This window comes from Kouleothrix sp. 19917 (assembly GCF_057073505.1).
On the sequence record NZ_CP097099.1, the window covers coordinates 2,133,725 to 2,364,410 of the forward strand.

At 61.2% G+C, this 230,686-nt stretch carries 190 protein-coding genes, 1 tRNA gene and 3 pseudogenes (2 of these 194 cut by a window edge); 107 read left to right on the forward strand and 87 right to left on the reverse strand.

Translation table 11 applies throughout. The features are described from left to right. A protein-coding gene (locus tag M1P90_RS08805) for an NAD(P)/FAD-dependent oxidoreductase (protein WP_483702244.1) crosses the window boundary here: on the reverse strand, positions 1–500 show its 5' portion. It extends 430 nt beyond the left edge of the window; only the first 500 of its 930 coding nucleotides appear in the window; it begins with the start codon at positions 498–500; its stop codon lies beyond the left edge, outside the window. A 164-nt stretch (positions 501–664) separates the two neighbouring features. On the opposite strand from M1P90_RS08805, the gene M1P90_RS08810 reads away from it, so the two are divergent. Continuing rightward, positions 665–1,612 carry an L-lactate dehydrogenase gene (locus tag M1P90_RS08810; protein ID WP_483702245.1) on the forward strand — a complete coding sequence of 316 codons (948 nt, stop codon included), beginning with the start codon at positions 665–667 and terminating at the stop codon, positions 1,610–1,612. Positions 1,613–1,776: 164 nt separating this feature from the next. On the opposite strand, the gene M1P90_RS08815 is transcribed toward M1P90_RS08810, so the two are convergent. After that, entirely contained in the window at positions 1,777–2,082 is a 306-nt protein-coding gene (locus M1P90_RS08815; RefSeq protein WP_483702246.1) for a hypothetical protein, read from the reverse strand. A 100-nt stretch (positions 2,083–2,182) separates the two neighbouring features. Here M1P90_RS08815 and M1P90_RS08820 point away from each other — a divergent pair, with 100 nt between their 5' ends. From M1P90_RS08820 to M1P90_RS08830, 3 genes are all read left to right on the forward strand, one after another. Beyond that, positions 2,183–3,622, forward strand: coding sequence for a sensor histidine kinase (locus M1P90_RS08820; RefSeq protein WP_483702247.1), 1,440 nt, complete (start codon positions 2,183–2,185; stop codon positions 3,620–3,622). A 166-nt stretch (positions 3,623–3,788) separates the two neighbouring features. Further along, positions 3,789–4,187 (forward strand): response regulator, encoded by a 399-nt coding sequence (locus M1P90_RS08825; RefSeq protein WP_483702248.1) that lies wholly within the window; start codon positions 3,789–3,791, stop codon positions 4,185–4,187. A gap of 95 nt (positions 4,188–4,282) precedes the next feature. Further along, positions 4,283–5,077 carry a response regulator transcription factor gene (locus tag M1P90_RS08830; protein ID WP_483702249.1) on the forward strand — a complete coding sequence of 265 codons (795 nt, stop codon included), beginning with the start codon at positions 4,283–4,285 and terminating at the stop codon, positions 5,075–5,077. An 80-nt stretch (positions 5,078–5,157) separates the two neighbouring features. On the opposite strand, the gene M1P90_RS08835 is transcribed toward M1P90_RS08830, so the two are convergent. The 4 genes from M1P90_RS08835 to M1P90_RS08850 form a co-directional block, all read right to left on the reverse strand. Next, positions 5,158–5,601, reverse strand: coding sequence for a hypothetical protein (locus M1P90_RS08835; protein ID WP_483702250.1), 444 nt, complete (start codon positions 5,599–5,601; stop codon positions 5,158–5,160). 16 nt (positions 5,602–5,617) lie between these two features. Continuing rightward, the gene (locus M1P90_RS08840; RefSeq protein WP_483702251.1) at positions 5,618–6,040 is read right to left on the reverse strand and encodes a hypothetical protein; all 423 of its coding nucleotides are present in this window, start codon (positions 6,038–6,040) and stop codon (positions 5,618–5,620) included. 2 nt (positions 6,041–6,042) lie between these two features. Continuing rightward, complete coding sequence (locus M1P90_RS08845; protein WP_483702252.1) at positions 6,043–6,276, reverse strand: ATP-binding protein; 234 nt, start codon at positions 6,274–6,276, stop codon at positions 6,043–6,045. A 174-nt stretch (positions 6,277–6,450) separates the two neighbouring features. Then, on the reverse strand, positions 6,451–7,857 hold the full coding sequence (locus M1P90_RS08850) for a multicopper oxidase domain-containing protein (RefSeq protein ID WP_483702253.1): 1,407 nt from the start codon (positions 7,855–7,857) through the stop codon (positions 6,451–6,453). A gap of 162 nt (positions 7,858–8,019) precedes the next feature. On the opposite strand from M1P90_RS08850, the gene M1P90_RS08855 reads away from it, so the two are divergent. From M1P90_RS08855 to M1P90_RS08865, 3 genes are all read left to right on the forward strand, one after another. After that, positions 8,020–8,682 carry a Crp/Fnr family transcriptional regulator gene (locus M1P90_RS08855; RefSeq protein ID WP_483702254.1) on the forward strand — a complete coding sequence of 221 codons (663 nt, stop codon included), beginning with the start codon at positions 8,020–8,022 and terminating at the stop codon, positions 8,680–8,682. A gap of 201 nt (positions 8,683–8,883) precedes the next feature. Beyond that, positions 8,884–10,524 (forward strand): general stress protein, encoded by a 1,641-nt coding sequence (locus M1P90_RS08860; protein WP_483702255.1) that lies wholly within the window; start codon positions 8,884–8,886, stop codon positions 10,522–10,524. Between the two features lie 112 nt (positions 10,525–10,636). Then, on the forward strand, positions 10,637–11,926 hold the full coding sequence (locus tag M1P90_RS08865) for an FAD-dependent oxidoreductase (RefSeq protein WP_483702256.1): 1,290 nt from the start codon (positions 10,637–10,639) through the stop codon (positions 11,924–11,926). 18 nt (positions 11,927–11,944) lie between these two features. Here M1P90_RS08865 and M1P90_RS08870 read toward each other — a convergent pair whose 3' ends face one another. Next, complete coding sequence (locus M1P90_RS08870) at positions 11,945–12,352, reverse strand: hypothetical protein (RefSeq protein WP_483702257.1); 408 nt, start codon at positions 12,350–12,352, stop codon at positions 11,945–11,947. Between the two features lie 3 nt (positions 12,353–12,355). Beyond that, positions 12,356–13,438, reverse strand: coding sequence for a dienelactone hydrolase family protein (locus M1P90_RS08875; RefSeq protein WP_483702258.1), 1,083 nt, complete (start codon positions 13,436–13,438; stop codon positions 12,356–12,358). Positions 13,439–13,689: 251 nt separating this feature from the next. Between M1P90_RS08875 and M1P90_RS08880 the strand changes: the two genes are divergently transcribed. The 9 genes from M1P90_RS08880 (at position 13,690) to M1P90_RS08920 (ending at position 22,388) form a co-directional block, all read left to right on the forward strand. Next, positions 13,690–13,947 carry a hypothetical protein gene (locus M1P90_RS08880; protein WP_483702259.1) on the forward strand — a complete coding sequence of 86 codons (258 nt, stop codon included), beginning with the start codon at positions 13,690–13,692 and terminating at the stop codon, positions 13,945–13,947. A gap of 151 nt (positions 13,948–14,098) precedes the next feature. Next, positions 14,099–15,430, forward strand: coding sequence for a transcription termination factor NusA (gene nusA, locus M1P90_RS08885; protein WP_483702260.1), 1,332 nt, complete (start codon positions 14,099–14,101; stop codon positions 15,428–15,430). Positions 15,431–15,447: 17 nt separating this feature from the next. After that, positions 15,448–15,792 (forward strand): RNase P modulator RnpM, encoded by a 345-nt coding sequence (gene rnpM, locus M1P90_RS08890; RefSeq protein ID WP_483702261.1) that lies wholly within the window; start codon positions 15,448–15,450, stop codon positions 15,790–15,792. A 221-nt stretch (positions 15,793–16,013) separates the two neighbouring features. Then, positions 16,014–18,239 (forward strand): translation initiation factor IF-2, encoded by a 2,226-nt coding sequence (gene infB, locus M1P90_RS08895; RefSeq protein ID WP_483704628.1) that lies wholly within the window; start codon positions 16,014–16,016, stop codon positions 18,237–18,239. Between the two features lie 82 nt (positions 18,240–18,321). Beyond that, positions 18,322–18,699, forward strand: a complete 378-nt coding sequence (rbfA, locus tag M1P90_RS08900) for a 30S ribosome-binding factor RbfA (RefSeq protein WP_483702262.1) — start codon at positions 18,322–18,324, stop codon at positions 18,697–18,699. A gap of 41 nt (positions 18,700–18,740) precedes the next feature. Further along, positions 18,741–19,346, forward strand: coding sequence for a class I SAM-dependent methyltransferase (locus M1P90_RS08905; RefSeq protein WP_483702263.1), 606 nt, complete (start codon positions 18,741–18,743; stop codon positions 19,344–19,346). Between the two features lie 4 nt (positions 19,347–19,350). After that, a complete protein-coding gene (locus M1P90_RS08910) occupies positions 19,351–20,343 on the forward strand; it encodes a DHH family phosphoesterase (protein WP_483702264.1) in 993 nt (330 codons plus the stop codon). A gap of 13 nt (positions 20,344–20,356) precedes the next feature. Then, positions 20,357–21,229, forward strand: a complete 873-nt coding sequence (gene truB / locus M1P90_RS08915) for a tRNA pseudouridine(55) synthase TruB (protein ID WP_483702265.1) — start codon at positions 20,357–20,359, stop codon at positions 21,227–21,229. Between the two features lie 217 nt (positions 21,230–21,446). After that, a complete protein-coding gene (locus tag M1P90_RS08920; protein WP_483702266.1) occupies positions 21,447–22,388 on the forward strand; it encodes a bifunctional riboflavin kinase/FAD synthetase in 942 nt (313 codons plus the stop codon). 44 nt (positions 22,389–22,432) lie between these two features. On the opposite strand, the gene M1P90_RS08925 is transcribed toward M1P90_RS08920, so the two are convergent. From M1P90_RS08925 to M1P90_RS08935, 3 genes are read right to left on the reverse strand one after another with little or no spacing between them, the layout of a single operon-like run. After that, the gene (locus tag M1P90_RS08925; RefSeq protein ID WP_483702267.1) at positions 22,433–22,813 is read right to left on the reverse strand and encodes a VOC family protein; all 381 of its coding nucleotides are present in this window, start codon (positions 22,811–22,813) and stop codon (positions 22,433–22,435) included. Next, the gene (locus tag M1P90_RS08930; RefSeq protein ID WP_483702268.1) at positions 22,813–23,907 is read right to left on the reverse strand and encodes an S-adenosylmethionine:tRNA ribosyltransferase-isomerase; all 1,095 of its coding nucleotides are present in this window, start codon (positions 23,905–23,907) and stop codon (positions 22,813–22,815) included. The genes M1P90_RS08925 and M1P90_RS08930 overlap by 1 nt, the downstream gene beginning before the upstream one ends. Next, complete coding sequence (locus M1P90_RS08935; protein WP_483702269.1) at positions 23,900–25,009, reverse strand: SDR family NAD(P)-dependent oxidoreductase; 1,110 nt, start codon at positions 25,007–25,009, stop codon at positions 23,900–23,902. Before M1P90_RS08935 ends, M1P90_RS08930 begins: the two co-directional genes overlap by 8 nt. Positions 25,010–25,295: 286 nt before the next feature. Here M1P90_RS08935 and M1P90_RS08940 point away from each other — a divergent pair, with 286 nt between their 5' ends. The 3 genes from M1P90_RS08940 (at position 25,296) to M1P90_RS08950 (ending at position 28,472) form a co-directional block, all read left to right on the forward strand. Further along, complete coding sequence (locus M1P90_RS08940) at positions 25,296–25,736, forward strand: CBS domain-containing protein (RefSeq protein ID WP_483702270.1); 441 nt, start codon at positions 25,296–25,298, stop codon at positions 25,734–25,736. Between the two features lie 227 nt (positions 25,737–25,963). Further along, positions 25,964–26,839 (forward strand): VOC family protein, encoded by an 876-nt coding sequence (locus M1P90_RS08945; protein ID WP_483702271.1) that lies wholly within the window; start codon positions 25,964–25,966, stop codon positions 26,837–26,839. 115 nt (positions 26,840–26,954) lie between these two features. Continuing rightward, the gene (locus M1P90_RS08950) at positions 26,955–28,472 is read left to right on the forward strand and encodes an MDR family MFS transporter (RefSeq protein WP_483702272.1); all 1,518 of its coding nucleotides are present in this window, start codon (positions 26,955–26,957) and stop codon (positions 28,470–28,472) included. A 154-nt stretch (positions 28,473–28,626) separates the two neighbouring features. Here M1P90_RS08950 and msrB read toward each other — a convergent pair whose 3' ends face one another. The 6 genes from msrB to M1P90_RS08980 form a co-directional block, all read right to left on the reverse strand. Then, positions 28,627–29,070: a peptide-methionine (R)-S-oxide reductase MsrB gene (gene msrB / locus M1P90_RS08955; RefSeq protein WP_483702273.1), complete on the reverse strand. Its 444-nt coding sequence runs from the start codon at positions 29,068–29,070 to the stop codon at positions 28,627–28,629. A 157-nt stretch (positions 29,071–29,227) separates the two neighbouring features. Further along, the gene (locus tag M1P90_RS08960) at positions 29,228–31,354 is read right to left on the reverse strand and encodes a PQQ-dependent sugar dehydrogenase (RefSeq protein WP_483702274.1); all 2,127 of its coding nucleotides are present in this window, start codon (positions 31,352–31,354) and stop codon (positions 29,228–29,230) included. Positions 31,355–31,527: 173 nt separating this feature from the next. After that, positions 31,528–31,758, reverse strand: a complete 231-nt coding sequence (locus M1P90_RS08965; RefSeq protein WP_483702275.1) for a pentapeptide repeat-containing protein — start codon at positions 31,756–31,758, stop codon at positions 31,528–31,530. Between the two features lie 119 nt (positions 31,759–31,877). Beyond that, complete coding sequence (locus tag M1P90_RS08970; protein ID WP_483702276.1) at positions 31,878–32,123, reverse strand: pentapeptide repeat-containing protein; 246 nt, start codon at positions 32,121–32,123, stop codon at positions 31,878–31,880. Between the two features lie 189 nt (positions 32,124–32,312). Further along, on the reverse strand, positions 32,313–35,822 hold the full coding sequence (locus tag M1P90_RS08975) for a pentapeptide repeat-containing protein (RefSeq protein WP_483702277.1): 3,510 nt from the start codon (positions 35,820–35,822) through the stop codon (positions 32,313–32,315). 161 nt (positions 35,823–35,983) lie between these two features. Next, positions 35,984–38,860 (reverse strand): N-acetylmuramoyl-L-alanine amidase, encoded by a 2,877-nt coding sequence (locus M1P90_RS08980; protein WP_483702278.1) that lies wholly within the window; start codon positions 38,858–38,860, stop codon positions 35,984–35,986. A gap of 264 nt (positions 38,861–39,124) precedes the next feature. Between M1P90_RS08980 and M1P90_RS08985 the strand changes: the two genes are divergently transcribed. Then, complete coding sequence (locus M1P90_RS08985) at positions 39,125–40,321, forward strand: tRNA (adenosine(37)-N6)-threonylcarbamoyltransferase complex transferase subunit TsaD (protein ID WP_483702279.1); 1,197 nt, start codon at positions 39,125–39,127, stop codon at positions 40,319–40,321. 3 nt (positions 40,322–40,324) lie between these two features. Here M1P90_RS08985 and M1P90_RS08990 read toward each other — a convergent pair whose 3' ends face one another. Next, a complete protein-coding gene (locus tag M1P90_RS08990) occupies positions 40,325–41,083 on the reverse strand; it encodes a hypothetical protein (RefSeq protein WP_483702280.1) in 759 nt (252 codons plus the stop codon). 204 nt (positions 41,084–41,287) lie between these two features. Between M1P90_RS08990 and M1P90_RS08995 the strand changes: the two genes are divergently transcribed. The 8 genes from M1P90_RS08995 to M1P90_RS09030 all read left to right on the forward strand — a co-directional run bounded on the left by M1P90_RS08995 (position 41,288) and on the right by M1P90_RS09030 (position 47,183). Next, positions 41,288–41,590 (forward strand): aldo/keto reductase, encoded by a 303-nt coding sequence (locus M1P90_RS08995; protein WP_483702281.1) that lies wholly within the window; start codon positions 41,288–41,290, stop codon positions 41,588–41,590. A 222-nt stretch (positions 41,591–41,812) separates the two neighbouring features. Further along, positions 41,813–42,523, forward strand: a complete 711-nt coding sequence (locus M1P90_RS09000; RefSeq protein WP_483702282.1) for a hypothetical protein — start codon at positions 41,813–41,815, stop codon at positions 42,521–42,523. A gap of 218 nt (positions 42,524–42,741) precedes the next feature. After that, positions 42,742–43,485, forward strand: coding sequence for a hypothetical protein (locus M1P90_RS09005; protein WP_483702283.1), 744 nt, complete (start codon positions 42,742–42,744; stop codon positions 43,483–43,485). Positions 43,486–43,553: 68 nt separating this feature from the next. Continuing rightward, on the forward strand, positions 43,554–44,999 hold the full coding sequence (locus M1P90_RS09010) for a type IV secretory system conjugative DNA transfer family protein (protein WP_483702284.1): 1,446 nt from the start codon (positions 43,554–43,556) through the stop codon (positions 44,997–44,999). Between the two features lie 3 nt (positions 45,000–45,002). Then, on the forward strand, positions 45,003–46,007 hold the full coding sequence (locus M1P90_RS09015) for a hypothetical protein (protein WP_483702286.1): 1,005 nt from the start codon (positions 45,003–45,005) through the stop codon (positions 46,005–46,007). Positions 46,008–46,137: 130 nt separating this feature from the next. Next, on the forward strand, positions 46,138–46,323 hold the full coding sequence (locus tag M1P90_RS09020; protein WP_483702287.1) for a hypothetical protein: 186 nt from the start codon (positions 46,138–46,140) through the stop codon (positions 46,321–46,323). 198 nt (positions 46,324–46,521) lie between these two features. Beyond that, entirely contained in the window at positions 46,522–46,995 is a 474-nt protein-coding gene (locus M1P90_RS09025) for a terminase small subunit (protein ID WP_483702288.1), read from the forward strand. Beyond that, entirely contained in the window at positions 46,992–47,183 is a 192-nt protein-coding gene (locus M1P90_RS09030) for a hypothetical protein (protein WP_483702289.1), read from the forward strand. The genes M1P90_RS09025 and M1P90_RS09030 overlap by 4 nt, the downstream gene beginning before the upstream one ends. A gap of 8 nt (positions 47,184–47,191) precedes the next feature. Here the strand turns inward: M1P90_RS09030 and M1P90_RS09035 are convergent. After that, positions 47,192–48,408: pseudogene (locus tag M1P90_RS09035) on the reverse strand (IS701 family transposase). Between the two features lie 55 nt (positions 48,409–48,463). On the opposite strand from M1P90_RS09035, the gene M1P90_RS09040 reads away from it, so the two are divergent. The 20 genes from M1P90_RS09040 (at position 48,464) to M1P90_RS09135 (ending at position 60,363) form a co-directional block, all read left to right on the forward strand. After that, positions 48,464–49,084 (forward strand): hypothetical protein, encoded by a 621-nt coding sequence (locus M1P90_RS09040; protein WP_483702290.1) that lies wholly within the window; start codon positions 48,464–48,466, stop codon positions 49,082–49,084. Between the two features lie 98 nt (positions 49,085–49,182). Then, a complete protein-coding gene (locus tag M1P90_RS09045) occupies positions 49,183–49,815 on the forward strand; it encodes a hypothetical protein (RefSeq protein ID WP_483702291.1) in 633 nt (210 codons plus the stop codon). Positions 49,816–49,834: 19 nt separating this feature from the next. Further along, on the forward strand, positions 49,835–50,749 hold the full coding sequence (locus M1P90_RS09050) for a hypothetical protein (RefSeq protein ID WP_483702292.1): 915 nt from the start codon (positions 49,835–49,837) through the stop codon (positions 50,747–50,749). A 98-nt stretch (positions 50,750–50,847) separates the two neighbouring features. Further along, positions 50,848–51,633, forward strand: a complete 786-nt coding sequence (locus M1P90_RS09055; RefSeq protein WP_483702293.1) for a helix-turn-helix domain-containing protein — start codon at positions 50,848–50,850, stop codon at positions 51,631–51,633. Positions 51,634–52,364: 731 nt separating this feature from the next. Beyond that, positions 52,365–52,643 (forward strand): hypothetical protein, encoded by a 279-nt coding sequence (locus M1P90_RS09060; protein WP_483702294.1) that lies wholly within the window; start codon positions 52,365–52,367, stop codon positions 52,641–52,643. A 94-nt stretch (positions 52,644–52,737) separates the two neighbouring features. Beyond that, entirely contained in the window at positions 52,738–53,073 is a 336-nt protein-coding gene (locus M1P90_RS09065) for a hypothetical protein (RefSeq protein ID WP_483702295.1), read from the forward strand. A gap of 178 nt (positions 53,074–53,251) precedes the next feature. Then, the gene (locus M1P90_RS09070; RefSeq protein ID WP_483702296.1) at positions 53,252–53,428 is read left to right on the forward strand and encodes a hypothetical protein; all 177 of its coding nucleotides are present in this window, start codon (positions 53,252–53,254) and stop codon (positions 53,426–53,428) included. A gap of 50 nt (positions 53,429–53,478) precedes the next feature. Further along, positions 53,479–53,685 carry a hypothetical protein gene (locus tag M1P90_RS09075; RefSeq protein WP_483702297.1) on the forward strand — a complete coding sequence of 69 codons (207 nt, stop codon included), beginning with the start codon at positions 53,479–53,481 and terminating at the stop codon, positions 53,683–53,685. Between the two features lie 22 nt (positions 53,686–53,707). Continuing rightward, positions 53,708–54,301, forward strand: a complete 594-nt coding sequence (locus M1P90_RS09080; RefSeq protein WP_483702298.1) for a hypothetical protein — start codon at positions 53,708–53,710, stop codon at positions 54,299–54,301. A 380-nt stretch (positions 54,302–54,681) separates the two neighbouring features. Further along, positions 54,682–55,239: a hypothetical protein gene (locus M1P90_RS09085; protein WP_483702299.1), complete on the forward strand. Its 558-nt coding sequence runs from the start codon at positions 54,682–54,684 to the stop codon at positions 55,237–55,239. 1 nt (position 55,240) lies between these two features. After that, positions 55,241–55,768, forward strand: coding sequence for a hypothetical protein (locus tag M1P90_RS09090; RefSeq protein WP_483702300.1), 528 nt, complete (start codon positions 55,241–55,243; stop codon positions 55,766–55,768). Between the two features lie 27 nt (positions 55,769–55,795). After that, on the forward strand, positions 55,796–55,975 hold the full coding sequence (locus M1P90_RS09095) for a hypothetical protein (protein ID WP_483704749.1): 180 nt from the start codon (positions 55,796–55,798) through the stop codon (positions 55,973–55,975). A 10-nt stretch (positions 55,976–55,985) separates the two neighbouring features. After that, positions 55,986–56,300, forward strand: coding sequence for an HNH endonuclease (locus M1P90_RS09100; RefSeq protein WP_483704630.1), 315 nt, complete (start codon positions 55,986–55,988; stop codon positions 56,298–56,300). A gap of 1 nt (position 56,301) precedes the next feature. Then, complete coding sequence (locus M1P90_RS09105) at positions 56,302–56,898, forward strand: transglycosylase SLT domain-containing protein (RefSeq protein ID WP_483702301.1); 597 nt, start codon at positions 56,302–56,304, stop codon at positions 56,896–56,898. A 150-nt stretch (positions 56,899–57,048) separates the two neighbouring features. After that, positions 57,049–57,297 carry a hypothetical protein gene (locus tag M1P90_RS09110; RefSeq protein WP_483702302.1) on the forward strand — a complete coding sequence of 83 codons (249 nt, stop codon included), beginning with the start codon at positions 57,049–57,051 and terminating at the stop codon, positions 57,295–57,297. Positions 57,298–57,344: 47 nt separating this feature from the next. Then, positions 57,345–57,662, forward strand: a complete 318-nt coding sequence (locus M1P90_RS09115; RefSeq protein WP_483702303.1) for a hypothetical protein — start codon at positions 57,345–57,347, stop codon at positions 57,660–57,662. After that, positions 57,659–58,192: an NUMOD4 domain-containing protein gene (locus M1P90_RS09120; RefSeq protein ID WP_483702304.1), complete on the forward strand. Its 534-nt coding sequence runs from the start codon at positions 57,659–57,661 to the stop codon at positions 58,190–58,192. Before M1P90_RS09115 ends, M1P90_RS09120 begins: the two co-directional genes overlap by 4 nt. 213 nt (positions 58,193–58,405) lie before the next feature. Continuing rightward, positions 58,406–58,789: a hypothetical protein gene (locus M1P90_RS09125; RefSeq protein WP_483702305.1), complete on the forward strand. Its 384-nt coding sequence runs from the start codon at positions 58,406–58,408 to the stop codon at positions 58,787–58,789. Between the two features lie 284 nt (positions 58,790–59,073). Then, the gene (locus M1P90_RS09130; protein WP_483702306.1) at positions 59,074–59,658 is read left to right on the forward strand and encodes a hypothetical protein; all 585 of its coding nucleotides are present in this window, start codon (positions 59,074–59,076) and stop codon (positions 59,656–59,658) included. A 528-nt stretch (positions 59,659–60,186) separates the two neighbouring features. Beyond that, positions 60,187–60,363, forward strand: a complete 177-nt coding sequence (locus M1P90_RS09135) for a hypothetical protein (RefSeq protein ID WP_483702307.1) — start codon at positions 60,187–60,189, stop codon at positions 60,361–60,363. Here the strand turns inward: M1P90_RS09135 and M1P90_RS09140 are convergent. The 3 genes from M1P90_RS09140 to M1P90_RS09150 all read right to left on the reverse strand — a co-directional run bounded on the left by M1P90_RS09140 (position 60,360) and on the right by M1P90_RS09150 (position 63,356). Further along, positions 60,360–60,914: a hypothetical protein gene (locus M1P90_RS09140; RefSeq protein ID WP_483702308.1), complete on the reverse strand. Its 555-nt coding sequence runs from the start codon at positions 60,912–60,914 to the stop codon at positions 60,360–60,362. The two genes, M1P90_RS09135 and M1P90_RS09140, sit on opposite strands and share 4 nt — an antisense overlap. After that, positions 60,907–61,737: an ArdC family protein gene (locus M1P90_RS09145; protein WP_483702309.1), complete on the reverse strand. Its 831-nt coding sequence runs from the start codon at positions 61,735–61,737 to the stop codon at positions 60,907–60,909. Before M1P90_RS09145 ends, M1P90_RS09140 begins: the two co-directional genes overlap by 8 nt. 404 nt (positions 61,738–62,141) lie before the next feature. Further along, complete coding sequence (locus tag M1P90_RS09150; protein ID WP_483696970.1) at positions 62,142–63,356, reverse strand: IS701 family transposase; 1,215 nt, start codon at positions 63,354–63,356, stop codon at positions 62,142–62,144. Between the two features lie 38 nt (positions 63,357–63,394). Here M1P90_RS09150 and M1P90_RS09155 point away from each other — a divergent pair. Both M1P90_RS09155 and M1P90_RS09160 read left to right on the forward strand, forming a co-directional pair. Then, a pseudogene (locus tag M1P90_RS09155) lies at positions 63,395–64,420 on the forward strand (recombinase family protein); the annotation flags it as partial. Positions 64,421–64,932: 512 nt separating this feature from the next. Beyond that, a complete protein-coding gene (locus M1P90_RS09160; protein WP_483702310.1) occupies positions 64,933–65,628 on the forward strand; it encodes an aldo/keto reductase in 696 nt (231 codons plus the stop codon). 76 nt (positions 65,629–65,704) lie between these two features. Here the strand turns inward: M1P90_RS09160 and M1P90_RS09165 are convergent, their stop codons facing one another. The 3 genes from M1P90_RS09165 to M1P90_RS09175 all read right to left on the reverse strand — a co-directional run bounded on the left by M1P90_RS09165 (position 65,705) and on the right by M1P90_RS09175 (position 68,638). Beyond that, positions 65,705–66,835 (reverse strand): STAS domain-containing protein, encoded by a 1,131-nt coding sequence (locus M1P90_RS09165; protein ID WP_483702311.1) that lies wholly within the window; start codon positions 66,833–66,835, stop codon positions 65,705–65,707. 271 nt (positions 66,836–67,106) lie between these two features. Then, on the reverse strand, positions 67,107–68,279 hold the full coding sequence (locus M1P90_RS09170; RefSeq protein WP_483702312.1) for a CaiB/BaiF CoA transferase family protein: 1,173 nt from the start codon (positions 68,277–68,279) through the stop codon (positions 67,107–67,109). Next, the gene (locus M1P90_RS09175; RefSeq protein ID WP_483702313.1) at positions 68,276–68,638 is read right to left on the reverse strand and encodes a LapA family protein; all 363 of its coding nucleotides are present in this window, start codon (positions 68,636–68,638) and stop codon (positions 68,276–68,278) included. The genes M1P90_RS09170 and M1P90_RS09175 overlap by 4 nt, the downstream gene beginning before the upstream one ends. Positions 68,639–68,936: 298 nt before the next feature. Between M1P90_RS09175 and fusA the strand changes: the two genes are divergently transcribed. Beyond that, on the forward strand, positions 68,937–71,030 hold the full coding sequence (gene fusA, locus M1P90_RS09180) for an elongation factor G (RefSeq protein ID WP_483702314.1): 2,094 nt from the start codon (positions 68,937–68,939) through the stop codon (positions 71,028–71,030). A gap of 335 nt (positions 71,031–71,365) precedes the next feature. Here fusA and M1P90_RS09185 read toward each other — a convergent pair whose 3' ends face one another. From M1P90_RS09185 to M1P90_RS09200, 4 genes are all read right to left on the reverse strand, one after another. Beyond that, positions 71,366–72,136: an SDR family NAD(P)-dependent oxidoreductase gene (locus M1P90_RS09185; protein WP_483702315.1), complete on the reverse strand. Its 771-nt coding sequence runs from the start codon at positions 72,134–72,136 to the stop codon at positions 71,366–71,368. A 12-nt stretch (positions 72,137–72,148) separates the two neighbouring features. Continuing rightward, complete coding sequence (locus M1P90_RS09190) at positions 72,149–73,378, reverse strand: amidohydrolase/deacetylase family metallohydrolase (protein WP_483702316.1); 1,230 nt, start codon at positions 73,376–73,378, stop codon at positions 72,149–72,151. A gap of 6 nt (positions 73,379–73,384) precedes the next feature. Next, positions 73,385–73,765 carry a RidA family protein gene (locus M1P90_RS09195; RefSeq protein WP_483702317.1) on the reverse strand — a complete coding sequence of 127 codons (381 nt, stop codon included), beginning with the start codon at positions 73,763–73,765 and terminating at the stop codon, positions 73,385–73,387. Between the two features lie 174 nt (positions 73,766–73,939). Continuing rightward, the gene (locus tag M1P90_RS09200; protein WP_483702318.1) at positions 73,940–75,070 is read right to left on the reverse strand and encodes an alpha/beta hydrolase family protein; all 1,131 of its coding nucleotides are present in this window, start codon (positions 75,068–75,070) and stop codon (positions 73,940–73,942) included. Between the two features lie 103 nt (positions 75,071–75,173). Here M1P90_RS09200 and M1P90_RS09205 point away from each other — a divergent pair, with 103 nt between their 5' ends. Next, complete coding sequence (locus M1P90_RS09205) at positions 75,174–75,779, forward strand: Uma2 family endonuclease (protein ID WP_483702319.1); 606 nt, start codon at positions 75,174–75,176, stop codon at positions 75,777–75,779. 6 nt (positions 75,780–75,785) lie between these two features. On the opposite strand, the gene M1P90_RS09210 is transcribed toward M1P90_RS09205, so the two are convergent. Next, positions 75,786–76,532, reverse strand: coding sequence for an NAD-dependent epimerase/dehydratase family protein (locus M1P90_RS09210; RefSeq protein WP_483702320.1), 747 nt, complete (start codon positions 76,530–76,532; stop codon positions 75,786–75,788). 122 nt (positions 76,533–76,654) lie between these two features. On the opposite strand from M1P90_RS09210, the gene M1P90_RS09215 reads away from it, so the two are divergent. Next, positions 76,655–77,464 carry an SDR family NAD(P)-dependent oxidoreductase gene (locus M1P90_RS09215; RefSeq protein WP_483702321.1) on the forward strand — a complete coding sequence of 270 codons (810 nt, stop codon included), beginning with the start codon at positions 76,655–76,657 and terminating at the stop codon, positions 77,462–77,464. Between the two features lie 211 nt (positions 77,465–77,675). Here M1P90_RS09215 and M1P90_RS09220 read toward each other — a convergent pair whose 3' ends face one another. Together M1P90_RS09220 and M1P90_RS09225 are read right to left on the reverse strand one after the other, a co-directional pair. Then, positions 77,676–78,371, reverse strand: a complete 696-nt coding sequence (locus M1P90_RS09220) for a response regulator transcription factor (RefSeq protein ID WP_483702322.1) — start codon at positions 78,369–78,371, stop codon at positions 77,676–77,678. Between the two features lie 164 nt (positions 78,372–78,535). After that, entirely contained in the window at positions 78,536–80,449 is a 1,914-nt protein-coding gene (locus tag M1P90_RS09225) for a sensor histidine kinase (protein ID WP_483702323.1), read from the reverse strand. Positions 80,450–80,759: 310 nt separating this feature from the next. Between M1P90_RS09225 and M1P90_RS09230 the strand changes: the two genes are divergently transcribed. From M1P90_RS09230 to M1P90_RS09250, 5 genes are all read left to right on the forward strand, one after another. Further along, positions 80,760–82,580 carry a peptide ABC transporter substrate-binding protein gene (locus M1P90_RS09230; RefSeq protein ID WP_483702324.1) on the forward strand — a complete coding sequence of 607 codons (1,821 nt, stop codon included), beginning with the start codon at positions 80,760–80,762 and terminating at the stop codon, positions 82,578–82,580. Between the two features lie 74 nt (positions 82,581–82,654). Beyond that, positions 82,655–84,448: a peptide ABC transporter substrate-binding protein gene (locus tag M1P90_RS09235; protein ID WP_483702325.1), complete on the forward strand. Its 1,794-nt coding sequence runs from the start codon at positions 82,655–82,657 to the stop codon at positions 84,446–84,448. Positions 84,449–84,553: 105 nt separating this feature from the next. After that, entirely contained in the window at positions 84,554–85,561 is a 1,008-nt protein-coding gene (locus M1P90_RS09240; protein WP_483702326.1) for an ABC transporter permease, read from the forward strand. 13 nt (positions 85,562–85,574) lie between these two features. Continuing rightward, a complete protein-coding gene (locus tag M1P90_RS09245) occupies positions 85,575–86,072 on the forward strand; it encodes an RNA polymerase sigma factor (protein ID WP_483702328.1) in 498 nt (165 codons plus the stop codon). A 14-nt stretch (positions 86,073–86,086) separates the two neighbouring features. Continuing rightward, positions 86,087–86,959 (forward strand): DUF4037 domain-containing protein, encoded by an 873-nt coding sequence (locus tag M1P90_RS09250; RefSeq protein ID WP_483702329.1) that lies wholly within the window; start codon positions 86,087–86,089, stop codon positions 86,957–86,959. Between the two features lie 91 nt (positions 86,960–87,050). On the opposite strand, the gene M1P90_RS09255 is transcribed toward M1P90_RS09250, so the two are convergent. From M1P90_RS09255 to M1P90_RS09265, 3 genes are all read right to left on the reverse strand, one after another. Beyond that, positions 87,051–88,676, reverse strand: coding sequence for a hypothetical protein (locus M1P90_RS09255; protein ID WP_483702330.1), 1,626 nt, complete (start codon positions 88,674–88,676; stop codon positions 87,051–87,053). Between the two features lie 147 nt (positions 88,677–88,823). Further along, positions 88,824–90,173 carry a hypothetical protein gene (locus M1P90_RS09260; protein ID WP_483702331.1) on the reverse strand — a complete coding sequence of 450 codons (1,350 nt, stop codon included), beginning with the start codon at positions 90,171–90,173 and terminating at the stop codon, positions 88,824–88,826. A gap of 221 nt (positions 90,174–90,394) precedes the next feature. Then, positions 90,395–91,738: a hypothetical protein gene (locus tag M1P90_RS09265; protein ID WP_483702332.1), complete on the reverse strand. Its 1,344-nt coding sequence runs from the start codon at positions 91,736–91,738 to the stop codon at positions 90,395–90,397. A 319-nt stretch (positions 91,739–92,057) separates the two neighbouring features. On the opposite strand from M1P90_RS09265, the gene M1P90_RS09270 reads away from it, so the two are divergent. The 5 genes from M1P90_RS09270 (at position 92,058) to M1P90_RS09290 (ending at position 98,790) form a co-directional block, all read left to right on the forward strand. Further along, entirely contained in the window at positions 92,058–92,255 is a 198-nt protein-coding gene (locus M1P90_RS09270; protein WP_483702333.1) for a hypothetical protein, read from the forward strand. A 63-nt stretch (positions 92,256–92,318) separates the two neighbouring features. After that, on the forward strand, positions 92,319–93,863 hold the full coding sequence (locus tag M1P90_RS09275; RefSeq protein WP_483702334.1) for a S8 family peptidase: 1,545 nt from the start codon (positions 92,319–92,321) through the stop codon (positions 93,861–93,863). Between the two features lie 414 nt (positions 93,864–94,277). After that, positions 94,278–96,815: a diguanylate cyclase gene (locus tag M1P90_RS09280; RefSeq protein WP_483702335.1), complete on the forward strand. Its 2,538-nt coding sequence runs from the start codon at positions 94,278–94,280 to the stop codon at positions 96,813–96,815. 49 nt (positions 96,816–96,864) lie between these two features. Further along, entirely contained in the window at positions 96,865–98,001 is a 1,137-nt protein-coding gene (locus M1P90_RS09285; RefSeq protein WP_483702336.1) for a glycosyltransferase family 4 protein, read from the forward strand. A gap of 9 nt (positions 98,002–98,010) precedes the next feature. Then, positions 98,011–98,790, forward strand: coding sequence for an SDR family NAD(P)-dependent oxidoreductase (locus M1P90_RS09290; RefSeq protein WP_483702337.1), 780 nt, complete (start codon positions 98,011–98,013; stop codon positions 98,788–98,790). A 48-nt stretch (positions 98,791–98,838) separates the two neighbouring features. Here M1P90_RS09290 and M1P90_RS09295 read toward each other — a convergent pair whose 3' ends face one another. Next, positions 98,839–99,135, reverse strand: a complete 297-nt coding sequence (locus M1P90_RS09295) for a metal-sensitive transcriptional regulator (protein WP_483702338.1) — start codon at positions 99,133–99,135, stop codon at positions 98,839–98,841. A gap of 42 nt (positions 99,136–99,177) precedes the next feature. Then, positions 99,178–99,504 (reverse strand): thioredoxin, encoded by a 327-nt coding sequence (trxA, locus tag M1P90_RS09300; RefSeq protein ID WP_483702339.1) that lies wholly within the window; start codon positions 99,502–99,504, stop codon positions 99,178–99,180. A 239-nt stretch (positions 99,505–99,743) separates the two neighbouring features. Here trxA and M1P90_RS09305 point away from each other — a divergent pair, with 239 nt between their 5' ends. The 3 genes from M1P90_RS09305 (at position 99,744) to M1P90_RS09315 (ending at position 102,004) form a co-directional block, all read left to right on the forward strand. Further along, positions 99,744–100,475, forward strand: a complete 732-nt coding sequence (locus tag M1P90_RS09305) for a metal-dependent hydrolase (protein WP_483702340.1) — start codon at positions 99,744–99,746, stop codon at positions 100,473–100,475. A 550-nt stretch (positions 100,476–101,025) separates the two neighbouring features. After that, positions 101,026–101,580 (forward strand): P-loop NTPase family protein, encoded by a 555-nt coding sequence (locus M1P90_RS09310; RefSeq protein WP_483702341.1) that lies wholly within the window; start codon positions 101,026–101,028, stop codon positions 101,578–101,580. Between the two features lie 58 nt (positions 101,581–101,638). Further along, positions 101,639–102,004: a DUF2200 domain-containing protein gene (locus M1P90_RS09315; protein ID WP_483702342.1), complete on the forward strand. Its 366-nt coding sequence runs from the start codon at positions 101,639–101,641 to the stop codon at positions 102,002–102,004. A 25-nt stretch (positions 102,005–102,029) separates the two neighbouring features. Here M1P90_RS09315 and M1P90_RS09320 read toward each other — a convergent pair whose 3' ends face one another. Both M1P90_RS09320 and M1P90_RS09325 read right to left on the reverse strand, forming a co-directional pair. Further along, a complete protein-coding gene (locus M1P90_RS09320) occupies positions 102,030–102,233 on the reverse strand; it encodes a helix-turn-helix domain-containing protein (protein ID WP_483702343.1) in 204 nt (67 codons plus the stop codon). Between the two features lie 10 nt (positions 102,234–102,243). Then, the gene (locus M1P90_RS09325) at positions 102,244–102,720 is read right to left on the reverse strand and encodes a DUF2975 domain-containing protein (RefSeq protein ID WP_483702344.1); all 477 of its coding nucleotides are present in this window, start codon (positions 102,718–102,720) and stop codon (positions 102,244–102,246) included. On the opposite strand from M1P90_RS09325, the gene M1P90_RS09330 reads away from it, so the two are divergent. Then, positions 102,705–103,823 (forward strand): NAD(P)H-dependent flavin oxidoreductase, encoded by a 1,119-nt coding sequence (locus M1P90_RS09330; protein WP_483702345.1) that lies wholly within the window; start codon positions 102,705–102,707, stop codon positions 103,821–103,823. The two genes, M1P90_RS09325 and M1P90_RS09330, sit on opposite strands and share 16 nt — an antisense overlap. A 346-nt stretch (positions 103,824–104,169) precedes the next feature. Continuing rightward, positions 104,170–105,468, forward strand: coding sequence for a methyltransferase domain-containing protein (locus M1P90_RS09335; RefSeq protein WP_483702346.1), 1,299 nt, complete (start codon positions 104,170–104,172; stop codon positions 105,466–105,468). 234 nt (positions 105,469–105,702) lie between these two features. On the opposite strand, the gene M1P90_RS09340 is transcribed toward M1P90_RS09335, so the two are convergent. Further along, complete coding sequence (locus M1P90_RS09340; protein WP_483702347.1) at positions 105,703–108,648, reverse strand: transglycosylase domain-containing protein; 2,946 nt, start codon at positions 108,646–108,648, stop codon at positions 105,703–105,705. Between the two features lie 326 nt (positions 108,649–108,974). Here M1P90_RS09340 and M1P90_RS09345 point away from each other — a divergent pair, with 326 nt between their 5' ends. Together M1P90_RS09345 and M1P90_RS09350 are read left to right on the forward strand one after the other, a co-directional pair. Then, positions 108,975–110,930, forward strand: a complete 1,956-nt coding sequence (locus M1P90_RS09345) for a serine/threonine-protein kinase (RefSeq protein WP_483702348.1) — start codon at positions 108,975–108,977, stop codon at positions 110,928–110,930. 11 nt (positions 110,931–110,941) lie between these two features. Then, on the forward strand, positions 110,942–111,253 hold the full coding sequence (locus M1P90_RS09350) for an MGMT family protein (RefSeq protein WP_483702349.1): 312 nt from the start codon (positions 110,942–110,944) through the stop codon (positions 111,251–111,253). Positions 111,254–111,422: 169 nt separating this feature from the next. Here the strand turns inward: M1P90_RS09350 and M1P90_RS09355 are convergent, their stop codons facing one another. Further along, positions 111,423–111,974 (reverse strand): hypothetical protein, encoded by a 552-nt coding sequence (locus M1P90_RS09355; protein ID WP_483702350.1) that lies wholly within the window; start codon positions 111,972–111,974, stop codon positions 111,423–111,425. A 156-nt stretch (positions 111,975–112,130) separates the two neighbouring features. On the opposite strand from M1P90_RS09355, the gene M1P90_RS09360 reads away from it, so the two are divergent. The 3 genes from M1P90_RS09360 to M1P90_RS09370 all read left to right on the forward strand — a co-directional run bounded on the left by M1P90_RS09360 (position 112,131) and on the right by M1P90_RS09370 (position 116,794). Continuing rightward, the gene (locus M1P90_RS09360; RefSeq protein ID WP_483702351.1) at positions 112,131–113,003 is read left to right on the forward strand and encodes a class I SAM-dependent methyltransferase; all 873 of its coding nucleotides are present in this window, start codon (positions 112,131–112,133) and stop codon (positions 113,001–113,003) included. Between the two features lie 273 nt (positions 113,004–113,276). Further along, a complete protein-coding gene (locus M1P90_RS09365; RefSeq protein ID WP_483702352.1) occupies positions 113,277–115,673 on the forward strand; it encodes a hypothetical protein in 2,397 nt (798 codons plus the stop codon). Between the two features lie 5 nt (positions 115,674–115,678). Continuing rightward, on the forward strand, positions 115,679–116,794 hold the full coding sequence (locus M1P90_RS09370; protein WP_483702353.1) for a glycosyltransferase family 4 protein: 1,116 nt from the start codon (positions 115,679–115,681) through the stop codon (positions 116,792–116,794). Positions 116,795–116,952: 158 nt separating this feature from the next. Here the strand turns inward: M1P90_RS09370 and M1P90_RS09375 are convergent, their stop codons facing one another. Both M1P90_RS09375 and M1P90_RS09380 read right to left on the reverse strand, forming a co-directional pair. Further along, positions 116,953–118,779, reverse strand: a complete 1,827-nt coding sequence (locus tag M1P90_RS09375; protein ID WP_483702354.1) for an ABC transporter ATP-binding protein — start codon at positions 118,777–118,779, stop codon at positions 116,953–116,955. A 392-nt stretch (positions 118,780–119,171) separates the two neighbouring features. After that, the gene (locus M1P90_RS09380; RefSeq protein ID WP_483702355.1) at positions 119,172–121,052 is read right to left on the reverse strand and encodes an ABC transporter ATP-binding protein; all 1,881 of its coding nucleotides are present in this window, start codon (positions 121,050–121,052) and stop codon (positions 119,172–119,174) included. Between the two features lie 958 nt (positions 121,053–122,010). Here M1P90_RS09380 and M1P90_RS09385 point away from each other — a divergent pair. Further along, positions 122,011–122,952 (forward strand): dienelactone hydrolase family protein, encoded by a 942-nt coding sequence (locus M1P90_RS09385; RefSeq protein ID WP_483702356.1) that lies wholly within the window; start codon positions 122,011–122,013, stop codon positions 122,950–122,952. Positions 122,953–123,105: 153 nt separating this feature from the next. Here the strand turns inward: M1P90_RS09385 and M1P90_RS09390 are convergent, their stop codons facing one another. From M1P90_RS09390 to M1P90_RS09420, 7 genes are all read right to left on the reverse strand, one after another. Further along, complete coding sequence (locus M1P90_RS09390) at positions 123,106–123,738, reverse strand: shikimate kinase (protein WP_483702357.1); 633 nt, start codon at positions 123,736–123,738, stop codon at positions 123,106–123,108. Positions 123,739–124,098: 360 nt separating this feature from the next. Continuing rightward, positions 124,099–124,815 carry an ABC transporter ATP-binding protein gene (locus tag M1P90_RS09395; protein ID WP_483702358.1) on the reverse strand — a complete coding sequence of 239 codons (717 nt, stop codon included), beginning with the start codon at positions 124,813–124,815 and terminating at the stop codon, positions 124,099–124,101. Between the two features lie 251 nt (positions 124,816–125,066). Continuing rightward, complete coding sequence (locus M1P90_RS09400; protein ID WP_483702359.1) at positions 125,067–126,128, reverse strand: ABC transporter ATP-binding protein; 1,062 nt, start codon at positions 126,126–126,128, stop codon at positions 125,067–125,069. 89 nt (positions 126,129–126,217) lie between these two features. Beyond that, entirely contained in the window at positions 126,218–129,097 is a 2,880-nt protein-coding gene (locus M1P90_RS09405) for an ABC transporter permease (protein ID WP_483702360.1), read from the reverse strand. A 1-nt stretch (position 129,098) separates the two neighbouring features. Continuing rightward, the gene (locus tag M1P90_RS09410; protein WP_483702361.1) at positions 129,099–130,715 is read right to left on the reverse strand and encodes an efflux RND transporter periplasmic adaptor subunit; all 1,617 of its coding nucleotides are present in this window, start codon (positions 130,713–130,715) and stop codon (positions 129,099–129,101) included. Positions 130,716–130,830: 115 nt separating this feature from the next. After that, positions 130,831–133,629, reverse strand: coding sequence for an extracellular solute-binding protein (locus M1P90_RS09415; protein ID WP_483702362.1), 2,799 nt, complete (start codon positions 133,627–133,629; stop codon positions 130,831–130,833). 474 nt (positions 133,630–134,103) lie between these two features. Beyond that, complete coding sequence (locus M1P90_RS09420; RefSeq protein WP_483702363.1) at positions 134,104–135,123, reverse strand: LacI family DNA-binding transcriptional regulator; 1,020 nt, start codon at positions 135,121–135,123, stop codon at positions 134,104–134,106. 377 nt (positions 135,124–135,500) lie between these two features. Here M1P90_RS09420 and M1P90_RS09425 point away from each other — a divergent pair, with 377 nt between their 5' ends. The 7 genes from M1P90_RS09425 (at position 135,501) to M1P90_RS09455 (ending at position 144,385) form a co-directional block, all read left to right on the forward strand. After that, positions 135,501–137,015, forward strand: a complete 1,515-nt coding sequence (locus M1P90_RS09425) for a sugar ABC transporter ATP-binding protein (protein WP_483702364.1) — start codon at positions 135,501–135,503, stop codon at positions 137,013–137,015. 32 nt (positions 137,016–137,047) lie between these two features. Beyond that, the gene (locus tag M1P90_RS09430; protein WP_483702365.1) at positions 137,048–138,028 is read left to right on the forward strand and encodes an ABC transporter permease; all 981 of its coding nucleotides are present in this window, start codon (positions 137,048–137,050) and stop codon (positions 138,026–138,028) included. Positions 138,029–138,379: 351 nt separating this feature from the next. Continuing rightward, entirely contained in the window at positions 138,380–139,393 is a 1,014-nt protein-coding gene (locus M1P90_RS09435) for a substrate-binding domain-containing protein (RefSeq protein WP_483702366.1), read from the forward strand. Between the two features lie 232 nt (positions 139,394–139,625). Then, positions 139,626–141,410, forward strand: coding sequence for a M3 family oligoendopeptidase (locus tag M1P90_RS09440; protein WP_483702367.1), 1,785 nt, complete (start codon positions 139,626–139,628; stop codon positions 141,408–141,410). A 287-nt stretch (positions 141,411–141,697) separates the two neighbouring features. After that, positions 141,698–142,051 carry a YciI family protein gene (locus M1P90_RS09445; RefSeq protein WP_483702368.1) on the forward strand — a complete coding sequence of 118 codons (354 nt, stop codon included), beginning with the start codon at positions 141,698–141,700 and terminating at the stop codon, positions 142,049–142,051. A gap of 204 nt (positions 142,052–142,255) precedes the next feature. Beyond that, positions 142,256–143,512 carry an RNA polymerase sigma factor gene (locus tag M1P90_RS09450; RefSeq protein ID WP_483702369.1) on the forward strand — a complete coding sequence of 419 codons (1,257 nt, stop codon included), beginning with the start codon at positions 142,256–142,258 and terminating at the stop codon, positions 143,510–143,512. A 384-nt stretch (positions 143,513–143,896) separates the two neighbouring features. Then, positions 143,897–144,385 carry a tetratricopeptide repeat protein gene (locus tag M1P90_RS09455; RefSeq protein WP_483702370.1) on the forward strand — a complete coding sequence of 163 codons (489 nt, stop codon included), beginning with the start codon at positions 143,897–143,899 and terminating at the stop codon, positions 144,383–144,385. A gap of 290 nt (positions 144,386–144,675) precedes the next feature. On the opposite strand, the gene sigJ is transcribed toward M1P90_RS09455, so the two are convergent. The 4 genes from sigJ to M1P90_RS09475 form a co-directional block, all read right to left on the reverse strand. After that, positions 144,676–145,593, reverse strand: coding sequence for an RNA polymerase sigma factor SigJ (gene sigJ, locus M1P90_RS09460; RefSeq protein WP_483702371.1), 918 nt, complete (start codon positions 145,591–145,593; stop codon positions 144,676–144,678). Between the two features lie 416 nt (positions 145,594–146,009). After that, positions 146,010–146,417, reverse strand: a complete 408-nt coding sequence (locus M1P90_RS09465; protein WP_483702372.1) for a hypothetical protein — start codon at positions 146,415–146,417, stop codon at positions 146,010–146,012. Positions 146,418–146,719: 302 nt separating this feature from the next. Then, on the reverse strand, positions 146,720–149,401 hold the full coding sequence (locus tag M1P90_RS09470) for a winged helix-turn-helix domain-containing protein (protein ID WP_483702373.1): 2,682 nt from the start codon (positions 149,399–149,401) through the stop codon (positions 146,720–146,722). A gap of 88 nt (positions 149,402–149,489) precedes the next feature. Then, positions 149,490–151,019: a trimethylamine methyltransferase family protein gene (locus M1P90_RS09475; RefSeq protein WP_483702374.1), complete on the reverse strand. Its 1,530-nt coding sequence runs from the start codon at positions 151,017–151,019 to the stop codon at positions 149,490–149,492. 670 nt (positions 151,020–151,689) lie between these two features. Here M1P90_RS09475 and M1P90_RS09480 point away from each other — a divergent pair. Continuing rightward, positions 151,690–151,766, forward strand: a tRNA-Arg gene (locus M1P90_RS09480). Between the two features lie 73 nt (positions 151,767–151,839). Here M1P90_RS09480 and M1P90_RS09485 read toward each other — a convergent pair. The 5 genes and pseudogenes from M1P90_RS09485 to M1P90_RS09505 form a co-directional block, all read right to left on the reverse strand. Beyond that, positions 151,840–152,489 (reverse strand): annotated as a pseudogene (locus tag M1P90_RS09485) (4-carboxy-4-hydroxy-2-oxoadipate aldolase/oxaloacetate decarboxylase). Between the two features lie 129 nt (positions 152,490–152,618). Next, complete coding sequence (locus M1P90_RS09490; protein WP_483702375.1) at positions 152,619–153,818, reverse strand: lactonase family protein; 1,200 nt, start codon at positions 153,816–153,818, stop codon at positions 152,619–152,621. Further along, a complete protein-coding gene (locus M1P90_RS09495; RefSeq protein WP_483702376.1) occupies positions 153,815–155,527 on the reverse strand; it encodes a C-glycoside deglycosidase beta subunit domain-containing protein in 1,713 nt (570 codons plus the stop codon). Before M1P90_RS09495 ends, M1P90_RS09490 begins: the two co-directional genes overlap by 4 nt. Positions 155,528–155,695: 168 nt before the next feature. Next, a complete protein-coding gene (locus tag M1P90_RS09500; RefSeq protein ID WP_483702377.1) occupies positions 155,696–157,240 on the reverse strand; it encodes a GMC oxidoreductase in 1,545 nt (514 codons plus the stop codon). Between the two features lie 325 nt (positions 157,241–157,565). Beyond that, positions 157,566–160,310: an ATP-binding protein gene (locus tag M1P90_RS09505; protein WP_483702378.1), complete on the reverse strand. Its 2,745-nt coding sequence runs from the start codon at positions 160,308–160,310 to the stop codon at positions 157,566–157,568. 186 nt (positions 160,311–160,496) lie between these two features. Here M1P90_RS09505 and M1P90_RS09510 point away from each other — a divergent pair, with 186 nt between their 5' ends. After that, complete coding sequence (locus M1P90_RS09510; protein ID WP_483704632.1) at positions 160,497–161,297, forward strand: alpha/beta hydrolase; 801 nt, start codon at positions 160,497–160,499, stop codon at positions 161,295–161,297. Positions 161,298–161,340: 43 nt separating this feature from the next. Here M1P90_RS09510 and M1P90_RS09515 read toward each other — a convergent pair whose 3' ends face one another. After that, the gene (locus M1P90_RS09515) at positions 161,341–161,991 is read right to left on the reverse strand and encodes an IS630 family transposase (RefSeq protein ID WP_483704634.1); all 651 of its coding nucleotides are present in this window, start codon (positions 161,989–161,991) and stop codon (positions 161,341–161,343) included. Further along, positions 161,934–162,281 carry an IS630 transposase-related protein gene (locus tag M1P90_RS09520; protein ID WP_483701653.1) on the reverse strand — a complete coding sequence of 116 codons (348 nt, stop codon included), beginning with the start codon at positions 162,279–162,281 and terminating at the stop codon, positions 161,934–161,936. Before M1P90_RS09520 ends, M1P90_RS09515 begins: the two co-directional genes overlap by 58 nt. Before the next feature lie 878 nt (positions 162,282–163,159). Between M1P90_RS09520 and M1P90_RS09525 the strand changes: the two genes are divergently transcribed. The 7 genes from M1P90_RS09525 (at position 163,160) to M1P90_RS09555 (ending at position 168,299) form a co-directional block, all read left to right on the forward strand. After that, complete coding sequence (locus M1P90_RS09525; protein WP_483702379.1) at positions 163,160–163,786, forward strand: DUF4352 domain-containing protein; 627 nt, start codon at positions 163,160–163,162, stop codon at positions 163,784–163,786. An 85-nt stretch (positions 163,787–163,871) separates the two neighbouring features. Beyond that, a complete protein-coding gene (locus M1P90_RS09530) occupies positions 163,872–164,096 on the forward strand; it encodes a hypothetical protein (RefSeq protein WP_483702380.1) in 225 nt (74 codons plus the stop codon). Next, entirely contained in the window at positions 164,093–165,124 is a 1,032-nt protein-coding gene (locus tag M1P90_RS09535; protein ID WP_483702381.1) for a helix-turn-helix transcriptional regulator, read from the forward strand. Before M1P90_RS09530 ends, M1P90_RS09535 begins: the two co-directional genes overlap by 4 nt. Before the next feature lie 249 nt (positions 165,125–165,373). Further along, complete coding sequence (locus M1P90_RS09540) at positions 165,374–165,850, forward strand: DinB family protein (RefSeq protein ID WP_483702382.1); 477 nt, start codon at positions 165,374–165,376, stop codon at positions 165,848–165,850. 33 nt (positions 165,851–165,883) lie between these two features. Then, positions 165,884–166,327, forward strand: coding sequence for a phosphotransferase family protein (locus M1P90_RS09545; RefSeq protein WP_483702383.1), 444 nt, complete (start codon positions 165,884–165,886; stop codon positions 166,325–166,327). Next, a complete protein-coding gene (locus M1P90_RS09550) occupies positions 166,324–166,863 on the forward strand; it encodes a phosphotransferase family protein (RefSeq protein WP_483702384.1) in 540 nt (179 codons plus the stop codon). Before M1P90_RS09545 ends, M1P90_RS09550 begins: the two co-directional genes overlap by 4 nt. A gap of 80 nt (positions 166,864–166,943) precedes the next feature. Then, on the forward strand, positions 166,944–168,299 hold the full coding sequence (locus M1P90_RS09555) for an MATE family efflux transporter (protein ID WP_483702385.1): 1,356 nt from the start codon (positions 166,944–166,946) through the stop codon (positions 168,297–168,299). Positions 168,300–168,334: 35 nt separating this feature from the next. Here the strand turns inward: M1P90_RS09555 and M1P90_RS09560 are convergent, their stop codons facing one another. From M1P90_RS09560 to M1P90_RS09570, 3 genes are all read right to left on the reverse strand, one after another. Next, positions 168,335–168,880, reverse strand: a complete 546-nt coding sequence (locus tag M1P90_RS09560; protein WP_483702386.1) for a shikimate kinase — start codon at positions 168,878–168,880, stop codon at positions 168,335–168,337. Between the two features lie 154 nt (positions 168,881–169,034). After that, on the reverse strand, positions 169,035–171,344 hold the full coding sequence (locus M1P90_RS09565; RefSeq protein WP_483702387.1) for a DUF5703 domain-containing protein: 2,310 nt from the start codon (positions 171,342–171,344) through the stop codon (positions 169,035–169,037). 82 nt (positions 171,345–171,426) lie between these two features. After that, positions 171,427–175,653, reverse strand: coding sequence for a WD40 domain-containing protein (locus M1P90_RS09570; RefSeq protein ID WP_483702388.1), 4,227 nt, complete (start codon positions 175,651–175,653; stop codon positions 171,427–171,429). Positions 175,654–175,977: 324 nt separating this feature from the next. Between M1P90_RS09570 and M1P90_RS09575 the strand changes: the two genes are divergently transcribed. Continuing rightward, positions 175,978–186,810: an Ig-like domain-containing protein gene (locus M1P90_RS09575; protein ID WP_483702389.1), complete on the forward strand. Its 10,833-nt coding sequence runs from the start codon at positions 175,978–175,980 to the stop codon at positions 186,808–186,810. Between the two features lie 290 nt (positions 186,811–187,100). Here the strand turns inward: M1P90_RS09575 and yidD are convergent, their stop codons facing one another. Both yidD and M1P90_RS09585 read right to left on the reverse strand, forming a co-directional pair. Next, positions 187,101–187,322: a membrane protein insertion efficiency factor YidD gene (gene yidD / locus M1P90_RS09580; RefSeq protein ID WP_483702390.1), complete on the reverse strand. Its 222-nt coding sequence runs from the start codon at positions 187,320–187,322 to the stop codon at positions 187,101–187,103. Then, positions 187,319–187,834 carry a MogA/MoaB family molybdenum cofactor biosynthesis protein gene (locus M1P90_RS09585; RefSeq protein ID WP_483702391.1) on the reverse strand — a complete coding sequence of 172 codons (516 nt, stop codon included), beginning with the start codon at positions 187,832–187,834 and terminating at the stop codon, positions 187,319–187,321. Before M1P90_RS09585 ends, yidD begins: the two co-directional genes overlap by 4 nt. A gap of 335 nt (positions 187,835–188,169) precedes the next feature. Here M1P90_RS09585 and M1P90_RS09590 point away from each other — a divergent pair, with 335 nt between their 5' ends. After that, complete coding sequence (locus M1P90_RS09590; RefSeq protein WP_483702392.1) at positions 188,170–190,014, forward strand: APC family permease; 1,845 nt, start codon at positions 188,170–188,172, stop codon at positions 190,012–190,014. Positions 190,015–190,158: 144 nt separating this feature from the next. After that, positions 190,159–192,009, forward strand: coding sequence for an APC family permease (locus tag M1P90_RS09595; protein ID WP_483702393.1), 1,851 nt, complete (start codon positions 190,159–190,161; stop codon positions 192,007–192,009). A 61-nt stretch (positions 192,010–192,070) separates the two neighbouring features. On the opposite strand, the gene M1P90_RS09600 is transcribed toward M1P90_RS09595, so the two are convergent. Together M1P90_RS09600 and pepT are read right to left on the reverse strand one after the other, a co-directional pair. After that, entirely contained in the window at positions 192,071–192,334 is a 264-nt protein-coding gene (locus M1P90_RS09600) for a hypothetical protein (RefSeq protein WP_483702394.1), read from the reverse strand. 301 nt (positions 192,335–192,635) lie between these two features. Continuing rightward, on the reverse strand, positions 192,636–193,874 hold the full coding sequence (pepT, locus tag M1P90_RS09605) for a peptidase T (protein ID WP_483702395.1): 1,239 nt from the start codon (positions 193,872–193,874) through the stop codon (positions 192,636–192,638). An 87-nt stretch (positions 193,875–193,961) separates the two neighbouring features. Between pepT and M1P90_RS09610 the strand changes: the two genes are divergently transcribed. The 4 genes from M1P90_RS09610 to M1P90_RS09625 all read left to right on the forward strand — a co-directional run bounded on the left by M1P90_RS09610 (position 193,962) and on the right by M1P90_RS09625 (position 199,577). Further along, positions 193,962–197,042 carry an ATP-binding protein gene (locus M1P90_RS09610; protein ID WP_483702396.1) on the forward strand — a complete coding sequence of 1,027 codons (3,081 nt, stop codon included), beginning with the start codon at positions 193,962–193,964 and terminating at the stop codon, positions 197,040–197,042. A 250-nt stretch (positions 197,043–197,292) separates the two neighbouring features. Further along, positions 197,293–197,847, forward strand: a complete 555-nt coding sequence (locus M1P90_RS09615; protein WP_483702397.1) for a YceI family protein — start codon at positions 197,293–197,295, stop codon at positions 197,845–197,847. A gap of 314 nt (positions 197,848–198,161) precedes the next feature. Then, positions 198,162–198,722 carry an NADPH-dependent FMN reductase gene (locus M1P90_RS09620; RefSeq protein ID WP_483702398.1) on the forward strand — a complete coding sequence of 187 codons (561 nt, stop codon included), beginning with the start codon at positions 198,162–198,164 and terminating at the stop codon, positions 198,720–198,722. A 63-nt stretch (positions 198,723–198,785) separates the two neighbouring features. Continuing rightward, positions 198,786–199,577 carry a YkgJ family cysteine cluster protein gene (locus M1P90_RS09625; protein ID WP_483702399.1) on the forward strand — a complete coding sequence of 264 codons (792 nt, stop codon included), beginning with the start codon at positions 198,786–198,788 and terminating at the stop codon, positions 199,575–199,577. Positions 199,578–199,695: 118 nt separating this feature from the next. On the opposite strand, the gene M1P90_RS09630 is transcribed toward M1P90_RS09625, so the two are convergent. Continuing rightward, on the reverse strand, positions 199,696–200,655 hold the full coding sequence (locus M1P90_RS09630) for a ring-cleaving dioxygenase (protein WP_483702400.1): 960 nt from the start codon (positions 200,653–200,655) through the stop codon (positions 199,696–199,698). Positions 200,656–200,754: 99 nt separating this feature from the next. On the opposite strand from M1P90_RS09630, the gene M1P90_RS09635 reads away from it, so the two are divergent. Then, on the forward strand, positions 200,755–201,012 hold the full coding sequence (locus tag M1P90_RS09635) for a hypothetical protein (protein ID WP_483702401.1): 258 nt from the start codon (positions 200,755–200,757) through the stop codon (positions 201,010–201,012). A 63-nt stretch (positions 201,013–201,075) separates the two neighbouring features. Here the strand turns inward: M1P90_RS09635 and M1P90_RS09640 are convergent, their stop codons facing one another. Next, complete coding sequence (locus tag M1P90_RS09640; protein ID WP_483702402.1) at positions 201,076–201,198, reverse strand: hypothetical protein; 123 nt, start codon at positions 201,196–201,198, stop codon at positions 201,076–201,078. A gap of 94 nt (positions 201,199–201,292) precedes the next feature. Next, positions 201,293–201,868 carry a DUF2085 domain-containing protein gene (locus tag M1P90_RS09645; RefSeq protein WP_483702403.1) on the reverse strand — a complete coding sequence of 192 codons (576 nt, stop codon included), beginning with the start codon at positions 201,866–201,868 and terminating at the stop codon, positions 201,293–201,295. 93 nt (positions 201,869–201,961) lie between these two features. Between M1P90_RS09645 and M1P90_RS09650 the strand changes: the two genes are divergently transcribed. Beyond that, positions 201,962–202,642 (forward strand): TVP38/TMEM64 family protein, encoded by a 681-nt coding sequence (locus M1P90_RS09650; protein WP_483702404.1) that lies wholly within the window; start codon positions 201,962–201,964, stop codon positions 202,640–202,642. Between the two features lie 3 nt (positions 202,643–202,645). Here the strand turns inward: M1P90_RS09650 and M1P90_RS09655 are convergent, their stop codons facing one another. Next, entirely contained in the window at positions 202,646–203,668 is a 1,023-nt protein-coding gene (locus M1P90_RS09655; protein ID WP_483702405.1) for a small ribosomal subunit Rsm22 family protein, read from the reverse strand. After that, positions 203,665–205,503, reverse strand: a complete 1,839-nt coding sequence (locus tag M1P90_RS09660) for a serine/threonine-protein kinase (protein WP_483702406.1) — start codon at positions 205,501–205,503, stop codon at positions 203,665–203,667. The genes M1P90_RS09655 and M1P90_RS09660 overlap by 4 nt, the downstream gene beginning before the upstream one ends. A gap of 203 nt (positions 205,504–205,706) precedes the next feature. Here M1P90_RS09660 and M1P90_RS09665 point away from each other — a divergent pair, with 203 nt between their 5' ends. Beyond that, positions 205,707–206,366: a winged helix-turn-helix domain-containing protein gene (locus tag M1P90_RS09665; RefSeq protein WP_483702407.1), complete on the forward strand. Its 660-nt coding sequence runs from the start codon at positions 205,707–205,709 to the stop codon at positions 206,364–206,366. A 77-nt stretch (positions 206,367–206,443) separates the two neighbouring features. Then, complete coding sequence (locus tag M1P90_RS09670) at positions 206,444–207,034, forward strand: hypothetical protein (RefSeq protein WP_483702408.1); 591 nt, start codon at positions 206,444–206,446, stop codon at positions 207,032–207,034. A 139-nt stretch (positions 207,035–207,173) separates the two neighbouring features. On the opposite strand, the gene M1P90_RS09675 is transcribed toward M1P90_RS09670, so the two are convergent. The 6 genes from M1P90_RS09675 to M1P90_RS09700 form a co-directional block, all read right to left on the reverse strand. Further along, on the reverse strand, positions 207,174–207,746 hold the full coding sequence (locus M1P90_RS09675; protein ID WP_483702409.1) for a DUF4126 domain-containing protein: 573 nt from the start codon (positions 207,744–207,746) through the stop codon (positions 207,174–207,176). A gap of 232 nt (positions 207,747–207,978) precedes the next feature. After that, the gene (gene nudC / locus M1P90_RS09680) at positions 207,979–208,797 is read right to left on the reverse strand and encodes an NAD(+) diphosphatase (protein ID WP_483702410.1); all 819 of its coding nucleotides are present in this window, start codon (positions 208,795–208,797) and stop codon (positions 207,979–207,981) included. 132 nt (positions 208,798–208,929) lie between these two features. After that, a complete protein-coding gene (locus tag M1P90_RS09685; protein WP_483702411.1) occupies positions 208,930–210,621 on the reverse strand; it encodes an acyl-CoA mutase large subunit family protein in 1,692 nt (563 codons plus the stop codon). Positions 210,622–210,714: 93 nt separating this feature from the next. Continuing rightward, positions 210,715–211,365, reverse strand: coding sequence for a hypothetical protein (locus tag M1P90_RS09690; protein WP_483702412.1), 651 nt, complete (start codon positions 211,363–211,365; stop codon positions 210,715–210,717). 82 nt (positions 211,366–211,447) lie between these two features. Further along, the gene (locus M1P90_RS09695) at positions 211,448–212,602 is read right to left on the reverse strand and encodes an acyl-CoA dehydrogenase (RefSeq protein ID WP_483702413.1); all 1,155 of its coding nucleotides are present in this window, start codon (positions 212,600–212,602) and stop codon (positions 211,448–211,450) included. A gap of 94 nt (positions 212,603–212,696) precedes the next feature. Beyond that, the gene (locus tag M1P90_RS09700) at positions 212,697–214,262 is read right to left on the reverse strand and encodes a response regulator (RefSeq protein ID WP_483702414.1); all 1,566 of its coding nucleotides are present in this window, start codon (positions 214,260–214,262) and stop codon (positions 212,697–212,699) included. 103 nt (positions 214,263–214,365) lie between these two features. Between M1P90_RS09700 and M1P90_RS09705 the strand changes: the two genes are divergently transcribed. The 4 genes from M1P90_RS09705 to M1P90_RS09720 all read left to right on the forward strand — a co-directional run bounded on the left by M1P90_RS09705 (position 214,366) and on the right by M1P90_RS09720 (position 219,168). Beyond that, positions 214,366–215,271 (forward strand): IS982 family transposase, encoded by a 906-nt coding sequence (locus M1P90_RS09705; protein ID WP_483699052.1) that lies wholly within the window; start codon positions 214,366–214,368, stop codon positions 215,269–215,271. Between the two features lie 243 nt (positions 215,272–215,514). Further along, the gene (locus tag M1P90_RS09710) at positions 215,515–216,297 is read left to right on the forward strand and encodes a TatD family hydrolase (protein WP_483702415.1); all 783 of its coding nucleotides are present in this window, start codon (positions 215,515–215,517) and stop codon (positions 216,295–216,297) included. Positions 216,298–216,334: 37 nt separating this feature from the next. After that, the gene (locus M1P90_RS09715) at positions 216,335–218,782 is read left to right on the forward strand and encodes a transglutaminase domain-containing protein (RefSeq protein ID WP_483702416.1); all 2,448 of its coding nucleotides are present in this window, start codon (positions 216,335–216,337) and stop codon (positions 218,780–218,782) included. Positions 218,783–218,835: 53 nt separating this feature from the next. Next, entirely contained in the window at positions 218,836–219,168 is a 333-nt protein-coding gene (locus M1P90_RS09720) for an ATP-dependent Clp protease adaptor ClpS (RefSeq protein WP_483702417.1), read from the forward strand. Positions 219,169–219,304: 136 nt separating this feature from the next. Here M1P90_RS09720 and M1P90_RS09725 read toward each other — a convergent pair whose 3' ends face one another. The 5 genes from M1P90_RS09725 to M1P90_RS09745 all read right to left on the reverse strand — a co-directional run bounded on the left by M1P90_RS09725 (position 219,305) and on the right by M1P90_RS09745 (position 224,940). After that, positions 219,305–220,540 carry a vWA domain-containing protein gene (locus tag M1P90_RS09725; RefSeq protein ID WP_483702418.1) on the reverse strand — a complete coding sequence of 412 codons (1,236 nt, stop codon included), beginning with the start codon at positions 220,538–220,540 and terminating at the stop codon, positions 219,305–219,307. A gap of 50 nt (positions 220,541–220,590) precedes the next feature. Further along, positions 220,591–221,295 carry a helix-turn-helix domain-containing protein gene (locus M1P90_RS09730; RefSeq protein WP_483702419.1) on the reverse strand — a complete coding sequence of 235 codons (705 nt, stop codon included), beginning with the start codon at positions 221,293–221,295 and terminating at the stop codon, positions 220,591–220,593. Next, positions 221,292–222,302, reverse strand: a complete 1,011-nt coding sequence (locus M1P90_RS09735) for an NAD-dependent epimerase/dehydratase family protein (RefSeq protein WP_483702420.1) — start codon at positions 222,300–222,302, stop codon at positions 221,292–221,294. The genes M1P90_RS09730 and M1P90_RS09735 overlap by 4 nt, the downstream gene beginning before the upstream one ends. A 196-nt stretch (positions 222,303–222,498) precedes the next feature. Then, entirely contained in the window at positions 222,499–224,307 is a 1,809-nt protein-coding gene (gene pepF / locus M1P90_RS09740; RefSeq protein ID WP_483702421.1) for an oligoendopeptidase F, read from the reverse strand. A gap of 24 nt (positions 224,308–224,331) precedes the next feature. Continuing rightward, positions 224,332–224,940 (reverse strand): XTP/dITP diphosphatase, encoded by a 609-nt coding sequence (locus M1P90_RS09745; RefSeq protein WP_483702422.1) that lies wholly within the window; start codon positions 224,938–224,940, stop codon positions 224,332–224,334. 221 nt (positions 224,941–225,161) lie between these two features. Between M1P90_RS09745 and M1P90_RS09750 the strand changes: the two genes are divergently transcribed. Both M1P90_RS09750 and M1P90_RS09755 read left to right on the forward strand, forming a co-directional pair. Continuing rightward, positions 225,162–226,286 (forward strand): lactonase family protein, encoded by a 1,125-nt coding sequence (locus M1P90_RS09750; protein ID WP_483702423.1) that lies wholly within the window; start codon positions 225,162–225,164, stop codon positions 226,284–226,286. 212 nt (positions 226,287–226,498) lie between these two features. Then, positions 226,499–227,221, forward strand: a complete 723-nt coding sequence (locus M1P90_RS09755; RefSeq protein ID WP_483702424.1) for a DsbA family oxidoreductase — start codon at positions 226,499–226,501, stop codon at positions 227,219–227,221. A gap of 84 nt (positions 227,222–227,305) precedes the next feature. On the opposite strand, the gene pfkB is transcribed toward M1P90_RS09755, so the two are convergent. The 3 genes in view from pfkB to ptsP are tightly spaced (at most 4 nt apart) and all read right to left on the reverse strand, a layout consistent with a single transcriptional unit that may run on beyond the window. Beyond that, the gene (gene pfkB / locus M1P90_RS09760) at positions 227,306–228,229 is read right to left on the reverse strand and encodes a 1-phosphofructokinase (RefSeq protein ID WP_483702425.1); all 924 of its coding nucleotides are present in this window, start codon (positions 228,227–228,229) and stop codon (positions 227,306–227,308) included. Beyond that, on the reverse strand, positions 228,226–229,965 hold the full coding sequence (locus M1P90_RS09765; RefSeq protein ID WP_483702426.1) for a zinc-binding dehydrogenase: 1,740 nt from the start codon (positions 229,963–229,965) through the stop codon (positions 228,226–228,228). Before M1P90_RS09765 ends, pfkB begins: the two co-directional genes overlap by 4 nt. 4 nt (positions 229,966–229,969) lie before the next feature. Then, on the reverse strand, positions 229,970–230,686 hold the end of the coding sequence (gene ptsP, locus M1P90_RS09770; RefSeq protein ID WP_483702427.1) for a phosphoenolpyruvate--protein phosphotransferase. It continues 1,338 nt past the right edge of the window; 717 of the gene's 2,055 nt are visible here — the last part of the coding sequence; its start codon lies beyond the right edge, outside the window — the gene reads right to left on this strand; the stop codon is at positions 229,970–229,972.

Sequence of the window (230,686 nt, forward strand, 5' to 3'; positions counted from 1 at the left end):
AAGATCGTTGCGGCGCTGCGGGCCAGCTCGATCACGCCACGCAATGCGCGCCGCGTGGTGCCGATCACGGCGACCTTCTTGCCGGCCACGAGCTGTGCATGCGTGGTGATCGAATAGCCAATGCCGTGGTTGAGCAGCGCGCGCGCCCCCGGCACATCCAGCGTCAGCGGGGCCGCGCCGGTGGCAATAATCACGGCGGTGGCGAGCACCACGCCATGGCGCTGCGTTTCGATCTGGAACACGCCGTGCTGCTTTTTCAGGCCAATCACGCGGTCGCGCAAGATCGCGCTGGGGTGCGAGGTGACGCGCCGCTCAAAGAGCTGAACCGCCTCGGCGCCGGCCAGATATTCGTCGCCAACCTGGCCCTGAAGGTGCTGCTGGGTGCCGGCCTTGCCACCAACATCCTCATAAATCATCACGGCATCGAGCTGCTTGGTCAGGGCGTACAAGGCCGCCGATACACCCGCTGCGCCGCTGCCGATAATCGCAATATCATGCATGGTTAGGCTCCTCTTCGCATTCGTTCGCCACTTCCCAGTATAGCCTGCACCACGGCTCGCATGGTGAACGCGCGTCAACGCAAGGTTGTGAAAGCGCAACCGGGCGCTGTGCTATACTAGCAGCGAAGTCGCCCCACTGAATTGTGCCTGAAGAGGGAGGAACTATGCCAGGGCAGCGCACCACCGGGAAAGTTGGGCTGGTTGGAACGGGCATGGTTGGCGCGTCGTTCGCCTATGCGCTGATGCAGCGCGGGCTGGCGAATGAGCTTGTGCTGGTCGATCTCGACACGGCGCGCGCCGAAGGCGAGGCAATGGATCTGAACCACGGCCTGCCGTTTGTTCGGCCAATGCGTATGTACGCCGGCACCTACGAGCAGCTCGAAGGCGCCGAAGTTGTGGTAATCACCGCTGGCGCAAACCAGCGCCCCGGCGAAACCCGGCTCGACCTTCTGCAGCGCAATGCTGGCGTGTTTCGCGATATTGTGCCGCGCGTGGTGGCAGCCGCGCCCAACGCAATCATTGTGATCGCCACCAACCCGGTTGATATTCTGACTACGATTTCGAATGAAATTGCTGGCCTCGCACCCGGCCGCGTGATCGGATCGGGCACGATTCTCGACACGGCGCGTTTCCGCTACATGCTGGGCGAGCACTACAAAGTCGACCCGCGCAGCGTGCACGCCTATATCGTTGGCGAGCACGGCGATAGCGAGCTGGCGCTGTGGAGCCTGGCGAACATTGCGGGCGTGCGGCTGCGCGATTTCGTGGGCGCAAACGGGCGCGGCTACGACGAGGGCGCGCTGGAGACTATTTTCGAGCAAACCCGCACTGCCGCCTACGAGATCATCAAGCGCAAAAAGGCCACCTACTACGCGATCGGCCTGGGCCTGCTCACCATCGTCGAGGCGATTCTGCGCGACCAGAATACCGTGCTGACGGTGTGCAGCCCGCTCAGCGGCCAGTATGGCGTCGATGGTATTGCGATCAGTCTGCCGACAATCGTTGGGCGCAATGGCATTGAAGAAGTGCTCAACCTGCCCTTTAGCGAGACCGAGGCGGCCGCCTTCCAGCGCTCGGCCAACACGCTGAAAGAGCGCCTGGCGCAGCTCTGAGGGACGAATGACCGAGGACGACCGAAGACGGTTGAGCCACAGAGCGCACAGAGATCACTGAGTATGGATCTCAAGCTCGGTGCTCTCCGTGTTCTCCGTGGCATACTCCTTCTGCACTTCGCCATAGTCGTCAGTTGTCGGTGGTCGGTCGTCGCCCCGGCTGTCTAGTTCCAGTGAAGTGTGCTGCGGGTCGTGTGCATAATCGTGCCACGCCGATCCATCAGCAGGCGCACCGAGCAGCGCAGCGGGCAATCGACGACGTGGCACTGGCCGGCTGCCGCCATCGCCGGGGTGGTGCCGTAGGGGCAGGCGTGCGTGCACAGCTCGGCCGTCACGGCGTAGCGCGGCGAATCGGGCGGGCCGTCGAGGGTGCGAAGCTGCAGACGCGCGCCGGCCATTTCGGGCATTGTCTGCCTGAGGTAGGCCTGGACGTACTTGATCAGTGGGTGCTGTCGCTTTTTTCGTGCCATCGTTCGTTCCCCCTTTCCACATTCATACGTCCATGAGTATGCCATTGTTGTGGGAAAAATCACGAACTGCTCTGGCAACGACAGGTTGAGGTTTGGCAACATGGGCAGAATTCCTTCGCAAGCGAAGCGCCGCCTGCAGCCCACACGCGCGCTGCGCCAGCGCCACGCCCGCGCCGAGCAGCTGCAGCAGCGCGTCGACGCGCTCACGGCGCAGCTTGCTGCGCAGCGCCAGCTGCCGGCCGTTTCGCTGAACTCACGGCTCGATACGCTGCTGGCGGTTTGCTCGGCCCTGCTGGTCACGCACGACTCGGCGGCGATTCTTCAGCTGGTGGTGCAGCAGTCGGAAGCGCTGTTCCCGGGCGCAAGCGGGGCCATGCTGTTTTTGAGCCGGCCCGACGGCATAACCCTCGAACTGCGCGCGGCACGTAGCGGCACTCCACCCTCAATGCAGATCCTGTCGGGGCAGGCGCCGGGCGGGCGCGCATTCATTGCGCCGCGCGCCATGCTCATGGCCGGCCCCGATCTGGAAAGCGCGCTCGACGAACTCGGCCCCGAGCAAGCTGCCCAGCACGCCGATCTGCTCGAAACCTGGCCGCCGGTTAGCGCGCTGTTGGCCCCGCTGCGCATTGAGTCGCAGCGGCTGGGCGCGCTGGTGATTTTCGGGGGCACGCACGCGCACCTGTTTATCCCGCGCGACTTGCCGTTTGTGCAGGCGCTGGCCGACCTCGCGGCGGTGGCGATTGCCGAAACCAGCGAGCACGAGCGCGGCGATCGGCTGCAGTCGGCGCTGACGCAGACGCAAACCCGCCACGCCGAGGTGCAGGCCCGGCTCGATACCACGCAGGCGCAGCTGCTGCAAAGCGCCAAACTGGCAGCCGTAGGCGAATTGGCCGCCTCGGTGGCGCACGAGATCAACAACCCGCTGTATGCAGCGCGCAACAGCCTGTTTCTGCTGGAAGACGACGTGCCGGCCGACTCGCCGGGGCGCGAGTTTTTAGCCGTTGCGCAGAGCGAGCTTGGGCGCATCGCCCGCATCATCACGCGCATGCGCGATTTCTACCGGCCCACGCGCGCCGAGCTGGAGCCAACCGACCTCAACGAGCTGCTGCGCGCCACCGGCGAGCTGATGCAAACCCACCTGCGCCACAGCCATGTGGTGTTTCAAGCCGACCTTGCGCCCGATCTACCCGCCATCACCGCGCACGCCGACCAGATGCGCCAGGTGTTTCTCAACCTGATGCTGAATGCCTGCGACGCTATGGAAGACGGCGGGACACTGGCCGCGCGCAGCCGCCTGCTCATGGCCCCGCCCCACCCTGTGATCGAAATTCAGATCAGCGACACTGGCGTGGGCATCCCGCCCGAGCACCTTGCGCACCTGTTCGAGCCCTTCTACACCACCAAGACGCAGGGCACTGGCCTGGGGCTGGCGATCAGCGCGCACATCATCACGCAGCATGGCGGGCAGCTCAGCGTGGCAAGCACACCCGGCCAGGGCGCAACCTTCACCATCCTGCTGCCGCTCGACGCAAACGGTTAGCGAATCGCTACAAAACGTTGTCAACTCTTTTCATTTGCGCGCGGTCTTCTTGCTATGCTACGGCATAGCTCACAGGCCCTCATGCGGCGTTTGGCAGCGATGCCGCCCGCATGAGCCACAGGGCCACTTTGCCCGCGAACGCGCTGATGAAAAGGTAGAACAGCTGATGCCAACGCCACATATTCTCATAGTTGATAACGACCCGATGGCGGCGCTTGTCACCCAGCATGGGCTCCAGCGCCTGCTTGCGCAGGGCGCGCAGATCGAAACGGCCGCGTCGGCCAGTGCCGCCCGCGCGCGCTGCCTGGGCGATCATGTCGATCTGCTGATTATCGACCCCAGCACCGAGAGCAGCGCCGAAACTGCCCTGCTGAAAGAAATCCAGCACGCGCAGGCGGACATTGCGGTGCTGGTGCTGACGGCCTACGACACCCCGCGCCTGCGCAGCCAGATGCGCTCGCTCGGCATCACACACTATCTGGCGAAGCCAGTCGAGCTGCGCGACCTTGGCGAAACTGTGCAGCGCGTGGTGAGCGCGGGGGCGCGCACGCTGCCAAAGGTTTGACACACTCCCCGACGAATGCTACGATCAGCGCCGGCATCACGCCACCTCCGCGCCGTGCCCGGCGCTGATCGTTGCTTGGGACCACCATAGGAGCTATGATGACTCAGGTTGCGCGTATTCTGATTGTTGATGACGAGGCGTCGATCCGGCTCACGCTCGGTGCGCTGCTCAAGCGCACGGGCTACGAGGTCACGCCGGCGGAAAATGGGGCCGAGGCAGTTGCGCTGCTGGAACAACAGCTCTTCGATCTCATGCTGGTCGATCTCAAGATGCCCGGCATGGATGGCATGCAGGTGGTCGCTGCCGCCCGCAAGCGCCAGGCCGACCTGGCAATTATTGTGCTGACCGGCCACGGCTCGCTCGATACGGCGGTGGAAGGCTTGCACCAGGGCGTCTTCGACTACCTGCTGAAAACCACCGAGCCGGCGCAGGTGATCGAGCGCGTGAAGGCCGGCCTGACGGCACGCGCCCAGCGCATGCGCGAGCGCACCCTGCTCGACGTGGTTGGCGCAGCGGTGCAGGAACTGCGTGGCAGCGCGGGCGCAGCACCCGGCGAAGCGAGCGGGCCAAACGACCGGGCGATCACCGTGGGCGCGCTGCACCTCGACACATGGCGGCAGGAAGCCTCGCTGGGCGGTCGCACACTGGCGCTGACGCCAACCGAGTTTCGCGTGCTGCTGTGCCTGGCCGAGCACGCCGGCACTATGCTTTCCTACGCGCATCTGGTGCGCTGCGCCCAGGGCTACGAAACCGACGAGATGGAAGCCGGCGAGCTGATCAAGCCACACATTCACCACCTGCGGCAGAAGCTCGAGCCTGACCCAACCGCGCCGCGCTATATTCTGAATGTGCGCGGTAAAGGCTACCTGCTGTCGCCCGTTGGCGAGTAGAATTTCTCGTAGAACCAAAAGCAGCGCCGCAGTGGCGCTGCTTTTTTGTGATTCAGAAGCCTGCACCTTTCTGTTTGATTCTACTGTGGCCGGCGCAACACACCAAACGGGCGCACGCGCGGCCAGGCGTTGCACGCAAACAACAGCGCCGCTGCCGCATACAGCACACCCGCCAGCAGCAGAAGCCAGCGCGCCCACACTGCTGCCTCGGGCCAGGTGCTAGCAATGCTTTGCACAGCGCCAAGCACAACCCCGGCATTGAGTGCCAGCGCGCTGGCGCGCACCACACGCTCATCGCCACGGTCGCCGCTGGCATCGAGGCGCGGCAGCACCCAGTAGGCTACGCCGCACGCCAGCTGCACCGACCAGCCCATCAGAAGCATATGAATGTGCGCGCCACGCAGCGCCCACAGCCACGGCAGCAGCGGCGCGCCTTTGGTAAACAGCACCAGCCCGCCAAAACCGTAGCCGATCGCCAGCCACACAAGCGCGGCGCGAATCATGACCTGGCTTAGGCGCGGCATTGCGTTCTCTCCACCATCAGCGCTTGCCCTTCACGCGTGGCCAGATCGCCGCGACATAGGCCCAGATCGCCAGCACCTGCAATAGCGCCGCCGGCCCAAGCATCCAGCCAAACCACCCGCGTGGAAACCAGCCATGCAGCGGCTCGAACACGGCGCGCAGCAGCAGGCCGCCATTCAGCGCGCCATACGCGAACCAGCCCAGCCGTTCATCGCCACGCGGGCGCTCGCGCGAAAAGGGCGGGAACATCCACAGCGATACACCGCAGATCATCTGCGAGACCCACCCAACCATCAGCAGGTGGTAAAACACTGGTTGCAGCGCGCTGATCCGCCCGTCGATTGCGAGCGCCTGGTTGAGCAGCACAGCCGCGCCAACCAGGAACGCCGCTACCAGGTGGGCCAGCGCGGTGCGAATAAAGAATCGCGCCTGAGTGTGCACAGCTATATTTCCGGCGATGCAAACACGACCTTGAACGGCCGACCAATCGCGCCTTCCGGGCAGTACGACTCGCAGACTTCGCAGAAGGTACAGTCGGCCGGGCGCGCTATCACCGCCTTCTGCCCAACGAGTTCAACGGCACCGTTCGGGCAGAGTTCGGCGCACAGGCCGCAACCGGTGCAGCGCTGGAGCGCAATAATGGGCAGGGGCCAGGAAAGCTGTGCTGGTGAAGTCATACTGCATTCCCTATTCTTGCACACGTGCCGGCTGCCCGGCAGCACTCTACTAATCCACAGATTACGCAGACGATCCAGACGCGCTGTGCTCAAAGCATAAGTATAATCTGTGCCATCCATGTAATCTGTGGACGATTGTGCACCTGCATATGCGTTGTGTTTACCAAAGGCGTGTTAGTTCTTTGGGTCGCCATCGCCGGCCTGGAACAAGCCCAGCGCTCCGCGCCCGACGAAGTTAAAGGCGTGTGTCACAATCGGGTACAAGCCATCCTCGGCGGCGGTAAACTCGATGATTGCACCCTGCGCCGGGGCGAGATCGACGGCCTGCGCGCCATAGTGCCCGGTATTATCGGGCGTTAGCGCCACGCCTTCTTTGATCACGGTGTTGAAGATCGTGCCGACGACGTGGAACGAGCTGTCGACGCTTGGCCCGGCGTTGAGCACAAACACCCGCACATGCTTGCCCGTGCCGATCTTGATCGGGTTATCCTTATATTGGTTGGCGACGCCATTAAACATCACGAGGTCGGGCGCGGGCGCGGCGGCTGCTGCCTTGCTCAGACTCGCAGGCTCGCCCTGCGGGCCAAGGTACCATTCGCTCTGCACCAGCGCAAATTCGTGATCTACGGCGGGCAAGCCACCTTGCGGCTCGACAATCACCATGCCATACATGCCGTTCGCTATATGATGCAGCGCTGGCGATGTGCCACAGTGGTACATCCACACGCCGGCATAATCGGCCTTCCACTCATAGATCTTTTCTTCACCCGGGTTGATCGAGGTCATTTCGTCGTTCCATGCCACCTGGCTGGCGTGGAAATCGACTGAATGCGCGAGCTGGCTGGTCGCCGGGTTTTTCAGGTGAATGCGCATCGTATCGCCGAGCTTCACGCGAATAACCGGGCCGGGCACGGTGCCATTGAAGGTCCAGACGTGTTGCACAAAGCCTTTCGCCACCGTCATGTCTTTTTCTTCAACCACAAGGTCGATGTCGTGGGTTTCGCCGCTGAGCAGTGCTGGCGCAGTTGCGTCATACAGCTCGTAGGCCGGTGCCTTGTCGTCGGGCTGAACGTCGCTTGCGGGCGGTGGGCCGCCGTGGTCGTCGGCATTATGCCCGCCGGCCGTGCTGCCAGCCACCGAGATAGCGCCTTTCATGCCAGCGTCGCTATGGCCGGGTACCGAGCAGATAAAGCTCAGGCCGCTGGCGGGCACCTCGATGTCGGCACTCTTGGTTTCATGGGAGTTCGCAACAATTTTGCTGCCGTTGGGGAAGGTGATATCGTGCGGTATTGCGCCGTCATTCGTGAGCGTGACGGTGTAGCGGCCCGGTTTGTCGACATTCAGGGTTTTTGGCTCGAAGCCGAGATCGACTGCTTTGATCGCAAGCGTGCCAAGCGAAGCGCTGCTGGCGGCTGGCTGGCCGGCACTGGCCGGGGCTGCGGTGGCTGTTGCGGCCGGGGCTGCGGTGGGGTTCTGGGCGCGCTGCGCCACAAGTGGGGTGCTGGCGCGCGTGCCACCACAGGCGGCGAGCAACCCGAGCACAAGCACCGCGCTGCTCATCAGGCGAAGGTATGATGTCATCGGAGCCATCCTTTCATTTTGTGCTGAATGGCTCCAGCCTAGCAGTCAGCGCCCGCAAACAAAGCGACTTTTGTCACATGCAGCGTCGCGCACGCGAAAGTTGCGGAATCGTCACCGGCGGTTGTGTGCGGTACAATGAGGCCTCGGCACAGCGAGGACGAAATGAGCGACGAGCGACGTGCGGCGCTGCGCGGCGTGGGCTTTTGCGCCAGCCTGCCCGAAACGACGCTGGCAGCACTGGCGCGTATCAGCGCGCGTGTGCAGCAGCGCGCCGGGTCGATTATTCAGCTGGAAGGCGACCCCGCCGAGCAAATGTACATTGTGGTGCAGGGCCGCGTCAAAATTCTGCGGCTTGGCGCGAACGGCCGCGAGCAGATCCTGAATATCATCGGGCCAGGCAGTCATTTCAACACGGTGCCGATGTTCGATGGCGGGCTATGCCCGGCCAACGCCGAAGCAATGACTGAGGTGATCCTGCTGGCGCTGCCGCGCGCTCCGCTGCTGGCTTTGCTTGGCGAACACCCCGCCCTGGCACAGTCACTGCTGGCCGAACTGAGCAGCCGCTTGCGGCATATGGTCAATCTCGTCGACGAGCTGGCGCTGCACAGCGTACAAGGCCGGTTGGCCGCGCTGCTGCTTGAGCAGGCTGGCAGTGAGGCGGGTGCGCTGCTCACACAGGCCGACATGGCTGCACGGCTAGGCACCGTGCGCGAAATGGTCGGTCGGTCGCTGAAACTGTTCGAAGCGCAGGGCCTGATTCGCCTTGATCGCGGCACCATCACCATCCTCGACCGCGCTGGCCTGGCTGCACAGCACGCCGAATAAAGCGCGTCCCAATGCCCTCCTTTGTCCCTCAACATCCACTCCGCATGTTCGTGGCACCAATCCTGCAACGATAAACAGGCAGAGTGGCATCGCACCTACGCGGGTCACGAGCATTCACAGGCTGGGTTGAGAGGAACAGCTTTCGTGAATGCGTCGACATGTTCCTACAGTGTTGTTAGGGGCATCATAAGGAGGAGAATCATGGCGAAGACTATTGTTGGTTTGTTTGATACTACCACTGAAGCGCAGAACGTCGTTCAGCAGCTGGTTGACGGCGGCTTCTCGCGCGATTCTATTAGTATTTTGGCAAATAACACCGACGGCTACACGCCGAGCGATACCACGGCAACCGCCGAGGGCGCTGGCGCTGGCGCGGTTGGTGGTGGCGTGCTCGGCGGCGTGCTGGGCTTGCTCGTCGGCGTCGGCGCGCTGGCCATCCCGGGCATTGGCCCGGTGCTGGCGGCTGGCCCGCTGGCGGCTGCGCTTGGCGCGGCTGGCGCGAGCACCCTGGTCGGCGCGGGCATTGGCGCGGCAGCTGGCGGCATTATTGGCGCGCTGGTTGGCGCGGGTATCCCTGAAGAGGATGCCGGCTTCTACGCCGAGGGCGTGCGCCGTGGCGGTACGCTGGTGATGGTGCAGGCTTCCGACGAAGTCGCCCAGCGCGCTTACGATATTATGAACAACGCCGGCGCAGTTGATGTCGAGCGCCGCAGCGGCGACTGGCGCGGCGAAGGCTGGGGCGGCTTCGACCCGAACGACACCACCTATGGCGATAATGCCTGGGAGCGCAGCAGCAAAGTCGGCACGACCGGCGGCGCGGTAGCTGGCGCGGCTACGGGCGCGGCCATGGGTTCGGTGGCTGGCCCGGTCGGCACCGTGATTGGTGGCGCGGCTGGCGCTGTGACCGGCGCTGTCGTGGGCGCGGCGGGCGATACCGCTGGCGAGAAGGCCGCCGAGGGCGCAACCTACGACACCACGCCGGTCAATCGCGCTGACGGAACTGACGTTTCGACGGGCTGGGGTGCGTCGACAGGTGCAACCAACGGCCAGTTTAACGCTCCGCTGAACACTGCCACCGGCACTGATCGCGAAGTCGGCTCGGATGTTGAGTCGAACTGGGAGGAAAGCAGCAAAGTCGGCACTGCTGGCGGCGCGGTGGCGGGTGCCGCTACAGGCGCAGCCATGGGCGCGGTCGGCGGGCCGGTTGGCATGGCTGTCGGTGGCGTGGCTGGCGCGGCTGCGGGTGCAGTTGCCGGCGCGGCTGGCGACGCCGCTGGCGAGGCTGCTGAGGATGCAACCCGCCGCGACACCTACACGACCGACACGACCTACCGCGCCGATACGCCCGTAACCAGCCGCGCTGGCCAGGTCGATTACGACCGCGAAGTTGGCGATGGCCCGGTTTCGAACTGGGAAGAAAGCAGCAAAGTCGGCACGGCTGGCGGTGCGGTGGCGGGTGCCGCTACAGGCGCAGCCATGGGCGCGGTCGGCGGGCCGGTTGGCATGGCCGTCGGTGGCGTAGCTGGCGCGGCTGCGGGTGCAGTTGCCGGCGCGGCTGGCGATGCTGTGGGCGAGGCCGCCGAGGATTTCGGCCGCTACGACAGCGACTTCCGCACGCACTACCAGACCTACGGCACGGCGAGCGGCTACGACTACGACCAGTACACGCCGGTCTACCGCTACGGCTACAACCTGGCGAATGATCCGACCTATCGCGAGCGCGACTGGGCCGATGTCGAGAGTGATGCCCGCCGCCGCTGGGAAGAGCGCAACCCGGGCACCTGGGATCGCTTCAAGGACTCGGTGCGCTACGCCTGGGACAAGGCGCGCGGCGCGGTCTAATCCACTCAAGCGAGGGTGAGAAACGACGCGGGGAGCTGGCTTGCCAGCTCCCCGTGTTTTTGGCGCGGGCTGGTATACTATCGCCGCAAGCAAATAGAATGGAAAGAACACTATGCACGTTGTGATTGTTGGTGCTGGTCTGGCTGGCCTCACCTGCGCGCGCATGCTCGACCGCTGGAAAGTTGACGTAACGCTTGTCGAAGCATCAGATGATGTCGGCGGGCGCGTGCGCAGCGATAGCGCCGGCGGTTATACCCTCGATCGTGGCTTTCAGGTGCTGTTCGACGCCTACCCCGCCGTGCTGCGCCAGCTCGACCTGCCAAAGCTCGATCTGCGCGCCTTCGCGCCCGGCGCGCTCATCTGCCTGCCCGGCCGGCGCGTGGTGCTGACCGACCCACTGCGCGACCCGAGTTGGGCCGATCGTATCGAGGCAGCCAGCACGCTGGCGATTTCCCCGCTCGACAAGCTGCGCACCCTGCGGCTGGCGCTTGAGCTGCGCGGCCAAACCATCGACGAAATGCTGGCCGGGCCAGATGAAGCGAGCTACGCCTTTCTGCGGCGGCGCGGCTTCAGCGAACGCACTATCGACCTGTTTTTCCGCCCATTCTACGGCGGTGTGCTGTTCGACCGCGCGCTCGAAACCAGCGCGAAATGCCTGCGCTTCGACTTCAAAATGCTGGCCGATGGCCGGGCTTGCCTGCCCGCCGCCGGCATGGGCGCGATCAGCACACAGCTCGCCGCGCCACTGCGCGACCGTGGGCGCGTGCGCGTTGGCACCGCCGCCGAGGCTATTCTCTACGAAGGTGAGCGGGCGGTTGGTGTGCGTCTAGCGGGTGGCGAAGAAATCCATGCCGATGCAGTGGTGCTCGCAGCTGCCGCGCCCGAGGCAGCCCGCCTGAGCGGCAGCCCGATGCCCGAAACGGCACGCGGCACGGTGACGCTGTACTACAGCGGCGACAAACCCTTCTACGAAGGCGCCAAGCTGCTGCTCAACCCCGCGCCCGACGCCTTTGTCAACAACGCGCAGCTGCTGACGAATATCGTGCCGGAGTACGCCCCACCCGGTAAACACCTGCTGTCCGCAACCGTCATCGGCGTGCCCGAGTTGGACGACGCCGAGCTGTTCAGGCGTGGCTTGCGCGACCTGCACGCCATGTTCGCGGGCGATGCGGCGGCCCAGGCCGCGCTGGCAGGTTACCAGCCATTGCGGCTCTACCGCATTCCGTTCGCGCAATTCGCGCAGGCACCGGGCATGCACCCAGCCCTGCCCGATAACCGCAGCGGGCGCGGCGGGCTGTATTTCGCGGGCGAGTTCACCGAGGCGAGCAGCCTGAACGCGGCAATGATTAGCGGGGAAAAGTGCGCGGCGTGCGTGGTCGAGGATCTGGCCGGGCGGGTGTGATGCACTTTTGAAAGCGCACTAGAAATTGATCGAAAGCGATTTCGGCCAGGCGACGCGCAACCAGCGCCGCAGCGTGATACGCGCCTGCTGCGCGTCGCCGCCGATCTGGGCTTCTTCCCACACCGAAATGCTGAAGAATGACATAATGTGTGTGTAAATAGTGAATTGGCCGACTGCACCGGAGTAGTCGGGCGGCAGCCAGCCCTGCGCACGCAACGAGCGATCCAGAGTGTAGGCCCAGTCGGGTGTGCCGGCCGGCACGCGAAACGTCACCACGCGCACGCCCACAGTTGGGCGCGCCACCCGCACGTCGTATGCACCCGGCACCACGAAGCGCTGCCCGCGATCAGGCACGAGCAGCACCCCGGCGACGCACATCAATATCAGCAGCGCCGCAACCACACGTTGAACGCGCGCCAGGCGCATTGATTATGCCTTCAGGTATTGCCCAAACCAGTCGAGCGTTGCCTGCCAGGCGGCAACTGCCGCTGCCTCGTTATAGTTCTGGCCAGTGTCATTGTTGAAGGCGTGATTCGCGCCGTCGTAGATGTTCTTCTTGTAGGTCTTGCCGCTACTTGTCATAACTTCTTCCAGCGCAGGAATCGTGCTGTTCACACGCTGGTCGTTGCCGCCATACTGCCCGAGAATCGCCGCGTTGGTTGCGCTCATCTGGCTGGCGGGGTCGGGCGTAACGCCATAGTAGCATACCGCTGCCGCCATATTCGGGTTTGCCGCCGCAAGGCGCAGGGTGTACGCCCCGCCAAAGCAGAAGCCCACGACGCCATATTTGCCCGCTGCGATGCCCGGCTGCTTGGACACAAAGTCCACGGCGGCGTTGAGATCGGCCACCAGCTCCTCGGGTTTAGCGTTCGCGAAGTAGGCCTGCACCTGACCTCCCACCTGGGCGGTGCCGCCTGCGCGCGAGGCCAGATCGGGCGCGACGGCGATGTAGCCAGCCTTTGCCAGGCGGCGCGCTACGTCGCGGATATGGTCGGTCAGGCCGCGATTTTCGTGGATGACGACCACGCCGGGGTAGTTCCCTTCCGCGCTTGGGCGCGCGAGGTAGGCGTTTACCGTTGTGGCGCTCTGGAAGGTGACATCGCTGCCCTGCACTGCCGGGTCGTCGGCTGCCACCGAAAGCGGTGCACCACCCGTTGAAGCCTGGGCTGTGGCTGCCGGGGCCGTTGTTGCTGCCGCCGCTGTGGTGGGTGCAGGTGCGGCGCTTGGCTCGGCTGCTGCGGTTGGCGCGGGCGCGCTTGTGGGAGCTGGCGCGGCCGTTGGCTGTTCTGCCGAGCTTGGGACGGCTGTTGCTGCGCCGCCGGTGCTGTCGCCGCAGGCTGCCAGCAGGGCGGCTGCCGCCGCTGCGCCGCCGCAGATACCCAGCACTCGACGTAACATCTCGCGCCGCGACATCAAGCCTTCCTGGTAGTCCTCGTACATTTCCTCGCCGAGGTAGCGCTGCATCTGGTTCAGCTGGTCGATCGACACCTGGGGCCGGGGTTTGCGTGCCATGGTCGCCCTCCTTCATGTGGGAATCTGAAAGGGGAGTGGTGCTCGCTGCGGTGCGCCGTCATTATAGAAGCCGCGCACAGCCGATAAGATGAGAGAATCAGGAGAAAACGCCAGGGGGCAGGTTTATATAGCGTTCCAAAGCAACATTACATCACTAATGTTGCTTTGAAATAGTATCTCCATCCCTTGACAATGCGGTAGCGCTTCGCTACTATGCTTGGGGTATCAAACACAGAAGGAGCTTTCCGCACATGAAACATATTCGTCTCTTCCTCGCGTCGCTGGTCGTGGTTGGCGGGCTCGCCGCCTGCGATGTCAGCCCAAGCGCGCCAGCGGGTGGCACGGCTGCGCCACAAGAAGTTATGACAAGTGCCCCAGCCGATGGCGGCGCGCCCGCAGACGGCACGAGCTACCCGGCGCCGGGCGGTGGCTCGTACCCCGCACCCGATGGAACAAGCTACCCTGCACCCGCCGACGGTGCCACCCCAGCGCCAACCGCCGCACCCTAGCGGTTGCGAATGCAGCACGGAAATGGTATACTAGCGGCTGCACGAGACGGACTTCGCCGAAAAGTGGGTATCCCCCACTTTTCTTATTGTTCTTTTTCGAACGACTTGATTGAGACGGCGGTTTGCCTCGATAGGGTAGGGTGAGGAACGCATGAAACACGAGTTTTATGCCGCAATTTCGCAGATTGCTGCTGAGCGCGGTATTCCAAAAGAAGCTATTGTTGAAGTTATGGAAAAAGCCCTGGTGACGGCCTATCGGCGTACCCTGGGCAATAACCCGCCGCCAATCGAAGTCTCGGTCAAGCTCGATCCGCAGACGGGCCAGGCGCGCGTGTTTGCCGAAAAACAGGTCGTCGACGAAGTCTTCGACGATCGTTTTGAAATAGATTATGTCGATGCAAAGCGCGTCAAATCCGACGTCGAGCTTGGCGAAACGATTGTTGTAGAAAGCACGCCGAACGACTTTGGGCGCATTGCTGCGCAGACGGCCAAGCAAGTCATTTTGCAGGGCATCAAGGAAGTCGAGCGGGCGCATATCTACGGCGAATATATGGATCGCGAAGGCGAGCTTGTTACCGCAACGGTGCAGCGCGTCTCCAAGGGCAATGTCATTCTCGAAATGGGCAAGGCCGAGGCGATCCTGCCGCCCAAGGAGCAGGTCGATTCCGACCGCTACTACCACGGGCAGCGCCTGAAGGTCTACCTGATGGAGATTCGCAATGAGGATCGTGGCCCGCGCCTGATCGCGTCGCGCACGCACAAGCAGCTGATCATGCGCTTGTTCGAAATGGAAGTGCCCGAGATATACAATGGCACCGTCGAGATCAAGTCGATTGCGCGCGAGCCAGGGCTGCGCACCAAGGTGGGCGTTACCGCGCGCCAGGAAGGCATCGACCCGGTTGGCTCGTGTGTAGGTATGCGCGGCGTGCGCATCCAGAACATCGTCAACGAGCTGAATGGCGAGAAGATCGACGTGGTGCAGTGGTCGGCCGACCCGAAAGAATTCATTGCGAACGCGCTCTCGCCCGCCCAGGTTGTTGAAGTGCAACTGCGCGACGACGAGCACGCCGCGACGGTGATCGTTCCCGACAAGCAGCTTTCGCTGGCGATTGGCAAGGAAGGACAGAACGTCCGCCTGGCAGCCAAGCTTAGCGGCTGGCGTATCGACATCAAGAGCGCAACCGCGCTGCTTGACGAAGAGCGCGCCGCCGCCGAGGCCCGCGATGCCGCCGACGCCGAGCTGCTTGCCACCGAGGCGGCGCTGGCCACCGCCAAAGTCGAATCGCGCAAGGTGCGCGCCGACGGCACGGTGATGTACCAGAACCATCGCTACGGCCCGCTGGGCGACGACCTGATTGGCGAGATGGTGCAGCTGCGCGCAACACCGCAAAAGCTCAACATCTATAATAATGACCGGCTGATCGCTTCGTATATGCTGGCGGAAGATGATGAAGCCGCCGGCGGCGACGAAGACGAAGAGTAAGCCGCACAGTTGGCGCTATGGCTCAGGCAAAGAAAAAATCGGCTGGCCCGCGCGTGAAGCCCGTGCCAATGCGCATGTGCATCACGTGTCGGCGTTCGGAAACCAAGCGCGGGCTGGTTCGCCTGGTGCGAACCGCCGAAGGGCGCGTTGCGCTTGATCCTGGTGGCAAACGCGCTGGGCGCGGAGCCTACCTGTGCCACCAGGCAAGCTGCTGGGAGCAGGCGCTCAAACGCCAGGGGCTGGCGCGGGCGCTGCGTATCGATGCGATTGAGCAGGAGGATCGCGACACACTCGAGCAGTTCGCGCAGCAGCTTGCTGCAACCGAGGTCGCACCCTTATCACAAGACAATGGGCACGACTAACCGGGCCAATACTATGCTGGCAGAAGGATGCTGCCAGCACCATCGGTGCGGCATCCGCCACCGATTCGTTCAACCGCCGAAACTGGTTCCAAAGCACCCCTTTTCAAAGCAAGGACGCTTATGGTGACGTGAGTGGTCCGGCGGCAAGGAGATACTGAATGAATGCAACAATTGTTCTGCCGGGCGCACTCAACACCATGAACAGCGCCATCGGGTATCAGATGAGTGGATTTGGCGGTGGCGGCGGCCGTCCTGGTGGTGGCGGTGGCCGCCCCGGTGGCGGCGGTGGTGGTGGCCGGCCGATGGGCGGTGGCGGCGGCGGTCGCCCTGGTGGCGGCGGTGGCGGTGGCGGCCGTCCTGGCGGTGGTGGCGGCGGCGGTGGTCGCCCTGGTGGCGGCGGTGGCGGCGGTAGCTTCGGCGGGGGTGGCGGTGGCGGTGGTGGCGGCGGCGGTGGCAATCGCAGCCGCGGCGGTGGTGGCGGTGGCCGTGGCCGCAGCGGCGCCTCGCGCAACGACGGTGCCCGCAGCGAAACCGATGGACCACCAGCCGCTCGCGGCACAACTGGCGGACGGCCCGGCGGGAATAATCGTGGCGGCCCTTCCAACGGTCGCGGCGCCCCTGGCCGTGGTGGCATGCCCGGGCGTGGCCCAATGGTGCAGCCGCGCGCGCCGGTACGCCCAAAAGGCCCGGTTGAACTGCCCAGCCTGATGACCGTGCGCGAGTTCTCCGAGGCCACCAGCGTCGGCGCGTCCGATATTCTCAAAGCACTGCTCAAGCTTGGCGTGCTGGCGAACATCAATCAGCAGATCGACTACGACACGGCTGCGCTGATCGCGACCGACTTCAACATCGAGACCAAGGAATACGTCCCGCCGCAGCTGGCTGGCGTGGTCGAAAACGTCAAGGACGTGCTGTCGGCGGAAAAAACCACCGACCTGCGCACGCGCCCGCCGGTCGTCACGATCATGGGCCATGTCGACCACGGCAAGACCAAGCTGCTGGATGCAATTCGCTCGGCGCGCGTTGCCGAGGGCGAGGCTGGCGGCATTACCCAGCACATCGGCGCCTATCAGGTCGAAGTGCATGGCCGCAAAATCACCTTCCTCGACACTCCCGGCCACGAGGCATTCACCGCCATGCGCGCGCGCGGCGCCCAGGTGACGGATATCGTCATTCTGGTGGTTGCCGCCGACGACGGCGTGATGCCGCAGACACAGGTAGCAATTTCGCACGTGCAGGCGGCTGGCGTACCAATGATCGTCGCGATCAACAAGATCGACGCGGTGAACGCCAACCCTGACCGGGTGCGTCAGCAGCTCGCAACCGCGAACGTAATTGTCGAGCAGTTCGGCGGCGATGTGCCGTCGGTCGAGGTTTCGGCCAAGCAGAAGCTCAACATCGACGGCCTGCTGGAGATGATCCTGCTGGTTGCTGACCTGCAGGAGTTCAAGGCTAACCCCAGTGCGGCGGCAGTCGGCACCATCGTCGAAGCCGAGATGGACAAGAGTCGCGGCCCAATCGCCACGGCGCTGATCCAGAACGGCACGCTGCGCCCCGAGGATAACGTACTTGTCGGCGGTGTTACCGGCACGGTGCGCGCAATGTTCAGCGACAACGGCAAGAAAATGCGCTTTGCCGAGCCCTCGACACCCGTGGTGATCCTGGGCCTGAACGAAGTGCCACAGGCGGGCGACATCCTGCAAGTGATGAGCGACCTGACGATTGCGCGCGAAGTTGCGACCCAGCGCCAGCGCCAGCAGCGCCTGGAGGCAATGGCGACGACCCGTGGCGTCAGCCTTGATGACCTGTTCAGCAACATTCAGCAGGGCAAGATCAAAGAGCTGAACATCATCCTGAAGGCCGACGTGAGCGGCTCGATTGGCGCGATTGAACACGCGCTGGGCCAGCTCAACACCAGTGAAGTGCAGATCAAGATCATCCACCGTGGCACAGGCACCATCACCGAGAGTGATGTGAACCTGGCGGTGGCGTCGCGGGCGATCATTATCGGCTTCAACGCACGCCCCGACCCGGCTGCACGCCGCAGCGCCGAGCAACAGGGCATCGACATTCGCTTCTACAACATCATCTACCAGCTGACTGATGATTTGCGGAAAGCGATGATTGGTATGCTCGACCCGGAGTGGAAGGAAGTGACCGAAGGGTTTGCCGATGTGCGCAACACCTTCCGGCTGCCTTCGCGCGAAATCGTGGCGGGCCTGTACGTGACTGACGGCAAGATCATGCGCAACTACAGCGTGCGCGTGCTGCGCAGCGGCGTGGTGCTGCACGATGGCAAGATCGGTAGCCTCAAGCGCTTCAAGGACGATGTTCGCGAAGTGCAGTCGGGCTATGAGTGCGGTCTGGTCGTTGAGGGCTTCACCGACGTGCAGGTTGGCGACAACATGGAGTTCTACCGCAAGGAAAAGGTCGAGCGAACAGCGTAGGATTTACGATTTGAGATTTACGATTTACGATTTGAGGTTGCTCAGGCAATCGACAATCGTAAATCGTAAATCGTAAATAACAATGAGCAAACGTACACAACAAGTTGGTGAAGAGATCCAGCACATCCTGAGCGAGATCATTCAGTACGAGCTGAAAGACCCGCGCGTGGGATTTGCGACAGTGGTGGGCGTGGATGTGAGCGCCGACCTGCAGCACGCCAAGGTGCGCATCTCGATTATGGACGAGGCCGAGCGCGCCGCAACAATGGAGGCGCTGGAGCGCGCCAAGGGCTTTATGCGCCGCCAGCTGGCGCACGAGCTGCGGCACCTGCGCAGCGTGCCCGAGCTGCACCTTGAGCTTGACACCTCGCTCGACTACAGCATGCGTATCGATGAAGTATTACGTCAAGTTGAGCTGGATCGCCGCACCAACCCACCCCAGATTGACGACGAAGCCTGAGCAGCGCGCTGCGCTCGGGATAGCGCACAGGTACGCATAGAGTGGAGCGCAGCACCGTGGTTGATGTCTACTTCAAGAAGCGGATCGACTACTACTGCCGCCAGCAGTCATTTTCCTTCGACGTCGCCCACACCCTGTTTTCTTCCTTCCAGATCGACGAGGGAACCGACCTGTTCCTTCGCACCATCGACGCCCCCGCGCCGCGCACCATTCTCGACATGGGCTGCGGCTGCGGGGTGATTGGTATTGTGCTGGCGCGTCTCTTCCCCGAGGCGCAGGTCTACTCGATCGACCGCGACCTGCTGGCGGTGCGCTACACGCGCCACAACGCCGAACTCAACAAGGTGCCGAACCTCACCGCGCTTGGCAGCGTTGGCCTGGAACAGGCGCCCGACCTGCCCTTCGACCTGATTGTTTCGAACATCCCTGCCAAAATCGGTGAAGAAGCGATTGAGGAAGAATTTATGCTTGGCCCGCTGGCACACCTGCGGCCGGGCGGCGACTACTGGTTTGTGGTTGTGAGCGGCCTCAATCACCTGATCCCCGGCATTGGAACGCGCCACAAGCTCAAGCTCAAACAGGTAAAAAAACGCTCTGGCCACGCGGTGTATCATCTGCATAAGCCAGCCAACGAAACGAGCGAATAACGTTATGACAATTTATACCGATCCAATGCTGGCGGCACCAGCCCTGGCGGCGCAGATCGAGCGGGCCAAGCGCATCCTGATTCTCACGCATATCAACCCCGACGGCGACGCAATCGGCTCGCTGCTGAGCGTGTGGCATGTGCTGCAGGCGCTGGGCAAAGAATCGATCCCGCTCGCGTCGTCGCCGCTGCCGGGCTACGCGGTCTGGCTGCCGGGTGCCGAGCACATTCAGGTGTACCGCGCAGGCATGGCGCTGCCCGAAGTCGACCTCGTGATGATGGTTGACACCGCGACGCTGGCGCGGGTTGGGCGGATCTACGACGAGCACACCCACGAGCTGACCTCGCTGCCAATTGCGATTGTCGACCACCACGTCACGAATGAGGGCGCGGGCGCGGTGAACCTGATCGTGCCCGAGGCCGCCTCGACCTGCGAGCTGCTGTTCGAGCTGTTTCAGGCCATGGGCATCGCGGTTGACAATGAGCTGGCTACCTGCCTGCTGATGGGCATCACCACCGACACACAGAGCTTCCAGACCAGTGCGACCACCGCGACCTCGCTGCGCGTGGCGGCCGAGCTGCTCGACCTGGGCGCCGACCAGCTGCGGATTGTGCGCGAGGTGTACTACGCGCTTCCCGCCAGCAGTGCCGAGCTGATCGGTCAGGCGATTGCCGACATGCGCCGCGACGGGCCGATTGCCTGGGCGCGCGTGACGCTCTCGATGATGCGCGCAACTGGCGCGGAAGACGAAGCCGTCGACGAAGTCGTGCGCATGCTCCAGCGCGTGGCGGGCGTGAAGGCGCTGGTCGTTTTCAAGGAGCGGCAGGACGGCACAACCAAGATCAGCCTGCGCTCCATCCAGCCAATCAATGTTGCGCTGCTGGCGAAATACTGGGGCGGTGGCGGGCACGCTCAGGCGGCCGGCGCAACGCTCAACATGAGCCCCGAGCTGGCCGAGCACGAAGTGCTGCCCAAGCTGCTCGATCTGGTGCGCTGATGACGGGTGACGCGTGATCCACGGCTTTGTAATCATTGATAAGCCTGCTGGCATCACCTCGCACGATGTGGTGGCAAAACTGCGCCGCGTTGCCCAGCAGAAGCGTGTGGGCCACGCCGGCACGCTCGACCCGGCCGCGACCGGTGTGCTGGTGACGGCGCTGGGCAACGCCACCCGACTGATCGAGTATGTGCAGGATGCCACCAGCAAGCGCTACCTGGCCGAAGTGCGGCTGGGCGTGACGACCAGCACCGACGACGCCGAGGGCGAAACGCTTGCGACGAGCCCGGTGCCAGTGCTGGACGATGCCGCGCTTGAGCAAGTGCTAGGCGCGTTTCGCGGGCAAATCGAGCAGGTGCCGCCCATGTACTCGGCGCTGCACCACCAGGGCCGCCGCCTGCACGAACTGGCGCGCGAGGGCATCACGGTTGAGCGAGCGGCACGACCAGTGATGATTGAGGCGCTGGAGCTGCTGGCGCGCACGCCCGAAACACTGACGCTCGACGTGCTGTGCAGCAAGGGCACCTACATCCGCTCGCTGGCGCGTGACATTGGCGCGGCGTTGGGCTGTGGCGCACATCTGGCGGGTCTGCGGCGCACCGCCGTGGGCGAATTTACCCTGGACGACGCACATCCACTGGCCGGGCTGGTCGATGGCAACCTTCCGCTGGCGCAGGTGTTATTGCCCGCTGAGCGCGCCGTCCTCGACTGGCCGGCTGCGCGGGTTGACGCAGAAACTGCCCGCCGTGTGCGCAACGGCCTGCCGGTGGCGCTGGATGTTGCTGGCGAGCGGGCGCGTATTCACGCCCCGGGCGGCGAACTGCTGGCGCTGGCGCACCGCGCCGACGAGCTCTGGCAGCCCGACAAAGTATTCGACTGGAGCTAGTACTCTGGAAAATAAATTTCCTTGCACTCAGCTTCCAGGAAGCTGAAGCCAGCTTTGCTTCAATCTGGTATCCAGATTAGCTTTCTGGAAGCTTGCCCATTGTGCTGAAGCCAGTTTTGCTTCAATCTGGTATCCAGATTAGCTTTCTGGAAGCTTGCCCGTTGTATAGAAGAACTTTCTTGCCAGAATACTAGCCCAACAGAAACTGGAACTGCCCATGGATATTGTGCAAGGCCTGCCCCCTGCCATCAACGCCCGCCCAACGATCCTGACCATTGGCGCGTTCGATGGCGTCCACAAAGGTCATCAGCAGCTGATTGGCAGCGCAGTGCGGCGCGCGCGCGAGCTGGGCTGCCAGAGTGCGGTGCTGACCTTCGACCCCCACCCCGACATGGTGATTCACCCCGACCGTGGCCGCATGTACCTCACCAGTTTCGAAGAGCGCGCCGAGCTGATTCGCAACCTTGGGGCTGATCTGCTGATTGTGATGGCGTTTACGCGTGACACCATGGAGCTGACAGCCCACGAGTTCATGAGCCAGATCTGTCGTTCGGTGGCGCTGCGCGAGCTGTGGGTCGGCTGGGATTTTGCGCTGGGGCGGCGGCGCGAGGGCACCCTTGTGCGGCTGCGCGAGATCGGCCAGGAACGGGGCTACAGCGTTCACCCGGTCGATGCATTTGCATTGCAGGACGGCTCGCCAATCAGCTCCACGCGCATTCGCAACGCCCTGCGCGAAGGTGATGTTGCCAGCGCGGCATGGCTGCTGGGCCGGCCATTTGGCGTGCGTGGCACGGTTGCACGCGGCGACCAGCGCGGGCGCACGATTGGCTTCCCCACCGCGAATATCGAGGTCGATGAGCGTCACCTGCTGCCGGCCGATGGCGTGTATGTCTGCCATGCCGAGGTGAACGGGCACAGCTACGGCGCGGTAACGAATATTGGCATGCGCCCAACCTTCGACGGAGCGCGCCGCACCGTGGAGGCCTACCTGCTCGATTTCGTGGGCGACATTTATGGCGACACAGTGCGGCTGGAGCTGGTACATCGCCTGCGCGGCGAGCAGAAATTTGCCAACATCGGCGCGCTGGTTGCGCAGATCAACGCCGACGTGGCGGCGGCGCGGCGCTGGCTGGCCGACGACGCGAGCGCGGCGGGGTAAGCAGATGGCAGTAGGCAATTCGCAGTAAGGTTACTGCCGGCTGCCTACTGCCATCTGCTCTCGTTTTCTTCCACCAGCTCGATCACATTGCCATCCGGGTCGGCGAGGAAGGCAATGCGCAGCGTGCGATACTGCTGCGGCGGGGAAATCGCCCGCGCGCCGCGCTCCAGCAGTTCCGCGTAGGTCACGTCGAGCTGCGCCACGCCGAAGGCGAGATGATTCAAGCCCACCCCTTCGTCGAGTGCGTGCGGCGGCGCGCCGGCACCCTCAAGCGCGCAAAGCTCCAGCTGCACGCCACCCGCATGGAGAAACACAATCCCCAGATCATCCCAGCGCAATGCGACCGAAAGACCAAGCGCCTCGGTATAGAACGCTTCCAGCCGCGCCAGATCGGGCGTGAGCAGGGCGATATGGTGCGCTCGCATCACGGCAAGATCAAGTGCAGGTCGCCGAATTCATGCCACAGGTAGCGCTCGCGCAGCGCCGCCGCGTAGGTGAGCTGAAGATGCGGCCGGCCGGCCAGCGCTTCGAGCATGGCGAGGTGGGTGGCGCGCGGCTCGTGCAAGCCCGTCAGCAAGCCGTCGACGGCGTGAATGCCCTGCGCTGGCGTGATCACCAGGCGCGTCCAGCCCTCGCCCGGTGCTACCTGCCCCGCGTCGGTGCTGACCGTCTCAAGCGCGCGCACAACCGTGGTGCCAACCGCAATCACGCGCCGGCCGGACGCGCGCGCCGCGTTGATCTGCTGCGCGGTGGTGGGCGGCACGCGAAAGAATTCTTCATAGGGCGGCTCGTGATCTTCCAGGCTGGCGACGCCCGTGTGCAAGATCAGCGGCGCAATCTGCACGCCATTCGCCGCCAGCCGCGTGATCAGCTCGGGCGTGAAGGCGCGACCGGCCGAGGGCATTTCGGCGCTGCCCATCTCGGTGGCATAGACCGTCTGGTAGTAGCTCGGCGGCCAGGCGTCGCGGACGTAGCCGTAGCGGATGGGGAAGCCATACTGTTCCAGATAGCAGTTCAGGCAGCTGCCGAGCCGCAGCGCCGCAACCCACAGGCGCGGCGCCTCGGTGGGCATGGTGCGGTCGAGCGAGTAGGGCGCGAGTAGCTGCGCGCTTGCACCGCCCGGCAGCTCGAGCGTTTCCCCAGCGATACCCGCGCGAAAGGGCGCGCTGGCCCGTTCTGCTGGCTGGCGCAGCTCGACCACCCACAGGTCGGCGGGCAGGTGCGTGGAAAGGTGTAGCTCCAGCGGCGTGCCGTCGGCGCGGGTGACCGCCAGTGCGGCAGCCAGTGTGCCGCTGGTGTTGATCACCAGCACGTCGCCGGCTTGCAGAAAGTGCGGCAGCTCGCGGAAGCGCGTGTGCGCAATGCGGTCGTCGGCGCGGTACGAAACCATCAGGCGCACGTCGTCGCGGGCCATGCCGCGCGCCTCGGGCGGCTCGGCGGCTTCGAGCTCGGGCGGCAGGTGAAAATCGAGCGGCGCGGGCATGAAGCTGGCGCGCGGCTCGGCGAGAGTATTATTCATGCTGCGCCTCCTCGGGCGCGGGCAGCACCTGGTAGAGCGTGACCTGCGCGCCGTCGGCGGTTTCGAGGCGCTGGTTGTGATGGTTCCAGGGCGTGCGAACGGGGTCGTTCAGTGCTTCCGCGCCGTGCTTGGCGAAGGCCGCGCTTGCGTTCGCTAGCTCGGGCACTTCCAGCGCGATGCGGATTGGACCGGCTACGCGCCGCCCAACCTCTATTTCGTCAACCAGCGCGGCCTGTGGCGTGTTGAGCAGCTCGATTGTGGCGGGGCCGGCTGCCAGCACCATGCCGCGTCCCTGCGGCGTGTTCCATTCTTCGGCCACAGGCAGGCCCAGCGTGTCGCGATACAGCGCCACCGCCTGCTCGTACTTGTCGACCGTGAAGGCCACGCGCACTTCGCCAATCGGCGCGGGGGCGGGAGCGGCGGCGCGCGCCTGATAGCGCCCGCTTGGCGCGTCGCCCGCGATCAGCGCGAGCAGGCCAGGCACGCTGGTTTCGGGCAGGGGCCGGTCGCTGATGTCTTCGCCAGGGAAGGCTTCCTGGTGCATTTGCGTCTGCATATCGCCCGGATCGACCCAGTAGACCCGCCAGTCGGGGTTTTCGGCGGCAAGAATGGCCGAAAGCTGCTCGAAGGCGGCCTTGCTGGAGCCATAGCCGCCCCAGCCTTCGTACGGCTCGACGGCGGCGTCGCTGGTGATGTTGATGATGCGCGCGCCCGGCTTCAGCGCACCGCGCACGCTTTGCAGCACGCCCAGCGGGCCGACCACATTGGCGCGGAACACGTCTTCAAGGACATCGAGTGGGTAGTCGAGCAGGGCCGGCTGCGGGCTGGGGCCAAGAATGCTGGCGTTGTTCACCACCAGATCGAGGCCATTTTCTGCAACGGCATTCCCAAGCGCGGCGCGATGCGCCGGGTCGGCGACGTCGCCGGGGAAGGCGCGCACCGCCGTGCTGGCGGCCAGCTCAGCGCGGGCAGCTTCCAGTGCTTCCGCGCCGCGCGCCGTGATGACGAGCGACCAGCCCTCGGCGGCGAGCGCGTGCGCGAGCGCCAGCCCCAGGCCGCGCGAGGCACCCGTAATCAGAGCGGTTTTATTATGGAAATTCATGCGCGATTCCTTTTGGTTTTATCGTTCGTTTTCTTAGAGAAGCGATACATACAGTCTAGCAAGCAGGTGCGCGGCGCGCATAGGCCAGGTGAATGGACGTGGCCTAGACAAAGGGCAGGCTGCGGCCCTGATCTTCGGTACAGGGATCTTCCCGCGCAGTGGTTGATTCTTTTTTCACAAAGGCAGAACTTCGTTGTAACTTGCTGGCGATACGCTCAAGACGCCTCACCATCCCGTGGTAGCCCCGACCGCTACCGCATTGCATAGACGCTAGGAGGTAGACCTGATGTACGAGCGTTCGGTCAAAGATGTGATGAGCCGCGAACTGATCACCTGCGTGGCGAGCACGCCAATTGTGCAGGTAATGCGGCGCCTGATCGACCATTCTATTCACGCAATTGTTGTGGTTGACGAAGCCGGCTACGCGATTGGCATCGTTTCGCAGACCGATGTGCTGCAGGTGCAGTATCAGCTGGCCGGCCCGCAAGGCAGCTGCATCACAGCGGGCGAAATTATGTCGCCCCACGTAATCACGTGCAGCGCCGACGCCCCGCTGATCGACGCGGTAACCCTGATGACGCGCAACCATATTCACCGCCTGGTTGTGGCGAAGGGCAACAGTCAGCAGGTCTACCCGTTGGGCATTGTGTCGATGACTGATGTCATTCGCTATGTCATCAGGGATGCGGGGGTAGCGCCCACGCCGCGCTGCCTGCAAGCCGCCTGAGCAGGCCAAACCGGCGAAGCAGGGCCATGTCAAAGTTGGAACAAGAACGGTATTCATCCACAGATTACGCAGATTACACAGATATAGACCTCATATCTGCGTAATCTGCGTAATCTGTGGATGAAATTTGGAACTTTGACACGGACCTGTCGGCGAAACGGGCCAAAAGCAGCTTCTCGCGAAGTGTGGTAGTATGGTGCAAACCAGCACTGCGCAAGCGAGGATGCATGAATACCTTTTCGATCCATCCGGCCACCACGGTCGGGCCGGTGGCGCTGACTGTCGCTGATCTCAAGCGCTCGGAACAGTTTTATACCGACGTGCTTGGTTTGCGTGTGCTTGTGCGCGCCGGGGCAACACTCACGCTCTCGGCCGATGGCGCGACACCGCTGGCCGCGCTGACCGAGCTGGCTGGCGCGCAGCCGCGACCGCCGCGCACCACTGGCCTGTACCACTTTGCCATCCTCGTGCCCAGCCGCCTCGAGCTGGCGCGCTCGCTGCGCCGCCTGGCCGAAATGCGCTACCCACTGACCGGCGCGTCCGATCATCTGGTCAGCGAGGCGCTCTACCTCGACGACCCCGACGGCAACGGGATCGAAATCTACCGCGACCGCCCGCGCACCGAGTGGCCTTCGCGCAATGGCCAGCTTCAGATGGCGGTTGATCCCCTCGACATTGATGGCGTGCTTGGCGAGCTGGAGCGCGACACGCGCCCATGGGACGGCATTGCGCCGGGCACGACACTCGGGCATATGCACCTGCATGTCGCCGATCTGGGCGCGGCCGAGGCATTCTACTGCGGCGTGCTCGGCTTCGACGTGATGCTGCGCTATGGCCCCAGCGCGCTGTTCATCTCGGCGGGCGGCTACCACCACCACATTGGCCTGAACGTTTGGGCGGGCGTGGGCGCGCCGCCGCCGCCGGCTGGATCGGCGGGCTTGCGCTACTTTGTGGTGCAGCTGCCGAACGCGGGCGCGCTGGAGCAGGTGGTTGCGCGTGTGCGCGAAGCCGGCCTGGCCAGCGAGCAAACCTCCGAAGGCATCATCTTGCGCGATCCTTCCGAAAATCAGCTTGTTCTTGCGGTGCGGCCCAGCCGCGGCTAAGCCCGCCGCGCGCCTGGGTGCTGGCCCGCCTGCCGGTGCAGGCGGTTGTTGGGCGTTCTCCGAAATTGGCTGAACAGCGCCGTTCTGCCCACCAAGTTTGGGAAAGGGATGCAGTATGTCGCGCCAACGCGTGATCGTGATTACTCTGGGCGTGATGCTCAGCCTGTTTATGGCCTCGATGGAATCGACCGTCGTGGCGACGGCGATGCCCACGATTGTCAGCCAGCTGGGCGGGCTCAGCAGCTACAGCTGGGTCTTTTCGGTCTACATGCTTACGTCAACCACCACCGTGCCGCTGTACGGCAAACTTTCCGACCTGTACGGGCGGCGGCCGATCTACGCAATCGGCATGATCCTGTTCCTGATCGGCTCGGCGCTGTGTGGCATGTCACAAAGTATGAACCAGCTGATCGCGGCGCGGGCGATTCAGGGCCTGGGCGCGGGCGGCGTGCTGCCGCTGGCGTTTATCATCATTGGTGACCTGTTCACCTTTGAGCAGCGCGCGCGCATTCAGGGCGTGTTCTCGGGCGTGTGGGGCGTCTCGTCGGTGATCGGCCCGCTGCTGGGCGGCTTTCTGGTCGACCAGATTTCATGGCACTGGGTATTTTATGTCAATCTTCTACCAGGGACAATCGCGCTGATCCTGGTCTGGCGCGCATGGCAGGATCAGGCACGCCCCGCCAACGCCGCGCGCCCCAGCGTCGATTACCTGGGTGCGGTGCTGCTGACCGCTGGCGTGGTGGCGTTGCTGGCCGGCCTGGGCGAGCTTGGCACGACGATTGGCTGGGTTGCGCTTGGCGTGGCGGCGCTGCTGCTCGGGCTGCTGGCCTATGTCGAGCGCCACGCGGCCGACCCAGTGCTGCCCCTCAATCTGTTCCGCGACCGCATGTTTGCGGTGGCGTGCGCGCATGGCGTGCTGGCGGGCTGGGCAATGTTCGGCAGCGCCTCGTATGTGCCGCTGTATGTGCAGGCCGTGCTTGGCACCAGCGCCACAGTCGCCGGCGCGGCAATCATGCCCATGATGCTTTCGTGGGTGCTGGCCAGCATTGTGGGCAGCCGCCTGCTGCTGAATGTGGGCTATCGCACGCTTTCCGTGATCGGCATGGTACTGTTTGTGATCGGCGCGCTGGCGCTCACGCAATCGGGCGGGGCGTATGGCACCTCGCTGCTGCTCGGCAGCATGGCGCTGATGGGTGTGGGCATGGGCCTGTCGATCCCGTCGTTCCTGATTGCAGTGCAGAGCACCGTGCAGCGCAGCGCGCTGGGCACGGCCACCTCGACCCTGCAGTTCAGCCGCAGCATTGGCGGCACGCTGGGCGTGAGCGTGATGGGCGCGCTGCTGAGTGCGCAGCTTGCCGCTGGCTTGCTGGCAGCGGGTCTCGATCCAGCCAGCGTTTCGCTCAGCGCGCTGCTCGACCCGATTGCGCAGGCGAATAGTGCCGCGCTCGATGGCACGCTGCGCACGGTCCTGGCAAGCGCGATCCTGGGCGTGTTCTGGCTGGCGTTTGGCGCGGCAGTGCTTGGGCTGGGCGTCACACTGCTTGCGCCGGCCGTGCAGCTTGGCAAGCGCGCCGTGAGCCAGACGGTGGGCGAGGGTGAGCCAATTGCGCCGCCGCTGCCCGTAGGGGAATAACGGTTCTCAATGTCAATTCGAGTGAATTTTTGAAATATGCACTGCGCACTACGCACTACACAGCTAAGTGCGTAATGCGTAGTGCGTAGTGCCTAACTACAAAGGCACGAAGACTCTTGCGAGTCGTCGTGCCTTTTGTGTGTGGAACCGCCGTCTACTCGAACAGCGTGCGGAACTCGCCGTAGCCTTCCTGCTCGAGCTGATCGGCGGGGATGAAGCGCAGCGACGCCGAGTTCATGCAGTAGCGCAGGCCCGTGGGCGCCGGGCCATCCTCGAAGACGTGACCCAAATGCGAGTCGGCGTGCTTCGACCGCACTTCGGTGCGTTCCATCCACAGCTTGTGGTCGGTGCGCTCCGCGATATTTGCGTCCACTAATGGGCGCGTGAAGCTCGGCCAGCCCGTGCCCGAATCGTACTTGTCGAGCGAGCTGAACAGCGGCTCGCCGGAAACCACATCGACATAGATGCCGGGCTGCTTGTTGTTCCAGTACTTGTTCATATACGGCAGCTCGGTGCCTTCGCGCTGGGTAACTTTGTACTGCTCAGACGTCAGGCGGCGGCGCAGTTCGTCGTCGGATGGCTTGGTGTAGGCTTTCATTGCAGTTCCTTTCGCGTGTGATCCCTGCACAATCATGTCTCGCCAGCCGCGCAAACGTTACAGCACCCAGGGCAGTTCCAGGCGAGGTTTGAGGTATGGAAAGCCCGTAATTCCCAACCCCTAAACCCCATACCCTATCCCCCGCACTGAAAGCGCACTATGGCTGTGTGATGCGCGGCAGGAACCACACCCGCGCCGGGCCGAACGCCGCGGTGTAGGTGGTAGCGCTGGGCGGCGTCAGGATCGTGCGGCGGGCAGGTGTGGCAACTGGCCCATCGGCCCAGCCAGTGACGACCACCCAATTGCCTGTGCCATCGCGCTGCGCAGGCGAGTCGATGGTGAGTGCATAGTTTTCCCACGAGACAAAGGTTTTGGGCGCGGTAAACGTGGTGTTATTGACCACAAGCGTGCGCCCTGCTGGCACGGTGTCAAAGGTAATACTGACAAGCGTGGGCCGCAGCTCGCGGGTGGTTGTGCTGGTGAGGCCCTGCGAATCGGTGGCGGTGAGCCGCACTTCCAGGTAGCTGGTGGTTGTCGCGGCCAGGTCTTCGGGCGGCGGCGCGGTGATCGTCAGGCTGTTGCCGCTGCCTGGGCCAGCGTAGGGGTGCGTATGGGTGTTATGGTGCAGCAGTACCGTCCAGCTCAGGCGCGCCGGCGGCACAGTGCCGTCTTCGGGGTCGGTCGCACTGCCCTGCAGCGTAATTTGCTCACCAACGCGGAAGTGGAAACCTGCCGCCGGCGCGCTGATTGTCGCGACCGGGGGCGTGTTGCCCGAGTCGATGCGCTGCGTGGCGGTTGAAACCCCGCCGTGCGGGTCGCGCACCGTGAGCGTGGCGGTGTAGGTGCCTTTGGCGTACTGGTGCGAAACCTGCGCGCCGCTCGCGCGCGCCGAGCCATCGCCAAAGCTCCACTCGTAGGTGAGTGTATCGCCATCCGGGTCGCTGCTGCCCGCCGCGCTAAAGTTCACGGTCAGTGGCGCAGCGCCGTTGGTTGGGCTGGCGCTGATCACGGCGACTGGCGCGCGGTTCGTGCTGGCCGTGGAAACAACGCGGCGCACTTGCCCACCAGCGTTGTAAGTAGTGTAATACAGCGCCTGCGTGCCCTGGTAGGGGCCGAAGATCATGCCCGTTGGGCCGCCGCTGTCGCCGCTGGCAAATTGCGTGGCGCTCCACACGCCGCCCTGCTGCTTCAGCACAAACATCTTGCCGCACACATAGTCGCCGTACAGGTAGGCTCCCGCATACTCGGCCGGCCATACGCCATTGGGCACGAATGCGCCGCCCGTGATCGCCGCGCAATCGCTGTGATCATACTCGTAAATCGAGTCGACCATGTTGGGTGGCGTTGGGCTGCACTTCCCGCTGGTGCTGTTGGTGTGTCGGCCTTCGCGGCAGTTCCAGCCGTAGTCGGCACCGGCCTGCCCCTGGTCGATTTCTTCCCAGGCGTTCTGCCCAACGTCGTTGATAAAGAACTGGCTGGTGCCCGGCTGGAAGGCAAAGCGGAAGGGGTTGCGCAACCCCCAGGCGAAGGTTTCCTGGCAGATCAGCCCGGCGCTTGTGCGGCCAGCTGTGTTGCAGCGCGCTGTGCCAGCGCCCTGGAAAGGGTTACCGGGCGGGATCGCGCCATCGCGGGTGATGCGCAGGATTTTGCCAAGCAGAATAAAGCGGTCGCGCGCGGCATCGTTTGCACCTGCGCCGCCGCTGTCGCCGGCATAGTCGGAGCCGCCATCGCCCACGCTGATGTACAGCAAGCCATCCGCGCCGAAATGCAGGTCGCCGCCGTTGTGGTTGCCGTTGGGCGAAAGAATATTGTCGATCAGCACAGTCTCGCCGCTGGCGACATTCGCGTCGGAGAGCACAAAGCGCGAGACGCGGTTTACCGGCACCTGAGGGTTGGTTGGGTCGCCGGTCGGGCAGACGTTGAATTTCTTGTAAGTGTAGTAGATATAAATGAAATGATTACTGGCGAAATCGGGGTCGACCGCAACACCAAGCATGCCGCGCTCGGAGTTCGTGCAGACACGGTCGCCAACGGTGAGGTCGAGCGCGGGCGTGCTGAGCAGCGCGCCATTTTGGAAGACCCGCAGCTGGCCTTGCTGCGAGCTAATCAGCAGGCGGTTGGCGCTGACAAAGGCCATGGCAGTGGGGGCGGGCACATTCGCCACCAGCGTGTCGGCAAAGCCGGGCGGGACGGTGGCGGCAGCGGCGGGGGCTGCGGGGAAGGCGGCGACGCTGAGCAGCACAAGCAGCAGCGCAGCCAGCAGGCGAAACGTACGATGTGGCATTCTCACTCTCTTTCTAGCGAGAGTAAGTATAGCGGCGCGGGCGGAGCCGCGCAAATGTTCGCTAGAGAAGTATATCCACAGATTACACAGATGGCACAGAATTTTCTACGCACTACGAATTATGCACTTGTTTCTGTTATGCGTAGTTCGTAGTGCGTATCGTAGAAAGGAGCCTAGCTGTGCGTGCTGCCGTCGGGCATGGTCGCCGCAGTAAAGGTGCCCGAAAGCACCGAGCCGCTCAGGTCTGCGCCGCTAAAGTCGGCGTCGGTGAAATCGCCGAGCAGCAATGCGCCGCTCAGATCGGACCCACTGAAGCTGCTGCCGGTGAAATCGCCAGAGAATGTTTGGCCTGCATAATTCTCATTTGAGAAATCAAAATCAATAAATGTTCCACTAATTGCCATGAAAGTCTCCTACAGTGTATGTTGTTGGTTTGCTCGGTGTAGGAATGCGCATAGTTTCGAAAATCAAAATGGTGAAGGAAGGAAAGCGAAGGAAGAGAGTGGTTCTTGCTGGATTTCATTTACCTGTGGCGCTTAAGCCAGGGCTTGATACACGTTGCATCAGCGAACGTGCCGCTGAGATCAGCGCCCGACAGATCGGCATCACAGAATTTTGCTTCTGTGAAATCTCCGCTGAGCGTTGCGCCGCTCAGGTCCGCGCCTGTGAAATCGGCTCCCGTGAAGTCGCCGCTCAGAACATCGCCAGCAAGAGGCTTATGGGAAAAGTTGCCGTCGACGTACTTGTCCTTCCAGACTTTTCCGCCCACTCGTAATCACCTCCTTACGTAAGCGCATCCTACGTAAAGAGACCGCTACTACAGCATTTCAAAGGAATATTTTAATATTAGCAAATTGAAATATATAAAAGCAGGTAGTATGAATAGAAAAACGCACTTACCATATCAATATGGCAAATGCGTATGAAAACGCTTATTCGTAGTTTATAACAAACTATTTTATGCTTGGAGGTATCGTGGATGAGGATCTGCCAAAAAGCGGGCCATTGCTTCGGAATCATTCAGATCAATGCCAGCAGCTTGCGCATTGGCCCGATCGCCAGGGAGGTTGAGGCGACCGTCGTAGATTCCGCCAGGGAGCGTGACACAGTGGAGAGAATACACGAGCGTGAGCTGCTCATCGCTCAAGCCCGTCGCGGCACTCAGATCAACATTCACCAGTGTCGCACCAGCAAAGCTCGCCGTGCTGAAATCAGCCGCGCCAAACTGCACCTGCGAGAATGTGCCGCATAGCTGCGCAGCGACCCATTTACAACCGCTGAAATCATCACCGCGGAATTTGCCGCTCAGCCGGGCGTGCGCGAAATCGCAGTCGGCAAAATTCCCGCGCCGTGAGCGACCTTCGAGATGCACACCAGTCAGATCGCGCCCGCCAAATTGCACTTTTGCAAGCACACCATCGAAATGAGCGAATCGCAGGTCCGTCTGCCATTCGCTTTCGGCATTGTATTCGCCAGCAAATACTGGCACAACCAATCCATCTGGCAGCATCGCTCCATCCAGCCGCGCAACCTGGGCAAGCTGAACCGGAGTAATATTCGCGCCATTGAAGTTCGCGTTGATGCAGCTTGTGCCGCTCAGGTTCGCGCCGGTGAAGTCTGCACCGCCGAAATCGCCTTCGTCAAGGATTGCGCCGCTCAGGTTGGCATTGCCGAAGCGCGCCGCCGCCGAGCCATTTGCCTGCGCATAGCTCAAATCCGCGCCTTCAAGCGTTGCGCCCTCGAAGTTTGCGCCATACAGTTCGGTGTTCTGGAGCTGCGCACCTTTCAGGTTCGCGTTGCTGAAGTTGGCACCCGCCATGTATGCCCCGCGCAGCACAGCCGTTTCGAGAAACGCGCCACTGCAATTGGCGCTGTGCAGGTTTGCCGCGCTCAGATCCACACTGTACAATCGCGCATTTACTAACTGGGCTTCGCTCAGGTCGGCGGCGCGCAGCTGCGCATAATTGAGAGTTATGCCGTTCAGCAAAGCTTCGGAGATGTTCGCTGCGCGCAGGTCGGCGGCGCGCAGAATGTGCTGGGGCGAAAGCTGTAAACCTGCAAGGTTGGCAGCGCGCAGATCAGCTTCGTTCCAGTCGGCCTGTACTTCTGTATGAGTGTTGCCAGATGATGCCGCCTGATGCGATCGTAGTTTCTCAATGGCAGCAAGTGGGCGCGGGCGATTGGCGCGCAGGGGCAGCGGTTTGCCGCTAAGCTCCTCGAACATGCGAATCGAAACAGTATCTGGCAGCATTAGCCCGGTGCTTGTGACGCCGGCCCAAATCCCTTGATCGATGCGGGTATCTGCAAGCTTGAGATCGCGATGCTGGATGGTGGTGAAATTGGTATTGTCGAGCAGTGCGCCACGCATGTCAACTTCGTGCAGTATTGCGTGTGTAAAGTTAGCCTCGCGCAAGTCGGCCCCGCGTAAGTCCACATCTTCCAGCACCGCTCCAGTGAAGTCAACGCCGCGCAGGTCGGCACCGTGCAGCTTCACATGCCGTAGCAGCGTGTTGCGCATATTCGAGTGTTGCAGAATGACACGGCGCGCATCGCAATGCGCCCAGATGCTGCCACTGAAATCGCAGGCCAGAAAACGGCTGCCCACTACATCGACGTGGCGGAAGATGATATCTGGCGCACGCACGCCCGCCCACTGCGAATCGACCAGGCACATTGTATCGAAGACGCCATCGACAATAACACACGCCGCGAGCTGGGTGTTCAGCTCGCAGCGCAGCCTGTCTGGATCCGGAGCACCTTCACTAAAAAAACGGATCCATTCGTCTCGCGAATGGTTGATCAGTATATCTTTTTCGCCCCGATTCGGCTGTATCTGCCAGTCAGGAATGCTGGCGTATGTGCGTACGAGCATCGCACGCTTTTCACCTTGGCTGCGCACAATTGGCGCAACGAATGTCGCCAAACTAGCCGTCTTACGTACTTCAAAGCTGTTGACGCGCAGAAATTCATGGAGCTCTATGTGAGCGACACGCGCAAAACGCAGTAGAACATCCCATTGCTCGTGGCTGGTGGCCCAATCGAGCACATGCTGGACATGCTTCATCTCGGTAAGCACACGATTTTGAAAGAGTTTGACCGATGCAGGTGTGATCTTTGCCAACGAACCCGATGTTTCGGCATTGAGCGTTTGCGCAAGATCCAAACAATATCGTGCGAGAAATTGGTATGCGGCGTGTCGTATAAAGATCGGACGCTCCTTGAGGCGTTGTTCGGCGTAATCGCGAATGATGGCATTGGTGGTATAAAGTTCGGCGTCGTCGAATTTCACTAGCTTGCGGCGTGCCAAACTCTGCAACACATCGCGCACGGCACTGGTTGGGCGCAGGCTTACGGCCGCCATCATCGCAACAGACCACTTTCCTTCGCCCATAACGCTCAGAAGTTCAAACGTATCACGCTCATCCTCAGAAAGATTCGCGAGCAATACTTCAAGGCCATCGCGCACTCCACTAGCGATCTGGCCAAACCCTCCTTCGCCATGACGCAGCTTCAGAGCATAGAGCATGGGCGATCCACGATGCTCGGCAATCTCCTCGGCATAAGCCGCCACTAGGTGGGGAGACATCTCGACACGCTGGCTGATCTCGCGCAGTTCCTTTTGGTAGTGCTGATATTTGTCGTAGCCGAGCCGTTTTTCAAAAAAGGCTTCTGCTTCTTTAACCGTAAATGCGGGTATTTCTGGCCGGTAGCTATGCAGCAAAAGCGCTGCCGGTTCGCCTTGTATTTGCTTCGCAAGCATTTCAAATGGGCGAACGCTAATAATAATGATACGATAGTTACCTTTGATAGTGTAAGTTGGCAGAATACGCTGTATATGATCAGCCGAAGATACATTATCGAATACAACAAGGACTTGTGATTGATACTCCGATATTAACTTCCAGAATCTATCGCGTGGGCTAATTACGTGATAAGGAGAATGATCATGATGACCGTTTTGATAACTTTCTAAAAAGGTAATAAATTGGTCTGTAGGTGAATAATCCGCCAGATCACCCCAAAAAATACCAGAAGGGAAATGGCCGCGCACGCTTTCGATTACGTGCGTAACAGTAGAGGTTTTACCCATCCCTGAAAATCCATGGACCACAATTAGTTTAGAGGTCTCGTGTTCGCTCAACAACAATGTGCTAAGCTCTGTCTCGATCGTTTCGCGCGGAATATAATACTCTGGCACTGGACGATTTTGATCTGGTATATGGCCTTGAAGTCTTATACGAAGCTGATCAGCCCGATCATCAGACTGATCATCAACTTCGACCTTGTTGCTCCGCAAAAATGTTTTGATCTGTTCAATTGCTCGTGCTGCGCTGTCGATATTATGAATCGTACTTGGCAGTGCATAAGCCGCGCCTTGCGCCGCCAACTGCTGCCAAAGAAGGGCAATCGTTTGGCGGTGCGCTTCAAGCTGCGCAAGCTGATCATCAATCACGGATTGGTCGGGCATAGAAGGCCTATGGCAAAACGCGGTGTACTACAGATGGGAGTATGCGCAGTATAGAGGTGAGCGAGCGTGATGTCAATAAAAATGCTTTTACCACTGCAGAATCGCAAGCGGGCATGGCCGAAGCCACGCCCGCTGCGTTGTCGAAACGATAGATACCCGCTTTAACGATTCGTCATTGGCAGGTACAGGCGCGAGATTTGCAAATTTGTGTTCACGCTGAACGCCACGCTTTGCTGCGCGCCGGTGTTGCCCGCGCCGTCGACGGCCTGGTAGCGCAGGGTGTAGCCGCCATTCACCAGCCGCCCCGTGTCGAGCAGCGCGCCCGGTGAATCCTGCCAGTTTGCGCCATCCCAGCTCCAGTGGATGTGGTCGACGCCGCGCCCGCCCTGGTCGTCGGCGGCGATCAGGATGCGCGGGTTTTCGACATAGGTTGTGCCAAAGCGCAGCGCGCCGCTGCCCAGCATGTCGGGCAGCACGGCAAACTGGCTGGCGCCCGGGATCAGTGCATCGTAGCCCGCCGAGGCGTCGCCGGTGCGCTCGAAGTACTTGAAGGCCAGCGTGTGCATGCCCGCGTCGAGCCATGCATCCCCGGTGACGGGTGCGTCGGCATGCAGGCCGTTATTCACCACCACCGCCGCGCCATCCACCCACAGCCACGAGCCGTCGTCGCTGCTGGTGCGGAAGGTGTAGGTGCCCGCCACAGGTGCGTAGAACACGCGCGTCTGCTCGATCAGGAAGCCGTCGCTCAGGCCAAGCGGGCCACCCTCGCCCCAGTTGATCCAGCTGCCATCCCACGCAAAATTGCCGACGTAGTCGCCGCGCACAATCGAGAGCGGGTTGCGCGTGCGGGCCAGGAAGTTGTCGGGGATGTTGCCAAGCGCATAGACCTGCACAAGCGGCCGCAAATTCGTGTCGTAGTTTGCGGCCACCGGCGCAAGCTTTTCGTCGGTGACGGTGACGCTGGTGGGCGCGACGGCCTGCGCGAAGTACTGAACGTTTTCCTGCACAATCCCGGCCTGGAGCCGGTAGGTGCCGGCGTCGCGGAAGCGCACATAGCCCACCAGCGTTTGCTCCTGGCCCGGCGCGAGGTCGCTGTTCAGGCCCCAGCGCCACGGGTAGTCGCTGGTTGGGCCGGTGCAACCATTGTTCGGGCGCGTGTCCCAGCCGCTCCAGCCCAGCACCACGCGGAAGCGGTCATCTTCCTTGGGGTAGCTTGGGTAGCTGCCGCTGCTGTTGCCAGCGAAGCATTCGTCCTGATCGTACACATAGCCGTTGTCAAGGCCGTTCAGCCCGCCGCCCGCCGTCAGGTCAACACGCGGGGCCTGGCCGCGCAGCATGCTGGTGCCGGTGTTGCGCACCGTGAAGGTGACTTTCAGCAGCTCGCCGCTGGCGAGGCGCGTGCGCTCGTAGGCCACATTGCTGAGCTGAATGCCGGTGCTGGAGTTGTCGGGCACCCATTTGATCGCGTCGAAGAACAGCACGCGCCCCGCGCTGAGCGGCTCGCCAGTGTTGTCGTACAGCTCGATCGCGCCGTCGGTGCCAGCGTTGAACTGGTATGCCCCAATATCGACCCAGCTGGTCGCGGTATTATGGTCGACCGTACGCGTGGTGTTGCCCTCGGCGGAATGAATGCGATAGACAGCGGCGCTGCTGGCGTAGGGCGAACTGCCCAGGCCGCAGCCCTGCGGAATGTGCACAAAGACGCGGTAGCGTCCGGTGGCAGGGATCGTTGGGCGCCAGGTGGCGCTATTCTCGCTGGCCCCGTCGGTCGCGTAGGTCCAGTAGGTATGGCCGTCGTAGCCACAGCTGGCGTCGTGCCAGTTGGTTGGGCTCATCGCAAAGTTGCTGCTGCCATCGTCAACGATCAGGTCGCTGCCGGTATTGCTGGTGTTTGTATTGTCGCTCACCATGCGCTTGACGCGGTCGCGGATGCCGGGCAGATAGGCCAGCGCCTGGTCGCCGGGGCAGGTGGTGTGGCCGGGCGTGACCTGCCGGTGGCCGGCAATGTTCAGCACCACCGCGCCGGCGTTGTAGGGCCGGCAGTAGCTCGAAATGTCGCAGCCGTAGTAGTATGAACGGCCTAACGGATCGATGTTCTTCTGCGCGCTTTTCCATGCCAGCAGGCGCACCAGCGCGTCTTGCGCGGCCTGTGTGGGCGGCACATTCGCGTAGGTGCCGATCAGCACCACGCCCATCGAGCCGTAGTTAGCGGTGTCGTGGAAGGCGACCGCGTCGTCGCCGCCAGCGCGCCCTTCGTAGATTGTGCCATTCGGGTCGATCAGGTAGTTGTAGCCCACATCGCCCCAGCCGCGCGAGTAGGTGTGGAACGACCACTCGGCGCGCACGCGGTCGGCCCAGCTTTGCTCGCTGCCGGTGAGCGTGTTGCTGTCGGCGGTGTGGTGAACGACCATATGGTTCACCGGGTAGTAGTAGGGTTTGGCGCGGCTGCCCTGGCCGTCGGGCGAGCCCCAGCCCACCCGCGAAACCACTGGGGGTTTGCCAATCGCGGCGACGGCGGCGGCGCTTGGGTTGGCGTGCGGCGGTGGCCCGCTCGCGTCGACGGTGTTGACCTCGATGCGGCCCAGGCTTGGGCGCTCGCCGTTGGGCGCAGCCGTGAACAGCGCCTGCACCTGCCAGAAGCGCGCCAGCCCGCCAACCGCGATGGTCTGGCTCCACTCCACATTCGGGCCGTCGGCCGGCGTCCACAGGTCGTCGTTCTCGGCCACATCCTGCCATGCCGTCCAGCTTGTTCCATCGGTGGAAGCGCGAATTTGCAGAAGGAGCGCCGCGCCGTTGGGCACGCTCGCTTCCCAGCGCAGCAGCGCGTGCGAAAACGGGTGAGACGCGGCGTTAGGTGGCGAAACATAATTTTGCGGACTGGTCAGGCTTGGGCGCGGATTAGCGTTGGGCGTCAGCACAACCTGCTCGGGCTGGCCGCGCGTGGGGTTGGCCTGCGCGGCGGCGGGCTGTGCCGGCGCAGACGAATAGCTGAACAGAATCAACAGCAAGAGGCAAAAGGCAAACAGGCGTGGGCGCATAATAGCAAATCTCCTCGGGAACAATGCAAGCGGCTCGATAGGAGTGTTTCTTTTAGCTTCCATAGTACTGGCGCGCAAAATGATATAGCTGATACGAAGCTGATACGCTCAGGGCAGGTGCCGCACTGTGATGCGCCGCGCGTGGTACAATACCCGATGCGAACGGGCTATTTCTCTTCGCGCCCTTGTAATCGAACTGTCATGCACCTTGCGGCAACGGCACGCTGCAGCAACGTGCGACGGCAAAGCATAGATCGAACGGAAATGACTGAACTTTCTGCTGATTTTACTATTTTAGCACTCGAAACATCGTGCGATGAGACGGCGGCCGCGATTGTGCGCGGTGGGCGCGAGATTGTGGCGAATGTCGTCGCCTCACAGATCGATATTCACCGGCGCTACGGCGGCGTTGTGCCCGAAGTCGCGTCGCGCCAGCACATCCTGGCGCTGCCGGCCGTGGTCGAAGAAGCACTGGCGCAGCTGCCCGGCGGCTGGGGCGAGATCGACGCGGTGGCGGCAACCTACGGGCCGGGCCTGGCTGGCGCGCTGCTCACCGGTCTGAACGCGGCTAAATCGATTGCATGGGCGCGCGACCTGCCGTTTGTGGGCGTGAACCATATTGAAGCGCATATCTACGCCAACTGGCTGGAAGCGGCGGGTTCGCAGGTTGCAGGTTCACAGGTTACAGGTTCTGCAACGGAAAACAACGCAGCTACAGCGAAACCTGCCAACATGCCAACGTTCGAACATGCAACCGCGCCACAGTTCCCGCTCATCGCCCTGGTCGTGTCGGGCGGGCATACGCTGCTGGCGCTGCTCGAAGGGCATGGCAGCTACCGCCTGCTCGGGCAAACCCGCGACGACGCGGCCGGCGAGGCGTTCGACAAGGCTGCGCGGATTATGGGGCTGGGCTTCCCGGGCGGGCCGGCCATCCAGCAGGCGGCCGCGCAAGCCCCCGGTGGCGTCACCCTGCCACGCGCATGGCTGCGCGACAGCTACGATTTCTCGTTCAGCGGCTTGAAGACGGCGGTGCTGCACCAGATCGAAGGGCGGCAAAACCGCGAGGCGCGCGTTTCTACCAAAAACCTGCCGCAGCGCGGCAAAGCTGCCCCCGCGCCTGCCCCCACACCCGCCGCCGACCCGCGCAATAGCGATCGATTTGTCGCCCAATTGGCCTCTGCGTTTCAGGAATCGGTGGTGGATGTGCTGGTGACCAAGGCCACCGACGCGGCGCGCGCGTATGGCGCAACCGAGATCCTGCTGGCTGGCGGCGTGGCTGCCAATGCGCGCCTGCGCAGCGAGCTTGCGCGCCGCTCGCACGTGCCGGTGCGCTGCCCGCCGATCACGCTCTGCACCGACAACGCCGCAATGATCGCCGCCACCGCATTCTACCGCTTTGCCGATGGCCGGCAGGATGGCTGGGAGCTGGATGTGCAGCCGAACCTGCGGCTGGCTGTGTGATTGCTACGATTGGCCTGTTTTGCGCGTGCGAGTGCTGGCAGGCTGCTTGGGCCGCGCCGGTTTCGCCGCAGCTTTTGGCGCGGGTTTGGGCTGCTCGCCTAGCCTGTCGAGCCGCGCCTCAATCTCGCCCAGGCGCTGCTCCAGCAGGCTCAGCCGGTCGCCAATGCTGGTCACGTCGGTGCGCGTGGGCATGTTGAGCTGGATCAGCGCCTGGGTCATGCTTTGCTCGATCGCCTGCTGGAACAAAGCCGCCGGCGGCTGGCCCGCCCACGCGCTCATCGTTGCGTCGCGCATGGTTTTGACCATGCCAGTGGGATCAAGCCAGCCGGCGAAGCTCGGCACCTCGCCGCGCGCCGCGCCCGCAAACGCCTGGCGCATCGCCGCCGCAACTGCCTCGCGGAAGGGCGCTGAGCTGGCCATATATGTATCGAGCATAGCGCGGTTGGCCTCGGCATAGGCCTCGCTGCTCATCAGCTCGGCAAATGCTGCCTGAAACGGCGCGGCGCTCGCCATATAATTATCGAGCACGGTGCGCGTAGCCTCGGCATAGGCATCGGATTGCACAAACTGGCGCAGCATTTGCTCCATCATCGCGCGAAACGGCGCGGAGCTTTCCAGGTACGCGTCGAACATGGCCCCCGCGGCGCGGGCATATTCCTCGGAATGAAGCATCTGGGTCATCGCGGCAATGCTGGCGTCGCGCATCCCGCGCAGCATGCCGGTGGGGTCGAACAGCGTGCGGTCGTCGTCCTTTGCACTCATGGCGTATCCTCTTCTTTGCAGGCGTGTCAGCGCGATGGGCGCGATCTTGCCGTATGATACAACCAGCGCAGATTCTGCACAATTGCTACAGCAGGTTTCAAATCAGTTGATCCACAAAAAGACCGAGATTTTCTCGAACTCTGTGCTCTCTGTGCCCTCTGTGGCTCAACCGTTTTCTTTTGACTGTAAAGCGAGGATCAGGGCATGAACTACCGACGACTCGGCCGCACGGGCCTGAAGGTTTCGCCGCTGTGCCTGGGCACGATGCAATTTGGCTGGACGGCGGACGAAGGCGCGGCGTTTGCGGTGATGGACGCGTTTTTCGCGGCGGGCGGCAATTTCCTCGACACTGCCGATGTCTACTCGAACTGGGCGCCGAGCAACCCGGGCGGCGTTTCCGAGGAAATGATTGGGCGCTGGCTGCGGGCGCGTGGGAACCGGGAACAGATGATTGTGGCGACCAAGGCGCGCGGCCGCATGTGGCCCGGCCCAAATGGCGAAGGGTGAATGTTTTTTAAACACACACTTCCTTGTCTTTCGCCGCTCGTTGCTTTGCCATAGCGCGGTAATACAAAAGTAGAAACCGCACCGCTCGACGCATAGCCTCTGCCTCACTGGTAGGGGCTTTTTCTTGCACAAACGTTTTCATAGTGTCCTCTTGACTCTATGCATATCATGGGGACAGTCTAGGGCAACAGGAAGTCGTATTTCTATCTACTTAGGTGGATGATGTCAGATCACCCATTTAAAGATAGTTACTTCACGCGAGAAGAGCTTCTGGATATTTTTCGAAAATATGTTTCCTGGGGGGAGTATCTATGTCTATTTCTTTATACAAAAGGTTTTACCGATGAACAAATATTTGATATTTTAAAGATTGTTTATGGGGTGAAATTGAGCTTACATACTATTAAAACATACAGAAGGAATGCTCGTGAAAAGCTCCATCTCGAAAAAATTCCAGAAGCTCTTCGTGTCGCTCGTCTACGAGACCTTTATTTTGTAATGGTTCATATTGAACAACATCGTAAAGAGTTCTATCCATACATGCAGGCACGTGAGGCTCAGATTTACCCGACTGTTGCACTTCCTGTTACTCCTTTATCGCTCGAAGAGCATCTACCAGCGCCCCTCAATCAACTAACAGCTAATGAATTTTTTAATGAGATTGTAGATCTTTCAAATACTTCTTCTCAGCATATTCCCACTGCTTGGCCAGACTCGATGTATCAGAGTCCAGAATTAGATGAAGAGCCACGGCTAGACTCACCAAAGGAGAATTCCGAACCGATTTCAGATGTTATCCGTCACCGCCATGAAGGTACTTCCCGATCCGACCCCGACGACACTCTTCTTACTTGTGTAGGAAAGTTATTAGTCATCGTCCTTGTCGTTGTTGTGACTGCCATTATTTTTGCTCCCTTGTTTACCAGTCCTTAGGTAACTTATCTACCTAGGTGGATTTTTTCTGAGCAGAACGCCACTATACTTCTCACATAAGGCGAAGCGCAGAGAGGTATCTGTAGTCCCTCACAGTGATCCCCCACAGCCCCCTCAAACGCTAAACCAAAACTAGCTCATTACCGTGCTTGAAATGCCAATTGACTATTGGCTATTATTCGAGCACCCATGAACACTAATCGTGTTCGGTGATTGCCATGAAGTACACACCCAAATACAAACTTACACCGTGGGATTGCGAACACATCCAGTTCGGCATCTACCGCTACTGTCTGACTATCAAAGATATCAGAGAACTTCTGGGTGGAGTTTCCAGAGAGACAGCGTATGCCCATGCTCGAAGGTGGATTGATTTGGGATATGCGTTTCGCAGCAGTGGTTATATCCTTTTTACCCAAAAGGCGTACCACTACTTTGATGTACCTTTCTACTATCACTCAATAGGTAGGCAAAACCTTGAGCACTACGCAGACACTAATATGGTCGAAGCCTACCTACGCCAGCGCGACGACATGATTCTTATGTACTGGAAAGGAGAACGGCTTATTCGACATGAGGCCAGTATGCACGATAGCTACGAGTACGAAAACGGACAAACACACATCCCTGACGCTATCGCAGAAGTGTACTTGAAAGACACGGGGCAAGTGTGGGAAATCGCAATCGAAATCGAACGGAGCTACAAAGGGCCTCGCCGAACTGATGACATCCTTGCCATCCTTGCAGCAAACCATACGCACGTCTGGTACTTTACCGTAGGACATGTTTATCCACTTATTGAACGCCGTATTCAATGCCTCCCAGCCGTAGATGTTCCCAAGTTTGAGATGTGGGAACTTGATACCATACGGGAATGGCAAGAAGATCGGTTCTCCTCCCGCAACGACCTACCACAAGCTCAATCGCCATACGGGGACTTGGAGCTGGAGCGTTCTATCTAGGGTTCGTAGGTATTTTCCTCCATCAATATCTCGCAGGTGGCATCCTCATAGCCGTAGGAGGAGGATTAATGGTTTTCACAAAACGCATTCAAGAAGCCTTTACCCTCAAAACAGTGGCTGAAATGCTTGCTGAGGAAGAGGAAAAACGGGCATTTGCCAACACACAGCTTGCAGCCGTTACAACCCCACCACAGAATTTCTGTATTCCTGTTGGCAAAGCGCTGGAGGCTGAATATTTTGGCCCTTACACAGGTATCTCAATTGAGGGGGGTGTATGCATCTTCACGGAGTATTTGCTTGACCGTCATTTCATGCTTATCGGCGAAATTGGCAGTGGCAAGACGACCGCTATCAAAACCCTATCACAACAGATAATTACTCGCACCGAGCGCGATGTTTTTATCTTGAACTTCAAAGGGCAGCGCGACGATGATGAAGACCTGCGGCGCATTCTTGCAGCGAAACGCCCAGACGTAAAAGTTGTTCGCCTCGATCCTGATAACCCAGGATTTCCATACAACCCATTCAAGTATGGTGATGCTCTGTCGCTTTCTAATCGGTGGGCGCGGGCGTTTGGTATCGAACGAACGGTAGGACGAGCTGATGAGTATTACGGCGATGTTCGCTTTGCAGCAATTCTACTTATCAACTATGCCGAAGCTGAGCCTGCTCGTTCAATTGCCGAATTTCGAAGACGTATGGATGAAAAATACCTGCGTGAGCATTACCCGTCTAATCATCCATTGCATAACGACATGCTCATGGTCGTTACTGCCGAACGGGGGAAATACTCACCATTACAGCATTTGCAAGTTCGCGCTGTTGGTTTGTTTCTCCAGCTTGAACGATTTTTGGTAGAAGACGGCTGGACACCCGAGGACGGCAGCGCAATCATCTCTGTTCCTGCGAGCAAGATTCCAGATACAGCAAAGGCGTTAGCAGGCATCATTGTTGAAGACTTCAAGCATTTCATGTCTGCTAGACAGAAACGCCCTTGCCAAATATTTTGGGATGAGTTTCAGGCAGCAGGAAACGAAAGTATAACCGAGCTTCTTTCTCAATCGCGCTCATTTAACTGTGGTGTTGTATTGGCAACCCAAGACATTAACAAACTGGGTGATGAACTACAGCAAAAGAAGCTTACCAGCGATACCACCACTCTTATTTCTTTCAGGACGCAGCAATCAGCCGGCTTTGTGGCCAAGATGAGCGGCACTGTCAAAAAAGCGCGGGTGACAATGCAGATTGAAGAAGGCATCGCAGCCACCAAAGGTACAGTCGGGGAAGACGAAGACTACCGCATCCATCCAAACGATATCGCGCAACTCCCCGATGGTTTTTGCTACATCCTTAAAAACCGTACCTTTGCAAAGGTCAAGTTCAATATGCCTGACATTCCAGCTAATGTATCACCAGAGCCGATTTATACACCGAAACCCAAACCGGTATTCGTTGCACCAGCACCTACGCCTAAGCCTACTCAACCAAAACCACCCGTTACCAAAAGGAGGTAAGTCATGTGTCTATTGCCCATTCTTCTCATCTTCGTTCCGCTGGCCGTCTTCTTCTTCATACGCCGTGTGAAGGATGTAAGCCGTGAGGGTCGTTCGCTTTACCTTGCAACTCTCTTTGTAGAACAAGCGTGTGTGCTTACTCGGGGTATCATCGCCTTCCTCGTAGGCCCTGCTCTTTTGATGCCTGTATGGCTCATATTGGCGGTTGTTGCAGGACTTGTCTTTCTGATAACAAAGCAATTTGCTGCGATAACCACAGCCGTCATGATCGGACTGGTAATACTTGGCATCTTCGCCTTGTTTTGTGCCATTGGTCCCGTTGTCTGGAGTATGCTTCATATCATGGGCTTAACTGGCAGCTCCAAGTTTGATCGCTGGGTGATGAAGGCACGAACCACATTAAGCGATCGGGAACGAGAGGCGCTAGTGAATGCACTCTTGCAAATCCCCAACTCCACCAGCGTCAAGATGTTTTCCAACGTATATGTGATGGCCTCTTGGCACACTGAGAGATTTGAGGTAATCGGAACGGACCTCTATCTTGCTAAAAAGCTTCTCCATGGCAGCCAGCACTTACCCGCTGTGTTAGCTCACGCCCTCGGCTGGGTAAATAGTGGTGATGGTCGTATGGTCATAGCACTAAGAAGGCTTGTCGTGCCACCCATGTACCTTATATCGTGGGCATTAAACGAAACAGCACCAGGCAACATGATTATGCACTTGGCTTCAGGAGGTGGCTACGCTGGTTTCATTGCAACAAGCATACTCAACGCGGCACTCGCTCTTTCGGGTGGTGGTTGGGGCGCTTACCTTCTTAATCCGTGGTGGAACAAGTACTGGAACAATGAAGCTGTGTATCGGCATGATGCTTTCGCGAAGGCGCTTGGCCAGAGGCAGGGTTTGATCGCATACCTTGAACACCAAAGCCTATTTACCGTTGCAACGCCTTACACACTGTTCTCTGAGGACTCAGACCCTGAGATGCGAATTGACGCACTGATGAAGTAGAAGGTAGATAGAGAAAAGAGTGGGCGGTTCTCGGCCTTTAAGCTGAAGAGGGTCTTACGACCACCGCCCCCACAAAGTATATTGCATTGCTCCCCTGGTTTCAAATGTAAACCAGTTAGAAAGGAGAGCTATGGATACGGATGCAACGAAGGAGCGCAAGGCGCTTCGCGAGGCGCATGTAAAGCTAGAAACCTATCTCAAAGAAAACGGCTTTGAGTGGGAATCTAATTTCCAAAAGGCAGGGTATGCCTGCGAAACATACAGCAAGCGCCCACTTGTGGTGAAACTCTGCTGGGATCATACGCCTAAACGCTAGAAGCAGTGTACTGCTAGCTCCATCTGGAATAGATGGATGAATACCCAGTTCGAAAGCCTTGGTAAGGCGAAACAGGTCACTCTAACAAAGTGGCCTGTTTTTATGTATACTCAAAAGTATGAAGTATACAATGTACACTGTATGGTTACTCCTGCTAACGCTATTTATTTTGGCATATGTTGTTTTTAAATACGGAATATGAAACAAGCAACCGGTAGACCTACCAAGTATGACCCCAAATACTGTGAAAAGATAATTGAATACTTTGACCAAGAGCCGCACAAAGATGTTGATATTCCTCATATGGGAAAAACCGGAGAGTTTAAATGGATGGATTTCAAGAGAGTAAGTAATCCACTGCCGACGTTTCTTGGTTTTGCCAAAAAGATAGGTGTTAATGGAGACACTCTAGTTGAGTGGGCTAAGGAAGAAAACAAAGAAAAATATCCCGGCTTTTCCGCCGCATATTTACATGCAAAGGAGTTGCAGAAGTGGTTTTTGATAGAAAATGGCCTCAACGGTTTATATAATCCAGCATTTACTATCTTTGTTGCCACGAACATTACAGATATGAAAAACAAAGAGGTCAAGCAACACGAAGGAAAAGATGGAGGGCCTATTCAAATATCATCTAGATTCGACAAGGTAGTAAAAGAAATCACCGGAGAATGACAGACAACGCCAAACCGCTAACAGTCAGAGAAGCTAAGCTTTTACTTCAAAAAAGTATTAAGGATAAAAACAAAGATTGGCTATGGGAATGGATACGCGAATTTCTCAAGCTTGAGATACCACGAGAAAAGATTTGCCCTGACCACTGCGCTCCCTTTGACTTTGTATCTAAGGTTTTGCAGAAATAGGCGAAAGCTCAGGGTAAAGCCAAACGGAGCTTGATATCGGACAGAGTCATGCCTTGGTGCGATTGTTCGATGGCCCAAGCAAGCGTTTTGCCCAAGGTCTCGCGAGCGATGGTGCGACAGGACTCGCCAATGGTCATCAGGCGTGTGTGAGCCCATTCGAAGGCACGATCATGCTTCAATTGGCGCATCAGAGCCGTGTACGCCAGGACGACGAGGTGCATGTGCCTGGTCTGGCCCATCCCGTCCCTGAGCTGACACTCGCCCATGCCCAAATGCTGCTTCCCGTCCCGATGAAAGGTCTCCGTCCCTGTCCAGCGCTTTTTGTAGACCTTCAAAATGCGATGAGCTTCCCACTGGGTTCGGTTGCTGATCAGGATCTTGCGTGGCGTCGCAGCTTCTGCTTCTGACCACAACACCAGAATACGCACTGGGTGGTTGACATTGGGCAGACGAACGGACTTGGTGAAGCTACCATTGCGTGTGACCGCCGACCGTAAACTTGGTGCGAACAAGCGGCGTGAGCGTTTTGACCCACTCAGTCACGCTGGTCTGCTTCCCGCTGACTACAATCACTCGAGTTGGCTTTCAAATCACCGATGTAGCTGCGACCTTTGGCGTGGAGGGTGTTCATAATTGGCGCGTTGGTGAAGTAACTGTCGAAGGTGAAGTCGCCCGGTATGTCCTCAGCGACAACCCAATCGATCAGTTCCTTAGCGAGGTCGGTGTGATTCTTGAACGGGCGCTCGTCGTCGCACTGCTCGCGCTTGCGGAAGCGCCGGAAATCGAGCGGATAATGCTTCCCACTCGGGTTGACGTAGTTGGCAAACAGGTAATCGTGGGCGATCAGGTGGCGTTTGTCGGCATGGTCCCAGAAATAGCCGACATCCTCTATCAGTTTGCCGTCATGATCTATCAAAGTGTTATCGATCGCGATAACGCCGTCGTGACGATAGCGCGTTGCAGCGTCCTGTTGAAGCCATTCGAGCCGGTGCGCGTTGATGCGCTGGACATCCCAGGGCGCTTCAGTCAACCATCGATTGAGAGTGGATTGGTCGGGTGGGGCGGCAAACTCTCGCGTGATACCGCTCACGGTCTTGTGCTCCGCTACAAACAGCCCGGTCAGGTATTCGGCAAAGTGGCGGCGTGAAGGCTCATTTGGAAACAGGTCGGCGAACTGGACCAGCAGTTCCTCGACCACCTGTGGTATCGCGACAATTGCTGGCACCTGTGCCTCCCAACTGGTAGACCAACGCTCGCCTGATCATATGCTCAGAAGCTTGTTGCCGCAAATCTGCAAAAGTCCAGTTATAATCACAGCGGCCAATTTTACCCGCAAGATCAAAGAGATAGAGACAGAACATAAAGGTGAGCCGTTTGGCGATTTCTTTGATGATATCAGCTCTTATACTTTATCCACTATATTAAATTCTAGTACGGCTCTGGAGGGATATATCAACGAGATATTTGTTGACAGGGCGACATACTTTCCTGAATACAACCAACAGCTAATGGATGATGTCTGGAGCATAACGGAAAGAGGCAAAATTTTAGAGAAGTATGGTTTTGCACTCTCTTTGAAAGATAAAGGCAGGTATAAGAAAGGCACATCGTTTTACCAAGATGCCGAGGATTTAATCAAACTGAGAAATACCCTTGTTCATTTCAAGCCCGAGTGGTCCCATGAGCAGGGAGAGCACAAAAAGTTAATGAAGAGGCTTAAGAATAAGTTTGAGCTTAGTCCTTTTTTCCAGAATGCAGAGTCAGCCTTTCCAAATAGCATCATGGGTTACAGTTGTGCCAAATGGAGCGTGACAACAACCTTGAATTTCATTGAAGAATTCAGTGTGCTTGCTGATATACCCAACAAAATGAAGAAGTTTCAAAATAGATTGGCGCTATAATATCTTATTATAATAATTGCAGTACGCCACAGATCAAAGACTGCTAACTCCGTCCAGCGTCGCATTATGACGTAGCCTTCTTCCACTTGAGAGGGAACATGGATAAGATACCTTTCTTAACGACTGACCGTCCTCTTCGCAAAAAGATTGTCTTAATCGTCTTTCTTATTATGTCTTTGCCTTCTTGTCTGATTTTCTTCCTCTCTACAGCCCTTACACATGAACAGTGGTTTTGGATAAATTTTTATACATCACCGATAACGCGAGTAGTAAATGAAAAAGTTCCCTCACTTATACTTGGCATGTTGATTTCGTTTTATGTCTTGGGAGCTTGGGCTTTCTATGAAGAGTACCGCGATAGCAAAGAGCGTGAGAAATCAGAAACGTATAGTGAGCGCCTGAGCAAATTGACAACTAATCTAGACAAATCTTCAGAAGAGGTCGAAGTCATCCTCGCCGAAATGAAAAGGTTATCCGCAGAACGAGAAGCTTCCATGCAAAAATTGGAGAAAGAAATACAAAGCATGGAAGAGAGAGAACAAGCAGCTAAAAAGCGAATACAGGATTTGGAGAACGTGCCCTTGGCTGTTGCCGAACACTTTGCCAAACTCACTGAGCCAGGGGAAAAGAGAGGGGCGCGCAGAGACTACACACTTTTCTTTGCTGGCCTTGTTGCTGGGCAGGTACTGTCTATCATTGGTTCAATCGTTCTCAAGGCGTTTGGGTATTAGTGATTAGTGTGAGGATGGAATGAATTTAAAAGCGCGTGCCAAGAAGCTTTCTGATTCTGTTGCCAAGAGAAGAAGGATTCTGCTAGTATCGGCTTTCTTGTTTGTCTTTTCAGTCATTGCTCTTTCTCCGTTTTTGGAAAGTGTATCAATACTAAATAAAACCACTGTTGCGTCTATTATATCAATATTAAGTATTATTGGAGGTGTGCTGTTAAATCTGATAATTAATGATATACCGGTCACCGCAATGTTGCGTTTCCTAAACATTCTTCGTATTATTGCGTTCGTTGTATTAGGTGTTCTCCCTCTAGCGTATATTATCGCTCGCCTCTCCTTCTTATCTGCCGAGGACTTTCTAACTGCCGTTGACTTTGTGAACACAGCATCAGAACAAGCCCTTTTAGATGCCACCATGGCTGGCTTAGCCGCTACCGTATTTGGTATCGCAGCTGGTATCCCTGTTGCGTTCTGGCTGAGCAGCAAGCAGCAACAGGCAGTTGAAGCAAAGGAAAAAGCAGAGGAAGAGAAGGAGAGAACTGAACGAGAGAAGATTATCCTTGCTGCTCTCTGGGAGGAACTTTCTTCGAATCAGGTTATCCTTGAAACTGTAATTGAAGTCCATGGCAAAGAACTTACTAAAAAAACGAATTTTGAGTTACAGGACGTTCTTTGGAGAGCCTTTTCAGACGGTGGAGAACTCAAATGGATTGACGACTTACGTATTTTTCGCAGCCTATCTCTTGCCTATGGTCAAGTTGCTACTCTTATACATCTTGAAAGGCAATATACCGATATTTCAGAATTGCCAAACATCGTACTTGGGCCAAGAGAAGAACAAAATGCTATTCGCGCTAGAAGAATACGGCCTGTAGCATTGGCATTCATTAAAACCGCTGTCAATTTGATAAGACCAAAGATAGCCCCTACAAAGTAGTCTTTTACCTCCTGATCTACAAGAGGCAATGGTGAGATTAAAAAATAGCCCTTGAAGATTTCTCTAGCAAGGGCTAATATGGTTATAGCTATATAACCATGACCAGTATATCAAAAACTACCGGCAGTATCACCACGGAACACGACGACTTCTTGGTAGAAGAAAACCTCTTTACCTACTCCGAAGAAGAACGACAGCAACAGCAAATAAATGCTGCAAATGCTTCTCATATATTCAGCCCCAAGTTCATACCAGTATATCCCCAGCTCCTAAAGAGCGGCCTCACACTCACTGAAGCTCTTATATTTGGCTTCATTGATTTCTACAAGTCTTCATCAAATACGCGATTCTATTTCACGAATGAACAGATAGCTTCCATTGCAGGCTGTAGCCCCGATACAGTCAGCCGATGTATCTCTTCTTTAGAGAAAAAAGGGCTCATTAAGACAAGTAAGAAAATGCGTGCAGGAGGAGGTTTGATCAGATTCGTAACTGATGTTTTCTATGATAGCAAATTGACAAATTATCAATTTGGTAACCGTCAAAACCTACAAACAAATAAGAATAAGATAAATAACAATAAGATAAATAAAAACTCTCTCTCTATGCAAGACGATGAACTTCAGGTAATTGCGGAGAGGTACGAGGTTCCACTGTCCTTCGTTAAGAGTAAGTATGACGACCTCGTAAACTACTGCGAACGAACAGGGAAAACTTATAAGGACTATAAGGCCGCGCTCCGTAACTTTGTCAAACAGGACGCGCTGAAGGTTCGGAAGGCGGTGAGTACTCATGACAAACCAAGGATTGCAGCTATCGGCGAAGATGGACAAATCTATTATCCCGCACCAATGGCGGGAGAGGTTCCTCATCAAACGAATTGATGCTGAGGATATTGAGATAGGTGAAGACCAAAAGGACGCAATCTTAAAGCTCCTCGCAGACGGCCAGCGGTTTGTCGTAGTGGGGAAATACACATTGATGCTTAATGGCATCCGAAGCATTGACCCAAAGTACCCACCGAATAATGTTCCGCCGCGCCCGAAGGAAGAGTATGAAACAAAGGTAATAGATAATTCATACGCTCATCAGGTGGTGAAAAACCAAGACGAAATTGACCTGTGGGATAAACTATATAAAAAGTGATACCCATACAGGAACAGTAAATTCGGCAAAAAATCAAAAAATTATGTTTAAACGAATTACAGTTAAAAAGGACGGACTTTACTATCAATGTATGGAAACAAAACGTGGCATTAAATGCGGTGTGTGCTTATTTGGTTTGATAAATCCGTTTGGAATTAAGAGCTTAGATGATAGTTGTAAGCGGTGCGGTGCGAAACTAACAGAGACCGTATATGGAACGGGTTTCAATTTGAAATCATATAGTCCATAACCGACGATTTTTGTGTTTTGCGAGAGAGTGGCAGAATAGGTAAATGCTTAACAGAAGCGAGGGCAGGAATACTAACAAACCTCCCCATTGCAAAGTGACTATACGAGTTAAAAACTGAGTACACGTCCAAACCAATACTCAGGGGCGATGAATGCGAAAGCGTAAGGTCTCGTCAAATCTTTGCCTCTCTCGCAAAGTACAGAAACCAAGGCAAAATATATGAAAAAGAAGGAAACTACATGGAGATATGCACTCGTAAGAAAAACGAGAAGAACACCTGATGGGAATATGGTTCATTATTATGATGTCCATGAGGTTTATTTAGATGGAGATAGGATTACTTCTTGGACAGAAAATCCTGTTGACTGTAATGGTTGCGAAGAAGTAAAGGAGACCTGCTGGACTTTGACAACTATCTTGAGGGATATTCTACAACATCCAGTAATGGAGTTAAGAAAGGGAAAGTTGATTAAACGCAGTAAATCAAAAAAACCATGAAACACCAATCAGAACCAGTACAAGACGTAGTAGGATTAGTAATTGCATTTGTATTTTTGATAATCGGTGCAATTGTCCTTTTTTACCTAGCTGTATGAAAACCTCCCCAACCCAAAGAAGCCTCGCACACCTCCGCAAACTCGGATATATCGCAGACATCACAGAACGCTATATAAGCGCAATAAATATTAGAAAAGATACATTTGGCGTTATTGACCTTATCGCTCTTAAAAAAGGCGTACAGGGCGTCACTGGTATACAAACAAGTACCATGTCCAATAAGAGCGCTCACAAGAAAAAGATACTGGAGTCAGAAGAAGCAAAATTATTTGTGGAATGTGGGAATACACTCATCCTTCATTCATGGAGAAAACTTAAAAAAGGAAAAGTATACCGTTGGCAGGTAGATGAGGAAGAGATAACATTTTAGGGGTTTTAAAACAGGCGACTACTTGGTAGAATTAGGGATATGAATTACTATAATCCATACAGCGGATTGCACGGTATGAATTTTAACCAAATTCTATACATCCAGAGCCAAACGGAAGTTGGCACTACTCTATGGAATGAAGCAAGTAACGCTTTAGCAGTGCTTCAGCAATCATCATATGTCCCAAGATAAACCCCTCACAATCGGTCAACAATTTGGCAGCTTAGGTGGAACAGCCACTCTTAAACGCTATGGAAAAGACCACTTCAAAAATCTCTCTAAACTTGCAGCAGAGAAACGCACCAAAGAAAAAGAACTCCGAAACGCTTCAAAAGAAAAAACTGCTGCTCTCTAGCCTCAATTTCCCCTATTGACACCGACTAGTCGAAGTTATATAGTTACATTATGTCACTTAGAAAATTAGTAATAGAAGAAACAATTATTCCTTTCGACAAGGAATTAAAAAGAATGTTTAACAGAAGAAATGTTGATTTAGCAAACATCGCTCAAGAAGTAAGCCCACATGAAATGATGTACCCTGTTGAGGATGTTTGGGAAGCAATGAGTTATAACAAAGATACAGATAAAGAAATATTAGAATTTTTTAAATAACAGAAAGTGAGGTGAATATATTATGAGTGATTTTTTAGACCCAGATTACAAACCAGATTCAAGTGAAAGTTTGTATATGAAATGGGAACAAGGAGCAAATAGATTTCGACTGTTAGAAAAACCTGTCATCGGTAGAGAATGGTGGGTACACGAAGATGGAACAGTTGTTGTTAAAGGCGAAAAACCAATGAAAGGCAACAAACCAGTTCGATTACCAAAAAGTAAAAAACATCTACTCTTTAGGGAAATGACAGTAGAAGAGTTTGAAAACGCAAAAGAGTTCTGGGCTATGCAAGTTTGGAATTACAAGACAAAACGAATTGAAGTTTTATCCATAAACCAATCAGGCATTATCAGAACACTCACTAATTTGGCTTTTGATAAAGAATGGGGAAGTCCACTTGGTTACGATGTTACCGTAACAAGAGACGGAGAAGGCTTAGAAACGTCCTATGAGACAGTTCCAATGCCACCCAAGGAATTAGCACCAGAAGTTAAAGAAGCCCTCTCAGAATCGATTATACGAACCGAGGCGCTACTTGAAGGGGGCGACCCTTTTAAGCAGCAAGGGCTTACGTCTGAAGATGTAGACAAATTACCAGATTTTGGAAAATAGTCAGAAGACCCAGGTTTCTAAGTTTTGCTACTTCCGGTATTTTACCCGATACCGGAAGAATGGAGAACTTATAAATATGCAAAATATAATTCCATTTTCATCAGGCCAAGACGTAAAAGAATGGCTTGAAAACAAAGAGTATTATTCACAACCTAATGTTGTGAGACTGTACCCACGCCGATGTTCTACGCCAAATTGCTTTGGTAGACCACAGAAACCATATACAAAATGTTGGTATTGTAACAAGAAGGCGGGAACACGAGTATGAATATCTCAACAAAACAAATTGAGATGTTAATTTAGTCTCTTTTATACTTTGGTCGGTGGATATCTTAATAGGGTACGCTTCGGGCCAATGTATAAAGGAGATTAGAAACACTATGAAAACAATAACTATCGACAACATTAAATACAAACTAGTACCAGTAAAAAGCAAGAAAAAAGAATTTGTATATGCAAAAGCGAACTGGGGAGAATTACCAGAAAACATAAATTACGATGAGACTATGACCTTAGATGGGGTTGCATATCATAGACATAAGAATGGTGGAGGTTGGGTGTCTGAAAAAGCACAAGTTGAGGAAACAGTGTGGGTAGGGTTCTTTGCACTTGTCAAAAACGGTGTAATAAAAGATCAAGCAATTATTCACGACAGAGCGGTTATTGACTGTAATAAATTACAAGAAGGAGCGAATTTTAATATAGGCGGTTCAGCTCAGGTTTATGGTTCAGCTTGGGTTTATGATTCAGCTCAGGTTTATGGTTCAGCTCAGGTTTATGGTTCAGATCGAGTTTCTGGTTCAACTCAGGTTTCTGGTTCAGCTTGGGTTTATGATTCAGCTCAGGTTTATGATTCAGCTCGGGTTTGGGGTAAGGGATATCTAAAAAAGAGTATGTCAGACGACATAGAACTAAAAGATTGGGAAACTATAGAATAATATGACAGCAACTAAATACAAAATCGGTCAAAAAGTACGCATACGAAAAGATTTAGCCAAACATGAACATTTTGATGGCTGTTTGATTGTTTCAAATATGCACAAATATGCTGGAACCACCAAAGAAATTCGAGGATTAGAATCGTTCAATCGTTATCTTTTAAAAAATATTGATTGGGTTTGGACATCTGAAATGTTTGAACCTGTAAAACGAGGTAGACCAAAAGGCTCAAAGAATAAGAAAAAGCATATTGCGCAAGCTCGCAAAAAGGTAAGAACTATAGAAGATGTACAAGTGGGAGATATTGTTATTGATGATGATGGAGATGAGAGGAAAGTATTACGAGAAGAAAAGTCGTTTATGCTTAGTGTAATAAACAACTTCGAAATAGAGTCCGATGTATTCTCAGTTAAAAGCATGAAAGATTGGGGTTTCACCCTCAAACAACCAGAAAAGAAATTCAAACTAAATGGAGAGTATACAAAAGAAGAACTATTAAAAAAGATAGATGAGTTGACACTTCAATAAACCAATCACTTGGTATAAAATAACGGAATGGAAGACAAAGAAACCAAGGAACTCGCAAAGAAATTGGGTAGGCGGGGAGGAACAAAAACACTACAAAAACACGGCGCTGATCACTTCAAGCGTATATCTTCACTCGGTGTAGCTGCACGGAGAAAAAAGAAATCCGAGGCTATTTTGTCTGTTGACAACCAAGCGCTTGATTGTTAAAGTATTGTTAATGAAGCGGAAATACTTTAACAGGAAAAAAATACTCGAAAGAGATGGATACAAATGTTCTCGATGTGGAATTAGCAGGGAACTATGTGTACACCATATCGATCAGAACTCAGCAAATGCTGATTATTCAAATCTAATTACGCTATGTCGTTACTGTCATAAAAAGACACATGGAGTTGTAGTAGTATTTGGAGAATATAGATTAATAGTGGAGGATTATGAAAACGGAATGAATATAGTTGAACTTGTTCATAAATATCAACGCGAATCCGATCAAATTTGCCAAATAATAGACAAGATGAAAGGAACCAAATAATATGAGCCGACGACGTTACAACAAACAAAACTGGATAACATTTGATTTATTTATATTTATAGCTTTGGCTGTACTTATAGCGGTAACGTGTAAACTCGTTGCAGTCAAAGTATTTCCTACTGTTACCATAGAACTAAAATCAGATACAGTATATGCGGCACCTGGCGAGCAGGAGGCTGAAACAGCGACTATTACGGTTACTCCTACTCCTAGGCAGGTGGAGCAGGAGGCCGTGGTAGTAACAGTTACCCCCACCCCTACTTATGAACGTGACGAATTGGAAAAAGTACGATATGAAGACCCTACTCTTACAGTAAAGCGTCAAATCTGCGATGTGTTCAAGTTCGATTGTGACAGAGCTATAGAAGTAGCAAGAGCGGAATCGGGTTTTAATCCTAATGCCAAGAATCCAGGCTCTACCGCTACAGGAATTTTTCAAATCATACGAGGCACATGGAATTTGTATAAGTGTGAAGGGGAGCGTACAAATTCATTGGACAACATCAAATGTGCAAAGAAAATCTATGACAGAAATCACGGTAAGTTCAATACAAGTGGTGGATGGGAAGCTAGCTATCATATCCATAAACAAGACTAATATGTCAGACACAATTCCAGCCCAAATATTTATGCCAGTAATAATACTTATATTTTTCATCTCTTTTCTTTGTTTTACCTTTGCTTGCGCGGGACTTGCCATAGAAGTTTACAAGGCACGAAAGTTTAAAAGTAAATTTAAAAAATTATTATGAACAATAATAAAGAAGAACTAGCTAAAAGAATAAAAAACGGTATTGCTCTTTATCGCAAAATACCGCTTCATTCTCAGTGGACACAAAAAGATCATACTAATCTTCAAATTCTTCATTCACTTATAGAGCAGTATATGGACGGTGTAGAAGTATTCATGAATGATTTAGATGAAAATCCAAGACAGCAGATTGAAGAAGCAAAGAAGATATTTGAGATCGAAGGGCGAGAGCTTAACACGGATTAACCGAGTAGTCATCTCGCCATCAATTGAATAATTTATTATATCAAATCATGTCAAACGAAACATTAAATCGAGAAGAAATACTAAAAAAGGCAATAGAGAAGGCGATTGGTAATGGGTGGTTAAAACCATCGAATCGAACTATCAAAAGCGTTGATATTTACTACGGCGATGATTCGATATCTGTCAGCCCATACTTTACTAAACTCTATAAAGGGTTCTGGAACGAGAACTACTTATTTGGTTCCACTGAACAAATTGTCTACAACAAAGATTTCGCCAAAGCTTTAGGTTTCAAGCTTGCAGATTTAGGAGCATGGTGCGACGAAGGCAAAGATCCCCTGGATTTCATTGCCAAACTACTATGAACGAGGAATTCAGAGAAATAACCGGCTACGAAGGGCGATATCTAATCTCTAACTTAGGCAGAGTAAAAGCGGTATATGCGTCAGTTCCGCCGCAGGATAGAGAGCGGATTCTTAAACTCTCAAAGAACAACAAAGGATACTTCTATGTGGACTTGTTCAAATACGGCAAGAAGGACAGAAGACTTGTACACCGCTTAGTTGCAGAATACTTCGTCGATAACCCTAACCAGTATCCCTGTGTAAATCACTTAGATTGCGACCCAAAGAACAACCGAGTAGACAACCTTGAGTGGTGTACCCACAAGCAAAATCTCCAGTATTCATGGAAGCTCGGTAGAGGTAAAGTGCCAGCTCCACACAGAGGAGAAACACATAAACTTAGTAAGCTCAAATACAAACAAGTGGATAGAATGCGAAAGCTCAGAAGTCTGGGCATGACCCTATCGGATTTATCCAAAGTCTTCGGCGTACACATATCGACAGTATCACGGATTTGTAGGGACGAAAGATACCTTGCTAAATTTATATGACGCAGGATTACACAAAATCACACAGAATCACTGTACCAGACTGGTATAAGAGAAAACGAAAGACAACATCAATATGGAAATGGACTCATCGTGTAGGTCAGGCACTCGCAGGAACTTACTGTTTAAAACATAGCTGTACAAAAAAAAAGCACGGATGGTACGACGAACCTATTTGTAAAAGATGTTTTGAAGAACGAAAGGAGCGTGATAAGAATGAATAAAAAACTATACTCTTTTATCTTTGCCCTCGTTCTTTTGGTTTCTGTATCAGGTGTGATTTACGCTTGTCGAGAAGTTGAAGAGTGTGAAGAGAATTGTGAAGTATCTGTTACTCCTACTGAGACACCTACACCCACACCAACAGACAAGCCGTGTGATGTAGAAGTAAAAGGAGACTTTCTTTTTTGTGTGACAGAAACTCCTACCATTACCCCTACACCAACTGTAATTAGTTGTGGAGAGGGTGAACATGTAAACCTTCAGGGTGATAAGTGTTTAAAATATGAATTGGGTGGAGCGCCAGAAAGTACATGGACACAGGAAGACTACGACAAAAATTTCCCAGGAGAAGGAAAGTTCCATGGATTAGCGAAGTAGGCTGATAGGTCCCCTCATTTTTGCGGGGACCAAATGAGCTTATGCCAAGAACAATAGACGACCACTTTCAAACAGGAATGATGCGACCTCTCGTAAAGGCCACGCTCAAATATTTGGGCAAAGACTTTACCAAGTGTGAGTTTTGCAGGAAAGATATCTTGAAAGGAAAGTACAATATTCACCACACGAAGTACGAGGGAGCAACCATTTACGATTTAGCTATCATCTGTACGAAGTGTGACAAGCAACCAGAGAATCGGAATCTTAGTTGACGACAAAAATATATGACAGAAGCAGAAAAAATTGCTAAAAGATTTCATTGGATTACCGGAGGTGTTCGAGTTATTACCCTTATGAAGCGAAAAAAAGAGGGTGGCCCTACACGAACAGATCGTGCTGCTAAAAAGTTTATATCTCTGGGCGAGGAACAATTTGTTGATGTTCTTCAAAAGGTTTTAGACCAATGGACACCCGACTACAGAATATACTGTACGGTCAATGCTCGTGATATGGAGAAGGCAATAAGAAACTTCAAACAGCTCATGCTTGATAACGACTATCAGAATCAGGAGAACAAGTATTACTTTTACACTGATATATGGAATCGTTTGATAAGCTCCCTTCAGGTTCAGAGTGCAAGAAGAGATCGCTGGTTTTTGATTGATATAGACGATGACAACAAGAACGGACTCAAAAAACCCGATGTGCTTAAACGGCTCGAAGAACTTAATATAACGATCATTGACACCTACCAAACTAAAAACGGGTGGCACATAATAACTCTACCTTTCGAGTACCCTAAACTTATGCCTGAATTAAAGAAGTGGGACAATGTAAAGACAGACGCAATGGCCTTACTTAAATATTAGTCGTACAGCAGTTTGCGACAAAAACACCTCTTCTTTTGTGGATGGAACTATCTGACAAATTTGGTAAACTCAACGAATTACTACCCACATATGTCAGAAAGAGACCCTGTAAAGCATCGGCCAAAAAAGGAAGGAAAGTGTACTATCTGTCCGTGGAAAGGTCAAACTCATAATCACAGGCACGAGCCAGAGAAAGGATATACGAGGGAGAATGTTGTAGAGATATGTCCGAACGACCACACAGACATACACGACATCATTGAACGGACAAACAAAGGAGAGTATATTCCATTCTGGCCTACAAGGCCGACAAAAAAATTATATGAGCAAAGAAGTCTACGTCGATACTATGATTTTAACGCCCGATGGGTTAAGAAAAGGCCAATTGATACCAGAACAATTCTTAGAGAAAACGAGGAAGGCTTTCATCAAACAACAAGCCAAGGGGGAAACGCCGAGCGTATACATGCAATTAGGGAAGAGGAAACGGCTCGTACTCGACCTGTGGATGGAATACAAAATTGATATATGACCAAAGAGCAAGAGCCACTACCAGAAAATACAGAAGATCTAAAGCGATTAGTGATTGCAAAAGACATTCAAATCCAAATGATGGAGGCAACCATACTTGAGCAGGATTCACTTATTCAATCTTTGAGGGAAGAGATACGCCTTTTAAAAGGCGGAAAGCCAAAAAGGGATTAATCTTTCTTCTTCTCTTCAAATGGATCGTAACCAACCCGCTTCACAAACTCATCATCTTTGGTTTTATTGACCCATTTGCCTAATCTAACCATGTAATATAACCCCACTGGTAAAATGATCACAAATATAAGAACAGAGATTAGGTTGTATGCATCCTCAATGTAAACGCCGCGAATGTATGTTCGGTAGAGTTGATTTAAGCCAAGCGCTGCCACCATACTAACAGAAAATGGAACCATTACTCCCAGAGCAAGCATCCCATCATCCCAATGTGTTTCGTTGTGCGCTTTGAGTACCCGCTTTGCTTCATCCCGCCTCAATCGTTGTAAATCCTCAATGCCCAAAAGGAGCCTGTCAAAACTTACTTCTTGGGCGTTTACCTCAAGCTCCAGGACAATAGCCTCTATTTCTCGCCTTGCATCCTTGATGCCATTGACTACACCAAGGGGTGGAGTGAGTCCAAAGTGTGCAGCTTGGATTTCAAGCTCACGAAGATTTTCTTTGTAAATAGCCAGAAGTCTTAATTTGTGTTCGCGTGTAACTTCATCCATTTGACTCTGCCTCTTCAACGGTAAGTTTGGCAATCATAGCCTTACTGGTTCTTTGTACAACGTCCATATTCTTTGTTAGTTCCTCGGCGTTGTTACCCCACATAAAAAGATAATCCGCTGAGAAAGGATTGTGAAGTCCCAAAGCACCACTAACAATATAGCTGACTGCTTCAGCTTGGCACTCTCTTTGCTCCCTTGGCGTTGCAAGGCGCTCTTGGGGGGACATCTCTCTTCTGTGTATCATCTCGTGCGCCCATTCGTGGACTAAAATCATGGTAGCGCTTTGTGTATCCAGTCCAGCAGCCAATGTGATTTTGCCACCGTGACTTTCCCCTCGTACTCCACTTCTTAATTTCTGCTCTTCTAGGACTTCAATTCCCATTGCTAAAACCGATTCTTTAACACGGATGTACTGTGCAGTTGCATCGCCATACAGAGGCTTCCAGAAAGAAGGCGCACTGTTCGGATTGGTTGTTTGGGAGATATCAAAGACGTATGCAGTTCGAAACCCAAATATTTTACCATCGCCTGTAAGCTCATCCTTTTTGACCAAAGGCGCTTGTATCATTATTCCCTTCTCACCTTTGCGAACGGGATTTCCTTCCTTGAGCCATCTTGTATATCCAGCAACCAATGTTGATTCAGGCTTTTGCAGATAAATAAGCATCTGATTGCCCGCAGAGTAGTTGTGAAAACGAGACATGAAAGACAGGTATGTTATGAGGTTTTCGCTTTTACCACTTTTTAGTTCAGTCAATAAGTTTTCAAAGCCCTTTTCTACAACGTCTTTTTGTTCAACTCGTGGTTCGCGTTCATCTCGCATGTACCCCGAGTATATCACTTTCAATCGTCGCTTCGCGGGCTATTTATTTTGACGCTCGACATGCTATCACAGGCTATTTCTTGATAGGGGTATGCTCCAGTTCGCACCCGACACAAGGCCGGGCACTCACTGGACAGCTCCGCTGCCCATATCGAGAAATGGACGCTTTCTGTGATACTCGCGTCTCACGTCAAAAAAAGTGTAGCGCCCACTCGCTTCGTAATACGAAATATCTACAGCATGAATCTATCATGGTGTGGGATGGTATACTATGAGTAACGAGGTGACTTCTACACACACATAAGGAGGCACAAAATGCGTACTGTTGCCATTTACGCACGTATCAGCTCTTCCAAACAGCAAGATAACTTCTCAACTAAGGTTTTGCAGAAATAGGCGAAAGCTCAGGGTAAAGCCAAACGGAGCTTGATATCGGACAGAGTCATGCCTTGGTGCGATTGTTCGATGGCCCAAGCAAGCGTTTTGCCCAAGGTCTCGCGAGCGATGGTGCGACAGGACTCGCCAATGGTCATCAGGCGTGTGTGAGCCCATTCGAAGGCACGATCATGCTTCAATTGGCGCATCAGAGCCGTGTACGCCAGGACGACGAGGTGCATGTGCCTGGTCTGGCCCATCCCGTCCCTGAGCTGACACTCGCCCATGCCCAAATGCTGCTTCCCGTCCCGATGAAAGGTCTCCGTCCCTGTCCAGCGCTTTTTGTAGACCTTCAAAATGCGATGAGCTTCCCACTGGGTTCGGTTGCTGATCAGGATCTTGCGTGGCGTCGCAGCTTCTGCTTCTGACCACAACACCAGAATACGCACTGGGTGGTTGACATTGGGCAGACGAACGGACTTGGTGAAGTACCATTGCGTGTGACCGCCGACCGTAAACTTGGTGCGAACAAGCGGCGTGAGCGTTTTGACCCACTCAGTCACGCTGGTCTGCTTCCCGCTGACTACAATCACTCGGTTGGCTTTCAAATCACCGATGTAGCTGCGACCTTTGGCGTGGAGGGTGTTCATAATTGGCGCGTTGGTGAAGTAACTGTCGAAGGTGAAGTCGCCCGGTATGTCCTCAGCGACAACCCAATCGATCAGTTCCTTAGCGAGGTCGGTGTGATTCTTGAACGGGCGCTCGTCGTCGCACTGCTCGCGCTTGCGGAAGCGCCGGAAATCGAGCGGATAATGCTTCCCACTCGGGTTGACGTAGTTGGCAAACAGGTAATCGTGGGCGATCAGGTGGCGTTTGTCGGCATGGTCCCAGAAATAGCCGACATCCTCTATCAGTTTGCCGTCATGATCTATCAAAGTGTTATCGATCGCGATAACGCCGTCGTGACGATAGCGCGTTGCAGCGTCCTGTTGAAGCCATTCGAGCCGGTGCGCGTTGATGCGCTGGACATCCCAGGGCGCTTCAGTCAACCATCGATTGAGAGTGGATTGGTCGGGTGGGGCGGCAAACTCTCGCGTGATACCGCTCACGGTCTTGTGCTCCGCTACAAACAGCCCGGTCAGGTATTCGGCAAAGTGGCGGCGTGAAGGCTCATTTGGAAACAGGTCGGCGAACTGGACCAGCAGTTCCTCGACCACCTGTGGTATCGCGACAATTGCTGGCACCTGTGCCTCCCAACTGGTAGACCAACGCTCGCCTGATCATATGCTCAGAAGCTTGTTGCCGCAAATCTGCAAAAGTCCAGTTCTCAATAGGCACACAGCTTTCTATGATGAACGAATGGTCAGTGAATGAAGGCTATGAGGTGGTTGAGCTGGCCGAACAGGGAAGCGCCTTTATTGAAGGACTCTCCCGTTCACAACTTCAAAAAGCACTAGAGTTAGCACGGCAGGGCAAGATTGAAGCTTTGATGTTTTTCTCTCCAGACCGCTTCACCCGCGATATGGCAGATGGGGTAATCCTTCGGCGCGAACTACGAAACGCAGGGGTAAAACTTCTTTGCTACCACCCAATGCCCCGCGAAATCACAAACGATATGGAGGTTTTAAATATCCTCACTGACTGGCAGAGCCAACAGTATGTCGAAAAGTTACGAGAAGCCACCAAGCGAGGGGTTAAAGCCAAAGCGGAACAAGGACTATTCCCCCAAGGTAACGCACCCTATGGCTATCAGCTTGTAGGAAAGAAAAAAAATACTACTATCGAACTCGTGGAGGATGAGGCATTAGTAGTAATCCGCATTTTCCATGAGTACCTGTATGAACGTATGGGTGTATCTGATATCGCCAGTCGTCTTAACGCCGAACATATTCTTTCCCCTGGTGGTGAGCTATGGACTGCGCGAGCAGTCAGAAAGATACTCAAAAAAACAGCGTACTATGGAACGTTTTACGCGTTCACATTCCGCATGAAGCATATTGGGGCAAAGGTGCGCTATGACCGTGTGCCGAATGAAGAAGGAACCCCCATTCCTGTTCCAGCCATTATCACCAAAGCCGAATGGGAACAGGTACAGGCTCTATTAGAATCCCGCCATGTCGGACGAAACACCAAGAACCAATACCTTTTGGCCTCACGTCTTACTTGCTCGTGTGGCATGGCCTTTGTCGGAAGTAGTAACCGAAACGGAAAGACGGACAAACTGTACCACTACTACCGCTGTAATAGCGAATTTTCCAAAAAGGGTAAGTGTGGTATGCCAAAATGGCAAGCTATACCCTTGGAAGAAACGGTATGGCAGTTTGCTCTTGAACTTTTAGAAAACCCACAGCGAGTACTTGAAGGCTATCGGGCGTTACAGGTGAATGAATTAGAAACATACGACAGTGCAACCCGCCAGATTGCATCACTCACCGCAGAAATCAAAGGGCGAGAAGAGGAGCTTGCGTCATTGGTCGATCAGCGCACCAAGACCAAATCACAAACCCTTATCAGCATCCTAGACCAAAAGATTGAGGAGTACGCAGGAATTATAGATGGATTAGTTTCCCGAAAGGCAAAGCTTGAGGAAGAACAGGCGCAAAGCCCATTAACCGATAGCGATATTTCGGAAATGGTAGAGGAGATAGAAGCTCTCAAACAAGTCTTTGAGGCACTGAGCCACATCAATGAAACCGCTGATTTCTCAGCCAAGCGGAAACTCATTGACCTTCTGAACCTCAAGGGGCAGGTTCGTGTTGATGAGGAAGGGAAAAAGTGGGTTGATATCACATGGATTAGCACTCTCTATAAGCGCCCTTTGTGTGCAGAGAAAACATCTTCCCCGAAGGACTCAGCCGCGCCCACCTTATTCGCGCCTGCGACGACAGCCTGCGCCGCCTGGGAACCGACTATATCGACCTCTACCAGACGCACTGGTACGATGCCGAAACGCCAATCGAAGAAACGTTGGGCGCGCTCACCGACCTTGTGCACGCCGGTAAAGTGCGCTACATTGGCTGCTCGAACATCCCGGCGTGGCGGCTGGCGCTGGCCCTGGGCGCGAGCGCGCAGCACCACCTCGCCCGCTACGAATCGCTCCAGCCGCACTATAACCTCGCCCACCGTGCCGAGTTCGAGCGCGAGCTGCGCGACCTGTGCGCGGATCAGGGCATTGGGGCAATTCCGTACAGCCCGCTGGCAGGTGGCTTTCTGACGGGTAAATATCAGCGCGGGGCCGAGACGCCAGGGAGCCAGCGCGCCGATGGCGTGGCAAAGCGCTATTTCAACGAGCGCGGCTGGGCAATCATCGATGCGCTGACTGCCGTGGCGAGCGAACACGACGCGCCACCCGCGCAAATTGCGCTGGCCTGGCTGCTCGCCCAGCCCGCCGTCGTTGCGCCCATCGTCGGCGCGAACTCACCCGAACAGCTTGCGGGCAGCCTGGGCGCGCTCGAGATTACCCTTTCCGACGCGGAAAAAGCGCAGCTCGACGCGGCCAGCGCCTGGGAAGAATAATCTGTGTCACAAAAACAGCGACACCACCGAGTTATGTTTTAATCTCGGTGGTGTCGCTATTCTCTTTGGCTCGTTTCTACGCCGCGTGCGCCCAGCCATGATCGTGCAGCAAGGTCGTTACGGCGCTGCGCAGGTCGGCGTGTGTGGCAAAACCCTGCAGGTCGATGCCAAGCGACACCATTGTCTGCGCAACTTCGGGCCGCACGCCAACCAGCAGCACCTCGGCACCCAGCAGCCGCGCCGCGCTGGCCGTCTGAATCAGCACCTGCGCCACATGCGTATCCACCACCGGCACGCCCGTAATGTCGAAAATCACATGCCCGGCGCGCTCATGATCGACGGCGCGCAGGGTGTTGTGCGTCAGCGCCTCGGCGCGCTCGGTGTCAATAATCCCCACCATTGGCGCAACCAGCACGCCCGGCAGCACCGGCATCACTGGCGCGCTCAGCTCGCGAACAGTTTCTTCGCTTTTGTGCAGGTTAGCCAGCGCGCGCGAAAGCTCCTGCTCGCGATGCTCGACGGCTTCCAGCGCGGTGCGCAGCTCGTTGGTGCGGTCGGCTATCAGCGTTTCCTGGTAGGCACGCACGCTTTCCAGCTCCAATTCGCGCTGGCGGCCCACAATCACCGCCTGGCGCAGCGCGCTGCCAAACTGATCGAAGCAGGCCGTCAGTATCAGCGCAAGAATGGCGTAGGAATAGACTATTTCGGCGCTAAACGCCGCGCCGGGCGCGTCGTAGCCCACCATATTTGGCGCAACCACCCCGAGCACACCGATCAGCGCAATGACCAGCACGGTTGAGATGCTGGTTGCCCAGACGATCGGGCGTGGCGCAAGCAGGCCAGCAAAGGTGATTGGGTAGGCGAACAGGAAGATCGTGATCCACGAGCTGTTCATGCCACGCGGCACCAGCAGCAGGCCGGTGGAGAGCGACAGGCTGAACGAGATCAGTGCAACTGCGAAGCTAAATTGCCCGCGCCGCAGCGCGAAAAAGCCGGCGACATACACAGCCAGCATGAAGAAGGTAATGCCAATCGTGAACAGCTTCGCGCTTGGGGTTGCGAACTGGGTCATCAGGTTTAAGGGGATGCCAATCAGCGAGAGGAGAATGAGGCTGAGCAGCATGCCCTGCACCAGCGGAGCCTGCTTCTGCTTGATTGGGTCGGGAAAAATGGGCAGCGCTTGCAGCCAGCTACGAACGTGACTCATCGTGGTCGAACCTTACACATAACAATAATTCTTGTGCAGTATACCGGGAAAGTGAGCGAGCCAAAGCGAGTGTTTGTCAACGAATTGCTGACAAATTCGCGCAAACGATAGGGCTTCGTAGAGGGATGGAGAAAGAGAGAGGCGACACAGGCGAAGTCTGACGGGCTTTTTGCCACGAAGACTCCAAGAATCGAAGGCCGGAAGACAGAATATCAGAACGTTGAGTCTTCGTGCCTTTGTGGCAAACCATTCGCCCTTTTAGGAAAATTGGCTAGATCACGCCAGTGACGCGCAGGCCGACGATCTCGGCGGCGGTGAGGCCCAGTGCGCCAAGCGCTTCGTCGCTGTGCTCGCCCAGGGCCGGGGCCGGGCGCGCCGCCGTGCTGCCAAACATGCCACCAAGCTGGCGGAGGGTTGCTTCGCCGGGCTGCGCCAGCATGAAGGTGCGATCAGCATGCAGATCGAGCGCGGCGGTCAAGTCGAGCACCGGGCCGACGCACACATCGTGCTCGCCAAACAGCTCCAGCCAGGCGGCGCGCGGGCGTGCGGCAAACAGCTCGGCCAGCTCGGCAAACAGCCGCTGCTGTGTTTCCCAGCCGGCATACTGCAGCGGAATATACTCGGCGCGGCCGATTGTGGTGCAGAAATTGGCCCAGAACTCGGGCTCGACCGCCGCAACCGTGAGCGCCAGGCCATCGGCGGCAGTGTAGATGCTGTAGCAGGCATAGCCGCCGGAAAGCGGGCCGTGCCCGCCAGCGGGCGTGCCGCCGGCCCAGTGCTGCGCGGCCAGCATCAGCAGCCAGTGCAGCACGCCGTCGGTCATCGCAATGTCGAGGAACTGGCCGCGCCCGCTGCGCTCGCGGGCAAACAGCGCGGCGAGAATGGCAATGGTGGCGGGGAACGCGCCGCCGCCGAGATCGGCGAGTTGCAAGCCCGGCACCACCGGCGGCGGCACAACCCCATCGGCCCGGCGCGGCGCAAACTGCGGCAGCGCGCCAGCATAGCCCAGGTAGTTCAGGTCGTGGCCGGCGCGTGCGCTGAGCGGGCCGCGCTGCCCGTAGCCGCTGATTGCGCAGACGATCAGGCGCGGGTTTGCGCTGCGTAAGGTGGAATAGCCCAACCCCATGCGGTCGAGCACGCCCGGGCGGAAGCTTTCGAGCAGAACATCGGCGCGGCGCGCGAGGTCGAGCAGGATTTTGCGGCCGCGCTCGGTTTTGAGGTTGAGCGTCAGGCTGCGTTTGCCGCGATTCAGGGCAGTGAACAGGCGGCTTTGCGTGTGGCCAAGCGGCGGAAAGGCGCGCAGGTAGTCGCCACGGCCAGGTTCTTCGATCTTCAGCACATCCGCGCCCATGTCGGCCAGCAGCAAGCTGCAATAGCCGCCCGGCAGCAATCGCGTCAGGTCGAGCACTGTCACGCCGGCGAGGGCATTGCCGAGGCCACTCATTTGATGGTGGTTTTCTTGGCCGTGCTGGCCGGTGGCACATAGGCACTGCCGCGCAGCGCGGCAACCTCGCGCTCAAGCTCGGCTACGCGCTTCTGAAGCGCAACGTTGCGGGTCGAAAGCTCAAAGCGCTCACGGTTCTCGCGGCGCTGGCGGAACGAGCGCTGCACGCCGCCCCACAGGCTCAGCAGCGCCACCATCAGCGCACCAAACATCGCCGCAATAATGATCACCAGCGACACCGACAGATTTTCCAGGCTGTAGCTCAGAAATCGCAGGCTTACCTGCTGCGTATTCTGCACGCCAAAGAGCACAAGCAACACCGCAAGAAGCAACAGCGGAATAAGAACCAGGTAGCGCATGACGCACGACTCCTTCCGGGCCTGCCCGGCGCCCAGCGAGCATGGTGGGCGCGGCGCGGCCAGAGATACTACGGTGCATTATACCGCAACCGGCACCGCATAATCGAACCTTCATCGGTTGACCATCAGCGGAAAATGTTTATAATACGCATACCCCCTGGGAGCGGACCGAGCACGACCTGACGTGTGAAACGGAGGACGCCAGCCGCACACCAACCCACACCGGCGACACCGTCGCACACCTCAGCATGTCTCCTTCTGCTCACTGTTCATCCTTCGCTCTGTCAAGGAGGACCTGATGCGATCTTACGGACCCGAGCAGATCCACAATGTCGGACTCTTCGGCCATGGCGGCAGCGGGAAGACCACGCTTACCGAGGCGCTGTTGCTCACCGCCAAGGCCATTTCCCGCGCGGGACGCGTCGAGGACGGCAACACCGTCAGCGATTACGACCCGGATGAGCAGAAGCGCCGGCAGTCGATCAACCTGAGCATCGCCCCGATCGAATGGAAGAACGATAAGATCAACCTGATCGATGTTCCCGGCTACGCCGATTTCGCGGGCGAGGTTGCCTCGGCGATGCGCGTGATCGATGGCGCGGTGATCGTGATGGACGCGGCCGGCGGCGTGGAAGTCGGCACGGAGATGGTCTGGGAGGCGGCCAAGGCCGCCAACGTGCCGCGCATTCTCTTCATCAACAAGCTCGATCGCGAAAATGCGAACTTCTTCCGCGCCGTTGAGCAGGCCCAGGAAATGCTCGACGAAGCGGTCATCCCCATGCAAATCCCGATCGGCTCACAGCGCGAATTTCGCGGCATTATCTCGCTGCGCCGCCAGCGCGCCTGGATGATTGCCGACAAGCACGATGGCACCTTTGTCGAGGCCGACATCCCCGCCGATATGGTTGGCATCGAGCAGGAATGGCGCGAGAAGCTGATCGACAAGATCGCCGCGACCAACGACGACCTGATCGAGAAATATCTTGAGAACGGGCCCGATGCACTTTCGGCGGACGATATCCAGCGCGGCTTGCGCGCCGGTATCGCGAACGGCTCGATTGTGCCGGTGTTCTGCGGCGCGGCCGACCAGGCCCACGGCACCGCCCAGCTTATGGACGGCATTCTCGACAGCTTCCCCTCTGCCGCGCGCAAAACCACCCAGGCCAACGACCTGCTCTCGGGCAAGAACGTCGAGCTAAAGCCAGCCGTTTCCGAGCCGCTGTCCGCGCTGGTCTTCAAAACGCTGGTCGACCCGTATGGTAAGATCTCGTTTGTGCGTGTGTTTAGCGGCGAGCTGCACGCGAACTCCTCGATCTTTAACCCGCGCACCCGCAAAGACGAGCGCATCGGCCAGATTTATGTGATGCGCGGCAAAGAACAGATCGCGGTGCCAACACTTGGCCCCGGCGAGATTGGCGTGATCACCAAGCTGGTGGATGTTGCGACCAACGATACGCTGTGCTCGCACGACCGCCCGCTCCAGCTTGCGCCGATCAGCTTCCCGGCCACGGCCTACAGCGCCATGGTGAAGCCCAAGACGCGTGCCGACCTCGACCGGCTGGGCGGGGCGCTGCACAATGTTGTTGAGGAAGATCCGACGCTGCATGTTTCGCGCGATGCGCAGAGCGGCGATACACTGCTTTCGGGCCTGGGCGAACCGCACCTGCAGATCATTGCCGAGCGCATGAAGCGCAAGTTCAATGTCGATGTTGACCTGGAGCTGCCACGCGTGCCCTACCGTGAAACGATTCGCGGCAAGGCCGAGGCGCAGTATCGCCATAAGAAACAAACTGGCGGCGCCGGGCAGTTTGGCGATGTCAGCATTCGCATCGAGCCGCTCACGCCCGACCCCGCGCGCGAAGATCCGCTGGAATTCGTGAACGCCATCGTTGGCGGCGTGATCGACAGGACCTTCGTGCCAGCGGTTGAGAAGGGCGTGCGCGAAGCAATGTCCGAGGGCGTTGTTTCGGGCAATCACCTCGTCGACGTGCGGGTGACGCTGTTCGACGGCAAGATGCACCCGGTCGACAGCAAGGAAATCGCGTTCAAGATCGCCGGGCACGAGGCGTTTAAGCTCGCCGTGCAGAAGGCCCAGCCGGTGATCATGGAGCCGATCTACGCCATGGAGATCAGCGTGCCCGACCAGTTCGCTGGCGACATCATGAGCGACATGACGACGCGGCGCGGGCGCGTGCAGGGCATGCTGCCCGACGGCAGTGGCCGCACGACGATCAACGCGCACGCGCCGCTGGCCGAGATCCAGCGCTATGCCACCGACCTGCGCTCGCTGACGCAGGGGCGCGGGCGCTTCTCGATGAGCTTCGACCACTTCGAGGACCTGCCGGCGCACCTGGCGCAGAACCTGGCCGCCGAGGAAAAAGTGGCGCACTAAGGCACGTTCAGCGCTTGCCGCGAAGACACACAGGGACGAGGATCAGATCAGATCCTCGTCCCTGCGTATTGTTGTGACCTAGAGTAACGTGCAGAAGTATTGGGCCACAGAGAACGCCGAGTACTCTGAGTTTCTGACCATCATTCTCAGTACTCTGGAAAATACGTTATTTCATACAACGGGCAAGCTTCCAGGAAGCTTATCTGGTTATCAGGTTGAAGCACAACTGGCTTTAGCTTCCTGGAAGCTGAGTACAGGGAAATTTATTTTCCAAAGTACTCAGTGACCTCTGTGCGCTCTGTGGCTCAACCGTTTGCACTCGGCTATTTCTACAACTACGGCATGCGCAGCTTGAAACCGCCATCGACGGTGAGCGAGCTGCCGGTGATATAGTCGGCGTCGGCGCTGGCGAGGAAAGCCGCCGCCCGCCCGATGTCGCGTGGCGTGCCAGCCCGCCCCCACGGCAGCGCGGCGCTCCACTCGGCAATCTGCTCCTCGCTGGCGAAGGCGCGCTCGCCGGGCGTGTCGACGAAGCCCGGATTGATCACGTTCACATTGATGCGGTGCTCGGCCAGCTCGATCGCCAGCGTGCGCGCGAGGTGGTTGATCGCGGCCTTGGCCATGTTGTAGGGCGCGCCGTTGGGCAGTGGCAGCTCGCCCAGCACCGAGCCAATAATGATGATCTTGCCGCCACGCCCCTGCGCGACCATCTGCTGCGCGGCGGCCTGGCAAGTGTGGTACACGCCAAACTGCGCGACCTCGATTGTGCGGCGAACGTGCTCCCAATCGGCGGTGAGGGTTGGCTCACGGATGGAGATCGCGGCGTTTGCCACGGCAATGTCGAGCCCGCCGAACTGCGCTACCGCCGCCGCAAACAGCCCCGCCACCTGCGCCCGGTCCGACACGTCGGCGTAATGGGCGTGGGCGCGCCACCCCAGCGCGGCAATCGAATCGGCGGTGCCTTGGGCGTCGGCAGTGCGCGGGCCGGGCGGCAGGTCATTCACCAGCACATCCGCGCCTTCTTCCGCAAAACACAGCGCGATGCCCTGCCCAATGCCGCGTGCCGCGCCTGTCACCAGCGCAATTTTCCCCGCAAGGCGCTGCATACACGTTCTTCCTTATGTCAATTTAATGTTTTTGATGAAATCTGCGGGCGTGTGGCCGCGTGCCTGCACTTCGCGCTGCTCGGCGCTCAATTCAATCCAGGGCGCAGCCTGTTCGGCTGGCAGACGCGGCAGATCGCGGCCATTCACAATGGTGAGCGTGTTGTGCAGGAGCTGCGTGCCTTCGCGCATGTCGAGCGTTATGTCATATAGCGGAAAATTGCCGCTGCGCAGCTCGAACAGCGCCACATCGGCCAGCGCGCCCGGTCGCAGCGTACCAAGCTCGTGCGCGAGGCCCAGCACCTGCGCGGGGCGGGCGGTTGCCGCGTGAATCACCGCATCGAGCGGCATGCCAATCGCCAGCAGTTTGCTCATGCAGGTCGGCAGATCGAACAGCGGGCCGTGAATACTGAGCTGGTGAATGTCGGACGAAATGACGTCGGGCCAGCGACCGGCGCGGCCAAACGCTTCGGCGCTGGCGAACGAGAACGAGCCCGCACCATGCCCAAGATCCATAATCACGCCCGAATCCCAGGCGCGTTGCGCCACCGCCAGCAGCGCGCCCGCGTCGTCGATCAGGCGCATGCTCAAGCCAGTGCAGCAGTGTGTCAGAATGTCGCCGGGGCGCAGCAGCGCCAGCACATCGTCGATTTCGGGCGGGCCAAGCGCAATATGCACCATCAGGGGCAGCGCGCAGGCATCGGCCACGCGGCGGGCGCGGTGCAGCGGCTCCAGGCCGTTGGCCGCCACGGTGTTGCGGTCGATGCGCGCCTTCACGCCCACGATCACGTCGCGGTTGAGGTTGACGATCCGCTCGCACAGCGCGCTGTCGCAATAATCAAGGTTCGCCAGCTCGCCAGTGATGCCCACCAGCCCGATGGCTGAGATATTCAGCAGCGCGTACAGCCGCAAGCCCGACGGACGCATCACAAAGTCGCGCAGGCCAGCAAAGGTGTACGCACCCGCCGAGCCGGCGTCGAGCCAGGTGCCAACGCCGGTGCGTGCGGCGACTGGCGCGGGATCAATGCCCCAGTAGGTGACGTGGTGGTAGATATGGGTGTGCAGGTCGATCAGCGCGGGCGTGACGAGCTGGCCGCGCGCGTCAATGGTGCGAAAGGCGGCGCTGGCGGGGATATTCGCCTCAACGGCGGCAATGCGGTTGCGCGTGATCGCGACGTCGAACTGGCCGCGCAGGCCCGCGCCAGGATCAAGCACGTCGCCGCCCTGAATGAGCAAATCGTACATAGCGCGCTACTCGCCAACGTAGGCGATCACGTCGATCTCGACCAGAATGCCCAGGAGCTGGCTGCCGACCGTCGTGCGCACGGGCTTGGGGTCGGGGAAGTAGCGGGCATAGACCTCGTTGTAGCGCGGGAAAAGTGCCAGATCGCTCAGGTGTACGGTCGACTTCACCACGTCGGCCATGCTCGCGCCCGCCGCCGCCAGAATGGTCTTGATGTTCTCAAGCACCTGCGCGGTCTGCTCCTCGATCGTTTCGCCGGCGAGCTGCCCGGTGGCGGGGTCGGTCGGGCCTTGCCCGGCAACAAAAATGAAATCGCCGGCGCGCAGGCAGGGCGAGTAGGCGCCGCCGGGCTTGGGGCCATTCGGCACCGTGATCAGCTGCTTGGGCATGGGTCTGCTCCTTCTGTTCAGCGGGGATACGCCGGCAGTGTAGCGCCGCTCGCCACACTCGTCAACTTGCACAGCTTTGAGATTTACCACCAAGACACCAAGGCACCAAGAGTCTTTCTGAAAACCTTGGTGCCTTGGTGTCTTGGTGGTTTAATGTTCTTTCTTGCTGGCGCGCTAGGGAAGATATTTTGCAAAGAACTCGGCAATGCGCTGGAGGTAGAGCTGGTTGGCCGCGCCGGTGAATGAGTGCGGCTGGCCGGGGTATTCGAAGTACTCGACCGGCTTGCCCGCCGCCTGCAAGGCAACCAGCAGGTCGCCCGGCCATTTCGCGGGCACGGTTTCGTCGGCGCTGCCCCAGTGGATCTGCACTGGCGCGCTGACATACTGCAGCGAGGGCAGCGGCGACAGGCGCTGGTACAGCTCGGGCGCTTCGGCGGGCGTGACGGGAAACTCGACCGACACCGGGTCGAGCACGCCGGTGCGGCGGCCTGGCGGCTGGCCAGCGCGCGCGCGCCAGCGCCCCACACGAAACTCGTAGTCCTCGGCAATTGTGAGCGAGGCGGGCGAATACACCACCGCCGCCGCGATCTGGTCGCTGATGGTGATGGCCTTGGCGGTGACCGCGCCGCCGTTGCTGTGGCCCCACATGCCAACCTTGCCAGGTTTGGCCGAAGGCAGCTTCTGAGCCAGCGGAATGAGGTTGAGCGTGTCGATGACGTGGCCGGCGCGGAACAGATTGATCGCGTCGTCGGAGCCGGCGTGCGAGCGAAAATCGGGCGCGACGGTCATGAAGCCGCGGTTGGCGAGGTAGTCGGCGGCAAGCTTGGAGCCATTGCCGGTCTGGTAGACATCGAGCGGGTAGTAGCCGTGGTTGAGGATCACGACGGGGAAGGGGCCATCGCCGTGTGGGCGGTTGAGCATGCCCGTGATGCGCAGGCCGTCGCTGGGGTAGGCGATCAGGTAGCGCGTGAAACGGGCGGTTTCTTCCAGTGTTTGGACGATCTCGATCTCGCCCTCGCCGTAGCTGCGCGCCCGCAAGCCCTCGATGGTGTAAGGCGCATACTCGGCCCAGGCGTCGGGTGTGGGCTGGGCGGTTGGCAAAACAGCCGTGGGCGCTGGCGCTCCCGTGGGCGGAACTGCTGTCGGCGCGGGCGCTCCCGTGGGCAGTATTATGGCCGTGGGCAGCTCGATGGCCGTGGGCGCGAGCGCGGCAGCCGTTGGCTCGGCGGGCTGTGCGCCCGGCGCGCATGCCGCCAGGGCAAGTGCGGGGCCAAGCAGCACCAGCATCAATCGCTGACGAATCATTCCTTTTTCTCCCTCCAACATGCCGAAACAAGATTGCTTGCGACGGGCTTTCAAAGCTGCTATGATTGGGCATCGGTCGCGCAGCTAGCGGAACGGCACGAAGATGACTGCACAACCCAAGGCAGCAATTTCAGAACCAGAGTACCTTGCCTTTGAGCGTGGCAGTGCGCACAAACACGAATATTATCGCGGCCGCGTTTACGCAATGACTGGCGCGAAAGAAGCGCATAACCTGATTGCGGGCAACACGCTGGCCGCTCTGCACGCCCAACTTCGTCGCACGCCCTGCCGTGTCTACCCCAGCGATATGCGCGTCAAGGTGCTACGAACAGGTCTGAATACCTATCCCGATGTCGTTGTGGTGTGCGGCCCGCCGCAATTCACCGACGATGTTCGCGATACGCTGCTAAATCCGACGGTTATTGTCGAAGTGCTGTCAGAATCGACCGAACGCTATGATCGCGGGCTGAAGTTCGAAAGCTATCGCGCCATCGACACATTGCAGGATTATATTCTGATCGCGCAGGATCATCACCATATCGAGCAGTATACCCGCCAGCCAAACGGCAAATGGCAGCTTACCGAAGCCAATAATCTCGAAGAATCTATTCGGACCGATTCGATCAATTGCACACTTGCACTGGCGGATATTTACGAGAAAGTCGAGCTTGAAGGCAGCGACTTTCCGCGCGACATTCCCCCGGCGTAGCTCCTTTTACCCCTGCGGCTCGTACACACCCGCCAGCGCAAAGGCGTCGTCTTCGGGCGCATAGCCCAATTCGTCGCGCGCGTCGCTGATGTCGAGCCACTTCCAGCGGTTATTCGACAGGCCGTGGTAAATGCCGAAGCGCAGGCCGTCGGGCGCTTCGATGCTGGCGCGCACCAGCCGCGCAAGGTCGTGGTAGGTCAGCACGCGATCGAGCATGGTGCGGCTGTCGCGCAGGCGCGGGCTGTCGCGATCGACGACCCAGCCGAAGCGCAGGCAGATCGCTGCCAGGCCGCGCTGATCGGCGTACATACACGCCAGCGCCTCGCCCCAGGCTTTGGTCGCGCCATACAGGTTGGCCGGGCGCACGGGCATGCTGGTGTGCACCTGCATATCGCGCGGGTAGCCGCCCACCGCGTTGATGCTGCTGGCAAACACCACGCGCCGGCAGCCGGCTTCGTGCGCGGCCTGAAACACATTCTGCACGCCAACGACATTGCGCGGCAATAAATCTTCCCACTCAGCGTGGATGCGCGGGTCGGCCGCCAGATGCACCACGGTGTCGACGCCCTGGCACAAGGCGCGCATGGCGTCGAGGTCGGCAATATCGGCTTCGACAAAGCGAAAGCCGTGGGCATCGGCGGGGGCGCGCACGTCGGTGAGCACAAGCTTGTATTCGCTTGCAAAATGGCTGGTGAGAAAGCTGCCAATGCGGCCGGCCGCGCCGGTGAGCAGAATGGTACGTGGGCTTGTCACAATGTCCTCCGATTCGGGATGAGCAGAAACGCGTGCATTATAACGCGCCGCCCGCCCGAAGAGTTGGGGTACAATGGCGCCATTCCGATCATTTGCTGGGCCATGGAGCCAATGGAGTTGTCATGCAGCAGGGAACACTGACGGGACAGGTCGCGCTGGTTACGGGTTCGGGGCGCGGGCTGGGGCGCGCAATTGCGGCGCGCATGGCGGAACTGGGCGCGGCGGTGGCGGTGCACGACGTGTCGCAGGACGCGCCGGCCGAGTTTGGCGAGGCGAGCAGCCTCGACGCGGTAGCGGTGGCGCTGGCCGAGCACGGCAGCAAAACCGTGGCGGTGACGGGCGATATTGCCGACGAGGCGGCGGTGCGCGCGCTGGTGGAGCAAACCGAGGCCGCGCTTGGGCCGATCACGATTCTGGTGAACTGCGCGGGCGGCGACATTGCGGCGCGCGGCGGCAAGCCCAACCCCAACGACGCGCTCAACATCCCGATCGAGGATGTGCACGCGCTGCTTGACCGCAACCTGATTGGCACCATGCTCCTGTGCCGGACGGTTTGCCCGGGCATGCGCGAGCGCGGGAGCGGCGCGGTGGTGAATATCGGCTCGACGGCGGCGCACGTGGGCCTGCGCGACGGTGTGGTGTACGCGGTGGTGAAGGCGGCAATCATTCAGTGGACGCGCTGCCTGGCGCAGGAATTGCGACCCTACGGCGTGCGCGTGAACGCCGTCAGCCCCGGCCCGACGATGACGGCGCGCTTTCTCGCCACACGCCCGACCGACCCGCGCCACCGCGACACGGAGGTGCCGTTTGAGCGCTACGGCCAGCCCGAGGAAGTGGCCGACGCGGTGGCATTCCTGTGCAGCGACGCGGCGCGCTTTGTGAATGGGCAGGTGCTGCGCGTGGACGGCGGCAGCCAATTGTTCCCGGCGTAATGCGCTTGCAGCGCGGGGTTAGGGGTTGGGGAATGGGGGATAGATCAGGCAACTGCCTACCCTGCGAACCTTGCCCAGAACTATTTTGAGCCACAGAGAACACAGAGATCACTGAGAAAGAAAACAAACCTCGGTGCTCTCCGTGCGCTCTGTGGCTCGTCTCCTCTGTGCAAATAGCTAAATTCTGATTTCTGACCCCTGCCCCCCGCGCTCAGCCAATAAACTTATAACCCATGCCGTGCACCGTGAGAATATACTGCGGGTGGCGCGGGTTCTGCTCGATCTTCTGGCGCAGCCACGCCACATGCACGTCGACCGTGCGCGTCGAAACCAGCGCGTGGTAGCCCCACACCTCATTCAGCAGCTCATCGCGCGAAATGGTTGCGCCGCGATGCTCGATGAAATAGCGCAGCAGCCGGAACTCCAGGGCAGAAAGCTCGATCGCCTGACCCTGCTGCTCGACCTCGGCGCGGCGGAAATCGACGCGCACCGGCCCGAACTGGTAGACATCGGTGGCGGGCGGCGGGCTGGCTTCGGCGGCGGGCGCGCGGCGCAGCAGGGCTTCCAGCCGCGCCAGCAGCTCGCTCATCTCGAAGGGCTTGGTCAGGTAGTCGTCCGCGCCGAGCTTGAGGCCAACGACCTTATCGACAATCTGGCCGCGCGCCGTGAGCATAATCAGCGGCGTGGTCACCCCGCGCTGGCGCAGATCGCGGCAGACATCGAGGCCGCTTTTGCGCGGCAGCATCACGTCGAGAATGATCGCGTCGAAGCGCTCGGACGAGGCGCGCGCAAAACCGCTCTCGCCATCGGTCGAGGTCTCGACGGCATAGCCCTCGTTGCGCAGCCGGTCGGTCAGCGTCATCACCAGGCCCGGCTCATCTTCCACAAACAAAATGCGCTTGTTCATAGCTACCCATTCGTTAGCCGCCGGTCGGCGACGAAGATTTTACCACCAAGACACCAAGACACGAAGATGGAAAGAACGAGTGAGATGTATCTTTGAGCATCTTGGCAGGCTATTCTTGGTGTCTTCGTGCCTTGGTGGTTACGTCTCAACTCATTGAATACGAATTAGGCTGGTTCCGCCGCTGGCTGCCGGCCATCGGTGCTTGCGCAGGGCAGGAAGACGGTGAAGATGCTGCCGTGGCCCAGCGTGCTCGACACCGTGACGCGCCCGCCGTGGCCGCGAACGATATGGTGCACCAGGCTCAGACCCAGGCCGCTGCCGTGGATCTGCGCTACTAATGCCTCGCGGCTGCGGTAGAACGGCTCGAAAATATGTGCGAGGTCGTCGGGCGCAATGCCCATGCCATTGTCGTGCACGCCAATCGCGATCTCCGCGCCGCGCGCACCATAGTGCGCAGTTACGTCAATCCCCACCCAGCGCCGCTCGCCGCCATACTTGATCGCGTTGCGGATCAGGTTCTGAAGCGCGCGCGTCATCTCGGTCGGGTCGGCCAGCACGTGCGGCAAATCCTCGGGGACACGCAAATCGATCTGGGCGTCGGCGTCGCGAACCTGCGCCTGGCAGGCCGAGAGCGCGCGCTGGATCAGCTCATTTACGCCAATTGGGCGCGGAATATACGTCTTGCGGCCCGACTGCGCGCCAGCAAACTCCAGCGCCTGGTCGACCATCTCGGCCAGGCGGCGGCCCTCGCCATGGATCACGGCCCCATACTGCCGCGCCCGCGCCGGATCAAGTACCACCCCATCGGCCAGATTTTCGCCGGCCGAGCAGATCACCGCCAGCGGCGTGCGCAGCTCGTGCGAGATTGCCGCGACAAACTCAATTTTCTGCTCGGCTAGCCGTTGGGCGCGCCGCGCCGAACGCACCATGAGCATCATGCTTACGCCAAGCAGGGCGAGAATGCCGGTGCTGATCAGTATATTGCGCAGGCGCAAGTTTGAAACTGCCGCTTCCAGCGAACCGCTGCGATGCGTCAGGATCAGCTTCCAGCGACCGGCATCAACATCGTGCGGCTCATTGCTTGTGGGCGTACTAGGCTTTGCTGCACGGTCCATCGCAAAAAGCCACGAGCGCCGATCGGTGGCGTCGGGCAAATCATCCAGGCGCAAGGTATCGTCGATCAGCAAGCGGTTGATTTCATCAAGGCGCAAGCTAAACAGGTAACTATGCGCATCGCCGGAGCTAGGCGCAAGTTCATAGGTGCCGCTATTCGAGTGATACATCAGGCGCGTGGGCTGGTCGCGCCGCACAATTGCGAGGTTGTAATCGACTGAGCCGGCATTGGCGAAGTATTTGCGCGCCAGTTCGGGCACAAACTGCTGCCACAGATATGAAGGATCAAGCGCAGCAACCGTATAGGCGAAAATTGGGTCGGGCTGCGGTTTGCAGCGTGCGCAAAGCCGCCGCTTGATCACACGGTCGTTGATCACAATTTCGATATCGCTGTCCACACCTGCCGTTTGCGGATCGGAAAGACGCGCCATATTGGCGACCGGGATCACCAGCGCGGGCACTTCGTCGGCAACTGAGTCGGGCGCATTGCCCACCAGCATGCCATCTTCAAGATGCATGGCATTGACCGACTGCTCGAAGCGGGTGCGCAGATCGCGCATGGAGCTTGGCCAGTCGCTTGGCTCGAAGCTGCGCGTCGCCGGGTTGTAGCGCATCAGGCTGATTGGGTCGCGCTCGTAGAGCTGCACCAGAAATACGTCGCCCACCAGCTTGGGGTGCGCGACATGGCTGTACCAGTGATCATATCGCTTGGCGAACAATTCCCAGCTCTTATACCGAACCGTATTCGCCTGCATCTGCAAGCCCAGAAAGGTGCTTGCGATCTCCAGGTCGAAATCTTCGCTAAAACGTTGGGCTCCGCTATCTACCAGTGCCTGCATGCGCTCGCGTTCGCCAGCGCTAACCTCGCCCAGCCAGTAGTACTGAAACGACGCCAGCATCACCAGCAGAACCAGCAGGCCCGGAACAACGGCCGTATTTGGCGGAATTTTAGCAGTTCGGATCATCTTCATGTCGGCATTATAGCATAGCGTTCTGGCCTTGAATAGTATCTGTTGCAAGCTTTACATTTTTTACAAGCCACTTTTGACATATTTTACAAGTGCTTTTCAGCCATTTAGGAGATATTGGCATAATTTTACAAAGTTTACAAATGTTTTTCAGGATCTTAACTACTCAATTAATTAATTGCTCTATAATCTATCGGCATAGGTTTATTATCAGGGAATTTGCCTTGTTGCAGGCAGTATGCGCGCATTTCGCGAGAATGCCGCATTCAAGCCCGAGTATTCCTTGATTCGCAGAAAGGATCAGCGAGTGAATTCCAAACGCTTCCGATTGTATTGGATCGTCGCGCTGCTGGCGTTGCTGCTGCCAGTGCTGGCCGCCTGTGGCGGTGGGCAGCCAGCCGCCCCAGCGGCCACAAGCTCCGCGCCATCCGAGGCGACTGCCGCCGCGCCGGCTGCCGAGGCGACCACTGCGCCCAGCGCCGCCGAAGCCACTGCTGCCCTAGCCCCAGATGCCACCGCCGCGCCCGCCGAGGGCGGCAACGCCACGACACCTGCTGGCAACGTCTTGCGCGCGAACCTCGTAACCTGGCCCGATACCCTCGACCCGCAGGATGCCTCGATTGCGAATGAGATTGGCGTGCTGACCCTGGCCTTTGAAGGGCTGACCCGCCTCGACAAAGACCTGAAAACCGTGCCAGCCGCCGCCGAAAGCTGGGACTACAACCCCGACGCGACCGAGATCACCTTCCACCTGCGCGACGGCCTGAAGTACGCCGACGGCTCGCCGCTGGCGGCCCAGGATTTCGTCGATGCAGTGCGCCGTTCGCTCGACCCACGCGGCGTGATTGGCGACTACCAGGGCACGCTGTTTATGATCAAGGGTGCCGACGCGATCCTGAATACCGAGGTGCCGACCGATGAGGCTAAGGTGCCCGACCTGTTCAACCAGCTTGGCGTCACCGCGCCCGATGAGAAAACCGTCAAGTTCGAGCTGACGCAGCCGACCCCCTACTTCCACACGCTTGCCGCGCTGTGGCTGCTCTACCCGGCCAAGCAATCGCTGATCGACAATGGCGGCGCAACCTGGTATGAAGACCCCGCCAACCTCGTTGGCAACGGGCCGTTCAAAATCGCGACGATGGATCAGTCGCAGAACCTGATCGAGCTGCAGGCCAACGAAAACTACTGGGCCGGCCGGCCCAAGCTCGACGCAGTGCGCCTGCTGTTTATTGGCGACCTGGCGGTGGCGCTGCAAGCCTATAAGAACAACGAAGTCGACATCATCGCGCCCGACCCGAACGACGTGCCGACGATCAAGAGCGACCCGGTGCTGAGCAAAGAGTATATCGAGCCGCTGGGCTCGTGCACCGAGTCGTTTGAGCTGAACAATACCAAAGCGCCGTTCGACAAAAAGGAAGTGCGCCAGGCCTTCAATGTCGGCTTCGACCGCGCTTCCTTCATTCGCGATGCTTTGAAGGACACCAGCGCCGAGACGGCCTCGTGGATCCCGCCGGGCTACCCGGGCTACGACGCCGAAGACAAGCGCCTGGCCTTTGACGCCGCCAAAGCCAAGGAGCTGCTCGCGGCCGCCGGTTTCGCCGACGGCCAGGGCCTGCCCGAAATCAAGGTCTCGTACAACAGCAACAACCCAGCCACGCAGGGCCGCGTCGAATACCTCATCCAGATGTATCAGAAGACCCTGGGCATCTCGCTGATTCCTGACCCCATCGAGGGCAAAACCCTCAACGGCATGCGCAAGGATGTGAACACCGCGCCGCAGTTTGTCTACGGTGGCGGCTGGTGCGCCGACTATCCCGACCCGCAAAACTGGCTGAGTGTGTTCTGGCATTCCAGCAGCTCATTCGCCAAGAACATTGGCTACAAGAACCCCGAAGTCGACAAACTGATTGAAGAAGCCGATGTGCAGGTTGACGCGACCAAGCGTATGCAGCTCTACCACGACGCGCAGCGCCTGGTGATCGGCGACGCGCCCTACATCATTCGCTCGACCAGCAAATCCAGCTTCCTCGTCAAGCCCTACGTCAAAGGTTTCGACATCACCCCGCAGGACTCGAACACCTACCCCGGCATGACGACCGGCCTGCTGAACGTGACGATGAGCCAGTAAGTTCCGTGCTCCCGCGGTGGCCGAGGTGTCTCGGCCACCGCTCAGTTTCCGCATTTGAAAGGAGGCGCTTTCTCATGAAACACCACAACGCGCGCGGCACGACGATGGTGCTCCTGTTGCTGGCCCTGCTGCTGCCAGTGCTGGCTGCCTGTGGCGGTGGTGGCGCTGCCCCATCGGCTGGCCAGCCCACCGCAGCCGCGCCCGCCGCCGAGGCCACCAGCGCCCCGGCTGCCGACGCAGCCACCGCCGCCCCGGCCGAGGCAACTGCCGCCCCGGCAGAATCGACCAACCCACCCACCTCCGGTGACAACATTCTGCGCGTTGCAGACAGCACCTGGCCCGACAGCCTCGACCCACAGAAATCCTCGTTCTCGAACGAAATCGCCGTGCTCCAGCAAAACTACGAAGGCCTGACGCGCTTCGACAAAGACCTGAAAACCGTGCCAGCTGCCGCCGAAAGCTGGGATTACAACGCCGACGCAACCCAGGTCACCTTCCACCTGCGCGACGGGCTGAAGTACTCCGACGGCTCGCCGCTGACGGCGCAGGACTTTGTCAACGCGGTGTATCGCGTGCTCGACCCGCACAGCCCCGGCGACTACCAGACCCTGCTGTTTATGATCAAGGGCGCGGACGCGATCATTGGCACCGAGGTGCCAACCGACGAGGCCAAGCTGCCCGATCTGCAGAAAGCGCTGGGCGTGACCGCTAAAGACGACAAGACGATTGTATTCGACCTGGCGCAGCCAACGCCCTACTTCCATACCCTCGTCGGCACCTGGGTGATGTACCCGGCCAAGCAGGATCTGGTGGAAAAAGGCGGCGAGACCTGGTTTGAAGATGTTGCCAATCAGGTCGGCAATGGCCCCTGGCAGGTTACCACCATCGATCACAGCAACAACCTGATTGAATTCAAGGCCAACGCGAACTACTGGGCCGGCCCGCCCAAGCTCGCTGGCATGCAGATCAAGTTTATCGACGATCTGGCGGTGGCGCTGCAAGCCTACAAGAACAACGAAGTCGATATCGTTACGCCCGACGCGAATGACGTGCCGGCGATCAAGAGCGACGCGACCCTGGGCAAGGAATATAACGAGTACCCCGGCGCGTGCATGAGCACCACCAGCTTCAACCTGAACAAAGAGCCGTTCAGCAACCCCAAGGTGCGCGAAGCCTTTGCCTACGGCTTTGATCGCGCCGGCTACGACCGCGACGCGCTCAAGGACACCGAAATCCCTTCGCAGACCTGGATTCCCAAGGGCTACCCGGGCTACGATGCCGATGAGAGCCGCTACCCCTTTGATGCCGAAAAGGCCAAGGCTGCGCTGGCCGAGGCTGGCTTTGCCAACGGCCAGGGCCTGCCCGAGCTGAAGTGGACCTACAACAGCAACAACCCGGCCAACCAGGCCCGCGTCGAGTACATCATCCAGATGTACCAGAAGAGCCTGGGCGTGAGCATCGTGCCCGACCCGGTTGAGGGCACCACGCTCACCAACCTGCGCAAGTCGAACGAAACCTACCCGCAGATCACGGCTGCCGGCTGGTGCGCCGACTACCCCGACCAGCAGAACTGGCTGAGTGTCTACTGGCAGTCGGAAACGAACTTCGCCAAGAACACCGGCTACAAAAATGCCGAGGTCGACAAGCTGCTGGCCCAGGCCGACATCGAGACCGAGCCGGCCAAGCGCGCCGACCTGTACACCCAGGCGCAAAAGATGGTGATTGGCGACGTGCCGCAGCTGATGCGTGGCGTCACCAAAAACACCTATCTGGTCAAGCCCTATGTCAAAGGTCTCGACTTCACGCCGCAGGACTCGGACTGGTCGGGCCAGATCACGAGCATGTACAACGTGACCCTGGAGAAGTAAACACGCCACCGCAGGGGCAGCTCGCGCGCGGGTTGCCCCTGCACCGTCGCCGGCACGCCAGTATCGCGCAGCCCGCCCGGTTGCGCCAAGCACCTGCGAGGAACTATGTTCAGCTTTTTCGTGCGCCGCCTGCTCTGGGCCATCCCGGTGCTGTTTTTTGTGTCGCTTACCTCGTTCTTCCTGATGCACCAGGCGCCCGGCGGTCCCTTCGACAAAGACAACAATAAGAAGCAAGTTGATGGCGCGACGCTCAAGGCGCTGAATGCGCGCTTTGGCCTCGACAAGCCGCAGTACTTCAACTCCGCCGCTGCGCAAACGCTGTGGAACGGCGGCGAGCGCAACCCGCTCACGCTCGGCCGCGCCTACCTCGACAGTCAGTTCTTCAACTACATTGGCAATGCCGCGCAGGGCGACCTCGGGCCGTCGTATCGCCAGCGCGGCAAGAACGTGCAAGACATTCTGCTGCGTCAGGCACCCTACTCGGTGCGGCTCGGCCTGCTGGCATTCTTCTTTGCGCTTGTCACCGGCGTGCCGTTGGGCGTGCTTTCGGCATTGAAGCAGAACTCGCTGCTCGACTACGTGAGCCTGCTGATTTCGACCATTGGCGTCGCGGTGCCAACCTTTGTCACCGGCCTGCTGGCGCTGATTGTGTTCGGCACGACACTGAAGTGGATTTCGATCTCGAATAATGACTGGAACACCTTCACGCCCTATATCGCGCCCGGCCTGGTGCTTGGGCTGGCCTCGATGTCGTTCATCACGCGCATTACGCGCACCACGCTGCTGGAAGTGAAGCGGCAGGATTATATTCGCACCGCGCGCGCCAAGGGCCTGAACGAGCGCATGGTCATCGTTCGCCATATGATGCGCAACAGCCTCATCCCCATCGCGACCATCATCGGCCCGGGCCTGGTCGATCTGATCACCGGCTCGGTCATTACCGAGACGATCTTCAGTATTCCCGGCATTGGCAACTTTTTCGTCACCTCGCTGTTCCAGCGCGACTACTCGATGATCATGGGCACGACACTGGTGTATGCGACGCTGATTATTTTCGTGAACATTCTGGTCGACCTGAGCTATGGCTTGCTCGATCCGCGTATCCGCGCCTGACCGACGAGGGACTATGCCTGCTGCGCACGCCGCGATCGAGCGGCTTTACCAGGCGCACTACAATGCGCTGCTTGCCCACCTGGCCCGGCTCGTTGGCGACCAGATGCAGGCCGAAGATTTGTGCCAGGAAACCTTTCTGAAAGCCCTGCGCGCCTGGGATCAGCAGGCGACGATCACGAATCAGCTGGCCTGGCTGTATCGCATCGCCACCAACACCGCCTACGACCATCTGCGCCGCCGCCAGCGCCTGCATTTCGCGCCATTGTACGAGCACGACGCGCCGCCCGACACCGATTCGATGGAGCGGCGCGTCGACGTGCAGGAGCCGGTGCGCCACGCGCTGGCCTTGCTGCCAGCCGAATCGCGCCAGCTGCTGCTTTCGAGCTATGCCGGCCACAGCACGCAGGAGCTGGCCGCCGCGCTTGCATGCAGCGACACTGCCGTGCGCCTGCGCTTGTTCCGCGCGCGCGAGCGCTTCCGTAAGATATACTTACAGCTCGGGACCAATTAGCGGAAGGCGCAGCAATGAATGAGGCGAGCGCGTGGCGCGTCGAGCTGGCGCGCGAGGTGGCGGTGGTGTATGCCGCGCAGCCGCAGGTGCGGATGGTGTCGCTGGGCGGCTCGGCGGCGCGCAACCTCGCCGACGCTTATTCCGACATGGACATGGCCGTGTACTGGTCGGCTATCGACCACGAGTGGCTGCACAGCACGGCGCTCCAGCCCAGTGGTGGGCGGCGTTTCACCTACCGCCCCTTGTTCGACAACCTGATCGTGGTCGAGCAGTATTTCGTTGGCGAGGCGAAAATCGACGTGGCGCATTTCGCGATGGCCTGGTGGGAGCAAACTGTCGACGACGTGCTGGAGCGCGCCAGCATGGACGACGAAAAGCAGGAAGTGCTCGATGGCTTTCTGAGCGCCATTGCGCTCTATGGCGAGGACGAATACGAGCGCTGGCGCGCGCGCATCGCCGCCTACCCCGCCGCGCTGGGACGCGCCATGATCGAGCGGCACATGCACTTCTACCCGCAGTGGGTGCTTGAGCAGCAGGGCCTGGCGCGCAACGACCTGCTTGGCTTCTATGCCACGCTCTGCGAGATGATGCGCAACCTGCTGGGCGTGCTGGCTGGCCTGAACGGCATGTACCTTTCGATGGAAAAGCCCAAGCGCAGCGCCGACCTGCTGCGTCGCATGGCAATCGCGCCCGCCGATGCCGTGGCGCGCTTCGAGGCATTGCTGGCGGGCAATCGCGCAGCCGCGCCGGCCGGGCTCGCTGCCTTGGCCGACGAAACGCTGGCGCTGGTCGAGCAGCACGCGCCCGACATCAGCACCGCCCGCGCCCGCGAGGTGCAGCGCCTGGAAGTGCATGCCGTCGAGCACAAACCGAGCTTCCCGAATTAAGCTGTAGAAACAAGAAAACGCTACCACCAAGACACCAAGGCACCAAGATTTTGTTTCTTGGTGTCTTGGTGGTTTAATTCTCAGCTTCGCCTCATCTCGCCGCCCAGGGCAGGTAAGTAAACTGATCGAGTTCGGCGGCTGTGCCGGTGCTTACCTGGTAGCTGCTGGTGGTAATATTCGCAGGATCAAGGCTCACCTGCTCGTTCGTAATCACCAGCACCACGCTCGATGCGCCATCCGGCACGGTGTAGCTGCCAATCGTGAGCGACTGGCCCGCGCCAGCCGTGCCCGCCAGCCCCGTCACCGCCACCGAATCGCCCATGTCGGCCACAATGCTGGCATGCAATTCCCCGCTGCCAGAAGTATTCGTCAGCTGCACCGCGTAGGTGCCGCTGGGCGGCAGGCCGATCCAGTTCGCCGCGTAGGTATTCGGCAGTGCGCCGGTATAGCCCCCGCCAATGCTCGCAATCGCGCCCTGGTTAGCGGGCGTGCCGCCCCGGCTGGTCACAATATCGCCGCCGTCGGAGAAGCAGAAGGGCGTGCTGGTGGCGCAGGGCTTCATAAAGCGCAGGCTCGCCGCAAAGCGATGGAATGTGTCGTCCAGGCTCGTGCCTTTGCTGCCGAGCGCATTGTCGTAGGCGGTGATGGCTGGCTCCCCGGCGGCAATATTCGCCCACATTGCTTTCATCAGGCTGGTGCCCGTGGCGCTTTGCAGGCCGCCATTGCGCTCGGCAGCATAGCGGAACAGCGGCCACATGGAGTACTGCGCGTCGTTGCCATCTTGCTTCGGCAGGCTGACCGTCAGGTCGGGGTACAAATACTGGTAGTTGTCGTGTGCTTCGGGCAGCACTTCGTCTTCCACATAGGCTGCGGTCGACTCAAGCCAGACCGATTCCTCCGCGCCGCCCGCGTCGCCGGTGCCAAACTGCACCGCATGAAAATACTCGTGCGCCATCGTGACCTTGAGCGCCAGCAGCGCGGCCTGGGCGTTGCCATTGGCGAACTGGAGCATGTCGCTGTTCACCACCATGCACGAGGCCAGCGCGGCGGTTTCGATCGCGGGCGTGTTTGGGTTGTCGCCCACGGTGCCAGTGAAGCTGCCGCCCGGCGAGGTTACATAGCCATAGGTCTGGTTGCCAATCGGTGAAATTTGCACCGGGAAGCGCCCGAAGGGGTTGTTGTCGCTCAGCGGCGGCTGCGCCCAGCCATAGGTGCCAATCTCGGTGCTAAAAGTCTCTTCCAGTGCGCCCGCATATTCCTGCGCCGTGAGCGTATTGATCGAGCCGTAGACGATATGGAAATGAGTAGTGTTGATCGTATTTGCGCCATCTTCGGTATCGCACACTGTCGCGGCCTGCGGCGTGGGCGATTCGAGCGCGGCGCGCAAGGCGGGCGAAAAAGCTGCACGCCCACCGGCGAGTGTCTGCCGTGCTCGGTTGATCTCGCGCAGCACCATGGTCGCGCTCCAGCCACCGCGCCCAACCAGCGCCACCGGAACACGGCTGATGTCGCGCACCGCGTAGATCAGGTAGGTCAGCCGCTGGTCGCCACTAATTGCACCACGCGCATAGGCCTGGTCGATCAGCTCGGGCGTGGTGGGGCGAGCGCTGCGCGCCGCAGCAGGAACGGGCGCGGGCGCGGCGAGCAGGGCGAGCAGAAGTGAGCCAAGGAGCAAAGCGGGGCGTGCAACGCGATTCAGCCACGGCAATGTGCGCATAAAGCCTCCCTGATCGAATATGGCTAATACAATGAGGATGCAGGACTCATCATAGCAGCCTTCTTCGGCCGCGAAAATAGCCAAAATGCAACGCGCCGTCTGCAAATTTGATGCAAACGGCGCGTAACGAAGCAGCAGCGCGGGAGATTATTGTGCCGGGGCGCGCAAGCCAGCGATATATTGCTGAATAGCATAGTAGGCCGGGCGCGGCGACCAGTCGCCATTCAGGATGCTGAACGACGCCTGCTCATTCATTGGCTGGCCTTCGCTGGCCTTTAGCGGCCCGAAGTTCAGGTTCCACAGAAACATATTGCCAACCCACGGGTACTGCTCTTTGGTACGCCGCATCGCGCCAACAATATACTCGGCCTGCTGGTCGAACGACACCTGATTGCCGAACTCAAAGCCAGGCGTGTCGTTCTGTGTGGCCCAGCCAAACTCGGTGATCCAGATCTGGTGGTCGGCCATGCCATATTCTTCCATCAGCTTGCGCACATTCTCGACATGGCGAAAATAAAAGGTTGGCTCGGTCGTCCAGCCCTGCGCCGGGCTGGGATTGTCGGGCCACATGGTGTTGGGCGGGTTAGCCGAGCCGCCGGGGTGCACAGCCTGCACATCGAAGTAGTTGCGAATCATGCCGTTCTGGTAGCTGTACATCGCGCGGTAGTAGCGCAGGTCCGAAATTGCCGTGTTCGACTGGTTGGTCGCCGTCGAGGCGGGCGGGCCGGCCACCACAATCACGCTCGGGTCCACCGCCTTGATGCTGGTGTAGGCCGCCTTGAGCACTTCCACATAGTGGCCGGCATCGTCGGTCGAGACATAGCCGCCGTTTTCATGCGCAAGGTTCTGCTCATTCCAGATCTCAATCGCCTGCACCTGGCCAGGGTAGCGCTGCAGAAGCGCGGCCACAAAATTCCCCAGCGCGGCCGGGTCGTCGGGCAGGCCGTCGCCGCCGTCGGCGCGGTAGAAGCTCGGCGTGCGCACAATCGAAAGCATGAGCTTGAGGTTGTGGGCGTTAACACTCTGGATGATCGCCTCAAGCTCGCCCCACACATAATTGCCCGCCGGGCCTTCCTGGTCGCGCCAGTGAATTTGCTGCCGAATCCAGCCGAAGCCCACATCACTGGCCGCGCCCAGCGCCGCATCGCGGTTGATGTAGTAGAGGTGCGCAGCCACGCCAAACTGGAGCTGATCGCTGTGCAGCGGGAAGGGCAGACCGCCCGGCCCGGCTGGCTGCGTAGTTGGTGTGGGCGGCTGGGGTAGCGGCGTTGGGTAGGGCAGCGGCGTGCTGGTGGGCGTTGCCGCCGAAACCACGGCCGGTTTCGCGGCAGGCACCACGGCTGCAGCCTGCGGCGCGCCCGTGGCCACGGCGGCGGTTGGCAGGCTGCTTACTGCCAGCGCGGTTGTTGGCTCGGGGGTGGAGCAGGCGGAAAGTGCGGGCAGCAGCAAAGCCAGAACGATGCTGGCAAATAGTGAGCGGCGCGCGAGCGTTGGCATAAGGCCTCCTGCGAAGATGCGGGCAAGTATGTGCTGCGATAGTACGCAGCTCTACTGTACTCGCCCGCCACCCCAACGGCAATCGCAAGAGGTTGCAGAACCATGACCGTAAGCTGTTGGAAAGCTGATAGCAATTCTGATACGGCGCCCGCCCGGAAACAATAAGTCGGGGGCAGCCACGCCACCCCCGACTGGATTGCCCAATTTGTGTGGAATGTGCGCTACGGCGTCAGCACAAAGTAGCCAACCGAGAGCTTGCCACTGTCTTTGCCCTTGGCCTCGAAGCGCCACAGCCCAAGCGGGTGGTTTGGCTCGGTGACGTAGTACAGGCCAGCATAGCCAATGCCGCCCTTGCTGTCGGCCTTGACGGTGTACGCCACCGTCACGCGCGTGCCGTCGGAGGCGACCACGCTTGGCGTCACTTCTTCGCCCGGCTTGAAGCCATACGCATCGAAGAAGAACACCGTGCCGGCGCGACCGGCCGGTGGCTCGACCCGCGCATCGACATTAGCGGGCACGCCGGGCTGTGGCGGTGGCAGGCGGCCAATCGCGTCGCCAATGATCAGGAAGTAACCCACCGCAGCATTGCCGCTTTCGACGCCCTGCCCAACAAACGACCACACGCCCAGCAGCGTGCTTGCGTCGGTACTGAAACCAATGCCTGCGCCATCAATCGAGCCGCTGCTGTCGGCAGTGGCCTGGAAGCGCGCGCCATATACCGCGCCATCGGGCGAATTCAGCCACACGCCCACCTTCTCGCCCGCCTTGAAACCATGCGCGGCAAAGCTAAAAGTCGTGCCGGGCAAGCCAGCCTGTGGGACCACTGCGGCATTCTTGCTGGCAGGCAGCACCGGGCGGATCAGCGAAGGCGAATTGGCGGGAGGCGGGGTTGGGGTCGGTGTCGCGCCGACTGGTGCAGTTGGTGGCGAGCCAGGTGCGAGCGGCGCAGTCAGCTCACGCGGCGCAAACTGCCGCCCCAGCAAGGTGAGGAGTACGCGCTGGCCGGCTGGCAGATCGGGCCAGTATTCAAAGCGCGCCCGCTCGAAATACTGCACCGTATGCACCTTGCCGTCGGACAGCTGCTCATCGACCTCATCGCTCAACGGGTAGCCAAAAATCGTCAGGCCCTGCGCATCCCAGGTGTCCTTGAAGCCATACTGCACAACATGCTTGGTTTCGGGGAAGTAGCGCCGCTGCTTGCTGCTGGTGATCGGCTGGGCTGGCGCGAAGGTGCGGTTGCCCGCTGCCATCACTCCCAGCAGGCCAAGATCAACCTGTGTGGCAGTGGCGCTTGCGCGCTCAAAGCGCGCCCGCTCGAAATACTGGTACACCCGGCCGGTCTGCGCATCGATATATTCTTCGGTTAAGGGGTAGCCAAACACCGGCAGGCCGCCGTGCTTATCCCAGTAGTCGCGAAAAACGCCGCGCACATAATGCCCGGTGGCACTTACGTACACCACTTCGGTAGCTGCGCGGGCCGGTGCTACAACCAGAACCGCTGCAAGCACTGCCAGCAAGGCCAGCATCCCGGCCATCCAGCGCCACGCAAGAGAACGCACAGGCATGGGTTGTCCTCCTCTAGCAACCGCGCAAAACGGCGGCTGCGCAAACGCGAACATTTCAGCTGCGCAAGGTTCTACGCATCAGCATACGCCAAGCTCAATATGTTTGTCAATAGTTTTTTTGGTAATGGAATGGTATAGCCCTGCCAGTACACTCAAAGCTGTCGTCAATGCGTTGGTAAAAACCCGTTTTGCGATCATCAGGCCCGGTTCGCTTGATGACAGGGCCCGAAGCCCAGAAACTATTGTACAGGTAGGCGTTTCAACCTGCCCCGTATTTGTGACGTTTCCACGCCGATCGTTGCATTAGCAGGAGAGTATCATGCTTGGCTTTGCCTCACTGTCTCGACGTTTTGCTGCCGTCATCAATGTCAATCGCTCACGCCTGCAAGTGAGCGAGACGCATCGAAACGGTGGCACGCTTGTGCGCCTCGCACACAGCACGCTGCGCTCCATCCCGCTTTTGAACTTGTATCGTTCGCTTTCTTCAGGCACTTGGCTGGTGAATTCCGCCGCCTAGCTCTGGTGCGGAGTGTGTTTTTAGTGCGCACAAAACGTTGGGTATTTCACAAGGAGATTGGTAATGATTACATCAATGCCACACCCATCACCGTTTCAGTCGGCCAATAAAGGCTTGCGGCTTGTCAGCATTATGATCCTGGCGGTGCTGCTGATAGGGAGTATTTCGGCAGCTCAGACCCAGACGGCCCAGCCAGCCCCCCGTGCCGACCAGAGCCTGCTTGCGCTGGCGGCCCAGCAGCCAGCCCGCACCGTTTCGGTAATTGTGCGCCTGGCAGAACAAGCAAGCGGCGTCGAGCCGCAGATCAATGCGCTTGGTGGCCGCATTACGGACGAGCTGAGCATCATCCATTCGCTCGCCGTCGAGCTGCCAGCAGCCTCCATTCTGCAACTCGCGCACAACCGCAATATTAGCTGGATCTCGGCCGACGGCACTGTGACGAATAGTATCTGCTTTGAATGTATTAGCGCAGCGAACCTGACGAATACATACATCCAGGCAATTCAGGCCGACAAAGTCTGGGCGCAGGGCTATCAGGGGCAGGGAATTGGTGTGGCCGTGGTAGACAGCGGCGTAAATTTCCAGGGCGACCTGTATACCATTATGGGCCGGAACCGCGTGACGGGCAATGTCGGCTTCAACAGTGGCTATAACATCACCACCTTCGATGCATATGGCCACGGCTCGCACGTTGCAGGCATTATTGGCGGCAATGGGCGCGCATCGAATGGCAAATACATCGGCGTTGCTCCGCAAGTCAATATCATCAACGTCAAGGTGAGCGACGACCTGAATAATGGCGCAGGCACGGCCAGCAGCGTGGTCAAAGGCCTGCAGTGGATCTTGAATAACAAGGCGGCCTATAACATTCGCGTCGTCAATATCTCGATCAACAGCGACGCAAACGAGTCGTACCATGTGAACCCGATCGATGCCGCCGCCGAAATTCTCTGGAACAAAGGCATTGTGGTCGTCACTTCCTCGGGCAATCGCGGCCGGGGCACCGTCTACCCACCAGCGAACGATCCGTATGTGATCACGGTTGGCGCGAGCGACGACAAAGGCACGGCAGATGTGGGCGATGATAAAGTTGCCAGCTTCTCGGCCTATGGCAAAACCATCGACGGCCTTTCCAAGCCCGATTTGATTGCGCCCGGCACAAATATCGTCAGCCTGATAGGCAACCTGGGTATGGGCTTGCCGGCCGAGCATCCACAGAACATTGTTACAGGCACATACTTCCGCATGTCGGGCACCTCGGTTTCTGCGCCAATGGTGGCAGCCGCCGCCGCCCTGATACTCCAGCGGGAGCCGGGCCTGACCCCGGATCAGGTAAAGTATCGCCTGAAATCGACGGCGAACAAAAGCTGGCCGGCCTACACAACGCGAACCGCCGGCGCTGGAATCCTCGATGTCTATGCTGCGCTCAATACAGCAACGACAAGGAGCGCGAATGCAAACGTTGTTCCCAGCCAGTTGATCAGTGGCGACCTTAGCGCGACGAACGAGACCAGCGTGAACTGGACAAGTGTCAACTGGACCAGCGTGAACTGGACGAGTGTCAACTGGACCAGCGTGAACTGGAGCAGCGATTACTGGGGCGAGTAGCACTGTATTCGGTGCACAAGAACGGGCTCAATCTCCATTTGGCTCGTGGCACCTGGCGCATTGGATGCGCCAGGTGCCACGCCACCTCGCTCGATTGGTATCAACCCACCTGTGGCATGGCAACTCCCTGGCGCGGCAGCGCCTGAGAAGCGGAGCAAAACAATGTCAAAGTTAGCCTGGGCGTACATCATCGGCATCCTTCTTGGAGCAACTCTGCTCGGCATAAGCGCATGGCAGCAGGCAGAAGCAACACTGCCACAGTTAATGTTGCTTGCCATCCTGATTGTGATCACAACAGGCGCGCATCTTTTCGAGGCCAAAGCCCCTGACAACCAGACGTACTATCCCAGTATGATCTTTTTGTTCGTGGGTGTTTTGTTGCTGCCACCCGGTATGTTTGTCCTGCTGGCGCTTATGCCACATCTTGTCGAATGGGTGCGTGAGCGGCTGACGCAGGGTGAGCGCCTGCGAGCCTGGTACCTGCAGCCGTTCAATATTGCCACACATATCATTGCAGGTATTAGCGCGCTGGTTTTGTATACGAACCTGCTGCGGTTCGACAGCGAGCTGCCTCTGGGCATGCCAGTGCTGGCCGCAATCTGTGCCGCGCTTGCCTACGTGCTGATCAACCACGCGGTTATCGGCCTTGCACTGCTGCTCGCACGGAATATTTCGTGGCAGCAATCGGGCGTGCTGAGTATTGAAAGTATCCTGCCGGATTTTGTAAACCTTTGCCTTGGCTTTGTGGTGGCCAGGTTATGGTATACCAACCCGTGGTTGATCCTCCCGGTGCTTTCGCCGATTGTGCTTATTTACCGCGCACTGACAGTGCCACAGCTGAAGCAGGAAGCCCAGACCGACATGAAAACCGGGCTGCTGAATGCGCGCTATTTCAACAAACTTTTTCTCGAAGAATATAACCGCGCTGAGCGTTTTGATCGGCCCCTTTCGGTGATCATTGCCGACCTTGACCTGATGCGGAATATTAATAACACCTATGGGCACCTTGCGGGCGACGTTGTGCTGGCTGGCATTGGCGAAGTGCTCCGAGCGAATGTGCGGCACTACGATTTGGCGGCGCGTTTTGGTGGCGAAGAGTTCTGCATCGCCCTGCCCGAAACCGATCCTGCCGCCGCTATGCAGCTAGCCGAGCGTATTCGCGTAATGGTGGAAGCGATACCTTTCACGGTAAGCACATCAGACACACCCATTCACGCGACCATGAGCATGGGCGTGGCGTGCTACCCGCAAGACGGCGCAAACACAACCGAGCTGATGCACGCAGCCGATGTCGCCGTGTATCAGGCCAAGCTCAGCGGGCGCAATCGGGTGGTGTATACCGGCGATGTTCCGCACTCGGTGACGATTGAGCAGATGAAGGCAGCCGGCGCGGTCAAAGAGCGTTTACAGGCTAACGCAACTGCTCCGGCTCCCGCAGTGCCAGAAACTCCTCCCGCGCCAGTTGCGCAACCCGTCGTACTCCCACCAGCCCCGAGCATACCCAGCAATCTGCGTCCGCATCCGTTGTTCTGGCTCTTCACCAGCGGTGTGAGTGCAACTGGCCTGGGCGTGGCTCTATGGGGGCTGGCAGCAATGCCGCAGCTGGACGGTGCGGCGCTGGTGCTTCTGATGGGGCTTACGGTCATCGCCGAGCTGTTACAGATCAATGTCTACGAGCACTCGACCTTCTCAGTGTCGGTAGCTCTGGTGTTTGCTGCGGCGCTGGTGCTTGGCATCCCAGGGGTGGTGGCAGTATGCACGGTCATTGTGCTGGTGCATTACAGCCGCCAGCGCCCGAAACTCTATACTTCATTATTCAACTGGGCAACCCATATTATTGGTGGTGTCGCGCCGGTGCTTGCGTTCCAGGCTGCTGGGGTACCGCTTAGCCTTGCGCACCTGCTGCGCCTGTTGCCGGTGTTGGCAATTGCCGGTGTGATGCACTTCCTGATAGAAAGCGGGCTGTTTGCAACATTTATTAGCCTGAAGAAAGGCAGCACGCCACGCGCGCACTGGCGCCAGCAGTTCGGCTGGATGATCGGCCATTATCTCATTCTCTGCATCATGGGCGTGTTTATGGCGATTGCCTATACAAGCTTTGGTACGCTTGGCGTGCTGCTGTTTTCGCTGCCTGCGATTATGATGCGCTTTGCGCAGAAGCAATACACCGAGCGCACTGCCGACAGCATTCGCGAGCTGCGGCGCTTGAACAACGAGCTGAGCCGCGCCAATGGCGAGGTCGTCGCTGCCAGCAGATCAATGCAGCAGCTTAACGACGAACTATTCCTGACGCTGGCAAAAATTATCGATGCGCGCGACCCCTACGCAGCTGGCCATGCCAGCAAAGTTGCCGACTATGCGCTGCTGATTGCCCGCGAGCTGAATTTGCCGCCCGAGCAGCAGGCCGAGGTGTATCAAGCTGGCCTGCTGCATGATATTGGCAAGATTGGCATTCCCGAAGAGATTCTGAATAAGCCAAGTAAGCTGAGCGTGGAAGAATACAGCCAGGTCAAATTACACGCTCGCCTTGGCGCAGATTTCCTCGAAACCTGCCACAGCCTGCGGCACCTTTCGGCGTATGTGCGCCACCACCACGAGCGCTGGGATGGCGCTGGCTACCCCGATGCACTCGCTGGCGACGAAATCCCGCTGATCGCACGCATTTTGAACGTGTGCGATTCGATCGAGGCGATGGCGTCGGATCGACCCTACCACCGCGGACTGAGCCCTGAGCGGGTCATTAGCGAAGTGCAGGGCAAAGCCGGGCAGCAGTTCGATCCGGCGATTGTGGAAGTGTTCGTCAATATCATCGAGCGGGATGGCCTGACCCTGATTAGTAACTCGGCGCTCGAGGTACTGCGCAAATCGCAGGCGGCAAACCGCGCCCTGGCTCCTGAGCCAGTGAAAGAAGGAATTGCGCTGCTGCCGGCCCCAGCGAAATTGGCATTATAATGCGCACAGCATAGGCTTGTGGCCACCGCGCTGCCGGTGGGTCGGCGCAATGCGAGTTGCTTTTTTCACCGAGACGTTTCTGCCCAAAATCGATGGCATCGTGAGCATCTTGTGCCTCGCGCTTCAGCGTTTGCAAACGCAGGGGCACGCGGCACTTGTCGTTGGGCCGCCCGACATGCCAGCCGAGTATGCTGGCGCGCGCTGCGTCAGTACGAATGGCCCGCGCTTCCCGCTCTACCCCGACGTGCGCATGAATCTGCTCACGCCAGCGGCACTGCGGGCGCTGCGCGAGTTTCGTCCCGACGTGGTACATGTCGTCAACCCAGCCTTTCTTGGCCCGGCCGGGATTCTGTATGCGCGCGCCCGCCACCTGGCGCTGCTCGCTTCCTACCACACCGATGTGCCTGGCTACGCTCGCGCCTATGGCTTCCCCTGGGCCGAACGCGGACTGTGGCGTTTTTTCCGGGTGCTGCATAACCGCGCCGACCTCAACCTGGTGCCGTCGAGCGCGGTGCTGCGCCAGGTGCGCGCCCAGGGCTTTCGGCGGGTGCGCTGGTGGCGGCGTGGCGTCGATACGCGGCTGTTTCGCCCGCTACCACCCAGCCCGGCGATGCGCGTGCGGCTCAGCAACAATCACTCCGGCGATTTTCTGCTGCTGTACGTTGGGCGGGTGGCAAAAGAAAAAGGTCTTGGCGGGCTGGCCGAGCCATTGCGCGAACTGCCCGGCGCGCGGCTGGCGATCGTTGGCGGCGGGCCAGAGATGCCGCAGATGCGTGAGCGTTTTCGCGACAGTCCAGCCGTATTCACCGGCTTTCTCAGCGGCGACGAGCTGGTGCAGGCGTTTTCCTGTGCCGATGCGCTCATCTTTCCTTCCACGAACGAAACCTTTGGCCTGGTGGCGCTGGAGGCCATGGCCTGCGGATTGCCAGTGATTGCACCAATGCGTGGCGGCCTGGTCGACATTCTGCACGACGAGCACAACGCGCTGGTGTACAATCCCGACGAGCCACGCACGCTGCTTCATCAGGTGCGGCGCTTGCAGTATGATCCTGGGCTGCGCGAGCGGCTTGGTGCTGGCGCGCTGGCCCACGCCCGCGCGCGGGGCTGGGAAGCGACAATGGATCAACTCATTGGCTATTATGCCCTGGCGCAACGCTGGCACGGGCGCTGGCGCCAAAAACGGTAAGGAAGCACGATGCACCCAAATGGAAAAATCGTCCTGATCACCGGCGCGTCGGCGGGGATTGGCGCGGCCGCCGCACACGCCTTTGCCGATGCTGGCGCACGCCTAGTGCTGGCCGCCCGCAGCGCCGAACGGCTCCACGCGCTGGCGCGCACCTTGCCCGGCAAGCCGCTGGTTATTCCCACCGATGTGAGCGACCCGGCGGCGATTGAGCGCCTGGTTAAGGAAACCGTCGCGGCGCTCGGCACAATCGATATTGTGGTCCAGAATGCGGGCGTGGGGCTGGCCGCGCCAGTTGCCGAGCTGAAGGCCGAAACCTTTCAGCAGGCGCTGGCAGTGGATGTGTTCGGGCCACTGGCGCTCACCCAGGCCGCGCTGCCACACCTGCGCAATGGCGGCGGGCAGATCATTTTCGTTTCGTCGGTGGTGGGGCTGCGCGCGCTGCCGTACCTGGGCGGCTATGCCGCCGCCAAGGCCGCGCTCGACCGCCTGACCGAAGCGCTGCGCATGGAGCTGCGCGGCAGCGGCGTGAAAATAACGCTGGTGCGGCCCGGCACTACACAGACCGATTTCGCGGCGCACCGCCTGGGCGAAGGCCGCGAGCAGCGGGGCGTGCAAGCGCGCGCGGCCACGCCTGCGCAGGTGGCAGGGGCGCTGGTGCGTGCCGCGATCCGCGAGCCGCGCGTGCAGTACGTTTCGCCACTGGATCGGCTGATGGTGGGGGTGAGCTTGTTCGCGCCGGGCTTAGCCGACTGGCTGCTGGCACGTTCATTCCACTGGGAAAGCACATAAAAACAGGGCGCGAGATCGGTGTGATCTCGCGCCCTGGGTGCATTGGTGCTAGCGGGCGGCTTTCAGCAAATCAAGCAGCTTCGCCACGTCAGTCGTTTCGAGCTGGTCCGAGCCGCACAAACACTCTTGCGCGTAGGTTTCGGCCACAAGGGTGTTCAGGCTGGCAACCGATGCTTTCACCGCTGCCAGCTGAACCACAATATCGCGGCAATCGCGATTTTCCTCGACCATGCGCTGAACGCCGCGCACCTGCCCTTCGATACGGCGCAACCGCACCAGCACATCGGCGCGTGTTGCTTCGCTGATCGGCCCGCTTAGCAGCGCGGAGGGCTTTGGTTCCGACATATGCGCTCCTCAGCGTTCGTGTGCCTAAGCCACAGCCTGGCTTTAAGAAATAATCCGATCAAATTCCTGCTTCAGCATCGACTTCGGGCGCGCGCCCTGCAGCCGGCCAATTTCCTGGCCGTTCTTGAAGACGACCATGGTTGGAATGGCCATGATGCCGAGCTGGCCGGCCCACTGCTGATCTTCGTCAGTATTGACTTTGGCGATCGTCAGCTTGCCTTCGTACTCGCCCGCCAGCTCGTCGAGGATCGGAGCAACGGCGCGGCACGGGCCGCACCAGGGCGCCCAAAAATCCACAACCACAGGAACGTCGGAATTGAGCACTTTCTGCTCGAACTCAGTATCGGTGACGGCAACCGGCTTCGCCATGACAGGTCTCCTTAATCGTTGCATCCCCGCGCGTGCAAAGCGAGCGGGTACCCCCGGGGGGTATCTGTATTATACCCACTTTTCGTCGCGCGTCAAGTGCCTGCGCGCCGTTGTGCGGGCAGCGGTGTGCTATACTATGCGCAACCGCTCTGAAGAAATAGCATAACTCGTTCCATAGCTGCGGCGCGCTGTGCGGCAGGCTCGCGCGCGCACGTGGGCGAGCGCACAAGGAGGCGCGCATGGCAGCGATTGGCCGCGACACGACGATTAGCTGGCTAGGGCATGGCACGTTTCATATTGTCACGCCCGAGGGCAAGAAGCTGCTGATCGACCCCTGGCTGGATAACCCCAAATGCCCCGAAGAATGGAAAACCCGCGTCCGCACCGAGGGCCTCGACGCGATTCTGCTGACCCACGGGCACTTCGATCATATCAGCGATCTGCTGTCGCTGGCGACTCTCACCGACGCAAAAATTGTGTGTATTTTCGATGTTGCGAGCTGGCTTACCGCGCAGGGCGTGGGCGAAGAGCGCATTGTGGGCTTCAACAAGGGCGGCACGGTTGAGTTTGCGGGCGTACAGGCCACGATGACGAGCGCCCAGCACAGCAGCACCTATGTCGAGAATGGCACGATTGTGCCGCTGGGCGAGGCAGTTGGCTATGTGCTGCGCATGTCGAATGGTTTTACGATCTACCACACTGGCGATACGGCTGTGACTTACGATATGCTGGTGATCGGCGATTTGTACCAGCCCGACCTTGCCATCCTGCCGATTGGCGATTGGTTTACCATGGGGCCGCGCCAGGCGGCTTATGCGCTCAAGCTCATTCGCGCCAAGTATGCCATTCCCGGCCACTACGGCACCTTCCCGCTGCTCAGCGGCACCCCCGAGAAGCTGCGCGAGCACTTGCAGGAGTTCAATGTCGATACCGAGGTGATTGCGCTTGCACCCGGCGAAAGTGCCAGCTAGGGTTGTTTGCTTGGGCCGCAGGGGCTTTGTTTCTCAGGCGAGTGGGCTTATCAGTGCTGTTTGCTCGGGCCGCGATCAGTACCAGCTTCGACGCAGCTTGCTCAGGCCGCAGGGCCGCTGGGGCTACCCGCCCCAGCACCCCGGCCAAGGGCTAGCGCCCCTGGACCCCCAAATGAATGCAGAGATAATTGAAAAGCAGTGCACTCATGCCTCCGTTATGCCGCCCGCAGACATCGAATGATGTGCGAAAGGAACAGCCTCTAAAGCTAGTACGATGTCCGAACGCGCCACGCGCCCAAGCGATCAGCAGGCTATCGCAGCCATAGGGCACTCCTTTGATCTTTATGAGTGGACTGGCGGTGGCCCTGGCTATTTGCACGTGCACTATATTGTGCTCACACCGCGACTGCGTGAGCTCATCAGCGCGCTCCACGCGGCCCCGCTGCACCAGCACGCGGCGATTATGCGCCAATTCGCTTCGGCGATAGTTGATTAAATGTCAGTTCGGGATAAGAAGAGGCTCCACAATCGACGCAAGTGAGTTGGTGACATGAGCGAAAACGATGCAGCCCGGCGCATTGGTCATCGTATTGTCGTCAGTGGAATGGCTGGTGCGGGCAAGAGCACATTTGCGCGGCAGCTATCCGCAAAAACTGGCCTTCCAGTGATCCATCTGGACGTGCACTTCTGGAAACCAGGGTGGGTGGAGCCATCGAAAACGGAATGGCGTGATATTCAGTCCTCGCTGCTTGCTGGCGAGGAGTGGATTGCCGATGGTAATTATCACGAGACATTGGATCTGCGGCTCAGGCGCGCGGATACGATTGTGTACCTCGACACACCCTGGTGGCTCTGCGCAGCGCGAGCATTCGTGCGTGGGCTGCGCCGCCCGCAGGGCAACCAGCTGCCCGAGGGCTGCGAAGATATGGCCTGGCGACGGTTGCGTGACGAATGGTGGCTGATGTGGCGCGTCTGGTTGGGGCGCACGTCTGAGCGCGAACGAGAGATGGCAATTGTGGCGCAGCATGGCAGCCATGCGACATTGCACACCTTGCGTTCCAAACAAGCGATCCGACAGTTTCTTGATAACATCTCACGGTTTTAGCGCAGAGCACACGTTGTCGCAATCCTGCGGAAGCTTCACACAAAATAATGAGGCACATATGAAAACTTCCACCACGCACGACCAGCGCATTGCAACCCTGACCTTCGCTTCCGTCTACCCATTGTATCTGCAAAAGGTAGAAAAGAAAGGCCGAACCAAAGCAGAGCTGCATCAGGTGATCACATGGCTGACCAACTTTGATGATCAGACACTTCAGGAGCTGATCGATGCACAGGCCACGTTCCAAACGTTCTTCGCGCAGGCTTCGCTCAACCCACATGCGCACCGCATCACCGGCGTCATCTGTGGGTATCGGGTGGAAGAAATTGAGAACCCGCTAACGCAGCAGGTACGCTACCTGGACAAGCTTGTGGATGAGCTCGCGAAAGGCCGGAAGATGGAGAAGATTTTGCGCGATGGGTGAGGAATATGCGCAGCGTGGGCACCGCTTATTTGCGGTATTCCAGAACATCGCCGGGCTGGCAATCCAAAGCGCTGCAGATCGCATCCAGCGTTGATAAACGGATGGCCTTTGCTTTCCCGTTTTTGAGAATGGAAAGATTAGCCATTGTGATACCGACTTTCTCTGCAAGCTCGGTAACACTCATTTTCCGCTTCGCCAGCATCACATCGACATGAATAATAATTGCCATAGTATGCTCGTTACACCGTTAAATCATTCTCAGATTTCATGTCAACGCCATTCTGCAAAATCTGCTCGAACACCGCCGCCGCAGTAGCCACAACAATTGAAGCGAAGGCAATAACGATTCGTATGAAAACCCCCGCTGGCCGGTCGTCGGTGTCGGCAAATGGCATAAAAATGATTGATACGACTACAAAGCCGATAATGGCGAGGGCGCAGTGTTTGATAGTGCGCAGGGCGTTTACCGTTGCCGGCGAGAATGCCGTGTTGTGCCCGGCATAGCCCAAGACCCTGAATACCTGATACAAGGCCATGAAAAAAGGCACGGACGCAACATAGGCATACACCAGGAATGGATCGTTGAAATATACCTGAAAGGGTGTGGCATGCGCATTCCTGCCCTCGATCTGAGGTTCCCACAGCAGAAAGGCAAGTGCTGCAATGCCAATAAAAATAATGACGAGCTGAAGAAACAGGGTTGAGTTTCGCTTCATACCAGGCACCTCATGCACAAGCAGATGCGAATATCCTAGCAGGTTATTTATCGTTTGTCAATATATTAGTATCGTTTTGCGGAAAAAATTATCAGCGCCGGGAGAAACTAGCAGCGGAGCGTCGTATGATTCACACCCGCCTGTGCGATTTGCTTGGCATCAGCCACCCGATTTTGAACGCGCCGATGAGCGGCACAGCAACGGCAGTTCTGGCCGCTGCCGTTGCTAACGCAGGCGGGCTTGGCATGATTGGCGGCACAAGCCGCGGCGGCCCCGATTGGCTGCGCGCGCAGATCCGCGCCACTCGTGAGAAAACCAAGCGCCCTTTTGGCGTCGGCTTTATCTCTTCATTTCCGAATGTCGAGGATCTGGTGCAGGTTGCGCTCGACGAGCGTGTCGCAGTGATCAACCACTCCTTCGCCGACCCTGCGCCGTATGTCGCGGCGGCGCATGCGCGGGGCGTGCGGGTCTTTGCGCAGGTGCAAAACCTGGCGCAGGCGCAGCGGGCAGCCCAGGCAGGCGTCGATGCCATTATTGCGCAGGGAACCGAAGCCGGCGGACACACCGGCATGGCGAGCACGCTGACCCTGCTGCCCGCAGTGATGGATAGTGTGGGCGATATTCCCGTGCTGGCGGCCGGCGGGGTTGCCGATGGGCGCGGGCTCGCAGCGGTGCTGATGCTTGGCGCAGCCGGCGCTTCGTTAGGAACCCGCTTTGTTGCCAGCCACGAATGGGGTGGCGGTGCATGGGAGCAGCACGCTCTCTTAGCTGCTACTGCCGACGACACCATCCGCACGTCCGTCTACGATCAGGTGCGCGGCGCCGCTTTCCCTGCCGGCATTGCCGACCGTGTGCTGCGCAATCGGTTCAACAGCGCCTGGGATGGCCGCACCGACGCAATCGGCGAGCATCAGGCCGAGCTTCAGCGCGAGCTAGAAACAGCGGCCAGCGCTCACAATGCAGATGTGGTGGATATTAGCGCAGGCATGGCCGTTGGGATCATCCGCGCCCTCGAGCCGGCTGGCCTGATCGTCGAGCGGATTGTTGCCGAGGCCGAGCAGATCGTGCGGCAACGTGCTGCTGCATTGTTTCATCCAGCATAACACTCGCGGGGGGTCGGGAGGTGGTTCTTTTCGCAAGCGCGTGCTGGTAATGGAACGGCTGGCAAACGTTACCGCTCAGCTGGCATTCGCCCAGACTCACGGCAGTATAACAATGCCGCCCTGGTGGTTGGCAAGCCCTGGGTGCAAACCACAGCTGCTTCACCTGGCGGAATCACTGTTTGCCAACAGTGCGTCTATGGCCAATCAGCAGGCACTCGAAGCGACGCGCGCTTGTCGCGCAGCCAAAACAAGCTTCCTGAGCAGAAAACGGCCGCTTCATAACGAAAGAGCCGGTGCACAGGCCAGAGCAGCGCGCTTAAAACCTTGAGCGTAGTGTGAGTGTGCAATGAACCATGATCATCAGGCGGCGCATTCACAAGCATTCGATCTTTTACTGGTGTTTGGAATTCTCCTCGTCATTTACATCTTCACCATGGCGGGCCATCACTATTCCGTTGATGGAATGGCCATGTACCAGCAATCGAAAACGCTGCTTTTTCAGCATACACTGCGATTTTCACCGCCATTCGTATGGGACACATATACGGCAAACTATACGCTCTGGCCAGAGGGATTCTCGCTGGTGTATCTTGTGCCGCTCACAGTCTTTAGCTTGTTCATATTCCCGCACGATACAACATTTCGCGTGGTGCCCAATAGCTCTACAGCGCTGTTTTATGATCCGAGCTATATGCATATCAGCATCACAAACAGCATCCTTACTGCGCTTTCGGCAAGCTGCGTCTGCCTCATTGCCAGGCAGTTTCGCTTCCCGCGAAATTCCGCAGTAGCATGTGCGGCAGTGTATGGGCTTGCATCGCCAGCATTTGCGTACCAGAAGCAGGATTTTTCTCAGCCACTGGCAACCTTCCTGCTTGTTGCCAGTGTATCGCTGATGCTCAAGGCATACAGCAGCGATGGTGCACGCAAAAAATACGCTATTCCAGAACACAAAACCGAATACTTCGGCAAAGATTTAGAAGCTATGTCCTGCGCGGATAACTATCGCAGATGGATCCTTGCCGAATTCCTGCCGTATCTTCGTGGTTCTGTTGCCGAGGTAGGTGCAGGTGTGGGCAGCTTTTCAAAGCTTATTCTGGAAGCAGATGTAAGCCGCCTGACGGCATTTGAACCGGCAGGGAACATGTACACGGTATTGCACGAGTCGCTGCAATGCGATAAACGCGCGCAGGCAATCAATGCTTTTTTTGCGCACCAGCCAATCAGGCAATGTTTTGACAGCATTGTATACATTAATGTGCTTGAACATATCAAGGATGACGGGTTTGAGCTGAGCATTGTGCACGCCACCATTGAGCCTCAAGGTCATCTGCTTTTATTTGTACCAGCGCTCCCCTGGCTATACAGTGATTTTGATCGGCAAATTGGGCATTTTCGGCGATACACGAAACACAGCCTCACGAACCTTGTTGAGCAGGCGGGGTTTTCCGTCGTCAAAGCGCGGTATTTTGATCTCGCCGGCATATTTCCCTGGTACATTCATTTCACGCTGCTGAAGAATTCCATGAGCAAAGGGTGTATTGCCCTGTATGACCGCCTTGTGGTTCCTGGAAGCCGGCTAGCGGAAAAGAATCTGGTGCCGCCGCTGGGCAAGAACTTACTGGTTGTGGCCAGAAAGGCGTAAAATTCGGTTGGGCGTGGAGTTTGTTCATGCTCTACGCCGCGACCGGCGGGTAAGCTGGTTTTCCAGACAACGCCGCTTCAACCTTCCACAACGTTATGTCCGAATGACCTGACAGAGCGCAGGGTGTGCAGATGCTTGTTCGCCATTGATCAAGGTGACCTGCCAGACAAATTCTTCTGATGCGGAAAGCAGAAGCGCGAGGGCGGCTAACCCTCGCGCTTGCTTGTTGCAGAATTATGGAACTGGCGGCGTTGGTATTTCAAACGGCGGCGGCGGCTGCCCGCCTTCCGGCGTTGGCGCGGGCGGCTGCCCGCCTTCCGGCGTTGGCGCGGGCGGCTGGCCATCGGCAGGGGCGGCAGTTGGCTGTTCGGCGGGCGGGGCCGGTGCTTCGTCGGGCGCGCGCACGCCAAGCACCACGGTGGTGCCGGGCGGTATCCACGCACCCGGGCCGGGCAGCGTGCTCACCACCGCATAAGGCGCGGTAGTATCGAACACATCGGGGATGCGGTCGCGCGTCTGGTAGTCGACATACACGTTGCTGATGCCCAGCGCGGCCAGCTGCTCCTTGGCCTGGTTTTCACCAAAGCTGCGCAGGTCGGGCATGCGCACCGAGCCGGGCGGCGCCACCGAAGCAATCAGCTCGCCCGTACACTCGGGAATGTCGTTCGTTGCTGCTGCGCTGCCGCCCTGCCACTTATACTCAACCTTCTCGTCGGGGTCGTCGGGCGGCACATTCCACACCTTGATCGTGGTGATCATCTCGGGCGGCACATCCACACCCTCAACGGGCCGGCAGAACGACGCCGGGTCGAGCGGCTGCTGGTCGCCATTCTCGTTGGTGGCGACGGGCGTTGTGCCCAGGTTGGCCACCGTCATCTCGCGATACGCGTCGCAGCCGTTCTGGATCTTGCCGCCGGCTTGTAGTCCTGAGCCGTCGGGCGTGGGCGTCGCGGCATCCCGATTGTTCTTGCCGTTCATGTCGGGCGAGAACAGCTCCTGCGAGTAGCGGTTGAACGAGCCGGGAAGCTGGCAGATCGGCTTGCGCGTGATGTCTTTCGGCAGCTCGAAATTGAGCGGCAGCGTGCCATTGTAGGGTTCGGCCAGGATCTTCGCATACTCTGGGTTGCTGAATAGCTCTTCCATCACGTTATGCCAGATCACGCCGCCGCCGGTGAGGCTTTCGACTTTGGCGGTTGGCTCGTTGTTGTTATTGCCACTCCACACGCCCACGGTGACATAGGGCGTGAAGCCGACGGTCCATGCGTCGCGCCAGTCGTTCGAGGTGCCGGTTTTCACGGCGGCCGGGCGCGAAAGCTTGAGCTTGCTGTTCAAACCCCAGATCGGCGCGCGCGCCTGATCATCGCTCATCATGTCGGTCACAATCGCGACATGGTCGGGGTTGATTGCGTTGGGCGTGGGTTTGGGCTGGAACTCGCGCACATTGCCGCGGCTGTCGACAATTTTGAGGATTGCCATTGGTTCGTAGCGCGTGCCGTGGCTGGCCATGGTGTTGTAGGCAGTGGTCAGATCGAGCGGCGTGACCTCGCCGCCGCCAAGCGTGAGCGCCAGGCCATAGTAGTCGGGCGGATTTTGCAGGCCAGTGATACCGGCGCGGTGCAGCAGATCGAGTGTGTTCTGAATACCCGCGTATTTGAGCGCCTTGACGGCCGGCATGTTGAGCGAGTTGGCCAGCGCAGTGCGAATACGCACCGGGCCGTTCCAGCGGCCGTTGTAGTTCAGCGGCTTGTACGAGTTCGCCCCAAACGGCGGGAACTCGGTTGGCACGTCCCACATAATCGAAGCTGGCGTCATGCCCTGATCCATCGCAGACAGATAGGTGAAGGGCTTAAGGGCCGAGCCAGGCTGGCGGTCGCGCGTGGTGACGTTCACCTGGCCGTCGAGCACATTGCCTTTCTCGCCCTTGCTGGTGGTTGGCACGCTGGCGTTGTAGTCGATACTGCCAACCATCGAAAGGATCTCGCCCGTGTTGGGCTGCATCACCACCACGGCAGCGTTGTGGATATTACGCTCGCCCAGCTCGCGAATGCGCTCGGCGGCTTTCTGCTGCACCATGCGCTGCATGTCGAGATCGATGGTGGTATAGATCGAAAGACCCTGGTTGGCAAACTGCGGGCCGTATTCTTCGCTTTCTTCCAGCAGCTTGCGCACATAGAAGACGAAGTGCGGCGCATTGATTGGCGCAACCTGGCTGGAGAAGGTCAGGTCTTCGGCGGCGGCGGCGCGCGCCTGCGCCTCGGTCACGTACCCTTCATCCACCATCTGCGTGAGCACGGCGGCCTGGCGCTTTTTGGGAATGGCGGTATCGGCCGGGAAATCGTAGGTGGGCGAGAGCCAGTCGTTGCCGAGCTGGACGCCGCGCAGCACACCGCCTTCGAGATAGTTGATCGGGTCGTAGACGTTGGGTAGCTGCGGCAAGCCGGCCAGCAGCGATGCCTGCGCCAGCGTTAGCTCGCTGGCGTGGCGGTTGAAATACACATTCGAGGCTGCTTCGATGCCATAGGCCAGGTTGCCATAGTAAATCTCATTCAGGTACAGCTCAAGAATATCGTCCTTGCTGTAGCGCTGCGAAAGCTCCTGCGCCAGAATGATCTCGGTGATTTTGCGTTTGTAGCGATTTTCGGGCGCTTTTTCCTCTTCGGTCAGCACCGCCTGCTTGATCAGCTGCTGCGTGATGGTCGACGCGCCGCCCTGCTCTTCGCCCGCACTTGCCGCGCGGTAAGCGGCTTTTATAATGCCTTCATAGTCGACGCCGCTGTTTTTGAAGAAGGTTTTATCTTCGATTGAGACGGTTGCGCGAACAAGCAGCGGCGAAATTTGCGAAAGTGGAACCCGCGTGCGCTTTCCAGCGTCAAAGAATTCATAAAGAAGTTTGCCGTTTCGATCGTAGATGCGCGAGGTCTGAAAACCCTCGTGCTTTTGCAGTGTATCGAGCCGGCCTTGCAGCGAGTTCGCAAGCTGGGCATACGCGCCATAGACTGAGCCCGCGCCAAACAGCGTGGTGAGGACACCAGCCAGCACCAGCACCAGCAAGATGCGTGAAGACCATTTGATCGCGCCGTTACCTACAACAGGCGGGCGGCGCAGCATAGAGGTTGGGATTCGCCGCCGCGCGGTGCCCGGGTCGGGCCGGCGGCCGGGAAGAAAAGGTCGATCTGCCATTCGATTCGGTACCTATCGGGCCGGGCAAAGGCAGCAAACCGGGCTACATTTGCGCAGGCGCAATGATTGCGTATTTTCGCACATTCAGCCGCGCATTGTACCATGCGTTTGGCGGCGCGCAATGGCAGGCGAAATGATATCTTGCTGATAGAATCGCTATGCTATAATCCTGGCGCGCAACATCGTTCAGGCTATTCTGGTGCAGTGTATGGGCGGGGTGGTGTAAAGGCATGTGATTTTGGCTTCCGCCGCTCGTTTATTGCTATACACCGCAGTATGGGCGTCTGCGCGCCGGCTGCCACAGCTGGCGGAAGAGACACACGGTTATGCGTCTTGAAGATTTAAAAGGCCGGCGGCTGGGCCGCTACGAAATTCTTGAAGTGCTTGGGCGCGGCGGCATGGCGGCAGTGTATCGCGCGCGCGATACCGTGCTGCGCCGCGATGTTGCGCTGAAGGTGCTGTACCCGCAATACACCGGCGACGTCGCCCTGGTCGAGCGCTTTCAGCGCGAGGCGGTGCTGGCGGCCGGGCTCGATCATTCCAACATTCTGCCGATCTACGATGTTGGCGATACCGACGGCATGGTCTACATCGCCATGCGGCTGCTCAGCGGGCAGTCGTTTGCCGACGTGCTGCGGCTGCGCGGCAGCATCCCGCCCGCCGAGCTTCTGCCAATTGTTGATCAGGTCGCCGCCGCGCTCGACTACGCGCACGCCCGCCAGATCGTCCACCGCGATATCAAGCCAGCGAATATTTTGATCGACGGCGATGGTATGCAGGGGCTGGCGAGCGCGCGGGCGATTCTCACCGACTTCGGCATTGCGAAATCGCTCGACGCGGCGGCGCGCGGCCTGACGGCTACCGGCGTGCTAATTGGCACGCCCGAGTACATGGCCCCCGAGCAGATTCGCGGCGGCCACAAAGTTGATGCGCGCGCCGATATTTATGCGCTGGGCGTGGTGGTGTACCGCGCGCTCACCGGCCACCGCCCATACGAGGGCAGCACCGAAGAAGTGCTGATGGGCCACCTGCATGGCACCTTTGCGCCGCCATCATCATTCGATCGTTCGCTGCCGCCCGCGCTCGATGGCGTGCTGCGGCGCGTGCTGGCGCGTGAGTCGGCGCAGCGCTACCAGAGCGCGGGCGAGTTTGCGCGCGCACTGCACAGCGCAGCCGGGCTGGAAATGCCAACGCCGCCGCCAGCAATCCGCCGCACCAACGATGGCCGCGTGGTTGTGCCGGCCGTGGCGATTGGCGGTGTTGGCGGGAGTGGCACGACGGTGCCGCAAGCCACGCACCAGGGCAATGCCGCGCCGCCGCGCCGCGCCGAGCCACTGGCACCGCGCATGCCCACGCCCCCGTCCGCGCGCACACTGCCACAGCGTCGCGAAAGGAGCGGCAGCGCGGCTGCCTGGGTGATGCTGGGCTTGATCCTGGCCCTGGTGATTGGCGGGGGCGGCCTGTACGCGGCTGGCCTGCTCTACCCGCGGAGTGCTGCGGCCCTGCCCACCACACCAATTCAGCCCACCGTGCCGCTGGCGACCTTGCAGCCCACCGTGCCGCTGGCCGCAACCGACGCGCCGCCACCTACCGAGGGGCCAACCGCAGCCAGCGCGCCTGAGCCCACCAAAGCGCCCGATGTAGTAGTCGCGCCCACCAAAGCGCCAACCAAGGCTCCGACGAAAGCGCCAACGGCCGCGCCAACCGTCGCACCAAGCGCCACGCCCACGCCCGAACCAACCGAGATTCCGCCCACGCCCACGCCAACCGAGCCGCCCTGCCCGATTGAGATCGGCGCGCAATTCACCACATTGCTTGAGAATCGGCCCGAGCTGGCCGACCGGCTGGGCTGCGCGGCGCAAGATCAGCAAGAACGCGCAGTTGCCGAGCAGAGTTTCCAGCGTGGGCAAATGCTGTGGCTGGCCGGACCACAGACGGGCAATGGAACGATCTACGTCCTGCAAGGTTCTGAAGGCCAAACGACCCTCTTGAAATGGCAATCGTTTGAGGATACCTGGCACGAAGGCGACCCCGAAGACAGCGGCGATCTGGCTCCGCCCGACGGTTTGATCGAGCCGATTCGCGGCTTTGGCAAGCTGTGGTATGCCAACGATACCATTTCGGGCCAGCTTGGTTGGGGGGTGAGCGGCGAGAAAGCCGCCACTGGCGCGGTGCAGCGCTTCGCCAATGGCCGGCTGATCTACAGCCCGCTTGGCTTCGATACGGGGGCGGCGGTATATGTACTCTACCAGAACGGCACCTTCGAAACCTACCCACTCTAGCAGGAGCGCGCATGGCGAGCTATTATGATGAGATTTACGCGCTGGTAAGCCAAATTCCGCCCGGCCTGGTTTCGACCTATGGGCGCATTGCGCAGCTCACGCCGGTGCCAGGTGGCGCGCGCGGTGTGGGCTGGGCGCTGGCCGGCCTGCGGCCCGAGCAATCGCGCACGGTGCCGTGGTGGCGCGTGATCAATGCCGAAGGGCGCATCAGCAACGCGCACAACGCCTCGCTCCAGCGCGAACTGCTGGAAGGCGAAGGGGTCGAGTTCGACAATCGCGGTTATGTCGACTTGGCGCGCTTCTTGTGGGCAGGGCCGAGGTAGTGTGTCTCAGTCTGGGCGTATAGCAATACGCCCGTCTTTGTCAGGTCTGGGCGTGTAGCAATACGCCCTTCTTTGTCAGGTCTGGGCGTATTGCTATACGCCCTTCTTTGTCAGGTCTGGGCGTATTGCTATACGCCCTTCTCTGCCATTCCATCTCCAATCCCGCGCTTTATTCTTCTGCAGTATCGGGCACGGTGGGTGCGCCAGCGCGGCGCGTGAGCTTCAGGCGCGCGCGCACCTGATCGACCTGAGCAATCGCGGCGCGCACTTCGGCCAGCCAGTCGGCGTGCTCGGCGGAAAAGGCGCGCACGGCATAGGCCAGCGCCGAACTGCGCGTGTCGGCCACGCCGGCAGCCACCAGTGTATCGAGCACATCGCGCTCGGCGCGGCCCAGGCGCGTCATCACGGGCGCGGAGCGGGTGGTGAACAGGGCCTCGCTTGTGCCCACGCGCATGCCCCACGACACGGGCACGCCCAACTGTTTTTGCAGCTCGCGCGCCAGCTTCATGCGCTGCGGACGCGTCATTTCGCGCTGCTCAGCGATCTGGCGGTATTCCTGCTGGCGGCGCGCGTCGTCGCCCTCCTCGTCGGCGGCGGGCGCGGCCGCAATCGGCAGCACAATCACCACTTCGTCGTCGTAGCGCGCAACCTCGGGCGCACTGGCAAGCAGCGCGGCGGGCAGGCGTTCCTGCACCCACTGAGCGATTTCGCTGGTGTTCACTCGGCCCCCTTCTGGCGTATTTTCCGGCGTGCTGCGATTATACCGCACCTGATTACGCAATTACAACCCGCCGATTTGCGCCAGCCGACGTTTCTGTTACAATCGGTGGTCGGTGCAGGCGCCAGCGTGCGCGCCGCGCAAACCAGGAATGATTTCATGGCGATATACGACCAACTGCCCGAGCCACACATCGACGCCGCGCGCGAAGACGAGCTGACAAGCCGGATCGACCGCTGGCTGGCACATATGACATGGCGGCCCGATTTCACGCGCTGGCGCGAGATGCGCCTGTGGCAGGAGCGCCACCAGCGCGACCGGCTGCGCCTGATCGAGCGCTATGGCGGCGGCGTGGCCGGACGGCGCATTCTCGATCTGGGCAGCGGCATGGGCGGCACCAGCGTGGCGCTGGCGCTGGCCGGGGCCTTCCCGCTGGCGTTTGAATATAACCGTGCCTACTGCGATATTATTCGCCTGCGCGCCGCCCGCTACGACCAGTTTGTGCCAGTGCTGAATGGTGCGGGCGAGGCGCTGCCCTTTGCCGACGGCACCTTCGACCTGGCGATTGCCTGGGATGTAGTGGAACATGTGCAGGACCCAACGCAGCTTTTGAGCGAACTATCGCGCGTGCTCAAGCCGGGTGGGCGCGTGCTGCTGACGATCATCAACCGCTACGCCTACCGCGACCCGCATTACCACCTGCCGCTGCTCAACTGGCTGCCGCGCCCGCTGGCCGAGGCAATTATCGAGCGGCGCGGGCGCAGCAAGGGCGCTTCGGATTTTAGCGACCGCCAGAAGTTGTCGGAAATGCACTACTACACCATGGCCGGCTTTCGGCGGGTGGCGGCGCGCTATGGCTTCCGCGTGGGCGATATTCGCGAAGACCGGGTGCGGCGCGGCGATGGCAGCGCCACCGGCTTGAAGGGCCGCGCCCGCGATACGCTGCGCCGCGTCGGGCTGGCGCACACCGGCTACATCGCCTACCGCACGCTGATTCAGGGCACCTATGAGCTGCTGCTGGTGAAAGAATAGGCTGGCAGGTTGCAGGTTTGAAGGTTGGCAGGTTGCAGGTTTCAGGTTTGAAGGCTCAATCCCAAAACCCCAGACCCTAAACCCTTATACTGTTGGCATTCGGTAGGCTGTATCTCAAAATTTTTGCGTCCTTTGCGCTCTTTGCGGTGAAGAAATACAGCGGCAGGTTGCAGGTTTCAGGTTTGAAGGCTCAATCCCAAAACCCCAGACCCTAAACCCTCATGCAGGCTGTACTACGCACTTCGCACTATGGTTATATAGAGGTTTGTTTCTGTGGCTGGAGCTGTTCCGAAAACTGCCATCGACGCGCCTGCGCTGAAGCGCGCGCCGGCCGCGCGGTCGCTGCTGGCCTCGCTGGGCGCGGCGCGCTGGCTGCCCGCGCTGCTGCTGGCGCTTGGCACCATCCTGGCGCTCACGGCGGCGTATAGCGTGCGCCCAAATGTCGATGTCGATATTGGCGATTATCTCGACACGCCGTTTCTGCCCTTGACACGCGACCGCGACACCGCCGCCGCCGATTTCTACGAACCGGAAGTTGGGCGCATTGCGGGCGAGGCCAGCTACCCCTGGCCGGCCAACCAGACGACGGTTGAGCTGCCGGGTGGCTACGACGGCATTTTGCAGGTCACGCTGGAAGCCGCGCCCGGTCTGGATGCGCAAGGGCTCAAGCCCTACATCCTCTCGGCGAATGGGCGGCGGCTGTGGATCGCGCGCAGCAGCCCGCGTGAGCTGGTGCTGGTGATCCCGCCCGACCTCGCTAAAGCTCCAACGCTGGCATTGCGCGTCGAGCCGGGCCTGATTGGCGACCCCGACCCGCCCGCCGGGCTGGTGGCGCAGGTCAAGCTCGCGCCGGCGCGCAGCTACCGCTGGACGGGCGCGGAAAGCACGATTCGCCTGCCCGGCCTGGGGCGCGGTGATTGGCTGGTAAGCGTCACGGCGGCGCTGAAACACCCCGACGGCCAGCCGCTCGATGCGACGATCAGCGCGAATGGCACGGTGGTGGCGAACCTGCCCGAAGGCGACCGCCGCCAGATTTCGTTTCTGGTGCCGGCTGCGCTGGTGCCCGATGGCGACCTGACACTGGTGGTGCATTCCAATACCTTCACCGACCCGCGCAACATCGGCGCGCTGCTGTACGACTTGCAGGTGGCCCCGGTTGGCGCAACGCCGCTGCTGCCGCCGCTGAAGTTTGTGCTCTATGCGCTGGTGATCGCGCTGTGTCTGTTCACCTGCCTGGCGCGCATGACCACGCGCAGCGACCTTGCGGCGGTGCTGGCGCTGGCGCTTGTGCTGGGCGGCGCAGTCGCGCTGACGCAGGCGCGCTACCCAACGGCCTTTCTGCTGCCGCGCCTGGCCGTGCTGGCGCTGTGGAGCGTGGCGCTGCTGCTGGCACTGGAATGGCTGATTCGCTGGGCGTTTGGGCGCGCGGGCGTGCCGCTGAGCGGTTGGGCGCTGCGGGCGCTGCTGCTGGTGTTCTTCGTGGGCTACTGGATCAAAGCCGGCGCGATGCTCTACCCCTACTTCGTCGGGATCGATATGTCGCTCCAGCTCCAGTGGGCGCGGCGCATCTGGAATGGCGAGTTCTGGAGCTTCTACGGCACCGACAACCCGATGAACGAGCGAACCATGCCCACCGCCGAGTGGGGCGCGACGCGGCCGGTCATTCCCTACTCGCCGTGGTTCCATATTTTCGCCGGGCTGTTCTGGTTCCTGCCCATCCCGGCGGTGCTGGCCGGCCATATGTTCAGCGCACTGGTCGATTGCAGCCGTGTGTTTCTGATCGCGCTGCTTGGGCGCAAGCTCGGCCTGTCCGAACGCGAGTCGCTGTTTGCCAGCCTGCTCTACGCCGTGACACCCGCAACGTTTCTGCTGCACTCGTGGGGCAACCTGCCGACGACTTTTGGCATCTGGTGGACGCTGCTGTCGACGGTGTATATTGTGGTGGCGTACCGTCGTTTGGGCGAGCGCGGCCCGTTCCTGACGCTGACGCTGCTGCTCACAATTACCATGCTGATCTACACGGTGATGGCCGTGTTTATGATGCTGTTCCTGATCCTGCTGCTCGTGGCGCTCTGGCTGATCGAGCGGCGCGGCGAAGCCCAGCCACGCGCCTTTGCCGACGCCACACCCGGCGCGCGCCGCCCGGTCTGTGCAATTGGCCTGGCCGCGCTGCTGGCGCTGCTGCTCTCAACCATTATTTACTATGGGCAGTACATTCCGCTGATCGTGGCGCGCACATTGCCCTACTTTTTCGGCGGGGCATCCGGCCAGCAGGTTGGCATTCAGAACCACCAGCCTTTCCTCCAATATTTGGCCGACTACATCCCGCGCCTGGGCTACACCAGCCGCCCGGTGATCTTCGGCCTGTGGATCCCGCTGATCCTGTCGCTCGCCGGCCTGTTCTGGCTGCGCAACCGGCGCGTGCTGGCGCTGGCGGGCGCCTGGCTGGCGATCACGATTCTTTTCACCATCGCCGGCAGCCGTATCTCAATGGTCGATAAGCAGATTTTCTACTTTATGCCCATGATGATGCTGCTGGCCGCACCGCTGATTGAGTGGGCCTGGCGGCGTGGGAACGTTGGGCGGCTGGCGGTGGCGGCGATGTACCTGTTTACGTTTGGCGCGGCGCTGCTGCTCTGGGTCGAGCGTGTCGCGACGATCCGGCAGTAGGCGCAATGAAGATAGCACTGTATAACCTGACCACGACGATTAAGCTGGGCGGGGTGGAAAGTATTGTCTGGGATGTTGGGCAGAAGCTGGCCGAGCGCGGCCACGCCGTGACGATTTTTGGCGGCAATGGCGCGGTGCGGCGCGAGCCGCCCAACGTAACCGTGCGGCGCTATCCCTACATTGCCCGCGAAACGTGGGGGCGCGTACCGCCGCTGCGCAAATCGCTCAACCTGCTGAAGCTGCTGGAACGCCTGTCGATGGCGGCATGGGCGGTGGGCGACCTGATGCGTGGCGGCTTCGATATTGTGCAGGTGGTGAAGCCCTACGACTTCCCGATTGGCGCGCATGTCCGCTTCTATCGCGGGGCGCGGCTGGTCTACAACTCGCACGGCACCGACTTCTTCCCCGGCGACATCCTGTTCCGCCGCGCCATCGACGGCGCATTTGCGTGCAGCCGCTACAATGCGCGCATGGTCGAAGCGCACTATCACATCCCGATTGATGTAGCGTATAACGGCTTCGACGCCCAACTGTTCCGCCCCGCCACGCCCGACCCGCTGCTGCGCGCGCGCTACGCGCCCGACGGCGCGCCGCTGATTATGTATGCCGGGCGACTGGTCACCTTCAAGGGGTTGAATTTCCTGCTGGAAGCGCTGGCGAGGCTGCCCGGCGCGCAGCTGATCCTGGCCGGCGACGGGCCGCACCGCGCCAGTCTGGAAGCGCAGGCCGCCCGGCTGGGCATTGCCGAGCGGGCGCACTTCATTGGCAACCGGCCGCACACCGAGCTGCCGCTGCTTCACGCAATCAGCGACGTGTTTGTGATCCCCAGCACCGACCACGAGACCTTTTGCCTGGCGGCCTGCGAGGCGATGAGCTGCGAGCGCCCGGTCGTGGCGGCGCGCACAGGCGGCCTGGTCGAGGTGGTGCGCGACGGCGAAACCGGCCTGATCGTGCCGCCGGGCGACGCGAACGCGCTGGCCGAGGCATTGCGCACCCTGCTGGACGACCCGGCGCTGCGCGCGCAGATGGGCCGCGCCGGGCGGGCGTGGACCAACGAGATGTTTACGTGGGACAAGGTGATTGCGCGCATGCTGGCGTGCTATGAGCGCGTGCTGGGGTAGCGTTCAGGGGTCAGAAGTCAGAATGATTTTGGCCGTATGAGAGCAAGTTCGGGTAAAGACTTGCATTGTGTCATTCTGAACCTTTCGGCTACGCTCAGGGTAAACTCTGCGCCAGCGGAGTGAAGAATCTCTCTGTGGTTCATTTTGGTCGTCGCGCATCAGGCGTCGGCGGTTGCGGGGCTGGCGGCCTGCCAAGGCTGGTAGGCCAGCGACTGGTGGCGGAAATAAGTTGTGTACAGCTCGGCATAGTGCCCACCGCGTGCCAGCAGGTCGTCGTGATTGCCAGCTTCGATGATCTGGCCGTCGCGCAGCACAATAATCCGGTCGGCGTTGCGCACGGTCGAGAGGCGGTGCGCGATCACAATGCTTGTGCGCCCGCGCAGCACCTCGGCCAGGGCGGATTGCACCTGCGCCTCGGTAAACGGGTCGATGCTGGCGGTCGCCTCGTCCAGCAGCAGGATCGCCGGGTCTTGCAGCAGCACGCGTGCCAGCGCCACCAGCTGCCGCTGCCCAAGCGAAAGCCGCGCCCCCCGCTCGCCCACGTCGGTCGCCAGCCCGGCGGGCAGGTCGTCGAGCCAGCTGCCATCGCCCAGACGCCGCGCCGCCGCCGCAACCTCCTCATCGCTCGCGCCAGCACGCCCGTAGCGAATATTATCGGCGACGCTGCCCGAGAAAAGGAACGGCGCCTGCGGCACCAGCCCGATCTGGCGGCGATACTCGCCCATGTCGAGCGCGCGGATGTCGCGCCCGTCGAGCAGGATGCGCCCGCTCTGGAATTCGTAGAAACGCATCAGCAGCTTCACCAGGCTCGATTTCCCCGCGCCGGTATGCCCAACAATTGCCAGCGTTTCGCCGGCCGGGATGGCAAGCGAAAAATCGCGCAGCACGGCATTGCGCCCGGTGCTATAGTTGAACGACACATCCTCGAAGCCGATTGCGCCGCGCAGCCGCCCAACCGGCTCGCTGGCCGTCTGCACCACCTGCGGCTCGTCGTCGATCAGCGCAAACACGCGCTCGCTGGCGGCCAGACCCTGCTGGAACTGGCTCCAGAACGAGGCGATGCTGGTGATCGGGTAGAAAAAGATCGTCAGGCTCTGCACAAACAGGTACCAGTCGCCCACGGTGATGCTCTTGCCAATCACCAGCAGCCCGCCCGCGTAGACAATCGCGGCTTCGCCCAGGCCCGAGATGGTATTGAGCAGCGGGTAGATGCTGCCAAACACCGCGACCCGCGTGATCTGCACGCGGTAGGCCAGCTCGTTGGTGGCGCGGAAGTCGTTGTAGATCGCGCTTTCCTGCCGGAAGTTTTTCGCCACGGCAATGCCGCTGATCGTTTCCTGAATCGTGGCGTTGACGGTGGCCTGTGCGCGCTGCGACTGCTGCATGGCCCGCCGCGCCAGCCGGCGGAAGCCCAGCGCCACCACCATCACAATCGGCCCAAGCGCGAGGGTGATCAGCGCCAGCCGCCAGTTCAGCGTCAGCATCACAATCGTGATCACCACCACCAGCACCAGCTGGCTGATTAGGTCCACCGTGAGCGTGACGACCGTGGCGAAATCCTGCGTGTCGGAGGTGACGCGGCTGACGACCCGGCCCGACGCGAACTGGTCGAAGAAGGACAGGTCGCGGCGCATGACGGCGCGGAATGCGTCTTCGCGCAGCGCCAGCACGACGTCGCCAACGGCGCGGGCGGCAAACCACTGCCGCACAAAGTTGAAGCCCCAGCCCAGCGCGCCCAGCACCGTCACCAGCGCGGTCAGCTCGAGGATGTATTGCAGCTGCGGGTTGCTGCCCAGCGAGTCGATGCCGCGCGAGATGATGATTGGCGTGATCGTCGAGGCCAGCGACATCAGCACCACCATGCCCGACACCAGCAGCACTTTGCCGCGGTGCGGGCGGAAGTAGGCGGCAATGCGGCGCACCAGCTGCGCGTCGCTGTAGCTGCGGTCGTATTCTTCGGCGTTGAGGCCGCCGGTGATGCCCATAGCAATTGCTTTCTTTTAGAAAATCCACGGAAGAATCAACCGCAAAGAGCGCGAAGGACGCAAAGAGTTGCAGGTTTACAGGTTTGAATGTTGCAGGTTGCGACGACTGGAAGAATCAACCGCAAAGAGCGCGAAGGACGCAAAGAGTTGCAGGTTGTATGTTTGAATGTTGCAGGTTGCGACGACTGGAAGAATCAACCGCAAAGAGCGCGAAGGACGCAAAGAGTTGCAGGTTGTATGTTTGAATGTTGCAGGTTGCGACGACTGGAAGAATCAACCGCAAAGAGCGCGAAGGACGCAAAGAGTTGCAGGTTGTATGTTTGAATGTTGCAGTTTCCAAATCACGCTCACTGCCGATTGCCTACTGCCTACTGCCGACTGCCAATTACCACTCACCCGCGCACCGTCTCCTTGTCTCGCGTCTCCTTGTCTCGCGTCTCGCCGTCCCGTGTCTCACCGATCTCGTCTGGCGCGAAGATTTGCCGATAGGCGCGGCTGCTTGCCAGCAGTTCGTCGTGCGTGCCCTGCGCAATCAGGCGACCGTTTTTCAGCAGCAGAATATGGTCGGCGCTGCGAATTTGCGCCAGCCGGTGCGTGATCAGCAGCGTGGTGCGGCCCTGGAGAATGCGGCGCATTGCCCGCTGGATCTGGTCTTCGGTGTTGCTGTCGATCGCGCTGGTCGAGTCGTCGAGCACCAGAATGCGCGGGTTGCTCAGGAAGGCGCGCGCGATGGCGATGCGCTGGCGCTGCCCGCCCGAAAGCATCACGCCGCGTTCGCCAATCACGGTGGCGTAGCCGTCGGGGAAGCCCATAATGAACTCATGCGCCTGCGCCTCGCGGGCCGCTGCCTCGATCTGCTCCTGCGTCACGGCTTCGCGCGCGCCAAATGCGATATTTTCGGCAATCGTGCGCGAAAACAGGAAAATATCCTGCTCGATCGTCGCGATCTGGGCGCGCAGGCTATCCATGCTCCATTCGCGCACATCGATCCCGTCGATCAGCACGCGGCCCGCGCTTGCGTCGAAGGTGCGGTTGATCAGGCGCGTCAGCGTGGTTTTGCCCGCACCAGTTTGCCCAACAATCGCGACCGTCTGGCCGGGATGCGCAGTGAAGCTGATACCTTCGAGAACCAAGAACCGAGAACCGAGAACCGCAGCCGTGCCAGCGTTCGCCGGTTCCTGGTTCTCGGTTCTTGGTTCTTCGTACCCAAAGTTCACATCTTCAAATACCAGCTCGCCAGCAATCGGCTGCGCCACGCCGCCGGCATTTTCGTCCAGCTCGGTTTCGGTCAAAATCATTGCCAGGATGCGGCGCGCGCTGGCGAGGCTCTGCTGCACCACCGAGGATGTCATCAGCAGGAACATAATTGGCGAGCGCAACGTGCCAACCAGCGCCATGTAGGTGATGACCTGGCCGACGGAAAGCTGCCCGCTGCGAAACAGAAGCAGCGCGTGCCCAAACGCCAGACCGACGGTGATGCCATACAGCAGCAGCGGCAGGTAGCGCGCGGTCACCTCGCCTTCGCGCACAAAGGCGTCGCGGTAGGCGCGCGCGTTCTGCTGAAAACGCTCGTTCTCGGCGCGTTCCTGCGCAAAGCCCTTCACCACTTCGATGCCGGTGATCGTTTCGGCCAGGCCGGCGTTGAGCGTGCCAAAGCGCTCGCGCAGCTGCCCGGCCACCGGGCGCAGCTGGTTGTTGTAGCCACGCAGCGCCACGGTCAGCGCAATCAGGAAGATCACCGGCACGAGCAGCAAATCGAATTTCAGGATCGCAATCGTCACCAGCGGCACGATCAGCGTCAGCGCCGACTCGGTGGTCATGCCGAGCGCGGGGCTGATGAACTGGTTGACCTGCTGCACGTCGTTGGTGACGCGCGCCATCAGGTCGCCAACGCGCTGGCGGCCGTGGAAGGTCTGGCTTTTGCTGAGCAGGCTGAGGTACAGCTCGTCGCGGGCGTCGCGCTCGACGCGCTGCGCCAGCACGCGAATCGCCATGCTGTTGACGATGTCGAACAGGCCGTAGCCGACAAACGCGGCCATGACCCACAGCGCAGCGCGCGCCAGCGCAGCCGCGCTGCCATTGTTCACCACCGTGTCGAAGGCCCAGCCCACCGTCACGGCCGACATACTTTGCGACGCGGCCATGCCCACGGTGGTGAGGAAAAACACCACCGGCAGCACTGGGTAGCGCACAATATGCGAGGTGATCCAGCGCAGCGGCGAGCGCCGGTTGTACTGATATTCGTTGGCAACGGTAAATTCGCGGCGGGTCATGCGGGCAGCTCGTTGTGGGCGAAGAACATAGGGGCCTTTCTGCGTAGCGCTGGCGTAGGCGCGTATTATAGATCGTATCGGCGCTGGCTGCGCGCTCAAATTGACCTGATCGTTTGGACAGGTGTGCGCAGAAGCGGGGAACCGAAGAGCCAAGAACCGAGAACCGAGCAGTGAGCAGTCGGCAGTTGGCAGGAAACGACGACCGCGACCTGCAAACAGCTGAACCGAGAACCGAGCAGTGAGCAGTGAGCAGTCGGCAGGAAACGATGACCGCGACCTGCAAACAGCAGAACCGAGCAGTGAGCAGACGGCAGTTGGCAGGAAACGACGACCGCGACCTGCAAACAGCAGAACCGAGCAGTGAGCAGTCGGCAATTGGCAGGAAACGACGACCGCGACCTGCAAACAGCAGAACCGAGCAGTGAGCAGTCGGCAGTTGGCAGGAAACGACGACCGCGACCTGCAAACAGCAGAACCGAGCAGTGAGCAGTCGGCAGTTGGCAGGAAACGACGACCGCGACCTGCAAACAGCAGAACCGAGCAGTGAGCAGTCGGCAGTTGGCAGGAAACGACGACCGCGACCTGCAAACAGCAGAACCGAGCAGTGAGCAGTCGGCAGTTGGCAGGAAACGACGACCGCGACCTGCAAACAGCAGAACCGAGGAACGATCATCCTATGGAAAAAATAGCCTGCTGGACCCATAGAGTGCCTCGGCCACAGGCCGTATCGAAGCGTGCGTGACCATTACGCGCTCCGTCGGCAAGGTGCGGCGGGAGGTTCTGTATACTGATTTGATTGTTTCGCGCACTGCCCGGCCGTAAAGACCCGGGCTGATAGTACAAAGCCTCTGCGAGGCTGGCGAGTAGCCCTGCAAGGGCTTGGTGGTTTTAGCCCGACCGTTCACGGTCGGGTAAATGGGTGAATAGGGTGTGGCAATCTGGTGGTATACTCGCGCCCATGAGCAATTCTGATTTTCGCGCGGCTGTGCTGCGCCAGCTTGGCCCATTCCCCACGCGCGTGCCGCTTGATCTTGCGGCCGACGCGCCAATCGACGCGGGCGACCACACCCGCCAGTTGCTGAGCTATGCCGTCGAGCCGGGCGAGCGCGTCGGCGCGTGGCTGCTGCTCCCGAAAGGCAGCGCGCCGGCGGGCGGCTGGCCGGCGATACTCGCCATTCACCAGCACGGCGGCGAGTACCATCTCGGCAAATCCGAGCCAGCCGGCCTGGGGCCGAACCCGATGTACTTCTATGGGCGCGACCTGTGCCAGCGTGGCTTTGCCGTGCTCTGCCCCGACCAGCTCTGCTTCGAGGAGCGCCGCCCGCCCGAAGACGCGCCAACCGACCATGCGCTGGGCATGGCCTACGAGCGCTTTGAGTTCACGCGGCGGGTGGTGGCGGGAAGCTGCCTGCAAACGAAATATCTGCACGACATGAGCTGCGCGCTGGATGTGCTGGGCGCGCTGCCCGGGGTGAATGCCGCGCAAATTGGCTGTTTCGGCCACTCGCTGGGCGGGCAGGAATCGCTCTGGCTGGCGTGGTACGAATCGCGCATCCGCGCTGCCGCTTCGTCGTGTGGCTTTGGCATGATCAGCACGCTGATCCGTGACCGTATCAACCACAATTTCGCGCTCTACGTGCCGGGCATGCTCGAATACGGCGACATCGACGCGCTGGTGGCGGATCTCGCGCCGCGCCCGTTCATGTTCACTGCCGGCGATGCCGACCCGATCTTCCCGGTCGATGGCGTGCGCCAGATTGCAGCCCGCGCCACCGAAGCCTACGCTGCGGCAGGAGTGCCCGAGCGCTTTGCGGCGCACATTTTTGCCGGCGTCCACAGCCTGCCCGATGATGCCAAGCAGGCGGCGTATGGCTTTCTGGAGCGTTGGATCAAGGGGTAGGGTTTTGGTTCACCACGGAGACACAGAGGCACGGAGGTTTTGGGTTACAGGTTGCAAGTTTCAGGTTTGCACGTTGCAAATCACGCTCGCTGCCCACTGCTCTGCGCTCCAACGCCCTGCGTTCTGGGCTCACCCCGTCACCCCATCACCCTGTCATCTTGTCACCCCGCCGATGGCAGCCAGAAAATCGCCGGTAGTGGTTGCCGGGTTGCGGTGGAAACTTTCGGGCAGGGTGACGTGGGCGAGGCTGGTGTAGAGCGCGGCGCGGGTTTCGAGCAGCGTGGGGTAGCAGCGCGCCAATGTGTCGCGTGGTGGCTCGCCGGGCAGTGGCTGGTAGATGCCCCGCCACAGCAGCGGGCGCGGGTTGTCGACATATTCCTGCACCATCTCGGCGTGGCGCGCGGGCGAAACCGCCAGGTAGATGATCGTCGCAAGCTCGCGGATGCGCGCCAGCACCGCCGCGTCGGCATAGATCGCGCTGCCGGTCAGGTCGAGAATGGCGCGCTCGGGTGCGGCACCATCCTGCTCGAAGGCGTCGGCAATGGTGCGCAGGACAGCAGTTTCGTGTTCGAGGTAGATCGCCTCGCGCGCCGGGTAGCGCGCTTCCGAGGGTAAACCCATCCACGCGCCCAGATCGTACACGGTGCCGGCCCCAATGTCGTCGCTGCTGCTGATGCGCGCCGCAATCAGGTCATCGCAGTGCAGGCAGGTGTAGCCCACTTCAACCAGGCGCGCCGCCCACGAGCTTTTCCCCGCCCCCGACATCCCCAGCAGCCCGATGATCATAGCAGCGCTCCCGGTTCACGGCGTCAAAAATCTGGTGCAGTGTCTTTAACGGCCGGTACATTGTCTTTGCGGCGTGGTACATTGCCTTTGACGGCCGGTACATTGTGCTTGCGGCGTGGTACATTGCCTTTGCCGGCCGGTACATTGTGCTTGCGGCGTGGTACATTGCCTTTGCCGGCCGGTACATTGTGCTTGCGGCGTGGTACATTGCCTTTGCCGGCCGGTACATTGTGCTTGCGGCGTGGTACATTGCCTTTGCCCGCTTTGCGCAGGCGTATTCGATACGCCCCGTCGCGTTTGCAATAGACCCCTTCACCCCTTCACCCTTTCACCCCATCATCTTGTCGCCCCGTCACAAGCTCATTCCGCCACAAGCGCGCCGCGCCGCTCGTGCTCGATGATCTGACCGTCGCGCAGCTGGTAGAGGTCGGTGGCGAACTCAGCCGCAGCGGGATCGTGCGTTGCCATCATCAGCGTCACGCCCTCGTTGTCGACCAGCGCCCGCAACAGGCCAAGCACCTGCTCGCCGGTTTTCGTGTCGAGGTCGCCGGTGGGCTCGTCGGCAAGAATGAGGCGCGGGCGAATGGCCAGCGCGCGCGCGATTGCCACGCGCTGCTGCTGCCCGCCCGAAAGCTCGTAGGGCCGATGGTCGATCCACGCGCTCAGGCCCACGGCGGCGACGCAGCGGCGGATGCGCGCATCCCACTCGCGGCGCGCGATGTCGCCAGCCAGGCGCAGCCCCAGCTCGACATTCTCATAGGCCGAGGCGGTTGGCAGCAGCGCAAAGCTCTGGAAAATAAAGCCAGTGCGGCGGCGCTGCGCAGCCAGCTCGCTATTGCCCAGTTCGCTCAGGCGCCGGCCCTCGATCGCGATCTCACCGGCGGTCGGCTGGTCGAGCCCGCCCACCAGATTGAGCAGCGTGGTTTTGCCGCTGCCGCTCGGGCCCATCAGCACGACAAACGCGCCGTGCGGGATAGTCATGTCGATGCCGCGCAGGGCGCGCACCTGGCGCGAGTTCACGTCGAAGGTGCGCTCGACGCCGGTGATTGCGATCATTGTTTCGGGTTGTTGGGTCATATCTGTGCTGTTTGTTGGGGCGCAGCAGCGTGGCACTGCTCGCGCACGACGTGGTCGTCTCTCGCTGCTGCGCCCTTACGGGCGTCCGTATCGTCGTCGGGGCGCAGCACGCTGCGCCCTTATGGGCATCGGTATCGTCGTCGGGGCGCAGCAGCGTGGCACTGCTCGCACATGACGTGGTCGTCTCTCGCTGCTGCGCCCTTACGGGCATCGGTATCGTCGTCGGGGCGCAGCAGCGTGGCATATCCGTCTCACGACTGATCGTCCTTCGCTGCTGCGCCCTTACGGAACCAGGGCTGCCATTTCGCTTTGCCGCCGGGCTTTTTGCCCTGGGCGGGTAGCGGGTCGGCGCTGTACAGGCTGCGATAGAGCGCGTCGCCGCTGGGCGCTTCGGCGGGCGCGGATTCGGCCTCGGCGCGGTCTTCCTCGCTCGGGCGAATGAGGATGCCGCCATCCACCACTTCGATCTTGGCGCGGCGACCAATCCCCGCCAGCACGCGCTGGTCGCTGGGCAATTGCAGCCGGCCCGCGCTGTCGAGCACCACCAGCTCCTCGATCGCCAGACGCGGCGCGCCCAGGGTTGGGGCTTCGGTGCCGTTGCTGCTCAGTCGCTCCTCGGCGCGAATGGTTTCGCTGGAAGTGCGCCCGTCGCGGATCGCAACCACACGGTCGGCCTGCTCGGCTACGCGCGGGTCGTGCGTCACCAGCACGATTGTCAGGTTGTAGCGGTCGCGCAAATCGTGCAGCAGCTTGAGGATCATCTGCGCCGTCGGCCAGTCGACCTCGCCGGTTGGCTCGTCGGCCAGCAGAATGGTGGGCTTGTTCGCCAGCGAGCAGGCAATCGCCACGCGCTGCTGCTGCCCGCCCGAAAGCTGCGTCGGCTTTTGGTTCGCGTATTCGCGCATGCCCACTGCCTCAAGCAGTTCGGCGGCCCAGGCGCGGCGCTCGCGCAGGCCGCGGCCGGCCAGCGTCATCAGCAGCTCGACATTTTCGCGCGCCGTCAGGTAAGGCAGCAGGTTGCGCGTGGTTTGCTGCCACACAAAGCCAACCTGCTCGCGGCGGTAGGTCGTCAGCTCGGCCTGGTTGAGCTTGAGCAGGTTCTGGCCGTCGACTTCGAGCTTGCCGGCAGAAGGGCGATCCAGCCCGCCCAGTGCGCTCAGAAAAGTCGATTTGCCCGAACCGGAAGGGCCAACCAGCGCCAGCATCTCGCCGCGCGCAATCTCGATGTCGAGGCCCTGCAGCGCCACCACCTCAAGGTCGGCGACCTGAAAGATTTTCACCAGCCCGGAGGCGAGAATGAAATGTTCATCCATATGATTTACGATTTAGGATTTACGATTGACGATTAGCGACTTACAGGTTGCAAACTGCAATCGTAAATCCTAAATCTGAAATCGTAAATCTAGTTGGCATCTCCAAGTTTCACGGCCTGGAACAGGCGCATGCGGCCCATGATCCACGCCAGCGCCAGCAGCGTCAGCAGCAGCGCCACGGCAAATACCACATAGATCAGCGCAACCTGATCCCAGGCGAGCTGCGGCGGGTAGCCGGGCGTGCCGGGGTGCGGCCCCGCGCCGACCTGCAGCAGCGGCACGACCAGCTGCGCCGCCAGCAGGCCAATGCCCGTGCCCGCGCCGACGCCGGCCGCCACCAGCAACACCTGCTCGATGATCAGCTCGGCGGCGACCTGCCAGCCCGACATGCCAAGCGCGCGCAGCACGCCCAGCTCAATCGCGCGGCGGCGCGCCGTGATCAGCGCCGAAAGCAGGAAGCCGAGCAGGGTCAGCGCGCCGGCCGCCAGAAAGCCCACCGACAAGAGGCCGAACAAGCCCTGGCGGCGCGGCTGCGTCTGCTCGTCGAGCGTGAGCGTGGCGGCATCGCGGGCGTCGAGCACCGAGATGCCGAGCTTGCGCACGCCAGCCACTAAATCTTCAACCTTTGCGCCGGGGTCGCGGGCGATCCACACATCGTACGGATACTGGCCGCTCATCTCATCGAAAACATAGTCGAGGTTCGCCACCAGAATCGGGCCATCCTGCGGGTAAAAGCCCGGCCACAGATCGAAGCTGCCAATGATTTTGAAGGTCATGGTGCGCTGGTCGTCGGCAATCTTCACCAGCGCCGGCAGCGGGTCGCCAATCTTCACGCCCTTCGCCAGCACGTCTTTGCTCACCAGCACGCCATCGTAGTTTTCGGCCAGCATGTTCATCAGCGCGCCCAGCGATTGCCCGCTACCCCATGCCCGGTCGTAGCGCGGAATGACCTTGGGGAAATCAACCCGGTCGATGCCGACGAGCTGGGCGCGCGGCGCGCTGCCGCCAAGCTGGATCGACACGTCGGGGTAGCTGCCCACGCGCGCGGCGGCGGTGATGCCCGGCACGTTCAGGTGGTCGCTCACCGGCACGAACAGGAAGCGCGGCTCTTTCTGAATATCGGGGCGCGGCGGCTGGCCGGGCTGACCAGGCTGGTTGCGCGGCTGCGTGCTCTGGCCGGTTTCGAGCAACTGCGTGTACGCGCCCACCTGGTAGCCAATTGCAGTGCGCAGCGCGCCGTCGATTGTTGCCGCCATCGAGGCGCTGAACGAAGCCAGGCTGAGCGTCAGGATGAGCAGGAGCAGCGGGCCACGATACGCGCCGGGCTGGCGGGCCAGCGTGCGCAGCGCCACCAGCGGGGCCACCCAGTTCGGGCCACGCGCAAGGCGGGCCAGCAGCTCAAGCAGCAGCGGAATCAGGCGCACCGACAGCAGGCCAAGCGCAAAGCAGAACAGCACCGGCAGCAGCAGCAAGAGTGGGTTGCTGAACGGGTCGGCACCACGCGCCGCGCCAAGCTGCAAGCCGCCAGTGCGCCGCAGCTGGTAGATGCCGTAGACGGCGGGAATCAGCAGCAGAATGTCGAGAAAGAAGCGCTGCCAGAAGGGCGCGCGCAGCGTGCGGGCCGCTTGCTGCTGCTCATCCACCAGCGTGCGGCGCGAGGCAAGAAATGCCGGCAGCAGCGCCGCCAGCAGCGCCAGCGCCACAGCAGCCACGCCAAAGCGCAGGCTTTCCCAGGTGAGCGTCAGCGAGAGGTCGGGCGCGTCGCCAGTGAGCTGCAGGAACGAGCGCGTGCGGCCCATGAACTGCGCAAACACAAGGCCCAGCCACGGCCCGCTGGCCAGCGCAATCGCGCCCATCAGCAGCCACTCAACGATATACACGCCCAGGATCTGGCTGTTGCGCACGCCGCGCGTTTTCAGCAGCGCGATCTCGCCGCGCTGGCGGTTCACCAGCAGGCCGGCCACCAGCGCCGCGAAGTAGAGCACCAGCGCCAGGATCGGCGCGCTGAACACAAACAGCTGGAGGATCAGCGCCTGCGCATCCTGCCGGTAGCGCACCAGCGAATCGCGCGGGCTTTGCTCGAGCTTCAGGCCCGAAACCAGGCCAGCCGCCTGCGCGCTCAGGCTGTCGAGCCGGCCCAGCAGCGGCGCGGCTTGCGTCGCCGAAAGGTTTGCGCCGTTCAGGCGGGCGAACCACAGCGCCAGGCCAACTTCGTTTTTCAGGTAGGTCGCCAGCGGGCCGGTGTAGCTGGCTTCGGGCACCAGCACCACGTCTTTCAGCGCGCTGGGCGGGTAAAACCAGCCCGGGTCGGCAGCGTTGGCGGGTGCCCACAGGCCAGCGACTTTGATCGTCATCGAGGCGACCTTGCCGCCAACCGTCCCCACCAGCGAAAACTGGTCACCAACATTGATACCTATTTCGTCGGCCAGATCCTGCTGGATGAGCACTTCGATCGGCGGGCTGCCCGGCTTGATCGCGGCAGTGTAGACCTTGGGCGCAGCACCGTCGACGATCCGCATCTGGCCGTCCATGCCGCTCAGAAAGCCGATTGAGACGTTTTTCAAAAAGGGGTTGGCCGCGCCGGAAGAAGGTGGCAAGAGCATACGCAGTGGGTCGGTGCGAACGTGCCGCGCCAGGCCCTGCCGGGGCAAACCCAGCCGGTCCAGCCCGGCCCCGCTGATAAATTCATCGGCAGATTTTACGCGCTCCCACTCCAGCGGGCCTTTGCTCGAGCCGATATAGCGAAACAAGAGCGCAAAGGCCGAGCGGTTGGTCTGCTGCTCCTGGCGGGCCAGCGTGCTTTTCAGCAGGCGCAGGCTCGCGCCCTCGGCGTAGGTTGGCACGCTCACCGCCAGCGCCACCGCCGCAACAAGCGCCACCAGCGCGCAGAGCGCCAGGCCGAAGTTGGCGCGCAGCCGCTTGAGCGCGGTGGTCAGCACCGAAAGAATTGTCCACACGGGGTTTCGCATACTACTGCCCAACGATGATGTCGCCGGCTTCCAGGCCATCGACAATCTCGACCTTGTCTTCGGTCTCGATGCCGGTTTTGATCGTCACGCGGCGCTCGCGCTCGCCTTCGCGCACCACCACAAAGCGGCGGCCTTCGAATGCGCGGATGGCGTCGGGCGGCAGCCAGAGCACGTTATCCTTATGCTCCAGCACAATCTTGATCTTCACAATCGTCACGCCGGCCTCAATCTGCTGGCCCTTGAGGTCGAGCAGCTTGAAGCGCGTGGTGCGATCTTTTTCCTGCACGGTACCGCTGCCACCCGAGCCATAGGGCGCGGGCATCTGGCGGATGATTGCCGGCAAGATCACGTCGGGCCGCGCGAGCAGCGAGAGTTCGGCCGGCTGGCCTTCGGCAAGCTGCTTCATCTGCTCGGCGCCCAGCTCGGCAGCGACTTCAAGGTTGCTCGGGTCGGCGATCTCAACCACCGGGTCGAAGGCGGTGACGGTGTCGGCCTCGCTGATGCTGAGGGCCAGCAGCTCGCCATTCTGCGGCGCGACAATCCGGCCATCGTCGACTTTTTTCTGGGCTTTTTCAAGTGCGCGCTGGGCTGTTTCCACGGCTTTCAGCTCGGAGTTGAAGCTTTCGGTTCGGGCTTCTTCCAGCGCAAGCTGCGCCGCCTCGACTTTGCGCTGCGCCTCAATTACGTCGCGGTTGCCCTTGCCCTGCAGCAGGCTATCGAGCTTGCGCTGGGCTTCCTGCACCTTTTTGCTGGCGTCGTCGTTCTTGACGATCTCGCCGGCGCGGGCCTTTTCCAGATCGCGCTTGGCGTTTTCCAGGGCGCGCTCGGCGTCGCGCAGCGCGCGCTCGGCCTGGGTGAGCGCGGTCTGGTAGGCTTCGATCTGCTCTTTGGTGAGCTTGTTCGGGGTTTCCTTGCCAGTCACGGGGTCAACCGTGGTGGGGTTTTTCGGGTCGGTGCCATAGCGCTGCGCCCAGTCGTTGTCCCAGAAGGCGTCGGTATAGGCTTTTTGCTGATCTTGCAGGCCTTCCGTCGCTTTTTGCAGGCCCAGCTCGGCAGCAGTTTTCGCTTCTGATCCAGAGTCGCCAGTGTCTTGCGCCTCGCGCTGTGCGGCGATCAGCTCGTCCTGGGCTTTGCGGATGGGGTCGTTCTCGCCGCCGGGCAGCACGGTGGTCAGGTCTTCCTGCGCCTGCTGCACATCGAGCTCGGCCTGCTGAACTTTTTTGTCGTGCGCTTTTTGCGCATTCGCCAGGTCGCGCTGGGCCTGCACCACACCATCCTGGGCTTCGCGCAAGTCGTCGTTGGCTTCGTCCTGCTGCAGCTCGGCGATCAGGTCGCCCTGCTTGACGACATCGCCGCGCTGGAAGGCGACGGTGTTCACGCGGCCTTCGCGCTTAAACGAGATCTGCGTGAGGTCAACCGGGGTGACGCGGCCATTGATGTCGAGAATGCGATCGATTGCGCCGCGCTCGACGGTGTAGGTTGGGCGCTCCAGCGCCGGGTCGGGTGGGAGCGGCGTGGGCGTTGGCGCTTCCTGCTCAGCGGCGGGCGCGCTGCCACAGGCGGCCAGCGCGGCCAGCACAAGCGAGAGGAACAGCAGTACAGCGATGCGTTTCATCATATCTATCTGCCTGGTAGTTAGGCGAAATTCGTTCGTTCGAAAGCGGATAATTGTATTGTAGCAGCATTTTGCGCGGCGCGCCGCTGGCACAGTTCGCCAGCGACGCGCCACGCGCCTAGCCCTTCGCGGCACCAAAGCCGCCGGGTGGCGGGTCTTCGGTGTTATAGCCTTTGTAGGTCGGGTCGACTTTCTGCGCGCAGGAGGCCGGCTTGTTTGGCGTTTGCGCCATGCAGTCGAGCCAGGCGCTGGTGTTTTTCTGCGCCTCGGCCAGCCCCTGGTCAAGCGGCGCTTTGTCGTCCAGGTCATCCATCAGCGCCTTGAAGAACCAGTAGGTATCCATCGAATACAGCTGATTCGGGTCGGTGCCGTTGCTGCTGCCGCTTGGCGCGCGTTTCAGCACATCGGCATACACTTTCACCAGATCGAGCAGGGCCGGCGACGCCTGGCTGGTGAAGCTGTCGCTCGCCAGGATTGAGCTGCGCGCTGGCATGGCACCTTGCAGGTTCGTGGCGTCAGCGGAAAGGAACTTCAGCCATTCCCAGCACGCCTGGCTTTGCTCGGTTTTGGCCGAAATATGCATGCCGCGAACGTACATATCGCCGCTGCGCAGGCCGCCCAGGCCGATCGGCAGCGGGGCCACGCCCATCTCGAACTGCTGCGGCTGGCTTGGGTCGCCAAATGTCATGTCGCCCTGGCCGAACCATATGCCGGCGCGGCCGTTCTGGATGTACTCGTAGGAGTGATCATCAAAGGTATCGTCGGTTTTGTAGGGGAAGGTGAGCTTGGGCATAACCTTGTGGACCTTCCACAGGTCGAGGTACCATTTGATCGCCTGTACGGCCTTCGGGTCGGTGAAATTCGGCCGGGTATCCTTGCCGCTGCCAGTGGTAAGCTGCCCGCCAAACTGGTTGATGAAGAAGAACAGATCCTGCTGCGCGCCGCCCAGCGGCACATAGCCGAACTGCTGGCGGTCGCCATCGCCCTTGCTGAGCGCCTGCGCTGCGGCCAGGAAGTCGTCGGGCTTCCATTCGCCCGTGGGCGGTTGAATGCCAGCCGCGCCGAATGCTGTTTTGTTGTAGTTGAGCGAGCGCAGTGTCGCCGCATAGGGCAGGCCATAAAGCTTGCCGTCGCGCTGGTAGGGCGCGAGCAAGGCAGCAGGGTAGTCGCTCTGTGGGAAGCTTGCATCGGCATCGAACAGGGGCTGCAGGTCGAGCAGCGCGCTAAAGTCTTCATCGCTCTGCGGCGGGCTATACCACGCAAAGCAATCGTTGGTGTTGGCGATCTGCGCAATCGTTGGGCCCTGAGTATAGACGTCGGTCGAGGTCACATTGACGAAAATATCGGGGCGCTGATCGCGGAAGCTGCGCGCCAGCCGCCGCAGATCGGGCGGGTTGTAGGCGAAGGACGAGAACTTAATCCTGGTGGCGCCTTCCGGGGCAACCTGCGGCTCGGGCGTGGCCACTGCCACCGGGCCGAGGTTCGGCGTGGGTGTGGGCGTTGTTTGCTGCTCGGCAAGCAGCTGGTCGAGCTGCTTCTGTGCTTCCTGCAAGGCTTTCTTCGGGTCTTTCTTCTCCTGCCCCAGCACCTGCTCAAGCGCCTGGCTCAGCGGGCCAAACAAGTTATAGTCGGGCATGCGCTCGATCGGCGGGGTAGGATGCGCGACGCCCCACTTGTAGGCTTCGGCGGTCTGCGCGTCGAGGTCGTTCCAGAAGCCCTGCTGCTCGGCAACGCTGATGCGCGCGGGAATACGGCCCGGCTGCTTGAAGCCCACTGGCCCGCCAGGGATCTGCTGCTCGGTCTGCTGCCGCGACAGGAACTCGATCCACTTCCAGGCCTCGGTGGGATGCTCGGTGCCGGCGCTGACGATATAGCCATCGACGTTGATATAGGGCGCGAAGTTATCAGCGGGGTAGGGGATTGTGCCAACCGGGAAGGACAGGTCTTCCGTACCGCCACCAGCCGGCCCTGCATCGATCGGGCGCGGGCCGCCGTTGCCAAGCGTTTCGGAGGGCCAGATACCAATTTTGCCGTCGCGGATGGCCTGATTCGGGTCTTCGACCTGCTGTGGCTCCTTGACTGGCCCGTCGGCCGGCATGGTTTGATAGGCCACGCGATTGACTGCACGATTTTCAATCAGCGACTGGACATACTGCACGCCTTCCACAAACACTGGATCATCCAGTTTGATCTCGCTGCTTTGAATCGTCATCAGATCGGTGCCCTGGCTTTTCAGGTGCGCAAGCAGTGGCGTAAAGCCGTTGCTCCCGTCGAAAAAGCCATAAGTATCGCCGCCACTGCCGGCAATCTGCTGCGCCGCGCCAAACAGGTCGTCCCATGTCCAGCCTGGCTTGGGTTCGGGCAGGCCGGCAGCCTTGAACAGATCTTTGTTGTAGCTCAGCGTCTGCACATACAGGTAGCGCGGCAGCACGCGTGTTGCGCCTTTAATGGTGTACTGCTCCAGCGCGCCGGGGTAGAAGTCGTCGCGCTTGAAGCTGCTGTCGGCATCCATATGCGGCGCGAGGTCCAGCAGCAGGCTGCTGCCTAAGGTTTCGGGCGAGGCCACGCCAGCCGGGGCGGTATCGGCGCCCGACACCACGCGCCGCAGTTGGGCGAATGGCGAGTAATCGGGATTTGGGCCCGAAACATTCATCAGGTCGTCGAGCGGCACCAGCACCACTTCGATGTTCGGGTTTTCTTCGGAAAATTTCTTGGCCAGCGGCTCGTAGATCTGGTGCTCATACTCCCACGCAGCGAACGAGATCGTCACCTTGCCGCCTTCATCGGCGGCAGGCGTATTCGTCGCATCGGCGGGTGGCGGGTCGCCGGGCAGCGGCGTCGCGTCGGGCGCGGCGGGGCTTCCGCTACAGGCAGCCAGCAGCATCACCAGCAAAATAAGTGATACAAAGCGGCGCATTCGGTCATCTCCTGCGGTTAGTCGGCATACAAAGGCAGTACCCAGGTAGAGGGCGGCGTGTTCAGCAATGCCCGCTACTCGATCAAACGCGATGCCTGCCGAAATTCGTGGTGGCTGGCGGGCAGGCGCGCATAACGCTCATGAAGTGGCGTTCATATCAGAGACGCAGCGAGTGCGTAAAAGGTTCCATATGATTCGGACGCACAATGGCCCGAAAACGTACCAGGGTTTTGCTGACACCAAACTGACAGTTGGCTGAGAGGGGTGGCCGTGCGGCGGGGCAGTGAGGCGCGGTCGTGGCGCCAGGCTGTGCGATACGTGGCACGAACCCGGGGATGTATTGTAGCACAATCATGCGCACGCGCTGCGGGCTAGGGCAATGTCAAGAACGCGATGCGGAAATCAGGAAAGTACATCCGCATTGTAATGCCGAAACCCTATTCCCACCCCCCTAACCCCTGCGCTGCAAGCGCACTAGGCGTGCGCCAGCTCCGCACCGCACGAACGGCGCACCACCAGCTCGGGCGAAAGCACCACCTGGCGGCGGCGCTCGGTGGCGCGCCCATCGATGCGCTCGATCAGCAACTGCGCCGCGATCGTGCCAAAGGTTTCGGCTGGCTGAACCATTGCCGTCAGAAAGGGGTAGAGCAGCGAGGCGTACTGAATATCGTCGAAGCACACCAGCGCAATATCTTCCGGGATCGAAAGGCCGCGCTCGCGCAGCGCCAGCACAATGCCAACCGCTACCATATTATTCATGGCAACAATTGCGCTCGGCAGCTCTGGCAGTGCCAGCATCTGCTGGGCCGCCTGCTGGCCCCCCGTGATCTCGAATTTGGAAGGAATGATCAGCGCCGGGTCGGCCAGCAGGCCGGCGGCGGCCAGCCCCTGCCGAAAGCCCTGTGCGCGGTCGCGGCTGGTCGAGATTTCGACTTCGCCGCCGAGCAGGGCGATACGCCGGTGCCCCAGCCCCACGAGGTGCTCGACCAGGCGGCGCGCCCCGCCAACGCTGTCGCCCTGCACCAGGTCGCTTTCAACGCCCTCAATCGCGCGGTCGATCAGCACATATGGCACATCGTGGCGCTCCAGCAGCTTCAGGTTGCGCGCCGAGCGGTCGCTGGCGGGGGCAAGCAGCATGCCCTCCACGCGGTTGGCCAGCATTTCCTGAACATATTCGTGCTCGCGCTCGAGTTCGCTTTCGGTGTTGCACAGAATCATGCGGTAGCCGGCGCGGCGGGCCACATGCTCGGCACCGCGCACAATCAGCGTGAAGAAGGGATTCGCAACATCGGGCACCACCAGCGCCAGCAGGCCGGCGCGCTGGCTCGAAAGGCCGCGTGCCAGGCTGTTTGGCACATAGCCCAGCTCGGCAATTGCCGCCTCGACGCGCTTGCGCGTGTCGGCGCGCACACGCTGGCTGCCGTTAATAACACGCGACACAGTCATGGCCGAGACGCCCGCGCGCTCAGCAACATCAGTGATGGTGACAGCCATAACGCTTCTCCCTTGATGCCCGGCTGTTGTTAGAAAATGATAACGCTATCACGGAATGGTGCTATTGTAGCGGATAAGCGTATGGAAATCAAGAGGGGCTGCAGTACATTTTTTTGTGATTACACCGGTCCATTCGTGAAATATCGCATTATCTCACCCAGATGCAAACAATGAATTGCTGGTAAAATTCCTTTCAGAAGGCTCTTGACAAACGCGAAGCGCTGCGCTAGAATGTTATCGCTACCACAAAAACAACACATCATACCAACATCTTGCACAGCCGGCAGCGGTCGCCGGAACCAGAGTCCTTTGCTTGAACGCGCCACTGCCTGCCGGGCTGTGCGCGCCATAAGCCAAACGAATGCAGGGAGGCATGCGTGGACAACGTGCTGGTCCTCATGGAAGATATCGACAAGCGCTTCCCAGGCGTGCATGCGCTTGATCACTGCCATTTCGATCTGCGTGCCGGCGAGGTTCACGCGCTGTGTGGCGAAAATGGCGCCGGCAAATCGACCCTCATGAAAATCCTTTCCGGCATCTACCCCAAAGACGCCGGGCACATCTATTACAAAGGCCAGGAAGTTTCGATCAGCTCGCCAAAGGCCGCGCAGGAGCTGGGCATCAGCATTATTCACCAGGAGCTGAACCTGATGCCGCACCTGACGCTCGCGCAGAATATCTTCATCGGCCGCGAGCCACGCGCCGGCGCGCGCTTCTGGCTCGACGAGCCGGCCCTGAACAAGCAAACCGCCGAGCTGTTCGAGCGCATGCACCTCAACCTCGATCCGCGCACGCGCGTTTCCGACCTGACCGTCGCCAAGCAGCAAATGGTCGAGATCGCCAAGGCACTTTCGTACAACTCCGACGTGCTGATCATGGACGAGCCGACCGCCGCGCTCACCGACGCCGAGATCGAAGACCTGTTCCGCATCATTCGCCAGCTGCGCGACCGTGGCGTGGGCATTGTGTACATCTCGCACCGCATGGACGAGATCAAGCAGATTACCGACCGCATCACCGTGATGCGCGACAGCCGCTACATCGACACGGTCAACACTGCCGATACGACCATCGACCGTATTATCAGCATGATGGTTGGGCGCGCGATCTTTGAAGATAAATCCGCGCCGCCCGAAGACCAGAACCGCGATGTGGTGCTGGAGGTCAAGAATCTCAACCGCGGCAAAGTGCTCAAGAACATCAACTTCTCGCTCAAGCGCGGCGAAATCCTCGGCTTCGCGGGGCTGATGGGCGCGGGCCGCACCGAAGTTGCGCGCGCCGTGTTCGGGGCCGACCCGATCGACTCGGGCGAGATTTTCGTGCACGGCAAGAAGGCCAGCATCCACAGCCCCAGCGACGCGGTGCGCCACGGCATCGGCTACCTGTCGGAAGATCGCAAGCGCTACGGCCTGGCGCTGGGCATGGATGTCGAAACCAACGTCGTGCTGGCCTCGATGCGCAAGTTCCTGAGCGCGCTTGGCATTGTAAACGCCCAGCGCACACGCAGCACTGCCGAAACCCAGGTGCAGAACCTGGCGATCAAAACGCCCGGCATTCAGCAGAAGGTCAAAAACCTTTCGGGCGGCAACCAGCAAAAAGTCATCATCGGCAAATGGCTCACCGCGAACACCGACATCCTGATCTTCGACGAACCCACGCGCGGCATTGATGTGGGCGCAAAAAGCGAGATTTATAAGCTGCTGAACGAGCTGGCCCAGCAGGGCAAATCGGTGATCATGATCTCCTCCGAGCTGCCCGAGGTGCTGCGCATGAGCCACCGCGTGATTGTGATGTGCGAAGGGCGCATCACCGGCGACCTGCCGATCCGCGAGGCCACCCAGGAAAAGATTATGACCTACGCAACGCAGCGTGAGGATCTGGCGCACGCCTAAGGTGCTGCATCTGCCTTATTGTGGAGGTTTCTATGGCAACGACTGTCGCCGCCCGGCGGCCACGCATTCCTGCCGGGGCAATGCAACGCGTGCTGGCGTTCGCGGCCCTGATCTTTATGTTCATCTACTTCTCGCTGGCGTCCTCGAATTTCATGACGTTCAGCAATGTCATTGGCATTCTGCTCGCCACGGCAGTGAACGGCGTGCTGGCACTGGGCGTGACTTTTGTGATCATTTCGGGCGGCATCGACCTCTCAATCGGCACGGTGATGACGCTGGCGGCCGTGATGACGGGCGTGTTCATCACCAAATGGCAGATGCCCGTGCTCGTTGGCGTGTTTGGCGGTTTGCTCACTGGCGCGGCTTGTGGCCTGATCAATGGCGCAATTATTTCCAAGCTCAAAATCCCGCCATTTATTGCCACGCTGGGCATGCTCAACGTCACCAAGGGCCTCGCGCTTGTGCTGTCGGGCCTCGCGCCGATCTATTTCAACGATACGCCCGTGTTCAACGCGATCGCCATGGGCTCGATCATTCCCAGCCTGAACATCCCGAACGCCGTGCCGATTATGTTCATCGCCGCAATTATCGCCAGCCTGATTTTGGCGAAAACCGTGCTGGGGCGCTACACCTTTGCGCTGGGCAGCAACGAAGAAGCTACCCGCCTTTCGGGCGTGAATGTCGACCGCTGGAAGATGGCGGTGTATACACTCTGCGGCGTGTTCAGCGGTCTGGCCGGCGTGCTGATCGCCTCGCGCCTGAACTCGGCGCAGCCCGCGCTGGGCCAGGGCTACGAGCTCGACGCGATTGCGGCGGCCGTGATTGGCGGCACCTCGCTTAGCGGTGGCGAAGGCTCGATTATGGGCACGATCATTGGCGCATTCATCATCAGCACGCTCACCAACGGCCTGCGCATCCTCTCGGTGCCGCAGGAATGGCAAACCGTGATCACCGGCAGCATTGTGATTATTGCGGTGTACCTGGATATTGTGCGCCGCCGCCGTCAGGGCTAGGTATTTCCGATTTACGATTTGGGATTTACGATCCGCATCTTCGATTCTTGGTGGCAAGCAATGAGAACGTGTGCAATTGCATTATCTGGCATTCCAAGGCTGTGCTTTTAGCCTGCCCCCGTCGGCTTCGCTCAGGACAGGCTTCGGTTTCGCTCAGGAGGTTCGGCGCAAGAAAGAAATCATCTTGTGTGCAGTTTTCCGCGCTATGCGCGGAAAACTGCACACAAAGAAAAATCGAGTACCGCTCTGCCGAAGGCTAAAACGCCGACTGCGTAAGTCTTATAACCAACGGTTGTTCGCTCATCGGGAGCTGACAATAACTGGATCTATCACGTACAAAGGAGTTCTGCCATGCGATCCAAGCGAGTGTTCTCTTCCCTTGGGGGCCTGCTGGCCGGCATGCTGTTGCTGGCTGCCTGTGGCTCATCGGGGGGCGCGACCACCACGCAACCAACGGCGGCCGGCGCGGCTGCCGGCGGTGCCAGCGGCGGCGGCAAGCCCTATGTCGCAATCATCTCGAAGGGCTTTCAGCACCAGTTCTGGCAGGCGGTCAAGGCCGGCGCTGAGAAGGCTGCCACCGAGCTGAACGCCACGATCACCTACGAGGGCCCCGAGTCGGAATCACAGGTCGACAAACAGATGGAAATGCTTCAGGCTGCGCTCGACAAGAAACCGCAGGCGATCTGCTTTGCGGCGCTCGACAGCAAGGCTGCGGTTCCGCTCCTTCAGAAGGCCAAAGATGCCAACATCCCGGTGATCGGCTTCGACTCGGGCGTCGATAGCGACATTCCGGTCACCACCGCCGCCACCGACAACATTGCCGCTGCCGGCGCCGCCGCCGACAAGATGGCCGAGCTGATTGGCGACGCGGGTGAGGTTGCCGTGGTCGTGCACGACCAGACCAGCCGCACCGGCATCGACCGCCGCGACGGCTTCCTGAACCGCATGAAGGAAAAGCACCCGAACATCCAGGTGGTTGATGTCCAGTACGGCGGCGGCGACCAGCTGAAGTCGACCGACCTGGCCAAGACGATCATCCAGGCCCACCCGAACCTGAAGGGCTTCTTTGGCGCCAACGAGGGCTCGGCCATCGGCGTGCTGAATGGCGTCAAGGAAAGTGGCATGGAAGGCAAGATCGTTGTGATTGGCTACGACTCGGGCAAGCAGCAGATCGACGCGATCAAGGGCGGCACCGAGGCGGGCGCGATCACGCAGGACCCGATCGGCATTGGCTACAAGTGTGTCGACTCGGCGCTCAAGGCGATCAAGGGCGAAACCCTGCCCAAGACGATTGACACCGGCTACCACTACTACGACAAGGCCAACATCGACGCTGCCGACATCAAGGCGCTGCTGTACAACTAGACCCTCGCTTTACGGCCAGCGCGGGCGGCGATATAATCGCCGCCCGCGCTGTTTTTGTTTTGCGGAGGACATCGATACCATTCAAATAGCCACAAAAATTGAAGCCTTCAAGATCGAAAATACCAGTGAGATCCTGCAAAAATACGATTGGAATGCCGAGTAGCAAAATCTTCGTGCCTTCGTGTCTTCGTGGTAATCGTTCCAATTGGCTTTTTTGAAAGGTATTCGCTTTATGGCTACGACCCAAAGTGCGCCGCCAACCTGGGACATGAGCGTGATCTACCCCGGCCCCGACACGCCCGAGTTTGCGGCTGGCTTTGCCGCCACCACCCAGGCAATTGTCGATCTGGCGGCCTTGTTCGACCAGCACGGCGTCCATGCAGGCACTTCCACCACGCCTGCCGTCTTTGACACAATACTAACGCGCTACAACGCGGTGCTGGAAGAGGCGCAAACCCTGGCAAGCTACCTTGCCAACCTGGCCGCCGCCGACACCCGCGACACCGTCGTGCTGGCGCGCCTGAGCGAATTCCGCCCGGCGCAGGCGCAGCTCGATCAGCTTGGCGGGCGCTTTGCCGCGTGGGTGGGCGGGCTCGATCTCGCCGCGCTGGAAGCGCAATCGGTGCTGGCGCGGGCCCACCACTACGCCTTGCAGCGCGCCCAAAGCCAGGCGCAACACCTGATGTCGCCCGCCGAAGAAGCGCTGGCCAGCCAGCTTGGCGCGAGTGGCGCAGCCGCCTGGAAGCAGCTCTACACCCGCATCAGCGCGCAGCTCAGCATCACGCTCACCCGCGATGGCACGCCCGAAACCGTACCCATGAGCGTGGCGCGCAACCTTGCCTACGACGCCGACCGCACGCTGCGGCAGCAGGCGCACGAGGCCGAGCTGGTGGCGTGGCAAGGGGCGGCCGTGCCGCTGGCCGCCGCGCTGAATGGCGTGAAGGGCGAAGTGCTGGTGCTGAGCACGCGGCGCGGCTGGCGCTCGCCGCTCGACGAGTCGCTGTTTCAAAGCGGCATCGACCGCGCGACGCTCGACACCATGCTGGCAGCCGCCCGCGCCGCCCTGCCCGACATGCGACGCTACTTTCGCGCCAAGGCCCGCGCCCTCGGCATTGTGCGGCTGGCCTGGTACGACCTGTTTGCGCCGCTGGGGGCGAGCAGCGCGCAGTGGGACTACGCCGATGGCACGGCCTTTATTCTTGAGCAGTTTGGCACCTACTCGCCCGAGCTACGCGACTTCGCGGCGCGCGCCTTTCGCGAGCGCTGGATCGACGCCGCGCCGCGCCCGGGCAAGCGCGCCGGTGCCTACTCGGAGCCACTGCGCCCCGGCGAGTCGCGCATTCTGATGAGCTACAAGCCCAGCTTCCACAGCGTAATCATCCTGGCGCACGAACTGGGCCACGCCTACCACACCCACACCCTGCGCGGGCGCACCGCCCTGCAAAGCCAGACGCCCGAAACGCTGGCGGAGACGGCCAGCATCTTCTGCGAGGCGATCATTCGCAAGGCCGCGCTGGCACACGCCCGCCCGGCAGAGCAACTCATGCTGCTCGACAGCGCGCTGCAAAGCTCGGCGCAGCGCGTCGCCAGCGTGCTCAGTCGTTTCGCGTTTGAGGAGCGCCTGTTTGAAATGCGCCAACAGCGCGAGCTCTCGGTGGATGAGCTGTGCGCGCTGATGGAGCAATCGCAGCGCGACAGCTACGGCGAGGCACTCGACCCCGCTGCGCTGCACCCGTACCTGTGGGCCACCAAGATTCACTACTACTTCCCAACGCTCTCGTTCTACAACTACCACTACCTGTTTGGCTCGCTGTTCAGCCTGGGCCTGTACGCGCGCTACCAGCGCGACCCTGAGGCATTTCGCGCCAGCTACGACGACTTACTTTCCTCCACTGGCATGGCCGACGCGGCCACGCTGGCGGCGCGCTTCGGCATCGACCTCCATGCGCCCGAGTTCTGGCAGGCCAGCCTCGCGACGATCAGCGCCGATATCGACCGCTTCGAGCGACTGATTTAAATCCATTATGTTATTACCATAGAGGCACAGAGGACACAGAGATAGAAACTTATCATCTATAGTTGAAAGTTATGTTAACAATTTATAGAGATAAGAGAGCGCAAAGAAATATTTTGGCTTTTCCCTCAGTGTTCTCTGTGTCTCTGCGGTGCCATTCCTTACGTCCTGTCTTTGTAGTAAAATTGCCAGCAAAATTGCCGCACAAATGTGTCGATCTGGCTGCGCCTGCTGCGTCGGTAGAGTAACGGGGCAGCGCGTGCCGCCCCGCAAGCAAAGGAGGCATTCCCATGCAGTACCTGCTTCTGATCTACGGCAACGAGCAGACCGAGGCCAGCGTCAGCAAGGAAGAGATGGACGCCGTGATGGCCGACTACTGGGGCTACACCAAGGCGCTGGAAGAATCGGGCAAGATGCGCGGCGGCGACGCCCTGCACCCCACTTCGGCGGCCACCACCGTGCGCGCGCCCGAGGGCAAGGCCGTCATCACGCATGGCCCCTTCGCCGAAACAAAAGAGCAGTTGGGCGGCTACTACCTGATTGACGTTGAAAACCTCGACGAGGCGATTGAGTGGGCGGCGAAATGCCCCGGCGCGCGCTTTGGCTCGATCGAGGTGCGGCCAGTCATGGAGTTCAACCAGTAGGAAATGCGCTTCCGGCGCGGAAGGCTGGAATAAGCAACATCCACAGATTACACAGATGCCGCAGATTATGATGGAGCAAATGTCAGCGTATTCGAGCTACAGAACACACCAGCTTTCGGTTTGCTACGCTGTACGCTCGAAAATTATGCTTCTGGCTTCGGAATGGCGAGATCTGCGTAATCTGTGGATACATTCCGCCTCACTATGACCGACACGCTACAACTCGCTCTGGAGCGCGTGCACCGCCAGGAGCACGGCCAGCTGCTCGCCACGCTGATTGGCTGGCTGGGCGATATTGAGCTGGCCGAAGAAGCACTGCAGGATGCCTTTCTGGCGGCGCTGGAGCACTGGGCGCGGGCGGGCGTGCCGCAGCGGCCGGGCGCGTGGCTCACCACCACCGCCCGCCGCAAAGCCATCGACCGGCTGCGCCGCCGCCGCGCCGCCGTGCCGCTGGACGAGGCCACCCTGCCCGCCAGCCCCACCAACAGCGAGGCCGAAGCCGACGACATCCCCGACGAGCGGCTCAAGCTGATTTTCACCTGCTGCCACCCGGCCCTGCCGCAAGAGCAGCAGATCGCGCTGACGCTGCACACGCTCGGCGGCCTCACCACGCCCGAAATCGCAGCGGCCTTTCTGGTTCCCGCGCCAACCATGGCGCAGCGGCTGGTGCGCGCCAAGCGCAAGATCAAGGACGCGGGCATTCCCTACACCGTGCCGCCCGCGCACCTGCTGGCCGAACGGCTCGACGCCGTGCTGACGGTGATCTATCTGATCTTCACTGAGGGCTATGCGGCCAGCGCTGGCGAGGCGCTCATCCGCCACGAGCTGTGCGCCGAGGCCATCCGCCTGTGCCGCGTGCTGGAGCGGCTCATCCGCCAGGCGCGCACCGACGTGCCAGCCGGCCATTATGCCGAAGTGCTGGGTCTGCTCGGCCTGATGCTGCTGCACCACTCGCGGCGCGCGGCTCGCGTTGGCGCGGCCGGCGAGCTGATCTTGCTTGGCGAGCAGGATCGCGGGCTGTGGGATCGGCGGGCGATACAGGAAGGGCTGGCATTGGTGGAAAAAGCCTTTCACATGCGCCAGATCGGCCCCTACCAGCTCCAGGCCGCGATCAGCGCGCTTCATGCCCGCGCCGCCAGCGCCGACGCAACCGACTGGCCGCAGATCGCCGGGCTATATGCCGAATTGCGCCGCCACGGCGACTCGCCAATCATCCAGCTCAACCACGCGGCCGCTTGCTCGATGGCCTACGGCCCGCAGGCTGGCCTCGCTCTGCTCGCGCCGCTGGCCGCCTCGTTGCGCGACTTCGCGCCCTTTCACCTCGCCCGCGCCGACATGCTGCGCCGCAGTGGGCAAGCCGCCGACGCCATCGCCGCCTACACGAGCGCGCTGGCGCTCACGCACAACGCCGTCGAGCGCGATTTCATTACAGCACGCATCGCGGCGCTCCGTTCTGCATGAATAGCCCGCTGGGGCGTTTGCCACGAAGGATATAAAAGTTGGAAGGTTGCAGGTTGCAGGTTGCAAAGTTACAAACTCGCACGCCGCCACTCATTATAGGAGGTTGCAGTCGGCAGGATGCAGAAGGCAGTTGCATTTTCCGCGCTCCAACGCGCTTCTTGCCGCGCATGCGTGGTCAATTATTCCGCAAACCACTGTAGGCACTGCCCACTGCCCACTGCATACTGCCGACTGCTCCGCCCTTGGTTCCGTGGTTCTCGTAACCCTCCTATGACTCTGTGGCCTCTGTGTCTCTGTGTCCCAATTTCACTATGGCCAGGTTGCGCCGCGCATAGTCATCGCGTATAGTGTGCGCTTTGCCGTGTTCAGCAGAAAGCACACACGATGGATTGGGAACAACGCCTCGCTGAGCTGTGGGCCGCGATTGATAGCCTGGGCGAAGATGATTTTTTGGCGCGCATGGATAATCTGACCGCCGAGTTACCTGCAAACAGCGCAATCGCACTGTTCGAGCGCGCCGCCGCGCAGGACTCAACGGGCCACTCAGATCGCGCGGTGCCGCTCTACCGGCAAGCGCTCGCGCAGGGTTTGACGGGTATTCGCCGGCGGCGCGCGGTGATTCAAATGGCCAGCTCGCTGCGCAACCTTGGCAACGCCAGCGAAAGTGTGGCGCTGCTTGAGGCCGAGCGCGAGCAAGGCTCCGACGAGCTGGATGATGCGGTCAGCGGCTTTCTGGCTTTAGCGCTGGCCGACGTTGGGCGCGAGCGCGAAGGCCTGGCGCTGGCCCTGCGCGCGCTGGCGCCACACCTGCCTCGCTACCAGCGTTCACTGGCGAACTATGCCCGCCTGCTCGTTGAACCCGACGACGAGTAGGTACTCATGTGCTTGGCGGGCATCATTCCGCACGTGCCCGCCTGCGCCACCGCCACACGCCGCGCCTGCATTCCTAGCGCGCTTTCAGCGCGGGGTTTAGGGATTGGCAAGCCAGCGTCTCTTCCTGATAGCCGCATCGCCCATATAGCAAGGACGATAGCGCCACAGAGAACATCAAGGCTTCGTCGTGAGATCAGCCGAACGACTCCGAGTTTTTGATTATCACCCTCAGTGCGCTCAGTGCGCTCTGTAGCTCAACCGTTTACTCTCGGCGACTGCCGCCCGCCACCTCACAGCGGCAGTGCGTTGCCGTTCGCGAGCTGGCTGGTCAGGAATGCGAGCTTGGCGGGGTTGCGCACAAGGCGCAGCGCGGTAATGTGTGCACCATCGGTGCTGCAGATCGCCGCCGTGTCGAGCACACCGCGAATATACACCAGAAAGGCCGGCTCGCCATTCACCGTCGCCATCTCCAGGCGCAGCGCGCTGGCGTCGCCGCCAAGCAATTGCAGTGTGCTATCGGCAAAGATCACCATCAGCTGGGCGATGGTATCGCGCCCCTGCACAAGGCGGCGCGGCGCGGGCGCTTTTCCACCACTGTCGGCCCACATCTGCACATCGGCGGCTAACACGTCTTGCAGCGCGCCAAGGTCGCCGCGCTCGGTGGCACGCAAAAAACGCTCGACCAGGGCGTGCTGCTGTGCGGGCGGCGCAGCGAAGCGCGGGCGCTGGTCGGCAAGCTGCGTCTTGGCACGATGAAAGATCTGCCGGCAGTTGGCCGGGCTGGTCTGCACAATCGCGCCGATCTCGTCATAGCCATACTCAAACACTTCGCGCAGCAGAAACACCGCGCGCTCAACCGGCGTGAGTGTTTCCAGCAGCACCAGAAACGCCAGCGTGATCGACTCGTGCCGCTCGGCGGCGAGCTGCGGGTCGCCTGGAGTTTCGCGCGTAAGCACGGGCTCGGGCAGCCACGGGCCAACATACTGCTCGCGGGTCACATGCGCGGCCTTGAGCCGGTCGAGGCAGAGGCGCGTGATGATCGTGGTGAGGTAGGCGCGCGGCACGCGCAGGTTGTCACGCGGCGCGGCGGCATAGCGCAGATACGCGTCTTGCAGCACATCTTCGGCATCGGCGGCGCTGCCCAGCATGCGATACGCCAGCGCGAACAGGTAGGTGCGGTGCAGCGCGAAAGGATCAGCTTCGGCCATAATCACTCAGTTTCTATCTTTTCCTGCGTCAGGGAGTTTTGAGTGTTGAGTTTTGAATGTTGAGTTCCGCAACTTGCAAACCTGCAACTCGAAACCCGCTCATGCAAACGAACCGGCGCGTGCCGGCCAGCATCATGACGAGCGAGCGCCCGCGCCTGTGACATGAGCGCATTGCCGCTACGGAGGATTTGGCATTGTAACGCATATACGGCCCTCATCCCCCAGCCCCTTCTCCCAGGCCGGGAGAAGGGGAGCACAAAACTCTTCCACCCTTTCTCTCGTTCTGACGGAGCGGGACGGGGCAAAAGCACGTTTCATGAACACAGCACTACGCACTACGCACTTGGCTTTCTCGTGCGTAGTGCGTAATTGTCGCCTTCCCCTACTCCCTATCTCCGAACGCCCATCCCCTGCGGTTACGATGCCAGCGTGCGCTCGCCCTGGACAGCTTGCGCCGGGCGCTCGGCAGTGCGAAAATAGGACACAACGAACAGCACGCCCAACACCAGATCAATCGCCACCGGCGGCATCATGCTAGCCGCGACGCGCTGCTGCGAGAATAAGATCGCCATCGCGACGACATAGGTGAACTTCTCGAACATGGTTGGGATCATCATCGGGCGGTAGCGCTGCGGGTCGCGTGCCAGCATCAGGAACAGGCCCTGCCACACAAGTGTGACGCACAGAAAGCCATAGAACATGTCGGGATGGGTGATCGGCGGCGGCATGGTGCGGTTGATGTAGTCTTCGGCGAAGAAGAGCGGAACGATCTCAAGCAGGCCAATGATGCCGGCGATGGTGTACACGCGTGATGCGAATTTCATTGCATTCCTCCTACCATTCTGGTCACGTTAGTGCCTTGCGGCGTGCCTCTATGCTAGCAGCCGCGCAGGGGTGGCACTATGAACCAAAGTTGGTATTTGGGGTGGGGGGACAGCCGTCGAAGGGCGTATTGCTATACGCCCAAACCGCGAAACTGGAGAACCGCAGAACCACAGAACACAGAACCAAGAACTGCATGAGGGTTTAGGGTCTGGGGTTTTGGGATTGAACCTGCAAACCTGCAACTTGCAAACCTGCAACCTGCAACACTAAACCTTCGTGCCTCCGTGTCTTTGTGGTGAGATTAGAGCAAGCCAAGCTCGCGCCCGCGCACGATTGCTTGGGTGCGGCTGCGCACACCGAGCTTGCCGAAGATGCTGTTGGCATACTTCTTCACAGTGCCCAGCGTCAGCACAAGCTGCTGGGCGATGGCCTGGTTGGACGCGCCCGACGCGATCAGGCGCAGCACCTCCAGCTCGCGCGGGGTGAGTGCTTCGGCCAAGGCGTCGGCGGGGCGGGTGGCGGGTGCGATTGCGGCAAGCAGGTGGGCGACATAGCGCGTGTTGATGCCGCGCCCCTGTGCGGTGCGCAGCAAGGCAGCCATTGGCGCACCTTCGTCGAGGAACAGGCGCGTGTACCCTTCCGGCTCAGCCAGCGCCAGGGCGGGTTCGAGCGCCGCCAATGCACGCGGCGTGTCGTTCTCCACGTGGTGGGCCAGCGCCTCCAGCAGCAGCGCCCAGATCTGGAAGCGCCGGTAGCCAGCTGCTTCTGCTTCGGCGGCGAGCTGTGCGAGCATGGGCGCGGCGCGGGCGGCCTTGCCCTCGGCGATCAGCGTGCGCGCCAGCGCCATGCGCGGGTAGTCGTAGGGGGTTAGGGGCGTGTCGGCGGGTGAGTACGAGGCGGCCCAGCGCGATGCAACTGCAAGCTCGCCGCCGCGCAGCCAGAACAGGGCGCGGCAGCCTTCCAGCTCCTTTTGTGTGAGGGGTGGCAGCGCGCCACTGCGCAGCGCCGCATCGGCCAGGGCGAAACGCTCGCGCGCGGCGTCGGGCTGCCCCTGCGCCTGCAATGCCAGCGCGAGATACATCTGCGCGGTGCTGACCAGCGGGGCGATCTGCGCCTGCCCGGCCACTGCCGCACACTCCGCAAGATCGTGTGCGGCGGCAACGAGGTCGTTGCGCTCGGCCAGCAGCACGCCGCGCATCAGCAGCGTCATGCCGGTTCCCAGCACTGGCACGAGCTGCGCGCCAGTTTGTGCCAGACGCAGCACCTCGGCGCAGTGTTGTTCGACCTCGTTGAGCCGGCCCTGCCCCCAATCGACCAGCGCGAGCAGCGCAACAAGCGAGATGCGCTCGGCCAGGGCGCGCGGGGCCGGCGGCAGCAGCGCCAGCGCGGTGGTTGCGACCTCGCGCGCGCCGGCCATGTCGCCCACGCCAAAGGTTGCGTAGGTCAGGGCGGCGGCGAGCACGGCGCGCAGCGGGTGGTGCACTTCCAGATCGGCGAGCAAGCCGCTGATCAGCGCGGGCGCGGCGGGGTCGTCGGCGAGGGTGCGCAGCATGGCGTAGCAGGCGGCGATGTCGCGCCGGGTGCGCTCGGCGTCGGGCGTGGCGCTGGCGGCGAGCGCGGCCTCGGCCTGTTGCAGGCAAGGCACCAGCGCGCCGTAGCTGGCGCTGGCAATCATGCCGGCGCGCGCCAGCCACAGGCGCGGGCGGGTTTGCCACAGTGCGGGCGGTAGCTCGGCCAGCCAGGTTTCCAGCGCGCCCGCGCCAGCCATGAAGTCGAGCGCGCGCGCTTCGATCAGGTCGGCGGCGCGCTCGTGCGCCCCGGCGGCCAGCGCGTGCTCAACCGCTTCGCCCAGCGCGCCGTGCTGCTCCCACCACGCGCTGGCGCGCTGGTGCAGGGCGGCGATTCGGTCGGGCGCGACGCGCTGGCGCAGGCGCTCACGCGCCATGTCGGCGAAGAGCGGGTGGTAGCGATACCAGGCGCGCTGATCGTCGAGCGGCAGCAGAAAGAGGTTGGCGCGCTCAAGCTCTTCGAGCGTGGCCTGGGCGTGGCCGGCGGGCACTGGCAGGGCGGACTCGGCCAGCACGGCATCGCAGAGCGCGCCACTAAGCCGCGTGAGGATGGCGGTTTGCAGCACAAAGGCGGCCAGCGGCGGCGGCATGCGCTCGAACACCTGGTCAGCAAAGTAGTCGGCCACGAAGCGATGCGTGCCGCTAAAGACTGCCAGCACGCGGGCACGACTGTGTGGCTCGCGCAGGGCCAGCGCGGCCAGCTGCAAGCCGCCAACCCAGCCATCGGTACGCGCTTCAAGGTCGCGCACCTGCTCGTCGGCCAGGCCGAGGCCCATAGTCGTGTTGAGAAACTGGGCGCTTTCGGCAGCGGTGAAGCGCAGCGTGTCGGCATGAAGCTCGGCAAGCTGGCCGGCGGCACGCATGCGGGCAAGCGGCAGCGGCGGCATTTCACGCGAAACGAGGAAGACGTGCAGCGCGGGTGGCATGCGCTCGACCAGCCAGGCCAGCGCGCCATGCACGGCTTCTGACCGGATGGCCTGATAGTCGTCGAGCACAAGCACGGTGGGCGCGCTGAGTGCCTGAAGGTCGGTGAGCAATGTGCTGAGCAGCAAATCGGGGCGCGGTGGGCCAAAGGCGTCGAGCAGGGCCAGGGTGGTTGCACCAAGCGCGGGCGCGTGTGGTTGCAGTGCGACAATCAGGGCGCGCAGGAAACCAAGGGTGTCGCGCACCGTGGCATCCAGCGCGACCCATGCGGCAGGGCGGCGGCGCGCAGCCAGCCAGCCAGCCAGCAGGGATGTTTTGCCATAGCCCGCCGGGGCGTGTACCAGCGTCAGCGGCACATCCAGCCCAGCATCAAGGGCAGCGTAGAGCCGCTCGCGCGCAACCAGACGCGGGCGAGGCGGCGGGGCTGCGAGCGCCACGGCGCTGGCTACTGGGAGGCGTTCGTCGTGGCGCGCCACGCTTTTTTCGATCATCTGCTTGCATCCTTGTGGGCGTATGCGATGGGCGTATGCGATGGGCATATGCTATGGGCGTATGCGATTCGCCCCTACCGGCTACCGGCTACCGGCGGGCGCGACGACGCGCGGCGCGTGGGTCGTCGGGCGGGGCGGGCGCACCCTCGGCGGGCGGCAGCACGTCGGGCAGCGGGGCGTCGGCGTTGTGCATGCCCCCGCGGATGATACGCAGCATCTCGGCCTCGGCGGCGGGGTCGGTGGCAGGCGAGCGGTAGGCGGCCAGGCGGCGGTCGACCTCGGCGCTGGCGCGGGCGACCAGATCGTGGCTGCCGGCGCGGGCGAACTGCTCGCGGTTGCTGCGGTCGTAGACCGGGCCGGGCAGGTAGAGCTCGCGCGGCCAGTGTTCGAGCGTGTGCGGGTGGGTGAGCAGGTGCTTCTCGGCCAGCACGGCGCGGGCCAGATCGAGGGTGGGCGTGCTGTCGCGCACGGCCACATCGCGCACGAAGTGCAGCGCCTGCGCGCACAGCTCGTCGTCGAGCACGAGCTTGGCGAGGCTAAAGGTCAGCACGTAGTCGAGCATGCCCGGGCCGGAAACGGAGTTGATACCGGCCAGCGCAGCCAGCAGCGCGCCGCCAAAGGTCTCGGCCCCGGCCTGCGCGTCGATGAACTTGCCTTCGCCCAGGGCCATGTAGCTTTGCGTGGGCAGGCACAGGCGGCGCGCCACGGCGACATAGGCGACATCTAAATACATGGCTTCGATGGCGGCCATGGGCGACTGCGCGGTTTTCATGTGGAAGGTAGCGGGCGCGCCGCCAAACAGCACTGGCGTGCCGGGGCGGATGAGCTGCGCCAGCACGATGCCGGCCAGCACGTCGGCGGTGTGAAAGACGGTGGCTTCGACCAGGGTGACGGGCGCGATCAGGCCCATGAGCGTGACGGGCACAATCTCGACGGGAATGCCGGCGGCGGCGCAATCGATCAGGTTCTGGCAAGAATCTTCGCCATAGCGGAAGAAGCCGGTGGCGGTGATGGTGAAGATCGCCATCGGGCGGGCGATCAGGTCGGCTGTGTCGCGGCGAAACAGCTGCATGAGCGCGGCCATGCGCGGCACGCCGTGTTCGGTAAACGCGCCGCTGACGATTGGCTTTTCGCTGTTCATGAGCGCCAGGTAGAGCCGCCACGCGTCGCTGACCTGCGGCTCGATGTCGTTGGTGGAGAAGGCGGTGGCCGGGTAGGCGATATGCGCGAGGCCGTCGCAGAGGCGGATGTATTCGATGAAGTCGCGGGTGCTGGCGGGGCGCGTTTCGCCGCTGCGGTGGTCGAGGATTTTGAGGCCGCTGGAGCCGGGCGTGAAGTGTACGCGGTCGCCGCCGATGCTGGCGTGGGGCTGGCCGCCGCGCGTGTAGAGCGTGAACTCGCGTGGCGCGCTGGCGAGCGCCCGTTCGATGACCTCGGGCGGGAACAGGAAGCGCATGCCGTCGCCGGCCGTCTCGCGCTCGGGCAGGCCGTGCTCGCGCAGCAGCTGGCGCAGGGCCGGCCCGCGCACGTCGATGCCGATCTCGGCGAGGATGCGGCGGGCCTCGGCCAGGACGTGGTCGATCAGCTCGCCGGACAGGGCGTGGAGCATTGGGCGCATTGGGTGTCGCTTCGCTAGGAGGTTCCGGGGGCGATTATCGCATGGGCGGGGTGTGGGTGCAAGGGCGGTGCCTGTGGCGGACACATCGATTCGCCACTACGTTTGTGCGAGGGCTGCGCGCCCTCGCGCTCTGCGGCAAGAGGCTGCGCCAGCCTCCTGCACCTCGCCGCCGGGACTGCGTCCCTGGACCCTGGAAAAGGCGTGGCCGGCTTGCGAAGTGCTTTGCGATCATGCCTCCGTTGTGGATGCAGGCAAGGCATCGGACGAGATATTATCGTCAACGAACGTGCGCCGCAAACTGGTTTGGAATTTCTTGCCTGTTGCCAGCTTTTTGCATAACGGAGGCATGACCGGCAAACGTTGCTTTGCCAATCACATCAAATTTGGGGTCGGGTACCCACGAAGTGGGTGTGGCGAAAGCCCCGGCCGGGGTGGGAACTCCAGCGGCCTTGCGGCCTGAGCAAGCTGGCACTGCTTGCAGCCCAAGCAGGTGTGGACAATTTGGCGGCATTACAACGCGCGATGGCTGCCGCAGTCGACCGCTGGCTCTTTTCCCGCTGACTTTGCACGAGCCCTGTGCACCACCAGAGAAACGTTGACGCAAACGGGCTTGCCTGCTACAATAGGCGCGCAATGCCGCTGATCGACAAGGTCTTGGCAGGCAGTATATGGCCCGGTAGCTCAGTGGATTAGAGCACCAGTCTTCGGAACTGGGTGTCGGGGGTTCGAATCCCTCCCGGGTCGCCATTGGGAAGCGGTATTTCGCCGCTTCTCTTTTTGTTGGTGCAACCACGGCGCAACCACGGGAGATCGCCTCATCCTATTCCAGCACGGCCGCGACCTGCTCGCGCATGCCACACACGTCAATCGAGATCTGCCCGGCCTGGAACTTCGCACGCAGATCGGCCTCTTTGGCCTCACGTGCCAGCCCGGCCTGCAAGATTTCTGCGGCGCGTTCAGCGGCGACCACCACCGCGCCGTCGGCGTCCAGAATTACCACGTCGCCCGCGCGAATGCTCATGCCGCCAACCTCAACCGGCGCGTTGATTGTGCCAAGCGCGTTCTTGGTTGCGCCGCGCACGCGAACGAAGCGCGCCCAGATCGGCAGACCCAGCTGGCGCAGTTCCCCGACATCGCGCACCGAGGCGTCGATCAGCATGCCCGCCGCGCCTGCGTCGCCAGCAGGTCGCCCACCAGCGCGATCGGCGCAGGATCGGGCATGGTCAGCACCAGTATCTCGCCCGGCTGCACCGTCGCCAGCACCGCGTGGACCATCAGGTTGTCGCCCTGGCCGCAGCGCACCGTGCGCGCCGGCCCGGCCACGCGGCTGCCCGGCACAATCTGGTGGAACTCGGCGTCGACCAGCCCTTGCCGGCCCGAGGCTTCGTAGATCGTGGCGACACCCAGGCGCGCCAGCTCATTGTAATCTGGTGCTGCGCTGGATTTTGTCTTCAAGCGAACTTGTGGCATGTCGCTCTCTCCACCATAGTTTATTGCAAAAAATCGAGCCACAGAGCGCACCGAGAGCACAGAGCGAGATTACCAAAACTCGGTGTACTCTGTGATCTCTGTGACTCACGAGTTCTGCTTTTGCCATCATTACGCCTGTATTTCAGCAAAAGCGATGAAGGCCGGGTTCGGAACGGCGATTTCTGCCAGCGCGCGCAGGCTGCCATCTTCGCCACTGACGGCATAGGAACGCACCAGGTTGGCCGGTCGGTCGGCGACCAGCACGAACGCGCCGCTGGGAGCGAAGGCAAAGCTGCGCGCGGCCAGCCCGGGGTGGATGGATTTTGCGAGCGGCACATGCCCGAGGCGCGTGAGCGCGCCGCCCGCGCCAATGCCGAACCACGCCACCGAGTCCTCGCCGCGATTGTTGACGTAGACAAAGCGGCCATTCGGGTGCACGCGCACTTCGGCCGGCTCGTTGTGGCCGCCAAAATCGGGTGCGACGGTCGCTTGCGTGTCGAGTAGGCGCAGTTCGCCGGTCGCGCTGCTGAAGTCGAATGACGCAAGCTCCGACGAAAGCTCACAGGTCACAAAGGCGCGGCTCGTCGCAGGATCGAATGCGACGTGTCGCGGGCCAGTTTCTTCGGCGAGCTGCAAGGTCGATGCGATTTCGAGCGTTTTTCCCAGGCGATACACGAAGATTTGATCGGTGGCCTTGTCGCACACAACGACATACTGGCCCGATGGGTCGATCACGGCGCAGTGCGCGTGCGCGCTGGCCTGCGCGTGGCCAGCAACCTGCGGCGAGCTGTTCGGGTCTTTGCCGTGGCCCGTCAGCACGCGCAGATCGCGAATTGCGCCAAGCCGGCCATCCGCCTCCACGCCGTACAGCACCACGGTCGAGTCGTCGTACACGTACTCGGTGGTCCATGCGCCATCCGCCGTTTGCACCACGCGCTCGACATGGTCGAAGCTGCCGTGGTTGGCAGAGATGGCGACGCGCTGCGCTTCGCCTATCGACAGAAAGGTCGGGAATGGCCCCGGCGCGAGTTGCGAGTTCATCCATGAGAGGCTGCCGTCGCGCTGATCGACTGCGAAGGCGTGCACGCGCGCCGCCGGCCCAACTGGGCCGCGACCGTCGGTTTTGCGCTCGTCCACGGCGTACAGCGTCCTCCACGCAGGCGCGTAGGCCAGGTAGCCCGCCTGTTGCGGCTTGGCAGTGTGGTTTAGCACGGAGAGTTCGCTGCCGTCTTTACGTATGTCAAGCGCATAAATTCCGCCACCGCCAGGGTTCGGGCTGTCGGCATAGGTGCCGGTAAAGGCGACGAGACGGGGAAAACTGTCGTTCATGCGTGGATCAGCCTCCGCAGCATTTCCTGGTGGCGCCGCACCTGCACCACTTCGTCCTGCATGTCGTCACGCCAGCGATCCTGCCAGTAGCGCTGCCCCTCGTACTCCGAGTTGATATAGCCCGCAAAGCCGCCCTGCACGAGCGCCGCCACGCCCGAGGCGTAATCGATTGCGATGTCGTGAAACTCGCCCGGCCGCCCCGGCGCTGGCGACATGTGGTAGAACTTGCCGTGCACGCTGATGACATGGCGTGCAATCTGCCGCAACGCCTCGGGCGAGGTGCGCGAAAGCATCAGCGCCTCCGCGACGACAATGTAGTCGAGATTTTTCGCATGCGGCACGCGCTCGTCGGCGAAGCGTTTGACGCCCGCAAAAAGCTTCGCGAACGCCGACTCACACTTGCCCGTCGCCACAAACTGGCCAAAGGCCGCGCGCAGGTTGCCCGCTGTATGGAAGGACATGTCGACCGCGCCGAACGGCGCTTCGCCGCGTTCGAGCAGGGCCGCCAGCTCGACGGAAGCCGCCGTCGCTTCGGCCCGCGCGCCTTTGCGCTCGAACCAGCCCAGCAGCGCTTCGGATGGCCGAATCTGGAAGATGCCGAAATCCGGCACGATGCCCAGATGCGCGGTTCCTGTTCGCCCGACAAAGTCGATGATCTCGGTCACCTGCCGCCCTTCCAGCGGCATCGGCTGGTGGATTTCCTTGCCCAGCCGAATGTCGAGCTTCTCCGCCAGCGGCAGCGCTGCAAGCATCACGCCGAGCGGCGTGGTCGAGAGCACACGCACATTGCGGAAACCCAGCGCCTTGGCGAGCCGGATATCGTGCCGTAAGCGCGCGCCGCACTCCTCAATGCTCATCACATGGTCGCGAAACTGCAGCACATCCATCGAAACGTCCATCGTCACGGGCACCGTGCCGTAGTGCTCCATCCAGCCGCGCCACTGGCACACGAATGCATCGCCGGGGTATGGGTAGCGCAACGACATTTCGTCCACCAGCTCGATACCATCGGCCCCTGCCAGGTTTTCGCCAACTTCGCGAATCTGCGCTTCGAGGTCGAGCTCTTGGAAAAAGCGCGATTGCTGATAGCTGTACAGCGACACACCAAGCTTGATGCCAGCCGAGTTGGGCCTGACATTGGGTACGCGATTGGGTTCTTGGGGAACCGGGATCTGGTCCCAGGTTAATCGTTCGGTTGCACAGCCCTGCGGTATGGCCTGTGGAATGGCAGGGTTGGCTTCGGGCGCTGGCTGCTGCCCGTTCAGCGGAAGTTCATATGTGACGATCTGCGGCGTTTTTTCGGAGCCTGCACCAGTGCCGGGCTGCGGTGGCTGCTGCACCCATTCCTCGTCGGTCGGCAGGTAGCCATAGGCCGCCAGCACGCTCTGCTGAAAGCGCACGGTGTGCGTTCCCGGCGCGAGGCCAGCGGGCGCGTGCACGTGCAGAATGCCCTCGTCGTCGTAATCCCAGTGCTCCCAAACCGCCGTGCGAATTTCGTCGAACGAGCGTGGCGGCCGCCCGTTGATCTCGAACGTCTGCACAGCCGTCGGGTAGACAACGCCATCGACTTCCAGAAAGTAGCCATTGTGCAGCGAGAGAAAAACGCCGCGATAGTTTGCGTTGCGTACGGCCAGCGCAAAGCCCACAATCTCGCCGTTGCGCTCCTCGTTCCGCAGGCTGTCTGCGCGAATGAGATAGTTATCGAACATTGCCACCATCCTATTAGAGCAACATCAAAGTCAGAGGTGAGTACGATCGTTATCCACAGATGACACAGATTTCACAGATGATTGAACGTTTATCTGCGTAATCTGCGCAATCTGTGGATGATTTATCGACTTTTCACGCAGCCCCGTACATCCTATCTGAAGATACTTTTACAAACGACCAGCCAGATCGCGCGCGCCAATCACGGCGAGGGCCACATTCGTCAGGGTTGGGTTGCAGGCTGCTGGCGTGGGAATGACGCCATTCCCGCCCACATACACGGTGTCGCAGCCCCACACGCGCATCGCCGTGTCCACCGTGCTGGTTTGGTTGTCGGTGCCGAGGCGCACAGTGCCCTGGTAGTGCAGCGACGCGCCGTGCGGGAGTACCACGGGCTTCAGGCCGTTGATTGGCTGGCCAAGCAGCGAGCCCATGCGTGCAGCTTCGGCCACGGCCTGTGCGAGGCGCTCCTGATCGGCGGGGGTGAAGGCGTAGTGGATTGTGATCGCGGGCATGCCGAAAAAGTCAGGCTGGCTTTCGTCGAACGCGAGATAATCCTCGAAGCGAACGTCGGCCTTGCCCATAAACACCGAGCACTCCACCACCGAGCCAGGCCACGCCTCGAAGCTGGCGTCGACCGGAATGGGCGAGGCGTCCCACTGCGTCACCTGCCCGTGAAACGGAAACGTTGGCGCGAAATACGGCACCCAGCTCACGCCCGCCAGCAGATCGACGGCGCCTTCGCTGGCTTTGCGCGCGCCTGCTGCTGCCGGTCGCAGCGCGGGATCGAGCTGAATCGTGCTGGTGGTCATGGTGTGCTCGTTGAGGTAGTGGCCAAGCGCGGCGGGGCGGATGCCCGATGCATACAGCAGCTGCGGCGAGCGCAGCGAGTCGGCTGCAACCACCACGAAGCGAGCGCCAACCTCATACGCGCGATTTTCGCGCCGGTCGTGCAGCACGACGCCATCGGCGCGGCCGTTGTGGGTGGTGAGGCGCAGCGCAACCGTCTCGGCGCGCAGCTCGAAATCATCGCGCCCGGCTGCGAGCAGATTGCCAAGCATCACGCCCGGCGCGGTCCAGTAGCGCTCGTTGGCCCTGCGCACTTCCATTGCCAGCGGCATGGGCTGCACCCGGCGCTGCTCTGGCCGGCCGGGGTTGTAGTGCGCGCCCAGAAGCTGCCGAATCTCCGCGCCGAGTGGCGTGCCGTCGAAGGCGTGCTGCGTGACGCGCAGAAGCCGCCGCGCCGCATCCAGCGCATCGGCAAACGTCTCGCGGTCGAGCACCTCGCTGTGTTCGCCCGCGCCGGGCCAGGGGCACGCGCCCGACCAGTGCGCGCCCATGCCGCCAACATTGCTCGACAGCGCGGCGGCGGGCATGGTGCCTTCGGGGCGGCTGGCAGCGCCCGGGTCGAGCAGCCAGGTGCCGGGGCGGGCGGCTACGCCCGTGGCTCGGCCACGCGAGGGTGAGAGTGCGCGGGCAACCTGGGTTTCATAATCGGCAGGGTGGGCATTTGGCCCCTGCGAGGCGAACTGCGCGGCCACGCGCTGGCGGGCGTCGCGGATGGTGCGTACATGTTGCGCGGGCGGGTTCGAGACCGCCGGCCCGGCTTCGACCATTAGCACATGCGCGTGGGGAGCCAGGTCCTTCACCACGCGGGCATAGGCCGCGCCGGCCGGGCCACTGCCCACAATTACCAGGTCGTATCGGTCGCGCATTCTTGCTTCCTTCTATGAAATATAGCATGCCGTGGTGCGTGTTTCGGGCATATTTTGTCTGCCCTTCGACGAACTCAGGGGAACCGGCAGCATTCAAGTGTATTTATTTCTCCGCGCTACGCGCGGAGAAATAAATACAAGAAAAGATGCTTCCTTGCTCGCCGCAGGCGTAAAAGCAGGCTTGAACGATACCGACTACAAACGTTCTGTGGAATGAAAACAGTATAGCGACGCCGCAGCCGCAACACTATCTGACGAATGTCAGGGATTTTGGGGCAAAAAAGCAGTGTGCGGCCGTCGTTTCGCGCAAGATGGCCAAGCGCAGTTAGACATTTTTGCGAGGAATGTGCATACCCTGGTCGATCACATAGCGCATTGCCGCCGTGCGCGACCGAACGCCAATCTTGCCATAGATCGCGCTGAGGTAGGTTCGCACCGTCCCAGAGCTTACAACCAGGCGGCTGGCAATGTCGGCATTGGAAAGACCTTCCGCAAGCAGCAGCAACACCTCGCCCTCGCGCCGGGTGAGGCCAGCCCGCCGCAAGCCAGAATGATTTTGCGTTGCAGCGCGGGTATCTGCTGCTTTCACATCCTGATCGGCTGTATGTGATGCTTGCACGAGCAGCGAACGAACCATAGCGCTGCGGTATTCATCATGAATGCGGTGAAGATTGACGAGCGCCTCTTCCCACAGCGCCTTAGCTTCGGCGTAGTCGGCACAGGCAAGCGCCAGATCGCCAAGCTGCATAAGGGCCAGCGCCATAATGTGAAAATTACTGACCTCGCGGGCCAGTGCCAGCCCTGCCGCAAGCCATGTTCGCGCCGCAGAAAGATCGCCCTGGCTTCGCGCAATATGGCCCAGCTCGACGCTTGTGGAGGCCACGCCATGGCGATTGCCAAGCGTTCGCTCGAGCTGGAGGCGCTCTTCCTGAAAGGCGCGTGCTGCCTGATACTCACCCTGGACGCGGGCGACATAGCCGAGGCTTTGCAGCAGCCATGCAATGCCGCGCGCATCGCCCGTGGCCCGGCGGAGCGCAAGCGCCTCGGCATACAGCTCGCGCGCGGTGTCCAGATGCTCGGGTTTCTTTACCAGTGCGTTTTCTGTGAAGACGAGCTGGATGCCCGGCTGAATGCCGAATGCGCGCAGCTGCGCCACCCATCCCAGCCCTTGCAGCGCCTGCGCGATGCTGCTGCGATCGTTCAGATGGCGGGCGCGACTTAATCCTTCTTCGAGCAGGACGGTGGCGCGCTCGGCATCGCTATCGAGGGCGGCGTACGCCCAGCCGAGTTCGGCCAGCACTGCGATGCACCCGCGCTCGTCGCCCAGCTCGCGATACAGTGCCAGGCTGGCTTCCAGGTGTGCAATAGCTGCGTTGCGATCGAAGCGCGCCTGCGCGAGGTAGCCCAGCGCCCTCAGCAGCCGCGCATGCAAGCCGGAAGAAAGTGGCAGGCCGGTTGCCTGAATTGCTTCCAGCCAGCGCTGCCCTTCGCGCTGGTCGCCGCGCAGATCCCAGAAAACGGCCAGCGCAGACGCAATGCTGGCCGCCAGTTCCACCGCATCACTCGCGACCGACCAGTTCAGCGCCGCCCGCAGATTCGGCAGCTCGACTTCGAGCCGATCCAGCCAGAAGCGCGCATTCGGGCCGCTCAGTTCGGGTTCAGCACGCTCGGCCAGGTTCAGGTAATACAGCGCGTGCCGCCTCCGGAACGCTGGCTCTTCACCGTTGTTTTTCAGCAGTTCCAGCGCGTAGTCGTGAATGATACCCAGGATCGAGAAGCGTGGCTCGCCAGCTGGATCTTCGCCAGCTGAAAGCAAACTCTGGTCGACAAGCGCCGCCAGCCCGTCTGGTTCGGTGCAAACCGCCTCAACGCCTTCGAACGAAAAGCCACCGGCAAACACCGCAAGCTGGCGAAACAACATTTGCAGCGGCGCGTCAAGGAGCTGGTAGCTCCAGTCGCAGGTCGCACTGAGGGTTTGCTGGCGCGCAGGCAGGTCGCGCGCGCCACCTGTGAGCAGCGGCAGGCGGTGTTCAAGGCGGTGCAGAAGCGCGGCAGGCGAGAAGAGTTTGATGCGCGCCGCCGCAAGCTCGATCGCCAGCGGCAGGCCGTCCAGACGCCGGCAGATCTCGGCAAGCAGCGGCGCATTCGCTTCCGCCAGGGCAAAACCCGGCTTGACGGCCTGCGCGCGCTGGACGAATAACGTGACCGCCGCGGCATGCGCGCCTTCCGCGTGCGACAAGGGCGGCACCGGGTATTCGTGCTCGCCGCCAATCTGAAGCGCGGCCCGGCTTGTCACCAGCAGCTTGACCTGCGGCGCGGCAGCAAGCAGGGCGGCCACGCTGGGCGCGGCGGCCAGCACCTGCTCGAAATTGTCGAGTAGCAGCAGTATTTGTTTGGTGGCAAGGTAGGCATCAAGGCGCTCGCGCGCTGCCTGATCACCGGCCTCGGCCAGGCCAAGGGTTTTCATGATGGTTGGGATGACGAGCGCGTACTCACCGATGGAAGCGAGATCAACCAGAAATACGCCGTCGGCGAAATGTTCACACAGCTCGCGGGCAACCTGCAGCGCCAGGCGCGTTTTGCCAACACCGCCCGGCCCAACCAGCGTCAGCAAGCGCAGATCGGCTCGCTGCAAGGCTGCCTTAACCGCCGACACGTCGCGTTCGCGCCCTACGAGCGCAGTGGCCGGCACAGGCAGATTACGCGGCTGGCGGGGCGCTGCCGTGCCCGTGCGGGAAAGGGCAATGCTGAATTGCGCATTTGGAGCCGGTGGTGGCGCGGCTTCAGCGAGCGCTTGTGCAACCTCCTCCAGTCGCTCAAGCGTCAGGTTCGCGCTCATTCCGAGGTAGGCGCTGCGGAGCGTTCCGCGCTGCCGGCGGTACGCCCGCCAGTAACCATCCGCGCGGCCACGCCGCTCTTTGCGCGCCGTGAAGCAGCCAGCACGCCCGTGGAAGGCGAACGAACTTGCTTCTTCAAGCCAGCGCTGCCAGGCCGGTGTGCCCAGCGCAATAGCCTGCCCACCGCCAGCATGCAGAGTTGCGTTTTCTACCAGCGGAGCCGTGCGCGCCATTGCAGCATTCTCCCCAAGTGATTGATCCAAGCATGCATAGTGTACCGTGGCGTGTCTAACTGTGCAATTCGGTAACCCGCTAGCCCAAGTGCCGCCCCGTTCGGCGGTGGAGCGGTGTATGAAGTCGCCAGGAAGCTAGAGAGGGTGTAAAATAGTGCTATCGCACTGAGAGTAGAAACTATGATGATGAATCTCGAATTGCTTGCACAGGGTAGGGGCGCAACTCGCCCCTACCCGCTTCTCTTTGTGCATGGCGCGTGGCACGCCGCGTGGTGCTGGGAAAATTTTCTGCCCTATTTCGCAAACCAGGGCTATGCCTGCTATGCGCTGAGTTTGCGCGGGCATGGTGGCAGCGACGGGCGCGAGCGCATTCGCTGGCACAGCGCGGCAAGGGGCTATGTTGCAGATGTTACAGCCGCTGTGAAAGAACTGGGGCAACCAGCGATTCTGGTTGGCCATTCCATGGGCGGCTATGTAGTGCAAAAGTACCTGGAAGAACATAGCGCGAAGGCCGCAATCTTACTCGCGTCGATTCCGGTTTACGGCATCGCCGGTTTTGGCGTCCGCTACCTCCTGCGCCATCCCCTGGCCTTCCTGAAAGCCCACTCCACCGGCGATCTGGGTGAATTGCTTGGAACGCCAGCACTCGCGCGCGATGCCTTGTATTCCGATACGCTCTCAAACAGCGAGCTAATGCGGCACTTCGAGCGCCTTCAATCCGAATCGTTTGTGATGGAGCTTGAAGCATTCGGGCTGAATCTGCCAAAGCCACAGAAAGTTCGCGCCCGTGGTACGCCTATGCTGGTGCTGGCCGCCCAGAACGATCGCGTCTTCTCGGTGTGGGAAGAACGCCTGACAGCGCGCGCTTACGGCATCGAAAGCAGCATGAAAATCTTCCCAGACATCGCCCACGATATGATGCTCGACACCAATTGGCAGGAGGTTGCGGCGTACATGCACGATTGGCTTGATCGGGAAGGGGTATGAGTCAATAAAGTCCCTCCCCTGCGCATTATAGCAGAGAGCACCATTATTGATCTGGAATGGGCCAAAGTGGGAAGCCGCAATGGGCAAAAAACGCACGAGCCTCAGCGCCTGAAATCGAGGCCAGCGCTTGTGCAATTGCTTCCTCGAGCGCCTCGCGCGTTCGTGCCTTCACTTTGCGCAGATACGCTTTCACTTTCGAAAATGCCAACTCTATCGGTGAGTAGTCTGGTGAATACGCTGGCAAGTACCACAGCCGACAGCCACGTTTCGCCAGCAACGCTGCGATCTGCCCGCCGTGATGCGCACGCGCATTGTCGAGCACAACGATCTGCCCTTCGCGTAAACTTGGCCCAAGCACCACATCAATATATGTTTCAAACGTCACCCGATTGACCCCACCAGAAACGACCAGCGCCGGTCCCATTCCGTGGGTTGTGAGGGCGGCAATCGTCGTGTTGCGTGGTCGCGTGCGTGGCAGATCTTCATACACGCGCTCACCCTGCGCTGCTCGTCCATAGCGGCGTGTCAGGTTCGTGTTTGAGCCAAACTCATCAAGCACCACGATATCATCGGCGTCACAACTGCTTTGGAGTGCTTGAAATACCGCTCGGTCGAAACGGTCGCGTTCCAGCGCTTTCAGACTCTTTTTTTTCGCGTCAGTTTGAGGCGACGGATTCTGCGACCGATGGTCCAGCGCGACAGTCCTTTCTGGTGGAGGTCATTCCATTGATCAGTGTATTCTTGGAGGGTGGCATCTGGCGTTGCATCGACCAAGCCTTGGATAACCGCATCATCGTGTGGGTTGGCGGCTTGGCGCTTTCTGCCTGGGCGGCGAGCGGTGAGCGATGAGCCGTCCCGCCGCAGTTTTTGCCAGCGTTTGATGCTGCCATCGCTCACGGCGAAGATGGTGACTGCTTCAGAGCGCTTCATACCGCGTTCGATTGCGTCAAGCACTCGTTGTCTGAGATCAGTTGAATATGCCATAACGTCAGTCTACCACACGATCACTATTTCTGCTCTCTGCTATAATTTCACACGGAGCGATTGCTTTGTCAAATTTGCTACGTTAACGAAGCATGCCCAGCGGCTCGAATACCGCCGCGCCTGTCGGGCGCAGCCAGATGGCAAATGCGCAGTGTAGCCAGGGCATCCGTTCCCACCAGCACGACATCTTCGCTCCGAACCGGGAAGACCCACCCCGACTTGCTTGCCACATGATTGACTACGTCGCCGCGTGTATCGCGGGCGGCATCATCTGGGGCGTAGCCGATCATTATACGGTGGGGCCTGGGCAAACATGAGCTTTCATCTGTCGAATAGAAAGAAGATATAGCGCGGCTTGTCGCGGGCAAGCCTACGGAACGGAGCGATGCGTGTCTGGATTCGGCGCGGATGTGAGCGCAGCGCTCGCCGTATTCGTTGTCAGACCTGTCGGGTTTTGCCGTGGCGCTCGAATGACGCACTCAAAACTCGACAGGTCTTCTTCGCCGCACATCGTCGTTTTCATTGTCCCATCCTCTGCCTCGGCCCACACATCCTCCGCAAACGGATACATATCCTATGCAATGTAGACTACTAACCAAAACCCACTGCCTGTCACATGCGCAACAGCTTTGACAGAATTCACTCAACTAGAAAAAGACATATGAACGCCCAGCGATACGCTATATTGTCGTGCTTCAGAGATTCGCTGCACCAGCAGAAGAAAATCCACCCCTATCGCATATACCAATGATACCTCTTCCAAACGTGCACATTTGTGGACGCCAGCTTCCCTATACTCAGGCCAGGTACGCAATCGCGATGGCCCGAGCAAACGAGCATACGGCATCGCACCAGCACTTTTCAGAAAGGGCACGGCAATGAAAAAGTTTGGCAAGGGATGTCTGGTGATCGTCGCCATTGTGCTCGTCCTCGGCGTTGTTGGCGCGCTGCTGGGGCGCGGCGGCCAGCCTGCGGGCGGCAACGCGGGCAGCGCGGGTGTGCCGACCGCCACAGCAATTCAGCCGGAAGCGCAGCCCGCCGCGAGCGCCACCAATGCGCCGCCCGCCGCGACAGAAGCCCCTAAAGCCGCTGGCGTGGGCGAAGATGTGCAGGTTGACGAAGTGCGCTGGAAAATTCTGGAAGCCAGCGACCTCGGCACAACACTCAAGGCCAAAGATCAGTTCACCAAAGACAAAACCACATCGGGGCGTTTTGTGCAGGTGCGCTTCGAGCTGGAAAACCTGAGCAAGGACATGCTGAGCTTCGCCGGGCTCGACCTGCTGGATGCGCAGGGCCGCACCTTCAAGCCCTCCAGCGACGCCTTCCCGTTCATTCCCACCGAAGAAAACTGCGTGTTTGAAAACCTCAACCCGAACGTCGCCAAAACCTGCACCGCAATCTACGAGGTGCCGGGGAACGCAGCCGGCCTGCAAGCGCAGGTCACCGACCTCAAGCTGATTGGCAGCGCTTCATCGCTGATTGACCTGGGGTTGAAAGCTGAGTAGCAGACGGCACACGCGCGACGCGCTCCGAGCTTTCGTTCGGAGCGCGTCGCGCATTCTTCGCTTGCGAAACACAACAGGTGGAACGATGCAGGAGGATACAGGAGACGCGACCCAGCGCCAGCGCCTGCTGGAGTGCTGGCTGCCGCTGGCCCAGCAGCTGCTTGCCGATGGCGGCATCAGCGCCACGCCCGCGCAGCTTGAAGCGCTGGTGCTGGCAGCGGCACACGAGCTGGCCCAGGCGCATAGCGCAAGCAGCGCGCGTGCGGTATTATGGGCGCAGCATCGGCGCACGCAGAAAGCACCGCAATGACACAGCGAACCGGCGGCACCAAACGCAGCTCGCGCCTGACCTTCCGTCGGCGCTTGTTGCTTGTTCGGCTGCTGCTGCGCAGCCCGCACAGCGCAACCCAGCTTATTGCCGCCGTGCACGCCGAGCTGGGTGAAGAAGGCTACCCCGACGCGGCCGACAGCGCGCTCAAGCACGATTTCGATGCGCTCAAAAGCGAGTATGGCTGCCAGATCCGCTACCGGCGCGGCGCGCAGCAGTATGTGCTCGAAGATCTTGGCGACCTGGCCCTGCTCGATCTGCCCGACCCGTGTATGGAGGCGCTGGCCTTTTTGGAAGCGAGCTTCCCGGCTGGCGCGGCGCTGCCCGAGCACGCCTCGGTGCGCGATTTATTAGAACGCGTGACGGCGCTGCTGCCCAGCGGTCGGCGGGCGCTGGCCGCCCAGCAGGCCGGCGCAATTCGGCTGCAGCTGCCCGCCAGCCCGTCCGAGCGCATCGACACGGCCACGCTTGCAGCCGTGCGCCGGGCGATTGCGCGCCGGCAGGAGCTGCAGTTCGACTACCTCGGCACCTTTGATGCCGAAACGCCACGCCGCCACCGGGTTGCGCCCTACCTGGTGTTTTTCCGCCCCGAAGGGCACGGCTACCTCGACGCAACGCTGCTGGAAGCCACGCCCGCCGGCAGCGAAACGCCCCGTTCCGCCATCCACTACCGGCTCGACCGGATTGTGCCGGGCAGCGCGCGCGTGCTGCCAACCATGCTGCCGCCCCAGCGCGTGGCCGCGCCAAGCTACACGCTGCGCTACCGCCTGCTGCCAGTGGTAGCGCGTCGGGGCGATGTTGCGGTCTACTTCCCGAATACGCAGATCGACTACCATGACGATGGCAGCGCAACGGTCAGCGCAACAATCACCAACCTCTGGCAGACACGCCAGGTGCTGCTGCGCTATGGCACCGCCTGCGAGGTGCTCGGGCCACCCGAGCTGGTCGAGCTGTTTCGCGCAACGGCGGCCGGGCTTGGAAAGATATACGGCGTCGGCACACAAGAATAAGCAATTGATGCACAGGGCAGGGCAACGTTGTTGGAATGGGAACGCGATCTATGTACAGATTACGCAGATTGCACACATATGAGGTCACTCATCTGCGTAATCTGCGTAATCTGTGGATAAATTTCAGGACTTTGCCATGACCCTGGCTTGGCACGGCGTCTGCTTGCATCCACCACGCCGCTCTGCTATAGTTGCACAACGTGCCGAACCGCCCCTGCCCCAGCGCATACGATGTGTAAGGAGGCCCAAATGTCCACTTCTGCCGCTTTTTTGCAGCCGTTTTTAGTGCTGTTTGCCGAAACTTTCGGCGTCAGCGAGCTTCCCGAGGGCTTCTTTCTCGACTCGAATGATGCGGGCCTGCTGAACACCATGGCCGCGCTCAGCCCAGAGGCCGCGTCGGCGGCGCGCTCGCCCGAAGAAGCGACGATTGCCGGCCACTGCGGGCACATCCTGTTTCTGCTGGAGTTCTTTGCGTCGCACGAGCGCGGCGAGCCGGTTGCGCCCGACTGGCCAAGCAGCTGGAAGGTGCGCAAGGTCGATGCGGCGCAGTGGGGCGCGCTGCAGGAGCAGCTGCGCACAAGCTACGCCGCGCTGGTTGGCCGTTTACAGGCCCGCGAGAATTTCCCCGACGAAGCGATTGGCGCGGCGATGATGCTGCTGACCCATTGCGCCTACCATGTTGGGGAAATCCGCCAGCGCCTGCTGTGGGTTGCTGCTGGGCAATAAGAAGCACGCGAAAGCCATCTGCAAGGAAAAAGCATGGAAAGCGTCACCAAAAACACCAAAACCCGCCCGCAGATCGAAGCCATGGCCGCGCGCGCCTTCCCCGGCACCACGCTTGCCGACGGCGACGACGCAATGCGCGAGCTGAAAGACGGCTGGTTCAACGCGGCTTACATGATTCGCCTGGCCGACGGCCGCGAGGTGATTCTCAAAATTGCGCCGCCATTGGGTGCCGATGTGCTCAGCTACGAAGCAAACATCATGGCCACCGAAGTGACGGCTATGCGTCTGGTGCGGCAGAATCCGGCCATTCCCGTGCCCGAGATTTACTTCTTCGACGATGCGCATGATCTCTGCGACGCCGATTACTTCTTCATGGAAAGGTTGCTGGCGACAATCTTGAGCACGAAAAAGCCAGCCTGCCCGCCGAAACCCTGGCGGCGCTGGAGCACGAAACCGGCGCGATCATTCGCGCAGTGAATGGCTTCACCGGCAGCTATTTCGGCTACGAAGGCAACTCGCAGCTGCGCGCGCCAACCTGGCACGACGCCTTTCTTGCCATTTTCGACTCGGTGCTGGCCGATGGCGCGCGCAAAAACGTGGCCTACGACTACAGCCCCGACGACATGCGCGCCGCTCTGCGCCGGCACGCGCCCGCGCTGGCAGAAGTGGCTACGCCCTGCCTGGTGCACTGGGATGCCTGGGATTCGAATTTCTTCGTGCGGAATGGCCACATTGCCGGCATTATCGACTTCGAGCGGGCGCTGTGGGCCGACCCACTGATGGAAGCGCAGTTTCGCCCGCTGGCCTGGGGCGCGGGCATTACCAGTGCCATGCACGGCTATGGCAAAACGTCGTTTACGGCCAGCGAAGAAGCGCGCTGCTGGCTCTACACCCTGCACCTTGCGCTGGTGATGAACACTGAGTGCTACTACCGCCATTACGACAGCGACCATGTGTTCAATACCTCACGCGAGCTTATGGCCGCGTCGATGCAGTGGCTCAGCGCGCACTAATGCGCTGCGCGGGGCCGGGAAATGCAAGCCGGGGTGGGCGTTTTTCCGATTTCCGTACTGCCTTTCATGCATAAACAGGTATGACGACGACCAACTCGCGCGTGGAACGGCTTGGCACCGAGCGAATCGGCACGCTGCTGCTGGAAATGTCGTCGCAGACCACATTTTCGCTGCTGGTATACGCGATCTACAGCATCACCGACACATATTTCCTGTCGGTGGGCATCAACGCGCTGGCCGCCGCCGGGGCCGCGATTGTCGCGCCCGTGCTGATCGCGCTTGGCGCGGTTGCCACCACCGTCGGGGCGGGCGGCGCGTCGGTGGTATCGCGGGCGCTGGGCGAGGGCGATGTTGAAAAAGCCTCGCGCACGGTTGCCAACACCTTTCTGATCTTCTGGGTGGCTGCGCTCAGCATCAGCGTGCTTGGCGCGCTTTTCATCGAGCCAATCGTCTACCTGCTCGGCGCAACCGAGCGAATTGCGCCCTATGCGATCACCTACGGGCGCATTATTTTCCTGGGCGCAATCACCAGCACCGGCTTCTCGGCAATCATTCGCGCCGATGGCAATGCCCGCTTTTCAACCGCGATCTGGGTGATCCCGGTGACCACAAACCTGGTGCTGTGCTGGCTGTTCATTATTGTGCTGCGGGTTGGCGTGGCTGGCGCGGCCCTGGCAACCGTCGCCGGCCAGGCGATTTCGGCCAGCATGGGCGTGTATTTCTTCTTTTTTCGCAAGAATCGCTCGTACCATATCAAGCTGGCGTATTTTCGGCCAAACTGGCCAATCATGCGCGAGGTGGTGCTGATCGGCTTTCCTTCGCTGGCCAGAAATTTGAGCATCAGCCTGCTTGGCATTGTTACCAACAACCTGCTGCGCGTGCTCGGCGGCGATAGCGCGCTGAGCGTTTTTGCGATTGTGAGCCGTCTGTATTCGAGCCTGCTGACGCCGCAAACCGGCATTGTGCAGGGCATGCAGCCGCTGGTGGGCTATAATTTCGGCCAGAAGAAGTTTGGGCGCGTGCGCGCCGTCATTCGGCTGTCGCTTGGCGCGGCAGTTGTGTATGGTGCGCTGATCTGCACAATCTGCCTGCTTATTCCGGCGCTGCTGCTGGGCCTGCTGTCGCGCGAAAGCACAATTGTGGCAGAAGGGCAGTTCGCGCTGCGCCTGCTGGCGCTGGCCTACCCGATCTCTGGCGTGGCCACGATCACCGCCGCCGCGTTTCAATCCACGGGCCGCGCCAAAGAAGCGCTTGTGCTAACGCTGGGCGGCATTCTTTTCGTGAAGCTGCCGGTGCTGCTGCTGGCCGCGCACTTCTTCGCGCTCACCGGCATCTGGGCGGCGGAAGCCAGCTCCGAGCTGGTTCTGTGCCTGCTTGCCTTCCTGATGCTGCGGCGCTTCCAGCGCCAGAGCGCCAGCGTGTGGCAGGTTGAATAGTGGAGATACGAACGGAGCATGCCCGTGGCCAGGCGCTATGCTCGTCCCTCTAACATCGCCACGGCGCGCACGATCTCGGCGGCGATCTGCGGCTGGCTGAGCCTGTCGGTGTGCACCGTCCAGTCGGCCAGGGCGTAGATTGGCTGGCGGCGCTCCTTGAGGGCGCGAATGTGCTCCAGCGGCGATGCCGAATCCATCAGCGGGCGGGCGGCTGCCGGGTCGGCGGCGGCGCGCTGGGCCAGCATGCGCTCGTGCAGCGTTTCGGGTCGGGCCTCGAGCACCACCACCCAGCCGCTTTCGGCCATGATGGCGCGGTTCTCGGCCCGCAAGGGCGCGCCGCCGCCGGTTGCCACCACGCAGGGCGCGCGGCCAGCTACCTCGTGCAGGGCGGCGCTTTCACGGTCGCGGAAGCCTGCTTCGCCTTCCTGCGCGAAAATTGCGGGGATGCTCATGCCGGCCTGCTCGACAATCAGCTGGTCGAGATCGTAGGACGGCCATGCGAGGTGCGCGCTCAGCAGGCGGGCAATCGTCGATTTCCCCGAGCCGCTGAAGCCAGTCAGGTAGATGTTGCGGGCTGTCACAGTGATCCTGTTCTTTGGTGAGCATGGTTTAAAAGGGGAAATGTGGAACAGCCGAACCAATGCATATGTGCCGTTTACAGCTTCCCAATGCCAGAGTACATACAGCCGCTTTGCGCTTGATCAGCCTTTCCCGGCGACTATTATATGCTATCTTTCATGAATTGCTCGTTTCTTCCCACAGATTAATAAGGTCTGCGCGCCGTTGTTCGGGCGTCACGCGCAGCTCGGTCAGCTGGCCGCCAGCGACCCGCCCTTCCACAAGGGTAGCATACGGCGCGTGCAGCTTGAACACAACGTCCCACGTGCGCGGCCAGGCTGGCAGCAGGTAGATGCTCGCGCCATTGGTTTGCATCAGCATCTCCTGCAGGCCGATCATGCCCGAGCCGCCCCAGTTGTGATCGGGCAGCCAGTCGTGGCCAGGCCCCCAGAACGCCGGGAACCGGCACGCGCCATCAGCCAGCTTGCGGATCGTCATCGCAGCCGCCTCGTCGGTCAGGCCCAGGCGCGCGCAGAAAATCGCATCCTGATGCCAGCTGATATGATTCTTCTGCGCGGGGATATCGGTGCCGTGCAGCCACGTGTCGATCGCGATCTGCAGGTCTTTTCGGCCAATGCCGTACTGCTCATACGGGAAAACCGGGTAGAGCTGCGGGATCTCGACATTGATAATCCCCTTCCAGTGCTCAGCGGGCGCGAGCACGGTTTTCCCATCCTTTTCGCGGAATGGCAGCGGCGGTATGCGCTGGAGCAGCTCGCGATAGTAGGCTCTGCGCTCGGCGTCGAGATAGTGTTCCGGCAGATCGAGCACCGCGCGCACGGTTGCGTCGAGCGCGGCCAGCGCATCGGTGGGATTCATGGCCAGCTTATAGGTCTCGCAGGCAGTCGATGGGAAGATCACGAGCTTGCCGTTTTCATCGAGCTTCTGGGTCGTCTCCAGCGCGTACATATACTGGTAGTGTTCGTCGAAGAAGCGAATCGCGCTTTCAATGAATGGCAGATACGCTGCGATATCGTTGCCGCTATAGACCTGATATTTCATGATCATGGCGGCGAATTCGAGCTGCGTGGTGTAGTAATATTTGATCCACGGGGCGACCTGCTCGGTTCGATCAAGCAAGGGGGTGCGACGGTGGATTGTGTCCGGGCTGTCCGGCCAGCCCCAGGCCCAGCCGATTGGCAGCCCGAAATTTTCCAGCTGCTCGGTGAATGAGCATCCCGCGTGGCCCCAGTAGGCCCGCGTGCGCAGCTCGGCATTGGCCAGCGCGCGGCGGTAAAACTCGAACTGCGGCGTCATCATGTCGAAATCGCCGCTTTTCAACAAGGGCCAGTAGACCAGGCGCTGATTTTGCGCGGTGAAGCTGCCGCCACCCCAGCGCCGAAAGTCGGCGCTCTCGCTTTCCCACGTCCCATCGTCGATCACGAAACACGGGTCGCTGGTAAACAGCCCGCCATTGAACTTGGTTGGATACTCGCCATAGGCGTTGCAGCCGAGCATATAGCGGAACAAGGCATAGTTGCGCCCGACCTGCCAGGGCTGGCGGTCGGCCAGCTTGGTGTCGGGGTCAATCACGATCGCGCTGCGCTGCCAGAACGCGGCCCACCATTGCTGCGTGGCCACACGCGCACCCGCGCGGTCGTGCGCGGCGGCGCGAACGTGCTCGTGCAGCTGCGTGAGCCAGGACGCGATGGTTGGTGTCTGCGCGGTATGCAGATAGATCGCGGCGTGCTGCTGGTGCGTGGGCTGTGCGCTTGCCAGCGTCCAGGCTGTGTACGGCGTCTGGATATAGACGCCGGTTTCAGCGCCCGCCGCGCGCATGGCGTCGCCGCGCATCAGGCCGCCAAAGGTGGTGTCGATCTGTGGGTTCCAGAGCTGATCTTTGTGCGCGGCCAGCCCTTCAAGCTCGACCACTTTATCAAAGAATAGCTCGTCGCTGCGATTGCGGTGATAGAAGATGATATCGTCGCCAGAGAACTGCACCTGATCGGGCTTCGTGGTGACCGAGCCGGGGTAGCCAACCGCGCTGGTGCTCGACATGCGCCGGTCGAATGGTATCTCGCGCGCGGCGAGCCGCCAGCTCTCGTAGCGAATCTCGCTGCGGATTGAGCGGTTGCTGTCCACTTCGATATGGATGACCGGGCGGAACACATCGACCCAAAGCTGCACGCGCGCGTGAAGCCCATCGTCCAGCGTGCCGGTGACTTCCAGATAGCCTTCGCGCAGTTTAAGCTCCTGCCGGAACGCTCCGCCAGCGAAGGGGTTCGGGTCGAGCCGCAGCCGCACGCGCCCGATCTTGAGCATCTGATTGTTCTCGTCGAAGCTGCCGCTGCGATCGATATAGAATAGCAGATCACTGTCTTCAACCCAAACATTCAGCCCGATATCGTGGCCACCAACCGGCATACTTTCGCCGGAATGGCGGCTCTGCGATTCCCATACAACATTGTAGGATTCAAGCTGATGCATTGATGTGCTTCCTTTGATTGCTTAACCCGAACTGACGTTCATTTGGGCAATATTGAGAGCGAATCGCCCAACCGCCGAGTCTTTATTCATCTATCGCGCCGAGTAAGGCGAGCGCGTTCTTCTGCGCTGCGCTGATGCCGACGACGCCGGAGATATTCATCCCTGCATAGGGGCCATCTGTCTGCAGGGTCTGCATGCACGCGCCCGTGGCAACATCCCAAAGCCGGATGGTTTCATCGGCGCTGCCGCTGGCCAGGGTGCGGCCATCGGGGCTGAAACGCACTGTTTCGATCAGATCGGTATGCCCATTCCAGGTGGCAAGCAAGCGCCCGCTGGGGATGGCCCAGAGCCGCACGGTGTTATCGCTGGCTCCAGTCGCGAGCAGCGTGCCGTCGGGGTGAAACGCCATCGACAGGATCATGCAGTTCTGGGCTGGCCAGGCGTAGAGCACCTGCCCACTCGCGACATCCCACAGGCGCATGGTGCGATCGTAGCTGCTACTGGCGAGCAGCCGGCCATCGTGACTGAATACGATCCACTTGATGCCATAGCTATGCCCATGCCATGTCTGGATGAGCTGGCCGCTTGCAGGATTCCAGAGCCGTATGGTTCGATCATGCCCGGCGCTTGCCACCAGGCTGCCATCCGGGCTGATCGCGCACGCGCGAACGCGATCGGTATGGCCGCGCAGGGTATGAATGAGCTGGCCAGCGTGCGCATCCCACAGCCGCACGGTATGATCGCTGCTGGCGCTCGCCAGGGTGAACCCATCGGCGCTGAACTGGATGGCCTCAACATCGTCGGTGTGCCCGTCGAGCGTGTGGACGACGCGGTTGCTGTGAATGTCCCAGAGCTGGATTTCGCGGTCGCGACCACCAACGCCGAGCAGCGCGCCATTCGGGCTGAACGCAACCGCGTAGACGCTATGCGGCTGGCCCTGAAACGTGTGCGCGGCCCGCCCGTGCGCCTGCATATCCCAGAGCCGCACAACGCCGTCCGCGCCGCCGCTCGCCAGAAGCTGGCCGTTGGAGCTGAAGTCGAGGGTGTAGATGTAGCTGCTGTGTGTGCGCAGCGTATCGAGTCGCCGCCCGCTCGCGACATCCCACAGGCAGATGGTTTGATCGACGCCCACCGTGGCGAGCATATGGCCGTCCCTGCTGAAGGCCAGGTGGTGGATCGGGTAGGCATGGCCGACAAGCGTATGCAGCGCCTGCCCGCTATGTGCATCCCACAGACACACAAACGAGTCGTGGCCGCCGCTTGCCAGCGTGTGGCCATCGGGGCTGATCACCACCCGGCGGATCATCTGGGTATGGCCGTTCAGCGTGTGAACAAGCTGGCTGCTGGCGGTTTCGCCCGAAATTTGCCAGAGACGGATCGTATGGTCGTAGCTGCCGCTCACCAGAATAGTTCCCGCAGCATCGAACGCGAGGGCCTGCACCTCATTGGCATGCGCCTGGAATGCTTGCAGCGGCACTGCCTGACCAAGCCGCCAGATATGTACGATTCCGTCGCCGCCACCACTTGCGAGAATTTGCGCATCGCTGGTAAAAGCCAGCGCATGAATACCAGTGGCATGCGCCTGCAGTGTCTGCTCCAGGCGTCCGGTTGGTACATCCCAGATCTGTACGACACCATCCCGGCCACTGCTGGCGAGCTTGCCGCCGTCGGGGCTGAATGTCACCTTCCAGGGCGTTTCGCTATGTTCCGACAATGTATGCAGAAGCTGCCCATGCGCGACATCCCACAGGCGCACCTTCTCGTCGGTGTCGGCACTCGCCAGCAGCCGGCCGTCGGCGCTGAATGTCGCAATCGAGGCGCCTGCGCCAAAGGTTTTGTATTCGCGCAGCAGCTGGCCGTCGGCGGCGCGCCACAGGCAGATTCGGCCGTTGGCCAGGCCGGCGACGCGCAACTGCCCATTTGCCTCGAAGTGCAGCGCCAGAATGTCGCCAAACGTGTAGGTAAACACCGACCGGGCCAGATTGGCGTCCCGAAAATCGACTTCGGGCAGGCGCGCGCCCTGAAGGTAGGCCTGCCAGATCGTGAGGCGCGAAAAGTCGTAGCCGCGCAGATCGGCGCCGAGGTGGAGCAGCAGGTTGAGCATGTTGCCAGCGGCGTAGCCAGGGGCAAGCTGGCGATCCTCACGCAGATCGGCGATGACCTGCTTCAGCTTTTCGACCAGCCGCGCGCTGCCCATCCGATCCACCAACTGCTCGGCGATCGGCTGTAAGATCACGCGCTCCTGGCTGGCGCGCACATACTCTTTGGCTGTCGCCTTGATCAGGGCATACCGATTAAGTGCAGAGAAGGTGGCAGGAAGGGGAGACGCGGAATTTGCAGATTGGCTCGCCCCGCCTCCCTGCCGACTTGTTGCCGTGTCGCCTGCTACCTCGCGGCAAATAGTGTCAACCAGCAGCTCGGTCACATATTCGGTGACCACATTCTGGAGCGTGCTGCCCTGCGCGCTCTGCTCGACGAGCGAACGTTGGCGCAGGCTGCGCAACGCTTCGAGCAGGGCGCGCGGCGGCCCCGCGGCAACAAGATTGTCGCGCAGCGCCTGCACGGCAACTGGCTCGCGTTCGATTGCCAGCCAGATCAGAATCTCCTGCTCAAGCGGCGAGAGGCGCGCGAACTGCTCGTCGAGCACAGTGCGAATATCGTCGAAGATCGGCGCCTCGGTGGCAAGAAAGCTGGCAATGTCGTTTTCAAAAAGTTCCTGCACCGTTTGCGTCACAAGTTTCAGCGCCAGCGGGTTGCCTGAATAGCGCCGAGCCAGATCGGCGGCCTGGGCGGGGGTGCTGCGCAGGCCGCGCGCGCCGAGCATGGCCTGGCTGGCAGCGATATCGAGCCCACTGAGCAGCAGCGCGCGAATCAGCGGACTGTCCCAAAGCGCCATGGCGTGCGGCCGCTCACGGCTGGTCAGCAGCAGGCAGCTTGTGTGGCGGCGCTCGGCGAATGCGCGGATGAGCTGATCGTAGCCAGCGTAATCGGGGCGAACCTGGCCCGGCTGGTCAGGCAGGAGGATGCTTTCGAGGTTATCGAGAACCAGCAGGCAGCGGCGCTGGCGCATGGCGTCGAAGAGCAGCGTCAGCAGGGCATCGATGTCGCTCGGCATAGGGGCCACGGGCTGGCGCGATAGCATTGGCAGAACACTGCGCACCAGCTCGTCGAGTGATGGGGCGTTCAGGAGCGAGCGCCAGATCACCACATCGAACTGCGCGGCCACGGCCTGGGCTGCTGCCGCCGCCAGCGTCGTTTTGCCCACCCCGCCGAGGCCCAAAATCGCCACCAGCCGGCAGCGATCCTCGGCCAGCCAGCGCCCCAGCCGCGCAAGCTCTGGAGCGCGCCCATACAATTGTGCCACCTCGGGCACATCGCTCCAGCCCGGCTGCTCGGACGCAGCGGCTATGGGGGCAGAAGACAAGCGAGCAACCGGCCATTCGTTTGCGTGGCTGCTGAACTCGCCGTTGCCTCGGCTGCTTAACCCGCCACGACGAATCTCCTCATACAGCGCGATCGTCGCGGGATCTGGCCCCACGCCCAGCTCCTGCTGGAGAAGGCGACGGCAGGCTTCGTACTGCGCGAGCGCCTCGCTATACATGCCAAGCCGCGCAAGAATACGCATGAGCTGGCGATGTGTTTCCTCGCGGTACGGGTCGAGCGCCAGCTGGCGGCGTGTGTACCGATGCGCCTGCCTGTAGTCGGCGCGCTCTTCGCAGCGCGATGCCAGCATGTGGAGCACCATCATGGCTTGCTGCTGGAATGTCTCGCGGTGCAGCAGCAGCCACTCTTCAAACGCTGGTGCGTCTGCCACACCAAAGCCGGCCAGAAGCTCGCCGTGATACAAGTCGGCGGCCTCGGCCAATCGCTGCAGGCATTCGTCGCAGGCAGATATGCTGGAATGCGCGTGGGCGGTGGTTTCGGCCAGCAGCTGCTGGAACCTGAGCGCATCGGCCGCCAGCACGCTCTGATTGAGCTGCACGGTTTGGCGCGTGATTGTCAGCAGGGCATCGCTTACGCCGGGCAGGCACCGATCAAGCGCCTGGCGTAGACGGTGGAGCGCCAGGCGCAGGTTGGTCAGCGCAAGCGACTGCGGCATTTCGGGCCAAAACAGGCTTGCCAATGCCTCGCGCCGGTGTGGTCGCGCGCCGCGCCCGCCGAGATCGGCGCGCGACTCCAGCGCAAGATATGCGAACAAGGCGCGAACCTTGTCGGTTGGGAAAACCGCGACGAGTGCTGCATCCAGGGTCACTTCAAACGTGCCCAGACAGCGCAGCAGGACGGGCGCAGCCGCTTTGTTGCTTGCCATAGAGTGAAACAAGAGCAGCTGCGCAGCCGTGCTGAATGGCCTTTAGCACCTGCGACAATTCGGCATGCAGCTCTCAAGTGGTATCAAACAGAGTGAAGGGCAAGAACGATTATAGCCCGAAATCAGGCCACTGTGAAGCGCCAATTATCGTGCTTGTAACGAGTCTTGCAACGAGCTTGACACGATTAGCTGCTACCGTAGCTCTCGCCGTACAGAGATCACAAATGACGTTTGGCCTCCATCGCTGTGTTGAAGATGGGCGATGTTGGGGCTTCGGAATAATGCTGAATGCTGCTGTAACACCATGCAAGCAGGGGGTATCGGATGCGCTGGTCATCGTATCGCCGATGTTGGTTCATTATTCTGGCAGTTCTGCTTGGCGGGCTAGCAATCAGCGTAGCCATTCAGCCCGCTGCCGCGTTCGTACAGCCCGACCCGGTGCGCGCCGCCTGGGAGCGCGCGCGCGATGCCGGCTCGTACCACTTCGCCAGCGATGTGAAACAGGTGACAATCCCCAGCCCGACCGTCACCAACGTTGGCCGCACCAGCCGCACGCAACAGATACACCTTGAAGGTGCCGCGGATCTGCGTGCGAACACGCTTGAGATGCGGCTCTGGTCGGATCAGGGCAGTGTGACGCAGGATGATACCGGGCTTGCAGTCAAGGTCGAGCAGGGCAAGACCTATGTGCGCCGTGGCGCAGGCGAGTGGCAGGAATCGAGCAGCCTGACCGATGGCCTTGCGCCGCAGGGCGATTTCATGGCCTACCTGAGCGCCGTACGCAATGTGCTGGCGCAACCGCCCGAGACGCGCGGCGGCATTCGCGTGACGCGCTACACCTTCACACTCGACGGCCCGGCCTTTGCCGTGCTGGTGCGCGACCAGATCGTGGCGGCGCTGCGCGCGAAAGGCGCGCTGACGCCCGGCGCTACGGTCGAGGTGCCAGCATACTACCGCGACATGACTGGCGACGGCGAGCTATGGGTTGGCGACAACGGCCTGCCGGTTCGCCAGATCCTGAATTTGAGCTTCCCCGCACAGCACGACGAGTCGCTCAACGCGAAGATTACGGTTGACTTCTCGCAGTTCGGCGCAGCGCCAGCCGTGAGCGCGCCCGGCTTGCTCGGCGTGCTACGCAATCACCAGACCGATCTCTCTAGCCTGGTGCTGCTTGCGCTGGGACTGGCCCTGGTGGCGAGCATGCTGCGCTACGGGCGCTCGCGCCGGTTGCAAAAGGCGCTGGCTATTCTTGCAATTGCCAGCATTGGCATTGGCCCGCTGCTGCAGGATCTGAAGCTGAGCGCGTTTCTGGAAGCGCAGGTAGCCCAGGCCGCCGAGCAGGACGAGCAGCGCCAAACTGACGCTGTGCAGCGCTCGATTATGTCGCAGGGTGGGCAGCCAGCGTTCGACCCGCACGCGAATCCGCTGACGGCCACGCAACCGGCCGATCTTGGGAATGTGTCGCAGGCCGCGCCCAGCGTGCTGGCCACCGACACCGGCGTCGACACCGATCAGGACGGCCTGACCGATTATCAGGAGGAGCGCGTCGGCACCGACGCGACCTACGCCGACTCGGACGAGGACGGCGTGCCGGACGGCGTGGAAGTTAAAGGATTTCCGTTCGGCGGGAAGACCTGGTACCTGAACCCCGGCGAGGCCGACAGCAACGGCGACGGCATCGCCGACGGGCAGGAGTGCTGGAAAACCCCACCCGCCCCCAGCACATCGCCCGCGCAGGTGCCGCCGTGCGACCTGGACACCGATGCCGACGGCACGCCCGACCTGTTCAACGCCGACAACGACGGCGACGGCGTGCCCGACCGGCTCGACCTCGCGCCCTCCACCGTCAGCTCGGCCGCCACGCCATACAGCGACGCCAGCCCGCTGAAGCTGACGCTGAACAACCTGACAGCCAATACGCCCGCGTTCGTCGATTTCCAGGTGCGCCCGCTCAGCGACAGCCACCTGCGCTTTGCGTTCAACGTGCTCGACTGGCCGAAAGACGACGCCGGCCAGATCCAGGACGTCGACGGCAAGACCTTCGCCGACGCGGCCACCGCGCAGGGGCGCGTACCTGCCGCGAACGAGTCGAACGGCGACATGAAGCTGATCCCCATGCTGGAGATCCGCATTCAGGGAACGACCACGAACCTGCCGCCGCAGCGCGATCTGACGCCGTACAACATCTCGGTCAACAACTACACGGCCAACGGCAGCACCAAAGTGGTGTACGTGCCGCTCAGCGTGATCACCGACGAGCGCACCGGCATGCCGGTGGCGTTCAACGCGCGCATGCGATACCAGTCCAGCGGCACGTGGCCCAGCGCGCACGAGGTGCGGCTGGTCTGGGCCGTGCAGGCGCTGGTCGATCAGCCCTGCGACCGCAACAACCCGCAGGATGTTGCCCAGGGCTGCGCGGCCGATAGCCACATTCACAACCTGTCGCAGGTGGTGCAGACCTACTACGACGGCTGGCGGCTGGCCGGCATGAACGTCAGCGAGCAGCACGGCGCCAAGACCGCGATCATCTACGAGGACCCGGCGGTCGACGCCGACGCGCGCGACGACACCTCGCTGGTGGCGCTGTCGCACGGCCTCGATAACTCGTTCCTGGCCGGGCGCGACGACAACACCGACGGCAAGCGCGACGTCGACATCGACGAGATCGCCCGCCGCTTCGACCGCGACGGCAATGGCAGCGTCAGCTCCGATCTGCGCTGGGGACTCGACAACAACGCCAATGATCTTCAGGTCGAGCGGCACGACTACCCGAGCTTCGACCAGGCTGTGAACGCGACCGTTGTGACCGACACGCTCGGTGTTCTCAATACGCGTTTCAATGCCGGCTGGAACGCCAACCACACGCTGAAGCCAACGCTCATGTTCACCTATGAGCAGCAGTCGCGCGCGCTGGGGCTGGACGCGGCCGGGCCCAAGGATGGCTACATCGCGCTGGGCAGCGGCGGCGAGGTCACCGTCGATATGCACCCGGCCGGCAAGCCGCAGGCCGCGCTCACCACCATCGCCGGCCTGAAATGGACGCAGTACTGCCGCCCCGACGCAGCCAGCGCATGGTCGATCTGCGACGCCGAAACTGCGTGGAACGAGCTGGAAAGCCGCTATGGCAGTACGCCATTGCCGGGCGATTCCGCTGATCCCGACACAGCGGCGGGCCGCACATTTCTCATTCAGCTCTACTCAAACTCACTTTCCCAGGGAATCAATCGCGTCGTCCAGCAGGATGCGACAATCGTTTCCGCGCGCTACTCGCTCAAGAGCGACTCGGACGCGGCGCGCACGATCCGCACGGCGCTCGGCTCGGGCGGCGCGGCGGTCAAGTTCCTGGCGAACGCGGCGATTCTGGCGCGCTACGTCAACGGCATCTCGATGGTCAAGCAGCTTGGCATCGTCGTGCGGCGCCTGGGCAGCGGCACCGTCGGCCGGGCGATTATCACCGTCAAGAATTTCAAGAGCAACCGGCTCGCCGGAACGGCGATTGTGCTGACCACCGCGGCCGTGATTGGCGGCCTTGGCGCGATGGAAGTGCTGTCCGATCAAGGGAGCTTCAACGCGAAAATCACGCTCAAAGTCTTTTCGCTCGCGCTGCGCACATTCGCCGCAGTCATCGATCCGATCCTCACATTGCGCGGCTGGAACCAGGCACTTGCGGCGGCGGGCGAGACGGCACAGCTTGCGCGGGGCAGCACCGAGGTGATCGGCACCTCGCGCTTCGCCGGCGCAATCGGCTCGGCGATTGCGATTGGCGTGACCTGGGGCTTCTTCATCTACAGCATGGTCAGCAATCACATCTCCGCATTCAGCCCCGATTTCAACAAAGCGCTGGCGGAAACCATCGCAGCGACGATCTACCTGATCGTGCTGGCGATCCTTTCGGCCACGATTGTTGGGCTGATCCTTGTGGGCATCGTCAGTATTATCGACGCGATTCTGACCGCAGTGTGCGAGCTGGGGGTTGACGATCTGCGCACGGTGCCGGGGCTGGGTGGGGCGTGCTTCACGCTCAGCACGGCGGCGATCAAAGGCATCGCCTACTTCCTGTACAACTACGATGTGATGATCGACACCGGCCGCACCGATATGGTCGGGCCCGGCGCGCCGCAGACGACACTGGCCGACCCCACCAAGGGCTTTGTGACCGGCAACGACCTTTCGATCACCATGCCAATCACCACCCACGCGGTGCACAAGGACCCCGACCCGGCCAACGGCATCTACATCAACTTCTACCTGTGGTTTTTCTCCAGGGACAACCTGCGCTCGACCACGTTCAAATACAGCCTGACGCAGACCAGGCAGGATGTTACCGGCGTCGGGCGCGACCAGATGAATGGCGCGTGGCAGAATGTTGGCCAGGACCACAAGTATGTCGCCACGCCGATGTACGGCGGCTACGCCACCACGACGCCGCCGCCGGTGACCGGCATCAGGCTCCAGCCGGGCCTGAACAAGCCGGCGTCGTTCTACCTGAACATGGGCTACGCGCTGCCGGCCTATGAGTGCTGGGGCATTCCAATCCTGTTCGGCTTCTACCCGCTGCCGGTGTGTTATACGCGCACCTTCACCGGCAATAGCTCGTCGAAGATCGACACAATGCGCTACGACATCTTCCCCGACACGCTCGACGGCTTCATGACGCTCGGCGCGAAGAGTGGCGGCTTTGGGCAGAGCTGGGATGGCGCGTTCACCGCGCTGGCGGATGCCGACGGCGATGGCCTGCTGTCGCCCAGTCACGGCGGTCTAGACCCCAACGACGCGAGCTGGGATGCCGACGGCGACGGCTTATCCGACACCTACGAGCTGGAGCGCCGCCAGAGCGGCGTGGCCTACTCGCCCATCCAGTGCGACAGCGACGGCGACGGCCTGACCGATGGGCAGGAATCCCAGCTTGGCGTCAACCCATCCAGCAAGGACACCGATAACGACGGACTCACCGACGCGCAGGAAGTCTGGCATCAGGTGTATAACACCAGCACCTGCGCGCCGACCGGCACCTGGGCTGGCGGGTGGGATGTGGCGATTGGCGGAACGACCGCGCTGACCGCGCATGTGTCGTCCAACCCACTCGAAGTCGACAGCGACGCTGACGGTGTCAGCGACCAGGCTGAGCGCCAGCTTGCGCAGAGCACCGACCCGGCCAAGCGCGTCGATAATCGCGGCGTGCCGTACAACCCGAATGTGTTCAATACCCCGCCGATCAGCGTGTACGCGGAAACCGACCAGCGGTTCGTGCGCCCCGGCCAGACGCTTGTATACACCACCACGGTGATCGCGAACGCCGCGCTCGCGCCGAGCGTGCTCGACATCACTGCGCCCGCTGCGCTCGGCGGCTCACCGAACCCGGCCGCGCTGCCGTTCAACCCGGCAACCTTCACAACCGCGCAGACCGTGACGCAGCAAACGAACCTGACGGCGCAGGCCGGGATCGCCAGCCAGACACTGGCGATCACAAGCAGCGTGCGCGCGCGGCTGGCGCCAACCGGGCCGGCGACACTGGGCTGGGACCCATACACGCTCCAGACGCTTGGCTCCGTCGCGCAGACGCCGCGCTTCATCACGCCGGCGGCGTCGCAGCCCGGCCGGCAGGACAGCTACTTCGCCGCAACCATGACCTCGGATAACGCCAGCCGCGGCGGCACCGGCGCGATCCTGCTAACCGGCATCCCAGGCGGCCAGACCAGTGGTGTATTCAACAACGTCAGCCCCTACTTCGCAGGCGACGGGCCGGCGAACATTGCGTGCAACAACGCCGGCATCTGTATGATCGTGTGGGACATCTATCGCGGCCTGCCGATCACGTTCGGCGATGTCACCTATGGCTCGATCATCCAGCCGAATGGGCAAATGAACACCTTCACCATCTCGCAGGTCGCGCCGGGCCGCCACACCTTCCACCCGGCGATAGCCAGCGACGGCACGAACTTCCTGGTGGCCTACGACTCGGCGATCGACGGCGACACCAAGCTTGTTCTCAGGCTCTATGATCCCTCGGGCAACCAGCTCAGCACGACCAGCCTGCAGGTCGAAGCCACGCGCGCCGTCAGCGCGGCGACGCCCAGGCTTGGCATCGCGCTGGCGTGGCTGGGCGACCGCTACGGCATTGCCTGGAAGTTTCTGAACCCCACTCGCAACTCGCCGCTGCCAATCCTCTACACCGGCACGATCAATCGCGACGGCAGCGTCCCGAATTCGCTGGGGACAGGGTGGGGCGCGACCGAACTGTACCACGACGACACCGGCACACCGTCGCTGGCGTACGACCCGGTGAACAAGCGCACGCTGATCGTCTATCGCTCCGGCAGCATCGACGTCTACTATCTGCTGTTCAATGGCAGCGACATCACGACATCCGGCCAGCTGATTGGCTATGACCGCGTTGCACGGCTCGCTCCGAACTTCACCACGCAGGAGCAGGCGCACGTAGCCTACAACCCCATGGTCAACGCCTGGCTGATCAGCGCGGGCGGCCGGACGCACCTGTTCAACCCGGCCAACCTCCGCGATCAGCTCCTGTTCTCGCAAACCGTGGTTGGCAGCGGCGACCTGAATATCGCCTGCCCGCCGATCTCCAGCCTGCCGGTGGCCAACCTGCGCTTCGAGGAAACGCCGGGTGCCACAACCTTTGCCGACAGCTCGGGGAACGGCAATACCGCGACCATCAATCGCGGCAGCGTCGTCGCGGGCGATCCGGGGGCGACGGACAACGCCGGGAGCCCGATCGGCACGCCGGCGTCGGACTACTCGGTTCGCTTTGACGGCGGCGGAAACGAGCTGAACCTCAACAACCCGCTGGGCAATGACTTCACTGTAGCCTTCTGGTATCGGGCCGACGCAAACAGCGACGACAGCCCCTTCTTCGTCGGCTCTGGGTATCCGATCTACACGGGCCAGCCCGATGGCTTCACGATCCAGATCCAGAACAACGTAAACGCGATCCAGTTCACCGCCGGTGGCGTGATCATGAATGCCACCGCGCCGAATCCGCTGAACAACGGCAAGTGGCACTACGTCGTCGCCACCCGCAGCAGCAGCGGCACCATGGCGCTGTACCTGGACGGCAACCCCACACCGGTCGGCACCGCGTCCGGCTCGGGCCAGCTGCATATGTTCTCGGTTGTGCAGATCGGCTTTGGTGGCACGCGCGTGAACCTCGACGACTTCCAGCTATACAACGCCGTGCTGAGTCCGGAAACAGTGCAGGCGAGCTACTCGCGCTCGCTTCAGTCCTACTGCGTCGGCGTCTCGCCATCGCTGTACAAGTGGGCCAAGATCAGCGCCAGCACGCCCGACACACGCGGCGGCAAGCTCACTGCGACGGGAGGCGTGACGGTCACAGTCGACGCCGACAAACCGACGTCGGCAGTCGGCGGTTTGCGCGACGGCCAGTATGTGCAGGGCAGCAAGCTTGGCACGCAGAATCTCACGATTGGCGGCAGCGCCAGCGACCCAACCTCCGGTATCTCCGGCGTCGAATTGAGCATCAACGGCACGGCGTGGCGGTCGGCCAGCGGCGCGGCAACCTGGGCCTACGACCTCAACCTGGGCGATGGCCCCTATACCATCCAGACCCGCGCGACTGATCTTTCAGGGAATGTTGAAACGCCGGGCGCCGGCATCACCGTGCGCTCCGACGCCAATCCGCCGCAGGTGACACTGGGCGCGCTCGCGACCAAACCGGTCAAGCCGGCGCGCAACGCATCCGGTCAGTGGACAGTCGCGCTCACCGGCACCGTCAGCGACCCGGCTGCCGGTGGCGGGCCGATCGTTCCTGGTAGCGGTGTGGCAACGGTCGAGGTCTTGCTGCGCGGGCAGGGCGATACCGCCCAGGGCAATCGCTGGCAGCTCGCTACACTGAACGGAAACACCTGGACGCTGAACTATGCCTTCGCCGACGGCTTGCCCGACCCGACCGGCGGCTACACCGTGCTGGTGCGCGCCACCGATAATGTTGGCAACATCAGCGCCGACGACGCGGCCAGCGGCACGCTGCTGCTGGATGCCACCGGCCCGACCGCCGCGCTCAGCGCGATCGACTCGGCGCGGCTGGTGATCTCCGACACACTCACGCTTGGCGGCGTGATCTCCGACACCGCCAACATCCCGGCCAGTGTCGCCGGCATCGACAAGCTCGAAATCGCCTTCACGCCCGTCGAACAGATCGCGGCACTGCCCTCCGATATTTCGAGCGACCAGGCCGACGCGCAGCTCAACCGCACCTGGCTGCCCACGACGGTGGCACAGCGCGGGGCTGGGGTGGCAACCAGCGCGTGGAGCTTTCGTGTGCCGGAGGGGCTGGAAGGCGAGTACCAGATCGATCTGCGCGCCACCGACATGCTTGGCAATGTGCTGCGAACATCGGGCGTCTGGCATGGCGTGATCGACACGCTGGCGCCGCGCGTGACGTTTACGGCGAGACGCACCGGCGCGAACTACACCAACGGTCGCGGCACACCGCAGGCGGCGATCACCTACACATGCAGCGCCACCGACCGCTACCTGAGCGAAACGGACTATGTGTGCCCCGGCGAGGCGCTTCAGACGCCGACCCGCGTCTACAGCAACAACGCGGCGCTGCAAACCCTGTTCCCGGATCGGACGATCCGCAGCGGGCTGGTGATTTCCTACACGGTCTGGCAGGCGGTCCCAGAGCCCAGCGCGACCATGCGTGCCTGTGATGGCTACGGGCATTGCGCGACCGCCAGCACGCCCGCCGGAACGAGCGCGCAACGCACGCAAACGGCCGCGTCGCTGACTGCGGCGGCGCCGGGCGCGCCACAATCCGCAGTTGTGGCCCCCAGCGAGCGAGGCTACGTGGCCGGAACCACCTCGATCAGCGTCACAGTCGCGGCAGAGGCCGGCCAATCGCTCAAGCAAGTCACGCTTCTGCTCGACAACGCCGCGGTCAGCACGCTGAACTTCGCGCAGGCCGACACTGTGACGCGGACGTTGCGGACGGTTGCCGTGCCGATCGCCGGTGAGGGCAAGCACACGCTCGCCGCGCGCGCCACCGATTGGGCCGGAGCGACCCAGTCCACTGTCTACCCGGTCAGCTTCACGCTGGACACCCAGGCGCCGTCGCTAGCCCTGGACGCGAGCACGCTGACGACCGCCGACACCTACCAGCTTGGAAGCAACATTCTGCGCTTCAATGGCACCGCCGCCGATAGTGCCGACCTCGCCACGGTGCAGGTGCGCGTGGGCGACCAGCCGTTCAGCGACGCGACCATCGACGGTCAGGGCGGATGGCACACTGCCTTGTACGTCCCGGATCCAGAGGGCAAGACGCTGGCAGTTACCGTGCGGGCGCTCGACTACGCCGGTCGTGTGACGCAAATCACGCGCAATGTCGGCACGAACCTGTCGTCCACCGACGCGCCAGACACCAGCATCAGCGCCGGCCCGGCCAATCCCAGCCCGGTCAACACGGCGACCCTCGTCTTCACCGGAACGTCCAGCATCCGCAGCGTGTCCGCATTCGAGTGCCAGCTCGATGACGGCCAGTTTGCGCCGTGCGCCAGCCCGCTCAGCTACAGCGAACTCAGCAAGGGCGCGCACACCTTCCGCGTGCGCGCCGTGGACGCGCAAGGGTTTGTCGACCTGTCGCCCGCCAGCGCAAGCTGGACGGTGAGCCCGAGCGCGCTTGACGCGACGATCACCGCCGGCCCGACCAACCCGAGCAGCAGCCGCGACGCCAGCTTTAGCTTCAGCGGAACCGGCAGCTCGCTTGAGTGCGCGCTCGACGCGGCCAGCTTCAGCGCGTGCACCAGCCCGCAGCGCTACACCGGGCTGGCCTACGGCGCGCACACGTTCCAGGTGCGCGCCCGCAGCGCTTCGGGCCAGACCGGCGCTGCCGCAGCATTCAGCTGGACGGCGGTGAACGCGGCTCCTGTGGCAAACGCCCAGACGGTCATTATGGCGGAAGGCGGCACCGTGTCGATTACCCTCGCGGCCAGCGACGGCGACCCACTGACCTACCGGGTAATGAGTGGCCCGGCGCATGGCGTGCTGGAGGGCGTTGCGCCGAACCTGCGCTACACGCCTGATACGGGCTTCAGCGGCGTGGAGCGTTTCACATTCATCGCGAGCGACGGGCAACTCGACTCACCGGCGGCGACCGTGACGGTGAACGTCGCGCCGCTGGTTCGCCCGCCGACATTCGCCAAAGGGGCAGACATCACAGTTGCGGAAGACTCGGCGGCCTACAACGCAGCCTGGGCTAACGGAATCTCGGCTGGCACCGGTACCCCGCCGCTGACTTTCCGCATTGCAAGTAACAGCAACCCGGCACTCTTCAGTGTTGCGCCGAGCATCGCGCCCGATGGCAAGCTCAGCTTCACGCCCGCCGCCAATGCCAGCGGGAGCGCCAGCATCTCGGTCGTGCTCACGAACAGCCAGGGCGTAGCGAGCGCGCCGCAGAGCCTCACGATCACGGTCACGCCCGTCAACGACGCGCCGACGATTGTGCTGGCGGCGGGCGGCCAGTGCGCAAGCACCGGCGCGAGCGGCACGTTCAACCTCGCGGTTGCCGACGTGGATGGTGACGCGCTTAGCCTGAACGGCAGCTCGTCGAACACCGCGCTCGTGCCGGCCAGCGCAATCACGTTCGGCGGCAGCGGAACCAGCCGCACCGTCACCGTCGCGCCGGTGGTGCCGAGCAAGAGCGGCAGTGCGGTCGTCACGCTCACACTCAGCGACGGCAAGGGCGGCAGCGCCACGCTGACGTTCGCGGTCGTGGCCGGCACCACTGGCAACGAGACGATCAGCGCGAGTGGCAGCGGCGCGCAGATCGTCTTCGGGCTGGCCGGCAACGACGCGCTGAATGGCGGGAGTGGCCGCGCCCTGCTGTGCGGCGGCGACGGCAACGACAGCCTGAACGGCGGGGCAGCCGACGATGTGCTGGATGGCGGGGCGGGCAACGACAGCCTGAGCGGCGGGGCGGGCAACGATGCGCTCGCGGGCGGCACTGGCAACGACAGCCTGAGCGGCGGGGCGGGCAACGACAGCCTGAGCGGCGGCGATGGCAACGATGCGCTAACCGGCGGGCTGGGCGCTGATTTCTTCAGTGGTGGCGCGGGCAACGACAGCGCAGCCGACTTCAACGCGAGCCAGGGCGACACGCGCGACAACACGATACCGTAGGCAACCACAAGTTCAAGTTACCAGATATGAGCGCTCGCAGCAGGCACGATCTCGCTTGATGTGAAGCGGCGTCGGCTGCATGCGCGGCGAGCACGGCGCGAGGGTTGATGGTACTGGGTGAGCGGAGATGGGGACGTTCGCTGCTACCGGCTGGGCAGGTGGCAAGGCCTGGCCGATGTCGCAGTCCATGGGAAAGCAAGCGCCTACGGAGCTCGGGCGTCGGGAATGCCGAACAGATTGCCATTGAAAGAGTACTTACTGGAACAGCATAAAAAGAACGCAATCGCCGGCTACGGCACCGGGTCGTAACCGCCGTGCGACCAGGGGTGGCAGCGCAGGATGCGGCGCGCGCCAAGCCAGCCGCCTTTCAGAATGCCATACTTCTCAATCGCCTGATAGGTGTACACTGAACAGCTCGGCGTGTAGATGCAGCTTGGCGGCAACAGCGGGCTAAGAAATCGCTGGTAGCCGCGAATCAGCAGCAGAAATGGCCTGTTGATAATCTGTTTCATTGGCGCAGTGTCTCCCACACCAGGTGCGGCAATTGCGGAATAATCAGCATTTCGAGCGCGAGCCGCACCGCGCCCGTCGAGCCGGGCAGGCAGAATACGCACGCGCCGCCATGCAGGCCAGCGGTGGCGCGCGACAGCATGGCCGCCGCGCCGATCTGCTGGTAGGAAAGCATGCGAAATAGCTCGCCAAAGCCGGGCAGGCGCTTTTCCAGCAGGCCATCAATCGCTTCAAAAGTGCTGTCGCGCCGGGTAATGCCCGTGCCGCCATTCGTGATGATCACCTGGCATTCACTGGCCGCCCAGGCGCGCACCTGCGCCGCAATCGCCGCCGGCTCGTCTTTCGCCAGCGCGTAGGCCACCACGGCATGGCCGGCTTCTTCCAGCAGCGCGCGGGCGGCTGCGCCGCTGGTGTCGGTGTCGGGCGTGCGCGTGTCGCTGATCGTCAGCACGCCGCAGCGGATCGCCTGCGTGATCGCGGCCTGCGCCTGCTGCTCGTGGTCTGCGTGGCCCATAGTGCTCCTTCATATCGCATCGTAGCGCCCCATGCTACCACGCCGCGCCGCGCCTGCCAAGTCGCCGCCGAATGCCGTCCTGCACCCACATTTCGCCACCGAACCGTTGCTTGACTGTGGCACTCGCTCGTGCTATGATCTGCCGCGCTACGGTATTGTGCCGTAGGGCAATAAGTAGGGCGCATTGCTGCGCCACGCCGTCGTTGCCATTCATTCTGCGACAGCCGACCAATTGCGCCGACTGCCTGTTGGCGTTTTTTTGTTGGCCAAAATTTCGCATTCCCTCCACAGTCATTCTACCGGGCCGTGGTTGCAGTTGAGAATGGTAGAACCCTATGATGTCTGAATTAAAGCGCTTTCTGGTTGGCCAACCGCTTGAAACATCGGCGCAGCATAACCAGCGCCTCAGCAAGCGCATTGCGCTGGCTGTGTTCTCGTCGGATGCCCTTTCGTCGGTGGCATACGCGAGCGAGGCAATTCTGTTTGTGCTGGTGCTGGCAGGGCCAGCGGCGCTCCCTCTGGTTATTCCGCTTTCGGTAGCGATTGTTGTGCTGCTGCTGATCGTCGGCTTTTCCTACCGGCAAACGATCCACGCCTACCCCAACGGCGGCGGCGCATATATTGTGGCGCACGAAAATCTGGGCGAGATCCCCGGCCTGATCGCCGCTGCCTCGCTGCTGATCGATTATGTGCTCACCGTCGCCGTCTCGATCTCGTCGGGCGTATTTGCGATCACCTCGCTGGCGGCGGCGTGGGGCTACCCAACGCTTGGCGACTACCGAGTTGAAATCGCGCTGGTGTGTATCGCGCTGATCACCATTATCAACCTGCGCGGCGTGAAGGAAAGCGGCGCGATCTTCTCGGTGCCGACCTATATTTTCATCATTAGCATGGTTGGCATGATCGTGGCCGGGCTGTTCCGCGTCGCGCTGGGCGGCTGGGCGGTGGCAGCCCCGGCCTTTGAGCATAGCGCCAGCCAGGCCGAGCCGCTGGGCCTGTTTCTGCTGCTGCGTGCCTTTGCAGCTGGCTGCACCGCGCTCACTGGCGTGGAAGCGATTTCGAATGGCGTGCCGGCCTTCCAGCAGCCCGAATCGAAGAATGCCTCGAAAACCTTGCTGTGGATGATCGTAACCCTCGGCGGCATGTTCCTGGGTATCAGCGTGCTGGCGCACTTCTACGGCGCGGTGCCGCGCGAAGATCAGAGCGTGGTTGCGCAGATCGCCACGCAGATTGTTGGCACTGGCACGCTGTTCTTTATTATTCAGGTCGCCACCGCCCTGATCCTGGTGCTGGCCGCCAACACCAGCTATGCCGACTTCCCGCGCCTGGCGTCGCTGCTGTCGCGCGATCGCTTTCTGCCGCGCCAGTTCTCCAGCCGCGGCGACCGGCTGGTGTTTTCGAATGGTGTTCTGGCGCTGGGTGTGTTCGCCGCACTGCTGGTGATTGCGTTTAACGCGCGTGAGCAGGCCATGCTGCCGCTGTACGCGATTGGCGTCTTTATCTCGTTCACGCTCTCGCAGTTTGGCATGGTGCTGCACTGGCGGCGCACCCGCGAGCCGGGCTGGAAGACCAGCGTGCTGATCAATGGGCTTGGCGCGATCATGACGGCGATTGTGCTCAGCGTGATTGTGCTGACCAAATTCACTCAGGGCGCGTGGGCGGTGCTCTTGCTCACGCCCATCCTGGTGCTGATTTTCCGCGCCATCCACAAACATTATAAGGATGTTGCGCGCCAGCTTTCGCTGGAGAAGCTGGGCCGCGTGCAGGCCGTGCGCCGCCACACCGCCCTGGTGCTGGTTTCGGGCGTGCACCGCGGCGTGATCCCCGCGCTGGAGTTTGCGCGCTCGCTCGCGCCCGACAATACCACCGCCCTGTTCGTCGATCTTGATGCCGAGCAAACCAACCGCATCAGGACGAAGTGGGAGCAGTGGGGCAGCGGCATTCCTCTTAAAGTCCTCGATTCACCCTACCGGAGCCTGGTGCGCCCGATTATGCGCTATATTGACGAAGTTGATGCGGAATACGACGACGATGTGCTTTCGGTCGTTCTGCCGGAGTTCATTCCATCGAAGTGGTGGCAGCACCTACTGCATAACCAGACGGCGCTGGCAATCAAGGCCGCGCTGCTGTTCCGCAAAAATATCGTCGTTATCAGCGTTCCCTATCATCTCGAGCGGTAGGCAGCAGGCGCGGTTTACCCGCCCGGAACAGACACCACTGATCGCACGCCGCCCGCTGGCAGGAATACTGCCGCCAGCGCTTGAACCGGCGGGCGATCAGTGCTATGATTCGCCCGTCCTTTGTAGCTATTTGAGATGGAAAGCATGCTTGCGGAACTGAAACGCCTGATGGTTGGCCAGCCGCTCGCCACCGAGCAGCTTGCGCACGAGCGCTTAACCAAGCGGATTGCGCTGGCCGTCTTCTCCTCCGACGCCCTCTCGTCGGTCGCTTATGCCACGGAAGCTATTCTGATCGCGCTCATGGCGGCGCAAAGTGGCGCGCTTGGCTTTGCCACGCCAATCTCGGTGGGCATTGCGCTGCTGCTGATCACGGTGGCCTTTTCGTACCGGCAGACGATCATTGCCTACCCGCAGGGTGGCGGCACCTACATTGTGTCGCGCGAGAACCTGGGCGTGACGCCCTCGCTGGTGGCGGCATCGGCACTGCTGATCGACTATGTGCTGACTGTGGCGGTGAGTATGTCGGCGGCGGTGGCGGCGATCACTTCGGCGGTGCACATGCTCGAGCCCTACCGCGTCGAGCTGGCGATCGGCCTGATCAGCCTTGTGACGCTGGCAAACCTGCGTGGCATCAAGGAATCGGGGCGGATCTTTGCGATCCCAACCTACCTGTTCATCGGCAGCATGTTTGCGCTGATTGGCGTGGGCCTGGTGAAGGTGATGCTCGGCGGTGGCAGCGTGCCCGCCGCGCCGGTGCCCGCCATTCCCTACATGCCGGAAGAGTTTCAGGAGCTGACATTCTTTCTGCTGCTGCGCGCCTTTGCGGCGGGCTGTACCGCGCTCACTGGCATCGAAGCGATTGCCGACGGCGTGCCAGCCTTCCAGAAGCCCGAATCGCGCAACGCCTCGATCACGCTGGTGATTATGGCGGTGATTCTGTGTACGATGTTTCTTGGCACGACCGTGCTGGCAAACGCCTACCATATTATTCCCGACGGCAGCCTCGAGCCAGAAACAGCCAACTCGCAGCTTGCGCGCATGATTTTCGGCAATAACTCGCCGTTCTATTATGTGCTGCAAGTCGCGACCATGCTCATCCTGGTGCTGGCCTCGAACACTGCCTTTGCCGACTTCCCGCGCCTTTCGTACTTCCTGGCACAAGATCGCTTTCTGCCGCGCCAGTTTGCGCAGCGCGGCGACCGCCTGGTGTTTTCGAATGGCGTGGTGGCGCTTGGTATTTTTGCGGCAATCCTGGTGATCGCCTTTGGTGCACGCGAGCAGGCGCTGCTGCATCTGTATGCGGTCGGCGTGTTTCTTTCGTTTACGCTCTCGCAGTTTGGCATGGTGCAGCGCTGGCGCAAAATACGCACGCCTGGCTGGCAGCGCAACGCGGCAATCAATATGCTCGGCGCACTCGTGACCGGGATTGTGCTGGTGGTGATCGCCTCAACGAAGTTCCTTGAGGGCGCGTGGGCGGTGCTGATGCTCATCCCAATCATGGTCATTCTGCTGCGCAGCATCCACCACCATTATATTGCCGTGGCGCGGCAGCTTTCGCTGGCCGACGCAGCGCCGCCAACGGCTGTGCGCCGCCATACCGCTGTGGTGCTGATCAGCGGTGTGCATCGCGGCGTGGTGCCGGCTCTGCAATACGGTCTGTCGATCGCGCCGGATAATGTCACGGCCGTGTATGTCGATATGGATTCCGAGGCCACGGCCAAGCTGAAGGAGAAGTGGAAGCACTGGGGAAGTGGCGTGCCGCTGACGGTGCTTTCGTCGCCCTACCGCTCGCTGCTGCGCCCGCTGATGCAGTACATCGACGAGATCGATGCGCAGTACGACGATGATGTGCTGACGATCATTCTGCCGGAGTTTATTCCGTCGAAGTGGTGGCAGCACCTGCTGCATAACCAGACGGCGCTGCTGATCAAGGCCGCGCTGCTATTCAGCAAGGGCAAAATCGTCACCAGCGTGCCCTACCACCTCGAAGATTAAGGGCCGCACAAGCGAGAAGTATGAAGCTTGGGGGCGGGAAACCGTCCCCGAGTTTTTTACGCTATGGCTCGCTGTCGGAGGCGCGGTCGCGCACCGCCCAGGCAAACACAACCGCCCCGACAACTGCGCCTATCACACTGCCAACCGTCACGTCGCCCGCGAGCGCGTGCGGCAGGCCGTCGCCAATCACGCCGCCGATGAGGCCGCCAAACGCCCCTGCAAACACTGATGCGTTGGCGTTCGGGCGATAGGCGCGCCGGCGCGGGCCAGCCCCAATGAGTACGGCGATCACTGCGCCCAGCAATGCCCAGATGATATAGCTCACAGCAGCCCCCTGATCGTCACTCGTACGGCTGTTCCACATCCCTTGCGGGCTTCGCGCAAGAATACCATACGCGCCTGCTTCTGCCAAAACAAAAGCGAAGGGCGTTTCCCTTCGCTTTTGTATATGTTTTCCGCGCACAGCGCGGAAAACATATACATGGATCGAGTGCGACCAGCGTACGTAGTGCGTTTCTCGTTTTCGCCTTCTATTCCCTTCGCGCCTTTGTGTCTTTGTGGCAGAAATAGCCACTACGCGGCCCAGCGGCGCGCAATCTCGACGCATGCGGCCACGGCTTTGTCCATTACGCGGCCCAGCGGCGCGCAATCTCGACGCATGCGGCCACGGCTTTGTCCATGTCTTGCACGCTCACCCATTCGAGCGGGCCGTGGATGTTTTGCATGCCGGTGAACAGGTTGGGCGTCAGCAGGCCGCGCTCGGTGAGCTTGGAACCGTCGGTGCCGCCGCGAATTGGCGGGGAAAACGGCTCGATGCCAATCGCCTGGTAGGCGGCTTTCGCCACTTCGACCGGGCGCATGTCGTCTTCCAGCCAGTAGCGCATGTTGCGGTACTGTGGCGTGATGGTGCAGGAAATACGCGCGCGCGGCTCGCCGGCCTGAATGGCGGCGCAAATTGCTTTCACCAGCTCGCCGTGGCTCGCCAGCTTGTCGCGCTCGAAGTCGCGCAGGATCATGCCGATTTCGGCCTGCGCCGCCGTGCCACGCATCTGGTACACGTGCACAAAGCCTTCGCGGTCCTGCGTGGTTTCGGGCGTGCGCGTGTGCTGCGGCAGCATGTCGACAATTTTGGCGGCCAGGTGCAGTGCGTTCACCAGCTTGCCAAACGCATCACCCGGGTGCGTCGAAACGCCCGTGACCGAAACCACTGCCTTGTCGGCCGAAAAGGTTTCGTACACCAGCTCGCCAACCTCCGCGCCATCGAGCGTATAGGCATACTCGACATCAAGCTCGTCCAGCTCGATGCTGTTGATGCCTGTGCCGATTTCTTCATCAATCGTGAAGCAGACGCGAACCTCGCCGTGCGGAATCTCGGGGTGGGCCAGCAGCCGCGCCGCCATCGTCATGATGATCGCCACGCCGGCCTTGTCGTCGGCTCCCAGCAGCGTGGTGCCGCTGGCGGTGATGATATCCTCGCCAATTTTGCCGGCCAGGTAGGCGTTGTCTTCGGCGCGCAGCACCTGCTCAGGGTCGTCGGGCAGCGCGATTGGCGCGCCATCCCAGGCGCGATGCACAATGGGCTCCACGCCAGTGGCGTTGAAGGCTGGCGCCGTATCGACATGCGCCAGAAACGCCACGCGCGGAACGTCGCCGCTGATTGTGGCCGGGATGGTGCCGATCACAAAGCCATTTTTCGTCAGGCGCACATCGGCAGCGCCCAGCGCGGCCAGCTCCTGCTGAAGCATATGCTGGAGATCAAGCTGAATGCTGGTGCTTGGCACCTCGGCAGATTCTTCATTGCTCTGCGTGTCGACACGGACATAGCGCAGAAAACGCTCCTCAAGCGCGGAAATCGAGTCAGTCATCGCCAAACCTCTCTTTGCACGGTATACTGCCGTATTGTAGCACTTCTTGTTCCTTAGCCCGCCGCGCCAATCTGGTATAATCGCGCCATGCTGACGATTGAACTGCTTGGGCCGCCCCAGGTGTCCCTGAACAATCAAACACTGAGCATTCCGCGCCGCAAAAGCCGCGCGCTGTTGTTCTACCTGGCGGCCAACTCCACGCCCGTGCTGCGCGACCAGATCCTGGCGCTGCTGTGGCCCGATCACGACCGCGCCGCCGCCCAGCAGGTGCTGCGCACCACGGTGTACGGCCTGCGCAAGCAGCTTGGCGACGCGCTCGTCACCACCGACGATAGTCTGGCGCTCGCCCCCAGCACCGCCGTCGATCTGCGGCGCTTCGAGCAGCAGGTTGTCGCTACAAACGGCAATGGCGAAACGACCGAGCCGCTAGCTGCAGCCATGGCGCTGTATCGTGGCGAATTTCTGGCCGGCTTCAGCGTGGCCGATGCCGAAGCGTTCGAGCAGTGGATGCTTGGGCTGCGCGAGCGCTGCATCCAGCTGGCTTTGCGCGGCTACAGCTTGCTGGCAATGCGCTACGAAGCCCAGCGCGATTTTGCCGCCGCCCGCGACGCGCTGGCCCGCGCAATCGAGCTAAACCCATTGCAGGAAGATATTCAGCGCGCCGCCATGCGGATCGATTTTTTTGCGGGCGACCGCGCTGGCGCAATTCGGCGCTACGAGCACCTGCGCCGCCTGCTGGACGACGAGCTGGGCGTGCCGCCGCTGGAAGAAACGCGCGCGCTCTACGACGCGATTATCACCGACACGATGGCGCCAATTGCGCCCAGCACGCCCAGCGCTGCAGCTGCCGCGCCGCCAACCGCGCGCCCGCAGCCGGGCGGGCTGCCCTTCACCGGGCGCGTTGCCGAGCGGGAAAAGCTTGGCACGCTGGCAAGCACGCACCGCCTCGGCCTGATCGAGGGCGACACGGGCATTGGCAAAACGCGCCTGGCCGAAGAATTTCTGCACAGCTTTCAGGGCCTGGTGCTGGTGGGCCACGCGCACGAACTGGAGCAGGCGCTGCCCTACCAGCCGGTGATCGAGGCGCTGCGCGAGCTGCTTCGCCGGCCCGACTGGCCGCAGCTGCGCGCAGAGGCCGCGCTGCCGCAGGTGTGGCGCGCCGAGCTGGCCCGCCTGCTGCCCGAGCTTCAGGACGAAAGCCAGCCCGCCGAACCCAGCCCGCACACCACCAACGAGTCGCGGCTGTGGGAAGCCGTGAGCCAGCTGCTGCTCGGCCTGGCGCGCGGGCGGGCGCTGGCCCTGCTGTTTGACGACCTGCACTGGGCCGACGCGTCGACGCTGGCCTTGCTTGGCTATCTGGTGCGCCAGCCGGCACACGCCACCATCACCTTTCTTGCCACCACCCGCCCGATCACGCCGCGCACGCAGCTTGCCACGCTGGTGCAAACGCTCACCCGCGAAGGGCGCATTGTGCGCCTGCCGCTGGGCCGCCTGGCCGAGCACGAGACGTTTGAGCTGGCGCAGCACTTCAGCCCGCGCTACGCCTACCCGCTGGCCGAATGGCTCACACGCAATGCCGACGGCAGCCCGTATATTCTGGCCGAACTGCTGCGCTACGCCAGCGATCATCACCTGCTGCTGCCCGACGGCACGCTCAACCTCTCGCTGCTGTCTAGCTCGCCGGTTGTGCCGGGCACGGTGTACAGCCTGTTGCAGGCGCGTCTGGCTGGCCTTTCCGATGCGGCGCGGCGCGTGGTAGATGTTGGCGTGGCCGTGGGCAGTGAGTTCGATCTTGAGCTGGTGACGCAAGCTGCCGGGCTGCCCGAGCCAGCCGTGCTCGACGCGCTCGACGAGCTGCTGGCGAGCCGGATCGTGCTGCCGCAGGAAGGGTTGCGCTACCGTTTCGACCACCCGCTTACCATGGAAGTGGCCTACCGTGAGGTTGGCGAAGCGCGCCACCGCGCCCTGCACCGCGCAGTTGGCGAAGCACTGGAACGGCTCCACGCCAAAGATATCGATAGCTATGCCGGCCTGATCGCGTCGCACCTTGCCGAAGGCAACGCGCCCGAGCGCGCCGCGCACTATGCCCGGCTGGCGGGCCACCGCGCCGCTGCCCTTTCGGCCTGGGCCGAGGCGATTGCCTTCTACCAGCAGGCCCTCGCCGGTGCCGACGAAGCCAGCCGGCTTGAGATTTCGCTGGCGCTCGGCACTGCCTACCTCAACTCTGGCGCGCCCGCCCAGGCCGCCGACGAATTGCGCACCGCCATCGCCCTGGCCGAGCAGCGCAAGGATTGCGCGACCGCCGACCAGGCGCGCTTACACCTCATCAATGCCATGATCGCCCAGGCGCGCTTTGCCGAAGCAATTGCGACCGCCCGCCAGGTTATCGAACACGGCGAGGCCAGCAGTAGCATCAGCGCCGGGCTGGGCTGGGCCACCGCGCTTTCAATCGAAGGTGCCGACCTTGCGGGCGCGGCGCAGCGCCTGCACACCCTGCTCGACAGCCCGCCCGTGCCACCCACCCGCGAGCAGCTCGCCCACATTCATTTCGAGCTTGGCAGCATTGCCGCGCAGCAGGGCAACCTGCATGAAGCGATTGAGCGCTACCGCGCCTCGCTGGCGCTGGCCGAGCAAGACCCGCCTGAGATGTTGCAGTACATTCTGTCGCTCAACAACCTCGCCTACCACATGCTGCTGAATGGCGACACTTCGGGCGCGCACTACGCCGAGCGCGGCCTTGCGCTGGTGCGCGAATATGGCATGATCAACTTCCAGCCCTACCTGCACTCCACGCTGGGCGAGATCGCGCTCGCCCGCCTTGAGCTCGATGAGGCCGAGCGGCAGTTCAACCAGGGGCTGGAGCTGGCCGACCGCCTGAATGTGCGTGAGCGTATTGCCGGCCTCAATGCCAACCTGGGCTTGCTCGCCATTGCGCGCGGCCAGCCCACCCGTGCCGTGCACCGGCTCGCCACCGCGCAGGCCCAGGCCGACGCGCTTGGCACCAACCACCTCGCCGCCCAGATCCGCATCTGGCTGGCCCCGCTGCTGCAACCCGACGAAGCACGCGAAGCGCTAACCGAAGCACGCGCCATCGCCGAAAGCGGCGGGCGCAAGCACCTGCTGGCCGAAATCGACGAGCTGGAGGCGCAGCTTCCGCCCGTGGCGTAGGCGCCGCACTCCTCATTTCCGACGACTGACCACCGACGACAGACGACCAACCACACGCTGGTCGTCTGTTGTGATGCCAAATTCCAGCCATATCTGCGTCATCTGTGGATTATTTTGTGGCAATCTCGCCTGTATTCAAAAGATCAAAAATCTGTTTACGCTCTTGTTCACGCTGGCGTCACGCCGGGCTAGTATAGTGTTCTCAGACGAGCGACACACGGGTGCCGCGAAACAAATAAGGAGCACTTCAATGGCTTGGCAGATTGATACGTCCCACTCGAGCGTCCAGTTTTCGGTTCGCCACATGATGATTTCGACGGCGCGCGGCGTGTTCGAGCGCTTCAGCGGCACGGTCGACGCCGACGAGAACAACCCCACCGCGGCGAAGGTGAATGTCCAGATCGAGACCGCCAGCGTCAACACCCGCGACGAGAAGCGCGACGGCCACCTGCGCTCGCCCGACTTCTTCGACAGCGAGAACTTCCCGTACATGACCTTTGTCAGCAAGCGTGTCGAGCAGACCGACGGCGAGCATGGCAAGCTGATTGGCGACCTGACGATCAAGGACGTGACGCGCGAGGTTGTGCTCGATTTCGAGTACGCCGGCCAGAGCAAGAGCCCGTGGGGCACCACCAGCGCGGGCTTCAGCGCCGAGACCAAGATCAACCGCAAGGACTGGAACCTGAACTGGAACGTGGCCCTCGAGACCGGCGGCTGGCTGGTGGCCGACGAAGTCAAGATCCACATCGAACTTGAGCTGGTGAAGACCGTCGAGCAGCCCGCCGAGGCCGCCGCCACCGCGTAACAGCGGCCCCAGGCTCCGACGCCCAATGCAGAGCGCGACCCCATTCTGGCCCCGGCCAGTGTGCGGGCGCGCTCTTTGCTTGTAGATGTTATTGTTTTGGGCTTACGCAGTTGCGTTAGTTGGCATATCAATGCTGTACTTTTGCCTGCGGCAGCAAGGTAGAAACCATCTTTTTGTGTGCAATTGTTCCGCGCTACGCGCGGAACAATTGCACACAAAGAAAAAAATCGAGTACCACTCTGCCGAAGGCTGAGAAAGCCAACTGCGTAAGTCCTGTAAAAATAAATTTCGAAGAGAAGCGAGAGAAAAGAACCATGCAACCAATTCACATCCTCGGCATTGCGGGCAGCCTGCGCCGCGCCTCGTGGAATGCCGGCCTGCTGCGCGCGGCTGGCGAGCTGCTGCCCGCTGGCGTGACGCTTGAGGTATTCGACCTCGCGCCGCTGCCGTTCTACAACCAGGACATCGACAACCCCGAGCAGATTCCTGCCGCCGCCCGCGAGCTGCGCGAAAAAGTGCGTGCCGCCGATGCGCTCCTTTTCGCCACGCCCGAGTACAACCACTCCATCCCGGCGGTGCTGAAAAACGCGATCGACTGGGCCTCGCGCCCGGTGAACGACTCGGCGCTGAGCGGCAAGCCCGGCGCGATCATGGGCGCGGGCGGCATGTTTGGCACCGTGCGCGCGCAGCAGCACCTGCGCCAAATCTTGAACGCCACTGGCGTACACACGCTTGGCCGCCCCGACGTGCTGGTGATGCGCAGCCGCGAGAAATTCGATGCCGAGGGCAACCTGACCGACGAAGCCACCCGCGAGCAGGTTGCGGCACAGCTTGTGGCGCTGGCAGCCTGGACACGGCGGCTGCGCGGCGAGTAGGCAATTGGCGCTCCACGCGTGATGCGCTACAATGCGGGCGTACGCACTATGTGGAGAACTGCGGTGTCAGACGAACAGCTCACCCCCCGGCGCGACCCACGCGAAGAAACGATCGAGCGCGCGCTGGCCAGCGCAATTTCGCCCGAAGGCCGCGCCGAAGCCCGCCGCCTGATAGCGGAATGTGGCTCGCCCGTCGTGGCGGCGCGTGAGGTCTTTCTGGCCTATGCCGAAGCCGCCGAGGCCAGCGACCCGCGCCGCGCGGTTGCGTGCCAGGCGGGCTGCTGGTTCTGCTGCGTCACGCCGGTCGCGGTGACAGTGTTTGAAGCGGCGATGGTGCTTTCGGCGGTGCTGACGCTGCCCGAAGCGCAGCAGCAGCGGATTCGTGAACGGCTGGAGGCGCGGGTTGCCGCGCAGGATGCGGCGCTGGCGGGCGCGCCCGATTCGCGAGCGAGGTTTTTGCAACGCTGCCCGCTGCTCAACGATTCGGGCGAGTGCAGTGTGTACGAAGCGCGCCCGCTGGCCTGCCGCTCGCTGCTTTCGAGCGACGCCGACCGCTGCCGACGCCACTTCCTCGAAAACGACCCCGGCAGCCCGCAGGAGCCGCCCTTCACACTTAGCAACAACGCTGCGCTGGTTGGCGTGCCGCAGCTGATGGTGACGCTCAGCGAAGGCCGGCTCGACCACTACCCGAGCTACGAACTCGGCTCGGCGCTGCACATGCTCTGGGCCGAACCAGTGAGCTTTGCCGCGTGGCAGCGCGGCGCGCGTTTTGCCCGCGATGGCATGCCGCGCATGGCCGAGGGGCAGGAAATCTTCCCCGCGCCCGAAGACCTGCCGCTTGGCCCGCCCGAGTAGCGCGGGAAAGCCTAAAAAATCCACAGATTACGCAGATGACGCAGATTTGGCTTTTACAAGACGCAAAATCTGCGCAATCTGCGTAATCTGTGGATCACCTTCTCTGGTTCGAATTGCGCTACGCTTCCGGGCGCGGCATCGTCAGCGGCACCAGCCCGGCCTCGATCTCGGCGCGGCGTGCTTCCAGCCAGGGCGCGAGAATCAGCTGCTCGCCCAGGTGCGCCATGTCCTCGTCGCGATCAAAGCCCGGCCCGTCGGTCGCCAGCTCGAACAGCGCGCCGCCCGGCTCCTTGAAGTACACCGAGCGAAACCAGAAGCGATCAATCTGCTCGGTTGGCTTGCGACCAGCGCGCTCGACCGCATCGTGAAGCGCCATTTCCTCAGCGTCGTCGCGCATGCGCCATGCGACATGATGCACCGTGCCCGCGCCCACAATCCCGCGTGGCGCATCGGGCATCTCTTTTATGTCAATTATTTTTCCCGAGCCGCCACCTTCCACGCCATAACGGTGCCAGCCATCTTCCACGCCCAGCAGCGCAAAGCCCATCTGCTCGGTTAGAAGGTGCGCGGTTGGCGCAAGCTCGCGCTGCCACATGCGCACGGCGTGCATGCCGCGCAGCTGGTGCTCGGCCGGCACTGCGCTCGCTTTCCACGGTACAATTGTGCGCGGCGCAGCCGTTTCCACCAGCGCCAGGCACAGCCCGTCAGGGTCGGTGAAGGGCAGCGTGGCCTCGCCAAAGCGCGTTTCGGCCGGCCCACACGCCACGCCCGCACGCTCCAGCCGCGCCTGCCAGTACGGCAGACTGCCGGCAGGCACCGCAAACGGCACCTCGACCGTCAGGCCAATACCGACGCGGCCGGGCGTTGGCGCAATATCGGGCCAGGGGAAAAAGGTAATATCGGTGCCGGGCGAGCCTTCTTCGTCGGCGTAAAACAGGTGATAAATCTGCGGCACATCCTGATTAACCGTCTTCTTCACCAGGCGCAAACCCAGCACGCCCACATAGAAATCGAGATTCTGCTGCGCATCGCTGGCAACAACCGTCACGTGGTGGATGCCGTGCACCGTGGTGCTCATAAACGCTCCTTACGCAACTATTAGGCACAATTCATTTTGCATTTACATTCGCGCGCTACCCTGCGGAGGGAAATCAAAGAAGATTGCAGGAGGTGAACCATGCAGCACAGAAATGAGCAGCCGATTGAGCTGATGACGCCAGCGTCCCGCCTGCGCGCGCGCCTGCCACGCATCGCCTGGCTGTGCTGGGCCGCGCTCGTCGCCGCCACCGGGTATATAAGCTGGCAGATCGATCAGCAGGCCGGGCGGCCATTCAACCCGCTTGGCACCGGCATTCACTGCACGCTTGCCGCCCTGCTTGGGCTGCTTTTGCTGACGTGGCTGGAAGTGCGGCTCACTGGCGGGCTCGACGCCTGAATTTACGGGTATGCAAAGGCCCGCGCCTGACGCTCTGGCGCGGGCCTTTGTGTGCAAAACTGCTTACAGATCTTCCGGCCCGCGTGTGTTCATCGCGGTGCTAAACACAAGGTAGGCGAGCACGGCCAACGGCAGCAGAACCACACCAGCCGGGATCAAGAAGCGGAGATTCAGAAACATGTCCATGTCGACCCTCCAAGGCTTCAGAAACGGCGCAGCCAGATTGTTGGGGAAAGATGCCGTTATTGTAGCACAGTTCGCGAAGTACGCTGCGGGCGCGCTACTGGCGCGGCGCCAGCTGCGGCGCAGGCGCAAAGGCCTTGCCAAGATCGCGCTCCAGGCGCGGGTAGACAGCCACAAACGCCGCCACGCCCACCAGCATGCCGGTGATCATGCGCAGCCAGAAGTTGGGCGTCCCAATCGCGTCGCCGCCGCCGCGCCAGCCCAGCCCAAACACATCGTCGATCAGGTGCGAGCCGCCGTCGAGCAGCATGGGCAGCAGCAGCAAGCCGGCAATCTTCAACGAAGCAGGGCGCACCCAGCGACGCGCCAGCGCGAACAAGAGGCCCGCCACCACAATCGCGGTGTACATCGCGGCGCAGCGGTGGCAAAACGCCACCTGATGGCCGTAGCAGAAAAACGAGCGCTCGGGCAGCTGGTGGCAGAGCGGCGTATAGATGCGGAACAGCAGCTCGCCCAGCAGCGGATGCCCGGTTGCTTTGGCCAGCGGCGAAAGCCAGGGCAGCCCGGCATACAGCGCCGCGCCGCTGTTCAGCAGCAGCAGCCAGTGCCGCCCGGCCCAGTTGACGGCAGTATCGAGGCGTGCGGGCGCGGAAAAGAGCTGATGTTCGGCCATTGGACGTTCCTTCGCGGCATGGGCGATGCGCAGACAAGCACAACATTCTGTGCCATAATACCACAAACGATCCGCCGCTTGGGAATGGCATACATGAAACGCATTCTTCTGGCTGCCGCGCTGCTGCTTGTTGCTTTGAGCGCCTGGCTGCGCCCGGAATGGTGGGCGCCAGTGTGGCGCACGCTCAACGCCGACTCGATCGCAGCAATTGCCGCCTATGTGCGCAGCTTTGGCCTGTGGGCGCCAGCGATTAGCCTGCTGTTGATGGTGCTCCAATCGGTGATCGCGCCGCTGCCCGGTTCGCTGATCGCCACAACCAATGGCGTGGTGTTTGGCCTGTGGTGGGGAACGCTGCTCTCGTGGCTTGGCGGGCTGCTTGGCGCAACCGTAAGCTTCTGGCTGGCGCGCTTGCTCGGCCACGATCTGGTTGCGCGCTGGTTCGGGCATGGCCGCCTCGAGCGCATCGACGCGATTGGCGCGCGGCAGGGCTTCTGGGTGATTTTGATTGCGCGGCTTACGCCAATCGTATCGTTCGACCTGATTAGCTATCTGGCCGGGCTGAGCAGCATTTCTTTCCCGCGCTTTATGCTGGCGACCGCCGTGGGCATGCTGCCGGGCACCTTCGCCTGGACGGCGCTCGGCCATGATCTGCTGCTGGCACAGACAACGACCTGGCGGCTGTCGCTGTTTGCGCTCTTTGCCGTGCTGGCAACCGTCGCTGGCCTGTGGTGGCAGCGGCGCATCGCCCGCCCAACGGCTACACAAGATACGTAAGCCTCAAAAATCTTCCGTGTCGGGCGGCGCGGCGAGCGCCTGGCCCCACGCAAGCTCTTTTACGGCGCGAAATGCGGCGCGGTGGCGCTTCAGCGCGCGCACGGTCGCAACCCCCTCCACCGAGGAAACTTGCGCCTCGGCATACGCTTTGTTGCTCGTTGGCTCGCGGATCACGCGGCCCCAGATTGGCGCGGTCGGGGCGAAGCGCGCCAGCGCGGCATAGGCGAACTTGCTGTCTTCCCAGGGCGAAGGCGCGCCACGCGCACGGCGCTGGAATGCCGGCCGCTGCAAGCGCTGCGGGAAATGACACCAGTCGTTTTCGAGCGGGCAGGGCCGGTCGTGGGCGCACGGCGCGACCGTCTGCGCGCCCTCGGCCAGCAGGGCATCGCGGGCGGCGCGCACAACCTCAAAAGCCGCCGCCGTACCCGGCTCGACGATCAGCAGCACGCCAGCGGTCGCGGCCCACGCCTGCGCAACCACCTGCTGCCGCAGCTGCGGCTCCAGTTCATTCAGGACATGCCCAATGATCACAAGGTCGTAGCGCGCCGTGGATGCAAACTGCTGAAGGTTGCCGCGCTCCCAGTGTGCGGCGCGCAGCGCGGAATGGGTGCTGGTACGTGCCAGCGTGCGCCCCAGGCCGATCAGCGCCGGCTCGCGCTCGCAGGCGGTGGCGCTAGCCAATTCGGGGAATTGCGCGCTGGCCGCCCACAGCGCCGTGCCCGGCCCGCTGCCCAGGTCGAGCAGCGTCGCAGGCGACCAGCCCGGCAGGCGCGCGGCAGTGGCGGCCAGCGCGCCGCGCAGCTGCGCATAAGTGGCGGGCAGCACCAGCGCAGCATAGCCCAGCGCCTGCATGTCGCCGCTTGCCAGCGGCTGCGCGCCTTCGCGTGGCCCACGGTAACGCTCGCTCAGCTCCTGCGCGGCGCGCACCCAGCGCTCGGCAGGAACCGCCGCCAGCGCCTGCTCGATTGCACCGCGCAGATCGTTGGGCAGTTCGAGGATGGACAGGAGCTCGGGATGCTCGCTCATGGCGCGTTCGCCAGCGTTGGAGCAAGCGTTGGTGTTGGCGTATCCAGCAGCGGCGCGGGCGTGAGCGTTTCGGTTGGGGTTTCGGTTGGCGTTGGCGTTGCCGTGTCGGTTGGCGTCTCTGTCGGCGTTTCGGTTGGCGTATCGGTCGGCGTCGAAGACACAGTCGCCGTCGCGCTCCCAAGCGGCGACGGCGACCCGACGGTGGCGCTCGGCGCCGTCGTAGGCTCAGTTGTTGGCACATCGGTGGGCGGCGAGGTCGCAGTTGGGGTTATGATTTCGGTGGCCGTTGGTTCAAGCGTCGGAATATCAGTTGGCACAACCACGTCTGTTGGCGTTTCGCTCGGCGGCACCGGCGTGTCGGGCAGTGGCGGCACTGGGGTGTCAACCACTGGCGGGGCGGTCGGGCGCAGCGTTGGCTCGGCTGGCGCATCGGTTGCCAGGGCCGGCGCAGTTGCCGGCTCGGGGCTGGGCGCTTCGGTGGGTGAGGGCGTGAGTGTTGGCGTCGTGGAAGGCAATATCGGCTGAAGCGTGGGCACCTCACCAGTTGGTTGCGGCACCGGGCTCGCGCCAGTATTGAACGTGCGCAGCAGCACAAGCACCAGAATGATGAACAAGCCACCCAGCACGCCCGCCACAATCCACGAGCTGGTTGGCGTACCGCCGCTCCCTGCGAGGGGCGCACTCCGCGCGCCCGAGCGAGCCGCCAGGGCAGGTTCTTCATAGAGCGGCGGCGGCGGCAGCGATGCTTCGCGCTGGCGTTGGGCTACGGGCGTGGCGCGGGTTGGCGCGTCGGCCAGGGGCTGCGGGCGCGGGCGCACCGAACCGATCTGCGTTGGCACAGCCGGGTCGAGCTGCGGCACAGGCGGTGGCGGCGGCATGGCTGGCGCAGGCACGCCGGCTGGCGTCTGGCCGCGCCCGAGCGACACCGTGAGCTGCCCGGACGACGAGTTGCGCGGCACGGCCAGATCGGCCAGATCGGCCAGCGACGCGGCGGGCGTGCCATATTTGCGCGCCACCACGCGCATGCCCTCAACAAAGGCCGCGCCCGTGGCGAAGCGATTTTCCGGGCGCTTGGCCAGAATGCGCCCAAGCACCAGATCCAGCTCGGGCGGCTGGCGCGGGTCGATCGACGAGGGCGGCGGCGGGGCTTTCTGGGCGTGCGCGACAATCAGCTGCGGCGTTGCGCCCGAAAACGGCACCGCGCCAGTGACAATTTCGTAGGTGGCAATGCCAAGCGAATACAGGTCGCTGCGGCCATCGACGCGCTGGGCGGAGGCCTGCTCGGGCGAAATATATTCGGGCGTGCCCATGAAAATGCCGGTGCGCGTGAGCCGCTGGCCGTCGCCCGCGCCCTCGGGCGCCTGCGCAATGCCGAAATCAGTGAGCAGCACGCGCCCTTCGACATCGATCATCACGTTTTGCGGCTTGACATCGCGGTGCACCGCGCCCTGGCTGTGCGCGTAATCGAGCGCCGCCGCCACCGGCCCAACGATTGCAATCGCGTAGCCCAGGCCCAGCGCGCCGCGCTCCTCGATGATCGCATGAAGCGTGCGCCCGCGCACAAACTCCATGGCAATATAGCGCAGGTTGTTGTGCTCGCCAACATCGTAGATCGTCACGATATTCGCGTGCCGCAAATTCGCCGCCGTCACCGCCTCGCGCTCGAAGCGCTGCGCGAACTCGGGATCGACCGCAAGCTGCGGCGCAAGCACTTTCAGCGCCACAGTGCGCTTGAGCTGTGTATCGAGCGCGCGATACACACGGGCCATGCCGCCGCGCCCGATCTCCTCTTGAACCAGATAACGGCCCAAGTGCTGGCCGACCAGGTGTGTCAACGAGGACTCCCGAATAGTAAGGTAGTAAGCAGTATGCAGTGAACCGACCGGTGTGGCGATCGGCGGGCTGCTGGCTGCCGACTAGAAGAAACGTCTGGTATTTTCGCCAGCCTGATGGTATAATCCTTGACAAGTTACAGCGATTGTACCATATTGCGCGCCGGATTCAAAGCTGCGCAGATGCCCATCCTGAGGAGTGCTCCATGCAGCCAAACCCTGCACCGCTCCTGGTAATTCGACGTCAGGACGCCAGCCCAACCGAAATTGAGTGGGATAAACCAGTTCTTAGCCTTGGCCGCGACAGCGCAAACGATATTATTATCGATCACCCGCTGGCGTCGCGCCGCCATGCCCGCCTCGAACGCGACGAGAGCGGCTACATTGTGCGCGATCTCGAAAGCACCAATGGCACCTATGTGAACGGCGACCGGATCGAAGGCACGCGCCCGCTGCGCAACCAGGATCGCGTGTGGGTCGCCGACACCGAAATTATTTTCAACGACCCCGAGGCCACGCAGAAAGGCCCGCTGCCGCTCGAAATCCTCAAGCGCGTGCGCGCCGCTGAAGAAGGGCTGCGGATCGACAGCCGCGCCAAGGAAGTGTACATTCTTGGCAAGCTGCTCGCGCCGCCGCTGACTGTCAAGGAATTTCAGCTGCTCGAGCTGCTGTACTCGCACAAGGGCCAGGTGATCAGCAAAGACGAGATCGCCCAGAATGTGTGGGACTACGAAGTGTACGATTACAATGCGATCGACGCGCTGGTGTACCGCCTGCGCCAGCGCATCGAGGACGACCCGGGCAACCCGCGCTACTTGGTCACGGTGCGTGGGTTTGGCTACAAACTCACCGCGCCGGGCGAATAAGTGCGGGCATCGGCGGGGCATGCGCGCCCGGCCTCACAATCGCCAAGACGTTTTCTTCGCTTCATAGCTGGGCTTTTATGACCGACATTTTCACCCATCGTATCGAAATCTATACCGCCAGCCTGTTGATCGCCGGCTCGTACGATCTGACGATCTACCGCCGCGTCAGCGACGCCGTGAATGGCGAGCAGCGCCGCTTTCTGCCGCTGCGCGACGCCACAATTGCGCCGTTTGCGCGGGCGCAGCAGGTGCAGCGCGTGCCGAGCCTGCTGGTCGATCGCGGCGACGCGCTGCTGATTGCCACCGTGGCCGAAGCCGCCGCGCCCGAGGGCTACCCGCGCGACGAGCAGCTGCGCGGCGTGGTGCCCGTCACAGCGATGCTGTTCACCGAGGCGTTTGTGGTGCGCGGCACCATGCACAAGCGCCCCGACCTTGCGCTGCCCGAGGCGCTTGAGCGCATCACCGACGATTTTGTGCCGCTGAGCAATGTGCAGATCTTCCCGCTGCTGGGCGGCATTGCCCCGATTGCGCGCGATTTCGCGGCGCTGGCGCTGGCCAGGATTGTCGCGCTGTACGAAGTTGGTGCACCCGCACCGGCCGCGCCACCAGTGCCGCCAGCCGTTCCGGCCGAGGCGCTGGAAGAGAACAGTGTGGATGGAGCGGTGTAAGCGCCTTTTACCACGAAGACACGAACACACGAAGAATTTAAAGGCGTTAGGATTCGCAAGAATTTGGCGTCCGAATACGATAAAGACCACCAGGAGTATCGAGCTTTCCTGGTGGTCTTTGGTTTTTCTGTGGCTCGGTTTATGTTCTGCGCGCCGCGCGCCGGGCTGCCAGCCGCCGGTACAGCCAGAACATCAGCACCGCGAACAGCAGCACCAGCAGGAAGGCCACCACCGGCAGGATCACCGCCAGCACCGACAGCACCAGCGCGCTGGCGTCTTCCATGAAGCTAATCACCGGGTTTGCGACGCCCGCCGTGGTGACTGTGGCGAGCGGGCGGGCGGTGGCGCGCGCGCTGTGTGTGGCCCCAGCAACCAGAATGCCACAGATCGCCGCCAGCAGCGGGCTAACTGTGCCGTTCGCGCTGTTTGCCGAAAGGAACAGGATTGCGCCGGCCACAGGCGCGATCAGCAGGCCAGCCGTGTGCAGGACATGATCAACCGCCGGGATTTTATCGCCAATGAAGTCGATCAGCGCCAGCACTGCGATGATTAGCAGCACGACCGGGTGGGTCAGCAGGCGGTAGGTTCCGTCGAGCTGAATGAGGTTGGTATAGCGCGCCAGCAGGCCCACGGTGAGCAGCGGCAGGTAGGCGTTCAGGCCCGCCGCCGTTGAGAGGCCAAAGGCCGAAAGAAGACTCGTGATCGCGTTCATTGGCAGGCTCCATCTGGCGGTGTGATATCACAATTCGCACAGGAAAGACGCTGGTTCCGCCCGATATGTTGCACGCGCCGTGCCGCAGTTATAGTAGGCAGTAGGCAGTTGGCAGCCGGCGCTCGAAAACTGGAACGGTAGGCTAAAACTTTACCACCAAGACACCAAGACACCAAGATTTTATTTCGCTCTTCTTGGTGTCTTGGTGTCTTGGTGGTTACTGTCGGCTTTTTTAGGGCGCGCCGTCTTTCAGCCAGCGCTCGATCAGCTGGCGGGCGATGCTGAAGGGCGGCGGCAGCTCGGGCAGAGTGTCGCGGGTGAACCAGCCCGCGCCCACCAACTCGTTCGTGTCGACGACGATCTCGCCGCCGGCGTAGCGTGCCATATAGCCCACCATCACCTGATGCGGGAAGGGCCAGGGCTGGCTGGCGATATAGCGAATGTCGGTCAGGTCGACGCCAACTTCTTCGTGCACCTCGCGGGTCACGCATTCCTCGAAGCTCTCGCCCGGCTCGACAAAGCCCGCCACCAGGCCGTAGCGCCGGCCCCAGCCATCTTTGGTAGTGAGCAGAATGCGCTCGCCGTCGTGAATCAGCACAATCGTGGCCGGGCTGGCGGGTGGGTAGATCGCGTAGCCGCAGTTCGGGCATTTCTTGCCCCAGCCGTCGTTCGCGACCATGGGCGTGGCGCAGCTTGCGCAGAAGCGGCTGGTGCGCTGCCAGTAGAGCAATTGCGCGGCGTAACCGAGCATGCTGGCAACTTCGGCGTCGGCCAGGCCCAGCGCCGCCCGCAGGTTCAACGCGCGCCAGCCTTCGGGCAGCGGGTGCTCGGCCGGCACACTCCCGACCAGCACGGTCGTCCCTGTGTGCGCGCCCAGCAAAAACGACGTTTCGACCTGAACTTCATCGGGCTGCTGGGCGGTGCCGGGGAGCAGCGCGGGCGGCGCATCGGCGCGGGCGAGCACATCTGCGCCGTGAAACACAAGCCACTGGGCGGTGCCATCGGCGGGCTGGGTGGGCGGGTAGAGGCGCTGGAAACTCGGTGTTGTCATGCGATCCTTGCCATTCAGTTGAGTGCAGACCAGGCAGCGTGCCCGGCGCCGACAGCAAGTGCGTAGCGCAAACCTCCGGGCCGCACTACGCACTCATTTTCAGGGTGGTTCGGTTGTGGGAGCCAGGCAGCCTTATACTACCACTGTCTCCTGATACACGCCAAACTGCTCGCGCAGCACATCGCACATCTCGCCAACAGTGGCATAGGCGCGCACGCAATCGAGCAACGCCGGCATCATGTTGACGTCGCCAGCGGCGGCCTCGCGCAGCGCTTCGAGCCGCTGCCGCACCAGATCGTTGTCGCGGGTGGCGCGGACACGGTTCAGGCGCGCAAGGTGGCGCGCTTCGCCTTCGCGGTCCATCTCAAGGATTGGCACTTCCAGCGGCGCGTCGACCACGTACTTGTTCACGCCAACGATCCCGCGCACATGGCCGTCGATCTCCTGCTGGTAGCGGTAGGCGGCGTCGGCAATTTCGCGCTGGAAGTAGCCGTTGCGAATGGCCGCAATCACACCGCCCTGGCTCTCGATCTGGCGGAAATACTCAAGGCACTCGCGCTCCATCTGGTCGGTCAGCGCCTCGACAAAGTACGCGCCGCCGAGCGGATCGACGGTGTTGGTCACGCCACTTTCTTCCGCAATAATCTGCTGCGTGCGCAGCGCGATGGTCACGGCTTTCTCGCTTGGCAGCGCCAGCGCCTCGTCGAGCGAGTTGGTGTGCAGGCTTTGCGTGCCGCCCAGCACGGCGGCCAGCGCCTGAATGGCCGTGCGAACGACGTTGATCTCGGGCTGCTGGGCGGTGAGCGATGCGCCAGCGGTTTGCGAGTGGAAGCGCAGCCACCACGCGCGCGGGTTCTTCGCGCCAAAGCGCTCGCGCATGGTGCGCGCCCACACGCGCCGGGCGGCGCGGTACTTGGCAATTTCCTCAAAAAAGTCATTATGCGCGTTGAAGAAGAAGGAGATGCGCGGCGCAATCGCGTCGACATCGAGCCCGCGCGCCACCGACGCTTCGATATAGGCGATGCCATCAGCCAGGGTGAAGGCCAGCTCCTGCGCGGCGGTGCTGCCCGCCTCGCGGATGTGGTAGCCGCTGACCGAAATCGGGTTCCACTGCGGCACGTGCTGCGCGCCAAACTCAAAGGTATCGACGACCAGGCGCATGCTCGGCTCGGGCGGGAAGATATACTCGTTCTGCGCGATGTATTCCTTGAGAATGTCGTTCTGGGTCGTGCCGCGCAGGGCGCCCCAGGGAATGCCACGCTGCTCGGCCACCACCAGATACATTGCCCAGATGATCGCGGCGGGCGAGTTGATCGTCATCGAGGTGCTGACGACGTCGAGCGGCAGGCCGTCGAGCAGGATTTCCATGTCGGCCAGCGACGAAACCGCCACGCCGCACTTGCCGAACTCGCCCTCGACCAGCGGGTGGTCAGTGTCGCGCCCATAGAGCGTTGGCATGTCGAAGGCGATGGACAGGCCGGTTTGGCCTTGCGCGAGCAGGTATTTGAAGCGGGCATTGGTTTCTTCCGCGCTGCCGAAGCCCGCAAACATGCGCATGGTCCACAGCTTGCCGCGGTAGCCGGTTGGGTGAATGCCGCGCGTGAAGGGGAACTCGCCGGGCAGCGCCACCGAGCCGAGGTAGTGCTCGCGGCGCGCTTCCTCACCCTCGCCCAGATCGAGCGGCGTGTACAGGCGGTTGATTGGTTCGCTGGATGTGGTGATAAACGCCGCGTCGCGCTCGGGGGCTTTGCGCAGCGCCGGGGCCAGCGTCTGCTGCTCCCACAGCGCGTAGGCCTCACCGATCTGATCGCTTGACTCGAACATCGTCGTTCTCCTCTCTCAGAAGCAGAAAGGCGAAAGACAAAGCACGGTTGCGCGCGCCATTGCCTTTCGCCTTGTGTTGCCGGTCGTCAGGGTTTATTCGCCGCCAGTGACCTCGTCGCCGGGGCCGGGCGGCCAGCTGCCGAACATCAGGCCAAACACCCCGCCAAAGATCGCGCCGAACACCAGCGCCGGGATGTAGTTGTGGGTGGTGGTGGCCAGCAGGCCGGTGACGATCATAAAGAATACCGCGCCACCAATAACCTTGAAAAGGCGCGGAATGGGCTTGCGGGCCGGGGCAGCCGGGCGTGCCGCCGGGCGCGGGGCAGCAACCGCAGCCGGGGCAGCCGGCTTGGGCGCAGCCGCCGCAGCCGGGGCCGCAGCAGCCGCAGGTGCGGTTGCTGCCGGGGCAGCATCGCCGCCCTTGGCCGCGTTCGCCGCGCGGATGGCCGCCAGCCGTGCCGCCTTGTCGTCGGACATGTTGGCGCCAGCGGCGGCCGGAGCCGCAGCAGGTGCAGCCGCCGGGGCAGCATCGCCGCCCTTAGCCGCGTTCGCCGCGCGGATGGCCGCCAGGCGGGCCGCCTTGTCGTCGGACATATTTGTTCCAGCCGCTGCGGGGGCGGCGGCCGGCGCGGGAGCCGGGGCCGGCTCGGCTACAGGCTCAGGCGCGCCATCTGCGGCGGCCTTTGCGCGGTTCGCGGCGCGAATGGCCTCGAGTCGCGCCTTTTTCTCGTCAGCGTCTGGCATGGACAATCCCTCGTCAGAATAGCGAATACAGAAGTAGACTGCCTGGAGCGTACCGGTGCCACGTTACAAGGCGGAACACGCGCTAATTACCAACAAAGCCACCTAACACATGCCGCCCAATCACCACGCGCAAAATCTCGGATGTGCCTTCGCCAATCGTCAGCAGCCGCTGGTCGCGGTACAGCCGCTCGACCGGATATTCCTGGCTGTAGCCATAGCCGCCAAATACCTGGATGGCGTCGCGGCAGGTTTTCTCGGCCACCTCCGAGGCGTACAGCTTGGCCATTGCGGCCTGCTGGCTGAACGGCCGGCCCTGGTCTTTCAGCCACGCGGCCTGGTAAATCATCAGCCGCGCCGCCGCAATGCCCGTGGCCATATCGGCAACCATATTCGAAATGGACTCGAACGCGCCGATTGGCTTGCCAAATGCGGTGCGCTCCTTGGCGTAGGCGGCGGCGGCTTCGTAGGCCGCTTGGGCCAGGCCAATCGCCATCGCGCCAATGCTGATGCGCCCGCCGTCGAGCACCTGCAAGAACTGGTTGAAGCCGCGCCCGCGCTCGCCAAGCAGGTTTTCGCGCGGCACCCGCACGTCTTCCAGCATTATCGCGGTGCTTACCGAGCCGCGCAAGCCCATCTTCGGCTCGTGCTTGCCGAACGTGAGGCCCGGCGTGCCACCCGGCACAACAATCGCGCTGATGCCGTTCTTGCCCTTGTCCGGGTCGGTCATGGCGGTGAAGATGATATGCCCGGCCAGCGGGGCATTGGTGATCCACATCTTCGCGCCGTTCAGCACCCAGGTATCGCCGTCGAGCCGGGCAGTTGTGCGCGTCGCGCCCGCGTCCGATCCGGCGTGCGGTTCGGTCAGGCCGAATGCCGCAATATATTTCCCTTCGGCGGCGGGCTTCAGGAAGCGCTGCTTTTGCTCTTCGCTGCCAAACAGGAAAATTGGCGCGCTGCCCAGACCCATATGCGCCGCATATGCCAGCGCCGTCGAGCCACAGGCCCGCGCAACTTCTTCAACTGCAATCGCCGCGCTCACGCTATCGGCGCCAGCGCCACCGTAGGCCTCGGGAAACGGAATGCCCATCAGCCCGAGCTGGCCCATTTTGCGGAAGGTTTCGGCGGGAAACTCGCCGGTCTCATCCACATGCCGCGCGTTTGGGGCGATTTCCTTCGTTGCGAATTCGCGCACCGCCTGGCGAATCAGCTGCTGCTCGTCGGTGAGATCAAAGTTCATGCGTCCTCCGCGCCGACATCATTGTCAGCGTCCGTCGGCGACAGTATACCATATTTTTCACAATCGCCACGCGCCGCGCTGCGATGCCAGATCTTCATACCGAAGGCGATTGGATTTCGCTCACCACTTCGAGCAGTTCGGTGTGCGTAAACGGCTTGCGCAGCACCGGAAGCTTCGATTCTTTAATAAAGGTGTCGGTATTCATGCTGCTGATATCACCAGTCATAATCACCACACGCGAGGCCATGGACGGCATGTCGTTGCGCAAATGGTGGTAGAAGGTGCGGCCATCCATGTCGGGCATGCGAATATCGCACAGCACCAGATCGAAGGGCTGAGTGTGAAGCAGGCTCAGGCCCGCCGCCGCGCTCAGCACGCTATTCACCTGGTAGCCCGCGCGCGAAAGCAGACGATTGACAAGGTCGGCAATTGCTGGCTCGTCGTCGATCACCAGCACGCGGCGCGGCAGGTCGAGCAGCATATCGTCGGCGGTGCCATTGTGCATTGGGTTGGGTGCAGGCAGCACAATGCGGAAGGTTGTGCCCATGTTTGGGCGGCTGCCAACTAAAATCATACCTTCGTGCTGGGTGACAATTGCGTTGGCGATTGCCAGGCCCATGCCTGTGCCCTGCCCGGGCGGGCGCGTTGTCACAAAAGGCTCGAACAGGCGGTTGAGCACCTGTGATGCCAGGCCGGGGCCATTATCGGCCACATCAATGATCACCAGGCTCTCGCCCAGGCCTTCTTTTGGCGCGCGCTGCAAGTTGGGCAGCACATCGGGCTCGGCGGGCGGCTTGGTTGCGGTATACAGGTCGATCAGAATTTGCCCGCTCGGGCGGTCGCGCAGGGCTTGTTCGGCATTGATCAGCAGGTTCAGCACCACCTGCTGAATCTGCGGGCCATCGACCCACACGCGCGGGACATTGCTTTCGTAGGTGACATGCAGGCCAATGTCGCTGGTGCGAAAGGTGCTGCGCCGCAGATCGAGCACGCGTTCGATCAAATCGCTCGGGCTGTGCCAGTCGAACTCGATCTTGTCGTGGCGCGCAAATGTTACCAGGCTCTGCACCACGCGGCGGCCACGTTGGGTGGCGGCAATAATCTGCTGCACCGCCCGGCGGTCGTCTTCATTGCTGAATTCGGGCAAAAGCTCGGCATTGCCCAGAATAATCGCCAGCGGGTTATTTAACTCGTGCGCAACACCCGCTACCAGCTCGCCTAACGATGCCATTTTCGAGGCCTGAATGAGCTGTGCCTGCGTCGAGCGCAGCTTCTCGTAGGCAGTTTTCAGCTCGTCGTGCTGCCGCTCAAGCGCCACAAGCGTTTCGGCGCGGGTCTGCTCGGCCTTGCGAATGCGCAGCAGCGCGCGCGCGCGGGCCAATAGCTCTTCGTTGTGGAAAGGCTTGGTGAGGTAATCGTCCGCGCCGGCCTCGAGGCCAGCAATGCGCTCGGCCAGGGTAGAGCGGGCGGTGAGCATCAGAACCGGCAGAAACACATCGCCCGAAAGAGTTTTGATCTTGCGGCAGACCTGATCGCCAGGCAGGTCGGGCAGCATCCAATCGAGCACAACCAGATCAACCGGCGCTTTTTCAAGCTGTGCAAACGCCGATTTCGCGGTGCTCACGGTGATGACATCATAGCTGGCATCGCGCAGGAGCACACTAATAGGGCGATGTGCTAGTTAAAATGGTTTGACATTCGAGCCTCCAGGTGCTACAGAGAGACTCTCTGACGGTCAGCTCTTTCACACCTGGAGGATTGTGATGATAACCGATTTCGATGACTTTGTGACGTGCATGTACGTACTAATTGACGACATCTGGCTCCAGATTCGGCATCTCTATCCGCGACCCGGTCCCGAGCCAGGCTGCTCGGATGCCGAACTGATCACCATGGCGATTGTGGGCGAATGCCGCGAGTGGGACAAGGAAACCAATCTCATTGGCGAATGGCGCAACTACACCCATCTGTTTCCCGTTCAACCCGAACGCTCGCGCTTCAATCGACGTCGACGCAACTTGATGGCCGCAATCAACCATATTCGTCTGATCACGCTTGCCGTGATGGATGTCGCCCAGGATACGCACTGCGTGATTGATAGTCTCCCGATCGAAGTCGTTCAGTTCCATTTGGTACCATCGTCTTCGGGTGATTGGGACGCCTATGGTGCAACTTATGGCCGCTGCCCGACCAAGAAACGAACGATCTACGGCTATCGGCTCAATCTGCTGGTCACCGTCGGCGGCACGATACTCGACTTCGAGTTGATGAGCGCCAATTGTGATGAGCGTGATGCCGCTCGTGACCTGCTTGAAGACAAACGTGACCTGACCGTGATTGGCGACAAAGGCTTTATCAAAGCCGAACTGGCCAAAGAGTTGCTCGAACGCTGTGGCATACGATTGCTGACCTTGCCGCGAGCCAACCAGAAACAGCAGGTGTCGTCTGAGGTGCGCCGATTGCTCAACCAGGTGCGCCAAATCATCGAAACAGTGAATGGGCAATTGACTGAGCAGTTTCAGATTGAGAGCAACCACGCGCATAGTTTCTGGGGCTTGTGCGCACGGCTGTACACCAAGCTGACCGCTCACACGCTGTGCATCTATATCAATCGCTTGCTCGGCAACCCAGACTGGTTGCGTATCAAGCAACTTGCTTTTCCGACCTGAGTTTTAACTAGCACATCGCCCTAATAAGCTTCGCGATGTGAAAGTTATCTTCGACGACGAGAACACGAATGGCGTTTTTCATTGGCTTTGTGTGCTACCCGCGCGAATCTCTGGCGGCAAGGATGGCGGCACGACGCGAACAGGTGACAAGTCTCCTTATTGTATCACAGCATCCAAGCTTCGTTCATTCTTTTCTCACTTTTTGCCCGGGCTCGGCGGCGGTTCCGTGGTACAATGCCCGCCATGACACACGCGCTCCACTTTATCGATACCCATATGCATCTGAATGCCGCAGAGTTCGATTCCGATCGCTCCGCGACATTGGAGCGGGCGCTAACCGCCGGCGTTGTGCGCATGGTCGAAGTGGGCTACGACCGCGAGTCGTCGCGCGCTGCGGTGCGCCTGGCCGAAACCAGCCCGCGCATCTATGCGGTGGTGGGCATTCAGCCGCACTACGCGCTCGAAGCCGACGCAAGCTGGCTGGATGAAATTCGGCAGCTGGCCGCGCACCCCAGGGTGGTGGCAATTGGCGAGATCGGGCTCGATTACTACCACGACCGCGCCCCGCACGAGCTGCAAGAACAGCTTTTTCGCCAGCAACTCGGGCTGGCGCGCGAGCTGGGCTTGACGGTCGTTATTCACAGCCGCGACGCGCAGGCCGACACGGTGCACATCCTGAACGACGTGGCGCGTGGCCAGCCGGGCATCATGCACTCGTTTTCGGGCGATTGGGATTACGCGGCGGCCTGCCTCGACGTGGGCTTTTACCTGTCGTTCAGCGGCCCAGTGACGTTCGGCAAAGCGGTGGAGCTGCACGACGTTGCGCGCCGCGCGCCGCTCGACCGCATTCTGACCGAAACCGACAGCCCCTACCTCGCGCCACACCCACGGCGCGGCCGGCGCAACGAGCCAGCCCACGCCCGCATTGTGGCCGAGCGCCTGGCCGAACTGCGCGAGCTGCCGCTCGAAATGCTGAGCGCGGCGGTATGGCAGAATGCCTGTACGATCTTTCAGCTGGAATCCTGAGCCTGCGCCACGCGGGCATGTTGATAAAGGTTGACCCATGGTTGCAACCACTCGCGCTGCCAAGCCTGCGCTGCCCTGGTATATGCGCTGGAACCTGCCGGTGACCCTGCCGGGCGGCCTGCTCGCCGCGCTGATGGTCTGGTCGGTCACGCGCAGCATTGCCACCTCGAACTGGGCCGAAGGGCTTGGCATTTTGACTCTGGTGGCGCTGCCCGCGCTGGTGCTGGGGATTGTGTTTGCGCAGTTCCGCTGGCTGCCGGGCTGGCTGGCGCACCTGCTGAGCGCCGCGCTCGGGCTGGCCTGGGCGGTGCAGAACAGCGGCGCGCTACTGGTGCGCGAGGTTGGCCTCGAACTTGGCCCGGCAGTTGGCGCGCGTCTGCTCACCTGGGGCGACTGGGCCAGCGAGATTTTGATCCGCACCGCGATCTGGCTGCGCGTGCTGCAAGCCGGCGGGCGCGGCGAAGATATTGTGCTGTTTGTGGTGGCGCTCGCGCTGCTGATGTGGGCGCTTGGCTATGCCACCGGCTGGCTTCTGTTCCGCTCGGGGCGTGCGTGGACGGCGGTGGTGCTGAGCGCGCTGATTATTCTGATCAACTACACCTTTGCCTCGCCCAAGCCCAACCAGCTCTTCTTTATTTTCCTTGGCAGCGCGCTGCTCGTGGTCGTGCACCAGAACGTCGTGCTACATCAGCAGCGCTGGCAGCTGAACGCGGTGGAATACCCCGAGTTTATGCCGTGGCGCTTTCTGCTGGCGGCAACGCTGTTTTGCAGCGCGGTGGTGCTGATCACCAGCATTTTGCCCGGCACCGTGAGCAGCGCGCAGGTTGCGCGTGTGTGGCGAACCGTGAGCGCCCCGCTGAATGCGGCGCGCGCGGGCTGGGAAAACGCCTTCAGCACGATCAACGCGCCACCCGGCAGCGGCGGCGGCAGCTTCGCCACTGGCGCGGTGCGTGCGGGTGGCCCGCGCGCGCTGGGCGACGCCGAGGTCATGCGCGTGCGCTCGTCGAAGTACGATTACTGGCGCGCCGTGGCCAAAGATAAATATACCGGCCAGGGCTGGGATAACACCGTGGGCGAGCGCGCCCGCGCCGAGCTTGGCTTCACCACCGATATTCAGGCGCGCAGCCCGATCACGCCGAATGTGACTGTTCCGCAGGCCGATATTGCTGGCCGCCAGCTGGTGACCCAGACAATCGAGCTGGCCAACGATAACGGCAGCGACCTGCTGATCTTTGGTGGGCAGTTCGCGTCAGCAAACATTCCTGTGGCGATTCAGAATGGCGTGCTGGTGACGAATAATGGCAACGCCGTACCAAATTTCGATGAAACCTCGGCCATTTTTGCCGATACGCCCATCCAGGCCAGCACGCCGTTTACGGTTTCGGCCTATGTTTCAACGGTTGACGAACAGAGCCTGCGCCTGGCCGGCGATAACTACCCCGACTGGATCAAATCGCACTACTTGCAGCTGCCGCCGTCCGTCACCGACCGCACGCGCGCCAAGGCGATCGAGGTGACGCAGCAGGTCGGCGCGGTCAACCCTTACGACCAGGCCAAGGCCATTCAGGACTACTTGCGTTCATTGACCTATGACGAAACGCGCCCGCGCCCGCCCGAAAATGGCGACTGGGTCGACTATTTCCTGTTCACCAGCCAGCGCGGCTACTGCGACGATTTCGCCACCAGCATGGTCGTGCTGCTGCGCTCGCTGAATGTGCCGGCGCGGCTGGCGCAGGGCTATGCCGGCGGCTCGCTCGACCCGAAGCTGAACGCCTACATAGTGCGCGAAAGCGTGGGGCACAGCTGGCCAGAAGTGTACTTCCCTGGCTATGGCTGGCAGCGTTTCGAGCCAACGCCCGCTTCCTACGCAAGCGTACCCACGCGCCCGGCCCTGCCCCAGAATGACGTGGCCGACCCAGGTGGCGGCCTGACTGGGCCGCCGATCTCGCAGAGCGAAGCCGAAGATCGGCTGCGACGCCTGCTGGAAGAGCAGGAACTGCGCTCAAGCGGCTCGAACCTGAGCCTGGAAGACCTGCGGCGCGAGCAGGAAGCGCGCCAGGCCGCCGAGCGCACGCGCCAGCTGGCAATTGGTGGCGGGGTGCTGGCCGTGCTGCTGGCCGCCGCTGGCATTTTCCTGCTGATGCTGCGGCGCGAGGTGCAGGGGCTTTCGCCAGCAAACGCGGCCTACACGCGCCTGGCGCGCATGGCCGGCTGGGCGGGCCTGCCCTATACCGAGCAGCGCACGCCCTACGAGTATGGACGCGAGCTTGGCCGCGCCATGCCCGCCGAGCGCGACGCAATTGGGCGCATTGTAGATGCGTATGTGAGCGAGCGCTACAGCCCCGCACAGCGCGGCAGCGACGCATCGCTTGAGCAGGATTGGCTGAGCATTCGCAAGCCTTTGCTGGCGCGCTTATTCAGCCAAATCGGCGCGTCGGCGCGGCCCAAAAATATCGCCAGGGCGCGCGACCGCAAGAAACGTTAGGTATCTGTGCAAGAATAAGGCGAACGTTGCCAAAATCCGACGAAGACCCAACTATGACATTACCATCAATTGATGTCGCACCGCCACAAACAACCACCGACATCGAGCTTGTGGTTGCAAGTGATGAAGAGCTTGCGCGGCCCTACCGGGTGATCATCGAGAACGACGATGTGACGCCGATGGATTTTGTGATCCTGATCCTGCTGTCGGTGTTTGATCTCACGATTGACAAGGCCGAGGCTGTGATGCTGGAAGCACACTATCGCGGCGAGGCGCATGTCGTTACGCTGCCCTACGAGGAAGCGCACGACCGCGTGTACCACGCGCACGGCGCGGCGCGCGCGGCTGGCTACCCGCTGCGCTTCTACCTGGAGCCTGACGCATAGGCGCACAAAGCCATCAACCACAAAGGCACGAAGGCACGAAGACACGAAGAGCAAAAGCTAATACAACCAACTGTACTCACAAAACCAAAAGCGCCTGCCGAGATTTACTTCGGCAGGCGCTTTTGGTTTGCCGGCACTAATCGCGCGATTGGCGCGCGCGATAGGCGGCGAAGTGGGTTGCTTTGCGCTGCGCCTCGTCCAGACCATCGCCAAGCTGCTCGGCCAGGGCCTGGTAGTGCGCCATTGCTGGCGCTGGCATGGGCGGCGCGGCAGCCAGCGATTGCTGCAGCAGTGCCTGGGCCTGCTGGCGCTGACCGGCGCGTTCCAGCCTCAATGCCTGGGCAGTAGCTGCTGCCAGCTCAACTTCCCCGGCGCGCTCCAGCACATCGGCAGCGACTGGCACTAACACAACCTCGGCCTCGCGTGCATAGGAAAAGGCGACTGTTGCAGCAACGGTTGTTGTGCGGCCTGACAGGTCGGCATAGCCCAGCTCGCCGCGCAGCACGACGCTGGTGCCGAGCATATCGGGCGGGGTGATGACACGCGTAAACAGGGTGCGCCGCTCGCCGCCGTAGATGTCGCCCAGGAAGATGCGCAGCCGCTCGCCCACGCGCTCATGCGGCAGGTCGCCCAGCAGCTCAACCGAAAGGCCACTCGGGATGTCGAGCGCCAGAAAGGCCTCGCGCGCCACCACCGTCAGCAGGTCGCCCAGCTCGCGCTCGAACATGCCGCGAATCTGGTCGGGGCGCTCGATATAGTAGAAATGCCCGCCACCCTGCTCGGCCATGGCTTCCAGCAATTGCTCAGAAAAATCCAGCCCCACGCCAAACGTCGAGGTTGCTACGCCGCGCTGGCGCAACTCGCGGGCGTGGTGCGTCAGCTCCTCGATGTCGGTGATGCCGCGATTGGCCATGCCATCGGTGAGCAGCAGGGCGCGGCCAATGCCCTCGCCGCTCAGGTGGTCGGCCACTTCGCGGCAGCCAGCCAGCCACCCGCCCGACAGATCGGTCCATCCGCCGGGCTTGAGCGCATCGATCCGGCGCAGAAGCTCGTCGCGCCGGGCGGGCGTCAGCTGTGCGCTTCGGGAAATTATGTCAACAGTATCGTCGTAGGCAACCACCGATACGCGGTCGCGCTCGTCGAGCATGCTCAGCACATGGCGGGCGGCTTGCTGTACATAGCGCAGTTTCTCGCCCTGCATCGAGCCGCTGCGATCCAGCACCAGCGCAATATTAAGCGGCGCGCGGCGCGCAACTGGCTGCACATGCGGCGCTGCTACCACCCACTCGACGGTGCGCTGTGACGACACTTCAACCGCAACCAGCCGGCGGTCGCTGCTGGCAGTGAGGGTGAGTATTTCTGGCAGGCTCATGACAATCTCCTTGTAGTTATGTACAACGCGCCAAACAGAGCCAGCCGGCGTTATGCGTCGCCAGCAAATAGCTCGCGTGCCAGGGCAATGAGCTGCTCGGCGCGGGCGCGCAGCGCCGAGTCCTCGCGGATGTGTATTTCCACACCGGGCGCAATCACAATGCGCCGCCACTGCTCTTCGGCCGGCGCTGTTTCGGCGGCTGGGCGCGGCGCACGACGCGCCAGCAGGCGGCGCAGCCGCCCTTCGGGGCGGGCCGGCTCGGCAGCGGGCGGCGCAGCAGCAGGCGCGGGTGCGGCAAAGCCATACGCTGGCGGCGCGGCTGGTGCAGGTGCCGGTGGTGGCAGCTCGCGGCCGGGCAGCATCGCCATGGGCTGCATAGCAGGGCGGTGCTCATAGCGGGCGGGCGGCTCGGCAAGCTGCGCCGCTGGTGCGGACTCCAGCAGCTGCGCGATATAGTCGGCGGCGGAGCTGGGCAACGGACCAGCCGACGCGGGCGGCTCGTTCAGTAGCGCGCGCATTTCGTCCGCGCTGAGCGGCGCGAGGTAGGTGCGAATTTCGCTGAGCGGCAGGTAGCTTTCTTTCAGGCGCGCGATCAGGCGCAGGCGCAGCAGGTGCTCGCCACCATACTGCGCATACTGGCCGCGCGTGTCGGGTTTGGGCAGCAAGCCCTCGGCGGTGTAGTAGCGAATCGTGCGCGGCGTTACGCCCGCCGCCTCGGCCAGTTCGCCAATGCTGTAGCTCGGCGCGTCGCTCATGCTGTGCCGCCCGCTTCGGCGTGCCAGCGCGCCAGCAGCTCGGCTTCGCGTGCGGGCGCAAGGCCGGCGCGCCATTCGTGGCTGGCCGGGCGGGTGGCGTGCCACGCCAGCGTGTCGCGCACGGTTGTTTCCAGCGGGCGAAATTGCAGCCCGGCACCAAGCGCCCGCGCGATGCTGATCGCCTGAAAGCCAGCCATATTCTGGTCGGCAGACGCGATCCACAGCGGCAGATCCATCCACTCGCTCACGTCATTTCGGGCAATAAATTCTTCGCTCACCCAGGTAAAGCGCGCATCGCTCGCGCTGAGGGTGCGGCACGTTTCGAGCAGGTCGCCAAGCGTAAGTGGCGCGGCCGGGCCGGTGGCGTTGAATGTGCCGGTCTGGCGCGCTTCGACCATCCGCAGCGTCCATTCGGCCAGATCGCGCACATCGATCACCTGCACCGGGCTGGCGGGCGAAGCGGGCGCAAGCACCTCGCCACCGCGCGCCACGCGCACCGGCCAGTAGGTGAAGCGGTCGGTCGGGTCGTTCGGGCCAACGATCAGGCCGGGGCGAATGACCAGCGCGCGGCCCGGCAGCGCCGCCTCGACTGCCTGCTCGCACAGCACCTTGAGCGGGCCATAGCTCTCGCCAGTGATCGCTTCGGTGCTCGGGTCAGCCAGTGTGCCAACGGGCGCGGCTTCGTCCATTCCCGCTGTGAACAGCGCTTTGTAGACCGAGATGGTGGAAATGAAGCAGTAGCGATCCACCGCATCGGCCAAAAATTCTGCCGAGGCGCGCACCAGCCGCGGCAGATAGCCCGACGGGTCGATCACCGCGTCCCAGCGCCGCCCGCGCAAGGCTTCCAGCCCGCCGTCGCGGTCGCCACGCAATTTTTCAACAGCAGGAAAAAGGTCGGCGTTGTGCTGCCCGCGATTGAACAGCGTAACAGCGTGCCCACGCGCCAGCGCGGCTTCGACGATGTGCCGGCCGAGAAAGACGGTTCCGCCAAGAACAAGCAGGTTCATGCGCGCCTCCCGCTACCAAATTCCTTCGTAGAGAATCTTCCACAGACTAGACGGATTACGCAGATGATCAAGCGATTGAGATCGTGTTGTTCATCGTGCCAAGACTATAGTAACAGTATTACGTCATACTGTCAACAGCGGAAATAAAAAGAGCGCGGATGGCATAACCATCCGCGCTGCGAGGCTTTGCGAAAAGCTATTTCTGTTCCAGCAGCTGCTCCAGCCGGTCGACATAGCTCGCCAGCGTGGCGAAGGTCGTTTCGACGGCGGCGGGCGTGGCCATGTCGACGCCAGCGAGCTTGAGCGCGTCAAGCGGATAGAGCGCGCCGCCGGTCTTCAGAAAGGCCAGGTAGCTATCGACCGTGCCGGGCTTGCCGGCCAGAATGTCGCCGGCCAGCGCGTGCGCCGCCGAGATGCCGGTGGCGTACTGATAAACATAGAAGTTCGAGTACAGGTGCGTCGAGAACTGCGCCCAGGTGATACCGACGCGGTCGCGGTCGAACTCGACTTCGGCGCCATAGCCCTCGGCAAACAGGTCGGCCATCAGCGTGATCATGCTGTCGGCGGTGAGCGCATCGCCGCGCTCGGCACGCTCGTGCAGCTCCAGCTCGAAGCGCGCCAGCGTGGGCATAATAAAGAAGTAGCGGTGGAAGTTCGCCATGGCTTCTTCAATCACGGCGATCTGGAAATCGCGGTCCATGTTTGTTTCCAGCAGGTGCGCGCGCACCAGCGCCTGGTTGAAGTTCGAGGCGACTTCGGCCACGAAGATCGAGTAGTCGGCATAGGTCAGCGGCTGGTTCTGCCACGAGTAGAACGAGTGCATGGAGTGACCCAGCTCGTGCGCCAGCGTGCTCATGCTGAAAATGTCGTCGTTGAAGCTCATGAGGATGAACGGGTGTGTGCCCGGGACGCCGTGCGAGTAGGCGCCCATGCGCTTGCCCTGGTTTGGGTACACATCCACCCAGCGCTGCTCGGTCGCGCCGTCGCGCAGGGTGCTGACATATTCTTCGCCCAGCGGCAGCATGCCCGCGCCGATCCAGTCGACCGCCTGCGTAAAGCTTACCTTAGGCATTTTGCCCGTCAGCGGCGCTTTGATGTCGTAGGCGTGCAGCGTGTCGTAGCCCAGCGCGCGCCGCCGCACCTGCCAGTAGCGGTGCCAGGTCGGCAGATGGCGGCGGAAGGTGTCGATCAGGTTATGGAACACTTCGAGCGGGATGTAGTTGCTCGACAGCGCGGCTTCCAGCGCCGAGTCGTAGCGGCGCGCGCGCGCGGTGAACACGTGCTGCTTGACGCCCGTGGCCAAGCAGCTTGCCATGGTGTTTTTCAGCGCCAGGTGGGCGTCGGCGTAGCTTTCCCAGGCGGTGCGGCGCGCTTCCCGGTCGGGGCTGGCCAGCAGCGCGTTGATATTGCCCTGCGCCACGTCCACCATGTCGCTGCCGACATGCGCCGGCGCAAAACGCAAATCGGCGTCGCACAAAATCGACTGGATCGACTCCGCGCTGCCGAACGGTTCCTGCACCAGCCCCAGCAGCTCCTCGACCTCGGCCGAGCGCACGTGTGGCGCGCGCTGCGCAAGCTGATCGACGTAGTGCGCGTAGCCGGCCAGGCTGGGCTCATCGCGCACCAGGGCGCGCAAACGATCAATGCCAGCGGCCAGCAGCTCGGGCTCGGCGAATGAAATCGCAGTGTACACGCGCGCCACCAGCCCCGATGCGCGGTCGTCCTTGGCGGCGGCGTCCTGGTCGGCGGTATTGGTGTTGTGGAACATGCTCGCGTAGAAGTAGACGCGCTGGGCGGCGTTCATCAGGCCTTCGCTGGTTTGGAACCAGTCGAGCAGCACGGCCGGGCTGCTGGTGAGCTGCCCCCCAAAACGCGCAAGATCGGGCAGCGCCGCATTGATACGCGCAATTTCGGCTTCCCACGCCGCGTCGTCGGCAAAAACACTGGCAGTATCCCAGGTATATTCAGCCGCGATCTGGTTGCGCGGCAGCACCGTCTGGCTCATTCCGGGGGCTCCTTTCAAGCAGAATTAGAGTTTGCCTTCTTTCACCCAGCGATCCAACACCTCGCGGGCGGCGCGGGCGGCATTGGCGCGGTGGCTGATCTGGTTTTTGCGCTCGGGCGGCAGCTCGGCCAGGGTCGCGTTTTCGTCGAGCAGGTAGAACAGCGGGTCGTAGCCGAAGCCGTGGTCGCCGCGTGGAGCCATCTCGATCACGCCGGGCAGCGTGCCCTCGACATCTTCGACCGTGCCGTCGGGCAGCGCCAGCGCGATCACGCACACAAAGCGCGCCAGCCGGGCATGAAACGGCACATTCGCCAGCTTCTCGAGCAGCAGCGCGTTGCGGTCGGCGTCGGTTTTGCCGGGGCCGGCATAGCGCGCCGAACGCACGCCCGGCTCGCCATCCAGCGCGTGCACCTCCAGACCCGAGTCGTCGGCCAGGGCGGGCAAGCCGCTGCGCGCCGTGTAGTATTCAGCTTTCAGACGCGCGTTGTCGGCAAATGTTTCGCCGGTTTCTTCCACATCGTCGTCAATGCCGAGGTCGCGCAGCGTGCGCAGTTCAAGCGGCAGGCCGGCGAAAATGGCGGAATATTCGCGCAGCTTGTTCTGGTTGGTTGTGGCGATCAGCAGGGTTGGCATGGCGCACTCCAGCAGCAATTCGGGTGTTGCAGATGCCAAGGGTACAAGGTTTGTGAAGTGCTGTCAAATATCTTTCGCGAGGTGTGTAACGAAATCGGCGCGGGCGAGACTTTCATTCAGAAGCGCACATAAACGCAGCGATCGGGCGTTTAGATACAGCTTCACTTGTTTCCACCCATATCAGGGCAATACTGCCCACAATACCTGTGAAGGAGTGCATCATGCGACGCCTCTTGCTTCGGCGTGCGTTCCAGTCGATCTTTGGCCTGTTCGCGCTGCTCATGTTGTTCAGCAGCGGTCTTGCTGCCGCATCTGGCGATACGGGCGCAGTATTTGCGCTTTCGAACTCACCTAACGGTAATGCGGTTCTGATCTGGAATCGCGCCGCCGATGGCACGCTCACCGCTGCTGGCAGCATCCCGACCGGCGGCACGGGCACCGGCGCGGGCCTTGGCTCGCAGGGCGCGCTGGCGCTGAGCGCAAACCACCAGTGGCTGTTTGTGGTCAATGCCGGCAGCAACGACATTTCGACCTTCCGCGTGCGGCCCAACGGTCTTGAGCTCAAGGCTCGGGTCGCGTCGGGCGGCACCCGCCCCACCAGTGTCACAGTCCACGATGACCTGCTGTACGTGCTGAATGCGGGCGGCGCGGGCAATATCGTGGGCTTTCGCGGCGCGGGTGATGGGAAGTTGCGGCAAATCGCCGGCTCGGCGCGCCCGCTGAGCGGCAACGCCACCGCACCGGCGCAGGTGCAGTTCAGCCCCGACGGCGACATTCTGGCGGTGACTGAGCGCAACACGCAGACGATCGACACCTACATCGTGAATGAGCAGGGTCTGGCGAGCGGGCCGATCGTCAACCACTCGGCGGGCGCAGTGCCATTCGGCTTCGCCTTCGACAAGCGCGGGCACGTGGTTGTTTCCGAAGCGGGCGGCGGCGCGAACGGCCTCAGCGCGGCCTCATCCTATGCGGTTGCAGAGAATGGCGCGCTCCGTGTTGTGAGCGCCTCGGCAGCCACCAATCAGGGCGCGGCGTGCTGGGTGGTGATCACTGGCAACGGGCGCTACGCCTACACCGCCAACGCCGCCGCTGGCAGCGACTCGATCTCGGGCTTTCGCATTCGCAAGGATGGCAGGCTGACGCTGATTACGCCCGATGGCCGCACCGGCGTGGCGGGCGCTGGCCCAACCGACATGGCGCTGAGCACCAACAGCCACTTCCTGTATGTGCGCAATGGGCGCGGCAACAGCATCAGCGGCTTTGCGGTGCAGAACAACGGCAGCTTGCAGCCCCTGCCCGGCGTGGGCGGGCTGCCGGCTGGCGCGGCGGGCCTGATTGCGTACTAGAGCCGGGGGATGGGAGTTGGGGAATGGGGGTTGGAAGAGCATCAGGACGCACAAGCACACTGACTCCTGAATCCTGACTCCTGAATCCTGCAAAGCCGGGGCGCAATGCCTCGGCTTTGTGGCGCACAAACCATTGACAAAGCGCACGTTTCTGCGTACCATTCACGGCTATGGTTTTTGCGCCTGCGGGCGCTGGTGAAGGAACAATTCCCATGAAAGTCGAAATCTGGTCGGATGTGGTCTGCCCGTGGTGCTATATCGGCAAACGGCGCTTTGAGCAGGCGCTGGCGCGTTTCGCCCACCGCGACGAGGTCGAAATCGTGTGGCGCAGCTTCGAGCTCGACCCCGGCGCGCCGCGCAGCACGCCCGGCTCGCTGAACGATATGCTGGCGAAGAAGATGGGTACGACCACTGCCCGCGCCGCCGCAATGAACGCGCACGTCAGCCAGCTTGCTGCCGGCGAAGGGCTCGATTATCATCTCGATATTGCGCGCCCGGGCAACACCTTCGACGCGCACCGCCTGATCCACCTCGCGGCGGCGCACGGCAAGCAAGGCGAAGCGAAAGAGCGGCTGATGCGCGCCTACTTCACCGAGGGCGCGGCAATTGGCGAGCGCGAGGCGCTGGTGGCGCTGGGCGTGGAGCTGGGCTTGCCGGCCGAGGACGTGCGCGCCGCGCTGGCGGGCGATGCCTATGCCGCCGAGGTGCGCGCCGACGAGAATCGCGCGCGCATGTTTGGTATCAGCGGCGTGCCGTTTTTCGCAATCGACGAGCGCTATGGCATTTCGGGCGCGCAGCCAGCCGAGCTGTTTGCGCAGACGCTGGAGCAAGCCTGGGCCGAGGCGCACCCGCTGACCATGGTTGGCGTGGCCGGCACGGACGCGGCCGATTGCGCCGACGGCAGCTGCGCGATTGATCCGGCCAGCGAAAGATAAAAGTATCCACAGATTACGCAGATGACACAGATTGAGTAAGATCTTCACTCTGTGTCATCTGCGTAATCTGTGGACTATTTCGCGCTACTCAATCTCGCGGATCTGGACTTTTTCCGCCAGCTGCTCGACTTCTTCGCGTGTGCCGACGGCGGTGCCATCGTGGCTGGCGGTGGCCGCGCCACAGGCTACGCCCCAGCGCAGTGCGCTCAGCGCATCGCCCTGGCTCAAGCCCCAGACCATCCCGCCCACAAACGAGTCGCCCGCGCCGATTGGGTTGCGCTCCTGAATCTGCGGCGGGGTTGCCAGCCAGCCACGGCCATTTTCCGCCAGCAGCGCGCCATCGGCGCCCATCGAGATCGCAACATAGGGAATGCCCGCCAGCGCCTGCGCGGCCGCCAGCGCCTCGGATGGATGTGTGACGGGCCGGCCGGTCAGCTCGCTGGCCTCGGTCGTGTTCGGCTTGACCAGCGTGGGCCGCGCCGCGCAGCCGTGCACCAGCGCAACGCCGCTGGTGTCGAGCAGCACATGCGCGCCCGCCGCCTTGATCGTCGCGATCAGGTCGGCGTAGTAGGTCTCGGGCACTCCTGGCGGCAGGCTGCCAGCCAGCACCCACCAGTCGCCAGCCTGGGCGCGCTCGCGCACCTGAGCCGCCAGCGCGTCCTGTTCGCCCGGCGCAATCGTGGGGCCGGGCTCGTTCACCTTGATGTAGTGCGCATGGTCGTGCGTGACGATGCTGACGTTGGTGCGCGTTTCGCCTGCTATTTCAACAAAATCCGTAGCAATGCCCAGCGCACGGAGACCGTCGCGCAGCGCCTCGCCGGTGCGCCCGCCCGCGAAGCCCAGCGCCACGCTTTCGGCGCCGAGCGACGCGAGCATGCGCGACACATTGAAGCCCTTGCCGCCACAATCGACCCGCGACTCGGTGGCGCGCAGCACCTCATCAAACGCAACCGCCGCCACCGCCAGCTCGCGATCCAGCGCCGGGTTCAGTGTGACAGTGTAGATCATGGCTTCCAGAACCGTTCGATCAGCACCTGCTCGGCCTCGGGCGTCCACATATCGTTCGGGCCAAGCTTGGCCGCCACGTCGGGGAACTGCTCCTTCAGCTCGGGCAGGCCCGTCAGCGGCAGCCCGCTAATCTGCGGGAAGATCACCACCTTGCCGGGGTAGCGCCCTTCCATCAGCGCGCGCAAGCCCTCCTGCGCCGCCTCGATCCCGCCCACCGCTGCCACCGAGCGGTTCGGCGAAAGCTCGCCCGCCACGGTTTTGTTGATCACCAGCTGCTGGTCGCTCAGGCGCGAACCCGAGGTGCCGGTGAACTGCGCGTTGTGCAGATACACATCGCTGACCTTGAGCGGCGCGTAGGTGCCGTTGGGCACGCCCGCGAACAGCACCAGCATGCCATCCGGCCCCATCACCGTGCCCGATTCGGCCATAAGCGCGCCCACCGGCACGCTCACCACCACGTCGTCAGCGCCCTGATTGTCGGTTTCGCGCATCACCACTTCGCGCAGCGAGTCGCCCGGCTTCGCGGTGTTGACAATCACCAGATGCTTGCCGCGCTGTTCGGCCAGCGAGGTGAACATTTGCGCCAGCGTCGCCAGTCGCTCGTCGTTCACGTCGGTGGCGATGACGGTGCGCGGTCCGCTCGAAAGCTCCAGCGCGCGCTGCACATGCATCTGGCCCATGGGGCCGCCCGCGCCCACGAACACGGCCACGCCACCCGCGCGCAGCTCGGCGCGATTGCGCGCTTCGCCATAGCTGGCCGCAATGTCGCTGCCGTTCGTGCCGACGTAGGCGGTGTAGTCGTAGTGCAGCCGCCCAACGTCGATCTGCGGGTTGCCGTCCAGTGGCTCCGTGCCCACAAGGTTGAAGGTGCCGCGCCGCGCGATCAGCTTGGCAGCTTCGCTCACCAGCTCGGCCGAGCGTGGGGCAAGCACCACGATGTCGTCAAAGCCCTTGCCGCCGGTCAGGTCGGCTTTGAGCGCGGCATAGTCGGCGGGCGCAAGGCCATCGCGCGTTTCGATTGCGGCCGCCGAAGCGGCCTCGATCTGCGCGCGCAGGCTGGCTGGCACATCGGTCAGGATAATGCGCGCCGGCGCGTCGAGGTACTGCGAGAAGGAATAATTCGTCTCGTCGCCCGGGCGCCCAACGATCCACATCGTTCCGCCCGACAGTGGCGCGAGGCGGCGGCGCTGGGTGTATGCGCCTTCCACGCAGGCCCACGGCTCGGTGAGCGCGGTTTCGGCGTAGCCTAGCCCTTCCTGCACTTCCAGCACATACGCGCCGTCGTCGGCGTTCAGCACCTCGGGGCCAATCAGGTGAAACTGGATCAGGCCGCCGGGGATGGTGTAGCCATAGGCCGTGCTCTTGCCCTGCTGATAAATGTCGGGCTGCATGGCTAGGCGCTGGCCCGGCGCATACTTGCCGCGCAGGTTCTCGCCCACCTTCAGCACCGTCAGCGCGGCCTCGTGGCCCAGGCGCGTCGGCTCAATCGACAGGTCGCGATTATACAGTTTGGGGTGTTTTCCACCCTGCTGAATGAGCTTCACGTCGGAAAAGCACATGCCTACGGCATCGACGCGCACCAGCAGCTGATCGCTGCCCGGCTCGGGCACTGGCACGGTTTCGGGCTTGCCTTCGCGCCCAACGCTTTCCACGCCCGGCCCATACATATTCCAGGTCAGCGCGGTGTTGGCCACCGGCGCCTCGGGCGACTGGTACAGATCAAAATCCTTGGTCATATCGTTATCCTCCTGCGCGCACCTCGGCAGCGGTGGCGCATGCCAGCGCCTGCCGGGCGCGCTCCTGACACTGTGCAAGCGAAAGCGTGCGAATTTGGGCTTTCACAAGCGGAATGTCGGCGATTGCAATACTCAGCTCGTCCACGCCCAGACCCACCAGGATCGGCACCGCCTCGGGCTTGCCACCCAGGTTACCGCAGATGCCGACCCACTTGCCAGCCGCGTGCGCGCCTTCAACCGTTTTGGAAATCAGGCGCAGCACCGCCGGGTGCAGGTCGTCGGCCTGGCTGGCCAGCGTGGGGTGCATGCGGTCCATCGCCAGCGTGTACTGGGTCAGGTCGTTGGTGCCAATCGAGAAGAAGTCGGCTTCGCGGGCCAGCACATCGGCCATCATTGCCGCCGAGGGCACTTCAATCATGATGCCGATCTCGACCGGCGGCGCATTCAGCTCGGCGCGCAGCTCCTCGACAATCGCGCGGGCGGCGCGCATCTCGCCAATATCGGCAATCATCGGGAACATGATCCGCAGCTTGCCAAACGAGGCCGCGCGCAGGATGGCGCGCAGCTGCGTGCGGAACAGGTCGGGATATTCCAGGCACAAACGCACGCCACGCACGCCCAGGAAGGGGTTGTCTTCGCGCGGCAGGTCGAGGTAGGGCACTTCCTTGTCGCCGCCGATGTCGAGCGTGCGCACAATCACCGGGTTGCCACCAAAGGCCTG

Excerpts from the sequence above, each read along its gene's own strand:
- M1P90_RS08810 (WP_483702245.1), top strand. The coding sequence starts at position 665 with ATGCCAGGGCAGCGCACCACCGGGAAAGTTGGGCTGGTTGGAACGGGC.
- M1P90_RS08815 (WP_483702246.1), bottom strand. The coding sequence starts at position 2,082 with ATGGCACGAAAAAAGCGACAGCACCCACTGATCAAGTACGTCCAGGCC.
- M1P90_RS08820 (WP_483702247.1), top strand. The coding sequence starts at position 2,183 with ATGGGCAGAATTCCTTCGCAAGCGAAGCGCCGCCTGCAGCCCACACGC.
- M1P90_RS08825 (WP_483702248.1), top strand. The coding sequence starts at position 3,789 with ATGCCAACGCCACATATTCTCATAGTTGATAACGACCCGATGGCGGCG.
- M1P90_RS08830 (WP_483702249.1), top strand. The coding sequence starts at position 4,283 with ATGATGACTCAGGTTGCGCGTATTCTGATTGTTGATGACGAGGCGTCG.
- M1P90_RS08835 (WP_483702250.1), bottom strand. The coding sequence starts at position 5,601 with ATGCCGCGCCTAAGCCAGGTCATGATTCGCGCCGCGCTTGTGTGGCTG.
- M1P90_RS08845 (WP_483702252.1), bottom strand. The coding sequence starts at position 6,276 with ATGACTTCACCAGCACAGCTTTCCTGGCCCCTGCCCATTATTGCGCTC.
- M1P90_RS08850 (WP_483702253.1), bottom strand. The coding sequence starts at position 7,857 with ATGACATCATACCTTCGCCTGATGAGCAGCGCGGTGCTTGTGCTCGGG.
- M1P90_RS08855 (WP_483702254.1), top strand. The coding sequence starts at position 8,020 with ATGAGCGACGAGCGACGTGCGGCGCTGCGCGGCGTGGGCTTTTGCGCC.
- M1P90_RS08860 (WP_483702255.1), top strand. The coding sequence starts at position 8,884 with ATGGCGAAGACTATTGTTGGTTTGTTTGATACTACCACTGAAGCGCAG.
- M1P90_RS08865 (WP_483702256.1), top strand. The coding sequence starts at position 10,637 with ATGCACGTTGTGATTGTTGGTGCTGGTCTGGCTGGCCTCACCTGCGCG.
- M1P90_RS08870 (WP_483702257.1), bottom strand. The coding sequence starts at position 12,352 with ATGCGCCTGGCGCGCGTTCAACGTGTGGTTGCGGCGCTGCTGATATTG.
- M1P90_RS08875 (WP_483702258.1), bottom strand. The coding sequence starts at position 13,438 with ATGGCACGCAAACCCCGGCCCCAGGTGTCGATCGACCAGCTGAACCAG.
- M1P90_RS08880 (WP_483702259.1), top strand. The coding sequence starts at position 13,690 with ATGAAACATATTCGTCTCTTCCTCGCGTCGCTGGTCGTGGTTGGCGGG.
- nusA (WP_483702260.1), top strand. The coding sequence starts at position 14,099 with ATGAAACACGAGTTTTATGCCGCAATTTCGCAGATTGCTGCTGAGCGC.
- rnpM (WP_483702261.1), top strand. The coding sequence starts at position 15,448 with ATGGCTCAGGCAAAGAAAAAATCGGCTGGCCCGCGCGTGAAGCCCGTG.
- infB (WP_483704628.1), top strand. The coding sequence starts at position 16,014 with ATGAGTGGATTTGGCGGTGGCGGCGGCCGTCCTGGTGGTGGCGGTGGC.
- rbfA (WP_483702262.1), top strand. The coding sequence starts at position 18,322 with ATGAGCAAACGTACACAACAAGTTGGTGAAGAGATCCAGCACATCCTG.
- M1P90_RS08910 (WP_483702264.1), top strand. The coding sequence starts at position 19,351 with ATGACAATTTATACCGATCCAATGCTGGCGGCACCAGCCCTGGCGGCG.
- M1P90_RS08920 (WP_483702266.1), top strand. The coding sequence starts at position 21,447 with ATGGATATTGTGCAAGGCCTGCCCCCTGCCATCAACGCCCGCCCAACG.
- M1P90_RS08925 (WP_483702267.1), bottom strand. The coding sequence starts at position 22,813 with ATGCGAGCGCACCATATCGCCCTGCTCACGCCCGATCTGGCGCGGCTG.
- M1P90_RS08930 (WP_483702268.1), bottom strand. The coding sequence starts at position 23,907 with ATGAATAATACTCTCGCCGAGCCGCGCGCCAGCTTCATGCCCGCGCCG.
- M1P90_RS08935 (WP_483702269.1), bottom strand. The coding sequence starts at position 25,009 with ATGAATTTCCATAATAAAACCGCTCTGATTACGGGTGCCTCGCGCGGC.
- M1P90_RS08940 (WP_483702270.1), top strand. The coding sequence starts at position 25,296 with ATGTACGAGCGTTCGGTCAAAGATGTGATGAGCCGCGAACTGATCACC.
- M1P90_RS08945 (WP_483702271.1), top strand. The coding sequence starts at position 25,964 with ATGAATACCTTTTCGATCCATCCGGCCACCACGGTCGGGCCGGTGGCG.
- M1P90_RS08950 (WP_483702272.1), top strand. The coding sequence starts at position 26,955 with ATGTCGCGCCAACGCGTGATCGTGATTACTCTGGGCGTGATGCTCAGC.
- msrB (WP_483702273.1), bottom strand. The coding sequence starts at position 29,070 with ATGAAAGCCTACACCAAGCCATCCGACGACGAACTGCGCCGCCGCCTG.
- M1P90_RS08960 (WP_483702274.1), bottom strand. The coding sequence starts at position 31,354 with ATGCCACATCGTACGTTTCGCCTGCTGGCTGCGCTGCTGCTTGTGCTG.
- M1P90_RS08965 (WP_483702275.1), bottom strand. The coding sequence starts at position 31,758 with ATGGCAATTAGTGGAACATTTATTGATTTTGATTTCTCAAATGAGAAT.
- M1P90_RS08975 (WP_483702277.1), bottom strand. The coding sequence starts at position 35,822 with ATGCCCGACCAATCCGTGATTGATGATCAGCTTGCGCAGCTTGAAGCG.
- M1P90_RS08980 (WP_483702278.1), bottom strand. The coding sequence starts at position 38,860 with ATGCGCCCACGCCTGTTTGCCTTTTGCCTCTTGCTGTTGATTCTGTTC.
- M1P90_RS08985 (WP_483702279.1), top strand. The coding sequence starts at position 39,125 with ATGACTGAACTTTCTGCTGATTTTACTATTTTAGCACTCGAAACATCG.
- M1P90_RS08990 (WP_483702280.1), bottom strand. The coding sequence starts at position 41,083 with ATGAGTGCAAAGGACGACGACCGCACGCTGTTCGACCCCACCGGCATG.
- M1P90_RS08995 (WP_483702281.1), top strand. The coding sequence starts at position 41,288 with ATGAACTACCGACGACTCGGCCGCACGGGCCTGAAGGTTTCGCCGCTG.
- M1P90_RS09000 (WP_483702282.1), top strand. The coding sequence starts at position 41,813 with ATGTCAGATCACCCATTTAAAGATAGTTACTTCACGCGAGAAGAGCTT.
- M1P90_RS09005 (WP_483702283.1), top strand. The coding sequence starts at position 42,742 with ATGAAGTACACACCCAAATACAAACTTACACCGTGGGATTGCGAACAC.
- M1P90_RS09010 (WP_483702284.1), top strand. The coding sequence starts at position 43,554 with ATGGTTTTCACAAAACGCATTCAAGAAGCCTTTACCCTCAAAACAGTG.
- M1P90_RS09015 (WP_483702286.1), top strand. The coding sequence starts at position 45,003 with ATGTGTCTATTGCCCATTCTTCTCATCTTCGTTCCGCTGGCCGTCTTC.
- M1P90_RS09020 (WP_483702287.1), top strand. The coding sequence starts at position 46,138 with ATGGATACGGATGCAACGAAGGAGCGCAAGGCGCTTCGCGAGGCGCAT.
- M1P90_RS09025 (WP_483702288.1), top strand. The coding sequence starts at position 46,522 with ATGAAACAAGCAACCGGTAGACCTACCAAGTATGACCCCAAATACTGT.
- M1P90_RS09030 (WP_483702289.1), top strand. The coding sequence starts at position 46,992 with ATGACAGACAACGCCAAACCGCTAACAGTCAGAGAAGCTAAGCTTTTA.
- M1P90_RS09045 (WP_483702291.1), top strand. The coding sequence starts at position 49,183 with ATGGATAAGATACCTTTCTTAACGACTGACCGTCCTCTTCGCAAAAAG.
- M1P90_RS09050 (WP_483702292.1), top strand. The coding sequence starts at position 49,835 with ATGAATTTAAAAGCGCGTGCCAAGAAGCTTTCTGATTCTGTTGCCAAG.
- M1P90_RS09055 (WP_483702293.1), top strand. The coding sequence starts at position 50,848 with ATGACCAGTATATCAAAAACTACCGGCAGTATCACCACGGAACACGAC.
- M1P90_RS09060 (WP_483702294.1), top strand. The coding sequence starts at position 52,365 with ATGAAAAAGAAGGAAACTACATGGAGATATGCACTCGTAAGAAAAACG.
- M1P90_RS09065 (WP_483702295.1), top strand. The coding sequence starts at position 52,738 with ATGAAAACCTCCCCAACCCAAAGAAGCCTCGCACACCTCCGCAAACTC.
- M1P90_RS09070 (WP_483702296.1), top strand. The coding sequence starts at position 53,252 with ATGTCCCAAGATAAACCCCTCACAATCGGTCAACAATTTGGCAGCTTA.
- M1P90_RS09075 (WP_483702297.1), top strand. The coding sequence starts at position 53,479 with ATGTCACTTAGAAAATTAGTAATAGAAGAAACAATTATTCCTTTCGAC.
- M1P90_RS09080 (WP_483702298.1), top strand. The coding sequence starts at position 53,708 with ATGAGTGATTTTTTAGACCCAGATTACAAACCAGATTCAAGTGAAAGT.
- M1P90_RS09085 (WP_483702299.1), top strand. The coding sequence starts at position 54,682 with ATGAAAACAATAACTATCGACAACATTAAATACAAACTAGTACCAGTA.
- M1P90_RS09090 (WP_483702300.1), top strand. The coding sequence starts at position 55,241 with ATGACAGCAACTAAATACAAAATCGGTCAAAAAGTACGCATACGAAAA.
- M1P90_RS09095 (WP_483704749.1), top strand. The coding sequence starts at position 55,796 with ATGGAAGACAAAGAAACCAAGGAACTCGCAAAGAAATTGGGTAGGCGG.
- M1P90_RS09100 (WP_483704630.1), top strand. The coding sequence starts at position 55,986 with ATGAAGCGGAAATACTTTAACAGGAAAAAAATACTCGAAAGAGATGGA.
- M1P90_RS09105 (WP_483702301.1), top strand. The coding sequence starts at position 56,302 with ATGAGCCGACGACGTTACAACAAACAAAACTGGATAACATTTGATTTA.
- M1P90_RS09110 (WP_483702302.1), top strand. The coding sequence starts at position 57,049 with ATGAACAATAATAAAGAAGAACTAGCTAAAAGAATAAAAAACGGTATT.
- M1P90_RS09115 (WP_483702303.1), top strand. The coding sequence starts at position 57,345 with ATGTCAAACGAAACATTAAATCGAGAAGAAATACTAAAAAAGGCAATA.
- M1P90_RS09120 (WP_483702304.1), top strand. The coding sequence starts at position 57,659 with ATGAACGAGGAATTCAGAGAAATAACCGGCTACGAAGGGCGATATCTA.
- M1P90_RS09125 (WP_483702305.1), top strand. The coding sequence starts at position 58,406 with ATGAATAAAAAACTATACTCTTTTATCTTTGCCCTCGTTCTTTTGGTT.
- M1P90_RS09130 (WP_483702306.1), top strand. The coding sequence starts at position 59,074 with ATGACAGAAGCAGAAAAAATTGCTAAAAGATTTCATTGGATTACCGGA.
- M1P90_RS09135 (WP_483702307.1), top strand. The coding sequence starts at position 60,187 with ATGACCAAAGAGCAAGAGCCACTACCAGAAAATACAGAAGATCTAAAG.
- M1P90_RS09140 (WP_483702308.1), bottom strand. The coding sequence starts at position 60,914 with ATGGATGAAGTTACACGCGAACACAAATTAAGACTTCTGGCTATTTAC.
- M1P90_RS09145 (WP_483702309.1), bottom strand. The coding sequence starts at position 61,737 with ATGCGAGATGAACGCGAACCACGAGTTGAACAAAAAGACGTTGTAGAA.
- M1P90_RS09165 (WP_483702311.1), bottom strand. The coding sequence starts at position 66,835 with ATGAGTCACGTTCGTAGCTGGCTGCAAGCGCTGCCCATTTTTCCCGAC.
- M1P90_RS09170 (WP_483702312.1), bottom strand. The coding sequence starts at position 68,279 with ATGAGTGGCCTCGGCAATGCCCTCGCCGGCGTGACAGTGCTCGACCTG.
- M1P90_RS09175 (WP_483702313.1), bottom strand. The coding sequence starts at position 68,638 with ATGCGCTACCTGGTTCTTATTCCGCTGTTGCTTCTTGCGGTGTTGCTT.
- fusA (WP_483702314.1), top strand. The coding sequence starts at position 68,937 with ATGCGATCTTACGGACCCGAGCAGATCCACAATGTCGGACTCTTCGGC.
- M1P90_RS09185 (WP_483702315.1), bottom strand. The coding sequence starts at position 72,136 with ATGCAGCGCCTTGCGGGGAAAATTGCGCTGGTGACAGGCGCGGCACGC.
- M1P90_RS09190 (WP_483702316.1), bottom strand. The coding sequence starts at position 73,378 with ATGTACGATTTGCTCATTCAGGGCGGCGACGTGCTTGATCCTGGCGCG.
- M1P90_RS09195 (WP_483702317.1), bottom strand. The coding sequence starts at position 73,765 with ATGCCCAAGCAGCTGATCACGGTGCCGAATGGCCCCAAGCCCGGCGGC.
- M1P90_RS09200 (WP_483702318.1), bottom strand. The coding sequence starts at position 75,070 with ATGATTCGTCAGCGATTGATGCTGGTGCTGCTTGGCCCCGCACTTGCC.
- M1P90_RS09205 (WP_483702319.1), top strand. The coding sequence starts at position 75,174 with ATGACTGCACAACCCAAGGCAGCAATTTCAGAACCAGAGTACCTTGCC.
- M1P90_RS09215 (WP_483702321.1), top strand. The coding sequence starts at position 76,655 with ATGCAGCAGGGAACACTGACGGGACAGGTCGCGCTGGTTACGGGTTCG.
- M1P90_RS09220 (WP_483702322.1), bottom strand. The coding sequence starts at position 78,371 with ATGAACAAGCGCATTTTGTTTGTGGAAGATGAGCCGGGCCTGGTGATG.
- M1P90_RS09225 (WP_483702323.1), bottom strand. The coding sequence starts at position 80,449 with ATGATCCGAACTGCTAAAATTCCGCCAAATACGGCCGTTGTTCCGGGC.
- M1P90_RS09235 (WP_483702325.1), top strand. The coding sequence starts at position 82,655 with ATGAAACACCACAACGCGCGCGGCACGACGATGGTGCTCCTGTTGCTG.
- M1P90_RS09240 (WP_483702326.1), top strand. The coding sequence starts at position 84,554 with ATGTTCAGCTTTTTCGTGCGCCGCCTGCTCTGGGCCATCCCGGTGCTG.
- M1P90_RS09245 (WP_483702328.1), top strand. The coding sequence starts at position 85,575 with ATGCCTGCTGCGCACGCCGCGATCGAGCGGCTTTACCAGGCGCACTAC.
- M1P90_RS09250 (WP_483702329.1), top strand. The coding sequence starts at position 86,087 with ATGAATGAGGCGAGCGCGTGGCGCGTCGAGCTGGCGCGCGAGGTGGCG.
- M1P90_RS09255 (WP_483702330.1), bottom strand. The coding sequence starts at position 88,676 with ATGCGCACATTGCCGTGGCTGAATCGCGTTGCACGCCCCGCTTTGCTC.
- M1P90_RS09260 (WP_483702331.1), bottom strand. The coding sequence starts at position 90,173 with ATGCCAACGCTCGCGCGCCGCTCACTATTTGCCAGCATCGTTCTGGCT.
- M1P90_RS09265 (WP_483702332.1), bottom strand. The coding sequence starts at position 91,738 with ATGCCTGTGCGTTCTCTTGCGTGGCGCTGGATGGCCGGGATGCTGGCC.
- M1P90_RS09270 (WP_483702333.1), top strand. The coding sequence starts at position 92,058 with ATGCTTGGCTTTGCCTCACTGTCTCGACGTTTTGCTGCCGTCATCAAT.
- M1P90_RS09275 (WP_483702334.1), top strand. The coding sequence starts at position 92,319 with ATGATTACATCAATGCCACACCCATCACCGTTTCAGTCGGCCAATAAA.
- M1P90_RS09280 (WP_483702335.1), top strand. The coding sequence starts at position 94,278 with ATGCCACATCTTGTCGAATGGGTGCGTGAGCGGCTGACGCAGGGTGAG.
- M1P90_RS09285 (WP_483702336.1), top strand. The coding sequence starts at position 96,865 with ATGCGAGTTGCTTTTTTCACCGAGACGTTTCTGCCCAAAATCGATGGC.
- M1P90_RS09290 (WP_483702337.1), top strand. The coding sequence starts at position 98,011 with ATGCACCCAAATGGAAAAATCGTCCTGATCACCGGCGCGTCGGCGGGG.
- M1P90_RS09295 (WP_483702338.1), bottom strand. The coding sequence starts at position 99,135 with ATGTCGGAACCAAAGCCCTCCGCGCTGCTAAGCGGGCCGATCAGCGAA.
- trxA (WP_483702339.1), bottom strand. The coding sequence starts at position 99,504 with ATGGCGAAGCCGGTTGCCGTCACCGATACTGAGTTCGAGCAGAAAGTG.
- M1P90_RS09305 (WP_483702340.1), top strand. The coding sequence starts at position 99,744 with ATGGCAGCGATTGGCCGCGACACGACGATTAGCTGGCTAGGGCATGGC.
- M1P90_RS09310 (WP_483702341.1), top strand. The coding sequence starts at position 101,026 with ATGAGCGAAAACGATGCAGCCCGGCGCATTGGTCATCGTATTGTCGTC.
- M1P90_RS09315 (WP_483702342.1), top strand. The coding sequence starts at position 101,639 with ATGAAAACTTCCACCACGCACGACCAGCGCATTGCAACCCTGACCTTC.
- M1P90_RS09320 (WP_483702343.1), bottom strand. The coding sequence starts at position 102,233 with ATGGCAATTATTATTCATGTCGATGTGATGCTGGCGAAGCGGAAAATG.
- M1P90_RS09325 (WP_483702344.1), bottom strand. The coding sequence starts at position 102,720 with ATGAAGCGAAACTCAACCCTGTTTCTTCAGCTCGTCATTATTTTTATT.
- M1P90_RS09335 (WP_483702346.1), top strand. The coding sequence starts at position 104,170 with ATGAACCATGATCATCAGGCGGCGCATTCACAAGCATTCGATCTTTTA.
- M1P90_RS09340 (WP_483702347.1), bottom strand. The coding sequence starts at position 108,648 with ATGGCAGATCGACCTTTTCTTCCCGGCCGCCGGCCCGACCCGGGCACC.
- M1P90_RS09345 (WP_483702348.1), top strand. The coding sequence starts at position 108,975 with ATGCGTCTTGAAGATTTAAAAGGCCGGCGGCTGGGCCGCTACGAAATT.
- M1P90_RS09350 (WP_483702349.1), top strand. The coding sequence starts at position 110,942 with ATGGCGAGCTATTATGATGAGATTTACGCGCTGGTAAGCCAAATTCCG.
- M1P90_RS09360 (WP_483702351.1), top strand. The coding sequence starts at position 112,131 with ATGGCGATATACGACCAACTGCCCGAGCCACACATCGACGCCGCGCGC.
- M1P90_RS09370 (WP_483702353.1), top strand. The coding sequence starts at position 115,679 with ATGAAGATAGCACTGTATAACCTGACCACGACGATTAAGCTGGGCGGG.
- M1P90_RS09375 (WP_483702354.1), bottom strand. The coding sequence starts at position 118,779 with ATGGGCATCACCGGCGGCCTCAACGCCGAAGAATACGACCGCAGCTAC.
- M1P90_RS09380 (WP_483702355.1), bottom strand. The coding sequence starts at position 121,052 with ATGACCCGCCGCGAATTTACCGTTGCCAACGAATATCAGTACAACCGG.
- M1P90_RS09385 (WP_483702356.1), top strand. The coding sequence starts at position 122,011 with ATGAGCAATTCTGATTTTCGCGCGGCTGTGCTGCGCCAGCTTGGCCCA.
- M1P90_RS09390 (WP_483702357.1), bottom strand. The coding sequence starts at position 123,738 with ATGATCATCGGGCTGCTGGGGATGTCGGGGGCGGGGAAAAGCTCGTGG.
- M1P90_RS09395 (WP_483702358.1), bottom strand. The coding sequence starts at position 124,815 with ATGACCCAACAACCCGAAACAATGATCGCAATCACCGGCGTCGAGCGC.
- M1P90_RS09400 (WP_483702359.1), bottom strand. The coding sequence starts at position 126,128 with ATGGATGAACATTTCATTCTCGCCTCCGGGCTGGTGAAAATCTTTCAG.
- M1P90_RS09405 (WP_483702360.1), bottom strand. The coding sequence starts at position 129,097 with ATGCGAAACCCCGTGTGGACAATTCTTTCGGTGCTGACCACCGCGCTC.
- M1P90_RS09410 (WP_483702361.1), bottom strand. The coding sequence starts at position 130,715 with ATGATGAAACGCATCGCTGTACTGCTGTTCCTCTCGCTTGTGCTGGCC.
- M1P90_RS09415 (WP_483702362.1), bottom strand. The coding sequence starts at position 133,629 with ATGCGCCGCTTTGTATCACTTATTTTGCTGGTGATGCTGCTGGCTGCC.
- M1P90_RS09420 (WP_483702363.1), bottom strand. The coding sequence starts at position 135,123 with ATGGCTGTCACCATCACTGATGTTGCTGAGCGCGCGGGCGTCTCGGCC.
- M1P90_RS09430 (WP_483702365.1), top strand. The coding sequence starts at position 137,048 with ATGGCAACGACTGTCGCCGCCCGGCGGCCACGCATTCCTGCCGGGGCA.
- M1P90_RS09435 (WP_483702366.1), top strand. The coding sequence starts at position 138,380 with ATGCGATCCAAGCGAGTGTTCTCTTCCCTTGGGGGCCTGCTGGCCGGC.
- M1P90_RS09440 (WP_483702367.1), top strand. The coding sequence starts at position 139,626 with ATGGCTACGACCCAAAGTGCGCCGCCAACCTGGGACATGAGCGTGATC.
- M1P90_RS09445 (WP_483702368.1), top strand. The coding sequence starts at position 141,698 with ATGCAGTACCTGCTTCTGATCTACGGCAACGAGCAGACCGAGGCCAGC.
- M1P90_RS09450 (WP_483702369.1), top strand. The coding sequence starts at position 142,256 with ATGACCGACACGCTACAACTCGCTCTGGAGCGCGTGCACCGCCAGGAG.
- M1P90_RS09455 (WP_483702370.1), top strand. The coding sequence starts at position 143,897 with ATGGATTGGGAACAACGCCTCGCTGAGCTGTGGGCCGCGATTGATAGC.
- sigJ (WP_483702371.1), bottom strand. The coding sequence starts at position 145,593 with ATGGCCGAAGCTGATCCTTTCGCGCTGCACCGCACCTACCTGTTCGCG.
- M1P90_RS09465 (WP_483702372.1), bottom strand. The coding sequence starts at position 146,417 with ATGAAATTCGCATCACGCGTGTACACCATCGCCGGCATCATTGGCCTG.
- M1P90_RS09470 (WP_483702373.1), bottom strand. The coding sequence starts at position 149,401 with ATGATCGAAAAAAGCGTGGCGCGCCACGACGAACGCCTCCCAGTAGCC.
- M1P90_RS09475 (WP_483702374.1), bottom strand. The coding sequence starts at position 151,019 with ATGCGCCCAATGCTCCACGCCCTGTCCGGCGAGCTGATCGACCACGTC.
- M1P90_RS09490 (WP_483702375.1), bottom strand. The coding sequence starts at position 153,818 with ATGAACGACAGTTTTCCCCGTCTCGTCGCCTTTACCGGCACCTATGCC.
- M1P90_RS09495 (WP_483702376.1), bottom strand. The coding sequence starts at position 155,527 with ATGTTCGATAACTATCTCATTCGCGCAGACAGCCTGCGGAACGAGGAG.
- M1P90_RS09500 (WP_483702377.1), bottom strand. The coding sequence starts at position 157,240 with ATGCGCGACCGATACGACCTGGTAATTGTGGGCAGTGGCCCGGCCGGC.
- M1P90_RS09505 (WP_483702378.1), bottom strand. The coding sequence starts at position 160,310 with ATGGCGCGCACGGCTCCGCTGGTAGAAAACGCAACTCTGCATGCTGGC.
- M1P90_RS09510 (WP_483704632.1), top strand. The coding sequence starts at position 160,497 with ATGAATCTCGAATTGCTTGCACAGGGTAGGGGCGCAACTCGCCCCTAC.
- M1P90_RS09520 (WP_483701653.1), bottom strand. The coding sequence starts at position 162,281 with ATGGCATATTCAACTGATCTCAGACAACGAGTGCTTGACGCAATCGAA.
- M1P90_RS09525 (WP_483702379.1), top strand. The coding sequence starts at position 163,160 with ATGAAAAAGTTTGGCAAGGGATGTCTGGTGATCGTCGCCATTGTGCTC.
- M1P90_RS09530 (WP_483702380.1), top strand. The coding sequence starts at position 163,872 with ATGCAGGAGGATACAGGAGACGCGACCCAGCGCCAGCGCCTGCTGGAG.
- M1P90_RS09535 (WP_483702381.1), top strand. The coding sequence starts at position 164,093 with ATGACACAGCGAACCGGCGGCACCAAACGCAGCTCGCGCCTGACCTTC.
- M1P90_RS09540 (WP_483702382.1), top strand. The coding sequence starts at position 165,374 with ATGTCCACTTCTGCCGCTTTTTTGCAGCCGTTTTTAGTGCTGTTTGCC.
- M1P90_RS09545 (WP_483702383.1), top strand. The coding sequence starts at position 165,884 with ATGGAAAGCGTCACCAAAAACACCAAAACCCGCCCGCAGATCGAAGCC.
- M1P90_RS09555 (WP_483702385.1), top strand. The coding sequence starts at position 166,944 with ATGACGACGACCAACTCGCGCGTGGAACGGCTTGGCACCGAGCGAATC.
- M1P90_RS09565 (WP_483702387.1), bottom strand. The coding sequence starts at position 171,344 with ATGCATCAGCTTGAATCCTACAATGTTGTATGGGAATCGCAGAGCCGC.
- M1P90_RS09570 (WP_483702388.1), bottom strand. The coding sequence starts at position 175,653 with ATGGCAAGCAACAAAGCGGCTGCGCCCGTCCTGCTGCGCTGTCTGGGC.
- M1P90_RS09575 (WP_483702389.1), top strand. The coding sequence starts at position 175,978 with ATGCGCTGGTCATCGTATCGCCGATGTTGGTTCATTATTCTGGCAGTT.
- yidD (WP_483702390.1), bottom strand. The coding sequence starts at position 187,322 with ATGAAACAGATTATCAACAGGCCATTTCTGCTGCTGATTCGCGGCTAC.
- M1P90_RS09585 (WP_483702391.1), bottom strand. The coding sequence starts at position 187,834 with ATGGGCCACGCAGACCACGAGCAGCAGGCGCAGGCCGCGATCACGCAG.
- M1P90_RS09590 (WP_483702392.1), top strand. The coding sequence starts at position 188,170 with ATGATGTCTGAATTAAAGCGCTTTCTGGTTGGCCAACCGCTTGAAACA.
- M1P90_RS09595 (WP_483702393.1), top strand. The coding sequence starts at position 190,159 with ATGCTTGCGGAACTGAAACGCCTGATGGTTGGCCAGCCGCTCGCCACC.
- pepT (WP_483702395.1), bottom strand. The coding sequence starts at position 193,874 with ATGACTGACTCGATTTCCGCGCTTGAGGAGCGTTTTCTGCGCTATGTC.
- M1P90_RS09610 (WP_483702396.1), top strand. The coding sequence starts at position 193,962 with ATGCTGACGATTGAACTGCTTGGGCCGCCCCAGGTGTCCCTGAACAAT.
- M1P90_RS09615 (WP_483702397.1), top strand. The coding sequence starts at position 197,293 with ATGGCTTGGCAGATTGATACGTCCCACTCGAGCGTCCAGTTTTCGGTT.
- M1P90_RS09620 (WP_483702398.1), top strand. The coding sequence starts at position 198,162 with ATGCAACCAATTCACATCCTCGGCATTGCGGGCAGCCTGCGCCGCGCC.
- M1P90_RS09630 (WP_483702400.1), bottom strand. The coding sequence starts at position 200,655 with ATGAGCACCACGGTGCACGGCATCCACCACGTGACGGTTGTTGCCAGC.
- M1P90_RS09635 (WP_483702401.1), top strand. The coding sequence starts at position 200,755 with ATGCAGCACAGAAATGAGCAGCCGATTGAGCTGATGACGCCAGCGTCC.
- M1P90_RS09640 (WP_483702402.1), bottom strand. The coding sequence starts at position 201,198 with ATGGACATGTTTCTGAATCTCCGCTTCTTGATCCCGGCTGGTGTGGTT.
- M1P90_RS09645 (WP_483702403.1), bottom strand. The coding sequence starts at position 201,868 with ATGGCCGAACATCAGCTCTTTTCCGCGCCCGCACGCCTCGATACTGCC.
- M1P90_RS09650 (WP_483702404.1), top strand. The coding sequence starts at position 201,962 with ATGAAACGCATTCTTCTGGCTGCCGCGCTGCTGCTTGTTGCTTTGAGC.
- M1P90_RS09655 (WP_483702405.1), bottom strand. The coding sequence starts at position 203,668 with ATGAGCGAGCATCCCGAGCTCCTGTCCATCCTCGAACTGCCCAACGAT.
- M1P90_RS09665 (WP_483702407.1), top strand. The coding sequence starts at position 205,707 with ATGCAGCCAAACCCTGCACCGCTCCTGGTAATTCGACGTCAGGACGCC.
- M1P90_RS09670 (WP_483702408.1), top strand. The coding sequence starts at position 206,444 with ATGACCGACATTTTCACCCATCGTATCGAAATCTATACCGCCAGCCTG.
- M1P90_RS09675 (WP_483702409.1), bottom strand. The coding sequence starts at position 207,746 with ATGAACGCGATCACGAGTCTTCTTTCGGCCTTTGGCCTCTCAACGGCG.
- nudC (WP_483702410.1), bottom strand. The coding sequence starts at position 208,797 with ATGACAACACCGAGTTTCCAGCGCCTCTACCCGCCCACCCAGCCCGCC.
- M1P90_RS09685 (WP_483702411.1), bottom strand. The coding sequence starts at position 210,621 with ATGTTCGAGTCAAGCGATCAGATCGGTGAGGCCTACGCGCTGTGGGAG.
- M1P90_RS09690 (WP_483702412.1), bottom strand. The coding sequence starts at position 211,365 with ATGCCAGACGCTGACGAGAAAAAGGCGCGACTCGAGGCCATTCGCGCC.
- M1P90_RS09695 (WP_483702413.1), bottom strand. The coding sequence starts at position 212,602 with ATGAACTTTGATCTCACCGACGAGCAGCAGCTGATTCGCCAGGCGGTG.
- M1P90_RS09705 (WP_483699052.1), top strand. The coding sequence starts at position 214,366 with ATGATAACCGATTTCGATGACTTTGTGACGTGCATGTACGTACTAATT.
- M1P90_RS09710 (WP_483702415.1), top strand. The coding sequence starts at position 215,515 with ATGACACACGCGCTCCACTTTATCGATACCCATATGCATCTGAATGCC.
- M1P90_RS09715 (WP_483702416.1), top strand. The coding sequence starts at position 216,335 with ATGGTTGCAACCACTCGCGCTGCCAAGCCTGCGCTGCCCTGGTATATG.
- M1P90_RS09720 (WP_483702417.1), top strand. The coding sequence starts at position 218,836 with ATGACATTACCATCAATTGATGTCGCACCGCCACAAACAACCACCGAC.
- M1P90_RS09725 (WP_483702418.1), bottom strand. The coding sequence starts at position 220,540 with ATGAGCCTGCCAGAAATACTCACCCTCACTGCCAGCAGCGACCGCCGG.
- M1P90_RS09730 (WP_483702419.1), bottom strand. The coding sequence starts at position 221,295 with ATGAGCGACGCGCCGAGCTACAGCATTGGCGAACTGGCCGAGGCGGCG.
- M1P90_RS09735 (WP_483702420.1), bottom strand. The coding sequence starts at position 222,302 with ATGAACCTGCTTGTTCTTGGCGGAACCGTCTTTCTCGGCCGGCACATC.
- pepF (WP_483702421.1), bottom strand. The coding sequence starts at position 224,307 with ATGAGCCAGACGGTGCTGCCGCGCAACCAGATCGCGGCTGAATATACC.
- M1P90_RS09745 (WP_483702422.1), bottom strand. The coding sequence starts at position 224,940 with ATGCCAACCCTGCTGATCGCCACAACCAACCAGAACAAGCTGCGCGAA.
- M1P90_RS09750 (WP_483702423.1), top strand. The coding sequence starts at position 225,162 with ATGCGACGCCTCTTGCTTCGGCGTGCGTTCCAGTCGATCTTTGGCCTG.
- M1P90_RS09755 (WP_483702424.1), top strand. The coding sequence starts at position 226,499 with ATGAAAGTCGAAATCTGGTCGGATGTGGTCTGCCCGTGGTGCTATATC.
- pfkB (WP_483702425.1), bottom strand. The coding sequence starts at position 228,229 with ATGATCTACACTGTCACACTGAACCCGGCGCTGGATCGCGAGCTGGCG.
- M1P90_RS09765 (WP_483702426.1), bottom strand. The coding sequence starts at position 229,965 with ATGACCAAGGATTTTGATCTGTACCAGTCGCCCGAGGCGCCGGTGGCC.